Raw genomic sequence first — 230686 nt, 5'->3', positions numbered from 1 at the left:
CCAGCGGATTCCGGTGCGTATCCGACTCGATGATGTGCCCGATGATCTGGTGCTCTCTGCCGGCCAGACAGCGACCATCTATGTTGACGCGCCCGGCCACGAGCCGAACGAGCGCGGCTGGGGCGCGGCGCTGCGTCGCCAGCTTGAGTCCCTGTTCGATATCTAGCCGGCCCGTCTGCGGCTAGCGGCTGTAGGGTGTTGCCGGTGCCGGCCCGCGCGGGTCGGCGTAGAGATCGCCTCCCCGACCCGGGTCACTGAAGGCGGGTGGGCGCGATTGACCGGGCAGCGGATAGCCGTGAGGCGGTAGCGGATAGCCGGCCGAGGGCGGCCGATAACCACTCGGCGGGCGATAGCCGGGTCGCTGCCATCGATCGGGCCCGTAATAGCCGTTACCGTGCGGGGCGCTGCCATAAATGGTGTCGCGCTGTTCGCGATCGAACTGACGGCGCTGGGCGTCATAAAGGCGTTCGTAGTGACGTCTGAGCTGCTCGTCGGGATCGATGCGTTGCGGACGGTGCCAGCCAAATCCCGGTCGGCCGTCATAACCCCACTGGCCGTGATACACCGGTGGCCTGCCATCGCCGGGGCGCCCGTCGAAACCCGGGCGATTATTAAAGCCGGGACGGCCGGACTGATGCCAGTGACGTCCAACAACCCCGGCCTCAGATTGAAACTCCGAGTGATTCTGTGAAAAGTGCGATCGGTCCTGAGAAAAGTGTGAGCGCATCGGCCCTTGATCATCGGCCATGGCGGCACTGCTTATCATCAGTGCCACCAGCCCTGCCAGTAACGGTCTCATGACGGTCCCTCCCGGGAGTCGTTCAGCGCAGTCTCCATTCTAGCCTGGCAGGGGCCGGTGCGCGCCATGCCGGGTTTACCCTTTGGTACTGCCCTGTCGTGCTGCTCTTTTTTCGAGCTGACGACGCAGTTGCGGTGTGGCAATGCGCAGCCGCCAGGGCGCGTCGCGGTGTTCGGGCTGGGCATAATCGATACCGATGCGCGGGCTTCGGATGATGTCCTCCTCACTGACCGGGGTGCCCGATTCGATCCACAGGCCTTCGCCGCTGCACACGTCGCAGCGGTTAAAGGTGGTCTTGGTAATGCCCATGGCCCGGGTCAGCTTGCCAGGACCGTTGAGCATCTCGCGGCCGCGCTTGCCGTTGCGCCTGGCCACCATGGTCTCTTCGCCCTGAACCGGCTCGATGGCGCGAATCAGTACCGCGCAGGGGTCATCCTCAACTTCGGTGACGAGATTGAGCATGTCGTAGATGCCGTAAATGATGTAGACGTAGGCATAGCCTGGTGGGCCGAACATGACCTCGGTGCGTTGGGTGCGTCCATGCGAAGAGTGGCAGGCCGTGTCCACAAGGCCGAGATAGGCCTCGGTTTCGGTAATACGGCCGATCAGACGCTCCTGACCGTCATCGACGATGAGATGACACCCCAGCAGCTGGCGGGCCACCTCCAGGGTGGGTTGCCGGTAAAAGCTTCTTGGCAATGGAACCGGCGCAGGGACTTCGGACATTGAACCTCCTTGTCGAGACACCCAGCCCGAAACGGCGTTGCCTGTCGGGCCAGCGGATGCGATAGCATGGCCCACAATCATGGACGAGCGCGGCGGATTTCGCCGTCTCATGAGGTCCGAATTTTCCTTTATGGCGTGGTTGAACGCTCATGTTGCCTGAATCGAACGACTTTAATGAACGGCGCCTACCCGGCTGGCAGGGCGCGCGGGGTGCATGCCCGTCACTGAGTGCGCCCATGGAAACCGGGGACGGCTGGCTGGCGCGACTGCCCCCGCTGGTGGCGCCGCTCGAAGGTGAGGAGGTCATCACGCTGTGCGAGGCGGCCGAGCGCTTCGGCAATGGCCTGATCGAGGTCACGCGGCGCGGCAATCTGCAGCTGCGAGGGCTGGCGGCCGACACTCATCGGGCGCTGGCGGACTACCTGATGCGTCGGCTGTCGCGTCACTGGCTGGACAGCGCAGGGCCCGCGGTGTCGATCGATCCGCTGATGGAGATCGATGAGGCCATCGAGGCACCCACCGGATTGCTGGCGCGCCGCCTGCGTGAACAGATTCTGATCGGGGCACCAGCGACGCTTGCGCCCAAGTGCGCCGTGGTGATCGATGCCGGCGGCTGGGCGGGTCTGGCCGGTCTTTCCGGCGATGTCCACGTGCGTCTGGACGGTGCCCGTGGTGGCTGGGTGGGCCTGGCCGGGGATCACGGTAGTGCCACCTGGCTGGGCTGGATGGTGGCGTCAAAGCTTGCCAGTGCCGTGCTGGGGCTTCTTGGTGAAATCGACATGCTCGGGCCGCGCGCGCGTGCCCATCACCTTCTGACCGACGTTTCGATCTATACGCTCTGCGACCTGCTGGGCTGTCGTCCCGGGGCACCGCCGCCGCGTAGCGGCCTCTATCAGGGCCCGGATGCGGGAGCCAGACGCCAGCGCGACGTGCTGGATGTGGTCTGGCCGTTCGGTCAGGTGCCGGCGCTGTCATTGCTGCGTTTTACGCGCGAGGCGCAGCGGCTCGGCGCGCTCGGTTTTGCCGCCGCGCCCGGGCGACACTGGCGGATCCTGTGTCGGGAACACGCCGATATTGACGGGATTATCCGGGCGGCGCGCGAGGCCGGGCTGATTGTGGCCGATGACGATGCCCGCCTGGCCATCGTGGCCTGTACCGGGGCGCCGGGTTGTGCCAGTGCCTTCATGAGCACGCATGACACGGCAGGGACGTTGAGCACGTGCTGGTCGATGCTCTTTGATGCGTCGGTCAGGCTGCATCTGTCCGGCTGCGCCAAGGGATGTGCCAGCCTGGACCCGGTCACATTCACACTGGTCGGCACGGCCCGCGGCATCGGTCTGGTCTTTCAGGGCAACCCTCGCGGCGTGTCTCGCCTGATCGCCGGGGACACCGCCTCGCTTGAGGCGGCCTTCAGGCATCTGGCGCAGACGCTTGCCGGGGAGGGGTATACGTTGCCGCTGGCGGCGACAAGCCTTGACCGTGTTGGCGAGGAGCGCATCGTGGCCCTGCTGCGCGCCGGCAGCGCGCATGATCCCGGTGCGTAAGGGCGGACGCTGAGGCAGCGCCGGTGTAGAATGGCGCGCCTGACCGCCCCGATACCCATCCTTGAGACGAGGGAGCCAATGACCGATCGCCATGGCACTCATGACGCACCTGCCAAACGTTCCCTGTATGAATACGAACATGACGGGCAGGCCATCTATCGTCAGTCGTTTGCCATCATCCGCGCGGAAGCGGATCTGACACGCTTTTCGCCTCTGGAAGCCGAAGTGGCCGTGCGCATGATTCATGCCTGCGGTGTGGTGGCGCTGACCGATCATATTGTCTTTGGCGGTGGTGATATCACCCGCGCGCGCGAGGCCATTTTTCAGGGCGCGCCGATTCTGTGCGACGCCGGCATGGTCGAGCGTGGCGTGACGCGGGCTCGGCTGCCGGCGAACAATGATGTGGTCTGTACCCTGCATGATGCGCGTACGCCACCGCTTGCCTCTCGCATCGGCAATACCCGCACGGCTGCGGCGATCGAACTCTGGGGCGAGCAGCTTGACGGTGGCGTCGTGGTCATTGGCAATGCGCCGACGGCGCTCTTTCATCTGCTGGATCTGCTTAATCAGGGCGCGCCGCGGCCGGCGGCCATCATCGGGGTGCCGGTGGGCTTCGTCGGTGCGGTGGAGTCCAAGCAGGCCCTGATTGATGCCGGACTCGATATTCCCTTCATCACGGTGCGCGGGCGCATGGGCGGCAGTGCCATTGCCTCTGCCACCATCAATGCGCTGGCAAGCGACCGACTCTGATGCGATCAACTCCTGAATTTTCCGCGTCTTCCGGCGGTCAGCCGCTCGCCTTTGGGCGTCTTTACGGGGTGGGCACCGGTCCCGGCGATCCGGAGCTTTTGACCCTCAAGGCTGCGCGGGTGCTGGCCGAGGCCGATGTGGTCGCCTGGTTTGCCAAGGCCGGCAATCAAAGCAACGCTCGTCGCGTGATCAGTGAGCATCTGCGCCCCGGCCAGCCGGAGCTGGCGCTGTATTACCCGGTGACTACCGAGCTGCATCGCCACTCCAGCGGCTATCGCGAGGCCATCGCCGAGTTTTATGAGCAAAGCGCCGAGCGTCTGGCACTTGAGCTGTCCGCCGGGCGCAGTGTCGCCGTGCTTTCGGAAGGAGACCCGCTTTTTTTTGGTTCCTGGATGCATCTGCACGTGCGCCTGCGCGAGCGTTTCGAGGTCGAGGTCATTCCGGGGGTCACCGGTATGGCCGGCGGCTGGTCGAGCGCCGGCGTACCGATCTGCCAGGGGGATGACGTGCTCACCATTTTGCCGGGAACGCTTGGTGAGGCGGCGTTGGTGGATCGTCTGTCGCGCTGCGAGGCGGCCGTGATCATGAAGGTCGGCCGCAATCTTCCCCGCATTCGCGTCGCGCTTGAACAGGCAGGGCTGCTGGAGCGGGCGCTGTACGTCGAGCGCGCCACCATGCAAGGGGAGCAGATCATGCGACTTGTCGAGCGCGATGATCGCCCGGCACCGTACTTCTCGATCGTGCTGGTGCCCGGTTGGGCGGCCTGCACGCATCCGGTCGCGCTGGATGCGCTGGCGGTGCGCTCATGAGTGGCCGGCTGATCGTGATCGGTCTGGGGCCGGGAGAGGCAGCCTGCATGACGGCGCAGGCGGTCGAGGCGCTGGCCCGCGCCGACTGGTTTTATGGCTATGGCCCCTACGTGGACCGGGTGGTCGCCCTCGATGACCCGCGCCGGGTGGTGTCGGACAACCGGGAGGAGGGCGCGCGAGCACGCGAGGCACTGGCACTGGCCGCCCGCGGCGAATGCGTGGCGATGCTTTCCGGCGGAGATCCAGGCGTGTTTGCCATGGCCTCGGCCGTGTGTGAGCAGATCGAGCGCGGCCCCGAAGCGTGGCGTGCGCTGCCCCTTGAGGTCGTGCCCGGAGTGAGTGCCATGCTGGCTGCGGCGGCGGCCTGTGGCGCGCCACTGGGTCATGACTTTGCTGCCATCTCGCTGTCCGACAATTTAAAGCCCTGGGCGCTGATCGAACGACGGCTGCAGGCCTGTGCCGGCGCGGGCCTGGTCATGGCGCTGTACAACCCGATCTCGAAGGCGCGTCCCTGGCAGCTGGGGGTGGCGCTGGAGCGCCTGCGCGACGTCCTCGCCCCGCAGACGCTGGTGATTTTCGCCCGCGCTGCCGGTCGCCCTGATGAACAGATCACCACCACGACCCTGGCACAGGCCCGGGCCGAGCAGGCCGATATGGCAACGCTTGTGATCATCGGCAGCGAAGAGACCCGCGAGGTCACAAGGCCCGGCCAGGCCTCATTGGTCTATACCCCGCGCTTCGCCCCCGGCTGGGACCCTGAATCCAAACATTCAGCATGCTGAGAGCCAGTTGAGCAGCCCTGTCATGCCGGGCTCATCAACGCCTTCGATGGTGGGTGTGTCGGGCATGGCGGGCCTTCGCATCATGATCACCTCAATGCCCTGTTCCCGCGCCGCCACCAGCTTGGGCCAGGTGGCCTTGCCACCGCTGTGCTTGGTCACCAGCGTGTCGATGGCGTGGTCGCGCAGTACACGCCGCTCCTGTTCCAGCGTAAAGGGGCCGCGTGCAATCAGGTTATCCACATGCGGAAGGGCCAGCGGCGGGTCGATGGGGTCGATGCTGCGAATCACGTAGTGATGCATGGGGGCGGCTTCAAAATGGGCCGCCTGCTGTCGGCCGAAGGTGAGCAGCACCCGCCTGGGCGCCTCTCCCAGCAGGGCCACTGCCTCGCGGGGGGTATCGCATTCACGCCATTGATCGTCGTCCTGTCGCCGCCATCCGGGTCGGGTGACCCGCACAATGGGCAGGCCGAGGTGCTGCGCTGCGTCATGAGCGTGGTGTGCCATCTGCGCAGCAAAGGGGTGTGTGGCCACGATGATGGCATCGATGTGCTGCGTCTTTAACCACTGCACCAGCCCCGCGACGCCGCCAAAGCCACCGCTGCGGGTGGTCACGCCATTGTCGATGGGGGTGCGGGTGCGCCCGGCCAGCGACAGGATGACCGACACCGAGGGCATGCCGGCCAGCTGCGCGGCAATTCGACGGGCCTCCAGCGTACCGCCCAGCAGTAGCAGACGTTTATGATGAGATAGGATGGGTGTAGACATGGCCGGTCTGTGCCGTAATTGATCGGGTGGTAATGGAAACGCACAAGGCGCTGGTCACTGTACACCCGATGGGGTGGAGGGTGCCGCAACATAACAGGAGAGTGATGCATGAGCCTCAATGATGCCCCGTTTGACGTGTCGGTGGCAGGCGATGGCGACGTTCATGGTGCGTGGCTTTCTATCGTCGGCATCCAGGAGTCCGGTCCCGAGGAGCTGTGTGAAAAGGCGCGCGAGGCGATCAGTCAGGCCTCGGTGGTCTTTGGTGGGACCCGGCATCTGGCGCTGACCGGCACGCTGATTCATGGCACGCCGATTGCCTGGCCCTCACCGCTGAGCGAGGGCATCGAGCAGTTGCTGGCGCTGCGTGGCCAGCGGGTGTGCGTGCTGGCCTCGGGTGATCCCTTCCATTACGGCATCGGCTCGACCCTGTCGGAATACATCCCGGCCGGTGAGATGGAAGTGTTCCCGGCGCCGTCGGCCTTTTCGCTGGCCTGTGCCCGTCTGGGCTGGCCGCTGCAGAGAAGCCGGCTGCTGTCGCTGCACGGGCGCGCGATGAGTCGTCTCAACGGTCATTTGCATCACGGTGTGCGCATTGTGGCGCTCACCAGCGATGGTGCTGCACCGGCCCTGATCGCCAGCATGCTCACCGAGCGCAACATGGGTGAGAGTCGAATGACCGTGCTTGAGGCGCTGGGCGGGCCACGCGAAAACATTCAGGAATTTACGGCCCGGGCGCTGGCGCGCGAGTCGCACGAATTCGATGCCCTCAACGTCGTGGCGCTCGAGATCGTCCAGCAGGGCGAGTGCGCGGTGGCCGGGCTGGCGCCGGGACGCAGCGACGTCCTGTTTGAACACGATGGCCAGATCACCCGTCGGGATATTCGGGCCATGACGCTGGGGCGGCTGTCGCCGCGCCCGGGGGAGCGGCTGTGGGATATCGGCGCCGGCGCCGGCTCTATTGCCATTGAATGGCTGCTACTGGATGACTCGCTTGAGGCCGTGGCCATCGAACGCGATGAACAACGCTGTCAGCGCATTCGTCGCAACGCTGAAACGCTGGGCGTGCCGAGGCTGGACATTGTTCAGGGCGAGGCGCCCGACGCGCTCGACGGTCTGGAGACGCCGCAGGCCATCTTCGTGGGCGGCGGAGTGAGCAATATGGCACTGATGGCGCGCTGCTTTGACGCGCTGGCCCCCGGCGGGCGGCTGGTGGCCAATGCGGTGACGCTGGAAAGCGAGCTGGCCCTTGGCGAGTGTCACCGTCTGCTGGGCGGCGATCTGCTTCGCCTGAGCCTTGAGCAGACTGCACCGCTGGGCAGCATGATCGGCTGGACGCCGGCGCGTACCATTACCCAGTGGGTCTGGAGCAAGCCGATGGACTTTCAGGGGGTATCATGACGGTTCATTTCATCGGCGCCGGCCCCGGGGCGGCGGATCTGATTACCGTACGTGGTCAGCGTCTGCTCGCGCAGTGTCCGGTATGTCTTTATGCCGGCTCCACGGTCGCCACCGAGCTGCTGGCGCACTGTCCGCCCGGAGCGCGTCTGGTGAATACCGCTCCGCTGGATCTTGACGCGATCGAGGCCGAATACGTGCGCGCCCATAATAACGGTGAGGCGGTGGCGCGGCTTCATTCGGGCGATCTCTCCGTCTATAGCGCGCTGGCCGAACAGTTGCGTCGTCTGAAGCATCACGGCATTGATTATACGCTGACCCCCGGCGTGCCGGCCTTTTCCGCCGCCGCCGCTCTGATCGAGCGTGAGTTGACGGTGCCAGAGGTGGCCCAGAGTGTGGTGCTGACACGCCTGTCGGGGCGGGCATCAAAAATGCCCGAGCGGGAGCAGCTGGAAACCTTTGCCGAGAGTGGTGCAACGCTGGCGATTCATCTGGCGATTCATCGGCTGGAAGAGATCGCCACTCGGCTGACGCCCTTTTACGGAGCGGACTGCCCGGTGGCGGTGGTATACCGGGCCAGCTGGCCCGAAGAGCGCCTGGTTCAGGGCGTGCTGAGCGATATTGTCGAGCGCCTGGCAGCGGATCCCATCGAGCGCAGTGCATTGATTCTGGTTGGTCCGGCGCTGGCCGACAGCGATTTTCGCGACAGCGCACTCTATGAGAGCGGTTACTGCCGACGTTTCCGTCACGGCGCCGATGAAGCGATCCTGTCAGAAAAGGAAGAATGACCCATGCAAAATGATTTGCCCGGCGCGGGTGGCGATGATGAAACAGCCCTGGCCTTTCGGGAACACCGACTGTCATGGGTGGCCTACGGCGATGCCATTCTCAAGGGGCTCGTGGCGATCGCCATCAGCATCGCGCTGATGCTCTCACCGCGCTGGATCATGATGACGCCCATCACGGCCCGGATCCTGTCCTATGCCGGCATTGCCTTTGTTCTCTGTGCGCTGGGCATTCTGATCTATCGATTCTGCTATATCCGGCGCGTGCGCCTGTACACCGATCAGGACGGTGTATGGTGCTATCGAGGGATTCTGCCCTGGCGGCGCGGTATCGTCGGGACCAACTGGCGTGATGTGCGTCAGGCCAGCTACGGCACCGGATTTGTGCGCTGGGCCACGAAGGCCTATCCGATCAATGTGGATAACCGCTTTACCGATACTGACCCCATCACGCTTTCCCACGTGCACCGCGGCCATGAGTTCGTCGGTCACGTGAATGCCTGGCGCAACCGGATGCTGCGCCAGGAGGGTGAGACGCTGCGCTAGCGTCAGCTCTCGATGGGCGGTTGATGCTCTTTGATAACCTGCCGATCACGAATGCAGTCCTGCTCGTGAGAGCCCTCTCGCCAGGGTTCCTGAATGCCGGTCGTGACCCACTCCGTCACGCTGGGGTGGGACATTAGCCGATCCACGTAGGCCATGGCTTGTGCGCCCAGGGTGAGCTGATAGTTTCGAACCCGCACTGCCACCGGGGCAAAAAAGGCATCGACGGCGGTAAACCGATCGCCGGCCAGCCACGGGCCGCCAAAGCGATCCAGCCCCGAACACCACAGGGCTTCCAGACGCTTCAGATCGCGCGTGAGCGCCTCGCTCGGGGCGGTGAGGGCGATCACCAGTCGGCAGTTCATCGAACATTCGTCTCGCAGGGCTGAAAAGCCTGAATGCATCTCGGCCGCCGCGCAGCGCGCAAAGGCACGTGCCACGGGTTCATGAGGCCACACTTCCGGATAGGCCTCGGCCAGATATTCGCAGATGGCCAGTGAATCCCATACTGTCAGGGACCCGTCGATCAGACATGGCACCTTGCCGGTCGGTGAAAAGGCGTCAAATGAGGGCTGACGCGCACCATGTTCAAACGGCGTCAGAACCTCTTCAAAGGGGATGTCGAGCGCATGCATCAATACCCACGGCCGCATCGACCAGGACGAGTAGTTCTTGTTGGCAATGTGAAGACGGTAGCGCATGACACCCCTTGAACGTTGGTGATCAGATCACCCCCAGCATACCCAGAAATACCCGCAGCGCCAGCAGGCAGACGATCAGCATGACCCCGCCATAGACGAGGTTCTGTCTGAACGTGTTGGATAGTTCGCCCAGCAGGGTTTTCTGATTGCACAGCAGCCAGATCGATCCCACGATCGCCGGCAGCAACAGCCCGTTGATCGCCTGAGCGGTCAGAATCAGCTCAATGGGCGTGCTGCCATAAAGCGCCACGATCACGACCGGTGCCAGCGCCGCCAGCAGCATGACCCCACGATTGCGCGTGCTACGGGCATTCTCCTTGCGCCCGGTGGCTTCTCCCAGCAGTGGCGGCTGCACGGCGATGTTGAAAAGACCGGAAGAGAAGCCGGCCGCCCACAATCCCAGCGAGAACAATACGCCGGCGTATTGTCCCAGTACGGGGGTGAGCTGGCCGGCCATGTCAGCGGCCCCTGACACGCCGGTGCCCAGTGGGTGCAGGGCGGCTGCCGAGCACAGGAGGATGGCGACCATGACGACACCGGTAATGATCACGTTGGTGGTGTGGTCAAAGCGTGACAGGGCCAGGCGCTTGTCCATCGGCGTGGCGGTATCGCCTTCATACTTGCGCTTGATGAAGGCCGACAGCCCCAGCACGGTGTTGGGCGGGAGCGTGGTCGCGATCAGGGCGAGAATCAGCCAGTAGTTGCCTTCGGGGATCTTGAACGAGAACCCGGTGGCCGCCACTTCACCGGGGTTCGGCCCAGCCAGCGCCAGGGTCAGCACAAACGACAGCACGATCAGGGCGATGATCATGCGATTGATGTTTTCAAGCAGCCGATAGATGCCCACCCAGCACATGAGGAGCGCGGCGATGGCCAGAAGGCCCACCCAGGCCAGAATCGGTATCGAGGGCAAAAGATAGTTGAGTGCCAGCGCGGCGCCGGTGAAGTTGCCCGCCTGAAAGGCGACAGCGCCCAAAAGGAGTGCAATGTAGAGTGTAATGGCCCACTTTCGGCCCATGCGCTGGCGGATACCTTCCATGGCCGACATTCCGGTGGCCAGGGTGAAACGAATGACCGGACGCTGAAAGCAAAAGGCTACCACGGAGGCCGCAATGACGGCCCAGAGCAGGGTGAAGCCGTATTCGGCGCCGGCGACCGAGAGCGTGGTGATCGAGCCGGGCCCCAGAATGCAGGCCGCTACCATCGCGCCCGGGCCCAGCGCGCGCAGCCGCTCGGCAATCCCCAGTGATGCTGGCGCCCGAGGCGCAGCGCTTTCGTGAGTGGTCATCGTTTTCATGTGGGGCCTCGTATCAAATGGGCAGGCCTCTTGTTCATGCAAGAGGTGTGCCTGATACGTGAGGCATCATCATGACGTTTGATAACAAGCCTTTTCAGGCTCGAGTTGGAAGTGGTGTCAGGCTCGAGTTGGAAGCGGTGTCGGGGAAGAGACGTCGTGGCAACAGACCCGGTTACGGCCTTCGTGCTTGGCTCTATAAAGCGCTTCATCGGCATTTTGAAGTACTGATTCGAAATGACTGGCGTCCGCTTGAGTCGCAGCCACCCCAAGGCTGATGGTGACCTTCAGCGTCTGCGGTTCAAGCGGAAAGGGCGCGCGCTCTACCCGACGGCGCAGTCGCTCGGCCATGATGGCGGCTTCTTCGAGCGTGGTGTCGGGCAGCAGGATCAAAAACTCCTCGCCGCCCCAGCGCACCGCCATATCCTGCTTGCGGGTGATAGCGACCAGATGCTGTGCGAACTGCTTGAGCACGGCGTCGCCGGCGTCATGACCCAATCGATCGTTGACTGACTTGAAATGATCAAGATCGATGATGATCACACTTGATACTTCCCCGATGTGACGATGCGCTTCCCGTTTTTTCAAAACACCCTGCACGGCGCGCCGATTGGCCAGCCCCGTCAGCTGATCGGTTTCCGAGAGACGCTTCAGGGTCATGCTGGAGCGCTCGCTGGACATGGCGATAAACCCGAAATAGATCAGGATGCAAAGCACCTGATCCGCCATGATGGCGGCCTGACCGCTGACCATCATCTCCATGCTCATCATGCCCGTGATCAGCATGATAAAGGGTATAAACAGGGCAACGAAGTAGATGGAAAAGGCCATGGCCACGACGTATTGGGACAGTATTCGCTGGTGGGGTGGCCTGAGGATTTCGACCACGGCGAGTGCCGTCATGACTGCGGTGACAAAAAAGGTCATGGCCAGCTGAAGAATCTGTGAGGCGTTCAGCCATAGTAGTGCCATGAGCAAAATGCCCGGCGCTATGGTGATCAGCGCCAGCATCCGAATATCGACACGACGCTGATAAAAGATTCTCAGCCCGCTCCATGACAGGCTTAAACTAGAGAAAAATAGCGTGGTGGTGATCAGCGAGAGTGGAAAGGGGGCGATCGGATAGCTCGGGCTTAGCGACATGCAAAGTGATCCTGCCGCTGACGTGGCCAGCGCCGCCAACCAGTGTCGCAGACAGCGCTCATCGGGCTGGCTGATGACCGTGGCCAGAAAGACCACCAGAAAGGCGCATCGGCTGATACCGCTGGTCAGATACAGGATCTCGGGATTTAAAGGCATGGCCTTGCGCTACCTTACGCGGGTTCTGCGTCATCAAAAAGGCGGACTAGAATCGATATCCCAGCCCGAGGCCCGTGATGAGCGTGTCCAAATCCACTTGAGCGCTGAACCCGTCACTGTCGAAGTAATAGGTTGGCACCCTGAGATACTGCACATTGGCATTGGCAAACCAGTGCCCCCCCAGATGGTAGTCCAGGCCGATCCCCAGCAGGACACTGTTGATGGAGTCGACCTCGAAATCGGGGATGTTGTCGGCCGGTTCAACCTTCAGGGTTCGGGACCAGACCATCCCGGCACCGATATAGGGGTTGATGGTCGAACCCGGACGAAAATGATACTGCGCCATCAGGGCAAGAGCGGCGGTTCTGACGGTGCCGATATCAAAATCGCCCACTGCCGAATCCTTCAGTCGGTAGGGCGTGGAAGAGACCCCGCCGGTCAGCTGCAGGGCCCAGTGATCGGTCAGGAAATAGCTGAGATCCAGCGTGGGCGAGTAAGTGTCGGGTGTTTCGACGTCTCCCCCAATGGTGGGAATGGTGGAGCGTATGCCAATGGGCATAATGCGCGCCGCACCGGCTCTGACAAGCCAGTCCCCCTGGGTGAGTCCTCTGGGGGCGGTGGCCGCCAGAGCCGCCGGCATGGACAGTGCCAGAGCGACGGCCAGCCCTGCCAGCTGACAGAACTTCCTGTGGTATGAGGTCATGGTGATCCGGCCGCTCCGCTTTCTTGTAACTTTGTGTTATGTCGATAGCGGCCCACCGCTCCCAAACTTGAGTTAATAAAAAAGCAGATCGGGCAGGTGCCAGTTTGGACTGGTCAAAAAAAAGCCCTGCTTTTGGCAGGGCGAAGGAGAGAGAGGGGGAATGGAAGGGTCAGTGAGCCACGCTGCCAGAGGCACCAATGCCGGTCTGGGAGCGTACAAACTGAGCGTCGAACAGATCGCGTTCACGTTCGGCGGCGGCGGAGTTGTCGGTAACCGAGAACAGCCAGATGCCGATAAAGGCCACCGCCATCGAAAACAGCGCCGGGTAGTCATAGGGATAGATCGGGGTGGCATGGCCCAGTACCTGTACCCAGATGGTCGGACCAAGAATCATCAGCACGATGGCCGTGGCCAGCCCCAGACCGCCACCGATAACGGCGCCCCGGGTGGTCAGCCGGCGCCAGTACATGGAAAGCAGCAGTACCGGGAAGTTGCAGCTTGCCGCGATCGAGAAGGCCAGACCGACCATGAAGGCGACGTTCTGACTCTCGAACGCAATGCCCAACACAATGGCGACCACGCCCAGCACCAGCACGGAAATCTTCGAGATGCGCACCTCCTTTTTCTCGTCGGCGTTGTCTTTCATGATGACGCCGGCATACAGGTCATGCGAGATGGCCGAGGCGCCTGCCAGTGCCAGACCTGCCACCACGGCCAGAATGGTTGCAAAGGCCACCGCCGAGATGAAACCAAGGAAAATACTGCCGCCCACCGCGTTGGCCAGATGTACGGCCACCATGTTGTTGCCGCCGATAATCGCGCCGGTACTGTCCTGAAAGACCGGGTTGGTGCTCACTAAAATGATGGCGCCAAAGCCGATGATGAAGGTGAGAATGTAGAAGTAACCGATGAAACCGGTGGCCACGAACACACTCTTGCGCGCTTCCTTGGCGTTACCGACGGTGAAAAATCGCATCAGGATATGCGGCAGGCCGGCGGTGCCGAACATCAGCGCCAGACCCAGCGAGATCGCCGAGATCGGGTCCTTTACCAGCCCGCCCGGACTCATGATGGCCAGCCCGTTTTTGTGAACGCTAACGGCCTCGTTGAAAAGCCCTTCCAGACTGAAATCCACATGCATCAGTACCATCAGCGCCATGAAACTTGCCCCGAAAAGCAGGATGGCGGCCTTGATCATCTGCACCCAGGTGGTGGCCAGCATGCCGCCAAAAAGGACGTAACAGACCATCAGCGCACCGACCACGACGACGGCGATGTGATAGTTGAGACCAAAGAGCAGCTGAATCAGTTTGCCGGCGCCGACCATCTGGGCGATCAGGTAAAGCGCGACCACGGCCAGCGAACCGAAGGCAGAAAGAATGCGTACCGGGCGCTTGCTCAGGCGAAACGAGGCAACGTCGGCAAAGGTATAGCGTCCCAGATTGCGCAGTCGTTCGGCGATCAGAAACATGATCATCGGCCAGCCGACCAGAAAGCCCATTGAGTAGATCAGGCCGTCATAGCCCGAGGTGAAGACCAGTGCCGAGATCCCCAGAAAGGAGGCCGCCGACATGAAATCGCCCGAGATCGCCAGGCCGTTCTGAAAGCCGGTAATGTTGCCGCCGGCCGCGTAGTAATCCGAGGCCGACTGGCTCTTTTTGGAGGCCCACCAGGTGATGTAGAGCGTGATGCCGACAAAGATCAGAAACATGATGATGGCCGGTACGTTGAGGGCCTGCCTTGTCACGGGGCCGGTCAGGGCATCGGCCATGGCCGTGGCACCGGTGAGCAGGCTGCCGGCGGCGACCAGTGTCAGCTTGAGTACTGCGGTCATCATTGGCTGATCTCCTCAAGCACACGGGCATTGAGGCGATCGAATTCACCGTTGGCGCGACGCACATAGAGTCCGGTCAGGACGATGGCCACAAGAATCAGCCCCAGACCGATGAGGATGCCCCAGGTAGTGGTCATGCCCTGGGCCAGCGGAGTACCCAGCACGCCGGGCGCAAAGGCAATGAGCAGGATGAAGGCCATGTAGAGGCTCAGCATGATGACGGAAAGCGTCATGGCAAAGCGGGAGCGTTTTTGCACCAGCTCCTGGAAGCTGGCATTGCGCTGAATGTCGCGCCACTGGGTATCGTTGTGCGTTGGTCCGCTCATGGCTCATCCTTGTTGTCCCGGTGTATGACCGTTTTTATGTGCAGGGCCACTAATACTTGCGCGGAAACGGAACAAAAGAGCAGAGCACTTTAGTCGCGATTCGACCAAAGAGACGTTCAGGGGCAAACGCACTGCCGACCATAAAGGCAGTCAACACGCTTCATGAGCAGAATCATCAAAGACGATGTATCGTCATGGCGATACACGCAGGGCAAGCCAGGGAGCAGCAAGCGGATGGATATCGAACAGCTGGAAATTCGCCAGCACATGGCGCAGTTCGCGCCCTTTGAATATCTCGGCGATGAATGGCTGGATCAGGTGGCCACCCAGGTCGAGATCAGCTATTTCCAGGCCGGGACCGACATTCTGGCGCTGGATCAGGAAATCAACGAGCTCTGCTACGTGCGCAGTGGTGCCGTTGAAGTATCAAAGCGCAGCGGCCAGCTGTTCGACCGCCTGGTGGAAGGCGATATCTTTGGCTACTCGGACATCATGCGCAATCGTCGTGTGCGGTTCCCGGTACGCGCCATCGAAGACACGCTGATCTATTTCGTCCCGGCCGAGCTTTTTGAATCGCTGCGGGCGGACAACGACGATTTTGCCGACTTTGTCGAAACCGGCGGCGACCGTCTCAAGGCCACGGTCGACCAGCAGCGCAACGATAATCAGATGAGCAGCACGCGAGTGCGTCGTCTGATCCGTCGCAAGCCGACCATGGTGGATATTCATACGCCGATCGTTGAGGTGGCGCGTCGCATGCGCGAAGACAATGTCACCTGTGTATTGATCCTCAGCGAAGAGCAGGAGGGGATCAACGGTCCGCGTCACTTCACGACTCAGGAAGGGCAGGTGCGCCGTCTGGCCGGTCTCCTGACCGACCGCGACTGCTGTGTGCGGGCTCTGGCGGAAAATCTCAGCGGCGAGACGCCGGTGGGCGAGATCATGTCGACCAGTCTGTTGACCGCGCCATCGGATGCGTCGATCTATGAGGCGATGATGACGATGCTCAATCACAACGTTCAGCATCTGCCCATTCTCTATCGGCGGCGTCCGATCGGCGTGCTGCAGCTCAGCGACGTCATGCGCTATGAGACCCGCAGCAGCCTCTATCTGGTCAGCTCGATTTTCACCCAGTCCGGACTGGCCGGGCTGGTGCGCCTGAGCGGTGATGTGCCGCTGGCCTTTGCGCGGCTGGTGGATGAAGGGGCCGATGCCCAGATGATTGGCCGAACCATGGCGACCATCTGTCGAAGCTTTATCCGCAAGCTGCTGGAGCTGGGCGAGGATGAGCTGGGACCACCGCCGGTGCCCTATTGCTTCATGGTGCTGGGGTCATGCGCTCGTGATGAGCAGACGGTCTTCGCCGACCAGGATCATGGCATGATCCTGGACAACAGCTTCATTCCCGAGCAGCACGATGAATATTTCCAGTCACTGGCCCGTTTTGTCAGCGACGGGCTGGCGGCGTGCAGCTATCCGCTGTGCAAGGGCGATATCATGGCCACCAACCAGCGCTGGCGACAGCCGCTGTCGGTCTGGCAGAACTATTTCCGCGACTGGATCGAGAACCCCGATCCCGAAGCGCTGCTGCACAGCTCGATCTTTTTTGATCTGGGCTTTGTCCATGGCGAACTCGACATGCTGGAAGATCTTCAGGGGCTGATCGCCAGAATGGCGCCTCAGCACCCGTTATTTCTGGCGGCCATGGCGCGTAATGCGCTCAACCGTACGCCGCCGCTGGGTCTTTTTCGCACCTTTATTCTGGAAAAGGACGGTCAGCACAACGATGCCATCGATCTCAAGCGCCGGGGGACGGCGCCACTGGTGGATCTGGTGCGCGTTCATGCCCTGGCCTGCGGGTCCAGCTCACATAACACCATCGACCGGCTCAAGGATATTGCCGAGACGCGCCTGCTGCCCGAAGGGGTCAACGACCGGCTGCGCTACGCTTTCGAGTTCATCTCGATGGTGCGTATCCGTCACCAGGCCCTGGCCATCGAGAGTAACGAGTCGCCGGACAATCGCTTGAGGCCCAGTAATGTCGAAAGCCACGAGCGTCATAACCTCAAGGATGCCTTTGAAGTTCTCAGCCATGCGCAGAAATTCCTGAAGTTCCGCTATCCGGTACCCTCGGGTGCCAGTCGAGGAAGGAGCCGCTGATGCGTGACTGGCCACAGCGATTGCAAAAGCACTATCGACGCTGGCAATGGCACCGGCGCGGAAAACTGGTTTCCGAGTGGCCGGCCTATCTGGCGGACCGGCAAAACACCACTCGTGATGATCGGCTGGCCTGTTATTTCGAGGCGGGCACACTGGACCCCCAGACACCCATCAGTGAGGTACCGCTGGTGGCGCTGGATATCGAGACCACCGGCCTGGACCCTGCCCGCGACAGTATCGTCAGCATCGGCGTACAGCCGTTTACGCTGAACCGTATTCCGGTGGCCAAAAGTCATTACTGGACGGTCAAGCCCCGACGGACGCTCAGCAGCCGTTCCGTGATCTATCATCGACTGACGCACAGTGATCTGGCCAATGCGCCCTCCTTTGACAAGATCATCGGGGAGGTGCTCGAGCAGCTGGCCGGTCGCCTGGTCGTGGTGCATTACACCCGCATCGAACGCGAGTTTCTGAATGCGGCCGCCCGCCACTACCTCAAGGAGTCACTGCTGTTTCCGCTGATCGACACCATGGCCATTGAAGCCTGGCAGCACCGTCGTCTGACCTGGTTTCAGCGCCTGATTGGTCGACGCCCGGTGTCACTGCGGCTGCACCCCAGTCGCGAGCGCTATAACCTGCCGCCTTATCAGGCCCACCATGCGCTGATCGATGCGCTGGCCACGGCCGAACTTTTACAGGCACAGATCGCCCGGCATTACGCGCCGGATACCCCGGTCGGAGTGCTCTGGGAGTAGTGTTTTTCCTGCATGAAAAAGGCGGCCCGCAGGCCGCCTTTTTTGATGCACATCGTGTGTGCTGACGTGACGAATCACCCTAGTAGCGAGGCTCCGAGCGCAGCCCCTGGATGATGGCGTAACACGCGGCCAGCAATACGATAGTGAAGGGCAGGCCGGTCGTGATAACGGCTGCCTGCAGTGCGGTGAGACCGCCACCCAGTAGCAGGGCAATGGCAATGGCGCCTTCAATCAGTGCCCAGAACACGCGCTGCGGCTTGGGCGCATCGACCTTGCCGCCGGCAGTGATGGAGTCAATGACCAGCGAACCGGAGTCCGAAGAGGTAATGAAGAACACCATGACCAGGATGATGCCGACAAAGGAGGTGATTTCCGTCAGCGGCAGTTGCCCCAGCATGACAAACAGCTGAAGTTCCAGTGCCGCATCCTTGACGCCTTCGAAACCGCTGGTCAGCTGCGAAATGGCAGTATCACCGAAGGCCGTCATCCAGATCACGGAGACGATGGTCGGGACCAGCAGTACGGCGATCAGGAATTCACGCACGGTACGGCCACGGCTGACGCGTGCGATGAACATGCCGACAAACGGAGACCAGGAGATCCACCAGGCCCAGTAGAAGGCCGTCCAGCCATGAACGAAGTTGGTGTCTTCACGCCCGAAGGGCATTGAAAGCGCCGGCAAATTCTTGAGATACGAGCCCATGTTCTCGATGAATCCGGTGGCGATCAGCATGGTGGGTCCGACAAAAATCACGAACAACAGCAGCAAGAAGGCGAGTGCCATGTTGATCTGTGACAGGCGCTGTACCCCCTTGTCCACGCCCAGCATTACCGACAGCAACGCGACCAGTGTGATGCCGATGATCAAAAGGACCATGGTCACGTTGTTATTGGGAATATCAAATAGATAGTTCAGACCGGCAGACGCCTGGGAGGCGCCAAGACCCAGCGAGGTGGCAAGACCAAACAGCGTCGCAAACACGGCCAGGATATCGATGATATGGCCCGGCCAGCCCCAGATACGCTCACCCAGAATCGGGTAGAAGATCGAGCGCATGGTCAACGGCAGACCCTTGTTATAGGAAAAGAGTGCCAGTGATAGCGCCACGATGGCGTAGATGCCCCACGGGTGCAGGCCCCAGTGGAAGATGGTGGCAGCCATGGCCATGGACTGCGCCTGGGCTGAATCGCCCTGTGCGCCACCCAGCGGAGCCCAGGAGTCGCCGGTGATGGCCGTACCGTAATGGGTGATCGGCTCCGATACCCCATAGAACATCAGCCCGATGCCCATGCCGGCGGCGAAGAGCATGGCGAACCAGCCGGCGTAGCTGAAGTCCGGTTTGGCATGCATGCCGCCGATGCGCACCCGGCTCAGTGGCGTAAAGATCAGTACCACCGCGAGGATGACAAATATGTTGGCCGCCAGCAGAAACAGCCAGCTCAGGTTGTCGGTCAGAAAGCTTTTGGCGCCGTTGAAGACGGGTCCCATCTGTTCCGGCAATGCAAGCGTGATGATCACGAACAGCAGGATCACCAGAGAAGAGACGGTGAAGACCTTGCCGTGGAGATCTACGCTGAAACCGAACTTGTTCGTCTGAATATTGTCCTGACCAATGACGTAGTCGGTATCGATCAGGTTGGCCTTGCCAGTCGGGGCGGGTATGCCCTCACTGGCCTGATCCTTCTCGTTATCATTGTTTCCGGATGTTTGACTCAAGGCATTTCTCCATTGCAGTCGTAAGAAAGCGGTCTGGGCCGGCGACATGACCCAGTGTAGTTAAAATAGTGAGGCGAATTGATGGTTTGGTCACTTGATTGCGACAGAGTGTAAGTGAATTACGCTGTATGGCAATCCTTCATGTGCGATCTGCTCGTTCGGCGTTGCCAATTTAGCGTTATGGAAAAGCGTTAATAGTGTACGTTTTATTTTATGACGTGGTCGGCTCAGTCGGTGTGGCCGTTTGTTGGCACCGTCCATAGGCATCGATAAAACATGCAAAAAAAGGAGCTGCCCATGGTCAGCTCCTTTTTTAATGTCACTATTTCAAAATGATATCAATTTTGATTGCGCGGTTCTGACATCAACCCCTTGATAATCCCGAAGCTGCCGATCAAAAGGACGACGGCAAACGGTAGGCCTGTGGAGATGACCATGGCTTGAAGCGCGCCCAGGCCACCGCCCAGCAGCAGCGCAATGGCGATCACACCGCTGATCAGTGCCCAGAAGACGCGTTGCGGTGTCGGGGCATCGATCTTGCCGCCGGCCGTAATGGTATCAATGACCAGTGAACCGGAGTCCGAAGAGGTGATGAAAAATACCATCACCAGTATGATGCCGATCAGCGAGGTGATCGTGGACAGCGGCAGATGCGAAAGCATCATGAACAGCTTGAGCTCAAGCGCAGCGTTAGCGACATCGTCCATACCGCTTTCGACCTGGCCGATGGCGGTACCGCCGAAGACGGTCATCCATAGTACGCAGACAAGCGTTGGCACCACCAAAACGGCTATCAGGAACTCGCGTACTGTACGGCCACGGCTCACACGGGCGATGAACATGCCGACAAATGGCGACCAGCTGATCCACCATGCCCAGTAAAATGCGGTCCATCCCTGGCTGTATTCCATATCGTCACGGCTAAAGGGCATGGATAGTGCCGGCAGGTGAGTGGCATAGGAGAGCAGGTTGGTGAAAAAGTCGCTGACCAGCTCCGTTGTGGGGCCGACGAAGAAGACAAACAGCAGCAGCAAAAACGCCAGTCCCATGTTGAGCTCGGAGAGGCGTTTTACACCACTGTTCACTCCTGCCACTACCGAGCAAAGCGCAATCAGCGTGATGGCCGTAATCAGCAGCACGCGCGTTACGTTGGTATCGGGCACATCAAACAGGTAGTGCAGACCCGCAGTGGCCTGTTCGGCGCCATAGCCCAGTGAGGTGGCCAGACCAAATAGAGTTGAGAATACGGCCAGAATATCGACAATATGGCCGGGCCATCCCCATACCCGTTCACCCAGAATCGGGTAGAAGATTGAGCGGATGGTGAGCGGCAATCCCTTGTTATAGGAAAAAAGCGCAAGCGCCAGGGCTACGATCGCATAGATGGCCCAAGGGTGAAGACCCCAGTGCAAGATAGTGGCGGCCATGCCCAGCTCTCTGGCAGCAGCTGCATCGCCAGCAGCGGCCCCAAGGGGCGCCCAGTCGGTACGCATGCCGTTTTCTACGGTGATGCCTGCCATGGCAGTATCGTAATGCGATATGGGCTCGGAAACCCCGTAAAACATCAGTCCGATGCCCATGCCGGCGGCAAACAGCATGGCAAACCAGCCGATATAGGAGTGATCCGGTTTGGCCTCGGCACCCCCCAGGCGCACCTTGCCCAGTGGCGTAAAAATCAGTCCGACTGCCAGCAATACAAAAATGTTGGCGGCCGACAGAAAAAACCACGACAGATTGTTCGTCAGCCATTCGCGCATGCCGTTGAAAAGGGGAGATACCTCTTCCTGCAGAGCCAGCGTCAGGACCACAAACAGTAAAATCAACAGTGCCGAGATACCGAAGACCTTGCCGTGCAGGTCCACGCTGAAGAGCATTTTGCCCTGAAAATTATCCTGACCGATAACATAGTCGGTATCGATCATGTCGGACTTTCCCGACGGAGATGGAATACCCTCCCGAGGCGAGGAATTGTCATTATCCGGTAATTGCTGAACCAAAAAATTTCTCCATTTTTGTATAAATTTAATTTATGGATCGGTTTTTTTTTAAGTCGAATTTTTATAGTTCATGATGTCGCTAAGGTGAATTCCTGCTTTAAAACCGCAGAAAACTATAGACAGAAAAAGTGAGGCAGGTCGCTGCCCAAAGAACATAAGGCACTCTTTTGAAGCATTGCCTTTATCGATACCAGCGCGCCTTATGTCGCCAGAGTCGAGAAAACAACAAGTGTAACCGGTTTTCCTCAACAATTTTGGATATGGCCATGTTTATTGGAAATGTTTCAACAGTCCTGCAATGAGCTGTGTCCGACACATTGCCCCTGGCGGTCAAACACCATCACATCGAGCTGTATACCGCTGTGGCGAATGACCTGTGCCGCACAGCTCAGCGCGCTGTCTGCCAGCCGGTCGCCCAGCGCAATACCGGCTTCACTGGCCAGTTCAAACGCCTCCAGGCCCGAATTGGCGCCTGCGATGCGTTCAAACAGCGCCGTATCGCCGCCGGCCTTGCGTGCCAGGCGCGCCAGTCGTTCAAGGTCGATAACGCCGCGTTTTGAGTGCACATCCAGCATTCCCTGGCCGAGCTTGGCCATCTTGGCGATGCCGCCGGCGATGGTGACTCTGGGGACCGGATGCTTGCGCAGGTACTTGAGCATGCCGCCGACAAAGTCGCCCATTTCGATCAGGGCGCTCTCCTCAAGCGCGTAATGAGCCTGTACGGCGGTTTCCGAGGTCGAGCCGGTAGAACCGGCGATGTGAGGCAGGCCGCGAGCACGAGCAACATCAATGCCGCTGTGGATGGAGTGAATCCAGGCCGAGCAGGAAAACGGAATCACGATACCGGTGGTGCCCAGTACCGAGAGGCCGCCAACGATGCCCAGGCGTCCGTTGAGAGTATCAAGGGCGATGCGTTCCCCATCATCGATGGCGATGGTGACTTCCAGATCTACCTGATGATGGCCGGGAGTATCGTGCGCCACCGCTTCAAGCGCCTGACGAATCATTAGACGTGGCACCGGATTGATTGCAGGTTCCCCGGGGGGGATGGGGAGACCCGGCCGGGTCACGGTGCCCACGCCGGGACCTGCCCTGAACACCAGACCCGAGCCGGCTTTCAGCGGGCGAACCGTGGCGCGCACCAGAACCCCATGCGTGGCGTCCGGATCATCGCCGGCATCCTTGATGACCCCCGCCATGGCCCAGCCATCGCCATGCTCGTGCACGGCCAGTGCAAAGGCGGGTGTCTGTCCCCTGGGGAGGGTAATGGTGACCGGATCGGGGAATTCGCCGCACAGCAGCGCTGCATAGGCCGCCCGGGCAGCGGCGGTCGCGCAGCATCCGGTGGTCCAGCCACGTTTGAGAGGAGCGCGTTCCTGGGTCATGGCGCGTCGGCGTTGGATGAGTCGAGAGCGATTCTAGCATGCACGCCTGAAAGACCCCATCGACTCATTGCGTGCCCCTGCCTGTTGCACCGCTGCACCCGCCTACTGACATGATTGCAGCCAGGAGGCGGACACAGGCAGAAGGGTCAGTCGCGCTGTGTCTGGGCTTCGCCCACCTTGATCGGGATGCGGTAGAGACCGGTAGTCGCGGTCACGAAGAGATAATGCTGGCCATCGTGTTCGGCGAAGGCCAGATTGGCCGTGCGCTCGGGCAGGTCGATGCGGCCCAGACGCTTGCCTTCCGGACTGAAGACCTGCAGACCGCTGTCGCTGCTTGACCAGACGTTGCCTTTTTCATCGACCTTGAGGCCATCGGGTACGCCGGGAGAGACATCGGTAAAGATCCGCTCGTTGGACAGCGTGCCGTCATCACTCACGTCATAGGCCACAATGTGATGATTGAGGCTGTCATCTTCCCGGTCGTGGCCCAGTTCGGAATCGGCAATGTAGAGTGTGGTTTCACCCGGCGAAAAGGCCAGACCGTTGGGCGTTTTGACCGCCGGTGTGGACAATCGGGTCAGCTCTTCGCTTTCCGGATCGAAGCGGTAAACGTACTCGCCACCGGTCATGGGAGTGCCCCCGTAGCCCTCTTCGGGCTGATCGATGCCAAAGGTGGGGTCGGTAAACCAGATGCGCCCTTGTGCGTCGACCACCAGATCGTTGGGGCTGTTGAGCTTTTGCTCGCCGTCAAGGTCGACCAGTACTTCCCACCGACCGTCCTCGTTTTGTCGTTCCACGGCGCGCTTGCCGTGCGACGCTGCCAGTATCCGGCCTTCATGATCCAGTGTGTGACCGTTATGAAACTGTGCCGGTCGCAGCCATTCACGGACCTCTTCTCCTTCACGCCAGATCATCACGCGATTGTTCTTGATATCGCTCCAGATCACGCTGCCATCGGGCAGTGCCAGAGGACCTTCACTCCATATGCCGCCATCGTAGAGCCGTTCGATATCGGCATTTTGATCTACAAGGTCGGTAAAGCCGGGCGTTTCTGCGACGACCTCGGAGGCATTGCTTTCAGTGGCCAGAGCGCTGCCGGTGCCCATGCCGGCCATCAAAAGACCGGTGCACAGCGAGCGCGAGACATGTTGAAGCCAGCGGGACATGAGCGGTGTTCCTTGTACTTGAAATGACGGCCTCAGCCTGACGGTTAAAACAGCTTTCGCCAATATGACCATTTGCGATTGACATGTGCCGGCGGGGATTGCTCGAGCGGAATTTGCAGGATAGGCTGAGCCCGATTCTTTTTTGAATCAGATCCTCAGGGCGGGGTGAAAGTCCCCACCGGCGGTGATGTCAACACCGGACGTTGATTCGGTGGCGAACAAGCCCGCGAGCGCATGATGCGCAGGAATCGGTGAGATCCCGATGCCGACGGTGATAGTCCGGATGGGAGAGGATCGACGTCATTGCCCTTATTGGGCGAGGCGTCGCTGTACGTGTCGTACAAGCACTCCTGTCTTGCCCTGTTCCTTGTCCCTCGCTGATAAAAGGCGATCCTGGAGCAGCCGTTATGTCTCGCAATATTGAAAATGATGATTCCCTTTCCGCAGCCGCGCAGGCGCGTGTCCAACAGGCACTCGATAGCCTGGCCCGTGGTCACGGCGTGGTGGTCACCGATGATCCCGACCGGGAAAACGAAGGCGACCTGATCTTTGCCGCCACCACACTGGAAGATCATCAGATGGCCCAGATGATCCGTTTTGGCAGTGGCATCGTCTGTCTGTGTCTCACCGGTGATCATGCCGACCGGCTGGAATTGCCGCCGATGGTGGTCAACAACGAAAGCCCCTATTCGACCGGTTTTACCGTCACCATCGAGGCCCGAGAGGGTGTGACCACCGGCGTCAGCGCCTACGACCGTACCGTTACCGTTCGGGCGGCGGTAGCGGATAACGCTCGGGCCGATGATCTCGTTCGCCCGGGGCACATTTTTCCGCTGCGTGCCCGTGACGGTGGTGTGCTGACGCGCCGTGGCCATACCGAAGCCACGATCGATCTGGTGCGTCTGTCCGGCCATGGCGCCTCAGGTGTGCTCTGCGAGCTGATGAACGATGACGGCACCATGATGCGCGGTGAGGCGCTGGAAGCCTTCGCGCGCGAGCGGGACTATCCGATGGTCTCGATCGCCGAGCTGGTGACCTGGCGCGAGCAGCATGATCCGGTTCAAGCCTATGATGTGGCCGCGTTTGCCTCGATGTAGGCCTCTCGCCAAACATGCCTTGCGATAGCCTTCGCCTCTGACCGACAGCACGCCGGACGTGCTGTCGGTTGTCTGCAGGGGACCCGTTCAATGAAGACGCTCGACCCGTCTGCCTTTTTCATGCGCCAGGCGCTGGCCGCATCACGTCTGGCGCTGCCGCACTGCCTGCCCAATCCACCCGTGGGATGTGTGCTGGTGAGTCGCGGCACCATCGTGGCCCGGGGCCATACCCAGCCGCCGGGTCATTGTCATGCCGAAGCGCATGCCCTGTCGCAGCTTGCAACGGCCAGCGATCTCGAGGCCTTTGTGACGCTGGAGCCGTGTTCCTTTCACGGGCGCACGCCCTCCTGCGCGCAGGCGCTGATTGACTTCGGCATTCGGCGTGTCAATGTCGCCATGATTGATCCGCACCCGCTCAACCAGGGACGCGGCATCGAGATGATGCGTCGTGCAGGCATCGAGGTACGGATCGGTATCGAACAGGCGCTGATGGCTCGATTTATCAGTCCCCATCTGGATATCGATCCGCGCTACCAATCGTTGAAATGCTGCCAGGAGTTCTCATGACATCCGTACTGCTTCATCATTTCGATCCCTCACCGTTTTCCGAGAAAGTACGCCTGCTGCTGGGGCATTGCGATCTGGCGTGGGGCTCGGTGCGTATCCCCCGCATGATGCCCAAACCGCATTTCACGGCGCTGACCGGCGGCTACCGCAAGACGCCGGCGCTGCAGATGGGTCGCGATATCTACTGCGACACCGCACTGATTGTGCGTGTCATCGAGCGGCTGTCAGGGAAGTCCACGCTGGTACCGCCGGGTCAGGCGGCCAGTGTCAGGGCGCTGGAGGAAATGGGAGATCGTCTCTTTCTGGCGGCCATTCCGATTCTCTTTCGTCCCGAAGGGCGGGCGGTGCTGGTAGATCAGCTCGGCGAGGAAGGACTGGCGCGTTTCCAGGCCGATCGCGCCGAGCTCTTCAGCGGCGGCAATGTCTCAAGGCCCGATGATCAGTTCTCGCGCGCCGTCTGGACATCGACGCTTGAAATGCTTGATGCCCAGCTGGCCCATCAGCCGTTCGTGCTGGGTGAGCATCCGACGCTGGCTGACTTCTCGCTCTATCATCCGATCTGGTATGTGAGAAATAACCCCGGCGTGCGTGGCATCACGCAGGACTATCCCCATCTGATGGCCTGGTTTGAGCGCCTTGGCGCCATCGGCCACGGCAGGCGTCACGACGCAAGCGAGGCTCAGGCGCACGAGATTGCTGCCGCCTGCGATCACTGGCAGCCGCTGGCAGACGAGTTTGATGACAGCCTCAACATGGCCCCGGGCGATGAAGTGACCGTTGGTGCCGTGGATTACGGCGTTGACCGCGTTCATGGCCGGCTGGTGCATATCAGTCGAGAGGCGCTCACGCTCGAGCGTGAGGCCACGTTCGAGGGTCGCGTCCTGGGGCCTGTACGCCTCCATTTTCCACGTGATGGCTTTACCCTGAGCCCGGCATCGTCTTTTTGATTCAAGGAGTGCTTCATGACCGATACGACCTATCAGCAGCTTGAGGGCCGTTTCACTCGGCTGCACCGCTACGCGCATCTGGGCGCGATGGCCGGCTGGGATCAACTGACCATGATGCCTACCGGGGGCAATGAGGCCCGCGCCGAAGCGATGGCGGAGCTGAGCGTGTTGATGCATGAAACGCTGACTGCGCCGGAGACCCGTCGGCTGCTTGCAGCCGTCGAGCCCTCATCGCTGAATGAGGCGCAGCAGGCCAATCTGCGTGAAATCCGGCGTGAAGTGGAGGACGCCACCATCATGCCGCCATCACTGGTTGAGGCGCAGTCGCTGGCCGGGGCCCGCTGTGAAAAGGCCTGGCGAACCTGTCGACCCAACAATGACTGGGAAGGTTTTTTGCCCACGTTTCGGGAGGTGGTACGCCTGTCTCGCGAGGAGGCACGTATCCGCGCCGAAGCGGCAGGCTGCAGTCGCTACGAGGCGCTGCTGCAGAAATTCGAGCCGGGTCTGACGCTTGAGGCACTGGATGACATTTTCAACGATCTGCGCCAGTGGTTGCCGGGGTTGCTGAGTGAGGCCGTCGAGCGTCAACGCGGGCAGGATCCCGTTCTGCCTCAGGGGCCCTTTGGAGAGGCTGATCAGCGCCGTTTGGGCGAGCGTGTCATGCGCTGGCTGGGGTTTGATTTCGAGCATGGTCGACTGGATGTCAGTCTGCATCCCTTCTGTGGCGGCGTGCCGGATGATGTTCGCCTGACCACCCGCTATCGCAGCGATGAATGCCTGACAGCGCTGATGGGCATCATTCACGAGACCGGACATGCCCGCTATGAGCAGAACCTTCCCGAGGCATGGCGTCGTCAGCCGGCCGGCCGTGCCCGCTCGATGGCGGTACATGAATCCCAGAGTCTCAGCTTCGAGATGCAGCTTGGGCGCAGCGCGGCGTTTGTTCGACAGCTCAGGCCGTGGCTGATCGAGGCGCTGGGCGATCAGCCGGCGTTTGACGCAGACAATCTGGTTCGCCTGTCACAGCAGGTCAGGCCCGGCCTGATCCGGGTGGATGCCGACGAGGTCAGCTACCCGGCGCACATTCTGCTGCGCTATGACATCGAGCGCGCCCTGATCGAGGGCGAGATCGAAGTCGAGGACATTCCGACACGCTGGGATGAGGCCATGCAGCACCTGCTGGGGCTGGATACCCGCGGTAACTATCGCGATGGCTGTCTGCAGGATATTCACTGGACCGACGGCTCGTTTGGCTATTTCCCCACTTATAGCCTCGGCGCCATGCTGGCTGCCCAGCTGATGGCGGCGGCGCGTCAGGCCGAGCCGCAGCTCGATGCGCGCATCGCCGAGGGTGACCCGAGTCTGCTGCTTGAATGGCTCAGAACCCATATCTGGCAGCAGGGCAGTCTGCTCGAAACGCCTGAACTGATCACGCGCGCGACCGGGGAAGCGCTCAATCCCGAGTACTACCGTCGTCATCTGCGCGCGCGCTACTTGGAGGGCTGATACAGGCGTGTCATTGCGGCATCCATGCGCCACATTGATGTGTCGGATTGAAGCCTCGTTGCTACCAGGTGTTACAACAAGACAGCGATAAAGAGGGGCCGGCGGTGTGACATTCGTACGGCAGGGCACCACACTTGGGCGTTCAAAACATTCTGAATGTCGAGAGTGCTGGCGATGGGTGTACAGGTACTGTTTCACGGCTGTCTCGATGACTTTCTGCCGCCTGCCGGGCGAGGGCAGCCCGCCACGCAACGCACCTCAAGGCGCACCTCGCTCAAGGATCTGGTGGAATCATTCGGTGTGCCGCATACCGAAGTCGCTGCGCTGACGCTCAATGATGTCCCGGCCGCGTTCGAGACGCTGATCGAGTCGTCGGAAAGTGATCATCACCTGATCAGGGCCTGGCCGGCCGGTGTCTCAGGCGGATGGCCGGGCGGTCATGCCCTGCAGCCGCCGCGCCCGCGTCCGGCCCGATTCGTGCTCGATGTTCACCTGGGCCGGCTGGCACGCTATCTGCGCCTGCTGGGATTTGACGTCTGCTGGCGCAATGATTTCGAGGATGAAGAGCTTGCCGATACGTCGTCGGCACAAAAGCGTATTCTGCTCACCCGGGACCGGCGCCTGTTGTATCGCCGCCAGATCGCGCATGGCTATTTTGTGCGTGCCACGGATCCATCAAGGCAGGTCGAAGAGATCTGCCAACGCTTTGAGCTGCATGACGAGATTGCCGCCTTCAAGCGCTGCGCGCGCTGTAATGGTCTTTTGATGAAGGTGGACAAGGCCTCGGTCGCGCCACTTCTGAAAGCGCGTACCCTCCATTACTACGATGATTTCTACCGATGCGCCAAATGCCGCCATGTTTATTGGCAGGGCAGCCATTTTGCACGCATGTCTGCCTGGGTCGAAGCCCTCAAACGGCCCGCCTCTGAAGGATAGGCTTCGCGAAGATGGCCCATGAAAAGACGTCCAGTTCTCTCTTTTTAACCACGGTATAATTGTATTACCCTAGTGTCGTTAAGGCCTGCTTCAACGAAGGAATCCTCATGAGCGCAAGACCCGAACAGCCGGCGTCGCTGCTGGGTACCGATATCGTGCCCGGCAGCATCAGTGTCCCCCGTGGTGGCAGTGCCTTTCGACGCTTTCTCGCTTTTTTGGGGCCGGGCGCCATGGTCTCGGTGGGCTATATCGATCCGGGCAACTGGGCGACCTCGCTGGAGGGCGGGTCACGCTTTGGCTATACGCTTTTGTGCGTCATCCTGCTGTCCAATCTGATGGCCGTGCTGCTGCAATCGCTGTGCGCGCGGCTGGGCATCGCCAGCGGCCGCGACCTGGCGCAGTGCTGTCGGGAGCACTATTCGAAACCGGTCAACATCGGGCTCTGGGCGCTGTGTGAGTTGGCGATTATTGCCACGGATCTGGCCGAGGTGATCGGCACTGCTGTGGCGCTCAAGCTTTTATTCGGTATTCCGCTGGCCTGGGGCGCGGTAATCACCATCGTGGATACGGTGGTGCTCCTGATGCTGATGCGACGCGGCTTTCGCTGGCTGGAAGCTTTCGTGATGTCGCTGATGGCGATGATCTTCGGCTGTTTCGTGATCGAGCTTGCGCTGGCACAGCCCTCGCTTGCCGGCATTGCCGACGGCTTTTTGAGCCCTGATCCCGCGATCGTGACCAACCCGCAGATGCTCTACATTGCCATTGGCATTATCGGTGCCACCGTCATGCCGCATAACCTGTATCTGCATTCGGCGCTGGTGAAGACCCGCGACTTCGAACAGCACGCGCGTGGCAAGCGTGAGGCGCTGCGCTTCGCCACGCTCGACAGCACGATTGCCCTGTCGCTGGCCCTTTTCGTCAACGCTGGCATCCTGATTCTGGCGGCTGCGGTTTTTCACAGCGCCGGCCGAACGGTGGTCGAGATCGAGGAAGCCTATGGACTTTTGAGTCCGCTACTGGGGGCCGGCATTGCCGCCACGCTTTTCGGAGTGGCGCTTCTGGCATCGGGGCTCAATTCAACCGTCACGGCAACACTGGCCGGTCAGATCGTGATGGAAGGATTTTTACAGCTGCGCATGAAACCCTGGGTGCGGCGGCTGATCACTCGAGGGCTCGCGATCCTGCCGGTGCTGTATGTGACTCAGGTTTATGGCGATCAGGGAGTAGGGCGGCTTTTGGTGTTGAGTCAGGTCGTACTGTCACTGCAGCTGCCCTTTGCGATCATTCCGCTGATCCGTTTTGTCTCGCGTCGCGACTGGATGGGAGAACTGGCGATCGGCTGGAAAATCAAAACGCTGACCTGGGCCATTGCGGGACTGATCCTGGTGCTCAACGTTCGTCTGGTCATGGAGGTCTTTCAGGGTCTTTAAGGCCCTGAAAGAGACTGGCCACCATATAAGTGAGTCCGGGTGTCGGGCTTTTTTGATCAGGCGTTCACGTTGCGAAAGCGGGCGTTGACCAGGCAGTAGCAGCCATAGGCCATCAGACCGATCGATACCAGACCCAGAAGCCACGGCCCGAAGGGTTGTTCGGCCACGGCGCGCAGGGCACCGCCCAGGCCACGAGCGTTGTCCGGGTTGGTATGGATGGCCGACAGGCACAAAAACAGGGCGATGATCATGAACACGATGCCGCGTGCGGTCAGCCCAACGCGGGAAACGTTGGCCGCAATCAAACGTTGCGTTCGGGTCATTTCATTCAGGTGCCAGTTCTTTTCATAGCTGTGATGCCAGCCGCGCCATATCTGGCGAAGCCCCACACCAAGAAAGCCGAGTCCGACCAGAAAGATGGCGACAATTCCGCCGGGATGCGACATGACCTCGCGCGTATGGCTTGAGGTAGAGCCCGAGCTGCCGCCGCTATGGAGCAGCAGTTCGACGCAGTTGATGGCGATGCCGGCGTAAATCAGTCCGCTGAGGACATAACCGAGCCGGGTCAGGATGCCTTTCCAGTCGCGACCCTTTTGTTCGGCATCAAAGATGGCCTGCACCAGGCGCCAGGCGGTATAACCAAATAGCCCGATGGCCAGCAGAGTAATGAGCACGCCACCGAAAGGCTGGGAGGCCAGTTCGCCGATGGCTTCCGAGGACCCCCCATTACTACCGCCCATGCCGAGCACTGCCATCATGGAGAGCCAGCCGATGGTGATATAAATCATGCCCTTGGCGGTATAGCCACATCGGGCTGCGATGGTCACGAGACGCTGAATGTTGCCACTGGGATGGTCCAAGCCAACTCCAAATTATCAATAATAGGCGTTACAAGGGCTTCAAGTCTGGGAAACAATGCCCGCTTTTGCCAGCGCTATCGGTTGGCACAGCACTTCTTGTATTTCCTGCCACTGCCGCATGGGCAGGGATCATTACGTCCGGCGCGAGCCATGGCGGGCGGGTCGATAACCCCATCGACATAGCGCCACTGCCCGCCACTGCGGCGAAACCGCGAGCGCTCGTGCAGCACGTGTTCCTGGCCGTCTTCCTTGTACCACGCCTTGAATTCCACCATGCCCTGGGCGCCGTGGGTACTCGTTTGCACGATCTCCAGACGTTGCCAGTCGACGGTGCGCACATTAAGCATGGCAGCGTCCTGTGGTGGTCGTCCCGGGGCGTTCTCCGCCCAGGTTCTGAACAGATACTCGCCCAGCCCGCCCAAAGCGAACGCGCTGTAGCGCGATCGCATGAGGGCTTCGGGGGTGGCAGCGATGTCCTGTTCACGGTGAAGCGGACCGCAGCAATGGTCATAGTCATGCCCGCTGCAGCAGGGGCAGATGAAATCAGGAGTCATGGGTCAAGCCTTGGGTAGTGCGCTGATCGATGCCGTGGTGGCAGGGGCGATGCCAACGACAGTGGTATGGATCAAAAAAAGACCGGCCGACAGTGTAGAGACTGTCGGCCGGATGTCGAGCGGCGGGTTAATCGGAGGATCAGGCCTGCCAGCGAGCGCTCAGCCAGCTCAGGGCACGCGAGGTGGTGGCGCGGACACCACGTTCCAGAGCGCTTTCATCCAGACGCGAGGTCGTGATGATGCTCTTGTCCTTGATGACTTCACGATCGGTCAGTTCAGGCGCTGCCTTCTTCTGATGCTGCTCGTCGGACAGGACCTTTTCCTGGGCCTGGTTGATCGGCTCACCCGAGTACAGCACCCACTGATTGCTCTCTCTGACCGCATAGGAGCGAATCTCGCGCGGAGCGGTCACGGTCATGTCAGGCAGCTGGTTTGTGGTATCGCTCTTGAGCAGGCTGGCAAACCAGGCAAGACGCGAGGTTTCAACGGCCGGCTGCCAGGGCGCATTGTCCTGCGGGCTGTGCTGGGGCGCCAGCTGCCAGCTGTCGGCACCCATCTGCTGCCACAGATCAAGACGCGGCGACTGCTGTGCCAGCGTCGGTGTCTCTACCTGCTCCAGACGAGAAGCCTGAACGACTTCCTGCGGGGCCGGTGCCATGGTGGTGGCCGCGCGCGGCGCTGGACGGCTCTGGGCAACCTGGACCGGGGCGCTCTTTGCAGGGGCCTGCTGAACCGCAGCCGGTGCCGTGCTGGCAACGATATTGCCGGTATGGATCTCTTCATTCAACGCGACAGGCGCCCGCTCGGACGCGGTATTGATCGGCTCGGCGGCAGGGGCCTGGGCGATCGTGCGTGCCGGGGCAGGGGCGATGGTGTCGCCGGTGCGAATCTCGTTGCTCACACCGATGGGTGCACGCTCGGAGGCGGTATTGATCGGCTCGACGGCGGGCGTCTGAGCGACCGTGCGTACCGGAGCAGGGGCAACAGTGTCGCCAGTAAGAATCTCGTTGCTCACGCCGATGGGGGCGCGCTCGGGAGCGGTATTGACTGGTTCAACGGCAGGCGCCTGAGCGACCGTGCGTACCGGCGCAGGGGCAACAGTGTCGCCAGTAAGAATCTCGTTGCTCACGCCAATGGGGGCGCGCTCGGGGGCGGTATTGACTGGTTCAACGGCAGGCGCCTGAGCGACCGTGCGAACCGGTGCCGGGGCGACGGTGTTACCGGTACGCAGCTCATTGTGCATGCCGATGGGCGCACGTTCGGTGACCGGTTCGGCAGGCCTTGAGGCGACAGTACGTGCCTGTGCCTGTGCCTGTGGCTGCTCGGGTGCGGCAGTCGCCGGCTCGATGGACGGCTCAGCGACGCGGGCGGCAGCGACTTTGGGCTGCTGCACACTGGCCGGCTGGCTGACAGCCTGTTCACGGGTTTCGCGTTCGATGGCGCGATCCATGGCCAGAGCGCTTTCCGTTGCGCTGGCATCCGCACTGCGCCCGGCCGGGTTCGGACCAAAGCTGGCATGCGTCAGTTGTGGATCGGAATTGGTATGCACCACCACGGCGTGAACGTTATCGCGCAAAAGCCACATGTCGCCGGTCTTGTCGAGCTTGGGTCCTCGCTTGAGGAATTCGGCAAGCACCTGCTCGCGACGATCGTCTCCGGGCTGGCAGGCCATTCGGGTCGAAGCAATCTCGCCGACTTCGAGTGTGGCGTTTTCCGGACGAGCGTTGGCGCTCAGATGGTTGCAGCCGACCCAGGCATCAAGCCGGTTGCCGGTCAGATTGACCTTGGCACCGCTGATGTTGGTCAGCGCCGTGGCGTAATAGCCTGAAGATGAAGACCCGGAACTGGCGCATCCTGCCATCAGGGTGGCCAGTGCCAGCGTTGTGAGCGTTGGCCTGAATGCGTGTCGCATTGAAACTCCTGTTGCGTTGATCATGCTACCTGTCCCGGGTAGGCGTTCGGTTTGATGAGAACATCGGCACATAAGGGTTATAGGTCGCAAGCATACCCTGGTGTGAGCGCAAAGATGTGATCGAAGTGATGATTGTTACATGCTGTGGCATCACACTGTTATCCTTCGCCTCTTTTTCGGGTTGACATGGCCCGCACCATGGGTCGTCAAATCAGGACGGGATATGACAGATCATAATATCGGCCAGGACGGCAAAACATTGCGTCAAAGGCTCATCATGCCCCGCAGCCGTCGCGCGCGGTGGCTGTTGGTGGCGTTTTTGCTGCTTCTGGCGGCCGGCTGCTGGCCGGTGATCATGCTGTTCAACCGGCCCGTGGTGGTGGCCGGTCTGCCGCTGCTGGCGCTCTGGAGCTATGTCATTGTTTTTGCAAGCGTCGCACTCATGGCGCTGGGCAATCGACTGTCAGGGCGCGAGACGACCCGGGACACGCATTATCAGTCATCAGAGGAGCCCCGGGAACCATGACGGACATGACGCCGCTGTGGTTGACGCTTTTATATATAGCACTGGCCCTTTGGATTGGCATTCGCGCACGTGGTGGACATGCCATGACGGCGCTTGAGCAGTGGGGCGTGGCCGGGCGCAGCATGAATGGCATGATGCTCTATCTGTTGATCGGGGCCGGTAGCGTCAGCGCCTATACCTTCATGGGCGCGCCAGGCTGGGCCTTCTCGCGGGGTGTGGCGGTCTTTTATGTGGTGATTTATCTCTCCTATCTGGCCGTGGTCGCCTGGTATTTTGGACCCAGGGTATGGACGCTGGGGGCGCGCTTTGGTCATGTGACCCAGGCCAGTGCCATTCGTGATCGTTTTGAAAGCACGGCACTGGGGGCGCTGGCATCACTGGTCATGGCGATCGGTACACTGGCCTATGCGGTGCTTCAAACCATGGGGGCGGCCTACATCCTGAGCGTCATGAGTGGCGGCATGATTCCGGTATGGGCCGGTGTACTCATGGTGCTGTGCGTGATGGGGAGCTATCTCTACATCAGCGGTCAGCGCGCCATCGGCATGACCAATGCCTTTCAGGGAGGCCTTATGCTGTTCGTGGCCTGGCTGGTGGGGCTATGGGCCGTGCATGACTTCACCGGTGGCTGGACAAGTGCGCCCCTTTTCGAACGCCTGGCTGCCGAACGGCCCGAGTTCATGACCCTGCCGGGCGCCAGTGGCAACATGGGGTTTGCCTTCTGGACAACGTCGATCATCGTGTCGATGCTCTCCTTTCTGCCGCCGGTCTGGACGCAGTGGATGAGCGCGCGTTCGCGCGAGACCATCCGCCGCTCGGCGACCTGGCTGCCCACCTACTATGTGGTCATTCTGCCCATGGTGGTGGTGGGCTTTATTGGCATCTTTACGCTGCCAGAGCTGTCGCGCGCCGATACCGTGGCGCTCGAGATGGCGATGCAGACCATGCCGGCCTGGCTGACCGGGCTTCTGGGGGCGGGTACGCTGGCGGCGGCGATGTCTTCCTGTGAGCCCTTCGTTCATTCGGTGGCACTGTCGATCACCCGGGATGTCATTCAGCCGACGCTGCGGCTTGATGATGATTTCACCGCGCGTCTGGCGCGCTGGATGCTTTTTCCGGTGCTGGCGCTGGTGGCAGTGCTCGCCATCAGCGAACCCGGCAATCTGGTGATGATCCTGCTGGTCGGGCTGGGCTTTGCTGCTCAGGTGCTGCCGGCGTTTATTGGCATGTTCTTCTGGTTCGGTGCAACCCGCAGCGGGGTCATGGCAGGCCTTCTGGCCGGGTTTGCAGTGACGTTTGCCCTGACAGTGATCTGGCCCAATCCGCTGGGTGTACATGCCGGTTTCTGGGGGCTTTTGCTCAACCTGCCGCTGTTTGTCGCGGTCTCACGGCGTACTCGCTCGGCTTCCGAAGAGACGCTGCAACGGTTTTATGAGGTGGCACGACAACCCTGATGATAAGCAATCAATGCCGACTGACATGGCGCTGGTGGTGGCTGCTGCTGTGGATGCCGCTACTGGCCGGCTGTTCGGGCGTGGAGGTCATCAACGCTCTGACGCCTGCGGGGCAGACGCAAGCGTTCGATTCGATCGCCTACGGTGAACTGCCGCGCCAGCGTCTGGACATCTACCGTCCACAGGGCGCCGATGGCCATGCCCCGGTGGTGGTGTTTCTTTATGGCGGGACATGGCGAGAAGGTGAGCGTCAGGACTACCGCTTTGTGGGTCGGGCGCTGGCGTCACGCGGTATCGTGACCGTTGTGGCCGACTACCGGCTTTATCCCGAGGTGCGATATCCGGACTTTGTCGAGGACAGCGCCAGGGTGCTGGCCTGGAGCCATCGCCATATTGACCAGTATGGCGGTGACCCGCACCGACTTTTCGTCATGGGACACAGTGCCGGGGCCTATAACGCCGCCATGGTCGCACTGGACCCGCGCTGGCTGGCGGCGCAGTCGCTGTCACCCGACATTCTGGCCGGCTGGATCGGTCTGGCCGGGCCCTATGACTTTCTCCCGATCACCAATGAAGATGCCCGTCCGGTCTTCGATTGGCCACATACTTCCAGTGACACCCAGCCCATCAACCACGTGAGTGATCGATCACCGCCAGCACTTTTGATGGCCTCGCACCGCGATACCACGGTCAATCCGATTCGCAATACGGCCGGCATGGCCCGCGCCCTGCGTGCCCATGGGGTCGCGGTGACCGAAGATTACGCCGATCGCACCAGCCACGTGACGCTGATTGCCTCACTGGCCTGGCCCCTGCGCTGGCTGGGGCCGGTCCTTGATGATATCGACACGTTCGTTCATGACACCCCGCCTCGCACAAATACCGGAGCGGACAACGCTCAGTGATGGGCGTGGCCGGTATCGCCGGTCAGTGCCGTTTCGGCCAGATCCACCTCCCGCACCAGCTTTCGCAGCACGTCATCGTTGATGTGATGCTTGCCGCGCAGACGATAGTACTCGCGGCGCTCGGCGCGTAGCGCTTCGACCCGGGTTTCCCGCTCCAGCGAACGAATTGCTTCAAGTCTTGGCGTGGGAACGGTGGTGTCGCCCAGCTCAAGACGCTGCCGATACCAGGTCATCAGCTGTGATCTGATGTCGTTGAAGGCAATGATGAACTCTTCACTGTGATGTTCCCGGGTAAAGGTTTCCGCCCGCTGATGGTGGAAGTCCTCGATGCGCCGGATGGCGGCTTCGGCTGCGGCGATCCGGGCGCGGCGTTCCTCTTCAAACTCATGGGTGTCGCGGGGCAGGTCGAGGTTTTTCAACACCAGCGGCAGGCCGATACTGCCGGTGATCAGGGTGAACATGATCACGCCGGTGGCCAGAAAGATCAGCAGTTCGCGCGCCGGAAAGGGCGTGCCGTCATTCATCAGCTGTGGCAGTGACAGTGCCGCGGCCAGTGTGATGGTACCGCGAATGCCGGCAAGCGTTGCCGCCAGCATCACCCGCATCGAGATGGCGGCGCGCCGCTCCTTTGAAAAACGCCGCTGAAGCCAGGTGGCGCTTAGAATCCAGACAAACCGCGACAGCAGCAGCGCGATCGAGATGACGGCCACGTAGCCCAGAAGGCGCAGAAATTCGTAGTTGCCCACGTCATGCAGCGAGTGATCAAGCGCCCCGCCCACGATATCCGGCAGCTGAAAACCCAAGAGCAGAAAAACCAGGGCGTTGAGCGTGAACTCCAGCATCTCCCAGACGCTTTTGGTCTGCATACGCATGTTGACCTGGCTTTCGCGTTTCAGATCCGTGCGGTTGATGACCATGCCGGCCGCCACGGCGGCCAGAATGCCGGACATGCCGAAATGCTCGGCCAGCAGATAGGCGGCAAAGGGCAGAAGCAGCAGAAGCAGCAGGATCTGAATGGTCGAGCCTTCACCCAGATGACGCTCGATCAGTCGCGTGCGGATCACGTTGAAGACCAGCGCCATCAGCGCACCGACAAAAAGCCCGCCGATGGAGATGATGAAAAAGCCCAGCGTGGCCTGCGTCACCGAAAAGGTGCCGGTCAGTGCGGCGGCGACCGCAAACTTGAAGGCCACCAGACCCGAGGCATCGTTCATCAGCGATTCGCCTTCCAGAATGCGCATCAGTCGTGGTGGCACCGGCAGACGCCCCGAAATGGCCGAGACTGCCACCGCATCGGTCGGTGAGAGAATGGCAGCAAGGGCAAAGCAGACCGGCAGGGCCAATGCCGGAAACAGCCAGTGGATGAAGGCCCCCACGCCCAGTACGGTAAAGAGCACCAGCCCCAGCGCCAGTGCCAGAATCGGCCCGCGCAGCACCATGAATTCGCGCTGGGGAAAGCGTCTGGCATCGGCAAACAGCAGCGGGGCAATAAACACCAGCAAAAAGAGCTCGGGTTCGAGCTCCACATTCAAGCCGATGCCCGGCAGGGCCAGCAGCACGCCAAAGGCAATCTGCACCAGCGGGGTAGGCAGTGCAGGCAGGAAACGGGCCGCGACACCGGTAGCAGAGGCGATCAGCAGCAGTATCAATACAAGAAAGACGGCATCCATGGGGTCAGATTATCTATTGGACTAAAGAGGCGTCATGAGTGACGAGGCTGGGCAGCATATCGTATTTCATGAAGCAACAAGGAGAACCGACAGCATGACACGTCAGGTCATGGGCGAGCCCGGGTGGTCAAAAAAAGGAAGCTCAAAGCTGTGATACAGTAAGTTTCCTTCGACAGATAGGTATCAATTCCTGTTACTCGATTTGACAGGGAGATACCGCTGTCCTGTTCTGAAATCGGATAAACAACTACTAAAGGTATCCGTATGCAGATTCGTAATGTCGTGACCGGAGTGTTTGCCCTCTCGATGATGGGTGCAGCAACTTCTGCGCTTGCCGATACCTGGCGCTTTGGCCTTGAGGAGACTGAAGGGAGTGTCCAGTACGCCTATGCAGAAGCCTTCAAGGATCTGATCGAAGAAAAAAGTGACGGAGACATCACTGTCCAGATCCTTCCCTACGGGGTCTGGGGGTCCAATTACTCGGCGTTGTATGACGCGTTGCAAAGTGGTGCCATCCCCATCTCCTTCGGCTCGGGTTTTCTGGGCGGCACAGTACCGGAAAGTCAGTTGATGAGCCTCAACTACGTGATGCCCAACGATCAGCTGGAAACCGCCGAGATACTCAATTCTGATGCCTTCATGCAAAGCGATGCGTGGCAGCAATCGTTTCGCAGTCGAGGACTGGTGCCGCTGGCCGCCGTACCTGAAGGCTTCCAGGTATGGACCGCCAACAAGGAAATTCGTACGCCCGAGGACATGAAGGGCCTGCAGATTCGCGTCATGGACAACAGCCTGCTGCGCGCCACCTATCAGGCCTATGGCGCCGCGCCCATTACCATCGCCTACGGCGAGCTCTATAGCGCCCTACAACAGGGTCAGGCCGAAGGCAATATCCAGCCGGTCTTTGCTCATGAAAACATGGGCTTTTATGAAGTGCAGGACTATATGATCTTTGCCGAGCAGGCACAGTTTATCGGCAATCTGATCGCCAATCAGGACTGGTACGAAGCGCTGCCTGACGATCAGCAGGAAATGCTGCAGTCCACGCTGGATGAAATGGTCCAAAAGGGAAACGACATCCAGACGCAGTTCAACGCCGAGCGTCTTGAGACCATCAAGGACAACAGCGACATCAAGATCATTCACCTTGATGAGCAAGAGCGCAGTCGCTTCCGTGAGCTGGCCCGCCCGGTTCGGCAGGTCTATGTCGACATGGTCGGTGAGCGTGGCAAGCAGGCCCTGGATATCCTGCTCAAACAGGTCGAGGAGAGCAAATCCGGCTCCAGCGACAATGACAGCGGTCATCAGTCCTCCTGAGCCAGCCCAGACTCATGTTGAAATGACAACGCCCGCAGGCAATCGCCTGCGGGCGTTTTTCATGGAGTGCCGGACAGGATCATTATCCGGCGTCAGTCGCGTGTTCAGTCACCGCCGAGCGAGGGCAGCAGCAGCGAGATCTGTGGAAAGACGATCAGAATCAGCGTGGCCAGCAACAGGACGAGAATAAAGGGTGGCGTGCCTCGAATGACCTCCAGATAGGGGCGACGAAAGACGGCGATGGCCGTAAAGATATCGCAGCCAAAGGGAGGTGTGGCCGAACCGATAGCCGCCTGAAGCGTCACGATGACCCCGACATGCACCGGGTCCAGCCCGGTCGACTGCACCAGCGGTTTGAAAATGGGCACCAGAATCAGGATGACCACAATGGGGTCGACAAACATGCAGCCAATAAAGAAGGCCACGGCAATCAGAAGCAGCGCCAGAAACTGACTGTCTCCGATGCTCTCGATGATTGGTCCCAGAATCTGCTGGGGAACGCCCGCCGTTGCCAGTGCCTGAGAAAAGGCCGCACCGATCGCCACCAGAATGAAGACCACAGCGGTAATCATGCCGGTCGAGAGCGCCAGACTGCCAAGCTCACGAATCCTGACCTGTCGATAGATCACCACTTCCAGCAGCAGGGCATAGGCCACCGCCACGGCCGAGGCTTCAACGGCGCTGAAAAATCCTCCATAGATTCCGCCCACCACCAGTATCGGAAAGCCCAGCGGGAGGATGACGCGACGAAGCGCACGTCCTCGTTCACGCCATGAGGCCTTCGGGTCGGGTTCAATGCCCTTTAGACGAGAATCGATCCAGCAGTAGAGCGAAAACATGACCATGATCAAAAGCCCCGGCAGGATGCCGGCCAGAAAGAGATCACCGATCGAGGTCTGCATCGCCACGCCATAGATAATGAAGCCGATGCTGGGCGGAATCAGCAGGGCCACATCACTGGCATTGATGATCAGAGCCAGCGTAAAAGCGTCGGAATATCCTTTCTGAAGCAGGCGAGGGCGCATCGGTCCGCCCATGGCTACGACGGTGGCCTGAGTGGAGCCTGAAACGGCCCCAAACAGGGCACAGGATGCGGCAGTAGTGATGGGAAGACCGCCACGCAGGTGGCGCGTAAAGACATCGACCACATCCAGCAGTCGATTGGCGGTGTGGCCCTTGGTCAAAATATCCGCGGCAAAAATGAACATGGGCACGGCGGCCAGTACCCAGCTGCCGACCCCATTGATCATCCAGCTGACCGCCTGGTCTGGGCCAAAAAAGGTCATTCCGGTAAACATCATGTAAAGCGTGCCGGCCGCCAGGGGGACCATCATGGGAAACCCCAACAGCAGCAGCACGAGCATGAGCACACCAAGCCCTATCAGCATGATCCTTCCCCTTGCATTGTTGTCATCAGTTTGTGGTTGCAAGCGCCATATAGATGGTGATCAATCGCGAGTCGTGTCGGCACCCTCGTTTTCGCTGTCGGGCAGCGGCGCATCGTTGTAACCCTCCTGTTCCGTAAGAGAGCGCCAGATGCCGGGGGTGGTCAGGTTACGAATGACTGTCAGGACATATTGAATGCCGGCGAGCGCAAAACCGATGGGGAGGGCGAGATAAACGATCCACAGCGGCATCTGCAGTGAGGCGCTGGTACGGCCGCGGTCATGGATGGTGATGACATACTCGATGGATTTGTAGCTGAAGTAGAACATCAAAAGCGCCGTTCCCAGACAGATCAGTATCAGAAGGGCCTTGCGGCGCTGGCCACTGAGCTGTTCATAAAACGCTGACATGCTGATGTGTCGGGCGTGACGGGCGGCATAGCCGACACCGACAAAGGTAATGATCACGATCAGCATCTCGGTCATTTCATAAGTACCGGTGATGCCCTGACCAAGGACAATGTTGCCCACGACATGAGCGCTCATCAAAAGCGCCATGACGAGAATGCTGCCGGCAACGATGGTTTTTTCGATCAGGCCCAGTCCGCGATCCAGCATCAGCAGGGTGCGCAGCAGTGCACTCGAGTGTTGATCATCACTTTTTAAGGAAGAGGTCTGGCTCATGAGTCTTTATCCTTGTTGTGAAGAGCACATCTCAGACAATACAGCCTTGCCTCTTTATAACAAGGGGCGGGCCGATCTCCAGCATCGTCCTATCGGGTGCCGGGAGCCAGCGCCATTTCGACCAGGTCCAGCTCGCGTACCAGCCGTCGCAGGGTGTGATCATCGATCTGATGCGTCGAGCGCAGCCGATAGTATTCGCGCCGCTCGGCGCGTATGGCCGCCAGACGCATCTCTCGGGAAAAGCGCTGGTCATATTCGTGTCGTTCGGAGCTTGAACGCTTGTCATTAATGGTGATCAGGTTGCGGTAGTAGCCGATCATGCGGGCGCTGGTCTCGGTCAGCACCGAGCGTTCAAGCTCCGTGTCATGGCGCTTTTGTGCGTCGCTGTACCAGCTCTCGATGGCCTCGATGGCGGCAAGTGAGGCGGCATGACGCGCCGAGCGGGCCTCTTCATCGCGCCAGCTGTCATCGGGCTGTTCCATGCGGCGCAAAAGCAGCGGCAGAACAACGCTGCCCAGCAGCAGGGTAAAAAGAATGACCCCGGTGGCCAGAAAGATCACCAGCTCGCGTCCGGGAAAGGCCCCGCCACCAGGCAGCGTCAGCGGCAGCGACAGCGCAGCGGCCAGCGTGATGGTGCCGCGAATGCCGGCCACCGTCCCAATGGCCATGATGCGACTGGACAGGGGCACATGCGCCGAGCGCCGCCGCCGTGATGATAGCCTCGACAGATAGACCGCCCCCATGATCCAGAAAAGACGCAGCAGCATCAGGGCCAGCGAGATCACGACCACATAAAACGCCAGTTCCGGCAGACTGAAGCTGCGCACGTTATTGAGTGATACCTCGATGGCCCCGCCAATGATGTCTGGCAACTGCAGACCCAGCAGCAAAAAGACCATCGCATTGAGTAAAAAGGTCAGAATTTCCCAGAAATGGTTCATCTGCATGCGGGTGCGGGTCTGGGCGTAGCGCTTGAGTTCGGTGCGGTTGATGGTAAGGCCGGCCGAGACGGCCGCCATGATGCCCGAGCCTTCAAAATGCTCGGCAATCAGGTAGGCCGCAAAGGGGATCGTCAACATGACCAGCAGGATTTCGGTGGAAGACTCGGTGCCGCGCCGGTCGATCAGCTTGCGGCGGATGGTCGAGAAGAGAAAGGCCAGCGCAATCCCGACCGAGATGCCGACAAAAGTGATCAGGGCAAACTGCAGGCTGACCTGACCAAAGGAGAAGGCGCCGGTCATGGCCGCGGCCACGGCAAACTTGAGCGATACCAGCGCCGAGGCATCGTTCATCAACGACTCGCCTTCAAGAATATGCATCAGGCGCGGCGGGATGCCCAGCTGGCCGGAAATGGCAGATACCGCTACGGCATCAGTGGGAGAGAGGATGGCGGCCAGGGCAAAACAGACGGCCAGCGGCAGGTTGGGCAGCAGCCAGTGAATCAGGAAGCCGGCGCACACCACGGTAAACAGCACCAGGCCCACGGCCAGCGCGATGATCGGGTGGCGCAGCGAGGTCAGTTCTCGCTGGGGAAACTGCCAGGCATCGGCAAACAGCAGCGGCGGCACAAACAGCAGCATGAAGGTCTCGGGCTCAAGGCTGATGTCCAGCGGTGTTTCCAGCCAGGCCAGCAGGGCGCCTATCGCGATCTGCAAAATGGGCAGGGGAATGCGTGGGACAAAGCGTGCCAGTATGCCGCTGCCGGCGGCCACCAGAATCAGCGCCAGTGCCAGTAAAACAATATGCATCAAGGACTTCCTGTCACGTGGTTCCTGCCTTTTTGATGGGCACCTGAACAATTGGTTGCATCGACCCCGACCTCAGGTGATACCTCCGAATCCTGTGGGATCATGATGCCATTGCGACAGAGACGCTCCGGCGTTGTCCCTGTCCATGATCACATACAAAAAAACCGGCATCTCACAAGAGATGCCGGCCGCGATCAACCCTTCGTGCGTATCACACACGAAATGGCGATATCAGGCGTGCTGGTTGCGGTGACGCCCTTCCTTGATCTCTTCAATCAACTTGTTGTTGAAGGCGTTGAGATCCTTTGGCGTGCGGCTGGTGACCAGCGCGCTGTCACAGACCACTTCGCTGTCTTCCCACTGGGCGCCGGCGTTTTTCAGATCCTGCGCAATGGTGGGGACGGACGTCATGCGTCGACCGTCGACCACCTCGGCGCTGATCAGAATCCATGGAGCGTGGCAGATCGCGCCTACCGGCTTGCCGGCCTTGAAGAAATCGCGCACGAAACTCAGTGCCGGTTCGCTGGTGCGTAGGGTATCCGGATTGAAATGACCACCCGGCAGCATCAGTGCATCATAATCGTCGGCGCTGACTTCATCGAGCACCTTGTCGACCGGATACTTATCGCCCCAGTCGGTTTCCGCCCAGGCCTTGATGCCGTCTTTCTTCAGTGACACGACGTGCACTTCAATGCTTTGCGCTTCCAGTGCCTTTTTCGGCGAGGAAAGCTCGGACTCTTCAAAACCGTCGGTGGCCAGAATGGCAACCTTGGTACCTTTTAGTTCGCTCATGTCAGAACACTCCTTATCCTGGACATTGGAGGGTAGATATCGGTGGCGTCTTACGCGTGCTGCTTGCGATGACGGCCTTCATGAATCTCTTCGATCAGCTTGCTGCAAAAGGCATCCAGATCCTTCGGCAGACGGCTGGTGACAAGAGCGCTATCGCAGACGACCTCACTGTCTTCCCACTTCGCGCCGGCATTTTCCAGATCCTTGCGAAGCGACGGAACCGAAGTCATGCGGCGACCCTCGACCACGCCTGCGTTGATCAGTGTCCAGGCCGCGTGGCAGATGGCGGCTACCGGCTTGCCTTCCTTGAAGAAATCGCGGGCGAAGGTCAGCGCCTTCTCATTGGTGCGCAGGTTATCCGGGTTGAGGACGCCGCCCGGCAGTACCAGCGCGTGGTAGTCGTGCGAGCTGACTTCATCGAGGCTCTTGTCGACGGGATAGTCCTCACCCCATTGGGTTTCGGCCCAGGCACGAATCGTGCCGCGTTCGGGGGCGACAATGTGTACTTCGATGCCCTCGGCGGTCAGCGTGGCCCTGGGTACGGCCAGCTCCGACTCTTCAAAGCCGTCGGTAGCCATAATCGCGACGCGAACGCCCATTAGATCCTGACTCATGTTTCTCCCCCAATCCTTTGGTGGTTTCAATATGTGCCTTTAAATGACTTGCGGTCGATGAAAAGGCATTTCAAGGGTACTGCCTGCACTGCCGTGGTGATGGGCAGTTTTCTGTCATGGACCAGGTCCAGAACATCTTTTAGACAGGTCGCCGGCGAGTCGCTGCTCACCGACAGCCCGAACAGGATGACGTCTCGTTCCTCTTCGGCGGCGCCATCCTGTCCAGCAACACCTTCATGTCGCCTTACGCCTCGTTCCTCGTCGGCGGCGCCATGAACTCCGGCCCGACCGGGTCAGTGATGCACTCCGAGAGAATGGCATCGATGTCACGCATGGCCTTGTCATCGAGTGACCAGCCCATGACCTCGTTGGCCGGGTCGAGCTGGTCCGGGCGACGGGCACCCCACAGCGCCACCGAGACGCCGGGCTGATCGAGCAGCCAGCGCAGGGCCAGATGCAGAACACGTTTGTTATAGTGCTCCTGGGCATAGGCATCGAGCTTTTCGACCGCGCTGATGTACTGCTCAAACCGCGGCGACTGGAATTTCGGGTCGCTGTTGCGCAGATCATCACCATTGAAGGTGGTGTCGCGGTTCATCTTGCCGGAGAGCAGGCCTCGGCACAGGGCGCCATAGGTCAGAGTGCCCACACCGTCTTCGCGAATGGCCGGCAGGATGTCGTGCTCGATCTCGCGTTCAAACAGGTTGTAGGGCGGCTGCATGGTGGAGAGCGGGCAGATCTCCTGGAAAGCACGCATCTGTTCGACCGAGAAGTTAGAGACCCCCACAGCCCGGATCTTGCCGCTGTCCTTCAGTTCACGCAGTACGGTGGCGGCTTCCTCGAGTTCAACGGTCGGGTCCGGCCAGTGCAGCTGATAAAGATCGATATAGTCGGTCTGCAGTCGCTTGAGGCTGTCGTTGATTTCCTGCTCGATGCGTCCACGGCTGGCATCGCGATAGGGGCCGTCTTCGTTCCAGTTCAGGCCACACTTGGTCGCCAGCACCGCCTTGTCACGAATGCCGCCTTCCTTGAGCGCCTTGCCGACCAGGCGCTCGGATTCGCCAAAGCCATAGACCGCGGCAGTATCGATGCAGGTAATGCCGCGCTCGACGGCACTCTGGACGGTCGCAATGGACTGCTTTTCGTCGGTGCCGCCCCATTTCCAGCCACCAATGGCCCAGGTGCCGAGTGCAATGCGAGAAGGCCTGAGATCACTGTTGGGGAGTTGAATCGTTTCCATCGAAAGGTTACCTCCTTGAGACGCTGATTTTTGAAGCAGGGCCTGATCATGATTAGGCCGCTATGAAAATCGTCACTCAAGGGTAGACGCCGCTTCGCCATCCTGCATGCAGCTGACGCTAATCAAGCCCCTGTCTCACGGGTGCACGGCCCCCCGGGCTCGGTTAAGCTGACGTCTCGTTGATGTTGTCCTGTCTCGCTGGAAGTTCGTTTGTCATGAATAGTGACCTGCCATGAATAGTGCTGTGCTGATCTCTTTTGCAGTGACGGCACTGGCTGTTGCCGCACTCATTGCCCTGTGGCGGCGTGGCCAGCACCAGCGCACGCTGGTGGAAACGCTTGAGGAGGAACTTGAGCGTCTGCGTGAGCAGGTTGGCGATACCGAGCGCATGCTGGCCGAGCGTGAGGCCCTGCTCGAGCGGGAGCAGACCCATACTCAGGAGCTTCGGGCTCAGCTGTCACAGCGTGAACATCGGCTGGCCGAGGTCAACGATGCGCTATCGGATTACCGTGAGCGTACGACGCGGCTGGAAGTGGAAAAGCAGCGGGATACGGCTCATTTCGAAGAGCGCCTGAGCCTTCTGGGCAGCGCGCGTCAGGAGCTGACCCATGAGTTCGAGCGCCTGGCCGGGCGTATCTTTGATGAGCGTCAGCAGCAGTTTTCCCGCCACTCCCGGGAAAGCGTCAGCGCCCTGATGACGCCGGTAAGCGAACAGATCGAGCAGTTTCGGGCCCGCCTTGAAACCCTGCACGGCGAGCAGCAGCAGGGGCGCACCCAGCTTTCCACCCAGCTGGAGTCTCTGGCCGGGCTGAATCGTCAGATGAGTGAGGACGCCAGCAATCTGACCCGGGCCCTCAAGGGCGACAGCAAGTCGCAGGGCAACTGGGGCGAGCTGATTCTTGAGCGGGTGCTGGAGCGCTCCGGGCTGCGACAGGGCATCGAGTATGAGCGCGAAGTCGTGCTGACCCATGACCAGGGTCGATCACGCCCGGATGCCGTGATCTATCTGCCCGAGTCGCGTCATCTGATCATCGATGCAAAGGTGTCGCTGACCGCCTGGAGCGAAGTGGTGGCGGCCGAAAACGACGCGGCTCGCGAGCAGGCCATGCGCCGACACTTGCGTTCGGTACGCAGCCACATCGAGACACTGTCCGACAAGGGCTACGCGCGCCTGCCGGGGCTCAACGCACCGGACATGGTGTTTTTGTTCATGCCCATCGAACCCGCCTTTGCCGCGGTGTTCGAGCATGATGACCGCCTCTTTCATGAAGCCTTTGATCGCCATGTCGTGCTGGTGACGCCTTCCACGCTGCTGGCCAGTCTGCGCACGGTGGCCGGCCTCTGGCGGCTGGAACGCCAGAACGACAACGCACGCGACATTGTCGCGCGTGCCGAAAAACTGCTGGAGAAATGCCACGGCTTCGTGACCAGCATGGAGGAAGTGGGCACGCACCTGGAGCGTGCCGCCGGTAGCCATCGTCAGGCGATGAACCGCCTGCGTGACGGCCAGGGCAGCCTGATTGCTCAGGCCGGCCGGCTCAACGCGCTGGGTGTTCGCAATCGCAAGCCCTGGCCCGAGAGCGTCAGCGAGAGTGCCCGCTCGGGCCGTGACGCACAGGCGTCACAGCAGGCCGAGCGTCATGGTGCGCTTTCAACGCCCGGCAGTGACCGCGAGACGCTACGCTTTGACGAAGACTGAGCCTTGATAAGGATCGAGTGGGTCAGGCATCGATTAAATGTTCAGCGCCCATGCTGGAACAGTCGAACGATCGAGGCGCTGCGCGCACTTAAAAGCTCGGGCGTGCGCTCAAGCGCTTCTTCCAGTGCCATCGGGCCGTCGGCCAGCGCAAACGCGGCGGTTACCCCTTCTTCGAGCGCCTTCTCCCAGCCACTGTCCAGCTTGCCGGCCAGTACCACGCAGGGCACGCCCATGCGGCGGGCCGCGCGCGAAACGCCAATCGGGGTCTTGCCGGACAGGCTCTGGCCATCCAGCCGGCCCTCGCCGGTGATGACCAGGTCGGTATGTTCCAGCGTCTTTTCAAAGCCGACCTGTTCCATGACCAGCTCAATGCCCGGGCGCAGCGTGGCGTTCAAAAAGGCCAGTGCGGCAAAGCCCATGCCACCGGCGGCGCCGGCCCCTGCGCTGTCACGATGATCCCGTCCGGTCGCATCAACAGTGATGTCGGCAAGCCTTGCCAGTGCGTGATCAAGCTGACCCACCTGATCTTTTGTTGCGCCCTTTTGCGGCCCGAAAATGGCGCTGGCGCCCTGATCGCCGCATAACGGGTTATTCACATCCACGGCGGCCTCGACCGTCAGCTGCGAAAGGCGCGGGTCGATCCCTGAAAGGTCGATGCGGGAAAGCCCGGCCAGAGCGGCGCCGCCGGGCTCGAGGGGTTGGTCGTTGTTGTCCAGAAAACGCACGCCCAGTGCGCTCATCATGCCGGCACCGCCGTCATTGGTGGCGCTGCCGCCCAGTGTCAGAATCAGGTGCTCGGCCCCGGCTTCGAGGGTGGCATGAATCAGCTCGCCCACGCCCCGGGTGGTGGTATGCAGGGCGTCGCGCTCTTCCTGCGTCAGATGCTGCAGACCGCTGGCCTCCGCCAGTTCGACGATGGCGGTTCGGCGTGCCTCGATCCAGCCCCACTGCGCCATGCGAGGACGGTTCAGGGCGTCATGAACCTCAAGACTGCGCGCTTCGGCCCCACTGGCGGTCAGCAGGGCTTCCAGCGTGCCTTCGCCGCCATCGCCCAGCGGACAAAGTGTCCAGTCGGCATTCGGTGCCGCCTGGCGAACGCCTTCGGCGATGGCGTTGGCGGCGTCCGTAGCGCCCAGGGCATCCTTGAAGCTGTCGGGGGCAATCAGAATATGCATGCAGGCATTCCGTTCGAGACAGTGAGCCATGAGCATACCCGGCACGCCTGATAACGGCCAATAGCGCCTGTCGCCATGACATGAAAAGGCCCGCACCGAGGCGGGCCAGGTTGGAAGGGACCAGAACTAGCGCATGATATGCAGGAAATGCAGGTGTTTTTCATACTGATCGAGAATGTCACCGATCACCTGCTGTTTCGTATAGCCCATGATGTTGTATTTCTGCCCGCCTTCGCGCAGGAAGACTTCGGCGCGATAGTCGTTGTTGTCCTTCGAGCTGTCATGACGTCGCATGCCGCTCATGGCAAAGGAGGGCGCAGCGTAGCGGCGAATACGCACGCCATAGACGAAGTCGTTCTCCTCGCCGTGGTCCACGCGCAGATAGCAGCGGTCATCCTCTTCGGTGATCCTGATATCAAGCGACTGTTTTTCAAACTCCTCGCCGACCTCCTTCATGGCCACCTCGGCGGTGTCATGCAAAAACGTCGAGACCTGCTGCCTGCGCGGCGAGGTTACCAGCGTTTGCAGACGCGTCTGCCAGTAGTCGGTCTTGCCGGGTGTGTTGCCGGCCGCCACTCTAGAGACGTTGCCCGGTGTGTTCATCAAATGGCGCAGGCTGTCCTGCTTGACGGCCTCGACCCTGAGCGCCTTGAGCAGCCCATAGCAGATCACCATTAAAATGACCGAGAAGGGCAGCGCGGCCAGCAGGGCAGCGGCCTGAAGGGCCTGCAGGCCACCGGCAATCAGCAGGGCAACGGCGACCACGCCGGAGCTGACGGCCCAGAAGATACGCTGAAGCACCGGGGATTCGTCACCGTCCTTTGAGGTCAGAAGATCCATGACCAGCGAGCCCGAGTCGGCCGAGGTCACAAAGAAGGTGGCCACCAGCAGCACGGCAATCGTTGAGGTCACTGACGACATCGGCAGCAGGTTCAGGAACTCGAACAGCGCGATCGAACTGCTTTGATTGACGGCGTCTGACAGCTGGCTCAGCCCTTCGGTGGCGATCATGTGGATGGCGCCATCGCCGAAAAAGGTCATCCAGATGAAATTAAAGCCGGCCGGCACAAACAGCACGCCCAGAACAAATTCGCGAATGCGGCGGCCACGAGACACGCGTGCGACAAACATGCCGACAAAGGGCGACCAGGCAATCCACCAGCCCCAGTAAAACAGCGTCCAGTTGCCCAGCCAGGTATTGGCGTCTTCATCGCCCAGATAGGCGTAGATGTTAAAGGTACGATCCACCACGCCGGAAAAGTAGGAGCCCACGTTCTGCGCCAGCGACTGAAAGCTGAACAGTGTCGGACCGACCACGATCACAAACAGCAGCAGCACAAAGACCAGCCACAGGTTCATTTCCGACAGGCGCTTGACCCCGCCATCCAGTCCCAGAGACACCGAGCAGGTCGCGGCCCCCGTGATGGCGGCAATCAGGATGATCTGGCTCATCAGCGTGTCGGGAAAGCCGAACAGGAAGTTGAGTCCCGAACTGATCTGCATGACGCCCAGGCCCAGCGAGGTTGCCAGACCGAACATGGTGCCAAAGACGGCAAAGATATCGACGGCGTAACCGATCGGGCCATGAATGCGCTTGCCGATCAGTGGATAAAGTGCGGAGCTCAGGCGCAGCGGCAGGTTATGGCGAAAGCTGAAATAGGCCAGTGCCAGTGCCACGACGGCATAAACGCCCCAGGGGTGAAGCCCCCAGTGAAAGAAGGTGATCTCCATGGCCTGCCTGGCGGCCGCTGGCGTGCTGCCCTCGCCGGTGGGTGGGTTCATGTAGTGCGTCACCGGCTCGGCGACCCCGTAGTACATGATGCCGATACCCATACCGGCGGCAAACAGCATCGCAAACCACGAGCTATAGCTGTATTCGGGTTCACTGTGATCCGGCCCCAGTCGGACCTGACCGTGGCGTGACATGGCCAGATAGAGGGCGAAGATGAGATACACCCCCATGGCAAGCAGATAGAACCAGCCAAAGGTATCGATCACCCAGCTCTGGGCCTGGCCAAAGGCGCTGCCGGCAAGCTCTGGGGCCACGACGGCAAAGATGACAAAGGCAACGATAATGCCGGCAGAGGTATAAAAAACGGGCGGGTTCAGTTTGGCAACGGTAGGCGGATTGGCGTCATCAGCCATAAGCGTACATCCTTGTTTATGGTTGGACCGATAAGGCTAACTTATAATTTTTCGAATTCCAGGCCCGTTGCCGGTATCCAGCCAGTGTCTTCTCTTTACACATACCGCTCCGGGTGTCGAATGGCTCAGGCAAAATGCCATTGCCGGGGCATGGCGGCCGCTGACCCTGCTGCCCCCTGAACGTCATATTGCGGGCGTTTCATATTCACTCTACTGTCTAGGCAGGGTAGGGACCGTATGTCTTCCCATGGGATCACCTTTGGGTGTCAGGGATATTTCACCGGGGATGCACGCCATGCCATCCATTCAGTCGTTCATGACCCTGTCATTGCTGAGCCTTGTGCTGACAGGCTGTAGCTCCCTGTCCTCGACTCGGCCGCTGGATGTTCAGGCTCAGTCACTGCCTGAGTCGTGCTACGCCACTTACGGCGGCACGCGTCTGGCGCAGGTTGGCGCCATTGCCGCTGCGCTTGAAGCCCAGGGCTATGAAGTCCGCGCCAGCGATGTCGAGCTGGGACTGGTCAGTGCCGAGCGCATCACGCGCCAGCCGGGGCTGGGGGCGACTCGCCAGTGGCGGGGCAGCAGTATGGGATGGTTTGGCGGCCACCGTAGAGGGGGCATGCTGGGGGTGGGATTTGGAGATCCCTTCAATGTCTTTCGCTCGGACCCCTATAGCGTTGAGCGCGTATCGGTCAGTGCCGATGGGCAGCGCTATCTGGCGGTGCGCAGTGTGACGGTCGTGTCGCCGGATGGTTTCGTTATCGATGCTCGCCCGGCTTCTCCACAACCCTTCTGTCAGCAGACGCATGCGGCCATCAATCAGGCGCTGGCGAACTCGGGAGAAGGCTCATGATTCCCGGATACAAACGCGGCGTGCGACACATCACGCGTGCTCTTTTCACGCTGGCACTGATGGGGTCTCTCGCTGCCTGTGCCACGACCTCATCGCTGCCGCCACCCGAGCGTCTGCAGCACTTCAACGCACCGCCCGATCAGGTCCTGCAGGCCACCATGGCGACACTGGCCGAGCGCGGCTTCGTCATCGTTTACGGCGATCACGCGCTCGGTGAACTTCGTGCCAGATACGCGTCCCGCCCGGAGTGGCGCGTCGAGGCCCATGTGAAAGGCGCTTTGAGGGGGAGCGAACTTCAGCTCCAGGGCTGGCAGGGCAATGCGGCGCTGGGTGTGGGAGACTTTGATCGGCTGACCACTGCCATTGCCGAGCGTCTCGGCGAAGGGCCGCTGTCAGCACCGGCCACCGTGACGCCCTGAGTCAGCCGCCTTTAAACTCATCAGCGAAACGCTGCAGCAGTGCCAGGCGCGTCTGGCGGGTCTCTTCTTCCAGCGGCTGTGCCTGACCTGATCCCCAGACCGGCCCAGGCCAGGCGTCATCACCCTGTGAGCGCGCGATCACATGCACATGCAGCTGAGGCACCATGTTGCCCAGCGCACCGATGTTGATCTTGTCGGCGCCTGTGTGGCGCATCATGAACGCGCCCAGCTGATCAACTTCTTGCCAGAGCTGTGCTCGCTCGGATGTCGGCAGCTCGAAACTTTCACGAATGCCCTCTCGCTGCGGTATCAATAGCGCCCAGACAAAGCGGGTGTCGTTCATCAAACGCAGCTCGCAAAGTTCGAGCGAGGCCACCAGCAGCGTGTCCGCGGCCAGTCTTTCATGTAGCGCAAAGGCCATGTTGAAGCTCCGTAAGCGATAAAGGATCAGGAAGATCAGGGCATTGGAGGCGATCGATGGTGAAAATGCAAACCGGCGCAAAAAATGCCAGGCTCATGTCATGGGAACGCAATGACGAGTCCATCTACTCTGGACGAGGGCACCCATATCACCCGATCTACAAGGAGTTGTGACATGAAAAAATGGATGAGCATGATGCTGATTGCCCTCTTTTCCGCAGCCGCGCTGTCAGCCTGTAACACTGTCGGTGGTGCAGGTCAGGACATCGAAGAAGGTGGTGAGTCCATTCAGGACGCTGCCAACTGATCATGTTTCCCGGGCAGGGGCGCAATGCCTCCTGCCCGTTGTATTCCCTCCTGCCTTTTATCTCCTGCGCTGCCTGTTTTCTGCCTCGATAGCCTCCCTGGCTGCCGGTTTCCACTGTCTAATCGAAGCACCGTGACAGCGATAATGTGCTCAAGTTCAAATGATATAAACATACACTTGATAATCCTTATCATTAAACTTAATGTGACGTCGCTCGGATAACGCCTTCGTACGCCTGAGCGCGGGATTTTGCGCCGATCAAAAATGCGGCAGTGATCTATAACAGTCAGGGGAACAGTCATGAATCAAACGGGGAAGTTCTATCCCGGTGCAGGTGAAGTACGCTATCTGACCTCGTTTCTGGCCGGCGCCGTATTGCTGCCGGTGGCCGGAGGCGTATGGGCGGCCGAGCCGCAGGGAGACAGCGGTGCGGCGACCACGACGGTCACCACGACCACCGCCACGGCCTCCGGCGGTGACGGCTCGCGTCTTGATACGATCACCGTGGAAGGCAACCGGCTCTATGACATGCTTCCCTCCGAGCAGACCGGCGGTTATGGCGTGGATGCCGCCACCGTCGGCACCAAAACGCCGGCCGCCCTGCGTGACATTCCCCAGTCGATCAGTGTGGTGACCCGCGAGGCGATCGAGGATCAAAACTTCGACACGCTCGACCAGATGGCCAAACGTACCCCCGGCGTTCGCGTGCTCTCCAACGATGATGGCCGCTCCTCGATCTACTCGCGCGGCTATGAGTACGATGAGTACAGCATCGATGGCCTACCCTCACCGATGTCCAGCATTACTGGTTCAGTTCCCACGCTTTCAGCCGTTGATCGGGTCGAGATCATGCGTGGCCCCTCCGGGCTCTTTAACAGCACCAGCGAAATGGGCGGCATCGTCAATCTGGTTCGCAAGCGCCCAACCTACGATTTTCAGGGCCATGTGACCGGCCGCTACGGCAGCTGGGATCAGCGTTATATCGAAACCGACCTCTCCGGCCCGATCAATGCCGATGGCAGCGTGCGCGGTCGTCTGGTGATCGACAACAGCGACACCAACGGCTTTGTCGATCACAACGATAACGAGCGCAACAACTTCTATGGCGCGCTGGATGCCGATCTGGACGAGGACACCACGCTGTCGCTCGCCTTTTTGCGCCAGAGCAAGGACATCAACGTCAACAATGGTCTGCCGGCCAACCGCGATGGCAGCCTGCGCGAATATCGTCGTTCCAAACTCTTTGGAGCCGACTGGAACAGCTTTACCAGTCAGTCCAACGACTGGATTGCCGAGCTGACCCATCGCTTTGATAACGGCGCCTACGGTCGTCTGGCCGGGCGTTACTCCAACCGCAACGCCGATTACAACTACGCCTTCGGTGCCGGTGGGCCCGCAGCCGGTGTCGATGAGAACGGCAACGCCACGCTGATGGGACTGGGCGGCAAGGCCGATGAACAGTCGGTTGCACTGGACGCCAGCTATAGTCAGCCCTTCGAGGCGCTGGGCAATACCAGTGAATTCGTGGTGGGCACCGACTATAAACGCTTTGAAACCGAACAGGAGCAGGGCCGTTACGGCGCGCTGCCAGGGTTTCGGGGTATCAATGTCAGCGACTTTTCACCCGCCAGTGTGCCTTATACCGATGTCCTGGGTGATGCGCGTGCCGGCGTTGCCGGGACCAACAACTATAGCGATGAGCGCAACACGCTCGAGGAGTATGGCCTTTACTCCAAGCTGACCTTCCGCCCGGTTCAGGATCTGGCGTTGATCGCCGGCGGCCGGATCAGCAACTATCGCCAGCATGCCAATGTGGACGAGCTGGATGACAGCACCTCCGACTCGCGTAGCGACAGCTCGCGCTTCACGCCCTACGGCGGCCTGGTCTACGATCTGGATGATCACCATTCGCTGTATGCCAGCTATTCACAGGTGTTCAAGCCGCAGACCTCGACCGATGCCAACAATGAGCTGCTCAAGCCGCGCAAGGGTGAGCAGTATGAAGCGGGTGTGAAGGGCAGCTACTTCAACGGTGATCTGAACGCCCGCCTGACGGCCTTTAGGATGTATGACAAGAACCGTGGAGCCGCGACGGCCAGTGGCGATACCAATGATGCCGTGGCACTGGGCAAGACCCGAATTCAGGGGGCCGAGCTTGAGCTGACCGGTAGCATCACCGATCAGTGGGACGTGATCGCCGGCTATACCTACATGGATACCGAGATCGAGCGTGAATCCACAACGCAGGGCGATGGCCTGTTCCTGCTGATGCCGCGTAACATGATCAATCTCTGGACCCAGTATGGCTTTGAGGGCGGAGCGCTGGATGGTTTCCGCATCGGCGGTGGCGTGACGGCGATGGACGGTTTCAGTTCGAGTTCGGATGTGGAAGCGCCGGGCTATGCGGTGGTCGATGCCATGGTCGGCTACGACTTCACTCAAAGCCTGTCGGGTCAGCTCAACTTCAACAACATTCTCGACAAGAAGTATTACGAGCGTGTGGGTGGCCTGAACACCTTCAACATGTATGGCGCGCCAGCCAGCGTGGTGGCCTCGCTGCGCTACGACTTCTGATCGATTCGGCGTCGGCCATGCCGGCGCGGCTTGTTCAGGACGTACCGCATTAAAAAACCCGGCTCATGGCCGGGTTTTTTAATGTGCGTCAGCTTCAGGCGTCTTATCGAATGCCCAGCGTGGCACCCCCGTCGATGCGCATGTCATGCAGGGTAATGTGGCGGGCGCGGTCGGACAGCAAAAAGCGGATCGCCTCGCTAACGTCTTCGGGTTCGGCAATGCGCCGGAGCGGAATGCCAAGCTTCCAGCCTTCCAGCGAGCCGCGAATCACGTTATCGCGACCGCTGTCATCGACCCACATGCCGCGCTGCATGTCGGTATCCGTGGAGCCGGGCGAGACGATGTTGCAGCGCACGTTGTATTCGGCCATTTCCAGACCCAGGCAGCGCACCAGCTGATGCGTGGCGGCCTTGGAGGCGCAGTAGGCGCCCATGGCCTGGCGCGGCGTATCGGCGGCGTTGGAGCCGACTACCACGATGGCCCCCTGCTGTCGCTCGGCCATTCGCCGGGCCACGGCGCGGGTGACGTTGAAAACGCCGGTGGTATTGACGTTCAACGCATGCAGCCACTGGGCATCGGTCAGCTCTGTCACGCGACCCATCTGCAAAACGCCGGCCACATGCGCCAGACGCGTGATGGGCGCGTGGGCCTCGATGTCGGCGATGGCGGTATCCACGGCACCTGAATCGCTGACATCGACAACATGGGTGCTGACCCGCTCGGTGCCAAAGGCACGCCCAAGCTGCGCCGCCGTCTCCTTCAGGGGGTCTGCAAGGCTGTCCAGCAGGGCGACACTTGCCCCTTCCTCAAGCAGATCACGTGCCAGCGTGGCGCCGATGCCGCGCGCGGCGCCGGTGATGACAATGTGTTCGCCTTTAAACTCACCGCTCATTTGAGCTCATCCATGATGCGATGACGCTCCTGGTGATAGCGTTCCTCGTTCCAGCAGTGGCGCCAGTAGGGCACCGCGTAAAGCTCACGTTTGGTCAGGCCGCGAATGCCCATCAGATGCTCGCGAAGGGAGAGCACGGCCGAGTTCTCGCCGCCGACCCAGGCCGAGACGCTGCCGGATTCGGGGAAATCCATGGCACGCACCGCATCGATCTGCAGTGTGGACAGACATGATGGAATCTCGCCGCGGTAGAGCCAGTGCACGTCAACGCCTGACGGATGATGCAGCGTCTGGCGCTCGGAGGGACTCTCCACTTCAATGAACACCACGCCGCGTGCGTCTTCGCTCATGTCTTCGAGCAGTGCGCTGATGGCCGGCAGGGCCGTCATGTCACCGGCAATCAGTGACCAGTCGGCCGGTGGGAGCAGCGGGTCAGGGCCACCCGGGCCGCTGATACCGATCAGGTCTCCCGGTTGGGCAGCCAGCGCCCAGCGCGAGGCGGGGCCTTCGTCGCCATGGGCCACGAAATCCACGCTCAGCTCGCGACGCTCAACGTCGAAATGGCGCACGCTGTAGGTGCGGGTAATCGGCTTCTCCTGTGCCGCCGGCCAGACCACGCCGGCCTCGGTCAGCTGCGGCAGTACCGGTGCACGCTGGTGCTCAAGCGGGAGAAAAATCTTGATGTGGCCGCCACCGCGATGGGCGGGAAAGCCTTCCAGCGCCTCACCTCCGAGCACGATACGGATCATGTGCTCGGTAACGACTTCTCGGCGCACCACTTCCAAAAGCATGGGCGGGCGCTTCTTGCCCTTTGGCGGCGCTGTCTGCGCAGTGGCTTGAGGCGGGATCGTTTCAGTAGCGCTCATGCACTCACTCCCTGACGGTTGAGCAGCGCCACCCAATCGATAATGGTCGGCGCTTCGACCAGATCCATGAAGCTGACATCAAAGCCTTCCCGGCGCAGCTCCTCGACGAACGTCATCATGCGCATCGAGTCCAGCCCGTAGAAAAGCAGGTTGTCATCGGCAGGAATCTCCTCGGCACTGACACCGGCCAGTGTCGCGACCCGCTCGGTCAGCGCGGCCTGCGTCATGGCACCTTCGGCCTGCTGATTGCCCTGGCCGGACTCGAGTGCGGCAAGGGCGTGAGCGCTGGTGGTGACCACGCCGCAGCGCCCGGCCACGTATTCAAGCGCCATGTCGTGACGCTCGCGGGAGAAATCTGCCACGCCGTCGGTGAGCATGAAACACTGCACGTCCTGCATGAAGCCTTCCAGCGCCGTGGCCATGCAACCGATGTGGGCATAGACCCCGCCAATGATCAGCTGATCACGCCCCCAGTCGGACATGCGCTGGCGCAGATCGCTGCGTTGAAAGGCGCTGTAGCGCCATTTGGTCAGCACCACGTCTCCGTCCTGAGGGGCCAGCTCGTCTAATATCGGATACTGCTCGGGATGCGCCGGCAGCCCCGGCCCCCAGAAATCATTGAGCAGGGCACGGTCGCTGTCAGGCTGATCGGTCGGCTGAGCGGTATAGACTACCGGTACGCCTGCCGCGCGGGCAGTTTTGATCAAAGCCGCCAGATGACGGATTACCTCGGGAATGGGGGTTGCGCTCACGTCATACTTGGCCAGAAAGTAGCGCTGCATGTCGTGAATCAGCAGTACCGCGCGTGACGGCTCGATCTGCCAGTTGACCCGGTTGTCGGGCAGCTCGGCTGTCGTGGGCAGTGAATAGCTTGCGATGGCGGGAATGGCCATGTGACTTCTCCTGTAATCTTTCAGCGCCGCAGTCCGTGGCTACTACTTGCTCTCGGGTTTGCCCTCGGCGAACCAGTGTGCCTTGAGCGTCTGGCGCAACGCCTTTTTGCTGATCTTGCCCACTCCGGTCTGGGGGAAGGCTTCAAGAAATTCAAAGCGTTCGGGTACCTTGTAATGTGCAAGGCCGCGGTCGCGCAGAAATCGCGCCAGCACCATCGGCTTCGGGGTCTCGCCGCGTGGCACCACAAAGGCGCAGACACGCTCGCCCAGATAAGGGTCGGGCATGGCAACCACGGCCACGTCATGAACGCTGTCGTGAGCCAGCAGCTGGTTTTCGACTTCCTCGGCGGCGACCTTCTCGCCACCGCGGTTGATCTGATCCTTGTCACGTCCTTCGACAATCAAATAGCCATCCGGTGTCCTCTGGACGCGATCGCCGGTGCGATAAAACCCATCCCTGGTGAAGGCGCGCTGGTTGTGAGTACCTTCAGGCTCATCGCCTTCGGCCGGCGCCACGAAATAGCCCGGAATGGTATAGGGGCCGCGCGTGATCAGATGGCCCACGCCGCCCGGTGGAATCGGCTGATCGTCGTCATCGACCACCAGCACCTCATCAAGCGGTGACATCGGCTGACCCTGAGTGGTGTTGATCAGCTCGATCGGGTCATCAAGGCCGGTATAGTTGACCAGCCCCTCGGCCATGCCGAACACCTGCTGCAGCCGACAGCCCAGTGCCGGGGCCACGCGGCGCGCGGCCTCGCTCACCAGCTTTGCTCCGCCCACCTGCAGGATGTCGAGACTCGACAGGTCCGCCTGAGCATGCGGGGCACTGTCGAGCCACAGCATGGCCAGCGGCGGCACCAGCGAGGTCATGGTGACCCGCTCGCGCTCGATCAGGGCAAAGCACTCGTCCGGGCTGGGGCGTGGGGCGATGACCAGCCGGCCACCGCCGAGCAGCACGCCCAGAAAGCCCGGCGAACTCATGGGGAAATTGTGCGCAATCGGCAGCGCCACCAGATAGATCGTATCAAGCGTTACCGCGCAGGCGCGATTGCTCTCGCGCAGGCTGTAGTGATAGTCGTCATGGCGCCGCGGGATCAGCTTGGGTACGCCGGTGGTGCCGCCGGAGAGCTGGAAAAAGGCCAGGTCGTGGGCGCTCGGCACGTCTTCGACCGGCTCGCCTTCGTGCTCAAGGAGGTCATCAAATGCCGTGAACTCTTCGGCCTCGCCACACACGATCACCTGCTCAAGCGTGGGCACCGTTGTGCGCACCTCACGGGCCATGCTGCGGTAGTCAAAGCCGGCGTCGCGATCGCAGATCAACAGCGCCCTTGCCGTGGCCGCGCGACAAAAATGCTCGATTTCAAAGCGGCGATGCGCCGGGAGGGCAAAGATCGGCAGCGCGCCAAGACGAAAGAGCGCAAAGCAGGCCACCACGAATTCATGACGGTTGGGCAGCTGGATGACGACCCGGTCGCCGCGCTCGATGCCCACCCGGCGCAGGCCGCGGGCAAAGGCATCGACACGCCGGTCAAGGTCGGTGTAGCTCAGGCGCAGCTCACCCTCGACCAGCGCTTCGCGCGGGCCGTGTTCAGCGGCCAGGCGGCGCAGCATGGCGCCGAAGGTTTCATCGATCCAGCAGCCTTTTTCGCGGTAAAGACGCTGGCGTTCAACCGGATAGTCCGGGCAGCGTTCGATGATGTCGTCAAGCGTGGCGCGCTGTAACGGCGCCGATATCGGGTTGGTCATGGTCAGGCAGTCGTGTTCGTGGCGTCGTCTTCGTAATCAAGGCCCATGGCATCGAGCATGGTCCGCATCTTGGCTGCCGTCTCTTCCAGTTCGCCTTGCGGGCTGGAACCTGGCACCACGCCGGCGCCGGCAAACACTCGCACGTGATCCGGGGCCAGCTCGGCGCAGCGTATGGTAATGGCCCACTCGCCGTCGCCCGTGGCGTCACACCAGCCCACCAGACCAGTGAAATAGCCGCGCTCGAAACCTTCCAGCGCCTTGATGGCCTGATGGGCGTCCTGCCAGGGCGCGCCGCAGACGGCAGGGGTGGGATGCAGCGCTGCGGCAACAGCCAGCGACGTCATGCCGGGGTCGGCCAGCTCGCCTTCAAGCGTGGTGGAAAGATGCCACATGCGATCGGTGGCAATCACTTCCGGCCCTTCCGGGACCTCCAGCGTGTGGCACAGGGGGCGCAGGGCAGCAACGATGGCCTCCACCACCAGGGCGTGCTCGCGCAGGTCCTTTTCAGAGACGCGCAGGCTCTCGGCGCGGCGCTGATCCTCGGCCGGGTCGCGATGACGCGCAATGGAGCCTGCCAGCGGATTGGCAATCACTCGATGGCCTTCGCGGCGAATCAGAAGCTCCGGGCTTGCGCCGACCAGACTCTCACGTTCGCCGGTTGGCAGGGCGAAGTTGTAGCCCTGTGGATTGATGCTGACCAGCCGTTTTAACAGGGCCTGGGCATCCACCGGCGCCTCGATTCGGGCGCGCAGTGACCGGGCCAGCACCACCTTGTCGAGTGCGGTGGTGTCAAAAAGCGTCAGGGCGCGCTCTACGGCCTGGCGGTAATGTCCCGGAGCCGGCTCGGGAGTGATGGTTCTGGTCGGGGTCTCAAGCGGTACGCCGGGTGGGTACTGCTCAAACGTCCCGGGGGCTTCACGCAATAGCTCCTCTGGAATGAAAAGGCGGGCGCTGTCAGCGTGATCAAATGGAATCAGACCCATGATGATCGGGTCGGGGTGCCCCTGCTGTTTCGCGGTATCAAACAATGCGCGCGCCGCGTCGTCGAGCGTTTGCGGTCGGGCATCAGCGGTCTGACACTCATGCGCTGCGCCACGCCCAAGCAGGGTCGTGACCGGTGATGAGAAAAAGGCGTCGCCCGGCTTGAGTCCTTCAAGCAGCCCATGGGGGGCATGCTCCAGGGGGAGTCGGGAAGAAAATGGCTGGTTCACGTTGACTCCTGACAAGTCGCGTTGTCAGTGGACGGACACCGGAAGGCTTGGATCGGTGCGATAACAGGGGGTTACCATAGCTCAAATGAGAAGCATTATCAAAATCATTTGTATTGGCCAATAACGTGTCCCAACGGGTCCAAAGGCCCGGCGCAGGCTTTTACGCGATCGACTATGCTTGCTTTCACGCCAGAAGATGCCGGTCAATATGACCCTGACAGGAGTGCTCGATGCAGGACCTTTCTCGCCACCCAACGCCCCCCGCCAGCACCGAGTGGGCCGATCGGCTGGCGGCGACCAGTTTTTTCAACGCGCTGCTGCGCGAAACCACACACTGGTGGCTGGAGAATGATGGCAGCGACGACACTGCCGTGATTCCCCTGACGGCCGCGCGCGATACCTGTCTACGCCTTCATCTCAAGCATCGAAGCCTCTCGGGGCGCTGTCGCATCGAGCTGCCGGTGATCCGCGCCCGGGGGGATGAGCGTCAGGCCATCTCCCTTGAACAGGCCGTCGAAGCGCTGCTTGAAAGCCCGTGGCTGCGGGAGCATTCACTAGTGGGCACGCTGGACGACGCACGCCGTGACACTTTCCTGAAAAGCGTCATGGGCAGTCGCGACACCATCGCGGCAGCGCTTGCCGGGCGCGATGATCTCGAGCATCTCTGTCATGGGCCGCTCGGGTTTCTCGAGGCCGAGCAGGGGCTGTTGGTCGGTCATGATTTTCACCCGGCGCCCAAATCTCAGGCGCCCTTTGATGCCGAGCAGGCGCGGGACCATACCCCGGAACATCGGGCATCCTTCGCCCTGGTCTGGTGGGGCGTCTCGCCGGCACGGGCGGTAGGCGACAGCAGTCGTGAGACCGCGGCCGCGGCCATGATGCACGATCTCTTGCCCGAAACGCTGGCCGAGCGGTTGCCGGTGGGCTTCAGCGCCCTGCCGATGCATCCCTGGCAGTCACGATTTCTTCAGCAGCGCGACGATGTCGCGACCATGATCAACGCCGGTGAGCTGATCGTACTGGGTGAGGAGGGGGATCAGAGCGTGCGCCGCTGGTATCCCACCTCATCGCATCGCTCGCTTTACTGCCCACAGGCAGAATGGATGGTCAAGGGGTCGCTGTCGGCGCGGCTGACCAATTCCCTGCGCGTACTGCACGGCAATGAGGTCATGCGTGGGCTGCGTCTGGACCGCTGGTGGCCCGATGTCAGCCCTGACATTCGCGAGCACTTTTATCTGATGCAGGAGCCGGCCTGGCTTGGCTTCAAAAATGACGACGGCGAGATCGATGAAGCCAGCCTGGCGCTGCTGCGTGAAAACCGTATTCCAGCGTCTGATGCCACCAGCAATGTGTTGGCCACTCTGACCCAGCCGCTGGGGGAGCCCGGACAGACGCTGCTGGCCAATGGGGTCCGACGGTTGGCAGTACGGGAAAATCTCGGCGAGCGTGACGCCGCGCTTGAATGGTTTGATGCCTTCTGCAGGCGGGTGCTGTCACCGCTGATCCGTCTGGTGGTCGAGGAGGGCATTGTGCTGCTGGCCCATCAGCAAAACATTGTGGTGCGCCTTGAGGATGAGCGACCGGTGGGGGTGGACTATCGCGACTGCCAGGGCAGCGGCGTCACGGAACATTTCATGGCACGCCATCCCGGCGAGCGCGTCAGCCAGGACCACCGCATCACGGCGGACATGCTCACGCGCTATTTTCCCTATTACGTCATCGTCAATTCGACCCTTGCGGTCACGGCTGCTCTGGCCGAGGCGGACCTGATCGATGAGGCCGTGCTGGTATCGCACCTGCGCGATCATCTGACCGCGCTGCGTGAGCGCGCCGGCAACGGGGATACCACGCTGCTTGATCATCTACTGGACTCGAACACGCTGGAGGTCAAAAGCAATTTCTTCTGCTATCTGTCCGGCATCAACGAATCCACGCTGGATGACCCGGCAAAAATCTATCTGGACATGCCCAATCCCCTGTCGATCCCATCCACTGTCGATTGAGGCCGGCGCGTCCTGACCCATGACCCTGATACCGCGAGAAATCACCATGTCCAGCCGTGATGACCTGTCTGCCAGCGAGAGGCTGGCGCCTTCGCAGACACTGATGCTTCTGGAAGCCATTGATCACCACTTTGCGACCCATCCGGCATGTCGTCTACTGATCCTTGATGAGGCCTGGCGCGCCGATCCTCACTGGTACCCGCTGTGCCAGGCGCTGGGCGCCCCGCGAGTGCTGCGCGAGAGTTTCTACCAGCGCCCGTGGCACTGGCTTAAATCCGACTACGCTGCTCAGCCCTTCGAGATCGAGCTGGGACGGCCATGGCGTCCGATCAAGCCCCGGGGCGTGGTGTATGAGCGCTTCGATCCACGACTGGAACAGCATCTGACCCTGCGCCTCTGCGACGCCGAGCGCGATCTTGATCGTCTTCATCAGTGGATGCAGTGCGAGCGGGTATCCCGCTTCTGGCAGCAGAACAAGCCGCGTGAAGCGTTTTCCGAATGGCTGGATCATCGACTGGCCGAGCCACATCGGCTATCGCTGATCGGCGAGCTGGACGGCGAGGCGTTCGGATATTTCGAACTCTACTGGGCGCCCGAGGATGTGCTGGGCGAATATTACGACTGGCAGGCCTTTGATCGCGGCCTGCACGTGCTGGTGGGGGAAGAAAACTATCGTGGCGCACGGTTTGTGGATGCCTGGTTGACCGGGCTTGAGCACTACGCCTATCTGAGCGAGCCGCGTACCGATCGTGTCGTACTGGAGCCTGACGCCGGCAACGAACGTATCTTTCGGCATCTCGAGCGGATGGGGCTTTTCAGCCTGCGCGAATTCGATCTGCCCGACAAGCGGGCCATGCTGGTCATGGGCACCCGCTATCACTTCTTTGGACAGGTGATGTGATGTCAGCCGAATCCGGTTCATCGATTCTGCCCCCGATGCTGGCCACCATTGATGCCGAGGAGGCCATCCGTCGGCACTGGTCGCATGCCAATCGCGCATTGATCGCCAAAATGATCAGCGAGCTGGCCTATGAGCAGGTGCTGCTGCCCAAAAACGGTTTGGGCGGCTGGCGGCTGGATATCGAGGTGGTCGCCCCGGAGGATCGCAGCACATCGGCCGAAAGTCGGGCCTGCGGGCGCTGGCACTTTCAGGCGCAGGCCAATCTGTGGGGACAGTTGCTGATCGAGGTCGACAGCCTGCGCGGGCCGAAAGATACCAGTGAGATGCCTGAGGCGGCCGAGTTTCTGCTGGCGCTGGCGCCCGGCATGGGCATGAACGATGCCCAGCTGGCGGAGCATCTGGAAGATCTTTACAACACCCTGCGCGGCGATTGCTATCTGATCGAGGTGCATCAGCGCCTTGGTGCCGATGAGGCCATCAGACTTGCCGAGCCACAGCGCCAGGCCGTGCTGGATGGGCACCCCAAGTTCTTGTTCAACAAGGGACGGCGCGGTTGGGGCGTACAGTCCCTTGAGCGTTACGCGCCGGAATACGCCCATCCCTTTCAGGTCGAGTGGCTGATGGTGCGCCGCAAGCGCCTCAAAAGCAGCCGGATGGCCATTGACGAGGCTGAGCTGCTGGACAGCGTGCTCGATGAAGAACAGCGTCGCCTGCTGCTGGCCGCGCGCGATGGCAAGTGCGCCGTACTGGGGGAGAAGGCCGAGGCCTTTGCGCTGATGCCGGTGCACCCCTGGCAGTGGGCGCGGATGCTCTCCATGCTGCACGTGGGTGATATCGGGCGCGGTGACATGGCCTGGCTGGGCGCCTTTGGCGATCATTTCGTGGCCCAGCAGTCGCTGCGCACGCTGACCAATGCCAGCCGCCCGGGGCGTTATGATCTGAAGCTGCCGATCACCATCATGAACACCTCAAGCTATCGCGGCATTCCGGGACAGTACATGCTGGCAGGCCCTGCGGCCTCACACTGGCTTCAGGCGCGCGCCCGTGATGACGAGGAGCTTCATCGCGCCGGACTGGAGATTCTGGCCGAGCCGGCATCTGCCGTGGTCGAGCATGATCAATACGGCCGACTTGATGAGGCGCCCTATCGCTTTCGCGAGCTGTGCGGCGTGATCTGGCGAGAGGGGCTGGCACCGCGAATTGCTGAAGGTGAGCAGGCGCTTTTGATGTCGGAGCTGATGCAGTGTGACGCCGACGGTCGGGCTTGGCTGGCGGCTTATATCGAGGCCTCCGGGGTGGAAGCCGAACAGTGGCTTTCACGCATGTTCGAGGCGACGCTGATCCCGATGTATCATCTGATCTGCCGGTTCGGGATCATCATCATTGCCCACGGGCAGAATCTAACCCTGATTCTACGGGACGGCGTGCCGCACCGGCTGGCGCTCAAGGATTTCCAGGGTGATCTGCGCCTGGTCGATGAGGACTTTCCCGAGGCACACGATCTGCCACGCGAGCTGGTCGATGTGACGGTACGTCTACCGCCGGAGAAACTGATTCATGACCTTCAGACCGGGCATTTCGTGACGCTTTTGCGTTTCGTGGCGCCCCTGGCCGCACAGGTCGGCGTCAGCGAAACCCGGTTTTACCAGATTTGCGCGAAAGCGCTTGAGACCTATATGGCCCGCAACCAGGCGCTTGAAGAACGCTTTGACATGTTCAGCCTGTTCAAGCCGCGTATTCTGCGTCTTGGGCTCAATCGTTCGAAGTTTTTACATGCCAATGACCATTCGGCGGCCCGCATGCTGCCGGACATGGATCATTTGATCGATAATCCGCTCTATCACTGCCTGAGTGACGATGATTCGCTGCGCCAACAGGGCGAGACGGCGCTGTCACGTCAGGGCGCGTAGCTATCCGAGACACTGTTCACCATGGCTGATACCCCCGAGCTTCTGGATCTGGCCGGCATCGGCGCCGGTCCGTTCAACTTGAGCATTGCCGCGCTGGCCGATGGCCTGCCGACGCTTTCGACGCGATTTTTCGATCGTCAAAAGCGCTACGTCTGGCACGAAGGCATGATGCTGCCGGACACCCATCTGCAGACCGGCTTTCTCAAGGATCTGGTCACGGCGATCGACCCCACCAGTCGCTGGTCGTTTCTCAACTATCTGGTCCAGCATCGCCGATTTTATCGCTTTTTGAACGCCGAGCTTTCCACGGTCTCCCGGGCCGAGTTTTCCGACTACCTGCGCTGGGCCGCCGAAGGGCTCGATAACGTCTGGCTGGATCACAGCGTGCGTGAAATCGACCATGACGGTGAGCATTTTCAGCTCAGAACCGATACCCGTGCCTTTCGGGCGCGGCATCTGTGTCTGGGCAGCGGCAAAACGCCTTGGCTGCCGGCCTTTGCGCGCGAGCACCAGAGTGAGCGCTGCCTGCACGCTGAATCGATCGCCTGGCATGCGCGCGATTTCACCAATCAGCGCGTGGTGATTGTCGGCGGCGGGCAGAGTGGGGCAGATATCTTCATCAACGCCCTGCGGGGGCACTGGGGGCCGCCAAAGTCATTGCACTGGCTTTCGCGGCGGCGCAACTTTCAGCCGCTCGATGAGACTGCCTTCACCAATGAATACTTCACGCCCGGCTATACCTCACAGTTTGCAAGGCTTGAGGATGATGTCCGCCGGCGCGAGGTCAACGCTCAGAAATACGCCAGCGACGGCATTACACCGGCGGCGCTGAGCGGGATTTATCAGACGCTTTATCACCGTTTTGATGTGATGAACGAGCCGCGCTGGGCACATCTGCTGCCGCATCGTGAAGCCGTTGACATGACGCGCGTCGGCAATGGCTTTATGCTTGACGCTCGACACGGCATGACCGGCGGACTGGAGCGATTCGATGCTGACGTGGTCATCTTTGCCACCGGCTTTGAGTCCAGTCTGCCCGAGTGCATGGCGCCGCTGCTGGATCGCATCCAGCGTGACGCCCACGGCGAGCCGAGCATGGGGGATCATTTCATGCTCGACTGGCAGGGCGGTGGAGACAGTCGGCTTTATGCGGTCAACGCCGGGCGTACCCGCTACGGAATCGCCGAGCCACAGCTGTCGCTGATGGCCTGGCGTTCGGCGGTAATTCTCAATCACCTGAGCGGTGAGCCACATTTTGACCTGGAAGACGATCCGGGTCCGGTGGCGTGGTCGCCAATGGGACGCGAATCGTCATAACGGCAAGGTGTTGTTCAGGTCGCCAGGGCACACTGTGTGCCTGCTCGCCCGTGAACGGCGCACTCAGGCGCCTGATCGCGCGTCGATGAACCAACTCACCGGCGCCGGTGTCACAGGCAGGACATGACGGTCGGACAGACCGTGTCGGACCCCGCAACATCGACCAGACAGGACATGAGGACAATGAACAATCAAGCGTTGCGCAAGCGAGCGATCGTGATGTGGGCAGTCGTGTCACTGCCCATCCTGTGGCTTTTTGCCGTGATTACCAGCCCGGCCTTCGGTATTTTCCAGATTGTGAGCTTTGCGCTGCTGCTGGTGTCGGCCGCGGCCACCTTCCATGTGTTGACCGACATTCTCTGGCGTCGCGGTGTGGGCTACAGCCAGAATGGTTTCTGGCTGAGCCTGGATAAGTCCCTGCGTCGTGCGGTGGGCGGCTATGTATTTTGTGCCGCGGCAGCAGCGCTGTATGCCATTTTCCATAACCCCTTTATGGCCGCCGTTGCCTTCCTGCTGGCCATCTTCGGTGTCTGGTGGATTCTGGGCGGGCTGTTACAGGTCATCGAACAGATGTACGAAGAAGAGCTCCGTTCACGCCGTGATGCAAGCGTTGCTCGTCGTGAAAGCGCCGATGACGCTTCACAGCAGGACAACGCTCAGGCCTGAGCCTGGTGATTGTCCGCTCGGGTGGTTTTTAGTCGTGGGCAGTTGCCGCATAGCCCGAGCGTGTCATCGAGATAGCGCAGGCAGCACATGCGACGACAGCGCCACGGTTCGGTGGCGCCGTCGTCGTCAGCCACGTCGATATAGTCCACGGGTCGATAGAAGGGATTGCGCTGGCGGTCCGGCAGCTGGCGCAGTGCCATCATGGCTCGCGCGCCGTCGATCTCGTAGGGACTCGCCAGCCCCTGGCGGTCGAGCTCGTTGACGGCGAATTCGAAATAGACCGCGGCATTGCTCCACAGTACGCGGGGCGAGAAATGTACCCGGCGCGCCAGTGTGTCGATCAACGGTGTGAGATGGCGAGCAATCAGCGGGCAAAATCTTGCGCAGCCGTTATCCAGACTGATGGTCCCTTCATGGGGCAGCACGAATCGTTCAGGCGTGCCGTCCTCTGCCAGTATCACGCCCATCTCATCGATGTTTGTCGGTAGATGAATGTCCCGGCAGAGCTCGATGACCGTCACGGGAATGATCAGCTGGCTTAGATAATGCTTTGACCACTGCGTGGCGAGTGCCCGACGCTCGCACGGGCCGTGATGTTCACTGAAGCGTTTCAGAACCCCCTCCAGCACGTTCCCTTCCAGCAGCCGTCGCAGCGGCATGACCGTGTCCATGCCCTCACGTCGTCGCGTCAGGACCGGACCAAAGCGGGCCAATCGCTCATTGAACAGTGCATCATGCATGACAAGCTCTCTCCGGGATGCCGACACCTTCCGTGGCAGGCATTCAACTGTGAATGAGAATGATTCTAGCAACGAACCCGGTGCCCTGCAGTTGTCAGAGGGCGCCGGTTACTGGACCATGTCGACATACCCACACCAGGAGTCGCTGCATGCAGCCAACCGGAAAATATTGCGCCGTTCTGTTCGATTTTGACGGCACGCTGGCCGATTCCGAAAGTGCCCATCATCGGGTCTGGAACGAAATACTCGGTGAGATGGGGGCTCACATCGACGATGAAGAGTACAAACGCGAAAGTTCCGGCGTGCCGGTCACCCAGGAGGTCGAACGCTTGATTCAAACCCGCGGGCTTTCCATCTCGGCCAAGGCGCTGGTCGATCGCAAGGTCGAGCGCACCGTGGCAAGCTTCACCCGTGACCCGATTGCGCTGATGGATCATGCCCTCGAGATGCTCGAATGGTGTCGCGAGCAAGGCTTGCCCATGGCGCTGATCACCGGCAGCGGGCGCCAGGAAATCGCCCCGACGCTTGAGCACTACGACCTGACGCGATTTTTTGACCACATCGTGACCCGTAACGACGTGACGCACTCCAAGCCACACCCGGAGTGCTATCTCAAGGGGCTGTCCCTTTGTGGTATCGAGGCGGCTCAAGCGGTGGCGATCGAGGATACCTGTCACGGCGTGAACGCTGCCCATGCTGCCGGCATTGATGTGATCGCCATTCCCAATGCCTATTCGCGCGGTCAGGACGTCAGTCGGGCCACGGTCGAGCTGGAGAGTCTGGCCCAGGCGCGTGACTGGATCGATGTGCGCTGCGTCAAGCGCCAGCCCTGATATGGACCATCGACAGCTCGGTTTTCTGGTCGCACTGGCTCGCGAGCGCCATTTCGGGCGTGCGGCGACCGCCTGCAACGTCACTCAGCCCACGCTCTCGGCCCGGCTCAAGCAGCTGGAAGAAGAGCTTGGGTGTGCACTGATCATTCGCGGTCATCGCTTCGAGGGACTGACGCCGGAAGGCGAGCATGTGCTCAGCCATGCCCGGCGCATTCTCGCCTCACTCGATGAGCTCAATGCCGAGCTTGACCCCTCAAGCCCGCCCAGCGGTCTGCTGCGGCTGGGGCTGATCCCCTCGGCACTGGATGCCGTCAGCAGCTGGGTCGTGCCACTGCGCGAGCATTATCCGGCCCTGACGCTGCGTCTCATGGAGCGCGCCACACTGCCGTTGATGCAATCGCTGATGGAAGGCGACATCGATGTGGCGGTGGGCTATCTCGATGTCCCCGCGGCCGAACCCTTCGTGGCGCGCCGGCTCCATACCGAGCGCTATGCCCTGCTGGCGCGTGAGGACTGCTTTACCCTGCCTGAAAGGCCCGCCTGGGCAGATATTGGCAATTTCCCGCTGTGTCTTTTAACGCCGGACATGCAGCACCGCCATCGCATCGACCTTCACGCCCGGCGCGAGGGCGTGACGTTATCCCCTGTGCTGGAGACCGAATCCATGGCGGCACTGGAGCGGCTGGTGGGGCAGGGGGCCGGCGTCGGAATCGTCGAGCAGCACGGACCCGAGGTCCTGCGTCACTCCGGCCTGGTGCACCGCCTGCTGCCGGCGACCGGGGAGGATCCGCCGGTCGGGCTTTTGTGGCGTGCTGGCGCGCCGCCGTCGCGACGTTTGCAGGCGTTGCTGGAGTGGCTGCGTGAGCCCGGCGAGGCGCCCATGTGATGGCGCAGGGTCGGTGGATCGCGGCGCAGGGTAGCCGCTCTGATGGTTTTGAAGCCTCGATGGCTCTCAGGGAGCCGACCGTTACCGAAGAATTGATCGTTTCTGAAAAATTGATAGACGCGCTCGATCAATTCATGTTGCTGCTCCATTGGAGTGATGCGTGAGCGCGGCGTTATACTTTCGTCAATAGACATCGGGGCCTGCAGGCGTCGATGCCCCGCCCGGGTTGGCTGTATTTCAGCACACCCGTCCGTCAGAGGAGCCGTACTGCCATGTCGCTTTCTGATTACGAGGACGCTACTCAAACGCCCAACGAGCAGCTCCAGGGCCCCTCCGAACTGCCAGTAACCCTGTCGTTCAACGAGACCGCCTATGCCTCCGTGCTGGCCACGCCTGAAGCGCTCGAGCACTGGGCAGTAGGGTTTGCCTTCAGTGAGGGCATGATCACGCGGGCCTCGCAGGTCGGTGAGATCACCACGGATCGACTGCGTCATGGCGTGCGGGTGCGCATGAGTGTGCCGGCCCATATTGAGCGGCTGGCGGGCGAGCGTCGTCGCGTTACCTCGGCCTCCTCGAGTTGTGGGCGTTGCGGCAGCGCTGAAGAGGCGCAGATGCTGGAAGGACTTCAGCGTTTGCCCGCCAGCCGGCCGCCGGTCCCTGCACAGCTTGAAAAAGCGCTCGAGAAGCTCTCTGCGGATGGTCAGCCAGGCCTTCACATGGCGCTTGGCTTTGATGTTGATGGTCAGTGGCTGGGCAGTGGTGTCGATATCGGTCGGCACAACGCCCTCGACAAGCTGATCGGTGCGTCGCTGGTCGAGAACCGGCCGATTGCGATGGTGCTGCTGTCGAGTCGCTGCAGTCTTGAACTGGTTCAAAAGGCGGTGCGTGCCGGCATTCCGACGCTGGCCACGCTTTCCCATCCTTCGCCGCTGGCCGTCGACATCGCCAGGCTGTGTGCGCTGAATCTAATCTGCTGTCACCGAGGCCGTCGCCTGACCCTGCTCAGCAGCGGTTGACCCCTCGACGCTGACCCGCCCGGGCCCTCTGATCGCCCCTTTATCGTGACCCTTTTGTCCCTATCGTTTGCCATAACCTATTGTCTGCCATAAAGAGTTCTCCGTGATTTCCTCCAAGGAACGCATTTTCGAATATACCCACCCGGCCGCTGGCTGGGGGGCGCTGATCTCCGTCGGTCGGCACCTTCGTCATAGCCGTGCACCGATTTCCAACGTTCGCGCGCTGTTAAAACTCAACCAGCCTGACGGCTTCGACTGTCCGGGCTGTGCGTGGGGCGATCCCGAGCATGCCTCATCGTTCGAGTTCTGTGAAAACGGCGTCAAGGCCGTCACCTGGGAGACCACTGCCAAGCGGGTCACGCCGCGTTTTTTCAAGCGCTGGTCGGTGACCGAGATGAAGGCGTGGGATGACTATCGCCTCGAAGACCAGGGCCGACTGACCTCGCCGATGCGTTACAACCCGGAGACCGATTACTATGAATCGATCAGCTGGGAAGATGCCTTTCAGCTGGTGGCCGACCGCCTGAAGGCGCTGGATCATCCCGATCAGGCGCTTTTTTACACCTCGGGCAAGGCGTGCAACGAATCAGCCTGGATCTTTCAGCTGCTGGCACGGCTTTACGGCACCAACAATCTGCCGGACTGCTCCAACATGTGCCATGAGGCCAGCGGGACGGGGCTTGTCGAGGCGCTCGGGATCGGCAAGGGCAGCGTGCTGCTGGAAGATTTCGAGAAGGCCGAGGCCATTTTCACCTTTGGGCAGAACCCGGGCACCAACCATCCTCGCATGCTGGGCACCCTGCGAGAGGCGGCCGATCACGGCTGTCAGGTCGTGGCCTTCAACACGCTAAAGGAGCGCGGTCTCGAGCGCTTTGCCGACCCGCAGCGCAAGCTGGAAATGGCCACCGGGGGCAGCGGCCGCATCAGCTCGCTTTATCTGTGTCCGGCGCTGGGCGGTGACATGGCTGCCATTCGCGGCATGGCAAAGATCGTGTTTGAACGCGACGACCGCGACGGCAACGTGCTCGATCATGACTTCATCGCGCAGCATACCGACGGGCTGGAGGCCTGGCGCGCGGTGGTGGAGGCCACGCCCTGGGCAGTGATCGAGGCGCAGTCGGGCCTGAGCCGCGAAGAGATTAGCCGTGCCGCAGAGGTTTACATTCAGTCGAATGCCACCATCTGTGCCTGGGCGATGGGCATTACCCAACATGAGCATTCGGTCGCCACGGTACGTGAGATCGTCAATTTCCTGCTGCTTCGGGGCAACATCGGCAAGCCGGGTGCCGGTACCTGCCCGGTGCGCGGTCACTCCAATGTCCAGGGGGATCGCACCATGGGCATCTATGAAAAGCCCTCCAGCGACTTTCTGGATGCGCTGGAAGGTTTTTACGGTGTCCCGATGCCACGCAAACACGGGCATGACACGGTGTCGGCCATTCGCGCCATGCGTGACGAGCAGTGTCGGGTGTTTATCGGGCTGGGCGGCAACTTTGCCCGCGCTACTTCCGATTCCCATGTCTGCGAGGCGGCACTGGCGCGTTGTGATCTGACGGTTCACATGAGCACCAAGCTCAACCGCAGTCATCTGGTCACCGGGCGTGACGCCCTGATTCTGCCGGTCATCGGCCGGGTCGAAGTGGATCGCCGCGCCGATGGCAAGCCCCAGCTGATCACCGTGGAAGATTCGATGAGCATGGTTCATGGCTCGGCCGGGATTCACAAGCCGGCATCGAAAGAGCTGCGCTCCGAAATCGCCATCCTGACGGGCATTGCGCAGAGACTGCTGGGCAGTGACGTGGTGGACTGGGACGCGCTTGCCGGCGATTACGATCGCATTCGTGATCATGTCGCGGCGGTGTTACCGGGATTTGAAGACTTCAACACGCGTGTGCGTGAGGAGCGTGGCTTCTGGCTGGGCAACCCCGGCGCGCGGCGTGAATTTCCCACCGATACAGGGCTTGCCAATTTCTGCAGTGAACCCCTGCCCGAGGCGGTGCTGCATCAGAAACTGGCTTGTCGAGAAGGCTGGATCACCCTGCAGACCATGCGCAGTCACGACCAGTACAACACCACGATCTATGGCTATAACGATCGCTACCGTGGGGTTGAGGGCACGCGTCAGGTGATCTTCATGAGTTCGGCTGACATGGCGCGCCTTGGGGTGGCCAAAAATGACTGGGTCAACCTGATTGGTGAGTCCGAGGATGGTATCGAGCGCCGCGCCGATGGCTTTCGAGTGGTGGAATACGATACCCCCAACGGCTGTGCGGCGGCCTACTATCCCGAGACCAACCCGCTGATTCCGCTGGATAGCGTCGGCATCAAGAGCAATACGCCCAACTCCAAGTCGGTGGCCATTCGACTTGAAAAAAGCCAGCGTCTGGCCTGATGACTCCAGAGTCACTGACGTGTGATCAGCTCGTGCACCTGGAGCGTCTGATGCAGCGCCATCCGGAGCTTGATGGTCTGGAGGCGCTGCTGCTGGCCTCTCTGGAAGAGGGGGCGCAGGCCGGGCAGACAAGGCTGGACAGCGGCCGGCTGTCCCGCCGGTTTGATGTGGCGCATGCCCTGGTGCGCCGCGCCGCCGCCTCACTGGAGGCACACGGACTGATCGAAATGACCGATCATCGTGGGGCCGGACCGGGCGTATGGCTTGCGATCGCCGATGAGTGCGCGATTGCCGGCTTCTGAGTCTTTGCCGATGTGCGCAGCCTCGAACATGAACGGGGCTGCCTTGTCTCTCTGACTTGATTCTGTCAGCAGCGAAGGGGCACGATGCGAGCTTCCTGAACAAAACGTGTTCGACACGTGGGGAGCACATGATGTCTCGGCTCTGGTTCAGCCGGCGTCTCTGTTGGCGTCTGGCCTCCGGCATGCTGATGGGAGTGATTCTGGCATCATCGGCCAGTGCCGGTGAGGATAGTGGGGGTGTTGCATCGCCCTCAAACGATCCGTCCCTGCATCTTGAACGCAAAAGCCTGCCCGAGCTGCGTGACATGCTCGATCGCGGTGAAGTGACCTCCGAGCAGTTAACCCGCTTTTATCTGGCCCGTATCGGGGCGCTGGATGATCAGGGACCTCACATCAATGCCATGCTGGATCTGGCGCCGGGAGCCATCGCTCGTGCCCGCGAGCTGGACCGCCATCGTCACGAGGGCGGGCACGGCCCGCTTTATGGCATCCCCTTCGTGATCAAGGACAATGTCGATGTAAAGGGGCTGCCTTCCTCGGGCGGCTCCATGGTGCTTGCGAATGCCTATCCCAAAGACAGCGCTCATGTGGTTCAGCGTCTGGAACAGGCCGGAGCCATTTTGCTGGGCAAGACCAACATGACTGAATTTGCCGCCAGCTATGGTGAACCGGGCTATAGCTCCCGGGGCGGCATTACCCGCAATCCCTGGCGGCTGGATCGCAGTGTGCTGGGCTCCAGCAGCGGTTCGGCCGCCGCTGTGGCGGCGGGCTTTGCGCCCTTTGCCATTGGCACCGATACGGAAGGCTCCGTGCGCGGTCCGGCGCACGCGGCAGGGCTTGTGGCCATGCGACCGACGCTGGGCCGGGTCAGTCGTGACGGCATCATTCCTCTGGCGATGTCCTTTGATACGCCGGCGCCCATGACGCGTACGGTGCAGGGCAATGCCTGGGTACTGTCCGTCATGACCGGGCGTGACGAAGCCGACGATACCACCTGGTTTGATGACGACGCTCCGCTGAAAGGCCTCGACCCCATCACTGTGCCCGATACTGCCACACCGCTTGAAGGGCTGCGCGTGGGGGTGATCGAGCATCGTGAAGCGGGCAATGCCGAGATCGAGACGCACTTTGCCCAAGCACTCAAGCGCCTTGAAACGCTGGGCGCCACACCGGTGAGGGTCACGCTCGAAAAACACTATCTTGATCTCTGGCCCACGGCAGTCGGGCCGGTTCATCAGGCGGAATTTCAGCCCCAGCTGGAGCGGTATCTGCGTCAGTTCGATGCGGATCAGCCCCATACGCTCAAGGAGATCATGGAGCGGTGCGAGGCGCTCAACAAGCGCGCCGGCGATCATCCGCCGGTCACGCCCGGGCGGATTCGAGGCATGCAGTATCGCCTGGATGAGCGTCTGGAGGGCTCACCGGAATATCTGGAGGTGGTCTCGCGGCGTCTTCCCGAACTTCGCGAGCATCTGGCGCAGTTCCTGGCGGACAATCACCTGGACGCCCTGGTGTTTCCCACCGAAGCCTGTCCGGCTCCGCCGCTGACGGACGGCAGGCACGATGACTATGAATGCACGGCCAGAGAACCGTTTGCGCTGGGCTACATCGCTTCCGCCACCGGCTTTCCCGAACTGACGGTGCCAATGGGCATGACCCGTGCCGGTGTGCCCGTTGGCCTCTCCCTGCTGGGCAGCGAGCGTCAGGAAACCGTGCTCTATCGAATGGGACTGGCGTTCATGCACGATGTTGCCGATGATAAAACGCTTACGCTGCCTGCCATGGCCCCGCTATCGGCGCCCGGGCAGGCCCTGGATACCCCTGATCGGAGATCATCATGAAACATGCCCTGCTTGCCGCGCTCGTCACCACGACGTTTCTGGGGCTTAACGGCTGTGCCTGGTTCGGCGGTGGCAGTGACGCGACGGCCTCGAAGGATCAGACCGGGACGGACGCTCCCTCGCAGTCCTCCGATGATGCCCGCAAGGCCTGTGGTGCCGATCGCCTGAAGGACCTCACCGGTGTGACGCTCGATCAAAATGTTCGCCAGCAGATCGTTGATCAGAGCCAGGCTCAGCAGTTTCGCGTACTGGCACCCGATACCATCAAGACGATGGATTACCGGGAGAACCGTCTGAACATCAACGTCAATCAACAGGGTGTGATCCAGTCCTTTGACTGCGGTTAAGCCTCAAGCATGCTCGTCAGGCGGTGACGAGCGATATGACCGATCTGGACCAGGCTCTCGGTGATCTCGGTATCACGTTCTCGCGGTAAACGCTTTTCCAGAATGGCAATGATGGTCTCGGGAGTGAGGCCGGCGACGGCGACCACAAAGGGAAAGCCGTGACGCTGTCGGTAGGCCTCATTGAGTGAGCGTAACCTCTCAACGCGCGCTTTATCCTCTGTCAGACCGGCGCCGCGCTGCTCTGCCTGCGATGCCGGGGTCAGGCGGGCAAGCTGGCGGTCGCCCAGTTCGGGGTGGGCACAAATCAGCTCCAGCTGTGCCTGAACGCCGGCCTGATGGACATGGGCCTGAGCGGCATCGATCAGGGCATCAGTGCTGGCGAAGGGACGCTGTTCGGCAATGGCTCGAACAATCCAGGGGGAGTGTTCGTAAAGCCCTTCCAGCTGCGAGACGAACTGCGCCTCGGGCATGTGATTCAGGGTTTCCAGCGTAACGGACATATTGGGCTTTCCTTTAACAATGAATCCTGGCAGGCTCGGGGATATCGATAGCTGTGTTTTCTCCACGACCCGGTAACGACAATGACAACCCTGAGCACCCATGTTCTCGATCAGCACGGTGGTCTGCCGGCAGCCGGCCTTCACGTTGATCTGTTCGCTCATGGCGCCACGACACCGTGCGCCCATGGCGTCACCAACCAGGATGGCCGTCTGGATGCCCCGCTTTTGGACAACGGCGAGGGCGGGCTGTACACGATGCATTTCCACGTGCGCGACTACTTCCTTGCGCGCGGTGTGGATTCGCCGTTTCTGGACCGTGTGCCGGTTGCCGTGACCCTGGCCAATGGGCAACGCTACCACGTGCCGCTGTTGATCACTCCCTGGGGCTATAACGTCTATCGCGGTAGCTAGACGCAAGGTCGACCTTATCCGGTTTCTCGAACGTTGACGGCAGCCTCTAGCCTTGTCAGGGCCTCCCGCGGCAGTCCCCTCAGTATGGGAGGCGCTGGTGTCGAATTCAGCGTGAGCAGCTCGGCGGCAATGGCGATGGCAATGGCCTGCGGGCGCTTGTCACCGCCACTATGGCCCAGCGGGCAGCGCAGGGCGTTCAGCTCGGTTTCGTCGACCCCCTTGTGGCGCAGACGACGAACAAAGCGTGCCCGCTTGCTCTCGGAGCCGATCAGCCCCAGCGACGCCTGATCGCGGCGCATTATGATCGCAGCCAGCAGTGCTTCATCAAGCGTGTGATCGTGGGTCATGATCAGGCAGTGACTGCCGGGCGCCAGGTGGGCCATCTGTTCATCGATGGTCATCCCGAAATGGCAGTGCGTGGTGGGCGCATGCGCCGTCACTTCCAGTAGCGCCGGGGATCGGGTGTCGAGCCAGTCAACGCGCCAGCCCAGCCCGCCCAGTAGCGGCTCCAGCGCCTGCGCCACATGGCCTGCGCCAAACAGGGCAATCTGCATGCAGGGCCTGGGGTAAAGAGTGATCAGTACGTCGACATGACCGCCGCAGCACTGCCCCGAGCGGGCGCCGAGTGAAAAGCTCTCGAGTCGACATCCCGATTCTCCGCGTGCGAGTGCCTGCTGCGCCATCTCGATGATTTCCTGCTCGAAGCGCCCTCCGCCCAGGGTATCAAAGCGCTCTGTTTCGGTGATCACCATCTGGCTGCCGGGTTCACGCGGCGTCGAACCGGCGCTGGTCACGATCTGGGCACAGGCATGCGCGATACCGCGGCGCTGGCAGTCGGTCAGCGCCTCATGCCAGCGGCGCGCGCGGCGTTCGGGCTCATTTTTCCGACATGACATCAGGCATCTCCTCCCTCGTTGCGCCGCCGTCGTGGACGTTCCCGGCGCGCGCTGCATGACAGGCCATCAGAACCCGTTCCGGCGTGGCCGGCGTGTCCAGTCGTGGGCTTGAGCGGTCATCGGCAAGACTGGCGATGGCGTCACGCAGGGCCGACCATACCGAAATGGCCAGCATCAGTGGAGGTTCTCCGACCGCCTTGGAGCGGTAAATCGTCGCCTGCGAGTTGGGGTGGCCTTCCAGCAGGGCAACCCTAAAGTCGCGAGGGGCATCACCACAGGCCGGGATCTTGTAGGTGGCAGGTCCCGTGGTCAGCAAATGGCCCTGGTCGTCCCATTTGAGCTCCTCGGTGGTCAGCCAGCCCATGCCCTGGATGAAGCCGCCTTCGATCTGGCCGCGATCAATGGCCGGATTGAGCGAGTCCCCCACATCGTGAAGGATATCGACCCGTGCCACCCGGTACTCGCCGGTGAGCGTATCCACGTGAACCTCACTGACCGCGGCGCCCCAGGCATAGTAATAAAAGGGCCGGCCGCGCCCGGTCTGACGGTCGTAGTGAATCTCGGGAGTCGCATAGAAACCGGTTGCCGAGAGCGGTACCCGTGCCAGATAGGCCTGCTGGATCAGCTCGGACCATTCGATGTGCCCGGTTCCGGTCGTCAGCCCATCGCCTGTGAGGGTCAGCTGTTCGCGAGGCAGCGCCTGCCATTCCGATGCAAAATCCACCAGACGCTCGCGCAGCGTAATGGCGGCCTTGCGAGCCGCCATGGCGTTGAGATCGGCGCCCGAAGACGCCGCTGTCGGGGAGGTGTTGGGGACCTTGTCGGTGCGTGTCGCACTGATGCGCACCCGGTGGTAGGCGATGCCCAGCTCTCGGGCCACGACCTGACAGACCTTGGTATGCAGCCCCTGGCCCATTTCGGTGCCGCCATGATTGATCAACACACTGCCGTCGGTATAAATCATCAACAGCGCGCCGGCCTGATTGAGATGTCGGGCGGTAAAGGAGATGCCGAACTTGACCGGGGTCAGGGCCAGCCCCTTGCGGATGACGGGGCTATCGGCGTTGAAGGCGGCCATCTCGTCTCGCCGCACGCGATAGTTGCTCGAGGCTTCCAGCGTTTCGATCAGATCACCGATCAGGGGTTGATCGATCTGCTGGCCGTAGTGCGTTTCGCAGCGCTCGAGGTCATAGAGATTGCGTTTTCGCACGTCCAGCGGATCGAGCCCCAGAGTTCGCGCGATATCATCCATGGCCCCCTCGATCGGCATCATGCCCTGTGGACCGCCAAAGCCACGAAAGGCCGTATTGGAGGCGGTATGGGTCATGGCCCGATGGCCGGTCACGCGGGCATGGCCCAGGTAATAGGCATTGTCGGCGTGAAACATGGCGCGATCCACCACGCCCTCGGAGAGATCCGGCGAATGGCCGCAGTTGCCGATCAGGGTGATGTCGGCACCAATCAGTCGTCCGGTCTCGTCAAAGCCGACCCGGTATTGATTGTAAAACGGATGCCGCTTGCCGGTGGCCTGCATGTCATCGGCGCGTGGCAGGCGAAAGCGTATGGCACAGCCGTTGCGATGGGCGGCCAGCGCCGCCATCGCTCCCAGCGCGGCTGCCTGGCTCTCCTTGCCACCAAATCCGCCGCCCATGCGACGAACCTCGGCGACAATGCCATGAAGCGGGATGCCCAGCACCTCGGCGACCAGCTTCTGAACTTCGCTGGGATGCTGACTGGAGGTCAGCACCCGCAGCCCATCATCATCGAGCCTTTCGGCCTGAGCAATCTGCCCCTCAAGGTAAAAATGTTCCTGACCGCCAATACACTGTTCGCCGGTCAGCACATGGGGTGCCTCCTGCAGGGCACGATCCACATTGCCGCTGGTCTGGGTATCCTCGCTCATGGCCGCCCCACGATCGAGTGCCGGCGCCGGCAGCGGACGCTCGTGCATATGCTCGGGCAGCACGGTTAGGCCGGCCTTGATCGAGGCAACCGGGTCCAGCGCCGGGGTCATCACCTGATAGTCGATGCAGGCGTGGGCCACGGCGCAGCGAGCGTGATAGAGCGTGTCGGCCACCACGGCAAAGACCATCTGGCCCGCGTAGCGCACCTCGTTTTCGGCCAGCAATGGGTCGCCGGGATAGACCGCGCCGACTTCATTGTGGCCCGGGATCTCGGCGGCGGTGATGACGTCGATCACCCCGGGCTGGCACCGTACCTCGCTCAGGTCCATGTGCCGTATTCGGGCACTGGCATGCGGTGAAAGCCCTACCGCCAGATGATGCATATCCGCCGGCCCCGGCAGGTCATCAACGTAGGCGGCCCGACCGGTGACATGGCCAATGGCGCTGTCGTGTCCCGGGACCGTCTCACAGGCCGACAACGCCGTCGAGCTGCCGTGCTGAATCAGCTTGCGCATGATCAGATCTCCTCCAGCGTCATGGGGATGGCATTGTGGCGGCTCGTTAGCCGAAGACGGGCTCTGGCCAGCAGTCCGGCGATAGCCGCGAGGCGATATTCGCGACTGGCGCGGACATCATCGATTGGCGAGAAGTCCTCAGCGATGGCCTTGCAGGCATCGGCCAGAACATCGCCATCGAAGACCCGTCCCTCCAGCGCAGCCTCGACATGACGAGCTCGCTGTGAGGTCGCTGCCATGCCGCCACACGCTATCCGAACATCATTGAGCCGTCCGTTTTGGTCGGTCACGGCCCGCAGGGCCAGCATCACGGCAGAGATATCGTCATCACGGCGTTTGCTGACCTTCCACGCCAATAGCTGCTCGCCGTCACGCAGGCGGGGCAGATAGACGGCGTCGAGATATTCGCCCTTGGTCAGCGCGGTACACCGGTAGCCGGTAAAGAACTCATCGATGGGTAGCTCGCGCATGCCCCGGGTACTGTTGAGACGCAGCCGAGCGCCGAGCGCCATGAGAATCGGCGGCGTATCGCCGATGGGGGAGGCGTTGGCGAGGTTGCCGGCCAGGGTGGCGCAATGACGAATCTGCTGCGATCCGAGCCGCTCCAGCAGGGCATGAAACGCCGGATAATGATCGGCCAGCAGCGGTGCCAGCTGGTGATAGGTGACGCCGGCACCAATCCACCAACCCTCATTTTGTTCATCAATGTGGCCCAGCTCGGCAACGCCTGACAGGTCAATCAGCTCTGGCAGCGGCTTGAGTGCGAGGGTGTGTTCGAGCATTAAATCAGTGCCGCCGGCAATCAGACGGGCCCGAGGATGCTGCGTCAGTATCTCGACCAGTGCGCTGCGGCTTTCGGGACGGTAAAAACCGCTTGCGGGAGCGCCGGATACCGGCGACAGCTCGCCCGGATCATCCATCGCCGGTCGTGGCAGGGTGTGCATGGCGCGAGCCGCCTCACGGATGGCCCGGTAACCGGTACAGCGACAGAGGTTGCCACCAAGTACGGCATCAATGGTGTCATCGTCCGGCGGGCCGTTCACTCCCTGTCGACGGCGCTCATCATCCAGACAGAACAGTGACATGACGATGCCTGGCGTGCAGAAGCCACACTGGCTGCCATGGTGCTCGACCAGAGCCTGCTGTACCGGATGAAGGGCTTCGCGTCGGGCCAGCCCTTCCACCGTCAGTAAATGGCATCCGTGCAGTTGATGGGCCGGCAGGATACAGGCATTGGCGCTGTGATAGTGCAGCTCGCCCCGGTCGTTTCGGGTCCCTACGGCAATGGTGCAGGCGCCACAGTCGCCGGAAGCACAGCCTTCCTTGGTGCCGCAGGCGCCGAGATGCCCGCGCAGCAGCGACAGTGCCGTTGTGGCTGCCGGCAGATCATTCAGACAGTGACGCTGTCCGTTGAGAGTCAGGGTAAGCATTGTAAAGCCTCCATGGTATCGCTGATCGTTACCATGCAATTTCCTGACCAACTGTTCAGGAAAATATCGCATTTGTCGATTCGACCCTTGGCGAGACGTGAGGCACTATCGCGCTGATGCAGGAAGGCGGCAGGATTTTCGAGAGACGTCAAAGGGACGAAGATGGCCAATAAACGCCAGGCAGTCAGTGCTTCAAACACTTCCGGAGCTGGTGCTGTCCGGGCCCGTAATCAGGCGCGCATTCTGGATGCGGCCGAAGAGGTCTTCGCAGCCCACGGCTATCGCGGTGGCAGCCTGAGTGACATCGCACAAAAGGCCGGTCTGGCACGTGCCAACCTGCTGTATTACTTCAAAAGCAAGCGCGGGCTTTATGTGGCGCTGCTGGAGCGCACCATGGCGCGCTGGAACGATCTCCTCGAGGAAATCGATGTCGACGATGAACCGGCGCAGGTGCTGACTGCCTTCATACGGGCCAAGCTTTGCCTGGTGCGGCAGTCTCCACAGGCATCGCGTCTGTTTGCGGGAGAAATATTGCAGGGCGCGCCGATGCTTCAGGACTATCTGCGCGGCCCGCTGCGGTCATGGGTCGATGCACGTGCGGCCATTCTTTCAGGCTGGATCGAACGCGGGCAGATGGATGCCCGCGTTGATCCGCATGCGCTGATCTTTCTGATCTGGTCGACGACTCAGCACTATGCCGACTATGAGGCGCAGGTGCTGGCGTTGACCGGGCGCGAGGCGCTGAGTGACGACGATGAACGACGCATTGGTGACTTCCTTTGCCACATGGTCCTCGCCGGCTGTGGCCTGACTGATCGGGGTGCGCCCGGCAGCGGCGCCTAAGTCAGGTCAGCGGACCGCCTTCGATGGTTTTCTGCATGCCTGCCATGATGTGGCGACCATCCTCGCGGGCCAGCTCTTGGTACCACTGGTCGGTCACAACCGGGTCGTGACCATGTGTCATGTCGGCCCGCTTGCGCGCGCGCAAAATGATGTCACCAACGCGATCCACGCGGGCGCGGTCGTAAGCTGCCAGCGCGGCGGCCAGATCGTCATGTTCGCCCAGTGCGTTGGCCAGTACCCAAGCATCTTCCATGGCCTGGCAGCCACCCTGGCCCAGGTCCGGCGCCATGGCATGAGCCGCATCGCCCAGCAGGGCAACCCGCTCACCCACCAGTGAGTCGAGCGGATCAATATCGTGAATCGGTATCCGTGCCATCAGGGCCGGGTCGAATCGCTCGATCAGGCGTGTCACCTCAGGCGCCCAGCCGTCGAAATGGCGGCGCAGATCGGCCTTGTCATCCCTCTTTTCCTCCAGGGCTTCAAGGGGCTGGGGCACATCAAAAAAGCAGTAGAACTCAGGCTCATGATCGGCGTTGCCACCGTTGCCCATCGGCATCAGCGAGACACGCTGGTGATGGCCGATGTATTGATCCCAATGGTCCAGGGGGGCGAGATCGGCTCGGGCGGGGACGCGAACGTTCCAATTCACGTAGCCGCAGTAGCGCCTTTGAATGGTTTTGCCTGCAACGCGGTCACGGAGTCTTGAGTGAGTGCCATCGGCGATGATCAGCAGGTCGGCGCGGCGCGTCGGGGCATTGTCGAAATACACCGTAACGCCCTGTGCATCCGTGCTGAAGTCACGACAGTGTTCTCCGAGATGGACATGTTCGTGTCCCACGGCTTCCAGCAGCAGGCGCTGAAGCTCGCTACGGGCGATCGGGCAGGCCGGCTGGCCAACGGCATCATAGAGCGGGGTCAGACTGAAACCGGTCAGCAGCGTGCCGTCATGGCTGAAATAGCGCATGGCCTGCATGTTGCCGCTGGCCTGCTCAATGTCAGGCCCAAGCCCCAGCTGATGAAGTATTCTGGCGCCGTTGGACCAGATCGACAGGGCCGCACCGGCCGGGCGCAGTTCCCGGACACGATCATGGACGCTGACATGGTGACCCTGTGACTGCAGGGCGAGCGCGGCAGTCAGGCCGCCCATGCCTGCCCCGATAATGACGATATTCATGGCATTACCCGCTTTTATTGTTGGAAGGTCATTGGGCAATCTGCCCCTGTAACACTTTTAGACTAACGTGGGGCGAGCACTTTGGAAATGATCCCGGCAGGCCGGCCGTCGGGCGTATCGTTTGCAGAAGAATGTGCATTATTCTGGTGCATTGATGCGTCCTGATGGCGCATTAATGGGAGGGTGGCAGTGTGCCAATGTGATGTGATCGCTGCCCGGTAGCTGCTATGGCTGACCAATTGGTCAGCTTTTGAGGCGTTTGGCCGGACTCTTGCATAAGGTCTGTTTCATTGCCTTCAGGAGTGCCCCGGCCATGCCGCAATCCACCGCACAGACTTCCCCACCGGATGAACTGATCCATGCGCTCGAGGACCGGCCAGCGCCGGGAGCGGCGCTTCTGGCCGCCGTTCAGCACGTGCTGGCCTGTTTTATCGCCATTGTGACGCCGACGCTGGTGATTGCCGGGATTCTCGGGCTCGATCAGCAGCTGCCCTATCTACTCAGCATGGGGCTGATGGTCTCGGGGGTAGGCACCTTTTTGCAGGCTCGACGGCCGTGGGGGATCGGGGCGGGCATGATCTGAGTCCAGGGCACCAGTTTCTCCTTTCTGGGCGCGATCACGGCGGCCGGGCTGATGGTGAAGTCGCGTGGTGGCAGCCCGGATGACATGCTGGCCATGATCTTTGGCCTTTGCTTTTTCGGTGCGTTCGTGGAGATCGTTCTAAGCCGGTTTCTCCATCAACTGCGTCGAATCTTTACGCCGCTGGTGACCGGTATCGTGATTACCATCATCGGCATGAGTCTGATTCCGGTAGGCATGGCAAGCCTGGGCGGGGGCGAGGGCGCCGACAATTTCGGCGATCCCGGCTATCTGGGGGTTGGCGCACTGACCCTTTTGATCATCGTGATTCTGGGGCAGGCACGTCATCCCTGGCTGAGGCTTTCAGCCATTGCCATTGCGCTGATCATCGGTACGGCGGTGGCCTGGCTGACCGGTCTGGCCGGTTTTACAGCGCTTGAAGCGCAGCCCTTGATCAGTCTGCCCATCCCGTTTCGATATGGTTTCGATTTCGAATGGGCGGTGTTTCTGCCGATCGCCATGATTTATCTGATTACGGCCATCGAGTCGGTCGGGGACCTGACGGCGAACTGTCTGATCTCGCGCCAGCCCATCGAAGGGCCGCGCTATCTCGAACGTCTTCGTGGCGGTGTACTGGGAGACGGCGTCAATTCGATGCTGGCGGCGGTGTTCAATACCTTCCCCAACACGACCTTTTCCCAGAATAATGGCGTGATCCAGCTCAGCGGTGTGGCCAGTCGTTACGTGGGCCAATATGTGGGGGCCATTTTAGTGATCCTGGGACTCTTTCCGGTACTGGGCGCGATACTCTCGCAGATTCCGCCGCCGGTGCTGGGAGGTGCCTTGCTGGTCATGTTCGGCAGTGTGGCGGCTGCCGGCATCCGCATTCTGGCACGGGTGACGCTGGATCGGCGCAGCCTGACCATCATGGCGGTGTCCTTTGGCGTCGGCCTGGGGGTGGCAAGCTAGCCGGCAATATTCGAGCAGCTTCCGGACATGATGACCCTGCTGTTGAGTTCATCGATCAGTGCCGGTGGCCTTGCCGCCATGGTTCTGAACCTGCTGCTGCCGGATCATGCGGCGCGTGAGCAGGCTGTATCGGCTGTATCGGCTGTATCGGCTGTGGAGACGGGGCGATCTTCGACCTGAAAAAGTCGAAACATGATGGGTAAGTCCGAGTTCAAGCGGTGTCTAGGGCGTGGCGCTCATTGGGAGGTGACGATCAAGGTCACGGCGAAGGTCTGCGTCATTGTTCCCGGTTGGTACGCGTCAGTGCGTGCTGATAGGCAATGGCCACCTGCTCGGGAGACAGCCCCAGCGAGGCCAGACCGGGCCAGTCAATGCTTTCCCAGTGGGCCTTTTGATAATCCGTGGCCGTTTGCAGAATCAATCCCAATGCGCCAGTACGGTGCATCAGGGCGGCTTCGATATCGGGGTGGACGGGGATCTGCGCCAGAATCTCTTCCATCGGCTGATCCATGAAGCTGTCCAGACAGGAGAAAAGACCGACGGTAAAGCCCATTTCGCTGGCCTGCCCGGGAAGGTGGTGCGCCAGCTGGTGACAGAAGTGTCCCAGCATCATCGCCAGATTCTGCAGGGCATGTGGCTTGTCTTCAAAGCGCGACAGCACCAGAAGGCTGGCCAGACTGCGAATGCGTGAAAGTCCCAGTGCCATGACCGCGCCGTGAAGTGAGGTAACCGGTCGGCTTTGCTGGGCAAAGGCGGAGTTGGCCATGCGCAGCAGTCGAACGCTGAGAAACGGGTCGCGCTGCACGGTTTCGGCCATATCGCGCATCGAAATATCAGGCGCGTTGAGCTCGGCCAGCAATTTCAGAGTGTTCAGCCGGTTGATCGGCATGACTCGACCGCGGACAGGCTCGGGACGCGCCAGAAAATAACCCTGAAACAGATGGCACCCGGCCTCCATGGCAATGCGATAGTCTTCCTGGGTTTCGATCTTTTCGGCCAGCAGCCGAAGGCCGGGATAGCGAGCCTTCAGGGCCATGATGGTGCTGACGAGGGTGTCGCTGGTATAGGCGGGGTAGTCGAGCTTGACGATATCAACAAAGGGCAGCAGCGGGTGACTGGCATCGTTGAGGGCGTAGTCATCCAGCGCCATGACATGACCTTCCTCGCGCAGTCGTGTCAGCGCCTCGATAACATCGCCGGTATCGGTCACATCTTCGAGGATCTCGATGACCAGAACACGGGAGTCGAAAGGGATGTCCTGGACCAGACTGTCGGAGGTGAAGTTCACATATGCGGGCTGCTGATTACACACCTCATTGATGTCGGCCGCCGTAAAGGCATTGATCAACACCTGGCTGGTCGCCCGATTGCCGTCGAAATCCGCGGCCACGATGGGGCCACCGCCGTAGGGTCGAAACAGCAGTTCATAGCCGGCCAGGTTCAACTGACGATCATAGATGGGCTGGCGGGCAAACAGAATACCGGTGCTATCGTTTGAAGGGTCGCTCATGATGTCTTGGGTATCGTTGAAATATCGCCTGCGCCGTAACCATGAAAAACGACAATGCCGACGACATTCATTAGCGTTCCCCTATGGCTTTTCATGGTTATCGTCAGGCATCGCCGCGGCTTGAGGGTTCGGCCGTCGAAATCTTCAACAAGGTGCTGAAATGTCACACCCTTTGACAGCAGGCATCAAATGATGGCGGCCGGCACCGTGTCGTCGGGAATGTCCTGCATCGACACAAACCCCGGAATTTCCTCGATACGTCCACACCAGTTCACCACGTGCGGCCAGTCCAGCAGCAAAAGACCGGCCTGGTCGGCGATATGGGTATGAGCAAAGAGAGCAATGTCGGCCAGTGTCAGTGTTTCTCCGGCCAGAAAGGGCTGAGTGCTCAACGTTTGTTCCATGATATCCAGTGCCTGGCGCGCGTTTTCCTGGCGCGCTACCAGTTCTTCAAGGCGCTCGCTCGGGTCGCCCTGATACCAGTGAATCAAACGGGCCACGGAGAGTGAGGGCTCATGGCGATGCTGCTCGAAAAACATCCACTGCAGCATACGCGCGCGGTCGAAATCATCGTCGGGGACAAGCGCGCTGTCGTGTGCCAGGTAATACAGGATGGCGTTGGATTCCACCAGCGTGCGACCGTCATGCCGCTCCAGCATCGGAATTCGACGTGCAGGATTGCGAACGGCAAAGTCGTCGCTGCGGGTCTCGCCGGTCAGAAAATCGACGTTAAACCAGCGGTGGCCGATCTCCAGCAATGCCAGGGTCAGTCGGACCTTGTAGCAGTTGCCCGAGCGATAGTCGCCGTAGACGGTGATCATGGGTTCGTCTCCGTGATCCTTGGGTACGTGAATGGTTCCAGACATTGTGGCACAAGCTTTTGCTACCATCCTTAAGCCTTTGATCATGCCACGACACAGGGCCCTGCCATGGTCATGGCAGGGCCCTGAAAGGTACATCTCAACGTGTCAGTGAGGTCGTGATCAGGCGGTGGCGAGCATGCCGGTCTGCTCCTGGACCTGCTCGGTATCCATCAGATGAATGGTGACCGGCACCGACTTGGCCGCGATGGTATGACTGCGCTCATCCCGGTTGGCAATCGGAATCAGGCCGTTGGTTTCCGGGTAATAGGCCGCCGCACAGCCTTCGGGCACGTCATAGGGCATGACGCGAAAGCCCGAGGCCTGGCGCTCGATACCATCTTCTGCCACGGCACGAAACTCGATCAGGTTGCCCTCTTCAAGGCCGAGACGTTCGATATCGGCCGGGTTCATCATCACCACCATGCGGGTGCCGTAGACATCGCGATAGCGGTCATCGAGCGAATACACCGTGGTGTTGAACTGATCGTGTCCGCGGGTGGTAATCAGCTGGAAATGATCGGCCTCGGGGCCTGTCATGCCGGTATCCAGTGTTTCGCCCGGGAAAAGGAAGTTGGCACGGCCGCTATCGGTCTCCCACACGCGCTCGCGGGCGGCGTTATAGAGATGAAAGCCGCCGGGCTCGCCGACACGGGCGTTATAGTCCTTGAACATGTCAGGGAAGACCGCCTCGATACGATCGCGGATGCGGGCATAATCTTCGCTGAGCCACTCCCAGTCGACCTTTTGATGCGGTGGCAGCGTGGCACGCGCAATGCCGGCGATGATGGCGACCTCGGATTTGAGGTGGGGAGATGCCGGCTCGATCTGACCGGTCGAGCCATTGACGTTACTCATGCCATCTTCAAGCGTCACGGTCTGCAATACACCGGCCTGAACATCCTTCTCGGTGCGTGCCAGACACGGCAGGATAAAAGCCTTTTTACCGTGGATGAGATGGCTGCGGTTGAGCTTGGTCGACACCTGTACGGTCATCTTCAGGGTATTGAGCGTTTTCTCGGCCACCCGATCGATGTCGGGGATGGCACGGAAGAAGTTGCCGCCCAATCCGATAAAGGTATCCACGCCGCCGGCCAGAATGGCTTCACAGCACTGCGCCACGTCGGCGCCGTGCTGACGCGGTGACTGGATATCAAAGACCTTGTCGAGCTGACTCAAAAACGCTTCGCCGGGCTTTTGATAAATGCCCATGGTGCGATCACCCTGCACGTTGGAGTGCCCGCGAACCGGGCAGGCACCGGCACCGCGGCGACCGATGTTGCCGCGCAGCAGCAACAAATTGACGATCTGCTGCACGCCATCGCCGCCGTGGGTCTGCTGGGTGATGCCCATGCCCCAGCAGCAGATGACGCGCTCGGCCTTCATGTAGACCTTGGCGGCCTGCTCGATCGCCTCGCGCTTGAGCCCCGAATGGCGCTCGATGCGATCCCAGTCCAGTGCGCGGCAGTGATCGGCGAAGCTCTCCAGACCGTGGGTATGGGCTTCGATGAACTCATGGTCCAGTACGCGTGTTTCGCCGTTGGCCAGCGCCCGGTCGTCGGCTTCAATGACTACCTTGCACATGCCCTGGATGGCAGCGATATCCCCACCGATACGGACCTGATGATACTGCGAGCTGATGGTCGTGCCTGATGGTTTGAGCATATCCATCGGACTTTGCGGGTTGGCAAAGCGTACCAGCGCTTTTTCACGCAGCGGATTGAAGGTCACCACGGCGCCGCCGCGACCGACCAGCTCATGCAGATTGCCCATCATGCGCGGGCTGTTGGTGCCGGTGTTCTGACCGAAGATGAACACGGCATCGGTGTGATCGAAATCGTCCAGCGTGGTCGTGGCCTTGCCCACACCCAGGCTTTCGGGCAGCGAGACCGTCGTGGTCTCGTGGCACATGTTGGAGCAGTCGGGGAAGTTGTTGATCCCATACATCCGGCCGAACAGCTGAAACATGAAGGCCGATTCGTTGGGCGCATGGCCAGAGGTATAAAGCTGGACCCGCCAGGGATCTTCCTGCGCCTTGAGTTCCTCGCCGATTTCCTTGAAGGCAGCTTCCCAGTCGATCGCCTCGTATTTGTCCGTCTCGGCGTTATAGCGCATCGGGTGGGTCAGGCGCCCCTGGCTTTCGAGTTCGTGGTCGCTCCAGTTTGAAAGCTCGGTCACGGTATGACGTTCAAAAAACTCCGGGCGGACCCGCTTGCGGGTGGTCTCCCAAGCCACGGCCTTGGCACCGTTTTCGCAGAATTCGGCCATTGCCGGTTTGACCGGATCGGGCCAGGCACAGCTGGGGCATTTGAAGCCATTGTGCTTGTTCATCGACAGCATCAGGCGATTGCCCGTAAAGGGGACCTGCTGGCGGAACATGTGTTCCTCGACGGCTCTGATGGCCTGCCAGCCGCCGCCGGGTGAGGTGCCGTCATCCTGACTGCCATAAACCTGGGCGTTACTTTCGTGCGCGGTGTGCTTTTTCACCATGATGGCCTCCATGCCAATGTGGTTGAAAGATGACAGACGGCGCTGACAAGTCCCGAACGCCAGAGCTTAGGGGAGGAGACCGGCGAGGGAAATGTTGGATAGCGTCAGCACCAGATATTAGTCGGCAATGTTAGCCTGGTACACGAACTTAATCGGTGCTTAATATAAATTGAAGGCGATACCGATAAATTCAGTGCATTGGCCCGCCGGAGGGAAAGGGCGGGCGTGCCAGCCAGATCAGGCCGATGGCCACCACAAAGATGATACCGAACAGCCAGATGACGTCATTGAACGCCATGGTCGCGGCTTGGGCATTGACGACATCATTCATCATGGCCCAGGCGCTCTGATCATGCAGGCCCAGTGTCCCCAGTTGATCCAGATAGTGCTCGGTCTCCGGACTGCCAGGGACGACCGCTTCCGTCAGGCGCGCGTGGTGATAGATGCTGCGATGGTCATAGAGAGTGACCGATACCGCCGTGGAGATACTGGTGGCCAGGGTGCGGCAGAAGTTGGAAAGGCCTGAAGCATCGGCAATCTGATCGTCCCTGAGTCCGGCAAAGATAATCTGGTTGATGGGCACGAAAAAGAACGCCACACCGGCGCCCATCACGAAGCGGGGCATGGCCAGCTCTTCATAGGCAATCTGGTTGTTAAAGCCTGCCGCCCAGAACGAACAGAAGGCGAAGACCGCAAAGCCAAAAGTAACCAGAAAGCGCAGGTCAAAATGGCTTTGAAAACGCCCGACCAGCGGTGAGGCAAACAGCGCCAGGATACCGATGGGGGCCACGGCAAGGCCGGCCCAGGTCGCGTTATAGCCCATGACCTGCTGCACCCAGTTGGGGGTGATCACCGTGTTGCCGAAAAAGGCGAACATGCCCAGTGACAGACACAGTGTGCCGATGGCGAAATTGCGCTGGCCGAACAGGCGCAGATTGACCACCGGACGGCGATGCATCAACACCCAGGCCACCAGAAAGGTAATGCCGACCAGCGCCACGATGCCCAGCGTCAGGATCATGGGGGAGGCAAACCAGTCATGATCGTTGCCGTTATCGAGCATGAACTGCAGCGCACCGACGCCCACGATCAAAAGTCCCAGCCCGATGACATCGACCGGCACACGAGTGGTTTTTGATTCGCGCCCGCGCAGCAGCCACAGGCTCAGCACCAGCGACAGAATGCCGACCGGAATATTGATGTAGAAAATCCATGGCCAGGAGTAGTTATCGGTCAGCCAGCCGCCGAGAATCGGGCCACAGATGGGGGCGACCACCACGGTCATGGCCCACAGTCCAATGGCCATGCTGCGCTTTTCCGGCGGATAGTTCTTCAATAGCAGTGTCTGGGTCAGCGGTACCAGCGGGCCGGACACTGCACCCTGAAGCAGGCGAAAGACCACGAGCATGATCATGCTGTTGGCAAAACCACACAGGGCCGAGAACAGCACGAACAGTGAAATGGAGGTGCAAAACAGGCGCACCTCGCCAAAGCGTCGCGCCAGCCAGCCGGTCAGCGGCTGGGCGATGGCGCTGGAGAGGGCATAGGCACTGATGGCCCAGGTGCCCTCGCTGGTACTGACCCCCATGTCGCCGGCAATGGTATGCACCGAGACGTTGACGATGGAGATGTCGAGCACCTCCATGAAGGTGGCAAGGCCCATCGCCAGCGTTAGTAGAACCAGCTTGATGCCGCGCAGAGGCGCCATGGCTTCCTGCTCGCCGGGAGCGGTGGCCGCCTCACTCATGGCGTAGCGCTGTCGTCGGCATCCTTGAGCAGGTCGCCGGCGTTATCGCGGATGATGGCCATGGCAGCGTCATCGGCCTGACGCTGTCGTGCATCAAATACCGTGGTGCGCTGAGGGGCTCGGACTTCGGGGGCATCCCCCAGCCTGGGGCCATCGGCATTATCGTTTAAATCGATCCGCGTATAGGTGGATAGCCCGACTCTCAGTGGGTGAGTGTCGAGGGTATCGCCTTCAAGGACGACACGAACCGGCACGCGTTGCACCACCTTGATCCAGTTGCCGGTGGCGTTCTGGGCCGGCAGCAGGGAAAACGCCGATCCGGTACCGGCCGACAGTCCGGCCACGTGGCCGTGATAGACCACGTCATCGCCGTAGAAGTCGGTGGTCACGGTGGCGGCTTGCCCGATGCGTACCCGCCCCAGCTGGGTCTCCTTGAAGTTGGCCTCCACCCAGAGATGGTGCAGCGGCACGACCGTCAAAAGCGGCTGTCCGGCCTGCACGCTCTGGCCCAGCTGTACCTGTCGGCTGGCAACGCGGCCATCGACCGGCGCGATGACGTGCGTTCTCTGCTGGGCAATCCAGGCATCGCGGTAGGCGGCACGGGCCTGCATGACGCCAGGATCATGCCAGAGGTCGGTGCCATCGATCAGGGCATGGGCCGCGCGGGCCTGCGCCTGGGCCTGCTCGAGCTGTGCCCGGGCGGCGTCATACTGGCGCCGGGCGCTGTCGACTTCTTCTTTTGAGGCAGCACGCTGGGCCAGCAGCGGCTTGCGGCGCTGATACTCGTCGCGGGCACGCTCGAACTGTGCGCGGGCGGTGACCACGGCCGCATCAAACTGTACGGCCTGTGCTAGTTGCTGACGATACTGGCGCACGGCCTGCGCCAGCTGCGCGCCGGCCTGATCAAGCGCGTTGCGGGTATCGCTGTCGTCCAGCGTGACCAGCACCTGGCCGCGTTTGACCGGCTCGGTATCTTCAACGCTGATGGCCGTTACCGTGGCGTTGATCTGTGAGGAGATATTGACCTGATCACCCTGGACGTAGGCATCATCGGTAATGACGCGGGTGCTGAGCACCAGGGTCTCCAGCAGATACCAGCCAATACCGGCCAGCACAAATACCAGCGCGATGACGAGCAGAATGAGATTGCGTTTTTTGCGCGATACCGGCGCTTCAGCGGTATCCTCTCCGTCAGAGGGATGACCGTGAGCCTCGTGGTCGATCCTGTCGTCGTTGTCATGACTCATCAGTGGCACTTCCCGTCGTCAAATAGCGCGTGTCGGCATCGGGGACGCGCCCATGATAGCCCCCGCCCAGGGCATGAATCAGCTGTATCCGGGTATCCAGCAGCTCGCCATCGAGTGCCAGACGCGTCATGCGCTCACGGATGAGCCCCTGCTGTGCCTCGATCAGTGTGCGCGGATCCTCGACACCGCGATGATCTCGCTCGCGAGCAAGTTCAAGGCGGTGCTGATAACTTTCAAGCGCCTGTGACTGCGCCTCACGCTGTGCCTCGAGGCGTGCCATCGTGACGGTCTGGCGGGCCACATCCTGAGCGGCATCCACGACGCGCTGGTTGTAGTCGGCGATGGCACTTTCCAGCTGGGCGCGACTGGCGTTATAGCGGGCATCGAGCCGTCCGCCTTCAAAGATGGGCAGCGTTACTGCCGGGCCGATCGATGCCATCGATATATCCTCGTTGCGGCCTGTGCCCAACGGATGAAGGCGCAGAAAACCGGCCAGTGCTGACAGGCTGACGTTGGGGTAGTAGTCGGCGCGTGCCTGATCAATGCCGCGTATGCGGGCCTCGACCTGCCAGCGGCTGGCCATGATGTCCGGTCGGCGGGCAATCAGCTCGAGTCCGGCTTCACTCGGCAGCGTGGTGTCCAGCTGGGGGAGGGGTTTCGGTGTCAGATCATCAAGCTCGCCCGGAGACACCCCCATCAGTGTGGCCAGCTGTATCTGGTCCAGCCGGGCGGCACCATCGGTCTGTGCGCGTTGCTGCTCGAGCGTGGAAATCTGCTCATGAGCCTGATCCAGTTTCGCAGGATTTTCGATCTCTCGCTCGACGCGAAGGGCAGTAATGCGCACGCTCTCGCGAGCGGCGTCTAGAAGCATGTCCAGATTCGATAGCTGGGCCTGACGCAGTTGCCAGTCCATATAGGCGCGGGTGATGCCGGCCTGCAGGGCGCTGGCAGCAGCGGCCTGCTCCAGTCGTGCGGCGTGGCGCTGATCAAGCGCGGCCTCGATGGCGGCGCGCTTCTTGCCCCACCAATCAAGATCCCAGTCAAACGACAGGGTGGCCAGGCCCACATTGCTGCGCTGGCTGTTGCCGGCACTGCCGGCGTCGAAACCCGGTAGACCGAGGGCCGGATATTCAAGGTCGGTATGGCTATAGCTCTGGTTGGCCCGAATACTGCCTTCAAGCTTTGCGCGGGTATCGGCCTGGCTGCCCTCCAGCTGACGGGAGGCAATTTCGAAGCGCGCCCGGGCGCTGTCCAGCGACGGCGCGCTGGCCATGGCACGCTCGATCAGGGCGTTAAGCTGCGAGTCATCAAAGTCGTGCCACCATGTGGCCTGTGGCCAGCGCCCGAACGTGTTGTGGTCATGAGCCAGTCCGGACAGTGGGGCCTGCTCGCGCAGCGTCAGCTCCACCGGCTTCATGGCCGGTGCTCCACAGGCACTCAGTAGCAGGGAGGTCACACCAAGAACGAGCGAAAGCGCGACGGCGCGGTGCGAAAGGGCAGCTTGAAACTGGCGCATCATGCTCTCAATAAGGTGGCAGGCAGGCGTTATGGTAATACACATCCCTCTTATGTGGAGTAAGAGGATCTTTTTCAGCACCAGACAAGCCCGCTGAACTAATGTAGGCCTGTCCGTCGCGCGTGTCGCGCGGCCCAAGCTTCAAGGAGCCTTTTGTGCCTTCCATCGCCTGGCGAGATACTCGCGAATATTATGGGCGTATCAGCCGTCTTTTTCACTGGCTGATGGCGGTGCTTTTGCTGTGGCAGTTTGCCGGCATGATCGCGGCCGGTCTGGTCGGGCGCGCCCCCTGGGTTTCCTTTATGGTGGGAACGCACAAGAGCATCGGGTTCACGCTGATGCTTCTGGTGGCCCTGCGCTCGACATGGGGGCTTTACAATCTTTCCAATCGCCCACCCCATGACCGGGGGGCCGAAATGCTGGTCGCCTTTGGTCAGCTTCTCATGTATCTGCTGATGATTCTGGTCCCGCTGCTGGGACTGACCATGAACTGGGCATCCGGCAGGCCGCTGGTAGTGTTTGGCGTGCAGCTCATGAGCGGCGGACGCGAAATGGGCGGGCTGGCCGAGCTCACGGCCCAGTGGCATGTCTGGATGGCATGGACGCTGGGAGTGCTGATCGCCGGGCATGTGCTGCTGGCCGTGGTATGGCACGGCCTGATTCGACATGACGGCACCCTGAAGAAGATGGCCAGCCACCCCGATCGTTAATGCCCCTTCAAGGCCGGGGCTGGCTCACGGAGCAGCGTTCACCAAATCAGAGTCACCGCGACGTGACGCCGGACAGGCGTCACGTCGCGGTCGCCGCTGGCGCTAGTAATAGCGTTCCTTCCAGCGCTGTACCTTCACTTCACTCTTGAGCACATCAAGCACCTCGACCAGTACCTGTTCGAGCGCCTGATAGTCACTGGCACTGACCGGGACGCTGCGGTCGATGGTGCGATTGGCCAGCTCTTCGATCAGGGACCGAAAATCCGGTGAACGAATGCCGATGACGGCTTCGCGAATCAACCGGTTGGCCACATCCGCCATCGCCTCGTCCATGGCTTCGACCATCTGAGCGCCCATCGGTAAACGCTGCAGGCTGCGAACGGTCGGGTTTTCCGTGATGGCGCGATGGACCAGGCCGCTGACCCAGTCATTGATGTCCTCGCGATGATGGGCATAGCTTTCGCCCAGTACACGCTGAATGCGATGGGCCACGTCATCGACAAGCTGCTGCTTGCGGGGCAGTAGAACTTCGTCGGTCACGCGGCGTGAAATGTTGCCCTTGGAGAGAAAGCCTTCCTGCACATCGGTCAGCATTCTGACGATCACGCGATCAGAGATCTCTTCGAGTGCGATTTCGTAATACTTGTAGAAAAAGCGATAGATGCCCCAGGTGCGAATATCGATCAGGCGCGTACGCTGCAGCCGAACCAGAAGCCCGATGATACGCAGCACGCGCAGCAGCCGCAGCCCGCCGACCGGAATGCAGCCAAGCACGTCGTACCAGTGCACGAAGGGGTAGAAAAACCAGCGATGGTAGCGCCTGTCCCAGATGGCGAACGCCCAGCCCACCAGTACGTCGAATACGAAGACGGCAACGAACCAGAGATCGATCGTTTCAAAATTGGCATGTAGCCAGCCACCCCATTGCTCAAGCGTCGGCGAGATGGCCGAAAGCAGATCGCGAAAGGGACTGGTCAGGTATAGCGTGTCAAAAAGGATCAGCAGCAGGCTGGTCGACACCAGCACCATGATGATCAGATCCCAGGCAAGATAGCACTTCTCCCGCCAGCCCGGAACGTCTCTAGGCGGCTCGTGCTTGTCCTCTTCGGGGGCATCGCTACGCGGCTGATCGGCCCAGCTGTTGGCCGGCGGATAGCGATCGCGCTGCGTGCGACCCTCTGATGGGGAATCCTCTTGATGCATGTGTGCCTCCTTGCGTGAGAGGCTATCTCAGATGCTTGAGCGCCCTGCGTCAAGTCACAAGCGCTCAAGCCTCCGGCAGCATCAGGGTTCAGGGTCTGGAATGGGTTACGGTGAACGCGGCAGATCCCGCTTGTGTGCCGTTCGTTCGAAAGTACTGATAATACGCTTCGCGGCCGCCTGATCGATCTCCTTGCCTTCCAGGAAGTCATCGATCTGATCGTAGCTGACGCCCAGGGCGTCTTCATCGGCACGACCCGGAGAGAGGGATTCCAGATCGGCAGTGGGTACCTTGTTGACCAGTGACTCGGGGCCATCCAGCACGCTGAGCAGTGCGCGGACGCGACGCTTGTTCAGACCAAAAAGCGGTGTGAGATCACAGGCGCCATCCCCATGCTTGGTGAAAAAGCCCATGACCGCTTCAGCGCCATGGTCGGTGCCGACCACCAGGCCGTTGTGGCGACCGGCCACGGCATACTGCGCAATCATGCGCGCGCGTGCCTTGATGTTGCCATGAACAAAATCGCGCTGATGCTTGTCATTGAACTCAAGGCCGCTCTGTTCAAGGCTTTCAAGCATGGCATCCGCCGAGGGCTTGATGTTGACGTCAAGCTGCCGGTCCGCCCGGATGTAGTTGATGGCTGCCTGAGCATCATCTTCATCATGCTGCTCACCGTAGGGCAGGCGCATGGCATGGAAGGTCGCATGGCCACCGCGCTCGCGGATTCTTTCCACGGCAAGCTGGCAAAGGCGTCCCGCCGTGGTGGAATCCACGCCGCCGCTGATGCCCAGGACCAGTGTTTCGGCGCCGGTTTCTTTCAGATAGTCCGCCAGGAAGTCGATGCGTCGTTCCACTTCCTGTTGAGCGTCAAAGTGCTGCTCGATATCGAGCGCGTCAATAATCTGCTGCTGGGTGGTCATGAGCGATCATCATCCTGCATTCAATGTATGTGGTAACTACCGACAGCGTAGCCGGAAATCTGCGCCGATAACATTCCGTCAGGCGTTGGCAGCGTCGTATCAACCCCGACCATGATAATGGGTCATGCGTGAAAGCGCATGGCACACCGACCTCCAGTTGACCCCGGGCCTTTCATGTCCGACTGAGGCAATGTGCGCGCAAGGCATCAGCCCTGATGGTCAGGCGATGAGGGGAGAGACAGCACGCAGACGTGATGCTGGCGAAAGGGCGTCAGGACCTGTTCATCACAGGCATCGGTGATCAGTGTCCATCCCGTGGGTAACGGCGTCCAGTGCTGCTGGCTGGTGCGACCCAGCTTGGTGTGGTCGGCCATGACATAGCACCTGGCGCTGCGCTGGAGCATCAGCTCCTTGAGCCAGGCCTGTTCGGGGCTCGCCTCGCACAGTCCCAGCTCGGCGGTGACGCCATCGGCACTCATGAAGACGCGATCGACCGAGAGTCGTGTCAACATGGCCTGTGCGGCAGGGCCCATGGTGGTCATGCTGGAGGGGCGCAGCTCCCCGCCCAGTATGGTCACTCGTCCTTCGGGGAGACGATCAAGCGCCGATAGTGCTGCCAGATTGTTGGTAATGACATGCAGCCCGTGTCGCTGGTGCAGTACCGCGGCCAGGGCCGCGGTAGTGGTACCGCCATCCAGCAACAGGGTGTCGTTATCGTTGATCTGCTCAAGCGCCAGCGCGGCCAGTTGTGCCTTGATGTCCTCATGACATGACTGACGCTGGGCCAGCGTCAGCTCCGGTTCGCGCAGGCCAACATGGGCGGCGCCCCCGTAGGTACGCACGATCAGCCCCTGCTCGGCCAGTGCCCCCAGATCTCGCCTGACCGTCGCTTCCGACACGCCAAAGTGAGCGCACAGGGTATCTACATCGGTCAGACCGGAAAGTACGGCATCCAGCATGGCCTGGCGGCGTCGGGCGACTTTCATTTCTACCTCTTGTGGTGAGCGTGGGGATGATGATCCCTGGAGAAAAAAGGAGGCACGCCGACAGTATCGCATGCTGTCGGCGTGCAGGCCGCCCTGGGAGGAACGAGCCCTCGCGGTCAGAAGCCTGTCATATGGCAGCTAAAGCCTCAGCGGGCCGAAGGCATTGCTGTCTGGACATGCTCCAGTACCTGACTCAGTGATAGATCATGAGTTATCGCCAGACGCCGAACATCTTCGTATTCCGGCGTTCTCCTCAGCACATGATCGTCCAGTCGGCCAACCTTGATCCGAATGTCGCCCAGTGGCGTCGTTAACGTCTCGATATGCCGCTCGAGAATCCGTCGATGGCAGATGTGACGCCGAACGCCAAAGGTCGGCGTATGGATCAGCAGCAGTTTCTCCAGTCGCTCGGCATCCTGCATTCTGGCCAGTACGGTCACCAGGACCCCGGGCCTTGATTTTTTCATGGTAACCGGCGTGTGAAAGACGTCCAGCGCACCAGCGTCCATTAAAAGGGTCAGTGCATGGCCCAGCTGCTCTCCGGTGGCGTCATCCAGCTGGCATGACAAAACCGTGATTTGCTCCCGGGTGTCGTCCTGGTGCTCATCCTGATCTGAAGGTGTGCGGGTGTCAGGATCAAACATGATGGCCCGCAGCACATTGGGGTGACGCGGATTACGATTGCCGGCGCCATAGCCGATGCGGGTCGGGGTCTGTGCCGGTAGCGTGCCAAAGCGAGACACCAGCACGCCGAGAAAGGCGGCGCCCGTGGGCGTGGTCAGCTCACCCGGTGCATCAAAATCGGACAGCGGTACGCCCTTCAAAAGCTCGAGTGCGGCCGGGGCCGGAATCGGGAAACGTCCGTGCGCCATCGACACCACGCCGTGACCGACCGGTACGGGACAGGCCGTGATGTGGTCCACACCTAGGTTTTCCAGCGCCAGACAGACCCCGATGATGTCAATGATCGAATCCATCGCCCCGACTTCATGCAAATGTACCTCTTCGGGGGAATGCCATGAATTCGGCCTTCAGCATTGGCAATGGCGGTAAACAGTGCCGTGGCCCGCGAGAGAACCCGTTCGGGCAGCGTGGCATGGGCCAGCATGTCGAGAATTTCGCCGGCCGGACGATGCGGATGGTGGTGAGGGGCATCACCATGCTGATGGTCGTGGTCGTGGTCGTGGTCGTGGTCGTGGTCGTGGTCGTGGTCGTGGTCGTGGTCGTGGTCGTGGTCGTGGTCGTGGTCGTGGTCGTGGTCGTGGTCGTGGTCGTGGTCGTGGTCGTGGTCGTGGTCGTGGTCGTGGTCGTGGTCGTGGTCATGGTCGTGGTCGTGGCCACCATGACCATGGTGATGCCCGTCACGATGAGGGTGAGACGTCTGCCCATGCAGATGTATCGAGAGCAGTCGCGCGCTGATGCCGCAGCGGTCCACGCGTTCGCTGGAAAGCCTGAACGCATCAATGGGAAGCTGGCGCAGGCTCTGTTCGATCCAGGCCTGATCGGCACCCAGATCGATCAGGGCGGCCAGCAGCATGTCGCCGGCAATGCCGAAGGTGCAGTCGATATGCAGCGTGGTCATGATCCTGATGATTCCCGTGATGAGCTAAAGTGGAGCGGCATCTCGTGCACACCTCGTGCGGCCAGACGCAGAATGCCGGCCGCCTGCCAGGCGGCGCCAAACCCGTTGTCGATATTGACCACGCTCATGCCGGTGGCACACGCCGACAGCATGCCCAGCAGCGCCGTCAAACCCTGAAGACTGGCGCCATAGCCCACCGAGGTCGGTACTGCGATGACGGGGCTGTTGACCAGTCCGGTCACGACGCTGGGCAGCGCGCCTTCCATACCGGCCACAACGATCAGAACATCGGCCCGCGTCAGTGCCTCGCGGTGTGCGAGAAGTCGATCGATACCGGCCACGCCCACATCGTTGAGCCGCGGGGCATGGACGCCCAGCCACTCAAGCGTCTGCGCGGCTTCTTCCGCAACCGGCAGGTCGGAGGTACCGGCGCAGATAACCGCGGCACTGCCGGGGAGCTGTTGTGGCGCCTGCCCCCACCAGAGCAGTCGGCTGATGGGGTCGTAATGGCCTTCGGGGTGGTCCCGCAGCACTGTCTCGGCCTGCGTTTCATCCACACGAGTGACCAGTGCGCGCTGATGACGTGCCAGCAGTCGAGAGGCAATGGCGCTGATCTGCTCGGCACGCTTGCCTTCACCAAAGACCACTTCCGGTACGCCGTTGCGGGCCTCGCGATCATGATCGACACGGGCGAACCCCAGATCGGAAATGGGCTCGGGGGGCCGTTCAGACATGCGGTATTTCCTTGTCGTTGCGCAGTAGCCGGTTCATGCTGCCGCTGCGGTAGCCCGCCAGGTCAAGCGTTACCCAGGCATAGCCCAGTTCGGTCAGCGTCTCGACCAGCCAATCATGGTGTTCAAGCAGGCGCGGCATCTCCTCTGGCGTGACTTCGATTCGTGCCAGCTCGCCGTGGTGGCGCACACGTAGCTGCGTCACGCCCAGCCGGCGTATGCGGCGCTCGGCCTCGGCAATACGCTCGAGTTTTTCAAGCGTAATGCGCTCGCCATAGGCCACGCGTGAGGAGAGACAGGCAAGCGACGGTTTGTTCCAGTTGGGCAGTCCCATCGCCTGGGAGAGTTCACGAATCTCCGCCTTGTAGAGACCGGCTTCGTGCAGGGGGCCGCGCACGCTGTACTCACGGGCCGCCACGGTGCCCGGGCGGTGCTCACCGTCATCGTCGGCAATCAGGCCGAAAACGATATTGTGAAAGCCTGCCTCGACCATGATGGGCGCCAGATGGGTAAACAGCCCCGTCTTGCAGTAGTAGCAGCGCTGGGCATCGTTATCGGCATAGCCGGGGATGGCAATCTCGGAAGTTTCGATGACCCGGTGCGGTGCCTCCAGCCGTTCGGCCAGTGAGCGCGCGGCATCAAGTTCCTCGAAAGGGTAGGATTCGGAGTCGGCCGTGACCGCCAGCACCCGCTCCCTGCCCAGGGTTTCCAGCGCCACGGCCAGTAGAAAGGTGCTGTCCACACCGCCCGAGAAGGCCACAACCACGTCACCCATCTCGCGCAATATGTCGCGCAGTGCCTCCAGCTTGCTCTCCAGAGCCTGTCCGTGACTGACATGATGTTCAAGCTCCGGACCAATTGATGCGATGTCAGGCCCCTGGCGGGCAATCAGCGAATCGCTCATGTCACTCTCCTGACGTGCGTTCAGGCATTGTTGTCATCTGCGACGGCGTCATCCACATAGGGGACCGTCAGGGGGCCCAACGGCATGACGGCCACACGCATGTGATCACCATAGCGTTCCTTCAGGGTCTTGAGGGTCTCCTCGATGTCATGAACCGGCGTCATCATGGCCAGTCGCGCCTGGTCATCGTCAAGAGTGGAGTAGAGCATGACATCGGCCCAGCACTGAATCACCGCCTGCTTTTGTACCTGCCATTGATCGAGCATGCTGAATTCCGGGTTTTCGATCATCTCCAGCAGCGCTTGAGGAGAGTCGGCCATACCGAGTATTTCGGCAAAGCGGCCGTGGTCTGGCAGACCATCCGAGCATTCGGCGGCCATGAGAATGGTGCCTCCTTCCCGAACGATCTTGTGCGCTGCACTCATTCCCTTGACGGCCTGGTACAGGTTTTGATCCAGCGGATAACCGGAATTGCCCGTAATGACAACATCAAAACGCTCATCGCATTGCACCATGGCGTGCTTGAGCTCGTGCTCACAGCCCAGCCGGTGCGCCTGTGTCATGTCGCCGGCAAAGACTTTCGTGATGCCCTTGTCACGGTTGAGCGTCACGTTAAGCATGAAATGCGGCGGACATAGCGCATTGATTTCACGCGTCATGGCCTGCAGCGGGTTGTCTGCCATGTTGCCCCAGGTCGAGCGGGGGTCGCCGATCATGCGGGCATTGTGAAAGGTTAGAATGGTCTCAAGGCCTGCGATGCCGGGCATGATGCCCTTGGGGCCGCCGGAGAAGCCGGCAAAGAAATGCGGTTCGATAAAGCCGGTGACAATACGAAAATCGGCTTCGACATAGCGCTTGTTGAGCCATGACGGACAGCCGAAGCTGTTATCACCGACATTCACAAGCTCATCGTAATTGTCGCAGTGGTTGTTGATGATCTCGATATGGTCCACCACCCAGTCACCCAGCATGGTGCGCAGTTCTGCCTCGGTCTGATCGCGATGGGTGCCGGTGCCGTTGATGATGACAAACTGCTCGTGAGGCACATGCTCGAGTGCCTCGATCAGAAGGGGCACCAGAATGTGATTGGGCGTCGGGCGGGTGATGTCGCTGATCACGATCGCGACCCTGTCCGTGGCCTTGACCATCCGTGACAGGGGCGGCGTGTCGATGGGGTTTGCAAGGGCGTCGCGTACGGCCTGCTGCGGTGACTCAAGGGCCGGCTGCTCCGGCGGTGTCACGATAAAGGCGTTATCAGGCACGTCGAGTGCCAGCTCGCCTTTACCATACAATAATGAGGTTTTCATGGGCGCTCTCGGCAGAGTGCCGGCACACGTGGTGCCGGCACGGTTTGTCACGGATGTGGTGAGGGTTGTCAGCGTAGCTTACGCGCCTGAGCCGGAAGAGGCATCTGCCTCGCGGGCAGCCCGCGCCGGTTCATCTTCCAGCGTGCCATCAATGCCCTGCCGGCGCTGCCAGCGGTCAATGATGATGACGGCGATCGGTCCGAGAATCGCCGTGGTCAGGGTGGCAATCGAGATCTGCGACGTCGCGATATTGACCAGATCCTGATAGCTCTGCGCTTCGGCGGCACTCATCATCCCGGAACTGGCGGCCACGGCAGCGGCGGCGGCGATGGCCGCAGGCGTGCCCGCCGCATTGCCGGCAGTGGTCGCTTCCGAGACAGGGGCGATGACGCTGCGCTCACGAAATACCCTGAAGATCAGGATGCCGGCGGCACCGGTGAGGACCGTGGTCATCACACCCAGCAACAGACCGGCGCCCACGACCTGAGGATTGAAGAACACGGCCAGATTCATGTTGGCGCCAAGGGCAAGAGCAAAAAAGGGCACCGGCAGGATTTCACCTGGCTTGAGAAAGGTTCGAATGTCTTCATCCAGGTTACCCAGCAGCATGCCCAGTGCGATGGGCAGCAGTACGGCAATGAAGGCGATCATGGGAAACTGCGAGCCCAGCAGCCCCAGCGACATGAGCGTGAAAAAGGGTCCATCGTTGAGTGACAGGATCGCCACGGCGCCCGTATCGGAGCGATTGCCGTACTGGCTGGTCAGTGCGGCATACATGCCGCCATTACCGTTGGTCATCGCCGCGATGATGGCGACGGTCGAGAGCCCCAGAAGACCGTTGATGGGATCGAACATGAAGCCCAGTGCCAGACCAACGGCAAGACCGGTCAGGTATTTGGCGCTCACCAGCAGCACGCCCTTTTTAAGCGCCTTGCCGCCGACGCGCAGATTCATCTGACTCCCCGAGCAGAACAAAAACAGCGCGATCAGGACCAGCGCGCCGTCCTTGAAAAGCTCCTGTGAAAAACCGCCAATGCGCAGGAATTCGTAGTTGCCACTGTCGGTCTGGCCGGCGCCCAGCCACTGCAGGACCGCGGTGATCCAGGGCAGATGCAATTGATCGATGGTGTTAAGCGTCGCACCCAGAATCAGCGGCACGACCATCAGGCCCCCTGGAACCTTCTGTACCGTGGCAAGTAAACGCATGAGCCTTCTCCCGCTGATCGTGACCGGCACCTGCAGAACGCAGATGCGTTGATTGGAACGAGAGAAAAAGTGATCGAAACGATCACAATGAGCAATGCGACCAACGTGGTATGTTCCATGACTGTGCCTTGACCCCGCCGATAAAACGGTGATTTACGAGGCCGTCATTGGCGGATGCCTACGACCAAAGAGAGGCAGGTCATGCCGGCCAGGCAGGAAATTTCTGACAGGTCAGTTGGCCAGAAGGGCAGCATCGAATGAGTGTACCCGCCCACGCCCGGCATGCTTGGCGCCATACAGTGCCTGGTCGGCCAGTTCAATCAGCGTGTTCATGTCGTGGCCCTGTCTGGGAGCCTCGATCAGCCCGGCTGAAAAGGTAAGATGACTGATTCGATCATCTCCTGCCTCCATGGACCACAGGCCGAACTGCTCGAGCACTTCGTTGAGACGCATCATCGCAATGCTGGCAGAGGCTCCGGGCAGCACCACAATGAATTCCTCACCGCCATAGCGGCACGAAAGGTCCGTGGCGCGTAGCCGCTGGGTCAGAATCTCGCCCAGTGCGACCAGTACCTGATCACCGGCATCATGGCCCCAGGTATCGTTGAGTCGCTTGAAATGGTCCAGATCCAGCAGTGCCAGCGAGACCGGTGACTCGGCACTGGCGTTTTCGAGCAGGTCGGGCAGGGTCTCGTTGAGATAGCGCCGGTTATAGAGTCCGGTCAGGGCGTCACGATAGGCGTGATCGGTCAGCTGATTGCGCAGACGCAGATTGATCAGGGTCAGCGTCAGAATGCGTGCGGTTTCATCGGTCATGCGCTCAAGGCGATGACGATCCTCGTCATCGCGCGGATTCGCCTGGAGTGTCATGCGTCCCATGGCGCCGGTTGATGTGCTCAGGCGCTGGCGATATTCAAATGAGGGCTGCTCGATTAGTGCACCCCCCCAGGTGATACAGTGCGCCTGCTCCAGCTCTTCGATGCGCAGGGCCAGTTCGCCGCAGGTATCGGTGAAACACCGGGGCAAATATTCTTCCAGCAGCGGAATGACACCGGCAATGTCATTGAGCTCGAACAGTCGCGTGCTCAGCTCGTTAAGGTGCTGTCGGTACAGTCCATCCTGGGACAGGCGCTGATTGAGCAGCACCAGATCCTGTTCAGCCTCCTTGCGTGCCGTGATGTCATGCACCATTTCATAGATCAGCGTTCTGCCCCCGATCACGACGGCCGCCACGAACACTTCCACATCGCGTACGGCACCATCGGCCAGGCGATGACGGGTCTCGAAATGTGCTTCCTGTTCCAACAGGGTCTTGCGGGCACGCTGTTGACGAGTTGCCTGCGGCGTCAATGAGATGCTGGCCATGGTCATCGTCCTGAGCATTGCCGGCGAGTAACCGTAGTAGTCGCTGGCGGCCGTGTTGGCATCAATGATGGCACCACTGTCAGGGTCAATGAGCAACTTGATGGCATTACCGCTTTCAAAGGTGCTGCGATAGAGCCCGGCGTTTTCAATCAACAGCTCGGTGGCCTGCCTGCGGGCACTGATGTCCTCGATCAACAGGAGGTAAAGGTCCTCTTCCGGCAGTGCCGAGATGACCCATTCGGTCCATAGCGGCTGTTCGGAGCGACCATGGTCATAAAAGATCATGGTCAGTTCGCAGTGCCAGGTGGATTCGTGATCCGACATATCCACCTGCTGCTGCCATTCCTGCCAGCTTTGAAGCGGGTGTGATTCCTCCTCGGTACTGACCCACTGCCAGATGCTGTCCTGGCCGATGGCAATCTCGTGCGGCGTCAGAAGCTGCTCCAGCATGGGATTGTGCTGTTGTATGACGCCCTTGCGGTCGATGACCAGCATGCTGAGAGGCGTTGTATCAAACAGCGTCTGCAGGCGCTGACGCGCTTCCGATAGACGCTGTTCCTGTTCACGGCGCGTCTGAATATCAATGACCGTACCCACGATTCGGGTAGGGCGCTGTTCTTCATCAAAATCCATGATCTGGCCATTGGCCTGCAGCCAGCGCCACTGATTCTGCGCATCAAGGAAACGATATTCGCAGCGCCAGTGCTCACTGAGGCCAGCCACGTGTTCGTCAAAACTTGCCATCACATGACCCAGATCGTCGGGATGAAACAGGCGTTCGCGCCAGGCCTGGGCCTCCCGCGGCAATGCGCCGTTGCGATAGCCCAGCATCTGATGAAACTGGGCTGAAGCAAACAATCTGTCGGTGACCAGGTTCATGTCCCACACGCCTGTGGCGGAGCCCTTCAGGGCAAGATTCCAGCGCTGCTCCTGCTCGGCCAGGCGGGTCTGGGTCTCGTTCAGGGCCTTCCATGGATAACGCAGGTGGCTCAAAAAAAGGGCCCGAAAGATCAGGATGTAGGAAATGGCCTTGTAAATATGTCCGAGGATGTTGAATTCGTCGTTGGCCGAGCCGTAGAGCGTGAAGCAGATTTCGGCCAGCGCCGTGACCCAGGCCGCCAGTGTGAGCATTTCTCGGTCACGCCGCTGACGCAGACGGGTAGAGCGCAGCAAAATGATACCGGCGAGTACGGCCATGCCGGCCAGTCCCCACTCCAGCATGATCTTGAGCGGTGTCAGTCCATGGCCCGGGATATACATCGCCGGGATATCCTGCGGATAGCCAAAGACGAAGATGGGGAACAGGACGCCCGCAGCAAGAAACAGCATTAACGTCAGGCGCGGGAATCGGGCTGGCTGGTCAGAAAAATGAGAAAGTGACAGCAACAGCAGGGCGCTGATCGCACACAGGCGGGCCAGTAGCCAGAAGTAGATCGCCTTGTCCAGCGTGTTGGGCGAGAAAAAATCGGTCATGCCCGGCATGGAGAGCAGGTGCAGGGTATCCATGACGGCTGACAGTGCCATCAGGCTGCCCACGCACAGATACTGGTAGGAAAGCGTTCGATAGCTGTTGAAGATGGCCAGCGCAGACAGGACAGCCACGACCACGCAGGTCAACTCAATCAGGGAGTGAAACCCTAGATAGTTGTGCATCAGGCCGAAAACCTGCTGGCCAGGCATCAGCCTCATGACGATCATGAGTATCAGCAGCAGCCCGAAAAGGCTGCCCATCGGGCCGGTCAGAAGGTGCTTGAGAGCTGTCTTGAGCGTTGCCATTCCATCTTCCGGCGTTAAGAAGCGCAGATCAGCATATTAAGCCAGAGGGTACAGGACGTTAACGATTGAAAATCGTGCTTTACCAGGGGTTATTCATCGAAACGAACCGCCGGCGCCTGATCCGCCCATCGGTTTTTGCGACGTGAAAGGTAGATCATGCCGAGTCCCAGCGAGCGCACCAGCGTAAAGATTGTAAAGGCCAGCCAGAGCCCGTGATTGCCCAGTGGCTGGGTCAGCCACCACACCGGTAGATAGACCGCCAGCGCCAGAAGGATCGTGTCACGCATGGCGCGCGTATCCGTTGTCCCAATGAATACCCCATCGAGCAGATAGCTCCAGACCGCTACCAGCGGCATGATGACCAGCCATGGCAAATAGTCACCGGTGAGCTGTCGAATGGCCTCGATATCGGTCAGGCGTGCGATCAGCCATGGGCCGACCAGTGCAAAGGCCAGCGCAGCCAGTACTGCCGTTAAAAGCGAAAACACCGCACAGGCATGCACCGAGCGCCCAAACTCGTGCCAGTCGGCTCGGCCGGCCGCCTTGCCGGTCAGGGCCTCGGCGGCGTTGGCAAACCCGTCCAGTCCATAGGAGATCATCATGACCAGCTGCATCAGAATGGCATTGGCGGCCAGTGTCTGATCCCCCATCTGCGCGCCCTGAGAGGTGAAAAAGGCCATGGCAAAAAGCAGGCATAGGGTACGCACGAAGAGATGTCGATTGACGCGGAAGAGTTCGCCATAGGCAGTCAGGCGCTTGAGCGGGGTGGTATCGAACCGTCCTCCCAGCGTTTTCAGCGCTCGGCGCACCATCCAGAGGCCGAAGGCCAGGGCCGTATAGTCTCCGACCAGTGTGGCCGTGGCCACGCCCTTGACGTTCATGTCGAGACCGACCACCAGTACGATATCCAGCACGATGTTGACGCCGTTGGCGATCAGCATCAAAAGCAGAGTGACACGAGCATTCTGGCGTCCCAGAAACCAGCCGATGATGGCGTAATTCATCAGTACTGCCGGCGCTGAGAGGATGCGAACATGAGCGTAGTCGGCAGACAGCTGCGCCGTGGCCTCGCTGTCGGGCTGTAGCAGCCAGAGCCCCAGATGGATCAGCGGTGCCGACAGGGCAATCAATGCCAGACCGATGACCACGGCAATCAAAAGGGACTGGCCAAGCAGATTGCGAACGGCCTGGTCCTCGCCGCGTCCGACGGCCTGAGAGGTCAGCCCGGTGGTGCCCATGCGCAGAAAACCAAATCCCCAGAACAGGAAACTGAACAGCGTGCTGCCAAGGGTCACTGCCGCCAGATAACGCGCGTGGGGGAGATGTCCGATGACGGCGGTATCGACCAGTCCCAGCAGCGGTACGCTGGCATTGGAGATGATGATGGGCCATGAAAGACGCCAGACGTCATGCAGACGCTGCGCAAAATCAGGAGAGCGCGAAAGGGACATAAGGGTACCGGCTGATTGGTGCTTGTGGAGCTTGCCACATGCCATCGGCGACGTCAGTACGTCGCCGGCATCGGGGAAAATGTCATTGAACCTTTAAAGTATCGGAATGCTTGCCTAAGGTAACCCCTGTTTTAGAACGGGGTTTTAAGATCCTGCGCTCATCGCACGGTTGTCAGGGACGCTTGAGGTCATGGATTTCCTTTGGGCAGCCGTATGCGGACCTTTCATCATAATAAACTCGACCCGGCAGAACGGCGCAGCAAAGGCCAGGCCAGTCAGGGATCGATATTCGGGAAAAGTCATGGAGTTTCGACGCAACGCAGTGCCCTGTCGGGGCGCATCAAGGCTTGCCATGGTACTGGCGGGTACGGTCATGGGGACCACCACCGCCTTTGGTGAGGCGGTCACCGATCTGGATTATATCGATCCCGGTATCCAACAGCCCACGGCCAGTCACGAGCTGTTCAATGACCGTGAAAACGGCATTCGACTCAGCGGTGGGCTGAGTTTTTACGGTTATAGTGCGGCAACCCGTAATGTCAATTTCGGCTCGTCCAGCGGCATCGACGGCGCCACCCCTACCGGCAGGCATCCGAGCTGGTGGGAGCTGTCGGCCACGCCGACTTTGCGAGGCGAGATCGATACCGGTCAAAGCGTAGTCTTTGCCGGCGTCGTGGGCGTAGGCAGCATGACCCGTGGCAGTGCCTACGGTGATGCCTCGGGTGCCACACCCGATCACCCTGAACACACACGCCTCGATCAGGCCTATATCGGCTGGCGCAGTGGCTCGCTGCTGTCCGATTCACTGGGGAAGGATGCCCTGACGTTCTCCTTCGGGCGACAGCAGTTCATGTTTGGTGAGGGGTTTCTGGTCGGTGACGGTTATACCGATACCGGCAAGTATGGCGGCTACTGGAACGGCCCGAGTCAGGGCTTCAAGAATGCGGCCATTGCCTCGATCGACAGCCATGGCTGGCATGGAGATCTGTTCCACCTGGAACAGGATCAGTACGTGCAGGGCGGACCCGATGAGGAGACCTCGGCCAACGGTATCAACGCTGAATATACTTTCACCGATCGCGCCAAAATCGGCGGTGCCTGGCTTCGCACCTACGACAGCGACATTGCCGGGCGTGATGGCATGGAGGTCTGGAACGTGCGTCTCAAGGGGCGACCGCTGGCGGATGTGCCGGGTCTTGCGCTGGGCGGGCAGTACGTCAGCCAGAAAAATCGCGATGCCGACATTGATGACGATGGCTGGTATGTCCAGGCCACCTATACGTTTCAGAACGCGCCCTGGTCGCCTGAAATCGCCTATCGCCATGCTCGGTTCAGTGAAAACTACGATACGTTGTTTTATGAGTTTGCCGGCGGATGGGGCAACTGGTTCATGGGGGAGATCACCGGCGAATACATGCTGTTCAATACCAACATGAAAATCGACATGCTGCGCGCTTCGGTTTCCCCGCGTGATGATCTGGAAACCGGCATCATCGGCTATCGATTCCGCCTTGATGACCCGCAGTCCGTTGGTGCCAGCGACGCCGACTTTGCAAAAGAGATCAATCTCTACGCTGACTGGAACATCAGTGAGCAGGTCACCCTGTCCGGCGTTTATGCCGTCTCCTTCCCGGACGAGGGCGCCCGTGCGCGGTTTGGCGGCAATGACCATACCTCCCAGCTGCTGGAGCTGTTTGCCACCTACACCTTTTGATCCTCTCGCTCAGTAAAAAGGGGTGGCCTGTGGGCCACCCCTTTTTGAATCACATGCCAGATCGTAGAACTCAGCTTTCGACCGCGGTAATACGCTCGTATTTTTCCATCAGCTGCTCGCGTGACTCCTCGCGCTCGGGATCGAGCGGGATGCAGTCGACCGGACAGACCTGCTGACACTGTGGCTCATCGAAGTGGCCGACGCACTCGGTACAAAGCCCCGGGTCGATCACATAGATCTCTTCGCCCGGTGAGATGGCGTTATTGGGGCATTCCGGCTCGCAAACGTCGCAGTTGATGCACTCATCGGTGATCATCAGGGACATGGTAACCTCCTGGTTCGCGCGCGCCGTTGCAGGACGCGACGCGGCTGTCATCCGCCGGCCCGGGGCCGTTTGCCGATTCAGGCGCTGCGAAAATGTTCTGCAAGCGCCTGGGCGATGCGGGGATGCACCATCGATGAAACGTCACCGCCAAGGCGGGCAATTTCACGGACAATGGTGGATGAAATATAGGAATTCTCGACTTCAGGCGTCAAAAAAAGACTTTCAACATGAGGCGCCAGCGCTCGATTCATGTTGGCCAGCTGCAGCTCGTACTCGAAATCCGAGACCGCCCGTAGCCCGCGCAGAATGATGCGTGCCCCGACCCGATCCACCAGCTGGGTCAAAAGACAGCTGAAACCGACGACTTCGACATTGTCGAGGTGATCCAGAATCTCTCTGGCAAGCTGCACACGCTCATCGAGTGACAGGGTCGGCTGCTTGCGCGGGCTGTGCGCGACGGCCACGATGACCCGATCAAACATGGATGCCGCACGCTCGATCAGGTCGGTATGACCATTGGTGATCGGATCAAAGGTTCCGGGATACACCACAATGTTCATGTACGGACTCCATTCATCTCCGAACTGCCGGCAGGGTCATGTCGTTGATAGGCCATACGCCGTCAGATCAGGCGTCGCGAGAGTACTGTAAAGCGCCGGAGTCGACAACGTTGGCTGTCGAACCGGCACAAGGGCTGGCTCTATCCGTTAATCGAGCGTGCCGAACGGGTTATCGACTTCAAGCGATACCGGTTTGTGATAGCCGGGGATATGAATCTCCCGGGCCCCGACCTCGAGCTCGGGGCCTTCAAGAACGCCTTCACCGAAACGATAGGTGGGTGAAAACTCGCCCTTTTGCGACCGCGCCTCGAACTCGGCCTGACGTGCCTGCACCTGTTCACGGCGGCGACGCCATTGTGTCATGGCGGCCTCACCGTGGCGCTGCGTCAAAAGCCGTTCGGTGGCTTCCGGCGATAGCAGGGGGGCCGTGGCATTGTTGCCACCAAAGCCCTTGGCATTGATGAAGCTGACATCGGCGCGAAACTCGCGATGCTCACGGAAAAGATCCAGACGCTCGCCGTGGACATCGTCGGCCACGGCATCGAGCGTAAAGATCCCCGGCAGCAGACCGGTCCTGAAGCTGCCCAGAGCGCTTGTCATCTGATCGCCGGCTGCACTGCCCTGGGAGTGTCCCAGATAGGCCTTGATGGCGGTGACCGGCCAGTGCTCGATATTGTTGGCGCGTGCCACGCTGTCGAGCACGTGGGATTCGGTAATCCGGTTTTTCGGTGTGCTGGTGCCGTGGGAGTGGATGTAGCTGCGCTCGCGCACGGCCTTCTCGCCCAGAATATCGCTGGCCAGCGCCACACTCTTGCCAAGCGTAATGTAGTTGCCGATGCCCGGTGCCGAGATGGAGCGCTTGTAGCCATCGGCATTGATGAAGACTTCCGGTACGGCGCCCAGAATGTCGGCCCCCAGTTCAAGCGCCAGACTGTCATCCATGAGCATGACAAACTGGGCAGACTCGGCAATGGTGAAACCACAGTTGCGCGCAAACGGGCGGCAGACGCGCTGGTAATCCTCATCGGTCAGAAGCTCCAGCGCATCGAGCGCCTTGACGCTGGCGTCATCGGCCAGCGCGCTCATGACGCGAAATCCTTCAATAATTTCCGGCGTGATGGGCGCATCTGCCGTGCCTACCATGACCAGCCGGCGCCGTCCCATGCGAATGTCATCCACGCCCAGGCGAAGGTTGTATAAAAAGGTGGCGCAGGCACCCTGCATGGCGCCCGTGGCGCCAACGCTGCCCAGTACATAGGCATTGAGAAAGTCGGCCGGCATCTGTCCGTAGCCCAGAGGCATCTGCTTGGACGTCGCGCGCTGGCCGGTGACAAAGCTGTTGATCAAACCGCCCCAGCCCTGGGCATCCAGCTGTCCGATCGAGTTGCCGGCATAAACGGCGATCTGATCAGGGTCAAGCTGCTGGCTCAGACTGTCCCACTCGAAGCCGCTCTGACCCAGACAGTCGGAAGCTGCAAAGATGGTCATCGACAGGGCGCGCGGATGGTGCACGCTGCGATAGAAGCTGGCCGGATCAAAGCCGGTCGGCAACTGGCCGGCGCTCTTGACCAGCGCATCGCGACGCTCGGGCAGCAGTACTTCAAATTCGCCGGCCGGAACGGTGACGCTGACATGGCGCTCATCGATCGGCTCGATCTGCCAGTGTGCGGGCGGATTTTCGGGCAGCTGGCGCCGACTGAGGTTGACCGTCAAGGGCGCATCAAGTGTCATGCTGGCCTGACGATTGGCCGGAATACCGGCGTCGGCAAAGCGCTCATCCTCGATACGACGAATCAGGGTATGACGACGTACATGCTGATCATGGCGTTCGGCCATGGCAGCATCATCAAGGGATGTACCGTGATCTTCCGGTCCGTTTGACTGGTGCCGTCCCATCAGCCGGGCGAGTCCCGAGAGGGTATACTGTCGGGTCTTTTCGGGCAGTGCATCGATCACGGTCCGATTGAAGGACTGATGACCGGACGTTCTGCCAGCGGGATTAATACCGCCCATGCCGACGATCACCGGTAACTGTGACAAGCCGAAACCCTCGTGTTGATGCCTATAAGGAAGCGATAAAGCCATGGCGACCGTGTCGCTGAAAGGATGGCGATATACCGTCACCACTTGCCGTGGTGAGTCCGCCAAAACAGGGCAATCATGATAGCATCGCCCCGGGCAGGACGTCATGTCGGCCGGTCAACGAGTTGTCATGTCGAGGTGGCAGGGTAGTGAGCGTGCTGTCCAAGGCATGCGGACTGTCCGGCGGTGTCGATTCGCTCGATCAGGGGTTGGCGCCGCAGAGCGTCAATGAAGCTTCCTCCATATTGTTAAAAGTGCCATGTTCGCCAACTCCACGCCGGTATATTCCACCCAGGAGGGGTTGCATCCCGACCTTGCCCTTCATGTTCAGCGCGCCCTCGATAATGACTGGCGTCGCCCCATTGCCGAGCATACACGGGGCGCCTTTGACGAGGCACAACAGTTTTATCAGGCTCATGGTGGTCCGCTGATTCTGGATGCCGGCTGCGGGACAGGTCGCTCGACCCGCCGGCTGGCTCGCGATTATCCCAATGCCTGTGTGCTGGGTATCGATCGCAGCGCTGACCGCCTGTCGCGGGATTACACCCGAGAGCTGGGCGACTTTCCCGACAATGCTCTACTGGTGCGCGCCGATCTGGTCGATTTCTGGCGGCTGGCGCATCTGGCCGGCTGGCGACCGGAGCGTCACTGCATTTTCTATCCCAACCCTTATCCCAAGGCGTCTCAGCTCAAAAGACGCTGGCATGCCCATCCGGTATTCCCGGTGATACTGGCATTGGGTGGGGTGCTTGAGCTACGCAGTAACTGGCAGATCTATGTCGAGGAGTTTGCCTGCGCCGTCAAACAGGCCACAGGGCAAATGCCCGGCATCGAGACGCTGTCGCTGACACCGGACAGCGACTTCATCAGCGCTTTTGAGCACAAGTATTTCGATAGTGGACATACCCTGTGGCGGCTGCAGTGCTCGCCGAGCGTTTCGACATCGAAGTCCTGACCCCGTCTCGACTCAACCTGAAAGGAACATGCCGTGTCCTAGCAGCCCTATCTTTATCTGGTTCTGGCCATTTTCGCCGAAGTCATCGCCACCAATGCGCTCAAGGCCTCCAACACCTTCACTCGATGGGGGCCGAGCCTGATCACGGTCGTAGGTTACGGACTGGCGTTTTATCTGCTGTCCGTGGTGCTCAAGAGCATGCCCGTGGGAGTGGCCTACGCCATCTGGGCAGCGCTTGGCATGGTGCTCACCCTGCTGGTGGCCATGATCGTTTTCGGCGAACGCCCTGATTTGCCCGCCATGCTGGGCATCGCACTGATCGTCTCCGGGGTGATCGTGCTGCAGTGCTTTTCAAAAATGAACGCTCAATAAGTCTTCGAAAAAACCGTGGATCGCAGCAGCGCGCATTGCCACGGCACAGGCATGCCCATTACTCTGAGGCTTAAACAAGGTGCTCCTGAAACAGGGAATTTTTCATGCCTGCAAGGTTTACTGCCGTGGGTGTTCGTTGCTCGGTTGTCTTACGTTTTTTTTCCTGCCTGTTATTCTCACCCATGATGATGGCCTCTCCGGTTCTTGTGGCGCAGGCGCATGCCGAAGGGTTTCCTGCCACGCAGGCGCTGGCGGAAAAGGGTTTTGTGGTCGGTGCCCAAGCGCGTCTGCTGGACAGCGGTGAGTCACTGGGCAGCATCGCGCCCGACCAGCAGATGACACCGGCCTCTGTCTCAAAGCTTTACACTGCCGCGGCGGCCCTGACGCAGTGGGGGCCACAAAAGCGCTTCACGACCGAGCTTAGCAGCAGCGGCGACATCGTTGATGGGGTTCTCAAGGGCGATCTGATCCTGGATGGTGGTGGTGACCCCGGCATGACCAGCGAGGATTACTGGCTTCTGGTTCAAGGTCTGGCAAGCCGCGGTATTCATCGCATCGATGGTCGAGTGCTGGCCAGCCAGTGGCGATTTGGACCGGTGACCTGTGTGACCACGGATCGATGTGACGCCCAAACGCGTACCCGACATGCCTTCGATGCTCAGCTCACTTCTACAGCGGTAGACTTTGCTACATGGTGCATGCGGGTCATGCCGGGAGACGCCGAAGGTGTGCCGGCACGCGTCACCAGCTGTGCCGGCGCCAAACCGCTGACGCGTGTGGACAACCGCGTCACGACGGTGTCGCAGGGCAGTACCGGGATCAGCGCCGAGCGCACCACCAGCGGTGGCCAGGATACTCTGGTGGTCTCGGGACAGATTCGCATGGACAGTGCTCCCGCCAGCGTTTATCGCTCCAGCGCCGACCCGGCCGAGCAGACACTGGCCACGATAAGGTCGATCATGCAGGGTGCCGGCATTGCCGTGACCGGGGGCTTCTCGCCCACCTCCAGTCGGCCCGGTAGCGAATCGCGCGTGCTGTCTGCTGTGGAAGGCAAGCCGCTGCAGGAACAGCTTCTGCGTATGCTCAACTATTCCAATAACTTCATGGCCGATACGCTGGCGCTTGATCTGGTGAGTGGGACGCCCAGCATGCAAAGTGCCGGAGCAACGCTGGACGCCTTTGCTCGTGATATCCCCGGCCATGGCCCGGTCAACCTGCGCTCCGGCAGCGGGCTGACGCCGGAGAGCCACACCAGTGCCCGCGGCGTGACGGCACTGCTGGATCACATGTATCACCAGCCGGCGCTTTTCCCGGTGTTTGTGGCCGGCATGCAGACGCCTGTTAACGGTCCCATGAATTTCATCCGCCGCGGCAGCGAGCGTTTCCAGCAAAATGTGATGATCAAGACCGGTACCCTTAATGAGCCGGTACCGGTGCGTGCCGTCGCGGGCTATTTTCGCACGCTGTCAGGCCGCTGGGGCGCCTTCACGGTCATGGTCAACGGCCGAGCGCCGACTCCCTATATCAACTGGACGACCACCCTGGAGGCCGTGGCCAGTGATATTGATACCATGATCGCCAGTCATTGATACTTCGCCCCTGTCGAGTGCCGGCCGGGGCAGGGCAGATCAAGAAGTCGGTTGGCGGGGAGCACTCATCTTTTCTCCGGCATGACGGCCCCGGTCGTGGCCCCCTGACCCACTGCTTTGGTAGGATGCTTGCTTCCCCTTAAAGATGGCAGGTGACCCGCGATACCTGTGATCCATGGACAGGAACCCATTGCATGAAGCCCGCGCATACCGGTATCAAGCGGCTATTTCATTCCACTCGCTACTCTTGGAAAGGGCTGACGGCGGCCTGGCACAACGAGGCGGCCTTTCGTCAGGAGCTGATGTTGAGCATCCTGCTGCTACCGGCCACCTTCTGGCTGGGACGTTCACTGATTGAATGGCTTTTGCTGATTGGCAGCGCCGTACTGGTCATGGCCGTGGAGCTGCTCAATTCTGCCGTGGAAACCGTGGTGGATCGTATCGGCGTTGAGCACCACGAGCTTTCCGGGCGTGCCAAGGACCTAGGTTCGGCAGCTGTCTTTCTCTGTGTCCTGTTTGCCTTTCTGGTCTGGGGCAGTCTGCTGATCATGCGTCTGGCCTGATTTTTCATCCTGTTATCTGTTCGTTTAACGGCCCGAAGTGATTCACTTCGGGCCGTTTTGCATGTCTGAAACCGCTCAATACTCGGAAGGGTATGCGCTCAGATCATACCCTCATGCCCATTTATCGATTGCAAGGCCGAGCACAAAGGCTTTGGATAAATAAGGTATTCCGGTGTGGCATGGGTGCCATATCGCTCAGGCGATGGCGCAGCAATACCCCCGGAATACCTGAATGACGCAGGACACATAACGATAAACAAAGGGTGAAACCGCAATGACGCACTCCATTCGGCCATGGGTCTTCTGGCCCGTGTTTCTGGTGTTGCTGGTCGCCGTCATCACAAGCTTTATCAACATGGATGGCTTTGTCAGCGTTGCCAGTTCGCTTAACAGTTTCGTACTTGCACATTTTTCATGGCTGTTCAGCCTGGGCAGTCTTTATCTACTGGTGCTGGGCGCCATCATCTACGTGTCACCACTGGGGCGCATTCGTATTGGCGGCGAACATGCCACGCCGCTGCTTTCAAGGCTGCGCTGGTTCTCCATTACGCTGTGTACCACTTTGGCTGTCGGTATTCTTTTCTGGACCACTTCGGAGCCGCTTTACCACTTCCATGGTCCTGCTCCCGGGCTTGGTATAGAGCCCGCTTCTCCCGACGCCGCACGCTTTGCCATCTCCAGCATGTTCCTGCACTGGACCTTTACCCCCTACGCCATTTACGCCGTCCCCGCGCTGGTCTTTGCGCTGGTGTTTTATAACCGGCGCCAGCGTTTCTCGATTGCCAGCTTTTTCGAGCCTCTCTTTGGGCGCAAACGCGTGCGCCGCGTTGGTGGACTGATTGATGCCATCGCACTCTATGCGCTGGTCGCCGGCATGGCGTCATCGCTGGGCACGGGAACATTGACCATCACCGGCGGACTCAACGGCTACATTGGCGGAGAGACCAGCCCCTGGAAGCTGGGTATCGTCACGGCACTGATTGTGACCACCTTCGTGATCTCGGCCGCCACCGGGCTGCAGCGCGGTATTGCCAGACTGTCATCACTGAATGCCTTTTTGATGCTGGTGGTCGGTGTGTTCGTTCTGGTCTGCGGCCCCACGCTTTACATGCTGGGACTCGGTGTAGAGTCGATTGGCACCTATCTGGACAATTTCTTCTCGAAGAGCCTGTATACCGGTACAGCGGCCAACGATACCTGGGCGCAGTCCTGGAGCATCTTTTACTGGGCGGTCTGGTTTGCCTGGGCGCCGGTCACCTCCCTGTTTCTGGGGCGCATCTCGCGTGGCTACACGGTGCGCGAATTTCTCAACATTAACCTGATCTTTCCGGCCCTGTGTTCGATGGTCTGGATCATTATTTTCTCGACCAGTGCCCTGCATCTGGACATGGCGGAGAACTCAGGGCTCTACGCCATTCTCAATGACTCAGGCATCGAGCAGGTGCTTTACAGCTTCTTTGGTGAGCTGCCGCTGTCGACCATTACCGTGCCGCTTTTACTTTTCATCGCTTTCATCTCCTATGTGACCGCAGCCGATTCCAATACGGATGCCATCGGCAATCTATGTACCCGAGGACTGACCGCTGATTCCGACATGAGCAGCTCCCTGCCCATGAAGGTGGTCTGGGGCATGATCATTGGCACGGTGTCCTGGGTAATGACCAGCTTCGTTGGCATCGAAGGGGTCAAAATGCTCTCCAATCTCGGCGGGCTGCCGGCGATGCTGATGATCCTGCTGGCCAGCGTCTCGATCTGGCGCTGGATTGGTGACCCGTCACGCATCAACGAGCCACCCCTGTTTGAACGCGTCGCCCATCAGGTCTCTGAAAGCCTTGGAACCGACAGTGCCGCAACCAGTGCCTCATCGACAGATCAGCGACCCTCCACGACCGAACGGGCAGTGAAATAATGCAGACCAGAGACAGCTTTCCCCATCGCGTACGCGAGATCGAAAACGCCTGGATTACGCTTGCTGACGGCACGCGCCTGGCCGCCCGTCTCTGGCTGCCGGAAGAGGCAGAGCAGCATCCGGTACCGGCCATTCTTGAATATCTGCCGTACCGAAAGCGCGATGGTACGGCCGTGCGCGATGAGCTGACGCATCCGTATCTTGCCGGACATGGCTATGCCTGCGTGCGAGTTGATATGCGCGGCAACGGGGAGTCCGACGGGTTGATGCAGGACGAATATGCCCCACAGGAACAGGCCGACGGCCTTGAGGTGATCGACTGGATTGCCGCGCAGCCCTGGTGTAATGGCAAGCTTGGCATGATGGGGATCTCGTGGGGCGGCTTTAACAGTCTGCAGCTGGCCGCGCTGCGTCCCGAGCCGCTCAAGGCGATTATCACGCTGTGCTCCACGGATGACCGTTACGCTGACGACATCCACTACAAGGGTGGCAATATGCTGCTGGAAAATCTCGGCTGGGCGGCCACCATGCTGAGCTTTTCCGCCGCAGTGCCGGACCCGCAGCTGGTGGGGGATCGCTGGCGAGAGATGTGGCTTGATCGGCTTGAAAACATGCCGCTGCTGGCGGAAACCTGGCTTGCCCACCAGCATCGCGATAAGTACTGGCGTCATGGCTCGGTGTGCGAAAACTACGGCGATATCAAGGCCGCGGTCTATGCCATCAGCGGCTGGGGCGACGCCTACATGAATTCGATTCCCCGCATGATGGAGCATCTCCGGTGCCCCAAAAAGGCGCTGGTGGGCCCCTGGATTCACAAGTACCCGCACTTTGCGATTCCTGATCCGGCCATCGGCTTTTTGCAGGAAGCCCTTCGATGGTGGGATTACTGGCTCAAGGATATCGACACTGGCATCATGAATGAACCTGAATGCACCTTCTATGTGCAGGATGGTCTGAAGCCGGCCCCGAAATACGATGAACGCCCGGGGCAGTGGGTGCGCACCCACGGCTGGCCGGCCCCGGAGGCCGAGGTCGAGATGACCACGCTGGTGCTGGGTGATCACGGTCTGGTGGTCAGCGGTGAGCTGAGCGAGGCACGTCGAATCACCTCGCCGCTGACGGCCGGATCGCTGCAGGGGGAGTACATCGGGCTCTGGTATGGCGCTGACTTTCCGCCGGATCAGCGCCGCGATGACGGCCTGGCGTTGACCTTTGACTCCACGCCCTGGGCGGAAGGTGTCGATATTCTGGGACAGCCAGCGGTCGAGCTTGAACTTGCCAGCGACACTGACTGTGGCCAGCTCAACGTACGCCTTTGCGATGTTTCACCCGAAGGGGAGAGTGCGCTGATTACCTATGGCACACTCAATCTCAATCTACGTAATGATCCCGAGCTCATTGAGCCACCGGTGCCGGGCGAGTCCATGACGGTGCGTCTTGCCATGGACCTGATCGGTTACCGGCTCCCGGCCGGACACCGTCTACGCGTGGCGCTCTCGAGTGCCAGCTTTCCGCTGGTGTGGTCACCGAAGAAACGCTCGGATCTGACCGTGCTGGCCGGGAGGCCGACACTGACGTTGCCAACCTGCAGAGCCGAGTACGTCGATATGCCCTTTGAGCCGCCGGAGGCAGCCACGCCCTGCCGGCTCGAGACCCTGCGCGCTGGGGCGCCCAAACGCACGATCAGCGAAGACGTGGGTAGCGGCGAAGTCAGCGTCATCGTGGAAGATGACATGGGGGATGTGCGCTTTCTTGATCATGGACTACGGGTCGATCAGCGCGCCCGCGAGGTGTATACCAGCCACCCCGAGGATGCCACGAAAACCCGGGCCGAGATTCACTGGACCTACAAGGCTTGTCGCGAGGAGGGCGAAGGGGCGTTTTCGGTCACGGTAGACAGCTGCTATCAACTTCGCTGCGATGAGACGCACTTTTACCTGAACGCCTCGCAAACGGCCCGGGAAGGCGAGCAAGTGATCAGCGAAAGGCGCTGGGAGCGATGCCTGCCACGCACGGCGATCTGAGGCGGTCATCTGCCGACCTGATCAGCATGCTATGCTGGCTTTTTCCCCGGTGTCGCGAGCGTTGTTCATGTCTTCTCGTCATGCGTTGCCGCCTCTAAACTGTCTGCGCGCCTTTGAGGCGGCGGCGCGCCTTGCAAGCATCACCAGGGCAAGTCATGAGCTTGCCCTGACCCAGAGTGCGGTAAGCCGCCAGATTCAGCGGCTGGAGAGCGACCTGGGCAAACCGCTTTTTGAGCGACAGATGACCGGGCTCGCCCTGACCGAGATCGGCAAACGCTATTACCACCTCGTTCAGCGCATTCTGCGCGAGCTGGGCGACGCCAGCGCCGACATTCGTCGACGCCCGAGTGAGCAGAGCCTGACCATCGCCTCATCCCCCACCATTGCCTCTTTCTGGCTGTCACGTCAGTTGAGCGGCTTCCAGGCGCGCTATCCGGATATCAGCATTCGCATGCTGATCATCGAAGATCCTAATCGGCTGGAGCCCGGCGAGTGCGATCTGGGCATCTATTACCATCTGCAGGGCGAGGTGGACCCGGTCGGCATGACGGCAGAGACGATCTTCGATCATGAGCAGGTTGCCGTGCTGTGTTCACCCACCTACCTGGCCCGTGAAGGCCGACCTGCAGATGTCATCGAATTGCTTGAGCATCACGTCCTGATGGTGGTCGAGGATCACTATCATGACTGGCTGACCTGGCAGTGCTGGTGCGAAACACTGGGCGCGGTATGGCAAACGCCGGCGCGCATGCTGTCGGCCAACAGCTACCAGCTTTTGATGAATGCCACGCTGGCCGGGCAGGGCGTCACACTGGGCTGGACGCGCCTGCTGGCACACGAGCTTGAGCAGGGGCTTCTGGTCGAGGCGCTTGATACCCGAATCGACAGCCGTGGACGACTGTCATTGCTGATGCCCGGACAGGCACGTAGCGTGCCTGCCGCCCAGCTGTTCAGACAGTGGTTGATGGAGCAAAACGCCGATACGCTGATGAGTGTCGAGTCATGACCGCGTTGAGCGGTTCGACGCGGCGGAAGCCCGCGAGCTGCTACCAGTCCAGTCGGGCAAAAACTTGCCATTCATGGCGATTTTGACGCGATTGCCCTTTGGGTCTTCCTCGCGCTCAACGTCCATCGAGAAGTCGATGACGCTCATGATGCTGTCAATGAACTTCTTCTGAACGACGTCCTTGAGCGTCTGTCCATCGACACCGACCACCTCATAAAGACGGTAAATCAGCGGGTCCTGCAGGATAGCGCCACCCCGGGTCAGTGACTGCTCAGCGCCGGTGACGGGCGTCAGGATCGATCAGCGATGCCAGAGCCGGCATGACCTGCAATCCGATGGCCGGGTCAATCATGTTTTCTGGCGGCAGTGACAGTAGCGGTGCCCAGGCACGTTCGAAGTTGATATCGGCATTCAGCCGGGCCTCACCCAGGCGGGCGATATAGACTTCCAGCATATCAAGTCGGCCGTGGTTATCCGGTGCAGCAAAGCGACCCAGCCAGGCGCTGTCCACTGCCTTTGAACCGTCGGCCAATTGCAGGATCTGGAGCGCTGCTACGGCCCGTGACAGGGCGTCGTTCTCGGCATCCGCGGTCACGGTCATCATGGGCAGGCTATAGCAGGTCTGTTGCGTTTGACGCACCAGCAGCACTTCATCGCGGGCGCTGAGCAGGGCGAGCGCCACATGTCGCTGCGGTGCGCGCCGCTTGGTGGTGTCGAAAGCGTCAGCGTCTGTCATGTTACTCAAACCTTTGACGCAGGGCCGGCAGTACCTCGTCGTGGAGCAGGGGGGCCAGCGTCAGTGTCTCGTCATCGAGTGCCATCCAGCGTATCTCCTCGATTTCACCGCGAGGCTGCGGCGTGCCTTCCATATCCTCGATGATGAAGACGTCCGCGTCGATATCGGTATCAGGTTCGTTGGCCGCCTGGGTGCGAAAGCGGCCCAGCATGGCCAGCTCGCCTTCTCCGATCGAGGTGCCCAGTTCCTCCTGACACTCTCTGGTCAGTGTCACCAGGGGCGTTTCGCCGAGCTCAGGCTTGCCGCCGGGCAGCATGAAGTGCTGAGTGTCACGCTTTCTGACAACAAGCAGGCGTTGTTCCTGATCGAGCAGACAGCCGGCAACAACGTGAATAATGGACATCGCAGATGGCTCCAAAAAGGTGGATATAAATCACGTGGCCATGCCATGACAGGGCGGCCGAGACCTCTAATGTGAACAGGGTGACGGCTCACGGGCAAAGCGGGCAATAAAGCGCGCCATGGACGGTCCGATGAGCACCACGGTGAAAAGACGCAGGGCCTGCAGGGCCGCCACAATGGCCACATCGGCATGGGTGTCGAGGGCGATAATGGTCATCGAGTCCAGCCCGCCGGGGCTGGTGGCCAGATATAGCGTCAGAAAGTCGCTGTGCATCATGGGCACCAGCATCAGCGCCGAGAGGGCGCAGAAACCGATCAGCATCATTGATGCCATCAACATCCACTTGAAGGCATGCATGACGCTGCGCACCGTCTGGCGATCAAAACGCAGCCCCACGTAAATGCCGATACAGGCGTAGGCGGCTTCCAGAAGCGGCAGCGGCAGCTGAATGTCGATGAACCCGGAAACCTGCACGACGGTCCCCAGCAGCATTGGGCCCAGCAAGGCACCGGCCGGCAGCAGGCGATCACAAATGCTGATACCCGCGGCGATCAGCGCGAGTGCCACCACCAGCGACAGCAGACCGTTAATGTCCCATGTCATGCCGTGAGCGGTGGTGTGGTCGCTTTCCGAGATGCCCAGAAAATGGCTGACCAGTGCGCCGGCCATGATCACGCAGATGACGCGGACGTACTGCATGGTGGCCACGATCCTTGGGTCAGCGTTGGCCTGCTCTGCCATGGCGACCATCGCGGCGGCGGCGCCCGGTGTGGTGCCCCAGGCCGCCGTGGTGCCGGGCAGTCCGCCGTAGCGCACCAGCAAAATGCCGACCACGGTGCTCAGCACCAGTGTGACCACGGTGGCCAGCATCATGGCCGGCCAGCTCTCGGCGATGGTGGAGAGCACGGTCAGCGTCATGGCCTGAGCGATCAAAAGCCCGATGACGCCCTGGCCTGACTTGAACAATACGCGCGGCAGCTTCAACCCGCCTACCGTAACGCCAAAGACCACGGAGACCGCCATCGGGCCGATCAGGGCGCCGGCCGGTATGTGTAGCCACTGAAGCAGAAAACTCGCCAGCGCACAGGCGCTCAACAACACGATCCAGCGAAAAAGGGGAGAGGCAGGCAGGCGATCGGCAAGCAAGGTGGTCAGGCTCCAGCAGCGGTCAGGGGGAAGGGCATGATCATATGATATCAGGCCACACTATCGCTGCCGCGTGGTCGGTAAAGAGCGACGGCATTGTCATGAAGGGCCAGCATGGCATGGGCATCGCCCAGGGTGTTGTGTAAAAGCTCGATATCACCTTCCCGGAAGGGACGAGGCGCGCGCGTGCCCGGCAGGTCGGTGCCAAATATCAGGGCATGCGGATTGGCATCGGCAATGGCGGCAAGCGTGGCCGGTACATCCAGCGAGACGCGTCCAAAACCGCTGGCCTTGACGTGCGCACCGGCTTCGACCAGGGCCAGAAGGGTGGGCACGCCCGCTTGAGACAGCCCAAGGTGGTCAATGACGATGGCCGGGAGCGTGCGCAGTAGTGCGAGGTGTGGTGCGAGATCGCTGGCATCGGCATAAATCTCGCAGTGCCACCCGACCACATCAAAGACGCGCTGAGCCTGGCGGGCCATGGCCTCAAGGTCTGTCGTCATGCCCCGTTTGAGATTGAATCGGATGGCCCGGACGCCGGCCTCGTCAAGTTCAAGCAGTCGGGTATCGCTGGTTTCGTCAGGCAGCTGTGTTACGCCTACAAAATCACCGCCCAGCGTTTCAAGTGCGGCCAGCAGATAGTCCTGATCCGTGCCCTGAAAGGAGCCTGACACGATGGCACCGCCCCGGATGTCCAGCCCGCGGGTGGCCTTTCGATAGTCTTCCACGGTGAAGGGGGCAGGTCGAAACCCCTGATTATCGATCAGGGCAAAGCGGGGGTCGATGATGTGCAGGTGAGCATCGAAGCAGCCATGCGGTTCACGATGGTCGTGTCGGTAGTGTCCGGTAAAGGGGATAACCTCGGCCATGGCAGCTCCTTGAGCGTTTAGCGATCATGAGACAGCGTATTTTATACCCTTGGCAGGTATAACAAGCATGCGGGGTGATGGCTCCGACTGCAATCTTCGTTATGCTGACAGGTAACGGATCAAAGAGAGGCCCTTCCATGTCCCTGCAAGCTGCCCTGACTGGCCTGCCTGAAGCACTGCAGTCGCAGGCACGTCGTACCCTTGAGACATTTGATGAGGCCTTGCTGGCACGCCTGGGCGAAGAGCGCCTGCGTGAACTGGTCACCACCATCACGGCCAGTGATTTTGTGGCGCGAGCCCTCTCCAACGACGGTGTCATGCTTGATCGTCTGCTTTCTCACGAAGAGCTGGTGGCCGCCCCTGCCCGGGAAACTCTGGAAAGCTGGCTCGATCATGCCCTTGAAGGGGCCGCCAGTGAGGCGGACCTTCAGCGGGTGCTGCGGCGGTTTCGGCGCGAGCGCATGGTGGCAATCATCTGGCGTGATCGTAATGATTATGCCGATGCCTGGGGGATCGCAGCGGCCGTCTCGCGCCTTGCCGAGGTCTGCATGGAAGCGGCGCTGCGCTGGCACGAAAAGGCACTGGCAGCCCGCTATGGCGAGCCTTCACCCGACAGTGATGGGCGGCCCCAGCGCATGGTGATACTGGGCATGGGCAAGCTAGGGGCCGGCGAGCTCAACCTCTCTTCCGATATCGATCTGATCTTTGCCTATCCCGAAAAGGGGCAGACGCAGGGCGGTGAGCGCTCGCTGGAGCATCAGGAGTACTTCACCCGGCTGGGTCAGAAGGTCATCGCCTCGCTGGATGCGGTGACGGCGGATGGCTTTGTCTTTCGCGTCGACATGCGTCTTCGGCCTCTGGGAGATGGCGGGCCGTTGACCGGCAGCTTCGCCAGCCTTCTGTCCTACTACCAGAGTCAGGGTCGCGAGTGGGAGCGCTATGCCATGCTCAAGGCGCGCCCCGTTGCGGGCGATCTTGAGGCTGGACAGCGTCTGTTATTGGAACTGCGGCCCTTTGTCTATCGCAAGTACATTGACTTCGGCGCGATCGAATCCCTGCGTGAAATGAAGGCACTGATCAATCGCGAGGTTCGGCGTCGTGGGCGTGAGGATGATATCAAGCTGGGTGCTGGCGGTATTCGCGAGGTGGAATTTGTCGTTCAGGCCTTTCAGCTGATTCGTGGCGGTCGCGTGACCGAGCTGCAGACGCCCTCGCTCAAACGGGCGCTGGCCGAGCTTGAGCGTCTTGAAATCATGTCACGTCACGATGTACGTGCCCTGCAGTCTGACTATGTTTTTCTACGCGATCTCGAACACGCCCTGCAGGGGCTGGAAGATCGCCAGACCCAATCGCTCCCCGATGAGGCGCTGGCTCGTGATCGTATTGCCTTTGCCATGGGACATGAGCACTGGGACGGGCTGGTGGCAAATCTTGAAGAGGTGCGCCACCGGGTGCGTGAGCGCTTTGATGAGGTTGTGGCCCCCCCTGAAGAAGAGGATCACGAGCTGATCGAGGCTGGTGCACTCGAAGAGTGGCGGGCGCTCTGGCAGGAGGCCTTTGATGATGAGGCCGCGATTGCGCTGCTGTCCGAGTCCGGTTTTCGCGACCCGCCGCGGGCCCGCGAGCGCCTGCTCAAGCTGCGTCACGGACGCGCCGTGACCGGCATGCAGCGTATCGGCTTTGAGCGTCTTGAAGCGCTGATGCCGGTGCTGTTGTCCAATGTTGCCACCACTGATACACCGGATATCACGCTTGAGCGTGTGCTGGCACTGGTAGAGGCGGTGCTGCGCCGCACGGCCTATCTGTCCCTGCTCAAGGAAAACCCCGATGCGCTGACGCAGTTCGTGCGTCTTTGCAGTGCCAGCGCCTGGATCAGCGAGCAGCTGGCGCGCTATCCGGTACTGCTGGATGAGTTGCTCGACCCGCGCAATCTCTATACGCCGCCCGAGCGTGGTGAGCTGGAAGATGAATTACGACAGACCCTGTCACGCTTGCCCCCCAACGATGAAGAGAGCCAGCTTGAGGCGCTGCGGCTGTTTCGTCATGCCCGCGTGCTCAATGTGGCGGCAGCCGATGTGGCCGGCGCGCGCCCGCTGATGGTGGTCAGTGATCATCTGACCATGATCGCCGAGGTGGTACTGGAAGCCGTCGTGCAGCTGGCCTGGCAGGGGCTGACGGCGCGTCACGGCTATCCCCGTCGACGCGATGGGAGTCATGCCGGCGCCGAGGAAGCCGATTTTCTGGTGGTGGGCTATGGCAAGCTTGGCGGGATCGAGCTGGGCTATGGTTCTGATCTGGATCTGGTCTTTTTGCATGATGCCGATCCACGAGGCAGTACCAATGGGGATCGCAGCCTCGACAACCCGGTCTTCTATGCCCGCATGGGTCAGCGCATCATTCACATGCTGACCACCACGACGCCTGCCGGCGTACTCTATGAAGTGGATATGCGCCTGCGCCCATCGGGCAACTCGGGGCTTCTGGTCTCATCGCTGGAAGCGTTTGCCGATTATCAGCGGCGCGAGGCGTGGGTGTGGGAGCATCAGGCGCTGGTGCGTGCCCGCGCCGTGGCTGGTAGTCCGGCGCTGGCCCACCGGTTTGAAGATATTCGCCGAGAGACGCTTTCAAGAGCGCCGGACGTGGAAACGCTCAAACGCGAAGTGGTCGCCATGCGCGAGAAGATGCGTCAGCACCTGGGCAGCAGTCAGCAGACACGAACTGCCGGCTGGTTCCATCTCAAGCAGGACCCGGGCGGCATGGTCGATATCGAGTTCATGAATCAGTTTGCAGTGCTGGCCATGGGGCACCGTGAAAAGGCCCTGCTGACCTATACCGACAACATGCGAATACTGGAGACGCTGGAGTCGTCCGGCCATCTGCCGTTTGAAGGCGCCGAACAGCTGCGCAAGGCCTGGCTTGCCTACCGTGATGCCAGCCACCGTGGGGCATTGACGCGTGCCGGAGCGCTGGTGCCGGAGGCTGGATTCGTCGAGCACCGCCAGGCCGTACAGGCCCTTTGGCAGCGCTATCTCGAATCCGATGGGGAAACCTCCGATAGTGCTCAGGCGTCCACCGACCCATAAGGCCGCCCTGTTGGGCGGCCCGGTCCGATGGCCTGATTCTGGCTCAGTGGTTCTGGCCAGTACGTGGATCGCGACCGATGGGGTGGGCTTCTCCGCGTGCCTTTGCCAGTTCGATCTGGCGCTGACGCTCGCGGGCGCCTGCACGCGTCTTCTCGGGCAGGCTGTCCCAGCAGTGCGGGCAGCTGATGCCCGGTTCGTAATACTCTGACTGTTGGTCTTTTGCTGAAATAGGACGTCGGCAGGCGTGACACTGGTCAAACTCGCCTTCGCTGAGGTCATGGCGCACGGTCACACGGTTGTCGAACACAAAGCAGTCGCCGCGCCAGCGGGAATCCTGCTCGGGCACCGTTTCCAAATATTTCAGGATGCCCCCCTTGAGGTGATACACCTCTTCAAATCCCTGCTCCAGCATGTAGCTGGAGGCCTTCTCGCAGCGAATGCCTCCCGTGCAGAACATGGCGACCTTCTTGTGTCTGGCCGGGTCGTAATGGGCCTTCACATACTCGGGAAACTCACGAAACGAGCGGGTCTTCGGGTCTACCGCACCTTCAAAGGTGCCGATTTCGACTTCGTAGTCATTGCGCGTGTCGATCAGCAGCACTTCCGGGTCGCTGATCAGTTCGTTCCACTGCTCGGGTTCAACGTAGGTGCCGACTCGGCGGTTGGGATCAACGCCATCCACGCCAAGGGTCACGATCTCGCGTTTCAGTTTGACCTTGGTACGGTAAAACGGCTGCTCCTGCGCCCGGGATTCCTTGTGCTCGAGATCCGCCAGTCGCGGGTCGCTCTTGAGCCAGTTCAGCAGGGCATTGATGCTGTCCTGCGTGCCGGAGACAGTGCCGTTGATGCCTTCCTCGGCCAGCAGCAGGGTGCCCTTGACATCATTGGTGCGCATGGCGTCGAGTAACGGTTCGCGCAGGGCCTCAAAGTCGGGAAGTGAGACGAACTTGTAGAGGGCGGCCACCACAATGGGGCCCTCGTTGGGTAGATCTGGGGGTGTCATATGATTCTCCAGGCAGTCGCCCTCGCAAGGGGCGGACCAGGGGGGCCATGAGCCCGAATGGGCGTCGGCGCGCATTTTACGCATCCGTTTGTCCGGTTGCACCCCTGCCTGTTGCCGTGTCGAATATCGCCAGCGACAGGGCAGAGCATTTGTCCCGCCGCGCAGCACCCCGATGGCACTGATATGATCAGGGTAATGGGTCGCGGTAGATGGCCTGATAACAAGATTACCCCTGCGCGCTTATGGCGCAGAACAACGCACAGTGGAAGGGCTCATGTTACGAACAGTCTACGTCAATGGTCGGTACGTACCGGAAAGTGAAGCCAGCGTTTCTGTCTTTGATCGCGGCTTTCTGTTTGCCGACGGCATTTATGAGGTGACGGCCGTGCTCAAGGGCAGGCTGGTGGATTTCGAGGGGCACGCCGCGCGTCTGCATCGCTCGCTCAACGAGCTGAACATGCATCTCTCTCTTAATGATAATGCTCTGCGCGATATTCATCGTCAGCTGATCGATAAAAACGCCCTGCAGGAAGGGCTGGTGTATCTACAGGTGACCCGCGGTGTCGCCGACCGGGACTTTGCCTATCCCGAATCGCAGACGCCGGCCACGGTGGTGGCGTTTACCCAGCAAAAGCCCATCATCGACAGCCCGTTGGCCGAACGGGGGCTCAAGGTCATCTCCCTGCCCGACATGCGCTGGGGTCGTCGCGATATCAAGACGGTTCAGTTGCTGTATCCGTCCATGGCCAAGATGGAGGCCAAAAAGCGCGGGGCCGATGATGCCTGGCTGGTGGAGTCGGGGCTGGTGACCGAGGGCTCTTCCAGCAATGCCTGGATCGTTGATCATGACAACACGCTGATCACTCGAGAGCTGTCTCGCTCGCTTTTGCATGGCATCACCCGCCGTACCGTCATGCAGCTGGCCAGGGAGCATGATATGAAGGTCGAGGAGCGCGGGTTTACCATCAAGGAGGCGCAAAACGCTCGGGAGGCCTTCATGACCTCGGCCACATCGCTGGTGTATCCGGTAGTGTCGATCGATCAGCGCCCTGTAGGGAGCGGCGAGCCTGGAGAGATTGCCAGAGCCCTGCGCCGTCTCTATATCGAGGCAAGCCTTGAGGCGATGGATGCCGGCCAGAACTGAAGTATAGGTTTGACTTCTCCCATCATGGTCAAGTTGAGGCGTCCGTCGGCCGATAGAAACGCCACAGTAGCCTGGCGATGTGGGTGGACGTGCCACAGGTTGGCATTTCGGGGCGCTGTTCTATACGGGAGGCGCTGAAATGGCGAAAGATGATGGGGAGTGGGAGGAGGAGAAGGAGAAGAAGCGGCTGGCGGCACTGGACGAACTCGGGATGCTGTATACCCCGCGCGAGGAGCGCTTTGATGCCATTACGCGCCTTGTGTCGCGCCACTTTGATGTGCCGATCGCAATGATCTCGCTGGTCGGTGACAGGCAGGTCTGGCTCAAGTCGGAAGTCGGTCTGGAAGGTATTGAAGAGGTGCCTCGCGAGATCTCCTTTTGCGATCAGGCGATCAGGGAGCCACAGATTCTGGTGGTCGAGGATGCCACCCTGGATGAACGTTTCAGGGATAGCCCGCTGGTGACTGGAGAGGCCGGGTTGCGATTTTACGCCGGTGCAGTGATTCATTCAGCGCAGCGAACCGCGCTGGGCGTGGTCTGCATCATTGATCGCAAGCCACGCCAGATGAGCTATCGCGACAGGCGACAGCTGATCGATTTTGCGGCTTACGCCAAGCGTGAAATGTCCAGAGCCGATGGCAGGACGCGAGCGTCATCTTCAGCACAGACCCTGGCGGAATAACCAACAGGGTGAAGCTCCGGCTCGGGCCGGAGCTTCTTACAGTTATCAGAGTGTGGGCGACCAGACATGGGGCAAAAAGCGATAGCCCTGCGTGTCTTCCACGATATAACCAATGCCGGGAAAATCCAGGTGGTGACCGGCCACCATGAGTTTCTCCCGGGCCACGCGCGCAAGAATGTCCTTTCTTGTCGTCACGGCCTGCTGGCCGTCCACATCAAAAAGTACTCCGGCATCGGGTTCCGGCAGCTGAATCTGCGGCAGGTGCACGATATCGCCCCATAGCAGCAGTCGCTCATCGCCGGATTCAATCAGATAGCCGCTGTGCCCCGGCGTGTGTCCCGGCAGAGCGACACGGGTCACGCCCTCCATGACCTGATCGCTGTCGAGGCGCTCGATGCGATCGCGATTGATTTCGAGCACGCGGTGGGCCACGTCGAACTGCTGGGCAAACATATCCGAGGCATCATCGGGCGTTGACTGCTGCCAGAAGTCCAGTTCTTCACCCGGTACCAGAATGCGGGCATTGACAAAGGCAGGCTGGTCGCTGGAGGTGATCAGACCGCCAATATGATCCGGGTGCAGGTGTGTGATCAGGATGGCATCAATGGCATCAGGCAGCACTCCGATGTCGCTCAGGCCCTGTGACAGGCGCGCACCTTCGCCACTGGCCAGCGCCCCATAACCGGTATCCACCAGCACGCGCTGATCGCCAATGTGCAGCAGGTAGGCATTGAGCGTGATACGAGGCGGATCAGGGCGCAGGCTCCGGGCCTGAAGTGTTTCGGCGCGAGAGGCATCAATGTGCTGGATCAGTTCCAGCGAGCCCTGCATGTAGGCATCCATCAGGGTGGTAACGACGATCTCGCCGACGCGCAGATGATGGACATTGACAGGCTGCTGATCGGGAAAAAGGCTATCGCTCACGGGACCTCCAGTCTTGAATGTCGATGGGGGCAGGATAGCGCGTCGCAGGCAGATCGCCAGCCTGGTGATGCGGGCGTCCGGTCAGGCAGTGTGAAAAGTCGGCATAAAAAAAGCGCCTGTCGATGAAGACAGGCGCTTTGGAAACTGGTCGGAATAGCAGGATTCGAACCTACGACCTCTGCCTCCCGAAGGCAGCGCTCTACCAAGCTGAGCTATATTCCGAATGTCATGAGCTCGTCATGACGGTGCGCATTATACTGCGCATTTCTCGTAATGCAAGCCCCTGTCAGGAATGGCGATCCACGGCCTGGCGAACCAGCAGCTCCAGACTCTCGCGATAGGGGGACGGTGGTAGCATTGCGAGCTGCTCAAGCGCGCGATCCACCATTTCGTGAGCGCGCGCTCGGGTGTATTCCAGTGCGCCGGTATCCCGCACGATGGTCAGCACTTCATCGAGATAGGACAACCCGCCTTCACTGATGGCGCGACGGACCACATTGGCCTGTGCCGGACTGCCCACGGCCATGGCGCGAATCAGGGGCAGGGTCGGCTTGCCTTCAGCAAGGTCATCGCCCACATTCTTGCCCATTTCGCTGGCATCGCCCTGATAGTCCAGCAGATCGTCGATGAGCTGAAAGGCCAGCCCCAGGTGGCGACCATACAGCTTGAGGGCCTCGATCTGTGTCTCGCTGCCGCCGGCGACCAGTGCCCCGGTATGAGAGGCGGCTTCGAACAGCATCGCCGTCTTGCCCTGAATGGTATCGAAGTAGGCAGACTCATCGATGTCGGCGTTGCCGATGTTGGTCAGCTGCAGCACTTCGCCTTCCGCAATGATGGAGGTCGCGTTGGACAGCACGGCCATGATTGGCATGGAGCCAACTTCAACCATCATTTCAAACGAGCGCGAATAGAGAAAATCGCCTACCAGTACCGATGGCGCATTGCCCCAGGTGTCGTTGGCCGTGGCACGGCCGCGACGCATATGGGACTCATCCACGACGTCGTCGTGCAGGAGTGTGGAGGTGTGCATGAACTCGATCAGGGCGGCCAGCGTGACGTGCTGTTGGCCTTCATATCCCAGCGCTCTGGCCGATAGAAGGGCCAGCAGCGGGCGTACGCGCTTGCCACCGCTTTCAATGATGTAGTTGCCGATCGTTTCGATCAGGGGAACATGGGAGGCAAGCTGCGCGCGAATGGTGCGGTCAACAGCTGCAAAGTCTTCCATGACGGGTTCATGGGTCCTGGAGACGCTGGGTGAAACGACTTGGCTGTTCACAGTGAACCTCGGGCTTCTATTCCCTGCAGGCATGGGCCCGGGCCGGCAGGACAACAGGGGGCTTGGGTTTGCCGGGCAGTCTTCTCGAAGGCCCTTTGGTCGTCGAAGCGACATGGATGCCCGGTATGCTAGGTAACCCCTTCATGGGCGTCAAGATGCATCATGGCGGGCCTTGAGTTGCCTCGCGCGGGCGGTTATAATTCGCGCCCTTAACTCATCGTGCTCCCTGTAAGATGGCTTGTAATCCTTGTTTTACGCAGATTCGGGTCCACTTGCCACAGGTCGATGAAGCAGCCAACCGGATGAGTCAATTGGAGAATTCCATGTACGCAGTAATCAAGAGCGGCGGCAAGCAGTATCGCGTCCAGGAAGGCCAGCGCATCAAGCTGGAGAAGCTGGATGTGGCCACTGGTGACAGCATCGATTTCGATCAGGTGCTGATGGTCGGCGGTGACGATGTCAAGATCGGTGCACCGCTGGTGTCGGGCGCTGTTGTCAAGGCAGAGGTCGTCTCTCACGGCCGCGGCGAGAAGGTTCATATTCTCAAGTTCCGTCGCCGCAAGCACAGCATGAAGCGTCAGGGCCACCGTCAGTGGTACACTGAAGTCAAAATCACCGGGATTACTGCGTAAGCGTTTTTCCGCATTTTCAGGAGGTCATACTCATGGCTCACAAGAAGGCCGCAGGTAGTACTCGTAACGGTCGCGATTCCGAGTCCAAACGTCTCGGCGTCAAGCTCTTCGGTGGTCAGGAAGCCTCTGCCGGCAGCATTATCGTTCGCCAGCGTGGCACTCGTTTCCACGCCGGTGAAGGCGTCGGCGTCGGTCGTGACTTCACTCTGTTCGCGCTTCGCGACGGTCAGGTGAAGTTCGAGACCAAGGGTCCGAAAAAGCGCAAGCACGTCAGCATCGTCTCCGCCTGAGACCGCTGACTGCTCAAAAGCCCCGCTCAGGCGGGGCTTTTTTTTATCATGAGGGTTCGGTCGGCATGACGACCCATGGGCGCTCGTATCTCGTCAGGCGTAATATGAACGCCATGATATGGATTGATACGAAGTCCTTTATTTTTTGATCATCGTTTTAGTAGACAGGGCGACGAGTCGCCGGGAGTAATGGCATGCAGTTCGTCGATGAAGCCTCGATCACGGTGGAAGCCGGTAATGGTGGCAGTGGCTGCGTCAGTTTTCGCCGCGAGAAATTCGTGCCGCGTGGTGGGCCGGATGGTGGTGATGGCGGTCACGGCGGCAGTGTCATTCTGGTCGGTGATGAGTCGCTCAATACGCTGATCGACTTCAAGTTTCAGCGCTTTCACAAGGCGCCCAACGGTCAGCCCGGTCGCGGCAGTCAGATGAATGGCCGCAAGGGCGAGGATCTGATCGTGCAGGTGCCGGTGGGCACCACGGTGATCGACGTCGAGACCCTTGAGGTCATCGGGGATATTACGGCCGTGGGTCAGGAGCTCAAGGTGGCACAGGGCGGGCGCCGCGGCCTGGGCAATGTGCATTTCAAGTCCTCGACCAACCGGACGCCACGCCAGAGCGTACCGTCAGGGGACGGTGAGCGACGCGAACTGCGTCTCGAGCTCAAGCTGATGGCCGATGTTGGCCTGCTGGGTATGCCCAACGCCGGCAAGTCGACGCTGATTCGCTCCGTCTCGGCGGCGCGCCCCAAGGTAGCGGACTACCCGTTCACGACGCTGGTGCCCAATCTGGGGGTGGTCAAGCTGGGGGTGCAGGAGCACTTCGTCATGGCTGACGTGCCGGGTCTGATCGAGGGCGCCGCTGATGGTGCCGGGCTCGGGCTTCGTTTTCTCAAGCACCTGACCCGTACCCGTCTACTATTGCACGTCATCGATGTGGCACCCTTTGATGAAAGCGATCCGGTCGAGTCGGCCGAAAAGATCATTCACGAGCTTGAGCAATACTCTCCGACGCTGGCTGAAAGTCCGCGCTGGCTGGTGCTCAACAAGTGCGATCTGGTTGATGATGATACGCGTGAAGCGATGCTTGAGCGCATCGTCGAGCGGCTGAGCTGGGAAGGTCCGATCTTTCGAATCTCTGCCATTGCCGGGCAGGGGACCGATGAACTGGTTCAGGCCGTGCATCGCTGGCTGGTCGAGCAGCGCCGGCTCGAGCAGGAAGACGAAGATTTTGCGGCCCGCACGCGTGCCGTTCGCGAGCGTATGGAGGCCGAAGCCGTTGCGCGTACCGAGGCGCGTATGGCGTTCATGGCCGGGCGCAAGCGCCGCGATGAAGACAATAGCGACGATGACGACTTCGACGACGATGATTTCGATGTCGAAGTGGAGTATCAGCCCTGATTCCTGCCGGGCATGACACCGGATCCGGAGAGCGCGATGATGGAGCAGGCGGTAGCGGACAGTCGTGATCAGGTGACACGGCTGCGACGGGTAGTGGTCAAGATCGGCAGTGCACTGCTGACCAACGATGGGCGCGGGCTTGATGAAGCGGCCATCGGTGGCTGGGTGGATCAGCTCGCCGAGCTGCATCGGCGAGGCATTGAAGTAGTGCTGGTGTCTTCCGGAGCCGTGGCGGAAGGCATGGTCAGGCTGGGCTGGCAGGTGCGCCCGAGTGCGCTGCATGACCTTCAGGCCGCTGCTGCTGTGGGACAGACCGGGCTGATCCGCAGTTACGAGGATAACTTTGCGCGGTTTGACATTCGTACCGCGCAGATTCTGCTGACCCATGATGACCTTTCCAACCGCAAGCGATATCTCAATGCGCGCTCGGCGCTGCGTACCCTGATTGGCCTGGGTGTGGTGCCCATCGTCAATGAAAATGACACGGTCGTGACCGACGAGATTCGCTTTGGTGACAATGACACCCTCGGTGCTCTGGTAGTTAATCTGCTGGAAGCCGATGCGTTGATCATTTTGACCGATCAGGAAGGTCTTTATAATGCTGACCCCCGCAAGGATGCCGATGCGCAGTTGATCAGCGAGGGCAAGGCGGACGACCCGCGCTGGGTGGCCGTGGCCGGTGACGGTGGCAAGCTGGGTCGAGGGGGTATGGCGACCAAGATTCGCGCTGCTCGCCTGGCGGCACGCTCCGGAGCGCTGACGCTGATTGCCAGCGGTCGCCAGCCGCAGGTACTGTCGCGTCTGCTTGAAGGCGAAAACATTGGCACGCTGCTGGTGCCGGAGCATGCGCCGATGACCGCACGCAAGCGCTGGCTGGCCGGTCAGCTTCAGGTCCGCGGCACGTTGACGCTGGACCAGGGGGCTGTGGCGCGGGTGCGTCAGCGCGGCTCGAGCCTTTTGCCGGTCGGCGTGACGGCCGTGGAGGGTAATTTTCGCCGCGGCGACATGGTGCTGTGCGTGGATGGCGACGGCGAGCCGATCGCCAAGGGCTTGACCAATTACGACGCTCAGGACACCAGCCGGATACTGGGTGTGCCGACACATGACATCGTGGCGCATCTGGGGTATATCGAAGCGCCCGAGTTGATCCATCGTGACAATATGGTGATCCTCCACGACCCCTGATTGGGGGCTGGTATTGCTACGGGGGCACTGCTAGAATGCCGCCTCTCTTGTGAAGGTGCCCGCCCAAGAGGCACTTTTATCAAAATTCATCAACGTCAACACTCCAGGGAGTAGACGATGGCCAATACCCGTCAGGCTCGCAAGCGCGCCGTCCAGTCCGAGCGCCGCCGCCAGAAAAATGCCAGCCAGCGTTCCATGGTGCGCACGCACATCAAGCGTGTTCTCAAGGCAATCAACACCGGCGACCACAGTGCTGCCATGGCCGAGTTCCGCGTTGCTCAGCGTGTGATCGACCGCATCGCCGACAAGCATGCCTATGACAAGAACCGCGCCGCTCGTACCAAGAGCCGTCTGAACGCGCGTATCAAGGCGCTGGCTGCCTGATAACAGGGGAACGCCCTGTTATAGACAGCAGTACCTGTAAAAAACCGGCTTCGGCCGGTTTTTTGCGTATTCGGGCAACGCTGCGATGAATGACAGCGATCATCATGTGGCCCTTTCCAGGTGGGGAGAACATATTTCGTGAGTGCTGAAGTGAGCGGCGCAAAGGGCGCCGGACTGCTGCGTTCGGGCATGGTGGTGGGCGTCATGACCATGCTGTCACGGGTGCTGGGATTGGCACGTGATGTGGTGGTAGCGACGCTTTTTGGCGCCGGCAGCGGTGCCGATGCCTTCTTCATTGCGTTCAGGATTCCCAACTTTCTGCGCCGTCTGTTTGCAGAAGGGGCTTTCAACCAGGCCTTCGTACCCGTGCTTTCGGAATATGCTTCCCAGCGTGAGCGCAAGGAAGTACGCGAACTGCTGGATGCCACGGCTGGAACGCTGGCCGTGGTCCTGCTGGGTATTACGGTGCTGGCCGTACTCTGTTCCCCCTGGCTGGTCTGGGTTTTCGCACCCGGATTTCATGATGATGGTCATGGCAAGCTGGCGCTGACCGCAGAGATGTTGCGCCTGACCTTTCCCTATCTGCTGCTGATCTCGTTGACGGCTTTCTCGGGTAGCGTGCTCAACAGCTACGGTCGCTTCGCCGTGCCGGCCTTTACGCCGGTGCTTTTGAATCTGTCGATGATCGGGGCGGCGCTGTGGCTGGCGCCGCTGCTGGATGTCCCGGTCATGGCACTGGCCTGGGGGGTACTGATTGCCGGTGTCGCCCAGCTGCTGTTTCAGATCCCGTTTTTGATGCGGCTGGGGCTTTTGCCCCGATTAAAACCCAACTTCCGCCATACTGGCGTGCGCCGTATCCTGCGTCTGATGGGACCGGCCATGTTTGGTGTGTCGGTCTCCCAGATCAATCTGCTGCTGGATACCGTGCTGGCGTCGGTATTGGTAGGCGGCAGTGTCTCCTGGCTTTACTACTCTGATCGCCTGGTCGAACTGCCGCTGGGTGTCTTTGGTATCGCCATCGGTACCGTGATTCTGCCGGCCCTGTCACGCCGGCATGCCAGTGACGACCCCACGCATTTTGCCCGCATGATCGACTGGGGAATTCGTGCCGTGCTGCTGATTGGGCTGCCGGCAGCACTGGCGCTGATCGTGCTGGCCGAGCCGCTGCTGATCACGCTCTTTCACTATGGCGCAATGACTGATCACGATATCGTGATGTCTTCGCGCAGTCTGCGGGCCTACGCGCTGGGGCTTGTCGCCTTCATGCTGATCAAGGTGCTGGCGCCCGGCTATTACGCCCGTCAGGATACCAAGACGCCGGTAAAGATCGGCATCATTGCGATGATTGCCAACATGGCCTTCAACCTGATTCTGATGTGGCCGCTGGCGCATGCAGGCCTGGCCCTGGCCACGGCCATGTCGGCCTGGCTCAATGCCATGCTGCTGGGGCGCGGGCTTCTTAGGCGCGATGTGCTGCATTTTCAGCCCGGCTGGGCACGCTTTGCACTGCAACTTCTGGTCGGTTGTGTACTGTTGGCTGGTGGGCTTTGGTGGTTTACGCCCGACTGGCAACAGTGGTTGTCGTGGGGCATTGAGCGGCGGCTTGGCGTGCTCCTGGGGCTGATCGTTACGGCGATGGTGGTTTACTTTGCCTGGCTCGGAATTGCCGGAGTGCGTCTCCGCCATTTCAAACTGCGCGGCTGATGCCTGTGCGTATGGCGCGTACAGCGCTATAATCGAGGGTTTATCACGGCGGGCAGCAGTGGGCATGGAACTGATCAGAGGGTTACATAATCTACGCCCCCGGCACCGGGGCAGTGTTGTCACCATCGGTAATTTCGATGGGGTCCATCTTGGCCATCAGGCCATTCTGGATCAGTTGAAGGCACATGCCCGGGCGCATGACCTGCCGGCCGTGGTGGTGGTGTTCGAGCCTCAGCCGCGCGAGTATTTCTCCGGTGATCAGGCGCCGCCCCGGCTGACCCGACTGAGTGACAAGGTTCGCCTGCTGGGCCAGCATGGCGCTGATCGTGTGCTGTGTTTGCCCTTCAATTGTCGGTTGCGCGAACTGTCCGCGCGTGAGTTCGTCGATCGTGTCCTGATTCAGGGGCTGGGTATTCGCCATCTGGTGGTGGGAGACGACTTCCGTTTCGGCTGCGACCGCGCCGGCGACTTCGATCTGCTCAAAACGCTTGGCGAACGGGCCGGCTTTTCGGTAGAACACACACGTACCTTTCAGATCGGTGGTGAGCGGGTATCAAGCACGCGCGTGCGAACCCTGCTGGCGTCGGGCAATTTCGAGCAGGCTGCGCGGCTTCTCGGTCGTCCCTTCAGTCTGGAAGGGCGTGTGGTGAAGGATCGCCAGCTCGGGCGCACCATCGGTGTGCCCACGGCCAACCTGCCCATGCTGCCGGGGCCGCTGATATTGCGCGGCGTCATGGCCGCCGTGACCAGACTTGAGGATGGTCGTGAGGTGCCTGGCGTACTCAACATCGGCTGGCGACCCACGGTTGGGGCAAGTCGACCGGTTCTGGAAGTGCACCTTTTTGATTTTGATGAATCCCTGTATGGACAGCGTCTGATGGTCATGCCGTGCGCGAGATTGCGCGGCGAGGAGACCTTCGCTTCCATTGAGGAACTCAAGCGCCGCATTCATCTGGATATCAACCAGGCGCGCGACTACTTCAAGCAACACACTTTCCGGCAGCACGCTTCTGACGCATTGGGCAATTTGTCCGGCGCAGAAGGGGTGGATGCATCATTGCCTTCCTGTCGCTATCCCATGGCCTCGGCGCCACTGGCGGCGGAACGCAGCAAACATGAACAGTGACGGCTGACCATCAGGTTATGAGCGACTACAAGCATACGTTGAATCTGCCCCATACCGATTTCCCCATGCGCGGCATGCTGCCCAAACAGGAGCCGGGTCGGGTCTCGCAGTGGCAGGACATGAATCTCTACCAGCGCCTGCGTGAGGCGCGCGCTGGTGCCCCGCTGTTCGTGCTGCATGATGGCCCTCCCTATGCCAACGGCAGCATCCATATCGGCCACGCGCTCAACAAGATTCTCAAGGACATCATCGTCAAGTCGAAGAACCTGGCAGGCTTTGATGCGCCTTACGTGCCGGGCTGGGATTGTCACGGTCTACCGATCGAGCACAAGGTAGAGACCACCCATGGCAAGCATCTGGAGCCTGAAAGGGCGCGTGCGCTGTGTCGCGAATATGCCGCTGCGCAGATCGAAACGCAGCTGACCGATTTCGTTCGACTGGGCGTGATCGGCGATTGGGCGCATCCCTATCGCACCATGGATTATGTCAACGAGGCGGGCGAAATTCGGGCGCTGGCTGACATGGTCAAGGCGGGATTTGTCTTCAAGGGGCTCAAGCCGGTCAACTGGTGTTTTGACTGTGGTTCGGCACTGGCCGAAGCCGAGGTGGAGTATCAGGACAAACAGTCCGATGCCATCGATGTGGCTTTTCCGGTAGAAGATGCTGACAGGCTGGCGGCGGCTTTTGGTCTGGAGACCCTTTCCAGACCGGCAGCGGCGGTGATCTGGACCACCACGCCCTGGACCATTCCGGCCAACCAGGCACTCAACGTGCATCCGGATTTCACCTATGCGCTGGTCGATACCGGTGAACGTTTGCTCGTGCTGGCCGAAGAGCTTGTCGAGAGTTCTCTGGAGCGCTTTGGGCTGAGCGGTGAGGTGGTCGCCACGACGACGGGCAGCGCCCTGGATCTGATCAACTTCCGCCATCCCTTCTATGACCGACTGTCACCAGTCTATCTGGCCGACTACGTCGAGTCCGAAGTCGGCAGTACCGGTATTGTGCATTCAGCGCCGTCCTATGGTGTGGACGACTTCAATACCTGTCGCGCCCACGGCATGAGCTTTGATGACATGCTCAATCCGGTTCAGGGCAACGGGGTCTATGTCGATGACCTGCCGTATTTCGGCGGTCAGATGATCTGGAAGGCCAATCCGAACATTATCGAAAAGCTTGAAGAAGTGGGCGCGCTGATGGCGCACAAGCCCATCATTCACAGCTATATGCACTGCTGGCGCCACAAGACGCCCGTGATCTATCGCGCCACGGCGCAGTGGTTCGTGGGGATGGATATCCCGGGGCAGGATGGCAAAACGCTTCGTGAGCGGGCGCTTGAAGGCATTGAGGCAACCCGGTTTACACCAGCCTGGGGCAAGGCGCGTCTGCACAGCATGATTGCCAATCGTCCGGACTGGTGCATCTCGCGTCAGCGTAACTGGGGCGTGCCAATCCCGTTTTTCCTGCATAAGCAGACCGGTGAGCTGCATCCGCGCACCGTCGAACTCATGGAAGACGTGGCGCTGCGCGTTGAAAAGGAAGGTATCGATGCCTGGTTCCGGCTCGATGCCAGCGAGCTGCTGGGCTCTGAGGCCAGTGACTATGACAAGGTGATGGATACGCTGGACGTCTGGTTTGACTCCGGCACTACCCATCGCCACGTGCTGCGCGGTTCGCATCCCCAGGGTCACGACAGCGGCCCGCTGGCCGATCTCTATCTGGAAGGGTCGGATCAGCATCGCGGCTGGTTCCACTCTTCGCTTCTGACCGGTGCCGCGATCGACGGTCATGCACCGTATCGCCAGCTTCTGACCCACGGTTTTACGGTGGATGCGCAGGGGCGCAAGCAGTCGAAGTCACTGGGTAACGTGGTCGCCCCGCAGACGGTCATGGACAAGCTGGGCGCCGATATTCTGCGTCTCTGGGTCGCCTCGACCGACTATTCCGGCGAGATGGCGGTGTCTGACGAGATTCTCAAGCGTACTGCCGACGTCTACCGTCGCATTCGCAATACCTCGCGCTTTCTGCTGAGCAACCTCAATGGGTTTGATCCGGCGCGCGACATGGTGGCGTTTGAAGACATGATCGCGCTGGATCGCTGGGTCATTGATCGCGCCGCGCTGCTTCAGGCACGCATTGAAAGGGCGTTTGATGAATATCGCTTCCGCGATGTCTATCAGCAGGTGCACGATTTCTGTGCCCGCGATCTGGGCGGTTTCTATCTCGACATCATCAAGGATCGTCAGTACACCACCCAGCCGGATTCACTGGCACGCCGCAGCTGTCAGAGTGCGCTCTATCATGTGATCGAGGCGCTGTCGCGCTGGATTGCGCCGATTCTTTCCTTCACGGCCGAAGAGATCTTTGAGCATATTCCGGGCGAGCGCGGTGACAGCGTGCTGCTGGAGACCTATTACGAAGGCCTTGCCACGCTGCCGGAAGACGCGACCATGGGTCGAGCTTTCTGGGATCGTGTGATCGAGGTCAAGCAGGCGGTCAACAAGCAGCTTGAGGATGCCCGTAATGAGGGCATCATCAAGGGCGCGCTGGACAGTGAAGTCACCCTGTATGTGGATGACGAGCTTTATGCGCTGCTGTCACGCTTTGAGGAGGAACTGCGCTTTGTGTTGATCACCTCCGAGGCGACACTGGCGCCGTTGAGTGAGGGTGGCGATGCGCGTGAGACCGAGCTTGAAGGCCTGAAGGTGGCCATCCGTCTGAGCGAATTCGACAAGGATGAGCGCAGCTGGGAGCGCCGTGCTGACGTTGGCGCCGATCCGGAGCATCCGACGCTGTCGGCGCGCTCGATTGCCAATCTGCCGGGCGGCCCCGGTGAGGTGCGTCACCATGCCTAAGGGGCAATACGCGCACGCCCGCTATACGCTGCGCTGGTGGTGGCTATCGCTGGCCGTCATCGTACTGGATCTGGGTGCCAAGGCGTGGGCAAGCATGTCGCTTGCCTACGCCCGCCCGGTGGAAGTGCTGCCGTTTTTTAACCTGACGCTTTTGCACAATACCGGGGCTGCCTTCAGCTTTCTGGCCGAGCATGCAGGCTGGCAACGCTGGTTGTTTGCCTTGATTGCCGTTGGGGCCGTGATTGCACTGAGCATCTGGCTGGCCCGTCTCGAGCGCCATGATCGACTCAACCAGGTGTCGATCTCGCTGATCATTGGCGGGGCCATCGGTAATCTGTTTGATCGACTGGTTCACGGCTACGTGGTGGATTTTCTATCCTTTCACTGGCAGGGCTGGTATTACCCGGCCTTCAATCTGGCTGATGCGGCCATCACGCTGGGCGCTCTGGGCATTATCATCGCCTCGTTCAGACGTGAGAAAAGCGACACTTCATCATCGGAGCGTCATCATGAAGGATAACCCTATCGATCATGGCAGCAGCGGTGCAGCACTGGTCGCCGATGACAACATGACGATCGTCATCCATTTCACCCTGCGTCTGGAAGATGGCACCGAGGTGGATACCACCCGTGGCAAGCGCCAGGCTGAACTTGTTTTCGGTGACGGCAATCTGCCGCCCGGTTTTGAAAAGCCGATCCGGGGCATGCGTGCAGGGGAAACCCGAAGGGTTGATGTGGCGCCGGAACATGCCTTCGGCCCCTGGAATCCTCAGAACGTGCAGATGCTCAAGCGCACCGATTTCGAGGATCAGGACGCGCTGGAAGAAGGTGTGGTCATGTCCTTTGCCGACCCGACGGGTGGGGGAGAGTTGCCCGGCGTGATCAAATCGGTGGATGAGCGTCAGGTCGAAGTGGATTTCAATCATCCCCTGGCCGGACGTACTTTGAGCTTCGAGGTCGAAGTGCTCGAGCTAAGGCCCGCCACGACCCATTGACCGCACTCCATGGCGGGGTCGGCCGACCCCGTCGCCGTTCGCCCATCAGGGGCCTGATGTGCGACACTGACACCATTATTCAATAGCGAGGTGGCCCATGCAGATCAGGCTGGCCAATCCACGTGGTTTTTGTGCAGGCGTTGATCGCGCCATCGATATCGTTAACAGGGCGCTCGATGTGTTCGGTGCCCCGATCTATGTCCGTCACGAAGTGGTTCACAACCGCTATGTGGTAGACACCCTGCGCGAGCGCGGCGCCATCTTCGTCGAGGAGCTCGACGATATCCCCGATGACAACATCGTCATCTTCTCGGCACATGGCGTCTCACGCGCCGTACAGCAGGAAGCCGAGCGCCGCGGCCTGCGCATCTTTGATGCCACCTGTCCGCTGGTGACCAAGGTCCATATGGAAGTGCTGCGCTATGCCAGGCGCGGGCGCGAGTGCATCCTGATCGGCCACGCCGGGCATCCGGAAGTCGAGGGCACCATGGGCCGTTATGACGACAGTTACGGCGGTGCCATCTATCTGGTAGAAGACGAAGCCGATGCCCGGGCGCTGAAGGTCAAGGATCCCGAAAACCTGTCCTTTGTGACCCAGACCACGCTGTCGATGGATGATACTTCGAAGGTCATCGATGCGTTGCGCGAGACCTTTCCGTCCATTCAGGGGCCGCGCAAGGACGACATTTGCTACGCCACGCAAAACCGTCAGGATGCCGTACGCGAACTGGCCGAGCAGTGTGATGTTCTGCTGGTGGTCGGCAGCGCCAACAGTTCCAATTCCAATCGTCTGGCCGAGCTGGCCGAGCGTATGGGCACGCCGGCATGGCTGATTGATAATGCCGAAGCCATGCAGGGCGAGTGGTTTGAAAACTGCAATGTTGTCGGTGTGACCGCAGGGGCCAGCGCCCCGGAGGTCCTGGTCAGGGGCGTGATTGACCGCCTCAAGGAACTGGGTGGGCAGGAGCCTGAAGAGCTTGCCGGGCGCGAAGAGACCATTACCTTCTCCATGCCGAAAGAGTTGCGAGAGAAGGTCATCGTCAGCGCCTGAAGCCGGCTGACATCATCGGGAGGCCTGTATGGCAGATCTGCTGCTCTGGGTAATGCTGTTTCTGCTGGCGTTTGCCGGTATGGAGTTTGTGGCCTGGTTTACGCATCGCTATATCATGCACGGCTTCCTGTGGTGCTGGCATCGTTCGCATCACAGTGAGCGTCACGGACTTTTCGAGCTCAATGATCTCTTTGCGGTGGTTTTCGCGCTGCCCTCGGTAGTGCTGATCTATAACGGGCTCAATGGCCATGCCTTGCAGCTGGCGCTTGGCCTGGGCATTGCGGCCTATGGACTGGTCTATTTCATGTTTCATGACGGACTGGTGCATCGACGATTTCCGGTGCCGTTTGATCGACAGCAGCGTTTCTGGAAAAAGCGCATTCAGGCCCATCGCATGCATCACGCGGTAGAAACGAAGGAAGGCGCCGTCTCCTTCGGCTTTCTGGTCATTTGGCCCATTAATCGTTTGAAGCGTGAACTGGCCGAGCGCCGCCGGTCCTGATCACCCTTTTTCTCTGTCCGGATTCCGGGAAAGTAGATCCTCTTCTTCTCAAGTTGTGCCGCCATCATGCCGATAGGAGCGCTGTTCAGCGCCCGGATTCGACATGATGTCTCATACGTGTATTCCTCCCTCACAGCGGGGCTTTTCCCTGCTGGAAGTACTGGTCGCCATGGTGGTGCTGAGCCTTGGCGCCATGGGCGTCATGAGCCTTGTGCTGCATGCTCAGCAGGCCAATGAACAGGCCCTGCAGCGTGGCCGTGCCACCCTTCTGGTCAACGACATGCTTGAAAGGCTGCGGGCCAATGCCACTCGTGATGCGATGCCCATCTACAATGTGGGGGAGAGTGCTCATGCCCCTATTGGTGACCTGCAGCAGAAAAATGGCAGCGATTGCCGGCAGTCCACCTGCGACAGCCAGACAATGGCACGTTTTGATCTGGCCGACTGGGGGCAGCAGATCACGCAGGCACCAGGCAAGAGCTACCGTCTTGATGGTCTGCAACAGGCGCATGCCTGTATCTCGATCACATCGCAGGCTCAGCGATTCGATGCGACGGTAACCCTTGTCTGGCGCGGCACTGGTCGTGGGAGCGCGCCGGATGCCACTGTCTGCGGTAGTAGTGACATTACCAGCGCTCGTCAGAGTGTGACGGCCAGCAGCCGCTATCACCCGGTTGGTAGCTGATGGCCTCTTCACCTTCTTCCTTCCATGCTCAGCGTGGCATCACTCTGCTGGAGATGATGATCGCCATGGCGATCGGTCTGGTGGTGCTCTCAGCCGTCATCGTGCTTTACATGCAGATCGCGCGAAGTTTTCATCAGCAGCATGCCATGGCGGACCTTCAGGTCCGGGGGCGCATGGCCACGCAGTTGTTAAGCGAGGAGCTGCGGCGTACCGGGTTCTGGGGTGAGATCCTGTCGCCTCGGCGTGATGATAAATGCAGCGATATGACTAGAGCCGTCAATATCACCTGCGCCATGCCTGTCTGGGGAGGCACTGCACAGCAGGCCAAAACACTTGGCCTCATACCTGAAAGTGCCAGCACTCTGGAATACAGCACTTCCCATCCATCAGCCGTAGTGGCTGTGCGCTACGCCAATCACGGTAACGGTGCCTGCCTGACACTGGATGCCTCGCGACAGCTCACCTTCGATCAGTCCTGTCAGGGCGACTGGCACTATCGTACTGGTATCTATCACCTGCGCATGGTCGATGATGCGTACAGCGGAGAAAAGGTTCCGGCGCTTTACGCCACTCAAATTGAGAAGCCCAATTCCGACGAAAGATCTATCAGCAACGAAATCGTGCGCCATGTGGAGGCATTTGAGGTGGAGTGGGGGCGTGATGAGACCGGCGATGGTAGTGCCAACCGCTTCTACAGCACTATCGATGTGGCCCAATGGACAATTCAGGACTGGGACCGAGTGGTCGCGGCAAGACTCTACATGGTGATGCGTAGCGAAAAAATGGCGCAGCTGATGCCGGCGCGTGAGTTTCTGGTCGCCGGGCGTGTGCTCGCCTTTGGTCCCGATCATTATCAACGGCGTCTGTTTGTGACCACGGCGACCCTGCGCAATGGCCGGCTTCGAGGGGCTTATGATTTCTGATCACCGCCAGCAAGGCTTTACGCTGATCATCGGATTGATGCTGCTGGCCGCCATGACGCTGCTCGCCGTATCGCTGGTCCAGCGAGGACTACTGGATACCCGCTTGGCCCACTATGCCGAGACCGGCGTGCAGGGCTTTCAGCAGCAGGATGGCGAGATCGAGGCACAGCTGGCGCAGCTTGACACGCTCATGCCGGTTCACCTGAACACTCAGTGCAGTGAAAAGGTGGTCCCACCAAATGGTGAAACACAGCTGAGCGTGCAGCGACTGTGTCTGGAAGATGAGCAGGTAGGGCTTTCCAGCGCGGTTCGTGAACAGCTTGAGCGTCGCTATGCCACAAGTCTTGCGTCCACGGGAAGTCAGGCGTTACACCATTATCGCTATTTCAATCTGCGCATCGTACCCAGGGATTTTCAGGCTTCCCGTGATCAAGCGCGAGGCATCTATCAGGGCGTCGTCACGCTGAGTACGGGAGGAGCACCGTAATGAGGATCGGCGTATTCCAATGCCGGGTGCATCAGTGGTTCATGGTGTTGATGACATGTCTGGCGATTTCGCATAGTGCACGTGCCGATGATGTGGATATCTATCTGCCTGCCTACCAGGCCAGCGGCGGCGGTGGCCAGCCGCAGGTCATGCTGATTATTGATACTTCGGCCAGCATGCAGACAGCCGTCGGCAGCAGTACAAGGTCTCGACTGCAGGTGACAAAGGACATCGTCAGCGGGCTGGTCAGCAAGCATCCCGGTATTAATTTCTCCCTGAGTGTCTTCAACGATAATCGTGCGCAAATCCAGTGCAACTGGTTTGGCACCAACTGCCAGGTTCAGGAGCTTTATAACGGTGGTCGTGTTGTTCAAGCCTTTACCAATACGCCCCGCCAGAGTGGCGGCGAACGCCTGTCGCTTTTAAACACTATCAATGCTTTGCAGGCCAATACTTCTACCCCTTTATGCGAAACCATGGCCGAGGTATACCGTTATATGAACGGTCGGTCAGTCACGTATGGCAAGGACAGTGGCGGTGTAGAACCCTTGAGAGATCGTAATTCCGAAGATAAAAACGGTAATTACCGCCGTCCGCTGCGTGCCTGTGAAAATGTCTATGTCATTTACATGACCGATGGCATTCCACAGTGGGACACCAATGCCAACGCAGGCATACGTACGTTGACCGGCAAGCCCTGTGGTATTTATGACGCCGTAGATCCGCTGAACTCGAACAGAGTATCGCGACAGGAAAACTGTCTGCCCCAGCTGACACGCTTTATGGCTGAAAGGGATCTGGCACCGGATTTATCCGGTTCTCAGCATGCCTACACCTTCACTATCGGTTTTACCACCCAGCAGCAACTGCTTCAGGATGCCGCCCAGCCGCCGCCGGGCATTTCGCAGGGTTACTACGAAGCCAACGACCGGGACGGACTGGATCTGGCCTTCAGTCGAATTCTGGGCAGCATCATTGAAAACGAAACCCAGTCGCAGCGTTTCAGCACGGTGGCCAACATCGAGGGTACGGAAAACCTGGGGTTGGTCTATGCGCCCGGTTTTTTGCCACGAGGCTATGTGCCCTGGACCGGCAATCTGAAAAAGTTTGCGGTAGAGGCGGGCCAGTCCGTTAATCCGGTCAAACGGGACCTTTGGAGTCGAGGCATTTCGGAGGTTGCCGCGCCAAATGCCGTCGAGCAGGGGGGCATCGGCGCGCGTTTGCTTGAGCAGGCGGTTTCGGGCAGAAACCTTTATACCGATCTTGGCAAGGACGCCGCCTTTGGCCCGCTCGCCAGGCCCGGAATCGATCAGACCCTTGATGGTGATGGTATCGATGCGCGTGCTCTGGGCGTTCTCAAACAGGCGGGCTATAGCTCCCGACAGCTGGCGGACTGGATTTACGGACGAGATGTGACCGGTGAAAGCGAGACGGATATCCGGCCCTGGATAATGGGCGATATCGTTCACTCGCAGCCGTTGGCCATCAATTATGGCTGTGCCGATGCGACTTCAAATTGTCCGGTCGACAGGCAGCGCATTCGCATTTTCGCCGGGACCAATGAGGGGGTGCTTCACGCCATAGATGATGCCAGCGGGAGTGAGCGCTGGGCCTTCTGGCCTCGCGAGACAGCAGCCATCGCCGTTTATCGCATGCTCAATACTCGCCCGGAGTATCCATGGCCTGAGGATGCTGGCGGTCAACAGTATATTTCTCAGTCGACGCACTACGGCATTGATGGCTCACCCGGGGCCTGGCTTTCCTATGGCACGAAGATCGATTCGACGGGTCAGCGCCATGCAACCCTTGACAAGGCAATACTGGCGTTCGGATTTGGTCGAGGTGGCCGTGGCTATTATGGACTGAACGTGACGGCTCCGGACGAGCCGAAAATGGCCTGGCACACCGCTGCATCGGACTGGGGGCAGAGCTGGTCCACACCGGTGGCAGTGACGCTGGCCGATGGACGGGCCGTGTTTCTGGTGGGCATGGGATACGACGTCATGGCCGACCGTGGGCCCGCCCGGTTGGGCGCAGGCATGGTAGTGATCGATGCCCAAAGCGGTGTCATCATTGCCTCGCTCAAGGGGCCGAAAGACAGTGTGCCAGCGACCCTGACACCCGTGGATCGAGATTTTGACGGGGCAGTGGACGGTGCCTTCTTTGGCGATACGGGTGGCAATGTCTGGTTCGCCGATCTGCAGCTGGGGGATGATGGCTCGGACGGTAAAAGAACGACCTCGGACTGGCAGCTCCACCAGGTGGCCACACTGGGGCGTCATGATCAGGAAGGTATTGATCGCGCCTTTTTCAATCGAGCCAACCTGGTGCGCACCTATCTGGATCAAAAGCCCGTGGATCTATTGATGCTGGGCAGCGGTAATCGTGCCAGCCCGCTGGACGCCGACAGCCATGATGCGTTTTATATTCTCGACGTCAGCCGCTGGCTCGGTGGTTCCCTCAGGACCCCTGTACCCGGCATACTCAGCAATAATGATCTAATTGAGGCGTTGGCGCAGGATTCCACCTATATGCTTCGTGCTCCGGTAGATCAAAGAGGGTTTCTGGACACGAGCGCCTTTCATGGCTGGCGGCTGATGCTGCCGGATGGAGAAAAGGTGCTGTCAGATGCCTCAACGATCGCCGGCAATACACTGTTCACGACTTACCAGCCTGAAGTGCCTGCTGACATGTGCATGGCCGCTCGTGGCGTTTCAACACTATATGGTTTTTCCCTGCCGGCCTGGCGTGACAATGGGCATCGGCATGAGCAGCAAGGCGCTACGGTCAAAAGTGCCAATATGGGTAACTATCTGCAGGAAACACCGACCTTCCTGATAGAAGGACTACGTACTCGGGTGCTGGACAGTGACAGGGCTCGACGGGTTGCAGAAGTGCTTGGCAATGAGAGTACGTCAAGCACTGACGATGATAATGGCTGCGGTCAGTATGATGCCGAGGACGAGGCCTTTCGGGAGTGTCTGGTCACGGCGCCGCTATGGTGGTATCAGCAGTGATCACGTGGGATATCGTACATATTATATGGCCATGTCAGGCAATAACATAATAAAGGCCTCAGAGGGCCGGGTGCAGGGAACCGATGCTGGGAATCTACGAGCAGATATTCGGAAACAGCGACTACCAGCGCCTCGCTCGCTGGTTGCGGCTGGGACTGTTCATGCTGGCCTATTTTTTGCTGGTGCTGGCGGGCACAAGGCTCTCCAGTATGGAGGACGCCGTGGTGGCCCCGTGGTTTGCCGGGCCCATGGCCATCGCGGGACTGGTTCGTTTGCATCCGCGGGACTGGGCCATACCGATGGTGGGTATCTTGCTGGCAGATGTGCTGGCCCAATATCTTTGCCACACACCTCATGAAGTTCTCCTATATACCTTTGTTAATGGCCTCGAAATTCTGGGAGGCGCTTTCTGGTTACGCTGGCAGTTTAAAGGGGTGCTCATTACGAGCTCCGTTTCTTCCTTTTTGAGTATCCTGCTGATTGGTGCCTTTTTAATTCCGCTGATCAGTTCTCTGATGTTGGCATTGACAGTCTCGCTGCCTGAAACAGGTTTTTTCCAGTCATGGTGGATTCACTATCTGTCGGGCTGTCTGGGGATGCTTATCATGCTGCCGGTGGCCCTCAAAAGCTCCATCGGTCGCTGGCGGGAGCTGCTTTCTTCCCGCATTCTGAACGGGTTTAATGCCGTGCTGCTTCTGACCGTAGCGGTGAATGCGGTCATCATTTTGTTTTTTCCCGATGAAGTGACCTGGAGCATCGGCATGTTGCTGCTCGGGGCGCTGCTGTTCGATTTTTTTCGAAGCACCCTGCTCAATATCGTGAGTGTCAGTTCACTGGTGGTACTGGTGCATTTCTACCAGCAGGACGATGCCGTTCACATCGGCATGTTTCATTACATCACCATCGTCCTGACGGTGTTGCCGGCGCTTTTACTCGCAATGGCATTACATGATTTTCGTCGGGAGCAGTTACGACTACAGCAAAGCGAGCAGCGCTGGAAGTCTGCACTGGAGGGGAGTGGGCAGGGCGTCTGGGAGATTGACCTTGTGCGCCGCCAGATCAGTGCCTCTCTGGAGGCGCATCGTATGCTCGGGGAGGAGGCGGGCGCTTCCTTCTCGATGGATCTATGGCGTGAGAAAACCCACCCGGATGATGTGGCACACGTGGAACAGGCGCTTGCCGCTCATATTGCAGGAGAAACACCACTGTATGTGGTGCAATATCGCGCGCGCCAGAAAGATGGCAGCTACCGCTGGTATCAGTCACGCGGCAAGGTTATGCAGTTCGATGAACTGGACCGGCCGCTGCAGATGGTCGGCACGCTGATCGATATCCATGCTGCCCGCCAGTTGGAACTGGAACGCGAACAGCTCGCTCATGATCTGCAGGAGGAAAAGGAGCGTTTGCAGGTCACGCTTGATTCGATCGGGGATGGTGTCATTGCCACTGATATGGCCGGCAATGTCGTGTTCATGAACCCCGTCGCCGAAGAGATCACCGGCTGGAACTTCTCTCGGGCCAGGCAATGTCCGCTTCAGGAGGTGTTTCATCTTCACGGGCCGGATATGGCACCGCAGTCGCTCGAATTGATCAATACCTGCCTGTCACGCAACGAAGCTGTATGAGCGGCGACGATGCGGTATTGATCAACAGGGATCAGGAGGCTCGCGAAATCAATGCGACGGCTGCGCCAGTACGAGCCGCAGGTGGGTCTCCCATGGGGATGATTGTGGTCTTTCAGGATCTGTCGCGTGCCCGTGAGCTCCAGCGGCGCCTGAGCTTTACCGACAGCCATGATGCATTGACAGGATTATATAATCGTCGACGCTTCGAGCAGGCCGTTGAGGAGGCCATCGATCAGAGTGGGGCAGCGCCTGCCATTCTGGCGATCCTGAATCTTGACCATTTCCGGGTCATTAACGATTCGGCAGGACACCTGGCAGGGGATGCACTGCTGATCGAGATTGCCCGTCTGATCGAACGGTATCTCGATGACCGGGATGTGCTGGCGCGATTGGGTGGAGACGAGTTCGCCCTGCTGCTTCATGGGCGCGATATCGAAGCATCGGCGGTATGGGTGGAGACCGTGATTGAAGCCATCAGTGCTCTGAGGTTTTCCTGGGAAGGACGAGTTCATGAAGTGAGTGTCAGCGCCGGGCTGATACCGGTAGATAATCAGGCTGAAAGCTTTGGCACCCTGCTCAGTCGCGTCAACGTCGCCTGTTATACCTCACGACAGTATGGTCGAAACCGGGCAACCATTTATCATCCCGGGCAGGAAGATATCGAGCAGTACCATCGCGATATCTTCATGGCGGCAGGGCTGCGCGAGGCGATTGAAAATGATCGTTTCGTACTGTTTTGTCAGCGAATTGTTCCCCTGCAGGGTGAGGGCAGCGATTATCTGGAAATCCTGGTCAGGATGCTGGGACGGGAGGGCGAGATAGTGGCGCCGGGCGCCTTCATTCCGGTGGCTGAACGCTACGGTATCATGGCTGCCGTGGATCGCTGGGTGATCGAGCATGCGCTTGTCCATGACGGCGAGCGTATGGAACAGGTACGCAATGGCCGCTCACTGAGCATCAATTTATCTGCCAATTCGCTCAACGATGCCACCTTCCTGCCCTGGTTACAGGAGATCCTGTCGGCATCTCCTCTTCCGCCTCAGGCACTGATATTTGAAATTACGGAAACGGCACTCATGAACCATCTCGCTCTGGCCGTTGAGGTCATTGCCGAGCTGCGCAGTGCGGGGTGTCGTATTGCACTGGATGATTTCGGAAGCGGATTGAGCTCGTTTGGATACCTGCGCAATTTCGTTGTCGATATCATCAAGATTGACGGTGGTTTTATCCGTCACGTGAGTGACAATGCGGTGGATCAGGTGATTGTCGATGCCATCAATCAGATTGCTCAGCGCCTGGGTGCATTGACCGTGGCCGAATTTATCGAGGACAGCGCCAGCGTGGAAAAGCTTGTCAAAATGGGTGTGAATTATGGTCAGGGGTATTATCTGCATCGCCCGATGCCGCTCGAGAAGCTCTGGCTTGAATAAACGCCCGGGCTTCATGGGTGTGTCTGGCAGTCCTCACTGTCGATGCTCTGAAAGCGCATGCGTCCCAATCGATTGACGATCAGCTTTCGTCCTTGTTGAGCGTGGCAAAGATAAAAGGTGCCGTTGAGGATGCTGCCTGAAAGCCTGGGATGAAAAACAAGTGCCTCTGATAATCCCTTCCAGTGCAGGCTGACCTGGTCGTTTCCTTGGATGCGATAGCGGACATGCCTACCGGCATCCAGCACCAGCAGATATTTCCAGCGGCCATCACAGTGAACGCCGTCACGACTACCACACAGCGTCCACGGCCGGCCGTGATTCAGACTGGCCATTTGAGCCTGTTGCATCAGTCCCTGCACATCACGCATCTGAGTATCCAGCAGATGGTGGGCATGCCACTGTTGCATGGAGGGAATGAACCAGCCGATCATCAGCGCCATAACAGCTAGTGTGATCACGGCATCCACCAAGGTAATCCCCTGCTGAGCACGCACAACATTCTCCTTTACCCTTTACCAATAGGCCTTAACGGCGAAACGGTCGTTTTATTAAGGATTTCTAATTTTTTGGTGCGCAGGAGCGTCGATACATGACATACACAGGAACGAGGGGCGTGTGAACGCAAGCGATGTCATCGTGGTGGGGGGCGGCATCAATGGCATGATGAGCGCCTTCAAACTGATACAGCAGGGTTTTAGGGTCACGCTTTTGGAGCGAGGCCACTGTGCAAGAGAAGCCTCCTGGGCCGGCGGCGGCATTTTGATACCGCTATACCCCTGGCGCTACCGCGACCCCATTGCCCAGCTGGATGCTCTGGCAGCGTCTCAATGGCTCGAGCTTGCCAGCCGGCTGGCAGAGGCGACCGGCATCGATCCGCAATATACGGCTCACGGCATCATGCATGTTCGGGTCGAGGATGCTGACAGGGCGCGGGACTGGTCTGCACGTCATGACGACATGCTGGTATCACTGGACTCTTCAAGGGCACATGAGCAGCTGGGGCCCTGGGTGACACCCTCGCTGGATCCTGCTTTCTGGCTGCCCGAACGTGGCAGTATTCGAACGCCGCGGCTGGGACAGGCGCTGCGACAGTGGCTGCTGAACCATCCGCACGCCACGCTGATCGAGCACTTTGAGGTCACCTCGCTGCTAACGGAGAACGGTCGAATCGAGGGCGTGACAGGGCCAAGGGGGCGGCACTTGGCACCGCATGTGGTCATCGCCGGTGGTCCCTGGACTCGTCGGTTACTGGAACGTCATGTATTGCTGCCCATTAGGCCCGTTCGGGGGCAGATGCTGCTCTTCAAGGCCGAGAAGGCGCTGCTTCCATCGGTGATGTTGATGAACGGTTTTTATCTGATTCCCCGACGCGATCATCACATTTTGGCTGGCAGCACCTTTGAGGACGCAGGTTTTGATCGGGCCACTACCCGGGAGGGCTACGCGCGGATTCATGCCATGGCGCTGCAAATGTTGCCGACGCTCAAGGAGGTCGAGGTCACCCATCACTGGGCGGGGCTAAGGCCCGGCTCACCGGATAGCATTCCTTTTGTGGGTGCGGTGCAGGATATTGAAGGGCTTTATATCAACGCAGGACACGGCGGCAACGGCGTGGTGCTCTCTCCTGCCACGGCGGATCTTCTATGTGCCCATGTATCAGGCACACCCCTTCCGGTAGATCCGACACCCTACGGTGTGCCTCACTCAGGGTGAGCGTCGACGTGGCCTTGGCCCGTTGCTGATAAAGCGGGCCTGATGATCCTGACAGCAGAACCAGTGTCTTTCGCCCGGCAGATGACGCGATAGTTCATTGACGTGAGGGTCTTCCAGCGCGTCATGGCGCGACACGTGTACATGGCAATAGGCGCAGCGGACCATGGCCTCTCCCGAGGATGGCGTCGGCGGTTGCGGTTGGCGCTGACGCTTCAAGCGTCGATAGAACAGCCATCCCAGCCAGAGCAGGGCGGCGACAATAATCAGTCGGGCCATGTGAAGGATTCTGACTCCTGAAATAGTGATCAGACCATGGCGCTGCTTCGGTTCATGGGGTCTTCCGAACAGGCAGAATGGTCGTTGCCATGATCGTTATAAGGGCATCGCCCGGGTGCCTTATGTCAAAGCGTATCATGACGATGCCAGCGCCGCGTCAGGCTGAATCCCGAACGCCCCGCCTTTCGGCAGGGCGTTCGGAATCATCGATGCCGCAGCTCATCCATCAGTGGTCTTCAAGACTCAATGAGCCACCGAGATAGCGTGGATTGAAGGTCTCACCATTGAGACGGGCATTGTCCGGATCGTTGTGGATCAGCTCGGCCAGTGCCTGGCGAGCTTCCTTTTTCATCTCCAGGCCCATGTAGCCCTCCACCATGACGGCCAGCGCGTCACGTGTGGCCGGCGTCTGCGGATAATGCTCCAGCACCCAGCGCCCGCGATTGACGGCAGCAAGGTAGGCCTGCTTGCGCAGATAGAAATCACCGATCTGAAGCTCATGACGAGCCAGCACGTTGCGCAGGAAAATGATGCGCTGACGAGAGTCGGGTGCATAGGCACTGTCAGGGAAGCGCCGGACCACTTCACCAAAATCGACATAGGCATCACGTGTGGCGCCCAGGTCGCGCTTGGAAATGTCGATCAGATCCAGACTTTCCAGACTGAAGCGGCCGGATTCCCAGGCTGCCATACCGCGCATGTAATAGGCGTAATCCACCTGCGGATGGTCAGGGTGTAGCCGTATAAAACGGCTTGCTGCGGCCCGCGAGGCTTCCCAGTTGCCGACCTGATAGTAGCCGTAGATCAGCTCGAGCTGGGCCTGCTGTGCGTATTCTCCGAACGGATAGCGGTTATCCAGCGTTTCAAGCTGAGTGACGGCAGCGGAGTAGCGGCCATTGTCGAGCGAGCGCTGAATGTTTTGATAGAGCTGCTGCTCGGTAAGCTCTTTATCCTGCTCCTGGCTCTGGCTGCTGGCGCAACCGGCCAGCATGACGGCAGCCAGCGCAAGGGCGCTCAGGGAAATGGCGCGCATTGTCGTCCTCGTCTCAAACAAACCGTGGCGGCATGATAGAATCCGCCCAACAGCTACTGAATGAAGTGTGTGGGGCCTACTATACGGACCGTCAGCGCATTACGCGAATGACGCGCTGCCTGTTCCCGGTACCGGCGACCCCGCACTATAAAGCATTGTAAAGCCGCGGCGAAATGCTCGGCCCATGCTCCTGCAGAGAATTGCATGTCACAGACCATCGAACAAACACGCATTGTCCCCGACGCCATGACCGGTCTGCGACTGGATCAGGCGGCCGCAGAACTCTTTGACGAGTTCTCCCGCGAGCGCCTCAAGGGCTGGATCAAGGAGGGCGCCCTGACCGTGGATGGTCAGCAGGTACGCCCTCGAGCACCGGTCATGTCAGGCGCCGTACTGGCCCTCAATGCCGTACTGGAAGAAAATCGGGTCTGGGAGGCCGAGGAGATCGCGCTGGACATCGTGCATGAAGACGATGACGTGCTGGTCATCAACAAGCCGGTAGGCTTGGTCGTCCACCCGGCGGCGGGTAATCAGAGCGGCACTCTGCTCAATGCACTGCTGCATCATGCGCCGGCGCTTGCGACCTTGCCGCGCGCCGGGATTGTCCATCGTCTGGACAAGGACACCAGCGGGTTGATGGTGGTCGCCAAAACGCTGGCGGCGCAAACCTCTCTGGTCGAGCAGCTACAGGCCCGTCGGGTCAAACGTGAATATGACGCCATTGTCACTGGCGCCATGATCGCCGGGGGCAAGGTAGATGCGCCCATTGGACGGCATCCGGTAGATCGCAAGCGCCAGGCCGTTGTCGCCAACGGTGGCAAGCCGGCGGTAACACACTACCGAGTGGTCGAGCGCTTTCGTGGCCATACCCATGTTCGCTGCCGATTGGAAACCGGGCGTACGCACCAGATTCGCGTGCATATGGCGCACCAGCGCTTTCCTCTGGTAGGCGACCCGGTCTATGGCGGGCGTCTCAAGCTGCCTGCCGGCGCCGGCGAGGCACTCAAGGAAGCGCTGCGACACTTCTCGCGTCAGGCCCTGCACGCGCGCCGACTGGCCTTTATGCATCCCGCCCATCATGAACTGGTCGAGTTTGGTGTAGAACTGCCAAATGACATGTTCATGCTGCTCGATATTCTGCGCGAGGATCAGACCGAGGAATGAACCAGGACAGCCGTGATCAGCCCACGCTCATCGTTCCGGACTGGATCGCTCCCGGGTCGGTCGGTGCCTTTGTCACCACGCGCGAAACCGGCCCCAGTCAGGGGGTATATGCCGCCTTCAATGCCGCCTCTCATGTGGGAGATGACCCTGAAACGGTGGCCTGGTTGCGTCAGCTGCTGGGCGCAAGAATCGGGGATCATCGGCCCCTGCTGTGGCTGGATCAGGTCCATGGGGCCCGTGTTCAGCAGTCCTTCCAAACGCCGCCGCCGCAGGCTGATGCGTCCATCGCGTTCGATCAGCGCTATGCCTGTGTGATCCAGACGGCTGACTGTCTGCCGGTCCTGTTCTGTGACAAGCGTGGCACCCGGGTCGCGGCTGCGCATGCCGGCTGGCGCGGTTTGGCGGGCGGGGTGCTGGAGGCCACCGTGGCCGCTCTGGGTTGCGCTCCTGATGAGGTCATGGCCTGGTTTGGGCCTGCGATCTCCAACATGCAGTATGAAGTCGGGCATGAAGTGCACGACGCTTTCGTGAATGTACACCCGGAAGCCGCCAGTGCCTTTGAGGCGAGCCCTTACCGTCTGGGGCATTTCATGTGCGACCTTTACCGGCTGGCACGCCTGCGTCTTGAGGCGCTGGGAATCACCGACATCAGTGGCGGTCATTTCTGTACGGCCTCCGATCCCCGCTTTTATTCCCATCGCCGTGACAACGGCCTGACCGGGCGGATGAGTAGTGTTATCTGGCTTCGTTAGGGCGCTTAAGGTGCTCTAATCAGAAATATTGAATTTAACATAATATTTTTACCACTCCTGCTTGAAACGCTTCCCGGCGCCCCCATCTTTGTTGGCAATATACTGATACACGCGCTTTGAGATGACGGCTCTGCGATGATGCAGCCCTGACCGGCCAGAGCGCCTGATGAGAGGACACGGGATGCGAATCGACAAACTCACCAGTAAATTGCAGGCCGCTCTGGCCGATGCCCAGTCTCTGGCAGCAGGGCGCGGTCACAATCAACTACAGCCGGGGCATGTGCTGCTTTCATTGCTGGACAGCCGGGATTCCGGTTTCAAGGGGCTGATTCAAAAGGCCGGGGGCGACCCGGGCCGCGTGCGCGACGCGCTGACCAAAGTGGTGGACGATCTGCCGACGGTCAGTCAGTTCGATGGCAATGTCACCATGGGCCAGGAACTGGGTCAGCTGTTTAACCTGGCCGATCGCGAAGCACAAAAGCGCGGTGATCAGTTCATTGCTACCGAGCTGGTACTGCTGGCGGCGCTGCAGACAAAATCAGCCATCAGCCGTGCATTGAGTGGGGCAGGGCTCTCCGAGCAGGGCGTACGTCGTGCCATTGATGCCCTGCGTGGTGGCGACAGCGTCAACGATGCCGAAGCCGAAGAGAAGCGTGAAGCGCTCGACAAGTACACCATGGATCTGACCGAGCGCGCCGCCAGCGGCAAGCTGGACCCGGTGATCGGTCGTGATGACGAGATTCGTCGCACCATTCAGGTACTGCAGCGTCGGACCAAAAACAATCCGGTGCTGATCGGCGAGCCCGGCGTCGGCAAGACGGCCATCGTCGAGGGGCTGGCCCAGCGCATCGTCAACGGCGAAGTGCCGGAAAGTCTCAAGGACAAGCGGGTACTGTCACTGGATCTTGGCGCCCTGCTGGCGGGGGCCAAGTATCGCGGTGACTTTGAAGAGCGCCTCAAGGCCGTGCTTAACGAGCTGGCGAAGGAAGAGGGGCGCGTCATTCTCTTCATCGACGAACTTCATACCATGGTGGGCGCCGGCAAGACCGAGGGCTCGATGGATGCTGGCAACATGTTGAAGCCTGCGCTGGCCCGCGGGGAGCTGCACTGCGTGGGCGCCACGACGCTGGATGAATACCGTCAGGACATCGAAAAGGATGCCGCGCTTGAGCGCCGCTTTCAGAAGGTGCTGGTCGATGAGCCTTCAGAAGAAGACACCATCGCCATCCTGCGTGGCCTCAAGGAGCGCTATGAGGTTCATCATGGCGTCGACATTACCGACCCGGCGATCATTGCGGCAGCGCGTCTTTCCACCCGCTACATCACGGATCGTCAGTTGCCCGACAAGGCCATCGATCTGATCGATGAAGCAGCCTCTCGTATCCGCATGGAGATGGATTCCAAGCCGGAGGAGATGGATCGTCTCGAGCGCCGTCTGATTCAGCTCAAGATCGAGCGTGAAGCGCTCAAGAAGGAGACGGACGAGGCGACACGCAAGCGTCTCGAGCTACTGGAAGGTCAGATCGACACCATGTCGCGTGAATACGCCGATCTCGAGGAGGTCTGGAAGTCCGAAAAGGCCAGCCTTCAGGGCGCGGCGCAGTACAAGGCCGAGCTCGAACAGGCGCGCACCGATCTGGAAGCTGCGCGTCGTCAGGGTGATCTGGGCCGCATGTCGGAAATCCAGTACGGTCTGATTCCGGATCTGGAGCGTAAAATCAGTGAAGCCGGTGAGGCGGAAAGCACGCCGCTGAAGCTGCTCCGCTCGATCGTGACCGAGGAGGAGATTGCTGAAGTCGTGTCACGCTGGACCGGTATCCCGGTGTCGAAAATGCTTGAGGGTGAGCGCGATAAGCTCCTGCGTATGGAAGAGGCGCTGCACGAGCGTGTCATCGGTCAGGATGAAGCCGTGACGGCCGTGTCCAACGCCGTACGCCGTTCGCGCGCCGGGATCAGTGACCCCAACCGTCCCAACGGTTCCTTCCTGTTTCTGGGGCCGACCGGGGTAGGCAAGACCGAGCTGTGCAAGTCGCTGGCAGGATTCCTGTTCGATACCGAAGAGTCCATGGTGCGCATCGATATGTCGGAGTTCATGGAGAAGCACTCCGTGGCCCGACTGATCGGTGCCCCTCCGGGCTATGTGGGGTATGAGCAGGGCGGCTATCTGACCGAGGCCGTGCGCCGCAAGCCCTATTCGGTGTTGCTGCTTGATGAGGTCGAAAAGGCGCATCCGGATGTCTTCAATATTCTGCTGCAGGTACTCGAGGACGGTCGTCTGACTGATGGACAGGGGCGAACGGTAGATTTTCGCAACACCGTGATCGTCATGACCTCGAATCTGGGGTCCAGCATCATCCAGAACTTTGCCAGCGAGCAGGATGATGCCGGTTATGAGCGCATGCGTGCTGCGGTCATGGATGAAGTGTCCTCACACTTCCGGCCCGAGTTGATCAACCGTATCGACGAGGTTGTCGTGTTCCATGCCCTGGGTCAAACGCAGATCAAGGCGATCGCCAACATTCAGCTGGATCAGCTGCGTCGTCGGCTGGCAGATCGAGATGTTTCGATCTCCATCAGTGAGGCCGCCATGGAACAGCTGGCCGAAGCAGGTTTCGATCCGGTGTACGGGGCGCGCCCGCTACGTCGCGCCATCCAGAACCGGATCGAAAATCCGCTGGCACAGGCGCTACTCTCCGGGCGCTATGCCCCGGGCGACACTGTCCACGTGGATGCCCGTGACGGTGTGTTGATCCTCGACCAGGATGGCGCTGAATAAGCCTGATTGGCGTCAAACGATAAAAGGGCGGCTACCTCGGTAGCCGCCCTTTTTATATATTGATGCCCGGCATGAGGCCGGATATCCGCCTGACCTGGTCAGGGGGCGGTACTGCTCAGCGTGGCATCCGGATAGAGCGACAGCAGGGCGCGCAGCACGCCATTGGTCCATCCAAAGCCATCCTGAGACGGATACTCACCGCCATCCGGCGCGCCATCCAGATCCATGACGTTATATTTTTCCAGCAGCTTATGGTCTTTTTCAAAGCGGTAGAAGTTGTTGTGCATCCAGCGTTTCGCAATCGTATCTGCCAGCCGGTCATGGCCGTAGCGTTTGAGCCCCTTGATGGCCATCCACTGAAGCGGCGCCCAGCCATTGGGGGCATCCCACTGCTGTACGGTATCAATGGTAGACGTCATCAGCCCGCCGGGCTGAAGCAGCTGATATTCCAGCGTATTGGCAACATGGTCGGCCTGCTCCTCTGTCGCCACGCCGAAATACAGGGTGAAGACGATCGAGGCGTTGATGCTCTCGGTCAGTTTGTTTTCATGCCACAGATAGTCACCAAAACGTTTTTCATCCTGTGACCAGAACAGCCGCCGCAGGGCGTCCAGCCTTGAATTGGCCGCGCTCTGAAACAGATCGGCGCGCTGGTAATGTCCAAGCCTGCGATGGGTCGAGGCCAGAACGGACTCCATGTGGTAGAGCAGGCAGTTGAGATCCAGCGGCAGGATGTCCACGGTACGGATGGTGCTCAGATCGTGAGGGTCGCTCAGCCAGCGCGAGCTGAAGTCCCAGCCGCTTTCGGCCCCGGCACGAAGATTGCGCCACACCTCGATATGATCGCGATTTGAATGAGTGGCTGTCTCCATGTCCTCACGGAAGGACTCCTCACGAGGCGTGTTCAAATCGTCCCAGTGGCGATTAAGCAACGTGCCTTCTGAGAGCTTGACGCAGCGGCGGTAGGCTTCGCCGTGGTGAAGGGCCTCGACGCCATCCATCCAGTAGATGTATTCACGCTCCATCTGGGGCAGGTAGTGCTCATACACGCCTTCACCATCATGCTGGGCAAGCTGGCCGACCATGCCGCAGAAAAACGGCGGCTGGGAGCGCGACAGATAATAGGTACGGTTGCCGTTGGGCACATGACCGTAGGCATTGATCAAAAAGGCAGCGTTATTGACCATGTCGCGGACCAGATCAATGCGACCACTTTCGCGCAGCCCCAGCATGGTGAAATAGCTGTCCCAGTAATAGATTTCGTTGAAGCGACCACCGGGCACCACATAGGCGTGGGGCAGAGGCAGGCGAGACGAGTTGGGGTTGTAGCGCGGGCGCGGCTGGCGGGTCAGGACATTCCAGAGGGCATCGATATGATCGCGCACGGTGCTCTGACGCTGAGGCGGTTCGACATTGGCCTGAGTCTCGATGCGCTCAAAGCGTGCTTCCACAAATTCGCGCAGCGCCTTGTTGCTGACACAGGGTGCATCACCACAGTCTGAATGGTTCGCACAGAGATGCGCGTAATCAGCCATGATCTCCTCGGCCGATTTGGTCGGGATCATGTCCACAAAGGTCTTGCTGTCATCGAACAGACCGCGACTCTGGACATCGTGGAACAGCCTGCCCCAGAGATGCTCCGGCAACGGCGGAAGCTCGGCGACTTCGGGCGTATCCGGCATCGAAGGTGTCAATGCGGCAGCGGTCATGGTCATGGCAAATTCCTGAAACAATAAATGGCGTTTCTTCCGGATCGTACTGACAGGCAATAAGTGACACTGTCCTAGCAGTTTCGGGACGCTTTTGACATGTTAAAGCCTCCCTTTATGATGACCGGTGTTAACGCAGGATAGTTCATCCCGATGTCTTTCCCCTGATACACATCATAACGGCAGACACTAATCAAAACTGTTGTGCTCCCATGCACTGATATCGTGCAATATGTGACCCCTATTTGAGGTCTGAGCGCTATAAATGCGCACGCATCAGTTGACAGCGGGACATCACTGATAGAGTCTTGAAGGTTCCTGATTGCAGGCATGAATTCTCCGGGTGACCCCCGGGGTCATGAAGGACAGTCGCACAGCGACTGCCTGCCTGCCCAAGGACCTGAACAGGCGGGCCAACCCCCTGCCTGATCAACGCCCCTATGTGTCGACCCGACATGAGATTGAGCAGGTCCTCGCTGCAACCGATCATCAGGATGCAGCATCAGGTGTCGCAGGCCCCGGGCCGCGGCAGGCGGCACAGCCGTCCTCGAACGCCGATGCGTATCGCATCGTGAACGCACTCGAGACCTTATAGGGGAACTCAAACGTGGAATTGCTTTCCGGAGCCGATATGATCGCCCGCTTCCTCAAGGATGAGGGCGTTGAATATATCTACGGCTACCCCGGCGGTGCAGCGCTACACATCTATGATGCGCTCTTCCGCCAGGATGATGTCAAACATATTCTTGTTCGCCATGAACAGGCGGCAACCCATATGGCCGATGGCTATGCCCGCGCCTCCGGTAAACCCGGTGTGGTGCTGGTCACCTCGGGTCCCGGTGCGACCAATGCGGTCACGGGGATTGCGACGGCCTATATGGATTCCATTCCGATGGTCGTGCTGTGCGGGCAGGTGGCCAGCCATCTGATCGGCGAGGATGCCTTTCAGGAAACCGACATTGTCGGGGTCACACGTCCAATCGTGAAGCACAGCTTTTCGATCCGTCACCCTTCCGATATACCGACCGTGCTCAAGAAGGCATTTTATATTGCCTCTTCCGGCCGTCCGGGACCGGTCGTGGTAGACATTCCCAAGGACATGACTGCTCCGACCGAGCGCTATGAGTACGTCTATCCGCGCAAGGTCAAGCTGCGGTCCTACAATCCCGTCTCACGTGGGCATACCGGTCAGATCCGCAAGGCCGTCGATCTGATGATGAGCGCTCAGCGTCCCGTGATCTTTGCCGGTGGCGGGGTTATTACAGGGCGTGCCTCCGAAGCACTGACGGCGCTGGCGCATCGGCTCAACATTCCCGTCATCACCTCTCTGATGGGACTCGGTGCGTTCCCGCAAAACGATCCACAGTCGCTGGGCTGGCCGGGCATGCATGGTTCCTACGAATCCAACATGGCCATGCACAACAGTGACCTGGTGCTGGGTGTCGGGGTGCGATTCGATGATCGCGTGACCAACAACGTCACTCGATTCTGTCCGGATGCCCGCATCATCCATATTGATGTCGATCCCAGCTCCATCTCAAAGACCGTGCACGCCGATGTTCCCATTGTCGGGGCCGCTGATCACGTGCTCAATGAAATGCTCAACCAGATCGGTCAGCGCGCGGAAGCACAGGCGTCGCTGGATGACTGGTGGGAGAGAATCAATGGCTGGCGTGACGAGCGTCGAGGCAAGCTTTATGAGTCGGCCGCTGCCGGTGAGCCGCTCAAGCCCCAGCAGGTTGTCGAGGCAGTACATCGCGCCACGCACGGTGACGCCTATGTCGTGACCGATGTTGGCCAGCATCAGATGTTTGCTGCTCAGTACTACAAGTTCAATCAGCCCAATCGCTGGATATCATCCAGTGGCCTGGGGACGATGGGCTTTGGTCTGCCGGCCGCCATGGGGGTCAAGCTCAACTACCCGGATGAGCATGTCGTCCTGTTCACGGGGGAGGGCAGCTTTCAGATGATGATGCAGGAGCTGTCGACCTGTAAGCAGTTCGGTATCCCGGTCAAGATCGTCAATCTCAACAATGCCTCGCTGGGGATGGTTCGCCAGTGGCAGGATCTGAACTACAAGTCCCGCCATGCGCATTCCTACATGGAGTCACTGCCTGACTTTGAAAAGCTGACCGAGGCCTATGGTTTCAAGGCCATTACGGTAAGAACGGCCGAGGAGCTTGAGCCGGCGCTTGAAGAAGCATTTCGTTCGAAGGATGAGCTGGTGTTCCTCGATATTCATGTCGACCCGCGTGAGCACGTCTATCCGATGCAGGTTCCGCAGGGGGCCATGTGTGACATGCTGCTGTCGAAGACGGAGCGAACCTGATGCGCCATATCATATCGATGCTGCTTGAAAACGAGCCGGGCGCCCTGTCACGCGTGATCGGGCTCTTTTCCCAGCGCAACTTCAATATCGAAACGCTCAATGTGGCCCCCACCGATGACCCGACCCTGTCGCGTCTGACCGTGACCACCAATGGCGATGAGCGCATCATCGAGCAGATCACCAAACACCTCAACCGACTGATTGATGTGGTCAAGCTGGTGGACCTGACCGAAGGTGCGCATATCGAGCGCGAGCTGATGCTGGTCAAGGTCAAGGCCCAGGGGAGTGCCCGTGACGAGGTCAAGCGTACGGCGGATATCTTCCGGGCGCAGATCGTGGACGTGACGCCAAGCGTCTATACCGTGCAGATTACCGGCGACGCCAACAAGATGGATGCCTTTTTGCAGGCCGTCACACCCCTTGGGGTGCTGGAAGTGGCACGTACCGGCGTGTCCGGGATTGCACGGGGTGACAAGGTGCTGAGCATCTGACACCGAAGTTTGTATGCACAACGTTTAGATTAACCGATAGCGTTTATGTCAACCGATGGCGCTGCCGTCCATTAAAAGGTGAAGGTAATGCAGGTTTATTACGACAAGGATTGCGATCTCTCTCTCATCCAGGGCAAGAAGGTCACCATCCTGGGCTACGGCTCGCAGGGTCACGCTCATGCCAACAACCTCAAGGAATCCGGCGTTGATGTCACCGTCGCGCTGCGCAAGGATTCCGGTTCCTGGCAGAAGGCAGAAGGTGCAGGCCTCAAGGTTGCTGAAGTGGCCGATGCGGTTTCCGGTGCCGATATCGTCATGATCCTGGCACCCGATGAGCATCAGAAACAGATCTACTATCGTGATATCGAGCCCAACCTGAAAGAAGGCGCTGCGCTGGCCTTTGCCCACGGCTTCAACGTGCACTTCCAGCAGATCGAGCCGCGTGAAGATCTGGACGTCATCATGATCGCGCCCAAGGCGCCCGGTCATACCGTTCGTCAGACCTACACCCAGGGTGGCGGGGTCCCGAGCCTGATCGCGGTTTATCAGGACAAGTCCGGCAAGGCGCGCGAACTGGCGCTGTCCTATGCCAGCGCCAATGGTGGTGGCCGTGCCGGCATCATCCACACGACCTTCCAGGAAGAAACCGAAACCGATCTGTTCGGTGAGCAGGCTGTACTGTGTGGTGGTGCCACGGCGCTGGTTCAAGCCGGCTTTGAAACGCTGGTGGAAGCCGGCTATGCGCCTGAAATGGCCTACTTCGAGTGCCTCCACGAGCTCAAGCTGATCGTTGATCTGATGTATGAAGGCGGCATGGCCGACATGCGCTACTCGATCTCCAACACGGCCGAATACGGTGACTACGTGACCGGTCCGAAGATCGTGACCGAAGACACCAAAAATGCCATGCGTCAGGTGCTCAAGGACATCCAGGAAGGGACCTTTGCCAAGGACTTCATTCTGGACCACCAGTCCGGTTTCCCGACCCTCAAGGCCAAGCGTCGTCGTGGTGCCGAGCACCAGATCGAGCAGGTCGGCACCAAGCTGCGTGGCATGATGCCCTGGATTGCGGCCAACAAGATGGTCGACAAGTCGAAGAACTGATTTGAAAGATCTTCGAGAGGGTTAAAAACCTCGATAAAGCGGATGCGATCACTCGCATCCGCTTTTTTGTATCTGCCATCCGTGACATTCGACCTTTAGGGTGTTTGAAAAAGCTGGCCCTGAGCGGAGTTCCTAGTAGTGGGAACGACCGTCACACGATCGCCGAGCTGAATGACGCCGCCTCGCATGATGCGGGCCGTCATTCCACCATGACCGCGCAGGGCGTTATAGCCGCCCGGGCCCAGTGTTCTTTCCATGCGGCTGCAGGGTGCGCAGGGACCGGTGAGCTCAATGACCACCTCGTTACCAATGGCCAGCTGCTGCTGTCGGCAGGCCAGAAGGTTTAGTCCCGATACCAGCAGGTTGCGCCGAAGTCGCTCAGGAGCGAGGGAAGAGATACCGCAAAAGGCGGCAGCAACCGGTAAATGTTCGGCCTGAAAGAGGGTCACTTCGCGTTTACCTCCGCGAGCGCTGTAATGGTCTCCCTCTATGCCCTTGCCCTCGGTCAGGTGCAGCGATGTCACGACCTCGACAGTTCCGTGACGCTCAGGACGACGGCTCAGCCATTCCAGACGGCCGGCGCGAGGGAACTGTGTCATGAGACTTCTTAAACTTTCCATTTCCTCTCCGTGTTAACACCTGGTCATCTTCTATGCTTTGATGGTCGTATCTTTTCAAAGGACATCATTGTCATGACGCAGACGCCTCCACCGAACAATCGACCGCCCCGCGATCCCTTTTCCGAATTCAAGGACGATACGGAGGTGGTTGAAGACATCGTGCAAAACGGTGAGCGCATACGCCGGCGCGGTATTTATCTTCTGCCCAACCTGTTTACCACGGCAGCGCTGTTTTCAGGCTTCTTCTCCGTTGTGGCAGCACTGAATGGCAACTTTGGTTCTGCCGCCATCGCCATCTTTGTCTCCATGGTGCTTGATGGCTTCGATGGCCGGGTAGCCCGTATGACCAATACCCAAAGCGCCTTCGGTGAGGAATACGACAGTCTTGCCGACATGCTCTCCTTCGGAGTGGCGCCTGCCATCGTGGCCTTTGCATGGATACTTCAGGATATCGGCAACCTTGGCTGGATCGCGGCCTTTGTCTATGTCGCCGGGGCGGCACTGCGTCTGGCGCGCTTCAATGTTCAGATTGGCAGCACCGACAAGAAATGGTTCATCGGGTTGCCCAGCCCGTCTGCCGCTGCAGTCGTGGCAGGCTTTGTCTGGACTTTCCATAGCTTCGAGGCCACTGCCTTCGGCTTCAAGGTGCTCATGGCCATCATTGTGGCGGCCGTTGGTATCCTGATGGTCAGCAATATTCGCTACTACAGCTTCAAGGAAGTGGATTTCAAGAGTCCGGTACCTTTCGTGTTCCTTCTGGCCATCGTACTGGCCTTTGTTCTGATCTCGCTTGAACCGGCCATCATGTTGTTGCTCCTGTTTGGAAGCTACGCGGCATCCGGCCCGATACTGGCCATCATGCGTCGTACCGGTCATGCCAGGCCCATCAACAGCAGCATCGCTACTACCGAAGAAGACATGGAAGCAGCCAATACCAGGGATTCTGAAGTATCAGAACAGGCTGATGAGCCAGAGCTGTCAGGTGTTTCAGAAACATCAACAAACGATGATGAAAGAAAGTAGCTTCTTTTTTGAAAGAAGGGGTTGCGCACTCGGGGTCTGATCTATAAAGTACGCATCCGCTGCCACGGAGCACACGGCGACGAGGCAGCGGGGAAGTTTGCAGGTGATTGTTTTGACTGAGGTTTTGGTCGCTCAATCAAGATTTCAAATCCAGCCGCCGACTTCCGGATCGAAAAAAAGAGGTTGACTTTTCGATTTAGGGCTGTAAAATGCCCACTCTCTCGAAGCAGCCGCCACGGCGACTGAGGCAACATCTTCGAGACGCTCTTTAACAAGTCGATCAGGCAATTTGTGTGGGCGTCTGGCTCGTGTGACACCAGTCACATAGATAATCGAGCAGACGAACACTCGTCAAGAGTACTAGTTTGACCTCGAGCCCGGATTGATTCGCCTTTCGGAACTGCTTTTGCAGGGCCGGATAAAGAATCTCAAAGCTTCAAAATAAACTGAAGAGTTTGATCATGGCTCAGATTGAACGCTGGCGGCAGGCCTAACACATGCAAGTCGAGCGGTAACAGGGGTAGCTTGCTACCCGCTGACGAGCGGCGGACGGGTGAGTAATGCATGGGAATCTGCCCGATAGTGGGGGATAACTCGGGGAAACCCGAGCTAATACCGCATACGTCCTACGGGAGAAAGCAGGGGATCTTCGGACCTTGCGCTATCGGATGAGCCCATGTCGGATTAGCTTGTTGGTGAGGTAAAGGCTCACCAAGGCTGCGATCCGTAGCTGGTCTGAGAGGATGATCAGCCACACCGGGACTGAGACACGGCCCGGACTCCTACGGGAGGCAGCAGTGGGGAATATTGGACAATGGGGGAAACCCTGATCCAGCCATGCCGCGTGTGTGAAGAAGGCCTTAGGGTTGTAAAGCACTTTCAGTGGGGAAGAAGGCATGATGATTAATACTCGTCATGAAGGACATCACCCACAGAAGAAGCACCGGCTAACTCCGTGCCAGCAGCCGCGGTAATACGGAGGGTGCAAGCGTTAATCGGAATTACTGGGCGTAAAGGGCGCGTAGGCGGCTTGCCAAGCCGGATGTGAAAGCCCCGGGCTCAACCCGGGAACGGCATTCGGAACTGGCAGGCTAGAGTGCAGGAGAGGAAGGTGGAATTCCCGGTGTAGCGGTGAAATGCGTAGAGATCGGGAGGAATACCAGTGGCGAAGGCGGCCTTCTGGACTGACACTGACGCTGAGGCGCGAAAGCGTGGGTAGCAAACAGGATTAGATACCCTGGTAGTCCACGCCGTAAACGATGTCGACCAGCCGTTGGACCCCTTGAGGGTTTGGTGGCGCAGTTAACGCAATAAGTCGACCGCCTGGGGAGTACGGCCGCAAGGCTAAAACTCAAATGAATTGACGGGGGCCCGCACAAGCGGTGGAGCATGTGGTTTAATTCGATGCAACGCGAAGAACCTTACCTGCTCTTGACATCCTGCGAATCTCCCAGAGATGGGAGAGTGCCTTCGGGAACGCAGAGACAGGTGCTGCATGGCTGTCGTCAGCTCGTGTTGTGAAATGTTGGGTTAAGTCCCGTAACGAGCGCAACCCCTATCCCTTTTTGCCAGCGGTCCGGCCGGGAACTTCAGGGAGACTGCCGGTGACAAACCGGAGGAAGGTGGGGACGACGTCAAGTCATCATGGCCCTTACGAGCAGGGCTACACACGTGCTACAATGGCCGGTACAAAGGGTTGCGAAGCGGCGACGTGAAGCCAATCCCATAAAGCCGGCCTCAGTCCGGATCGGAGTCTGCAACTCGACTCCGTGAAGTCGGAATCGCTAGTAATCGTGGATCAGAATGCCACGGTGAATACGTTCCCGGGCCTTGTACACACCGCCCGTCACACCATGGGAGTGGACTGCACCAGAAGTGGTTAGCTTAACCTTCGGGAGAGCGATCACCACGGTGTGGTTCATGACTGGGGTGAAGTCGTAACAAGGTAGCCGTAGGGGAACCTGCGGCTGGATCACCTCCTTAAACGACAAGTGCTCACGCGAACCAGCGCGTCCACACAAATTGCCTGATCGGATAGAGCGAAGATGCCTGGGTCTGTAGCTCAGTTGGTTAGAGCGCACCCCTGATAAGGGTGAGGTCGGCAGTTCGAGTCTGCCCAGACCCACCAACCTGTCGGGGCCTTAGCTCAGCTGGGAGAGCGCCTGCCTTGCACGCAGGAGGTCAGCGGTTCGATCCCGCTAGGCTCCACCATACAGCTCGGTGTCACAATCTCGCTCGATACTGATGAAACCACAGTCAAAAGTCATGATGATGACAATCATCGACATGATTTCTGACTGTCTTTTTGACAGTACGCTCTTTAACAATGTGGATCATGCTGACCTGTCGGTCGGTGAACACCTCATCTTCGGATGGGCGTTGTGACCCGGCCGGCAGACAACGTATAAATTTGCTGCGATACATAATGTCGTATGTATTTCAGTAAATGTCGTGTGATTGTGAGACCGGACCCCTTGGGGTTATATGGTCAAGCGATTAAGCGCACACGGTGGATGCCTAGGCAGTCAGAGGCGATGAAGGACGTGACAGCCTGCGATAAGCGTCGGTGAGGTGGCAAATGACCTGCGACCCGGCGATTTCCGAATGGGGAAACCCACTCATCACAAGATGAGTATTCATGAGCCAATACATAACTCATGAAGGCGAACCGGGAGAACTGAAACATCTAAGTACCCCGAGGAAAAGACATCAATTGAGATTCCCCCAGTAGCGGCGAGCGAACGGGGACCAGCCCTTAAGCAGTGCAACCGATAGGCGAACAGTCTGGGAAGTCTGACCATAGCAGGTGATAGTCCTGTAGCCGAAATCCGAGCATTGTGAAATCGAGTAGGTCGGGGCACGTGAAACCCTGACTGAACATGGGGGGACCATCCTCCAAGGCTAAATACTCCTGACTGACCGATAGTGAACCAGTACCGTGAGGGAAAGGCGAAAAGAACCCCGGCGAGGGGAGTGAAATAGATCCTGAAACCGTGTGCGTACAAGCAGTGGGAGCAGACTTGTTCTGTGACTGCGTACCTTTTGTATAATGGGTCAGCGACTTATTCTCAGTAGCGAGCTTAACCGAATAGGGGAGGCGCAGGGAAACCGAGTCTTAAATGGGCGACTTAGTTGCTGGGAATAGACCCGAAACCGGGCGATCTATCCATGGCCAGGATGAAGGTCAGGTAACACTGACTGGAGGTCCGAACTCAAGTATGTTGAAAAATGCTGAGATGAGCTGTGGATCGGAGTGAAAGGCTAATCAAGCTCGGAGATAGCTGGTTCTCCTCGAAAGCTATTTAGGTAGCGCCTCACGTATTACCACCGGGGGTAGAGCACTGTTTCGGCTAGGGGGCCATCCCGGCTTACCAACCCGAGGCAAACTCCGAATACCGGTGAGTACAGCGTGGGAGACACACAGCGGGTGCTAACGTCCGTTGTGAAAAGGGAAACAACCCAGACCGCCAGCCAAGGTCCCAAAATCCCGGTTAAGTGGGAAACGATGTGGGAAGGCACAGACAGCCAGGAGGTTGGCTTAGAAGCAGCCATCCTTTAAAGAAAGCGTAATAGCTCACTGGTCGAGTCGGCCTGCGCGGAAGATGTAACGGGGCTCAAACCGGGTACCGAAGCTGCGGGTGCATCCTTATGGATGCGCGGTAGAGGAGCGTTGTGTAAGCCTGCGAAGGTGTATCGTGAGGTATGCTGGAGGTATCACAAGTGCGAATGCTGACATGAGTAACGACAAGGGGAGTGAAAACCTCCCCCGCCGGAAGACCAAGGGTTCCTGTTCGACGTCAATCGGAGCAGGGTGAGTCGGCCCCTAAGGCGAGGCTGAAAAGCGTAGTCGATGGGAAACGGGTCAATATTCCCGTACCGGATGTTATTGCGATGGGGGGACGAAGAAGGCTAGGTGAGCCAGGCGTTGGTTGTCCTGGTAAAAGCGAGTAGGCCTGGGGATCAGGCAAATCCGGTCCTCTATAAAGCCGAGACGCGAGACGAACAGACTACGGTCTGGAAGTCACTGATGCCACGCTTCCGGGAAAAGCCTCTAAGCTTCAGATAACATGCGACCGTACCCCAAACCGACACAGGTGGTCAGGTAGAGAATACCAAGGCGTATGAGAGAACTCGGGTGAAGGAACTAGGCAAAATGGCACCGTAACTTCGGGAGAAGGTGCGCCGGCCAGGGTGACGGGACTTGCTCCCCTAGCCCTGACCGGCCGAAGAGACCAGGTGGCTGCAACTGTTTATTAAAAACACAGCACTCTGCCAACGCGTAAGCGGACGTATAGGGTGTGACGCCTGCCCGGTGCCGGAAGGTTAATTGATGGTGTTAGCCGCAAGGCGAAGCTCTTGATCGAAGCCCCGGTAAACGGCGGCCGTAACTATAACGGTCCTAAGGTAGCGAAATTCCTTGTCGGGTAAGTTCCGACCTGCACGAATGGCGTAATGATGGCCACGCTGTCTCCACCCGAGACTCAGTGAAATTGAAATCGCTGTGAAGATGCAGTGTACCCGCGGCTAGACGGAAAGACCCCGTGAACCTTTACTATAGCTTCACACTGGACGCTGATGTTACTTGTGTAGGATAGCTGGGAGGCTTTGAAACCCCGACGCCAGTCGGGGTGGAGCCAACCTTGAAATACCAGCCTGGTATCATCGGCGTTCTAACTCCGCACCGTGATCCGGTGTGAGGACAGTGTGTGGTGGGTAGTTTGACTGGGGCGGTCTCCTCCCAAAGAGTAACGGAGGAGCACTAAGGTACCCTCAGCACGGTTGGAAATCGTGCAATGAGTGCAAGAGCATAAGGGTGCTTGACTGCGAGACGGACATGTCGAGCAGGTGCGAAAGCAGGTTCTAGTGATCCGGTGGTTCTGTATGGAAGGGCCATCGCTCAACGGATAAAAGGTACTCCGGGGATAACAGGCTGATACCGCCCAAGAGTTCATATCGACGGCGGTGTTTGGCACCTCGATGTCGGCTCATCACATCCTGGGGCTGAAGTCGGTCCCAAGGGTATGGCTGTTCGCCATTTAAAGTGGTACGCGAGCTGGGTTTAGAACGTCGTGAGACAGTTCGGTCCCTATCTGCCGTGGGCGTCGGAAGTTTGAGAAGTGCTGCTCCTAGTACGAGAGGACCGGAGTGGACGCACCGCTGGTGTACCGGTTGTCATGCCAATGGCACCGCCGGGTAGCTATGTGCGGACGGGATAACCGCTGAAGGCATCTAAGCGGGAAGCCCCCTTCAAGATGAAACTTCCCTGGAGCCTCGAGCTCCCTGAAGGGCCCTCGAAGACGACGAGGTCGATAGGCGCGGTGTGTAAGTGCAGCAATGCATTGAGCTGACGCGTACTAATTGCCCGTGAGGCTTGACCATATAACACCCAAGTGGTTCGCATCACACGAAAACGTTGATGTAATGATCAGCATGATCCCTATTTTGATCCGCTGCTTTAAAGCAGCCGGTCTGCAGAATTGCCTGACGACCATAGCGTGCCGGCACCACCCGATCCCTTCCCGAACTCGGTAGTGAAACGGCTCCGCGCCGATGGTAGTGTGGGGTCTCCCCATGTGAGAGTAGGTCATCGTCAGGCACCCTTTCCGAACCCCGGTCCAATGGACCGGGGTTCTTTTATGTATGCTTGATAAAAACCGGCCGTGAGCCGGCCGGCCCTGCCCGGTCACTGACGTGACCGGGCAGGGCGGTGTCTCAGCCTGCCTTGTACTGCGCGGCAAGGGCGTCGGTCAGAATCGACATATCCGTTTTGATTTATCTGCTTAACGCCATACATATTGTTTATATAAGAAAATCAGTCTCTTTCCATGCAAAGAGACTTGGTATTAAGTCTCTTTTTGCACCACAATGAGCAGTCAAGTACCCGAAGTTCGGGTATATCGTTGATGTAATGAAGACAGTAGGCAAGGGAGAGCTAACGATGAAAAAGACACTGGGTATTCTGCTGGCTGCAATGCTTGTATTCGCTGTAGCCGGTTGTGACAACGATGACGGTCCTGCCGAAGAGACCGGTGCCAAGATTGATAACGCCGCCGATAACGCTGGAGAGGCCACCAGCGACGCAGCAGATTCCGTTGGTGATGCTACCAGCGATGCTGCTGACTCCGTCGGCGATGCTGCCAGCGATGCTGCCGACTCTACAGGTCAGGCCATGGAAGACGCTGGTGACTCCATCAGCGACAGCGCTGACGAGCACAGCAACTGATCTACTCCCGATAGGGTAGAGAAGTGAAAAAGCCTCCTGACCGCGGTCAGGAGGCTTTTTTGCTATGGAGCGGCACCTGATATCTCGGCGCACTCCATCCCTTACTGGGCGCTGGCTGCACCTACAGCGGCACCTGCAGCGCCGCCGATCAGGGCACCGGTACCAGCACTACCACCCGTGACCGCACCCGCAGCAGCCCCCGTCAGTCCACCAATACCAGCTCCCTGCGCTGCGCTGCGCCCTGTCGGACTGCTGCAGGCCGTCAAAAGAGCGAGGGCGCCTACAGCGGTCATTACCAGAATACTTTTGTACATATCTCTCTCCTTGCAGGCCTTGTATAAAAGATAGCTGAATCTCACCACTATCGGCCCACGTCACGAATTCTTTATACGCCTGCCGGTCGACGCCCGAAAATCCTGAATATAAAAAAGCCCTGCATAGGGCAGGGCTCGATAGGTTAGGATTCTGGTCGCGGTTTTGGCTTAATCCGGATAGGAAAAGATTTTCCGGGAGGAGCTACAATAACTTTTCCTGTTTTGGGATGCCTGAAGGACTTCCTAAAAATGAATTCTCCAGAAGAATCAGGGGGGAGACTATCGCTCATATCAAATCTACCTCTCAATTGAATTTTGGTAACAATTGATGCGTTGACTTGAGCAGAGATCCCTACCAAAATCCGTTTGCCAATTGGGTTTGGAGAAATCCTGCTCAAAGAAGTAACAAGGCTTGCCGGCCTTCTACTTCTACTTAGATACGTGCATCTTCGCATCTAAGTCAGTTCGGGCCCTGTTTAGCGACAGGGCCCGAATTTTTTATGCCTCAGTCCCAGGTCAGCGCGCCGCCGGTTTGATATTCGGTGACTCGTGTCTCAAAGAAGTTCTTCTCCTTGGGCAGATCAATCAGTTCCGACATCCAGGGGAAGGGGTTTTCCACGTCATCAAAGAGCAGGCCCAGACCGATCTGCTCGCTGCGACGGTTGGCGATGAACTGCATGTACTGCTCGGTGAGCTCGGCGTTCAGCCCGAGGATACCCCGTGGCATGGTTTCACGACCGTAGGCCGCTTCCAGTTCGTAGGCTTCCAGAAGCATGCCACGCACTTCCTGCTGGAAGGCGTCGTCCCACAGATGCGGGTTTTCGATCTTGATCTGGTTGATGCAGTCGATACCGAAATTCAGGTGGATGGACTCATCACGCAGAATGTATTGATACTGCTCGGCAATGCCGACCATCTTGTTGCGACGGCCCAGTGCGAGGATCTGGGCAAAACCGGTGTAGAACCACATGCCTTCAAACACGACATAGAAGGCCACCAGTGCGCGCAAAAATGCCTGATCGCGTTCAATGGTACCGGTCGTGAAGCTCGGGTCCTCCAGTGCCTGCGTGTACTTGAGCGCCCAGGCATCCTTATCGGTAATCGAGGGGATTTCCCGATACATGTTGAAGAGCTCACCCTCATCCAGGCCCAGTGACGTGCAGATGTACTGGAAGGTGTGCGTGTGAATGGCTTCTTCAAAGGCCTGGCGTAGCAGGTACTGGCGACATTCCGGATTGGTAATGTTGCGATAGACAGCCAGTACGATGTTGTTGGCGACCAGCGACTCGGCCGTCGCAAAAAAGCCGAGGTTGCGCTTGAGCATCAGCACTTCGTCTTCGGTCAGCCCTTGCGGACTGTTCACCGGGGCACGCCATGTGGCGATATCGCCCTGCATGGAGACTTCGGTCGGCATCCAGTGGTTGTTACAGCCGGCCAGATACTTTTCCCACGCCCAGCTGTATTTCAGCGGCAGCAGTTGGTTAACGTCGCTCTGGGCATTGATCATGGCCTTCTGGCTGGCATCAATACGCTGAGCGCCGGCCTGAATTTCACCTAGACCGGTGTTGTCGACCTGATCGTTATCATCGGCAAACAGGTTTGTCTCTTGCATCGTTTTCTCCCTTGCCATCGCCTGACCGTATCAACGGTGAGGGTGGACTTGAATGCGATAGACGGTGACCCGAGCGGGCCACCGTCGTATTGATCAAATTACTGGCAGGCTTCGCAATCCGGATCATCGAGTGAGCAGGCCAGCGGCGGGGCCGAGCCCAGCGGTTGCTGGGGCGCCTGTGATGCTTCCGGTGACGGCGCCGCCTGCGGCGTTGGGGCGTTGGGCTTGACGCCGGTCAGCTTGCCATCGGTGCCCTTGAGCGTTGACTTCTCGAGACGGGTCGAAGCCTGCGCGCGGAGGTAGTAGGTCGTCTTGAGGCCCAGCTGCCACGCCATGCGGTAAGTGGTATCCAGCTTGCGACCGGAAACACCGCTGATGTAGAGGTTCAGGGACTGTGCCTGATCTATCCACTTCTGGCGACGCGAGGCTGCCTCGACAATCCAGCGCGCTTCGATTTCAAACGCCGTGGCATAGCGCTGCTTGAGATCGTCCGGAATGCGATCAATCGGCTGAAGAGAACCATCGTAGTATTTGAGATCATTGATCATGACTTCATCCCACAGGCCGCGCTCCTTGAGCGCATGCACCATATGTGAGTTGACCACGGTGAATTCGCCCGACAGGTTCGATTTCACATACAGGTTCTGATAGGTCGGCTCGATCGACTGCGTCACACCACAGATATTGGAAATCGTGGCCGTCGGTGCGATCGCCATGACGTTGGAGTTACGCATGCCCTGACGACGTACCTTGTCGCGGATGCGATCCCAGTCCTGCGTTGTGGACGTATCCATCTGCAAATACTGTTCGCCACGTTCGCGCTGCAGGTCACGAATCGAGTCGATGGGCAGAATGCCCTGACTCCAGAGCGAACCTTCATAGGACTCGTATTGGCCGCGTTCGGCCGCCAGGTCGCTGGAGGCTTCAATGGCGTGATAGCTGATCAGCTCCATGGAGTGATCGGCAAAGGTCACGGCCTCATCGGAAGCGTAGGCGATCCCCTGCTTGTAAAGCGCATCCTGAAAGCCCATCAGACCCAGGCCGACCGGGCGGTGACGGAAATTGGAACGCCTGGCCTGCGGTACAGCGTAATAGTTGATGTCGATGACGTTATCGAGCATCCGCACGGCTGTCTTGACCGAGCGCTTGAGCTTCTCACTGTCCAGTTGACCATCGACCACGTGAGCGGCCAGGTTGATCGATCCCAGATTGCACACCGCAATTTCATCGACGCTGGTATTGAGCGTGATCTCGGTGCACAGGTTGGACGAATGGACGACACCGGCATGGCGCTGTGGGCTGCGCAGGTTGCACGGATCCTTGAAGGTGATCCAGGGGTGACCTGTTTCGAACAGCATCGACAGCATCTTGCGCCACAGATCCTTGGCCTGAACACGCTTGAACAGCGTGATCTCGCCGGTCTGTGTCATGGCCTCGTACTCTTCATAACGCTTTTCAAACGCCGCGCCATAAAGATCATGCAGGTCCGGGCAGGTGGCCGGTGAGAACAGCGTCCATTCCTTTTCTTCGCTGACACGCTTCATGAACAGATCCGGCACCCAGTTGGCCGTGTTCATGTCGTGCGTGCGGCGGCGATCGTCACCGGTGTTCTTGCGAAGCTCGAGGAATTCCTCGACGTCCATGTGCCAGGTTTCCAGGTACGAGCAGACAGCACCCTTGCGCTTGCCCCCCTGGTTGACCGCCACAGCCGTATCGTTGACGACCTTGAGGAAGGGAACAACGCCCTGTGACTTGCCGTTGGTGCCCTTGATGTAGGAACCCAGTGCACGCACAGGCGTCCAGTCATTGCCCAGGCCACCAGCCCACTTGGAGAGCATGGCGTTATCACGGATGGCACCGTAGATGCCTTCGAGGTTGTCCGGCACGGTGGTCAGGTAGCAGGAAGACAGCTGGCTACGCACGGTACCGGCGTTGAACAGCGTGGGCGTCGAGGTCATGTAATCGAAGCTCGACAGCAGCTCATAAAACTCGATGGCACGCGCTTCGCGATTCTGCTCGTTCAGCGACAGGCCCATGGCCACACGCATGAACATGACCTGCGGCAGCTCGTAGCGAACGCCGTCACGGTGCAGGAAGTAGCGGTCGTAAAGCGTCTGCAGACCGAGATAGGTGAACTGATTGTCGCGCTCGTGGCTCAGGGCATCACCCAGACGCTCAAGGTCAAACTCGGCGAGTACCGGATCAAGCTGCTCGAATTCGATGCCGCGCTTGATGTAGTTCATGAATGCCGGCTTGTAGAGCGTAGCCATGTCGCCAAAGGTCGCTTCCTCGGCAACCTCGAGGAAGGAAAGCGCTTCACGACGCAGATTGTCCTGCAAAAGACGCGCAGTCACGAAAGTGTAGTTGGGCTCCTTCTCGACCAGCATGCGCGCGGTCATCATCAGGGCCGTGGCCACGCCATCGGGGGTAACGCCATCATAGAGATTACGCAGCGACTCATCGACGATGCGACGCACTTCCACATTGTCCAGGTCCGCGCAGGCTTCGGTGACCAGCGTTTCGATGCGGGCCAGATCCAGTGGGCGGCGGCTGCCGTCAGGCTGTGTCACGTTGATGGTGGGGTGGGGCTTTTCGATGCCCTGATGCTGAGCGGCACGGGCCCGGGCGTGCTCTTCGCGATACAGCACGTAGGCACGCGCCACCTTGTGCTCACCCGAACGCATCAGTGCCAGCTCGACCTGATCCTGAATATCCTCGATATGCAGGGTGCCGCCTTCGGGCATGCGACGTGCGAACGTGTCCATGATGGACTGGGTCAGCTGATCGACCAGCTCGCGAATGCGCGAGGAACCGGCGGCATTGTCGCCCTCCACGGCCAGAAAGGCCTTGCTCATGGCCACGGAGATCTTGCTCGCATCAAAGGTGGCGGTATCACCGGTACGCTTGATGACGCGCAGTTGCTGATCGGACTGGCGCGTATGAGCATCATCAAAGGTTGATGAGGTATCACGCTCTGTATGCGAGGTTTCCATAACGTTACCTTCCTGCCGTAAGGTCAAAACCATGCCGTGTCTGTCATTTACGCAATGAAAAACAGACAGCGACAGGGTCAAAAAATTGGATCGAAGGGTATTGACACCAAGAGGGTGTTTTTGCTGCGAAACACTACATGGTGTGTCTTCTCAAAAAGTAGGCACAATATAGTGTGTCTGGAGGAACGTCTCAACACGAAAAGAGGGAGTATTCTGTGGACAAGTTGTGCTTATTTTTCTGAAAGCCCTGTAATGACTGGGGTATTTGAAGTTACATGAAAAAATCTATGGGCCATGTGGTGTTTTGTCGCGAATATTTCAGCTGGATCAGTTGCAGGGTACCAGGCCGCCTGCCGAGCGAAATTCATGCCGATCAGAGCCTGATGATGAGAATCGTGTGCAAATAGGTGGGTTCTGTATGGGCAGTTTCGTGTAACAGTGGCACAATGTTGCCAAATTTGAACGACCGTTGGGTTTGAAGGTCACATGTATTTATCGCTGTCTGCCTGTCGTATGCCCGGGCGCTGCCCGGGCAACATGCCGGTGACGGCACGGAAGCTACTTTATCAATGATTGGACGGACGAGCCTTGGATAACATTACAACCGCCAACGAACACATTCTTATCATCGAAGATGATGAACGACTGGCCGCGTTGACGCGTGAGTATCTTGAAGGCAACGGTTTCAGGGTAAGCGTTGAGCACGACGGGACCAACGGTGTCGAGCGTATTCTTTCTCTGCGACCCGACCTGGTCATTCTTGACCTGATGCTGCCGGGTGAAGATGGTCTGTCCATCTGCCGCCGCGTACGTCACCAGTACCCCGGCCCCATTTTGATGCTGACGGCTCGTACCGATGACATGGATCAGGTGCTGGGTCTTGAAATGGGGGCCGATGATTATGTGCCCAAGCCGGTGCCGCCGCGTGTTCTGCTGGCACGCATGCGGGCGCTGCTGCGCCGTGCTGATGGTTCGGAAACCTCCGAGCACGAGGAAACCCGCCTCGAGTTTCGCGATCTGGTCGTGGACTCCTCGACCAGGGAAGCCTGGCTCAACGGTGAGCGCATCGATCTGACCAGCGCCGAATTTGATCTGCTGTGGCTGCTGGCCTCTCATGCCGGTCGTGTACTGACGCGCGAAGAGATCTTCTCGGCGCTGCGCGGCATTCGCTATGATGGGCAGGATCGTTCCATTGACGTTCGTGTCTCTCGCATTCGACCCAAGATCGGTGATGACCCGCACCAGCCGCAGCGTATCAAGACCGTGCGCAGCAAGGGATACCTGTTCGTTCGAGAGATCTAGGCCGGCAACGAGCTGATCTCGTTTCGTGAAGGACGGCTTCGTCTACTTTAAAGAACCATGTGCAAAGGATAGACGATGCCGTCAAAGTTCCCCTCTCTGGTCCCATGGCACTCCCGCTCGGGCGGGGCGGACGGCGTAACGCCGCCGCCCCATCGTCCGCTGTCTGCCCACGGTGGTTTTCGCAGGCTTTATCTGACCCTGTTTTTCTCGCTCATGGCCATCTTCTGGGTGGGCGTGGTCGCCTCGTGGCTGATCGATGACTGGCGGGAGGATCACTATCGTCAGCGTCTGGCCAGCGGTCCGATGGCACTGCTCACCTCGCTGGTAGCCAGTCAGCCTGAAAGTTCGCGTGATGCCTGGCTGAGCGCCTACGAGGATGAGTTGGGCATTCGTCTGGCGCTGTCGGATTCCGAAACGTTGATGCTCGGGTTCATGGACCGACGTCGTCTGGCGGCAGGCGATGTGCTGGCGCGCCAGGCCCAGGGCGAAATCGGCTGGCAGCTCTATCAGCGTTTGCCGGGTGAAGACGACGCCATCCTGGTCGCACATTTTACCGGCCTTTCCGAGCAGCAGCCCCTGCAGCTGGTCTCCCTGCTGCGTCAGTGGCTCGAACTTTCACCGGATGAGGAGCGCGAGGCCCGCTTTCAGGAGCTGCGCAGCCGTATTTCTCTGCCCATGGGCATGGGCAGCGGCACACCGCCGGGTCTTTCCAACAGTCAGCTGGCACAGCTTAATGCCGGCCATGTTGTCATCAACGTTGTGGCCGAGCGCTCAAGCCTTGGCTTTTACGCGCAGTTCTCCGGTGGCCGCTGGATCATGGTCGGGCCGCTGTCGCCCTTTGAGTCGCTGCCCATTCTGACCATCGCCACGGTCATGGCGCTGATGCTGACCCTTTTGGGGACTGCCATCTATTTCATCATGCGCAGTGTGGAAAAGCGTCTGACGCGGCTTGAACAGACCACTGCAAGCTTTACGGCCGGGGACTACAACGCGCGTGTGACCATTCAGGAAGGGGAGTATCTGACTCAGCTGGGGCTGGCCTTCAATACCATGGCCGACCAGGTACAGGCGGTCCTCTCATCACAGCAGGATTTGATGCGTGCCGTTTCACACGAGTTTCGAACGCCGGTAGCCCGGGTGCGCTTCGCACTGCAGATGGTCGATGACATGAGCGAATCGCCTGGTATTCGGCGCCTGCTCAAGGGTGTGGATGACGATATCGAGTCCATTGACCGGCTGATCGATGAAATCCTGACCTACGCGCGGCTGGATAGTGCAACAGATGGACTGTTACCGCTGGAACCGGTCAGTCTTGAAGTGCGCGATATCGCCGACCGTGTTGTCGAAACGCTGACGCCGCTACATCCGCAATTGACGCTTGAAGTTACCGGCGGTCAGGATCTCAACGTGCATGCCGATGCACGCTATCTGCAGCGTGCGCTGCAGAATCTGGTGTCCAACGCCTGCACTCATGCCAGCAGCCGTGTTCACGTGCGCCTGCTGGGGGATGAGCGGATGGTGTATCTCAGCGTCGAGGATGATGGCGCGGGGGTGCCGCTCGAGGATCGTGAGCGTATCTTCAAGCCTTTTGCCCGCATTGACGACAGTCGCACTCGCCATCAGCCAGGCATCGGTGGCTACGGCCTGGGACTGGCCATTGTGGCCCGTATCGTGCAGTGGCATCACGGCCGCATTACGGTCGACACTGCTCCTGAGTTGGGTGGCGCCCAGTTCATCCTTTCCCTGCCGCGTCATTACGAGACGACAGAAAACTACGCCTGAGCCTCTCAGCCGGCCGGGCGTATGCCGTTGAGCACGGAAAAGGAGGTTTCACGCGCCGTGCGTAGAAAGTCACTCATCCAGACCTGACTCATCTGGTCGAGCCGAACAGCGGCATAGAGCGTGCCCCATACGCCTTCTCGGCCCAGCGAACAGGCTTTCACGTAATCCCTTTCCAGATATTCGGTCAATGCCCAGTTTGGCAGGGCGCAAACCCCGCGCTCGCTCGCCACCAGCTGCATCATCATCATGGTCAGCTCGGCCGTTCGTGTCTCGCGGGGGTGAATGCCGGCAGGTTCAAGAAAACGGGTAAAGACATCCAGTTTGGAGTGTTCCACCGGATAGGTGATCAGGGTCTGATCGACCAGATCCTCCGGTACGATATAACGCCTGTCGGCCAGGGGGTGCTGCCGGGCCACGGCCAGCATGCTTTCATAGCGAAAGAGTGGTTCATAGTGAATGCGCGGCAGCGGCTGTGGGTCGGCAGTAATAACCAGATCAAGCTGCTCGCGTGCCAGTGCCGGTAGTGGGTCAAAATGCTGGCCGGCGGGGATATCCACTTCTACCTCGGGCCAGTGATTGCGAAAGTGGTCGATGGTCGGCATGAGCCACTGAAAGCAGCTATGGCATTCAATGGCCATATGCAGGCGTCCCTGCTCTCCGCCAGCCATACGCGCGATATCACGCTCGGCATTACGAATCTGGGGCAGGACCTGCTCGGCCAGACCCAAAAGTCTCTGGCCGGCACGGGTGAACTGTACCGGGCGCGTCTTGCGCAAGAATAGCGGGCAGTCCAGCCGCTCCTCCAGATCCTTGAGCTGATGAGACAATGCCGACTGGGTCAAATGCACGCGCTCGGCGGCCTCGACCAGTGACCCGGTATCGCGCAGTGCCAGCAGGGTACGCAGGTGCCGGAACTCGATCATTAACGCTTCTCTCTCATGGCTGGTCTGAAAAATGAATCATTAACCCCTGCTCGGTGACGGGCAATGTTACGCCTTCGGCCGGCACTCGGTGTCGGGCAGCAGCAGGTCACGATCACCAAAATCCGAAGGGCACAGGGCTTCAGGGTGCGTAATACGTTTCAACAGCGCTGATAACAGCCCTGTATCGGGGCGTGGCATATCAACCGATCGCGAGGGGGCCGGCTGCCAGTGGCCGTTATCATCGCGTTCCCCGATATTAAAGGCAAAGGAATAGGTGCCGGGCTGCCCCATGCGCAGATCGGTCACGGCCAGCGCGCCATCGCGCTCCTCGCTGCGCCAGAAGGGGGCGGCAAACCAGCCCAGACGCTGGCCGGCCCAGCTGTCGACAAGCAGACCATGGGCCATCATCGGTCGGCGGAAGCTGTCGAAGGTCAGGGTATGAGGGGCATCCAACAGGCTGACCAGCGCTTCAAGCTGGCGATCGTCGTCGATCACGGTGACACGCCAGACCAGCGTGTTCAGCGGTGTGGGCTGGACCATGACCGGACGATCATCCAGCCCGCGCTGGATCAGTGCCGGCGACACCTGGGCCAGTACCATGGATTTGGCCACGACGGAAAATCCCAGATACGCGGTGGACATGGCCAGGCCGATCACAACGGCACGTCCGTGCGTGCCCCGGATCAGCGCCACAATAATGGCCAGCAGCATGGGCAGGGTATAGAGCGGATCGATGATGAAAATCGTTTTCCATGCCACCGGCGGCGAGGCGATGGGCCAGAGCAGCTGAGTGCCGTAGGTGGTAAAGGCGTCCAGAAGGGGGTGTGTGACCAGGCACAGCCACCAGAACCAGAACCATTGCCGAGTGGGCACCTGTCGGGTGGCCGGCAGTCGCGTGCAGACAAGAGTGAACACGCAGGCCAGCAGCGACAGAACAAAGACCGAATGTGTGGCGCTGCGGTGATAGGTGTAGTCGGCCACGGCGCTGCCGTAGTCGATGAAACTGTCCAGGTCGGGCAGGGTGGCCGTCACGGCGCCCAGCAGGATCGATTTGCGGCCCAGCCGCCGTCCCAGTAGGGCGCCGCCCAGTGCTCCGCCAAGGCAGGCCTGTGTCAGAGAATCCATCGTGTTGGTATCACTCCATTGATTGATGGACGTCACATCAGGCCATGGCAGTCTATGCTTGCTCTGCCAGAGCCGGTTTCAGTACGGCGGGAAGCAGGCCGTGTGATCAAAGAGTAACAAGGAGTGATGAACATGTCCCTGACCCAGCGTCAACACAAGGCGTTTCGAGCGCTGGCAGCCGACACCGACGGCATCGATGTCGAAGTCTACCAGCGCTTTGAGCGGGACCCGCTCGATCCCATTATCGGGCTTGGCCAGCGTCATCTGCGCGTCGGTTTTTTTGGTCGGGACCCGGGGCGCGACGAGGTGCGTTACGGTGAGCCCTTCATCGGGGCAGGCGGGCAGCTGGTCAGAAAGGCGCTTTATGAGCAGCTGTACGGCGAAAGCATGCCGGATTTCGAGGCCTCGCGCGCCGTGGGCGAACATTTTTTCTGGATCAATACCGTGCCCTACAAGCCGGTAGGCAACAAGGCCTGGTCGATGAAAGTCAAACGCCACTTTCATGATCTGATGAACGAGCTTTTGATCTCACACTGGGAAGGGCGCTCCCTGATCACACTGGGGCGCGAGGCCTTTTTCTGGTTTGGGATCAACCGACCAAAGGCCGAACGTGATCGGCTGGAGGCGTTCTGGAAACGCGACGATCGCTTTGAAAGCAGCATCGAGGTGACACTGGAAGCCCCGCAGGGAGAGGCGCAGACGTTTACGCTTTATCCACTGCCTCATCCGTCGCCGCTGAACCAGACCTGGTATGCCCGCTTTCCAGGGCTTCTGGCACAGCGTCTGAAACAACTGGAGGTCAGAACCGACAATCTGACGCTTTGAGGGTTCGGCTGCTAGTCGGGGCGAACGGCCATGCGACCGCTGCCGCAAAACATCAGTGCCAGTGCCGCGGCCAGCATCAGTATTTCGGTTTCGATGCGCCAGCCACCGGTGTCGCTCAATGCCCAGACGGCGCCAAGACGCATCAAAACAATGGCAAATAACATGTTGATGGCGGTCAGCGCACCACCGATTCGGCAGCGCCAGCCGGCAAGGATCATCAGCGGCGCCACCAGCTCGCCAATGAAGACTCCAAAGGCCAGCGGTGCCGGCAGGCTCCAGCTTTGGAGATGATCACCGATACGATCCATCACACCAGGGGCACCGATCTTGGCAATCCCGTGCAGCAGCAGCGTCACGCCCAGCGCCATGCGAAGGATCAATTTGCCCAGATGTTCATTGTTGAAAAACGACATGATCTACCCCGTGTGCCGGCGCTGACTTGAAAAACGACCTGTTCGCCGGCATTACAGTGCCATCGTTTCAGGATATTCACCAGATTGCATACGTTGGCAGAACGTGGCAGCCAATGTGTCATGTGCGTTTAAAAACGCGCGCCATAAGACCTTAAGGAGAACACCGTGCAATATCTACACACCATGGTACGTATCACCGATATTGATCAGTCCCTGAATTTTTACTGCAATCTGCTGGGCATGAAGGAAGTGCGCCGCAAGGAGAGCGAAAAGGGACGTTTTACCCTGATCTTTCTGGCCGCCAACGACGATGAGGCCACTTCAAGCGAGCAGCAGGCGCCGGAACTTGAGCTGACCTGGAACTGGGATCCGGAAGAACTGACCACGGGCGCGCGCAATTTCGGCCATCTGGCCTATCGCGTTGATGATATCTACGCCACCTGTCAGCACCTGATGGACAACGGCGTCACGATCAATCGCCCGCCGCGCGACGGCCATATGGCCTTCGTCAAATCACCTGACGGCATCTCCATCGAGCTGCTGCAAAAGGGTGACCCGAAACCCTCTCAGGAACCCTGGGCCTCAATGGAAAATACCGGCAGCTGGTAATTTCCTGTCGTTATGACGCAGCAGGGGCCCCTTTTGGGGCCCCTGCTGCGTCAGGTCGGTATATCAAATTTATCCCTGTGCGTAGCGGGCGCCCGGCAGGTGAAAATGCCCGGCCAGGCGTTCGATGCCCTCCACGCAGCGCGAGGCAATCGGCGTACACAGTATCCAGGGCAGCACGACCAGAGCGATGGCAAGCGAGCCCATGTAAACATCCTGAAGCCAGTGCGCCCCGACCATGACACGCGGTGCGCTGAGCACGGCAGTCATGATGGCACTCAACATGGCCGGGCGACGGTCGCCAAAACGCAGGATGAACCCCGTAAACACCATCAGCATCAGACCATGGTCGCCCGGGAAACTGTTTTTGGCAGCGTCCTTGGTGTCAAACGAGACCAGCTCGCTCAGAAAATTGACATGGTCAAAACTGAGCGTCGGACTCGGATGGCCATAGGGCATCTTGTTGGTGGCCACTGCCAAAAGCCCCGCGGTGATCAGCATGGTCAGACCGACCCCCGCCCAGCGCCAGAGGCGCCCCGGGCGAGCATCGAGCGAGATGGCCCAGACAAAAATGCCCAGCAGCATGACCAGCGAGGCGGCATCAAAGTAGCGGGTATTCACCGCGCCCAGAAAGTTGACCCATATGGGATGCTCACTGGTAATGAACTGGTTGAAAAAACGGAACACATGGTCATCCAGCAGTGACCAGACAGATAGCCATAACCAGCTGGCAAACAGGACAAGTCCCGCCAGATTGCAGTAGATGATACGTGTTGGATTCATGACACCCCCTCCTGAGGCAGACCAAAACCACGGCTCAATCGCAGCGAGCCTTCCGATGACGGCGGCTCGCACGAACGGCAAGCCTGTTTGAAAGACGAACCAGACCCTGAACGGCGTTTGATACCAGTGGCGTACACAGCACCCAGGGCAGCGTAATCAAAGCGATCGACAGGGCCCCCACGGAAACATCACTGACCCAGTGCGCGCCCACCATGATGCGTGGGGCGCAGACGAGCATGACCAGCATCGTGGCACTCCAGGCCACCAGACGGTCGGCAAAGCGCCACATGAAGGCGGCAAAGATCATGGCCATGAGCCCGTGATCACTGGGAAAACTGCTCGACGCGGTATCCTTGGCCGGTAGACGGGTCAGCTCCGAAAGCCGGTTGACGTGATCAAGCATTGCGGTCGGACTGGCATGCTTGTAAGTCATGACGTGGTGCACGAGGTCCTGAAGAATCAGGGCCGTAACCGTCATGACCAGGCCAATGGCGCCCCACTTGAGCCAGCTGCCCTGAGGGTCGCGCTTCATGGCGATATACAGCATGACCACCAGCAACACGAACATCGTCCTGTCGAAGGCGCGCGTATTGAGCGCAGCGAGAATGCCGGTCCAGGTCGGGTAGTCCGTCGTGATGAACTGGTTGAAAAACCAGAAGATGGCATCGTCCACGGAAGACCAGACCAGAAACTGAGGTAGCCACCAGGTGGTGACCAGCGCCACGCCCAGCAGGTTGTAGAGCAGGATTCGACGAAAATTCATGGCAGGCACGGCGTAGTTATAAAACGGTGTTCATTGTAATTTAATGTTCCGTTAATAAAAAGTGGCGAGCTTTAATGGCATTTCAGGAGGGAAGCCATGACGCCAGGGCGTGCAGAAACAGAAACAGCAGGCCCGGGGGCCTGCTGCAGGAAGCCGTCACGATCGGTACGTGACTGAGTTGAGTTCGAAACCGTCGGCTGGAAGCTACAGGGTTTCGATGGTCCGACGCTGCGCCAGTAGTGTTTCACGATTGGCGCGTGCCTCTTCGAGCTTGGCGCGCTCCTTGTCGACCACGGCCGCCGGTGCCTTGCTCATGAAGCTTTCATTGCCGAGCTTTTTCTCGACGCCGCCGATGAGCTTGTCCTGTTTGTCGATATCGCGATCGATGCGGGCCAGTTCGGCATCCCGATCGATATGGCCGGCCATCGGCACATGCACTTCCATGGTGCCGACACGCTGAACGCTGGAAGCCGGCACATCTTCCGGGGTAACAAAGCGCATGCTCTCCAGGCGCGCCAGCTTGCTCAAAAACATCGCATTGTCCTCAAGACGCTGGCGGTCACTGACGTCGCCATGGGTCAGCAGCACTTCCAGCGGCTTGCCCGGGGCAATATTGAGCTCGGCGCGAATGTTGCGGATGGCAACGATGACGGCCTTGACCCACTCGATATCGGCCATGGCGGCGTCATCGATACATGACGTGTCCGCCTGCGGCCAGGACTGAACCATGATGGAGCTGCCCTGTCGGTCGATATCCACCCCGGCAAGCAGCGATACCTTCTGCCAGATCTCCTCGGTGATAAACGGCATCATCGGGTGGGCCAGTCGCAGGATGGCCTCGAGCACGCGTACCAGCGTCCGACGTGTACCGCGACGCGCTTCAAGTGTGGCCTCGGCGTCCCACAGTACCGGTTTGGAAAGCTCCAGATACCAGTCGCAGTATTCGTTCCAGACGAAGTCGTAAAGTGCCTGAGAGGCGTGGTCGAAGCGGTATTCATCCAGCGCCTTCGTGACCTGGGCTTCGACCTGCTGAAGGCGGGAGACGATCCAGCGATCTGCCAGTGACAGCGTGACGTCGCCATCGGGACCACAATCCTCGCCCTCGGTATTCATCAGCACGTAGCGGGCGGCGTTCCAGAGCTTGTTGCAGAAGTTGCGATAGCCTTCCAGACGACCGGAGTCGAACTTGACGTCGCGACCGGTGCTGGCCAGCGACAGGAAGGTATAGCGCAGGGCATCGGTGCCATTGGATTCAATGCCGTCCGGAAACTCCGAGCGTGTGGCCTTCGCGATCGCTTTGGCCTTTTGCGGCTGCATCATGGCGCCGGTGCGTTTTTCCAGCAGGGTGTCCAGATCGATACCGTCGATCAGATCGATCGGGTCGAGCACGTTGCCCTTGGACTTGGACATCTTCTGGCCCTGGCTGTCGCGCACCAGACCGTGGACATAAACCGTCTTGAACGGGACCTGATTCGTGAACTTGAGCGTCATCATGATCATCCGGGCGACCCAGAAGAAGATGATGTCAAAGCCCGTGACCAGTGTGCTGGTCGGATGGAAGGTTTCAAGTTCCGGGGTCTTTTCCGGCCAGCCCAGCGTGCCGAAGGTCCAGAGACCGGAGCTGAACCAGGTGTCCAGCACGTCATTGTCCTGAATCAGGATTGTCTCGGGCGAGAGCGCATACTTCTCGCGCGCCTCTTCTTCGCTGCGGGCGACATAGAATTTGCCGTTCTCGTCGTACCAGGCCGGAATGCGATGGCCCCACCAGAGCTGGCGAGAAATACACCAGTCCTGCAGATCACGCATCCACGAGAAGTACATGTTCTCGTAGCTTTTGGGCACGAAGCGAATATCGCCGTTTTCTACCGCCTCGATGGCCGGTTTGGCCAGCGTCTCAACCGCGACGAACCACTGGTCGGTCAATAATGGCTCGATGACATCGCCGGAGCGGTCGCCGTAGGGCAGGGTGTTGGTGATGGTCTCGACCTTCTCCAGCAGCCCCAGCGCGTCCATGTCGGCCACGATTTTTTCACGCGCTTCAAAACGGGGCAGCCCCTGATAGGCTTCGGGCAGGGTGGTGTCGATATCGTCACGCGCGCTGCCGTCCATGTTGAAGACTTCAGCCGCCTCCCGGATGCAGGCCTGCTGGGTGAAGACGTTGATCAGTGCGCTGTCATGACGCCGGCCCACACCGTAGTCATTGAAGTCGTGGGCCGGGGTGATCTTCACACAGCCCGAGCCCTTTTCCATGTCGGCATGTTCATCGGCAATCACCGGGATGCGTCGGCCCACCAGGGGCAGGATGATGAACTTGCCGATCAGGGCGGCGTAACGTTCATCATTTGGGTTGACCGCCACGCAGGTATCGCCCAGCAGCGTCTCGGGACGAGTGGTGGCGACCACCAGATGATCCAGTCCGGCCTCGGTGGTGACGCCATCGGCCAGCGGATAGCGGAAATGCCAGAACTGGCCCTGCTGGTCGCGATTTTCGACTTCCAGATCGGAGATTGCCGTGCCCAGGGTCGGGTCCCAGTTGACCAGTCGCTTGCCACGATAGATCAGGCCTTCGTCATGCAGGCGCACAAAAGCTTCGCGCACGGCATTGGAAAAGCCTTCATCCATGGTGAAACGTTCGCGACTCCAGTCAACGCTGGTGCCCATGCGCCGCAGCTGGCGGGTGATATGGCCGCCGGACTCGTTTTTCCACTCCCACACCTTGTCGATGAACGCCTCACGGCCGAGATCATGGCGCGACTGGCCGGTCTCGTGCTGCAGTTTGCGCTCGACCAGCATCTGGGTTGCGATGCCGGCATGGTCGGTGCCGATCTGCCACAGGGTGTTATGGCCCTTCATGCGCTGATAGCGAATCAGGGTATCCATCAGCGTGTCCTGGAAGGCATGCCCCATGTGCAGACTGCCGGTCACATTGGGCGGCGGAATCATGATGGTATAGGGCGAGCCCTCACCCGTGGGGGCGAAATAGCCTCTGGATTCCCAGTGCTGATACCAGGCGCGTTCGATCGATTCAGGCTGATAGGTTTTTTCCATGGACCGGCTCGGTTTGAAGCTGTGAAGTACCCGCAGAACGCCTGAGCGTGCTCGAGTCTGCGAAAAATGGCGCCAATTATAGCGCCGCCAGGGGGCGTACGTCATGGCATGGCGCGGTTAAAGAATTGTTGAACAGCGCCGATAGAATGCCGCCGGTTAATACTAAAGTCTAAAAACGACGACGTAACGTTGATACCCGGCAGGACAGACCCCTCTTTTTGGCAGGCATTCAAACGAGTAAGCGGACATGCAGGTAACAGGGACATCACGATCAGGTCTTCTGACGGCGCCTCGAAAGCACGCAGAGGCATCACTTGAAAATCACGCTCTCGGAGGTTCGGCGTCAGGCCGGCGGAGCATGACCCTGCGGCGTCAGATGATGGCAGGGATTGCCATCATGTGGCTGATTCTGGTGGGCATGCTCATGATCAATGCCTGGCAAAGTCGCGATGTCATGTATGCAGAGCGCGAGGCGCGATTGACCAGTGCCGTGAATATGGTAAAGAGCCTTGTACAGAGTTATCAGGGTCGGGTGGAACGCGGTGAGCTGACCGAAAGTGCCGCCCGCCAGCAGGCCTTTGCTGAAATTCGTGAGCTGCGCTTTGATGGGGGAGACAACTACGTCTATGTCATTAATGGTCATCTGCAGATCATGGCGCACCCCAAAAGGCCCTATGGTCAGGACGTTTCCGGGGTGACCGATCCAGCCGGACGTCTGCTGTTTCAAAATCTGGTCAACGAAGGCCGGATGCACGGTCAGGGATTTACCGAGTACCGTTCCAACTTTGCCCGAGGCTCGGAAAGTCAGCCTCGGGTCAAGGCCTTTGTCTCGCGGTATGAACCCTGGGATATCTATCTGGCCAGCGGCGTTTTCATGGGGGATGTCAATGCCACTGTGCTCGACAATCTGATGAAGTCCGGGCTGGTGGTACTGCTGGCCGGCGCCCTGTTGACCGCCATGTTCTGGTGGGGAATGCAGCGCGTGCTGCGCAGGCTTGGTGGAGAACCTGACTACGCGACAGAGGTGGTCAGACAGATTGCCGAGGGCGATCTGACGGTCCCCGTCGCGCTGCGTGAGCGGGATCAGGACAGTCTGCTGGCGAACATCAAGAGCATGCGCGATGCGCTGGCAGCATCGGTCCGGGTCATCCAGGCCACCAGCCAGTCGGTTGATCAGGGGGCCGGCGAAATCGCCTCGGGCAATCAGGAACTCTCATCCCGTACCGAGCAGCAGGCTGCGGCGCTTGAAGAGACGTCCTCCAGCATGGAGCAGATGACGGCCAGCGTGCGTCAGAGTGCCGACAGTACCGATCAGGCGCGCCAGCTGGCCCAGCAGGCGCGCGACACCTCCCGGGAAGGTCAGCAGGCCATTGATGACGCCGTCCGCTCGATGGAGTCCATTACGCAAGGGTCGACCAGAATCGCCGATATCGTGTCGCTGATCGACAGTATTGCCTTTCAGACCAATCTGCTGGCACTTAACGCTTCCGTGGAAGCTGCCCGTGCCGGAGAGGAGGGGCGGGGATTTGCCGTAGTGGCCGGTGAGGTGCGCCAGTTGGCCAATCGCTCGGCCACGGCGGCGCATGACATCAAGACGCTGATCGATATTTCCGGTCAGCAGGTGGGCGAGGGTGCCCAGCGCGTGCAGACGGCCAGTGAGCGCATGAATGACGTGGACAGGCGCATTCAGCGCATGAACGATCTGCTTGGTGAAATCGCGGCCGGTGCCCGTGAGCAGAGCAGCGGCATTGAACAGATCAACCAGGCCGTCAGCCAGATGGATCAGTCCACCCAGCACAACGCTGCTCTGGTGGAACAGACCGCCGCCGCGGCGGGTGAGCTTGAAGGCCGCGCCCAGGAGCTTCGTGAAGTGACGCGCCGTTTCAGGGTAGAGCCTCAGCACTGAACTGCGGGCATCGCCTCGTGCAACTCACCTTCGGGCTCGCCGTGTCTCGCGCCTGACAGGATGTCATGAGAAAAAACGACAAAAGGGGGCCGGCAATTGCCGGTCCCTCTTTTGTTTCAGCGAGGGTCCTTTCAGGCTCAGCCGTTGATATGGTGCGCCTTGACCTCATAGCCGCGGCTTTTGTAGGTCTGCCAGCACTCGCGTTTGGCGCTGAGTACTTCCTGATGCTGGTTGATGATCTCGGCGACGCGCTCAAAGCGGGAAAACCAGGTCGGTATGGCCGCATTCAGGTTTAAAAGCGCCTCGATGCCCGGCTCCGGCGGCGCCTCCCAGCCCAGTGTGACCGGGGCGGGCGGCAGGCTCTGCTCACCCATGAGCACGTGAGGCACAAAGGCGTCCTGACGAAAGGTCCACAGCCGATCATCAAACTCGCGGGCCATGGCCTCATCTTCCAGATGAACGTGCAGCCGATATCCCTTGCGATAGATGGTCTCGGCCAGCCGGCAGGCAAAGTCGAATCGTGCCTCAAGCGTGGTGGCCGAGAGGACATAGAAATCGATGCGGGTCATGCTCAGACGCCGCCGTCGATGTCCAGACGCGCACCGGTGGTAAAGGAGGCCTCGCTGCTTGCCAGCCACAGGATACCGCCGGCGATCTCATCGGCATTGCCGGCACGGCCCATGGGAATGCTCTTGCTCGACTGCTCCGGCTTGTCGGGTCGGCCACCGCTGGCATGAATCTCGGTGTTGACCACGCCCGGACGCACGGCATTGACGCGAATGCCTTCGCCGGCCAGCTCCTTGGCAAGGCCTTCGGTAAAGGTGTCGATGGCGCCCTTGGAGGCGGCATAATCAACATATTCACTCGAGCCGCCGCGGTGAGCCGCTGCCGAGGAAATATTGACGATGGCACCGCCCTTGCCGCCATGGCGGGTCGACATGCGCTTGATGGCTTCGCGCGCACAGATGAACGGACCGGTCACGTTGACGCGCATCATGCGATCCACGCGCTCGAAGCTCATTTCGTCCACGCGTGAGACCTGATCGACGATGCCGGCATTGTTGACCAGCACGTCCACCGGCCCCAGTTCGCGATCTACCGTCTCGAAAAGGGCAATGATATCGGCTTCCACGGCCATGTCGGCCTGAACCGCCAGAGCTCGGCCGCCAGCGGCGGTAATCTCGTTGACGACCTGATCGGCGGCCTCACGATTGCTGACATAGTTGACGGCGACCTGATAGCCGCGCGTGGCCGCCAGACGTGCGGTGGCGGCGCCGATGCCGCGGCTGCCGCCGGTCACGATCATGACTTTGCTCATTGAATCTCTCCTGTAGGCGTAAGAGCGGGCATTCACGTAATAACGCCGCCCGCAGGCGGCGTTTTTTCAGACTCAGGCCAGACGTGTCAGCCAGCCATGACGGTCTTCAGCACGACCATACTGGATATCCAGCAGTTGTTTACGCAGTTCCGAAGCGATTTCTGTCTGTTCACCGCCGGCAATACGTTCTTCCGGGGTGACCAGTTCAGCGATCGGCGTGATGACCGCAGCGGTGCCGCAGGCAAAAACTTCAGAGATTTCTCCGCTTTTTACCCCGTCACGCCATTCATCGATGCTGATGCGCCGCTCTTCGGGCTTGAGACCGGCATCGGCGGCCAGCTGTAGCACCGAGTCACGGGTGACGCCCTCAAGGATGGTGCCAAGTTCGGGCGTAACGATGCGGCCGTCCTTGTATACAAAGAACAGATTCATGCCGCCCAGCTCTTCGATCCACTTGTGTTCTACGGCGTCAAGAAAAGCGACCTGCGCACAGCCATTGGCTTCGGCTTCCTGTTGAGCAACAAGAGATGACGCATAGTTGCCGCCACACTTGGCCGCACCTGTACCGCCTGGGCCTGCGCGATTGTAGTCGCGGGACAGCCAGATGGAGACCGGCTTGACGCCCCCCTTGAAATAGGCCGCTGCCGGCGAGGCGATGACGTAGTAATCCACTTCTTTTGAAGGCCGTACGCCAAGAAACTTCTCACTGGCAATCATGAATGGGCGCAGGTAGAGGCTGGATTCTTCGGCCTCGCTGGCAGGCGTGGGGACCCAGTCAATGTCCTGAGCAACCAGTGCCTTCAGAGAGTCAATGAAGGTTTCGGTGTCCAGCTCGGGCAGGGCCAGGCGGCGTGCCGAGGCCTGAAAGCGTGCCGCGTTCTTCTCGGGGCGGAAGGTCCAGACGGAACCATCGGCGTGGCGGTAGGCCTTGACCCCTTCAAAGATTTCCTGGGCGTAGTGCAGTACCGAGGCAGCGGGGTCCAGTGACAATGGGCCGTAGGGACGCACTTCACCGCTGTTCCAGCCGTCGGCGTGGGTCCAGCGCACATGCGCCATGTGATCGGTAAAGTAGCGACCAAAGCCCGGGTTCTGGAGGACCTCGTCACGCTGAGCAGCGTCGGTGGGCGTGGTGGTGGGGCGAAGCTCAAAGCCTTGAGAAGACACGATTCGGATTCTCCGTCAGTACGGTGGCCAGGCGAGAAGTACACATCGCTGTCGATCATCGGCAACGGCGTATCCGATAACGCTGGTCCGACAGATAATTAAGGGATGCGTCAGAAACACCCTGTCAAGAATGACACAAGCGCCCTGTGCCAATAAAGCCTGCCGCACGGCGGCAGGCACAGAGCGCCGTCATCATGATCAGCGAGGTGCGCGGGACAGCAGGTATTCGCTCAAAAGCCCGACCGGTCGGCCGGTGCCACCCTTTTTGCCATCCCAGGCCGTACCGGCCACATCCAGGTGGGCCCAGGGGTAGCTTTTGGCAAAGCGTGACAGAAAACAGGCCGCCGTGATGGTGCCGGCCGGTCGACCGCCGATGTTGGCCATGTCGGCGTACTCGGAGTCGAGCTGGCTCTGATAGTCCTCCCACAGCGGCAGCTGCCAGGCACGGTCCCAGGCGACGTTGCCTGCACTCAGAAGCTGCTGTGCCAGGGCGTCATCGTTGGCCAGAAGCGCCGAGGTCTGATGGCCCAGCGCGACGATACAGGCACCGGTCAGCGTGGCGATATCGACCACCGAGGCCGGCTGATAACGCTCGGCATAGGTCAGGGCATCGCACAATACCAGGCGGCCTTCGGCGTCGGTATTGAGGACTTCAACCGTCAGACCCTTGAGCGTGGTGATGATGTCGCCGGGTTTCAGGGCGCTGGCATCCGGCATGTTCTCGGCAGAGGCGATAATGGCCACCACGTTGATCTTCGGCTTCAGGGCGGTGATGGCCTTCATGGTGCCCATGACGCTGGCGGCGCCGCCCATGTCGAATTTCATCTCGTCCATGTTGGCCCCGCCCTTGATCGAGATGCCGCCACTATCAAAGGTGATGCCCTTGCCGACCAGCACGTGGGGCGCTTCTTCGGGGTCTTCAGCGCCCTTGTATTCCATGACGATCAGGCGCGAGGGTTCGGTGCTGCCCTGGCCCACGGCCAGAATGGCACCAGCACCCATGGCTTCCAGTGCCTTTTCGTCGTGGATGGTGACCTTGAGATCATTTTCAACACCCAGCTTTTCGGCTTCGTCAGCCAGATAGCGCGGAGTGCAGACATTGCCCGGCAGGTTACCCAGCTCCCGGGCCAGATTGATCCCGGTGCCGATGCCGGCCCCGGTACGAGCACCCGCCTCGGCGCCAGCGGCCTCATTGGCGTCGCTGACCACCAGCGACAGACGCGCCAGCGTGATCGGCGGGCGCTTTTTCGATTTGAAGCGGTCAAAGCGATAAGTGGCGCGCAGGGCCGCCTCGGCGATCATGCGTGCCTTCCAGACCACATCATGCGGTCCGTTCTCGCGATCCAGCATGGCAATGGCAGCATTTTCGACCGGCAGGGACAGCAGCACCCCAAAGGCGGCATCGAGTACCTTTCGAAAGGCGCCTTCGTTGAATTCACCGGTTTCCCCGCAGCCCACCAGCAGCAGACGGGCGGTGTTCAGGCCGGGCGCGAAGGGTACCAGTTGGGTACTGGCGGTGACCGGATCAAAATCGCCCCGTTCCATCAACTGGGTAATCAGGCGCTCGCTGGCGTCATCCAGACGCTCGCTGGCCGGGGGTAAATCACCGTCCTTGAACACCGGCACAATAATGCAGTCGGTTTCACAGCGGGCCGGGTTGGCGGTGAGCACGGGAAATTCCATGGTGTCTCCCCAAGACAATGCAGTGGGTATTAGTGATAATGACTGTTTTGAACAGACACGTTGTCGAGTACGGTAACGCTGGAATCGACGCGTTGAACAGGTGGGTCCGAACAGGCCTTCAGTGTACGCAAACCCCTGCACCATTGCATGGTCAGGAGTGGGATTGCGATAGATGCATCGGAAACGGTCGCTCGATATTGATGGTATGAGGGAGTCTGCGCTTGATCGTTTTTCGCTACTTGATTCGTGAAATATTGACCACCATGAGTGCCGTGACCGGTATTTTGCTGCTGGTCATCATGGGCAATCGTTTTATCCGCTACTTCAGTGACGTGGCAGAAGGTGATTTCCCTGCCAGCCTGCTGGGCAGTCTGATGCTGTTTCATCTGCCCAGCTTCCTCCAGCTGATTCTGCCGCTGGCCTTTTTTCTGGGCATCCTGCTCGCCTATGGGCAGCTCTATCTCAACAGCGAGATGACCGTGCTGGCGGCCTGTGGCGTCAGTCCGGCCCGGATTCTGGGGGCATCCTTCTGGCCGGCCCTGTTGATGGCCTGTGTGGTCGGGGCCTGCAGTCTTTGGCTGACGCCGGCCGGGCTGACCCAGAACGAAAAAACGCTGACCGAACAGCAGGAGAAGGCCGATTTCAGCGCGCTTTCGCCGGGGCGTTTTCAAAAGCTGGGGGAGCGCACCATCTATGCTGAAAGCGTCGAGCAGGGCAGCAGCCGGATGAAAAATGTCTTTATTGCCGAGCAGGCGCGTAATGAGCAGGGGCAGCGGGTCGATGTGCTGACCCGGGGCAAGGAAGGGTATCAGACCAGCGATTCTGAAAGTGACAGCCGCTTTCTGGTGCTTTCCGACGGTACCCGGGAGAGCGTCAGACCGGGGAGCCGCGTCGCCGAGCAATTGGTATTTGATACCTATGCCGCCCGGCTGGAAAACGGCACGGCCCAGATGGATGTCGACGATGTCGAGCTTCAACCCACCTGGCATCTGATCGGTGATGACAGCAACAAGGCGCGTGCCGCGCTTCAATGGCGAATCTCGCTGGCACTGATGGTGCCGATTCTGACTATGATTGCCCTGCCACTGTCGCGGGCCAATCCGCGTCAGGGACGCTTTGCCAAGATGATGCCGGCCATCATCCTGTATGTGGCCTACATGAGCCTGTTGCTGGCGGCACAGGACGCCGTGGGCAGTGGCAGCCTGCCTGCCGGTATCGGTCTGTGGCCCATTCACGCCGTTTTTGCGCTGGTCGGTGGATGGCTTTTGTATCGAAGCAGCCGCCATGGAGGGACGCGCTGATGTTTAACCGGCTGGATCGCTACATCGCGCGCAATGTCCTCATGGGCATGCTGATCGTGCAACTCATTATTCTCGGGCTCGATTTCACCATCAGCTTCATCAATGACCTGGGGGATACCCAGGGCAACTACGGGACGCTGCAGGTATTGATGTATGGAGTGATTCGTCTGCCCTGGCGTTTTTATCAGTATGCGCCGGTGAGCGTGTTGATCGGCTCGCTGGTCGGGCTTGGCGCGATGGCGTCCAGCAACGAGCTGACCGTCATGCGCTCGGCCGGCTTTTCCCTGTGGCGTATTCTGATCGGGGTCATGAAGCCCCTGCTGATCGTGGTGCTGCTGGTCATGGCGGTGGGGGAGTTTGCCGCACCGCGAACCGAGATGTTTGGCCAGGCCTGGCGCACCGAGCTGCAGGAAGGCAGCGCCGTGTCACGCACGGGGGGATGGCAGCGCGAAGGCGACAGCTTTTATCGCTTTGGCTCCATTCGCTCGGACAATACGCTGCTTGACGTCAACCGCTTTCGCTATGACGGGGAGCAACTGGTCGAGGCGACCCATGCCGCCCGGGCTGTACTCGAAGGGGATGAGTGGACGCTGGAGGATGTGGATCGCACCCTGATTCAAAAGGAGAGCACAAGCTCGGAGCATCTTGACCGACTGGACTGGGATACTTCGCTGGACCCGGAGCTGTTGCGTCTGATCATCACCGACCGTGACAGCCAGTCGATCGAGGACCTCTGGCGCTATGGACACTATCTCAATGAGCAGGGTGTCAGCGCCAACGATACATGGCTCTATTTCTGGCAAAAGGTGCTGTTGCCGCTGACGCTGGCCTCACTGGTCATCATTGCGGCCTCGTTCATCTTCGGGCCACTGCGAAGCGTTGCGGCAGGCTCGCGCGTGTTTTATGGCACCGTGGTAGGGCTGGTCTTCAAGTACGTTCAGGACCTGCTCGGCCCGGCCGCGACCATCTTCGGGTTTTCGCCCATCTGGGCGATTGTGGTGCCCATGGCCGTGTGTTTCGGCATCGGGTTCTGGCTGCTGCGCCGCGCTGGCTGAGTGTTTCGACGGTTTGATCTGTTCCTGACGCCCCGAGGTGACCGCCTCGGGGCGTTTTTTTAGTGCCTTTCATGGCTTTGAGTCAGGCCGCATGGGCCGTGTTGCTCGTGTCTGTTGGACCAATATCCGTTTGTTGTGCTGTTGCGGCAGTGCCAGAGTAGAGGGTGCCGAGAGGTTTTTTCATCGACCGCTACCCTGATTCTCTGGAGGTGGACAATGCAGTACGCCAGACCCGGCAGTTCGGACGCCCTTGTGCAGTTTCGCGAGCAGTACGACAACTTCATCGGCGGTGAATGGTGCGCGCCCGCCGATGGCCGCTATATGGATAACGTGACCCCGGTCACCGGTGAAGTATTCTGCCGGGTACCGCGCTCCGGACGGGAAGATGTCGATCGCGCCGTAAAGGCCGCCCAGAAGGCGGCCCCTGGCTGGGCTGCGACGGCCCCGGCCGAGCGGGCAGGCATCCTGCTCAAGATCGCCGATCGCATCGAGGAGAACCTCGAGGTGCTGGCGGTGGCCGAAACCTGGGACAACGGCAAGGCGATCCGGGAGTGTCTGGCGGCCGATATTCCGCTACTGGCAGATCATTTCCGCTACTTTGCCGGCTGTATTCGGGCGCAGGAGGGCGGCATCAGCGAAATCGACAGCGAGACGGTGGCCTATCACTATCACGAGCCCTATGGCGTGGTGGGCCAGATTATTCCCTGGAATTTCCCGCTGCTGATGGCTGGCTGGAAGCTGGCGCCGGCGCTGGTGGCCGGCAACTGTAGCGTGCTCAAGCCCGCCGAGCAGACGCCGGCGTCCATTTGTGTGCTGCTCGAGCTGATTCAGGATCTGCTGCCGCCGGGCGTACTCAACGTGGTTCAGGGCATCGGCGAGGAAGCCGGCGAGGCGCTGGCGACCCACTCCGGTATTCAGAAGATCGCCTTTACCGGCTCGACACCGGTCGGCAGTCATATCATGTCCCGGGCGGCCGAACGCATCATTCCGGCCACGCTGGAGCTTGGCGGCAAGTCGCCCAATATCTATTTCGAGGACGTGCTCGATCACGGCGATGCCTACATCGACAAGTGTGTCGAAGGGCTGATGATGACCTTCCTCAACCAGGGCGAGGTCTGCACCTGCCCGTCCCGTGCGCTGATTCACGAATCGGTTTACGACACGCTGATGACGCGTGCGGTGGAGCGGGCCAAACGGTTGAAGTCAGGCAATCCGCTGGATACCGAAACCGAGATGGGCGCGCAGGTCTCGAAGGAGCAGTTCGACAAGATCCTTTCCTACATGGAAATTGGTCGCAACGAGGGGGCCGAGCTGTTGCTGGGAGGTGAACGGGCCTCGGTCGATCATGACTATGAAAACGGCTTCTACGTGCAGCCCACGATCTTCAAGGGGCGCAACGACATGCGTATTTTCCAGGAGGAGATCTTCGGGCCCACGCTGTCGGTGACCACTTTCAAGACCGAAGAAGAGGCACTGGCCATTGCCAATGATACCGAGTTCGGTCTGGGCGCCGGCCTCTGGACGCGCGACATGAACCGCGCCTATCGCATGGGACGGGCCATTCAGGCTGGTCGGGTCTGGACCAACTGCTATCACCAGTATCCGGCACATGCCGCTTTCGGGGGCTACAAGAAATCCGGGATTGGCCGCGAGACCCATCTGGCCATGCTGGGCAGTTATCAGCAGCTCAAGTGTCAGCTGATCTCCTACAGCGACAGCCCGGCCGGTCTCTACTGAATACGATCCCTGGGTGTCAAAGAGCGACTTCGGTCGCTCTTTTTTATGGCCGCCATCGCATTAGAGGTTGACGCGAATGAAAATGTTTCGCATATTGCGCCAATGCAATCTCTTATGAGAATCATTTGTATTCTCTTGTGCCGGGGGTATCCATGTTTGTATGCATGTGCAAGAAGGTCACGGACGGTCAACTAAAGCAGGCTGTCGCGCTGGGTGCCTCGAGCTGGGAAGACGTCTCCCGCATGACCCGGTGTTCGACCCAGTGCGGCAAATGTACCTGTCTGGCACAGGAAATCGTCGATGAAGCCCTGCTGGATCGTCATCTGGCACAGCATATTCCGGCCCGTCATTTTGAAGAGCTTGCCTACGCCGCGCGCTGAGGCCGGCCCGTCTTGAAGAGATGGGTTTTTAACTGCTAACTGTTTGAATTGTCTTATGATAATGGCTCGCATCGAGCCTTTTTTTATGCCTGTATGGTCGAAATCCCCCCGCGTTTGATGGATACTGCTTCTCCAGAGGCGGACGCAGATTTCGGCGACCGCCATGACCACTGATGGCGGAGAAACACATGAAAGGCGATCCTCAGGTTATCGAGCACCTCAACAAGATCCTTGGCAACGAACTGATTGCCATCAACCAGTACTTCCTGCATGCCCGCATGTATCGCAACTGGGGCCTGCACGGTCTCGGCGACTGGGAATACAAGGAATCGATCGAAGAGATGCAGCACGCCGATATTCTCATCGAGCGGATCCTGTTTCTTGACGGTCTGCCCAACCTGCAGGATCTGGGCAAGCTCCACATCGGCGAGCACGTTCAGGAAATGCTGGAGTGCGACCTGCGCATCGAGCACGAAGGCCGTGATGATCTGATCAAGGCCATCAAACACTGCGAATCCGTTGCCGATTACCCGAGCAGTGAAATGCTCAAGAAGATTCTGGCCGAAGAAGAAGAGCACATCGATATCATCGAGACCGAACTGCACCTGCTGGAACAGGTGGGTCTGGAAAACTACAAGCAGCGCCAGATGCGCGCCGCCAACGAGCGCGAAGAGGGCGAAACCGCGACCTGATCCGGTCGTTGTCTCACGTGCGCATGACAGCGGGCCACCCCATGGGGTGGCCCGCTGTCATTTCGGGCCCTGAGTGGGCAGTCGCTAGAAATGTCGGATCAGTGAAAAGCGCGCCACCGGTTCCCCGTCGATTTCGACGTTTTCACGAAACATTGCCAGCGGCCGAACCCAGAGGCCGAATTCGCCGTAAAGGGCGCGATAGACCACCAGCGGTTCCTCGGTCTCGCTGTGGTGCGCCACGCCCAGTACCTCGTAATCACTGCCCTTGTAGTGTCGATAGACGCCGGGGGGCACGGCGTGTTCGTTTTCTCGTTTCATATGGACTCCTCGGTGACAGATTCAGCGTTATGATCAGAGCCGTCTTCCTCGAGGCCGGTCCGGATCAGACGCTCGATGGTGTGACCCACGGCGGCAAAGCCAAAGGCGCCGGTCACGAAGGTGGCAGAACCATAGCCGGCGCTGCAGCCGAGCTTCAGGGTCTCTCCATCGCTCGGGCGGGTATTGCACACCTCGCCGGCACCATCCGGATAGCGTCGCTGTTCGGGGGAGTAGACGCAGGTGATCGAAAATCGGCGTTTGGGATTACGGCTGTAACCGTATTCCCGTCGCAGCCGGCTTCGCACCTTCGCCAGTAGCGGGTCATGCTCGGTGCGGGTGAGATCCGCCGTGGTGATGCGCGTCGGATCGGTCAGGCCGCCGGCGCCGCCGGTCACGGTCAGGCCGATTTTCCGGCGCCGACAGTAATGGATCAGAGCGCACTTGGCGCCCACGTGGTCGATGGCATCGATCACGTGATCGGTATCCTCCGGGAGCATGCGCTCAATGTGGTCCGGCGTGATAAAGCCCGCAATGGGCTCGACTCGCAGCCAGGGATTGATCAGCCGGCAGCGTTCGGCCATGACCTCGATCTTTGGCCGGCCAATGGTGCCATCAAGGGCATGTAGCTGGCGGTTGATGTTGGTCGTGCAGACATCATCCAGATCGATCAGGCTGATGCGCTCGAAACCCGAACGTGCCAGTGCCTCGACGCTCCAGCTGCCCACACCGCCGATACCGATGACCACGACATGGGCGCGGCGCAGACGCTCGATGCCCGTATGGCCATAAAGGCGGCGCATGCCATCAAATCGTGCGGCGAAATCTGCCTCGTGACGAGCAGCGTCCAGGCGCTCGACGCTGTCTGTATCGCTCATGATGCGGCGTCTCTTTTATCAGATGTATCGAGGGTTTCCGGCCACTGTACATGACTGAGCGGGCAGTGACCGGCCCAGCCGAATCGATGCATCAGCGCGGCCATGTCCTCTTCGACGGCGGCGGTGGCCCTGAGTGTGCGCTCAAGGACAGGATGATGGAATTCGAGGGTCACGGCCGCCAGCAACAGGCGCCCGGTCTCGAAATTGTCGCGGAAATACCGGTTGTGGATGCCCTTGCCATGTCGCGCGTCGCCAATGATGGGATAGCCGCCGCGGCTCAGATGACGGCGAATCTGATGGCGGCGCCCTGTGGTGGGCGTAACGGACATCAGCGAGTAGCGACTGGTCGGATAGCGATCGATGGCGATCGGCAGCTCGACGCTGTCCAGACGTCTGACATGGGTTTCAGCCTCCATGGCCGGCATCTCGGCCTTGGGTCGTTTGCCGTCTTCCTCTCGCAGGGCCCAGTCATAGATCGCCTGTTCAGGGCCAATGCCGCGCACAATGGCCAGGTAGCGTTTCTGGACCTGTTGCTGCTGAAACTGGTGCCCCAGCGCCGTGGCCACTTCGGGCGTCAGGGCAAAGAGCAGGGCACCCGAGGTCGGCCGGTCGAGCCGGTGTACGGGATAGACGTGCTGTCCCAGCTGGTTGCGCAGGGCCTGCAGCATGACCAGCGGTGCATGCCGGTCCAGCGCGCTGCGGTGTACCAGTGCGCCGGAAGGCTTGTGGACAACCACCAGGTGGTCGTCACGATAAATCACGGGGATGGGTGGGGTCATGAAGGTGTCGTGGTCGGGCATCAGTCGCTATTGTCGGCAATTGCGTGTCCCGATGTACAGGGTCAGGATGGCGCAGTGAAAGGACTCTGTTAAAATCCCCGCGCCATCGGCGGCCCCCGGCCCGTAATCGTACCGGTGGCCTCGCCCTGGGCACATCTTCATGAGGGAAAACACATGGCTCACCTGGTCGTTCTCACCGGTGCCGGTATCAGCGCTGAAAGTGGTATCAAAACCTTCCGCGATGGCGACGGCCTTTGGGAGAATCATCACGTTGAGGATGTGGCCACGCCCGAGGGCTGGGCACGAGACCCTCACACCGTGCTGCGCTTTTACAACGAGCGCCGCGCCCAGGTGCGAGCGGCCCGGCCCAACGCGGCCCATCTGGCGCTGGCCGAGCTCGAAAAACACTTCCGGGTCAGCATCATTACCCAGAACATTGATGACCTGCACGAGCGTGCCGGCTCTCGCGATGTGCTGCATCTGCATGGCGAGCTTCTGAAAGCACGCTCCAGCCGCGATGCCCGGTTGGTCTATCGACTCGATGAAGACGAGACCATCGAGATCGGGGACTGCTGCGACAACGGCGCTCAGCTGCGCCCGCATGTGGTCTGGTTCGGCGAAAACGTACCACTCTATGGCACTGCCTGCGATATCGTGGCCGATGCCGACCTCCTGCTGATTGTAGGCACGTCGCTGGCCGTGACACCGGCCTCGATGCTGATGGATGAAGCGCCTCTGGCGGCTCCTCGCGTACTGGTGGACCCCAGTGCTCGTGAGCTGGCCGTTCAGGGCGTTGTGCCACTGGCCACCAGTGCCACTGACGGGGTCCGTCGCCTGTGCGACTTCTGGTCACAACATGGCCGTCTGCTCAAGCCCGACCCTGACCTGCTGCTGGACCAATGAGGCTCTGATCGAGCCGAAAAAGCACAGCGGTTTATCACGAGCGCTGCCCGCTGGCGGATAAGCGCATCCTGTCATTGCTATCAGATAGATACCGTCATGTTTGAGCAGATCAATCGATTTTTCCCTTTATGGGCCCTGAGCGCGGCCCTGCTGGCCGCGCTTTTCCCCGAGACGCTGGTCTCCTTCAAGGCCTGGGTGCCGCCGCTGCTGGCCCTGATCATGTTCACGATGGGGCTGACCCTGTCGCGTCACGACTTTGCCCGCGTGGCGCGCTCCCCACGTGCGGTCATGATCGGGATTGGCCTTCAATACGTCCTGATGCCTGCCGCCGCCTTTGCCATCTCGCACCTGCTGGGGCTGTCACCCGAACTGGCAGTGGGCATGATGCTGGTCGGGGCCACTTCGGGCGGCACGGCTTCCAACGTCATGACCTGGCTTGCCGGTGGCAACGTGGCGCTCTCCATCAGCATGACGCTGATCTCGACGCTCCTGTCGATTGTCATGACGCCGTTGCTGGTCTGGCTCTGGATGGGCGCCAGCATTGATGTGCCCGTAGGTGGCATGCTCTGGAGCATTGCCAAACTCGTGATCGTACCGATCGCGCTGGGCACGGTCGTGCATCACTTCATGGCAACGACCATCCGACGCATAGAGCCGGCGCTGGCGACGGTAGCGATGGCGGCCATCGTGATGATCATTGCCATCGTGGTGGCCCTTAACGCCGGACGTTTGGCTACCCTGGGCCCCGTGATTGCGCTGGCCGTGGTGCTGCACAATGGCTGCGGGTTGATCGGTGGGTTCTGGCTGGCGCGTCTGGCGGGACTGAACGAGCGAGACTGTCGCGCCGTGGCGATCGAGGTCGGCATGCAGAACTCGGGGCTTGCCGTCTCGCTGGCCACCAAGTTCTTCCCGGCCGCGGCGGCCCTTCCAGGGGCGCTCTTTTCGGTCTGGCACAACATCTCCGGCTCGATTCTGGCTGCCTACTGGAAAAAACGCCCCGCAGCACCGGTCAATGACGGGTCCGTCACCTCATGAGTCACGGTCATGATCCTCAGGCGCCGCGCAAGCCGTTCAACGCGCGCGGCAGCCTGGTCAGACGCTGCGAAAGCTGCCGTATGCCGGGACTGCACTGCATTTGTGACTATCGCCTGCAGGTGACCACCCGGGCGCAGTTCTGGCTGATCACGCATCGCATCGAACACTACAAACCCACCAATACCGGGCGTTTGATCGGTGACTGCATCGCGGGCACCCGGGTATTTGAGTGGTCGAGAACCGAGCCGGACACGATGCTGCTGGCGGCGCTGGCTGACCCACGCTTTGCCCCCTGCCTGGTGTTTCCCGACGACCAGGAGGACTACCGTCACCGGGTCGTGGACATGGCCCGCGTCTGTGATACGCCACGCATTCCGGTCTTCATCCTGCTTGATGGCACCTGGCGTCAGGCGCGGCGCATGTTTCGCAAAAGCGACTATCTCGCCGAGCTGCCGATCGTGGCGCTGCGCACCGATCGCCTGACCCGCTATCGGCTGAGAAAGCCGGCCAGTCCGGAGCATTTGTGTACGGCCGAGGTGGCGGCCGAACTGCTGCGTCACTCGGGCGATGAAACGGGGGCGCAGGTGCTCGATGATTACTTCACGGTATTCAACGAGCAGTATGCTGCCGCCCGGCGCGATGCCGGCACGCCCCATGAATCAGAGGCCGCGCGGCGGCTTCTGGACAAGCGGCGCGCGCAGTCAGCCTGAGCCGTCTATTCTTGGAGCGCACGTTCACGACAGGAGAGGGATATGACGCTTGGAATTCTGGCCACCATCAAGGCCAAATCGGGTGAGGAAGCACGCGTCGAGGCCGAATTGACCAAAATCGTGGCACCTTCCAGAGAAGATGACGGCTGCCTTTTGTACACTCTGACACGCGACAGCCAGCAGAAGTCGACATTTATCATGGTCGAGCAGTGGCGTGATCGTGCGGCGCTGGATGCCCATATTGCCACCGAGCACTACAAGCAGATGGCGCAGACGCTTGAAAACGCCATCGAGCAGATGGAAGTACGCGAGTACGACGTACTGACCTGATATTTCAGAGCCATCAGGCACGCGAGCGCCGTGACCCTGTCACGGCGCTTTTTGTCATGGGTTTCCCGGGTCACCCGAACAGCTGCCCGGCGATACGCAGCCCGGCAATCCAGGTGCCTGCCGCAGAGCCCACGGTGGAGAGAAGAAAGACCAGCAGCGTGCGCGCCACCCGGTTGCGCCACCAGCCGCGCCAGTGGCTGACGTCGCGGCGCAGGGTAGAGAAATCGCCTACCGTGGGTTTTCGCATGTAGAGCTCGACGCCTGCGGTCACAAATCCCACGCCGATGGTCGGATTGAGCGAGGTCAGGGGTGCGGCCACAAAGGCCGCCAGAATGGTCAGCGGATGCCCCAGCGCAATTAGCGCGCCCAGTGCCGACAGTGTTGAATTGATCAGCACCCACTCAAGGACCAGCGACCAGCCAAGCCCCGTGTCGCGGCTGAAGCCCATGGCAAAACCGGCCACGACCAGCGCCACGATCAGCCAGGGCAGCAGCTTCCATAGCCGCCCCGAAGGTGCCACGTGGTCCAGCGCCTGACGTTCGTCAATCACGGCGGCGTGGGCGGGCGTCTCCTGATCGAGCGTACGCAGATGTTCGCCCATGCCCTTGAGATGGCCTGCGCCAATGACCACAAGCACCCGTCGTGATTTGCCTTCCGGTAGGGTCTCGATCAGTCTCAAGGCCATGTAGCGATCACGCTCCTCGACCAGCGGGGTATAGAGCTGTCGGGATTGCTGCGCGAATTCGGCAAAGGTCGCTTCCAGTACGTCGCCTTCCTTGAGCCGTTCGATCTCTTCGCTGGACACCTTCTGACGTGACAGCACGCTGCCGACCAGCCCCGATACCAGCGTCATGCGCTTGTACCACGGTGCGTTGCGGTAAACGCGCTTGAGCGTCACGCCAATATCCCGGTCCACCAGGTAAAGCGGCAGCTCAAGGCGCTGTGCTTCCTCGACGGCCGCCTTCATGTCAGCGCCCGGCTCGATGCCGGACTGCTCGGCCACGCGTTGCTGAAAGGCGCCAAGGGCGAGGCTTGCAGCCACCATGCCGGCCTTGCCCTGGCGCAGCACCTGAAAGAGATCCAGTCGGGCAATGGCATCGGGGTCGATCAGGCTTTGATGACGGGAGGCACAAAGCTCGATGGCCACGGCGTCAAAGTCACCGGAGCGAATCAGTTCGCGCACTTCTTCGGCACTTTCAGGAGAGACGTGGGCAGTCCCCACAAGCGTGAGATGATGATCACCGACATCGAGGGTGTCGCGCGGACCCTGTCCTTGGTTGGGCATGGTGGCTCACAGGCTGGCGTCAATGAAAGGGCAGCATCGAGTGCCGCCAATATGAAAGAAGGCATTATCGCTGAACCCTGCACAATGAACAAAAGGCCACCCTGAATGGCCGGCGTGGTCCGGGCTCGCTAGAGTGTTGAAAAGAGGCAGTGGGGCAGGCACATGGCATATCGACTGGCAGCCGATGGCGTATTGATCCTGCATCTGGGCTTTATCGTCTGGGTGGTATGCGGCGGCTGGCTCGTGCCGCGCCGCCCGCGTCTTGCCGTGTGGCACCTGCCGGCGCTGGCCTGGGCCGTATCGCTTGAACTCAACGGCTGGCGCTGTCCGCTGACGCCACTGGAGAACCTGCTGCGAGGCCGCGCCGGTCAGGCCGGGTTCGAGGACGGTTTCATCGAGCACTATCTGCTCGGTGTGATCTACCCGGCTGGTCTGACACCGACACTACAGGTCTGGCTGGGGCTGAGCGCGCTTTTGATCAGCCTGCCGCCCTATGTGTGGCTGATCCAACAAAAGTGGCGACGGCGACGTTAGAAAAAGCTCAGCCCCACCTGGAAGAGACGCTCGACTTCCTTGAGGCGACGCTTGTCGACCACGAACAGGATGACGTGATCATCGGTCTGAATGGTGATGTCGCGGTGGGCGATCATGACATCGCGTCCGCGCACGATGGCGCCGATGCTGACGCCTTCGGGCAGTTTGACCTCACCGACCGTACGTCCGACCACGCGGGAGGAGCGTGAGTCACCGTGGGCAATGGCTTCGATGGCTTCGGCAGCGCCACGCCGCAGGGAGTGCACGTTGACGATGTCGCCGCGTCGCACGTGGGTCAAAAGTCCGCCGATGGTGGCCTGCTGTGGCGAGATGGCAATGTCTATCTCGCCGCCCTGAACCAGATCCACATAGGCCGGGTTGTTGATCAGGGTCAGCACCTTCTTGGCTCCGAGGCGCTTGGCCAGCATCGAGGACATGACGTTGACCTCATCATCGTTGGTCAGCGCACAGAAGATGTCGCACTCCTCGATGTTCTCCTCAAGCAGCAGCCGCTTGCTGGTGGCGCTGCCGTGCAGGACCACGGTGCGTTTCAGGTTCTCCGAGAGCTGGGTGCAGCGCTCCAGATTCTGTTCAAGAATCTTGACCTGATAATCCTGCTCAAGGGTTTCTGCCAGCCGCTCGCCGATATTACCGCCACCGCCGATCATGACCCGTCGAAAGCCTCGGTCCACTCGCCGAAGCTCGCCCATGACGGTGCGAATGTCCTTGCGCGCGGCAATGAAAAACACTTCGTCATCGGCTTCGATAACGGTGTTGCCACGCGGCATGATCGGTCGATTGCGACGGTAGATGGCCGCCACCCGGGTATCGACATTGGGCATGTGGCGACGCAGGAAGGCCAGCTCCTGACCCACCAGCGGGCCACCGTAATAAGCCTTGACCGCCACCAGCTGGGCCAGACCATTGGCGAAATCGAGCACTTGCAGCGCGCCGGGGTATTCAATCAGGCGACGGATGTGGTTGGTGACCACCTGCTCGGGGCTGATCAGGACATCGATCGGGATGGCGTCCTGGGAAAACAGCCCCTTGCTGGTCAGATACTGGGTCGCGCGGACTCGTGCGATCTTGGTTGGCGTGCTGAAAAGGGTGTGTGCCACCTGACAGGCCATCATGTTGACCTCGTCGGAGTTGGTCACGGCAATCAGCATGTCAGCGTCTTCTGCCCCGGCTTCCTTCAGGGTGATCGGATAGGAGCACACGCCCTGCACGGTTCTCAGATCAAGGCGCGTGCTCAGATCGCGCAGGCGAACGCTGTCGACATCCACCACGGTAATGTCGTTGTCTTCATGCGCCAGATGCTCGGCCAGCGTGCCGCCTACCTGGCCGGCGCCCAGAATGATGATTTTCATGACGGTGATCCGAAGGGTGACAAGGCAAGATCAATGGCGGGGATGTTGGCACCAAACGGCGACAAGGGAAAGGGCAGGGAAGGATTGTTACAGACGAACGTCAAAAGGGCAGGAGAGACAAAAGCGGCAGCCAGAAGCTGACTGCCGCGCAGGCATCACTCGAGGGTGAAGCCGACCTTGACGCTGACCTGCCAGTGGCCAACGCGGTCATTTTCAATGTGGCCGCGGGTCTCGGTGACCTGGAACCACTGCATGTTCTTGACCGTTTCACTGGCCTTGGTCAGGGCGTTCTGTACGGCTTCCTCGATGCTGGTCTCGGAAGAGCCGGTCAGTTCAACGGATTTGTAAACGTGATCGCTCATGGTGTCTTTCCTTTAACGTGGCCCCTGGATGCATCAGGCATCAGGGGAGTCCATGGAAGCAGTATCGACGATCGCGATACCGCAGTGTTCCAGCCGTTGATACGTGGCGGCGTCGCTGTCAAATGACACCGGACGCGTCAGCGGCCAGAGAAAACGGGTAGTAAAGCCGGCCTTGAGGGCATCTTCGGCGGTCCAGAGCACGCAGACCTCGCGGGCCAGCCCGCACACGGAGACTTCGGTCACGCCGCGTTCGTCGAGCCAGCCGGCAAGCCCCGTGGAAGGGCGAGTGCCTTTCGGGCCCAGATTGTCACGAAAGGCACTATAGCTGTCCACGCGCGGGTCGCTACCCTTGCGAATGATGATGTTCGCCAGCGACCAGTCCAGCCGCGTATCCAGTACAGCACCGCTGGTGGCGCGCACGCAGTGATCCGGCCAGAGCGTTTGTGGCTCACCGTAAAGCTCGATTACCTCGAAGGGCTGATGATGGCCGTGACTGCTGGCAAAGGAGATGTGGCCGGCCGGGTGCCAGTCCTGAGTGGCCACGATATGGCCATACTCGCCGCTGGACATCGCCGCCTGGATGCCATCAAGGATCTCGTTGCCGCGCACACAGGGCAGGGCGCCGCCGGGCATGAAATCACCCTGCATGTCCACCACGATCAGCGCCCGCTCATCAATTGGAGGACGGTTTCCGGGCATATCAGGTTCGCGGTGTGAGTAGACACGATGTGAGTGGGCCATACGCTGTCGAGTGTCCGGCAATCAGAATGGCCTTCAGTATCGAAGGCCCCTGCCCATCTGACAAGCACCGGCATGTGAAAGGTTGTAGCCGGTGCGCATCAAGGGGTGGTGTCAGCCGGCAGCCTTTTCCAGCAGGGCATAGAAAAAGCCGTCATGGCCATCAGGCGTCGGCATCAGCTGGCGGCCCTCACCGGCGATCTGCCCCCAGTCGGCCGTGATCGGTTGTGCGTGTGCATCGGGGGTGCGGGCCAGAAAGGCCGTGATCTGTTCGGCGTTTTCCTCGGGCAGTACCGAGCAGGTGGCATAGAGCAGACGTCCGCCGGGGGCCAGACGCTGCCATTGTGCATCCAGCAGGCGGGCCTGCAGGGCGGTCAGCTCAAAGATGTCTTCTTCCCGGCGCAACGCCTTGATGTCGGGATGACGACGAATGACGCCGGTGCCCGAGCAGGGGGCGTCCAGCAAAATGCCATCAAAGGGTACGCCGTCCCACCAGGCCCCTTCGGTGGCATCGGTGGCCACGAGCGTTGCCGAGAGCTTCAGGCGTGCCAGCGTTTCGCGGACACGCTCAAGACGGGTGGCGTCACTGTCCAGAGCGGTCAACGCACTCTCGGGCGCGCACTCCAGCAGGTGGGCGCTCTTGCCGCCCGGGGCGCTGCAGGCATCCAGCAGACGCAGCGGCGCCGAACGTGACTCGACCCCTTCAAGCAGCAGGCCGGCGGCCAGCTGAGCGGCTTCATCCTGAACGCTGACGTCGCCGTCCTGAAAGCCCGGCAGCTGTTCGACGTCGCAGGGTGTCTCCATCGTCAGAGCGTCGTCGCTGAAGGCACAGGTGCGGGCAGCAAGGCCGGCGTCTTCCAGCCGCTCAAGCCACGCCTCCCTCGATTGGTGGCGTCGATTGACGCGCAGCGTCATCGGGCCGGGCACGTTGTTGGCCGCTGTAATGTCCTGCCATTGATCCGGCCAGGCTTTCTCGAGCCGGTTCAGCAGCCACTGTGGATGCCAGTGGGCAGCTTCGGGACTCTGATCCACTGTGGCCAGCAGCGTGTCACGCTCGCGATCGGCGCGGCGCAGGCAGCCGTTAATGACCCTGGTCGCCCATTCCTTGTTCAATTCGCGCGCACCGCCAGCGGTTTCCCCCACGGCGGCGTGGGTCGGAATGCGCATGTGATAGAGCTGATACAGCCCGATCAGCAACAGGGCGTGAACGTCCTGGTCGCGCTGCTTGAAGGCCGATTTCAGAAGTTTTTCGGCGATGGCTTCAAGCTGCGGCAGGGCGCGACAGACGCCAAAGCACAGTGCCCGGTAAAGCCCTTGGTCTCGCGGCGCGACGCCTTCAGGGACATCGCTTGTGAGCGCGCCTCGCTGGTTGAGCACCGGCGCCAGTGCCAGGGCCGCATGGGCGCGCACGCCCATGGTGCGTTTGGGCTTTTGAGTGCGTGGGCGATTCATTGATCGGCTCCCAGGATCGTGCCGGCTGTGAGCTGATCGCGCCGGCTATTGAGAAGTTCATGAGCCGACAGCATTTTACCGCCCGGCAGCTGAGCGTGAGTGATACGCAGCACCCCTTCGCCACAGGCCACATGAAGCGCATCCGAGGGACCGTCGAGCAGTTGTCCCGGCGCGGCGTCGAGTTCACTGCCCTGCGCCACACGCGCGTCGGCCTGCCACAGGCGCAGCGTGTCACCGCCCAGGGTGGTCCAGGCGACGGGGAAAGGGTTAAAGGCCCGAACGCGCTGTGACAGCACAGTGGCGCTCTGACTGAAATCAAGTCGGGCTTCCGCCTTGCTCAGCTTGGCAGCGTAGGTGACGCCATCGAGAGGCTGAGGTGTGGCGGTCAGCTGCTGGTCACTCATGCGATCAAGCGCTTCGACCAGCGCCCGGGTGCCGACTTCAGCTAGCTGATCATGCAGCGTGGCAGCCGTCGTGGTGTCCTCGATGGGCACGCGAGCAGTCAGCAGCATGTCGCCGGTATCCAGCCCTTCATCCATGGCCATGATGGTCACACCGCTTTCGCGATCGCCAGCTTCGATGGCGCGCTGGATCGGTGCTGCGCCGCGCCATCTCGGCAGCAGGGAAGCATGGACGTTGATGGGGCCGATACGAGGAATGTCGAGCACGGCGCGTGGCAGGATCAGCCCGTAGGCCACCACGACCAGTACATCGATATCGGCCTCGATCAGTGGTGCATGGGTGTCCGGCGTTTTCAGTCTTTCAGGCTGATGGACGCTCAGGCCGTGCTCCAGCGCCAGTGCCTTGACCGGTGAGGGGTTCAGACGACGCCCGCGTCCGGCCGGGCGGTCGGGCTGGGTGTAAACGCAAACGACGTTGTGATGACTTTCGAGCAGGGCACGAAGATGTTCGGCGGCAAAGTCCGGCGTGCCGGCAAAGGCGATACGAAGCGGGCTGGGCATGGCATGGTCCTGAAAGACGTCAGCGCCCCTGAGCGGGGCGCCGATGAAGGTGATAAGCGATCAAGCGGGCAGTGGTGAAGACAGGATCAGGAAGCCGTCTTCTGGCGCTTGAGCATCTTCTTTTTGACCCGGTCGCGCTTGAGCGGAGAGAGATAATCGACGAACAGCACTCCTTCGAGGTGATCCGCTTCGTGCTGAATGCAGTGGGCCAGCAGACCATCGGCCTCCAGCTCATAGGTCTTGCCGTTGCGATCCTGCGCCTTGAGATGCACGCGCAGGGCACGCGGCACTTCGGCGTAGTATTCCGGAATCGACAGACAGCCTTCCTGCAGCGGCTCGCGCTCCTCGCCCAACAGGGTGACCTCCGGATTGACCAGCGCCAGCGGCTGGTTTTTCTCTTCGCTGACATCCATCACGATCACGCGGCGGTGAACGTCGATCTGCGTGGCGGCCAGCCCGATCCCAGGGGCGTCATACATGGTTTCAAACATGTCATCGATCAGGCGTCGCACCTCATCGTCAACCTTGTCCACGTCCTGGGCAATCGTGCGCAGGCGGTCATCGGGATATTCGAGAATCGTCAGTAGAGCCATGTTCGTATCTGTCGTGGGGTCGCCACCACCATGCTCTGGGACCACTGGGTCAAGAAAGCCGGGGTGACGGCCGTAAATGCATGAATGGATTCACTCCGTATGGCGCCTATTGTAGTGCGCAGGCGTTGGCAACGGAACCGACCGCAGGACGAAGATGACATGAAACGGCAAGGGATGAGCCTCACCGGCCGCCACAACAGGCGAAAAGGACGCTGCACAGCACTGATGGGCGCTGCATTGGTTGCGGCGATGGGCCTGTGCGGTGCGGCCAATGCTGCGCCGTCATACGATCAGGGCGGCGTGGTCACCCTGACGCCCCGGGTGCGCTTTTTGCCGCTGGAAGCACAACGTGATCCCGTGGATGTCTCGGCCAGGGCGCAGTCATTGATGAACTATCGCGTCATCGAGGCGGGCACGCCGATGCCGCAGGCCTATGTGGTCAGCGGCAGTGAAGGGCGACTGATCAGCGGTGCCGGCGATCAGATTGTGGCGCGATACGTGCAGGGTCGCTCCGGGCAGCGCTTTGGGCTCTACACCCCGGGCATACTGCTGAAGGATGATCAGGGGGAGGTGCTGGGGCAGGTGATGATCCGTCAGGGCGTGGCGCGGCTTGAACGCTCTGGGACGCCGCTATCCACGCTCACCGTCGAGAAAAGCCCGCGTGAAGTGAGTGCCGGGACACGGCTGATGGTGCTTGATGACTGGACGCCACCGAGGCAGCTGGTGCCCTCGATGGCCCCGGCCGGGACTCGGGGCAGATTCTCGATCGCCCTGGTGCCGGGCGTATCGTGGGGCTTCGCGACATTGTGGTGATCGATCTGGGGCGTCATCAGGTCATGCCCGGCATGCGTCTTCGTGTTCAGGGTGAGCCCGAGGAGGTCACTGATCCGGTGACCGGGGAGTCGCTGGTACTCGACGGCGGCGTGCTGGGCGAGCTGATGATCGTTCGCACGTTCGAGCAGACCAGTCTGGCGCTGGTGACGCGGGCCGAGTTGCCCATGGCCACGGGTGATCGTGTGGAGACGACACTGGATGACTGAGACGACGCAGCCCTCGATGCCTCATGAGTGGCTGGCGCTGTCGATGCTGCCCCGTGTAGGGGCGCGGCGTCTTCAGGCCCTTCGACAGGCTGCTCCCGACTGGCCCGAGGGCTGGCTGGCTCGCCTGCCCTCGGAGGCCGCACAGCTCATGCGCCACTATCTTCAAATGCCCGGGCGGGGGCCTCTGCATGCCCGGGTCAATGCTGCGATGGCGTGGCTGGATCAGGGCACGCAGCATCACCTGCTGACGCCGGATCATCCCGCCTGGCCCGCCATGCTCGACGAGCTGCCGGACCCGCCTCCGGTGCTTTGGGCCTGGGGCGCGCTCGAGGCGCTGTCCCTGCCGGCGCTGGCCATCGTGGGGACGCGGCGGCCCACGCGTGAAGGGCAGGACAATGCCTGGCGGTTTGCGCGAGACATGGTCGGGGGCGGCTATGGCGTGATCAGCGGGCTGGCGCTGGGAGTGGATGGTTGCGCTCATCACGGCGCGCTGGAGGCTCGCGGTGCGACCGTTGCAGTCCTGGGCTGCGGAGTCGATGTGCTCTACCCGCGAACGCATGCCCGCCTGCGCCAGCAGTTGCTGGATCAGGGCGGGTTGCTGCTGTCCGAGCATCCACCGGGCACGCGGGCCCATCCGCAGCATTTTCCCCGGCGCAATCGGATCATTACCGGGCTGTCGCTGGGGGTGCTGGTGGTCGAGGCGGCCATGGCCAGCGGTTCGCTGGTCAGCGCCCGGCTTGCGATGGAGCAGAACCGGGAGGTATTTGCGCTGCCGGGCTCGCTGCATAACCCGCAGGCGCGCGGCTGTCTGTGGTTGATTCGTGAAGGTGCCCGGCTGGTGACCTCTTTTGATGAGATCCTGCAGGAGCTGCCCGAGCGGCAGTGGGGCGCCATGCTCCCGAGTTCCGGGAGCGAACCCGCCCGGCCCGATGCAGGCAGGGCGGATGAGTCAGCCGATGCGCCACCCCGATGTCCCGAGGACCCGCTGTGGCAATTCCTTGAAGAGACGCCCGTGCCGATCGACGTTTTGATCGAGCGTACGGGGGAGTCGATTACGACACTGCAGTCGCGCCTGCTCATGCTGGAGCTCGACGGCTGGGCCGCGCAGGTCGCCGGCGGCTGGGTCCGCAGGCTGGCATGAGATACACTGCCCGTCTGACTGGGGCAATGGTATTTACGCAGCATGTCTTCACATTTTGACTCTTCTCTCGCCCAACCAATGCTTGATGACGCTGCCACGCATCTGCGCAACGGTGGCGTTGTGGCGTACCCGACGGAAGCCGTCTGGGGGCTGGGATGTGATCCCGATAACACCGATGCGCTCAAGCGTCTTCTGACCCTCAAGGTGCGCGACCCGGCCAAGGGGTTGATTCTGGTCGCATCGAGCCTTGAACAGTTCGAGCCCTGGCTTGCCGGGCTGGATGACACACATCTTTCCCGGCTCGAGAGCAGCTGGCCCGGGCCGGTGAGCTGGCTGGTGCCGGACAACGGTCGCGCGCATCCGCTGGTACGTGGCGAGCATTCAAGCGTGGCGCTGCGGGTCAGCGATCACCCGCTGGTCCGTAAGCTGTGCGAGGCCTTTGGTGGGCCGCTGGTATCGAGTTCGGCCAATCGGGCCAGCGAGGCGCCCTGCCTGAGCGCCGAGGCAATCAGGCAGGTGTTCGATGACCGGGTGCTCGTGGTGGACGGGCCACTTGGCGGGCGAACGCGTCCCAGCGAAATCCGTGATCTGCTGACCAATGATGTGCTGCGTGACTAACCTTGCCGCCTGCCTATAACGTCAGTCATGGCCGGGGCATGGCCATGACCCTGCTGGAGAAACACCGTGTCACATGCGTATCTCGAAAGGGTGAAACGCTATCTGCTGGACTTTCAGGATCGGCTCTGCCAGTCGCTGGCCCAGGCCGATGGCCATGCTGATTTTGTGGAAGATGCCTGGACACGCGAGGATGGCGGCGGCGGCCGCTCCCGCGTGATCACCGAGGGCGCCGTGTTCGAAAAGGGCGGGGTCAACTTCTCGCATGTCTTTGGAGAAAATCTGCCGCCCTCTGCGTCGGCCGCTCGCCCCGAGCTTGCCGGGCGCAGTTTTCATGCCGTCGGGGTTTCCTGGGTCATGCATCCACATAACCCGCACCTGCCGACAACGCACGGCAACGTTCGTTTTTTCATTGCTGAAAAGGAAGGAGAAGCGCCGGTCTGGTGGTTTGGCGGCGGTATCGATCTGACGCCGTATTATCCGATGCTCGAGGATGTCATTCACTGGCACCACACTGCCCGTGAGGCCTGTGCGCCCTTTGGCGATGACGTCTACCCTCGCTACAAGCGCTGGTGCGACGAGTACTTCTACCTCAAGCATCGCGATGAAACTCGTGGTGTAGGAGGGCTTTTCTTTGATGACGTCAATGAGGAAGGGTTCGAGCAGAGCTTTGCCTTCCAGCAGGCGGTGGCCGAGGCCTTCGTGCCGGCCTATCTGCCGATCATTGAAAAACGCCAGAACATGCCTTACGGCGAGCGGGAGCGCGACTTTCAGAATTACCGACGCGGGCGCTATGTCGAGTTCAACCTCGTCTATGACCGCGGCACGCTGTTCGGCTTGCAAAGTGGCGGACGTACCGAGTCGATTCTGATGTCCATGCCGCCGGTGGCGCACTGGGCCTATCAATATCAGCCCGAAGAAGGGTCTCCCGAGGCCGAGTTGTATGCGCACTATCTGCATCCGCGTGAATGGCTCGAGGAGGCGGACCGGGCATGACCGACTTCCCCCTTTACGCCGTGTTCGGCAATCCCATCGCGCATTCGAAATCGCCGCAGATCCATTCAGGCTTTGCCGAGCAATTGGATGATCCGGTGCGATACGAAACGCGTCTGGCGCCGGTGGATGATTTTTCCGGCCACTGGCGTGCCTTTCTGAAGGAGGGTGGGCGGGGTGCGAATGTCACTGTCCCCTTCAAGGAGCAGGCGACAGCGCTGGCGGATCGGTTGAGTGACCGGGCGCGTCAGGCCGGTGCCGTCAATACGCTGGTCGTGGGTGAGCATGGCGAGATTGTTGGCGACAATACGGATGGTGCCGGGCTGCTGCTGGATCTGGAGCGACTGGGCGCGCCACTGACCGATGCGCGCATTCTGGTGCTGGGGGCAGGCGGTGCCGTGCGTGGGGTAATCAAGCCTCTGCTGGCGACCCGTCCGTCGGAACTTGTCATGGCCAATCGGACGGTGGAAAAGGCCACCGGGCTTGCCGAGCTGTTCAGGGCGCACGGCGACATCCGGGGCTGCGGATTTGAAGACATCGAAGGGCGTTTTGACCTGGTCATCAATGCCACCAGTGCCAGCCTGTCCGGCGAATTGCCACCGCTGCCGGCAACGCTATTCAATGAAGGAGCGCTGGCCTACGACATGATGTATGGCGCTGCGCTCACTGTCTTTCTTGAATGGGCCCACACCCATGGCGTGCGCTGCGCCGATGGGCTGGGCATGCTGGTAGGACAGGCGGCCGAAGCCTGGTATCAGTGGCGCGGCACGCGCCCCGATACCACGCCGATACTGGAAGCGCTGCGGGCCGATCTTCGCTGATCGGCCCGGCCGGCATCAGGAGCTGATACTGCCGCAGTTCGGATCATGACCTGCAGCATGTGCCTGCTCGGAGAGCTTGATCGCACTCTGCATACGACCTTCAAGGGCCTTGCTACGCTCACCATCGTTGGGGTGGGTCGAGGCCCAGGTCGGCGGTCCGCCCTTTGATGCGGCTGACATGTTCTGCCACAGGGCAATGCTGGCCCTTGGATCAAAGCCTGCTCGTGCCATCAAATCCAGACCCAGCAGGTCGGCTTCGCTCTCCTGACGGCGGGAGTAGGGCAGCAACACTCCATACTGGGCGCCGGCACCCAGAAGCTGGGCCAGCGCACTGCTGCCCGTCACGGACTGCACCACCCCAAGGCCGGTGCTGGTCAGCGACTGGGTCGAGCTGCGCTCGTTGGCATGATGGGCCAGTACGTGGGCCATCTCGTGGCCGACCACCGTGGCAATCTGATCCTGGTTTTTCGCCACACTCATCAGCCCTGTATTAATGACGACGTAGCCGCCTGGCAGGGCAAAGGCGTTGGGTTCGTCATCCTGATAAACGCCGACGGTCCATTTTGACGGGCCCTGTCCTTCGGGCAGCGTATCGATAATGGCATCGGCAATACAGGTCACATATTTTCCGTCACGGCCGGTGGCCTGCTTGTGACTCTGGCGGTACTCCTCAAAGGCCTTCTGGCCTTGCTGATCGATGTCGTTGCTGTCAAACAGCGATAGCTGGGAGCGTCCCAGTGGTGAGGTGGTGCAGGCACTCAGGCCAAGGCTCAGGGTCAGTGCACTCAGCACGGTCTTGCGCATCATGAACGGCAAAACTCCTGTAAGGATTCGATGGGCCCGACTGGACGCATGCCAAAGCGGCACGCCAGGATAGCGGGGTCATGTCACATGACAGCATAACCTGATGCGGAGCAATACATGAATGAGCAGTTGAGCACACGTCTTCTGAATCTGCTGGATCGGCTGGAACCCTTGTTGCCGCCCGAGCAGGCCCCCATCGACTGGTCACGTGATATTGCCGCGCTGTGGCAGCGTCATGCGCTGGGTGGGCGGCTGACGCCGGTGGCGCCCCGTGACAGTGTCAGCGTCGACGAGCTGATTGGTATCGAGTCCCAGAAAAGCGCGCTGGTCGACAATACCCGTACGTTTTTACGCGGGCGGCCGGCCAACCATGCGTTGCTGTGGGGCGCGCGAGGCACCGGCAAGTCATCGCTGATCCGGGCGCTGATCAATGACCTGGCAGATGAAGGGCTGCGCCTGATTCAGGTCGACCGGCATGACCTTGTAGGGCTGCCGACACTGGTACAGACGCTTCGAGGCAGTGATTATCGCTTTGTCGTTTATTGTGACGATCTGTCCTTTGAAGGCAGTGATGATGCCTACAAGGCGCTCAAGAGTGTACTGGATGGCACCCTGACCGGCCCGCCGGACAATGTATTGCTCTATGCCACCTCCAATCGGCGACATCTGCTGCCCGAAAGCATGAGCGATAATAACGATACGCAGGTCGTGGGGGGCGAGATTCATCATGGCGACGCCGTGGAGGAAAAGATTTCGCTCTCTGACCGTTTTGGGCTGTGGCTGTCGTTTTATCCGTTCGATCAGGACACCTATCTGCGAACCTGTGCGCACTGGGTGGCCCATCTGGGAGGGCAGTTCGATGAGGCCGCCGAGGCCGAAGCGCGCCGATTTGCGCTGGCTCGTGGCGTGCGCAGTGGTCGCGCCGCCTGGCAGTTCGCCATCGCCTGGACCGGACGCGAGCTCGGCATCGACAACGACACGGCCATCTAAACCCGGGCTGAAAGCCTCGGGCACTCACCCCGCTTGTGCGGTGATCGATGCCATACTCGGGGTTCAATCACAGGGAGTGAAACAATGAAAATAATGACAACAGCGGTGATGGTCCTGTTGATGGGGATGGCCACCGCACCGGTCATGGCCGACGCCGTCGAACAAGGCAATAGCGAGCAGAGTGCGTCGACTCAGGGCGAGCGCCTCTCCGGCAGTGCCATTCGAGACAGGGTGATGGGCCATCGCGTGACCGGTGCCATGGTAGACGGCAGCCAATATAGCGAGGCCTACCGGGTCGATGGCACCATTGAAGGGAAAGATTACACCGGCCAGTCCACGATCAGGGGCGATCAGATGTGTCTTGATTACGGCAGCGGTGACACCACCTGCTATCAGATCCGCATGCTGGATGATCAGCACATCGAGTGGCTTCTCGATGGCGAGGTGGTCGGTGAAGGGACCATAAGCTCCATTCAGTGAGATTGGGCTGAACACGAATGTCAAAACCGGCGCCTGCGCGCCGGTTTTTTCATGCCTCGGGGATGTCGGGCTTTCCTGAGGGCAGGGAAGCTGGCGCAGGTTCAAATGCTGGCGCCGCGTTGTCCGGCGAGGCTGAATCGGCAGATATGGGCAGTCCCGGTAGGCTGTGTTGTTCCGAGGGGCCTGAAATATCAAGCGTAATGGTCGGTGCCGGTATCATTCGTGCCATGTCGCTGTCCAGTCGCGGCGTCAGTGACAGGGTGCTACCGGGAGGTAGCTGCTCTCGATTGACCAGCTGCTGCGCCAGGGCCAGAAGCTTCTGGTTATAGGTGGTGCCTTCTCGCTCGGGCGTGTCAGGAAAAAGGTTCACCGGCAGGCGCAGGGTGGCCTGCTCGCCACCGCGAAGGGCAACGGGGTCATCCACGTCGCCGCTGACCGGCTCGGCCCCGGGGACCATGAGCTGCCAGGCGTAACCGGCCAGATTGATGTCGGGCGCGGCGTCCGGCGGTGTCAGAGACAGGGGCAACTCCAAGCTGACCGGCATGCCGGCCATATCAAGCCCTGCCTTTGCCAGTGCCATGGGTTCCAGCGTCAGGGCATCGACGGGGACAGCCCAGCGGCCGATGCGAACATTTTCCACCCCCATCGACTGCAGTGCCAGCCGCCCCAGCATGAAGCTGGCCTGTGGCAGTGCCAGACAGCCGGCCAGTGACAGCGTAGCTGCCATCAGCAGGGCCGGGCGATATCGAAATTTCCCCTGTCTCATCATGGACTCCCTTCAGGGAAGCATTGAATGAACGCTTCCTGATGCAAGTCTGACCTGGATCGAATGCAATGTCATACCAGGTCATCACGATAAGAGGACTGACAGCTTTTAGCGCCGGTTCTTGCGAGCTTCCCTGGTACGCGCGAGCTGGCGAGCCTTGGCCTTTTCGCGATCGCTGTCGCCGCTGTTCTTGTCGTAGGGATTGTCGCCGGAGCGGAATTCAAACCGGATCGGGGTGCCCTTGACCTTGAGCACCTTGCGGAAGGTGTTGATCAAAAAGCGCTTGTAGGCTTCGGGCAGGGCATTGGTCTGGTTGCCGTGTACCACGATCAGTGGTGGGTTGGCGCCGCCCTGATGCGCCATGCGCAGCTTGATGCGGCGACCGTTGACCAGCGGCGGCTGATGCTCGCTGACCGCATCCTGCAAAAGCGTCGTTAGACGATTGGTGGACCATCGTGCCGTAGCGGAGGCAAAGGCGCGATCAATGGAGGGATAAAGATCACCTACCGCCGTGCCATGAAGCGCCGAAATGAAATGCAGATCGGCGTAGTCGGCAAAGCCCAGGCGTCGTTTGATGTCGGCACGCATTTTCTCACGCGCTTCCTGCTCGAGCCCGTCCCACTTGTTGACCGCCAGTACCAGGGCGCGCCCTGTGGTCAGGACGTAATCCAGCAGATGCAGGTCCTGCTCGACCAGTCCGGTGCGGGCATCAAGCACCACGATGGCGACATTGCACTCCTTGATGGCGTCCAGCGTCTTGATGATCGAGAACTTCTCGGCCGCCAGGCTGATGTTCTTGCGGCGTCGCACGCCGGCCGTGTCGATCAGTACATAGGGCTTGCCGCGGCGCTCGAAGGGGATTTCGATGGCATCGCGGGTGGTGCCGGCCTCGTCAAAGACCACCACGCGTTCCTCGCCCAGGAGTCGATTGACCAGGGTGGACTTGCCCACATTGGGGCGTCCGACCACTCCAATGCGAATGCCGTTGGCGACCAGGTCCGGGTGCGTCTCTTCACTGACCTCGGGGAAGGGCTCGAGTACATGCTCGATCAGGGTCGTGACGTTACGCCCATGGGCGGCGGCAATGGCGTGCGGATCACCCAGTCCCAGCGCCCAGAAATCGGCGGTGGCAATCTCTTCCTGCAGACCGTCGCTCTTGTTGACCACAAGCCAGGTCTTTTTCTGATTGACGCGCAGATGGTTGGCGATGGCCTCATCGGCCGGCATGATCCCGGCACGAGCATCGACCATGAAAAAGACGATGTCGGCTTCATCGATGGCCAGCAGCGACTGTTCCGCCATGGCCGCGTCGATGCCCATCTCATCACCGCTGATACCGCCGGTATCAATGACCGTATAGGGCTTGTCGCCCAGTTGGCCGTTGCCATAGTGGCGGTCGCGAGTCAGGCCGGGGAAGTCTGCGACGATGGCATCGCGCGTGCGCGTCAGCCGATTGAATAGCGTGGATTTGCCGACATTGGGTCGGCCGACAAGTGCGATAACGGGATTCATGAGGGTCCTGCACGATAAGAGGGAGCGGGCTGTCGGCTTATTGGGGGACAGCGCTGATACCGTCCGTCCTGATCGAACCATTCTAACCCGAAAGACGGCGGTATTCGAAATGTGTGAAACGCCTGGTCAGGCGCGGATGATAAACGAACGGGCCTTCCGGTCGATCACCGGAAGACCCGTCATGACGACATGGTCGGAAACGTCTTATGACGCCTTGCCTATATCCTTGAGGGCATAGCCGATCAGTTCACCGTCATTGGTCAGTACGAAGACATGCTCGCCATCGGTCAGCGGGGTGATACTGATGCCGTCACCGCCGGGATGGGCACGACCTTCCTGCTCTCCGCTCTGGGCATCGATCACGTGAAGATAACCCTGATAGTCGCCGACCACCAGCTTGTTATCGACAAATACCGGTGCGCTCAGCGATCGGCCTTCCAGCGCGTCCTGATTCCAGATGACACGGCCGTTGTTGGCATCGATCGCCATGATATGGCTGTCGGCGGTGACGGTGAAGAGGTAATCACCCACCAGCACCGGGGTGTGGTAGCTGGACTGTTCTCGCTCCCAGATCGGCTGGCCATTGCGGGCATCAAGTGCCATGACGCGACCGTTATAGCTGGTCACGAACAGACGACCATCCCTGGTCAATACAGGCTGACCGTCAAGGTCCACCAGCTGCTCGACTTCGGTACGACCCTGAGGCACGGCAACGCGCAGGTCCCAAAGCTGCTGGCCGCTGCGGTTATCGAAGGCGGCCAGGCGGCCATTGGCAAAGCCGGCAAAGGAGACCGGGTCGATGGTCCGCGGTGCACCGGTGCCCCGCAGGGTCAATGCCGGCTGTGAGGAGGCATACAGCCACTGCTCGTCACCGGTAAAGCGATCCAGCGCCGTCAGCGTGCCATCCACGCTCTGTACTACGACCTGGCCGCTGTTGAGCTGGGGCGGAGCAATGACTTCACTGGACACCCGTGAGCGCCAGACGATGTCACCGTTGTCTTCACTGAAGACGATGACCTCGCCATTGCGCGTGCCGGCGAAGAGCTGGCCACTGTCCGCTGTCAGGCCGCTGGAAATGGGCGTCTCCAGACGCTTTTCCCATTTGATCTGACCGTTATTGCGGTTGATGGCCTTGATGTTGCCTTCGGCATCGCTGGCATAGATCGTATCGCCCGAGATGGCCGGAGTGATCGGGTAGCGTGCTCGGGTCAGCGAACCGATACCATCCGACCACATGCCTTCGACCTTGACGGTCTGATCAATGCTGGTCAGTTCGCGTGGCTGGGTGCCGGTCTGGACATTGCCGGAGCAGCCCGCCAGCACCACCAGTGAGGTCGCGCACAGCAGGGCGCCCAGCGGTTTTGCCATCAGCGCGACGCGCTTGAGACCCGAATGTGAAAAAGAGCCGTTTTCAAGCGTGCTCATGAAGCCTCCTGAGGCGCCAGATCATCGAGTTTGAGTTGTATGCCGGAGAGCTGCTGATCGTGCTCACGAGCCAGATTGACGGCATTTTGCCAGGCACTGCGCGCTTCATCGGTATTGCCCAGTGCCAGTTCAATATCGCCTCGAATTTCCGCCCCGCGAGCGCTCATGGCCTCGGGCAGTTGCAGGCTCTCAAGCGTGCCAAGGGCTTCTTCGGCATTATCCTGGCCCAGCTGCACGCGCGCCAGTTCCAGGCCGGCCAGTGCCCGGATCTCGTCACGATCGCTGCTCTTGCGGACATCATTCAGCGCACGTTCGGCGGCGGGCAGATCGTTGGCATCTACCGCCAGACGCGCCTGAATCATGCCGGCCAAGTCGGCATACAGGGTATCGCCGTGCTGGTCACGAATGGCATCAATGATGCTCTGTGCGGCCTGACGGCCGCTGTCATCCAGGCTGTCCTGTGAGGTCAGCTGAATCAGCTGCTGGTACTGAAGCGAGGCCGCCTCTGACTGTGACTGCTGATGATCCTGCCACCAGTGCCAGGCAAAAAGACCAACGGCAGCAATGATGATGCCGCCCAGAATCGGCTTGGCGTAGTTGTGCCAGAGTCGTTTGGCAGCCGCCAGCTGATCGTCTTCTTCGTGAATATTCAACTGATCCGCCACGTGCGGCACTCCTGTAGGTTCGGTCTCATGGCAGTGTCTGCCCGGGTAATCGAAAAGCCGCTAGGCCTGGGTCGCAAGGCCGCTGTCAGCCGGACGCTCGTCCATCCAGCGCGCAAGTCGGTCGACCAGCGCGTCGACGGCGACCTGCCGCTGAGGCTCTTCACCCCGCAGGTCCTTGAGCGTCACCGTGCCGGCGGCCAGCTCGTCTTCGCCGAGCATGACGGCAAAGCGGGCGCGGCTCTTGTCAGCTTTCTTGAGCTGGCTCTTGAAGCTGCCGCCACCGCAGTGTACCTGTGCACGAAGCATGGGCAAGCGGCTGCGTAGGGTTTCACCCAGCACCAGCAGTTGTGTGTCGACCCCTTCGCCCTGACCCATCAGGTAGACATCCAAAATGTCTTCGGCCGCCTTCGGTACCAGCTCCAGCGTCTCCAAAAGCAGGATCAGACGTTCAACGCCCATGGCAAAGCCCACCGCCGGAGTAGACTTGCCGCCCAGTTGCTCGACCAGGCCGTCGTAGCGCCCGCCGGCACAGACGGTGCCCTGGCTGCCCAGTGCCGTGGTCGTCCATTCAAAGACCGTGCGGCTGTAGTAGTCCATGCCGCGTACCAGACGCGTGTTGATGACGTACTGAATGCCCAGAGTGTCGAGTTTCTGTTTGATCGCGTCAAAATGCTCGACCGAGGCTTCATCAAGATGATCGATAAGCTTCGGTGCAGCCTCGATCATGGCCTGCATGTCTGGGTTCTTGCTATCGAGAATGCGCAGCGGATTGCTGTTCAGACGGCGGCGAGAATCTTCGTCAAGCTGGTCGAGATGTTCATTGAAGTAGTCGACCAGCCTGGCACGGTAGGCATGACGCGCTTCGAGTGAGCCCAGTGAGTTGATCTCGAGCTGGACGTGATCGATCAGACCCAGAGCCCGCCAGAGACGGGCAGACAGGGCAATGACTTCGACATCAATGTCCGGTCCTTCCAGGCCAAGAACTTCCACGCCCACCTGATGAAACTGACGATAGCGGCCCTTCTGGGGGCGCTCGTGGCGAAACATCGGACCGGCGTACCAGAGCCTGTGGGTCTGATTGTGAAGCAGCCCATTTTCGATGGCGGCACGCACCACCGATGCCGTACCTTCCGGGCGCAGGGAGAGGCTGTCACCGTTGCGATCGTCAAAGGTATACATTTCCTTTTCGACGATATCGGTGACTTCTCCGATGGAGCGCTTGAAAAGTGCCGTCTGCTCAAGCACCGGGGTACGCATTTCCAGGTAACCGTACTGTGCCATGAGCTGGCGTACGTGCTGTTCGAAATACTGCCAGAGCGGTGAGCGCTCGGGCAGCAGGTCATTCATGCCTCGGATGGCCTGTAATTTACTGGACATTGATGTTTTATCGCTGCATTTCAAAAAGGGGCCCGAGCTTCAGGCGCGGGTGATGACGTCTTTCTCTTCGGCTTCCTTGCGCGCCACGCGCTCCCGAATCAGCCTCTCGAGATCATCCACAAGATGGTCGTTGCGCAGCTTCTGGGCTGGCTTGCCGTCGATATAGATCAGGTTGGCCGGGCTGCCGCCGGTCAGGCCGATGTCGGTTTCCTTGGCCTCACCCGGGCCGTTGACCACACAGCCAATGACCGAGACGTTCAGCGGCGTCATGATGTCTTCCAGGCGCTCTTCAAGCTGATTCATGGTGCCGATGACATCAAAGTTCTGTCGCGAACAGCTCGGGCAGGCAATGAAGTTGATGCCGCGCGAGCGCAGTTTCAGGCTCTTGAGGATATCGTAACCGACCTTGATCTCCTCGACCGGGTCAGCGGCCAGCGAGATACGCAGGGTATCACCGATGCCATCCATCAACAGCGCCCCCAGACCGATCGAGGACTTGACCGTGCCGCCGCGCAGGCCGCCGGCTTCAGTGATGCCTAGGTGCAGGGGCTGATCGATCTGGGTGGCAATCTGGCGATAGGCGTCAACGGCCATGAAGACATCGCTGGCCTTGAGCGAAATCTTGTATTCCTGAAAGTCCAGACGATCGAGATAATCGATGTGACGCATGGCCGATTCGACCAGCGCCGCTGGCGTCGGTTCGCCATATTTTTTCTGCAGGTCCTTTTCAAGCGAGCCTGCATTGACGCCGATGCGAATCGGAATGCCGTTGTCCCGTGCGGCCTGAACCACGGCATGTACGCGATCTTCGCGACCGATATTGCCGGGGTTGATGCGCAGACAGTCCGCGCCCAGTTCAGCCACGCGCAGGGCAATGCGATAGTCAAAATGGATATCGGTGACCAGCGGCACGGAAGTGCGCTGCTTGATCTTTCCGAACGCCTCGGCGCAATCCATATCCGGTACCGAGACGCGCACGATATCGCCGCCGGCGGCGGCAATACGCTCGATCTGCTCGACCGTGGCGTCGACGTCCAGCGTATTGGTATTGGTCATGCTTTGTACGGAGATGGGCGCGTCGCCACCCACGGGCACATTGCCGACGTGGATCTGGCGCGACTTGCGACGTACGATCGGGGACTGGCTAATCATGATAAATCACTCCCCCAGGGTAAAGCGGGCAACGTTGCTGCTGCCGGCGTGTTGGGACATGTCAACGCGTTCGCCTCTGTAATCAATGGTGACCTGATTGGCATTACCTACCGTCAGGCGAAAGGGCGGCACGCCTTCGATCGTGGCGGTGGTGCCACCCTGCTGCAGTCCGCGCAGGACGGTGGTGCCATTGGCATCACGAACATCGACCCACGACTCGCCGCCAAAATTCATTTTTACGCTACGGCCGCTGGCCACCGGGTCGGACGGTGTGTCCTCATCACTGGCAGTATCTACCAGTCCACCGGTGGCGCCATTGCGACCTTCAGGCGTATCGACCTGGAGACTGCCCGGCTCGGGGATGCCATCATCGTCACCTTTGGCGATCTGAGCAGCCAGTGCCGTATCGACCGGTGCGCCGTCGATCATGTTACCCGAGCCGCTGGCCGATGTGTTATCCACAGCGGGTTGCGCTTCAGGTGTCGGAGGAAGGTCAGGATCATTGGCGCTGTCCGGCGGTGCTGTATCCTGTTCGAGCATGGCGGTGTCATCGCCATAGCCCGGTGCGCTTTCACGACCTTCCCACCATAGCAGGGTCATGACTGCCAGAATAATCACGACGGCTATCGTGACCACCCTGAACGCGATGGTGCCGGTGCGAGAAGGGGGCTTGATGCTGCTGATGGGCGCCACGCGCCGTTCATCCAGATCGCTTCGGCCATGAACATGGTCATAGGCGGCCACAATCATGCGGTCATCGATTCCCAGCAGGCGCGCGTAGGCCCGCAGATAGCCACGACGATAAGTGGGTATCGGAATCTGTTCGTAATTGTCACGTTCCATGTCCGCGACCAGAGATGGACGCAGGTTCAGCTGTTCGGCGGCATCTTCCAGATGCAGGCGCTGACGTTCGCGTTCCTCGCGCAGCATTTCACCGGCGCCCGGCTCTCCGGCGGGAGAGATATGCTGTTCGCTCATGCAGAAAATTCCTTGTTCGGTCGTGGCACGAAATGATCCTTTTCCGGCGTTTGACGCAGGCACGCCTTATCCATCATGTGATGCTCCGTCAGAAAGCTGCCGAGAAAGCTGGAGACTCTCATCGGTATGACCGGCAAGCTGAACGTAGTGATCGAGGGCGTCACGAGCGGCATTCATCTGGTGCTGTTGATACTGTATTTGTGCAAGCCCCAGCCATGCGCGCGGCAGGCGCTCTTCCAGCTGCAGGGCCCGCTGATAGGCGGCCAGTGCGGTGTCACTTTCGCCCTGACGCTGACGACACCGGCCCAGATTGGCAAACAGCTGGGCGCGACGCTCATAAAGCAGATCCGTGGTGGCCTGCTCGAGCTGTTCGCAGGCCTGTGGAATCCTGTTCTGACTGAACAGGAAAGCCGCGTAATTATTGCGTGCCTGTGTAAACGGGCTGCGCGCGCTCAAGGCGCGCTGAAAATACTGATCGGCACTTGCAGGTTCGCCCTGACGCTGATAGATCAGGGCCAGCCCCTGAAGGGCATCGGGGTCATTGGCAGAAAGGTCGATGGCGCGAATAAAAGCCTGCTGCGCACGCTCGAGATCATCTCGCTGCAGATAGGCCATGCCCAGCCGGG

202 protein-coding genes, 3 tRNA genes, 3 rRNA genes, 3 pseudogenes and 1 riboswitch (2 of these 212 running past the window's edge) are annotated in these 230686 nt (G+C 60.1%); of the genes and pseudogenes, 109 read left to right on the top strand and 102 right to left on the bottom strand.

Features of this window, described 5'->3' with window-relative positions; translation table 11 throughout:
* A protein-coding gene (locus B9H00_RS05900) for an efflux RND transporter periplasmic adaptor subunit (protein ID WP_086899868.1) crosses the window boundary here: on the top strand, positions 1-166 show its 3' portion. Its footprint begins 779 nt before the window's first position; the window shows 166 of its 945 coding nt (coding positions 780-945); the start codon falls outside the window, past its left edge; the stop codon is at positions 164-166.
* Positions 167-181: 15 nt separating this feature from the next.
* Here the strand turns inward: B9H00_RS05900 and B9H00_RS16905 are convergent, their stop codons facing one another.
* Together B9H00_RS16905 and B9H00_RS05890 are read right to left on the bottom strand one after the other, a co-directional pair.
* Complete coding sequence (locus B9H00_RS16905; RefSeq protein ID WP_086899867.1) at positions 182-799, bottom strand: hypothetical protein; 618 nt, start codon at positions 797-799, stop codon at positions 182-184.
* A gap of 75 nt (positions 800-874) precedes the next feature.
* Positions 875-1525 (bottom strand): DNA-3-methyladenine glycosylase, encoded by a 651-nt coding sequence (locus tag B9H00_RS05890; protein ID WP_086899866.1) that lies wholly within the window; start codon positions 1523-1525, stop codon positions 875-877.
* Positions 1526-1674: 149 nt separating this feature from the next.
* Between B9H00_RS05890 and B9H00_RS05885 the strand changes: the two genes are divergently transcribed.
* The 4 genes from B9H00_RS05885 to cobJ all read left to right on the top strand — a co-directional run bounded on the left by B9H00_RS05885 (position 1675) and on the right by cobJ (position 5410).
* Complete coding sequence (locus B9H00_RS05885; RefSeq protein WP_086899865.1) at positions 1675-3069, top strand: hypothetical protein; 1395 nt, start codon at positions 1675-1677, stop codon at positions 3067-3069.
* A 78-nt stretch (positions 3070-3147) separates the two neighbouring features.
* A complete protein-coding gene (locus tag B9H00_RS05880) occupies positions 3148-3819 on the top strand; it encodes a precorrin-8X methylmutase (RefSeq protein ID WP_086899864.1) in 672 nt (223 codons plus the stop codon).
* Positions 3819-4628 (top strand): precorrin-2 C(20)-methyltransferase, encoded by an 810-nt coding sequence (locus B9H00_RS05875; RefSeq protein ID WP_086899863.1) that lies wholly within the window; start codon positions 3819-3821, stop codon positions 4626-4628. The genes B9H00_RS05880 and B9H00_RS05875 overlap by 1 nt, the downstream gene beginning before the upstream one ends.
* The gene (cobJ, locus tag B9H00_RS05870) at positions 4625-5410 is read left to right on the top strand and encodes a precorrin-3B C(17)-methyltransferase (protein ID WP_086899862.1); all 786 of its coding nucleotides are present in this window, start codon (positions 4625-4627) and stop codon (positions 5408-5410) included. Before B9H00_RS05875 ends, cobJ begins: the two co-directional genes overlap by 4 nt.
* Here cobJ and B9H00_RS05865 read toward each other — a convergent pair.
* Positions 5399-6175 (bottom strand): cobalt-precorrin-6A reductase, encoded by a 777-nt coding sequence (locus B9H00_RS05865; protein WP_086899861.1) that lies wholly within the window; start codon positions 6173-6175, stop codon positions 5399-5401. The two genes, cobJ and B9H00_RS05865, sit on opposite strands and share 12 nt — an antisense overlap.
* Positions 6176-6283: 108 nt before the next feature.
* Here B9H00_RS05865 and cbiE point away from each other — a divergent pair, with 108 nt between their 5' ends.
* The 3 genes from cbiE to B9H00_RS05850 are packed head-to-tail and all read left to right on the top strand — an operon-like array spanning position 6284 to position 8901.
* The gene (gene cbiE / locus B9H00_RS05860) at positions 6284-7573 is read left to right on the top strand and encodes a precorrin-6y C5,15-methyltransferase (decarboxylating) subunit CbiE (protein WP_086899860.1); all 1290 of its coding nucleotides are present in this window, start codon (positions 6284-6286) and stop codon (positions 7571-7573) included.
* Complete coding sequence (gene cobM / locus B9H00_RS05855) at positions 7570-8358, top strand: precorrin-4 C(11)-methyltransferase (RefSeq protein ID WP_086899859.1); 789 nt, start codon at positions 7570-7572, stop codon at positions 8356-8358. Before cbiE ends, cobM begins: the two co-directional genes overlap by 4 nt.
* Before the next feature lie 3 nt (positions 8359-8361).
* A complete protein-coding gene (locus B9H00_RS05850) occupies positions 8362-8901 on the top strand; it encodes a hypothetical protein (protein WP_086899858.1) in 540 nt (179 codons plus the stop codon).
* Positions 8902-8903: 2 nt separating this feature from the next.
* On the opposite strand, the gene B9H00_RS05845 is transcribed toward B9H00_RS05850, so the two are convergent.
* The 6 genes from B9H00_RS05845 to B9H00_RS05820 all read right to left on the bottom strand — a co-directional run bounded on the left by B9H00_RS05845 (position 8904) and on the right by B9H00_RS05820 (position 15055).
* Entirely contained in the window at positions 8904-9599 is a 696-nt protein-coding gene (locus B9H00_RS05845; protein WP_086899857.1) for a glutathione S-transferase family protein, read from the bottom strand.
* A 22-nt stretch (positions 9600-9621) separates the two neighbouring features.
* Positions 9622-10896: an Nramp family divalent metal transporter gene (locus B9H00_RS05840; RefSeq protein WP_086899856.1), complete on the bottom strand. Its 1275-nt coding sequence runs from the start codon at positions 10894-10896 to the stop codon at positions 9622-9624.
* Between the two features lie 117 nt (positions 10897-11013).
* Positions 11014-12192 (bottom strand): GGDEF domain-containing protein, encoded by a 1179-nt coding sequence (locus B9H00_RS05835; protein WP_086899855.1) that lies wholly within the window; start codon positions 12190-12192, stop codon positions 11014-11016.
* Positions 12193-12238: 46 nt separating this feature from the next.
* Complete coding sequence (locus B9H00_RS05830; RefSeq protein ID WP_086899854.1) at positions 12239-12895, bottom strand: OmpW/AlkL family protein; 657 nt, start codon at positions 12893-12895, stop codon at positions 12239-12241.
* A gap of 169 nt (positions 12896-13064) precedes the next feature.
* Positions 13065-14732 (bottom strand): cation acetate symporter, encoded by a 1668-nt coding sequence (locus B9H00_RS05825; RefSeq protein ID WP_086899853.1) that lies wholly within the window; start codon positions 14730-14732, stop codon positions 13065-13067.
* Positions 14729-15055 carry a DUF485 domain-containing protein gene (locus B9H00_RS05820; RefSeq protein WP_086621790.1) on the bottom strand — a complete coding sequence of 109 codons (327 nt, stop codon included), beginning with the start codon at positions 15053-15055 and terminating at the stop codon, positions 14729-14731. The genes B9H00_RS05825 and B9H00_RS05820 overlap by 4 nt, the downstream gene beginning before the upstream one ends.
* A 234-nt stretch (positions 15056-15289) precedes the next feature.
* Between B9H00_RS05820 and B9H00_RS05815 the strand changes: the two genes are divergently transcribed.
* On the top strand, positions 15290-17215 hold the full coding sequence (locus tag B9H00_RS05815; protein WP_086899852.1) for a putative nucleotidyltransferase substrate binding domain-containing protein: 1926 nt from the start codon (positions 15290-15292) through the stop codon (positions 17213-17215).
* Complete coding sequence (locus B9H00_RS05810; protein ID WP_086899851.1) at positions 17215-17970, top strand: 3'-5' exonuclease; 756 nt, start codon at positions 17215-17217, stop codon at positions 17968-17970. Before B9H00_RS05815 ends, B9H00_RS05810 begins: the two co-directional genes overlap by 1 nt.
* Positions 17971-18049: 79 nt before the next feature.
* Here B9H00_RS05810 and B9H00_RS05805 read toward each other — a convergent pair whose 3' ends face one another.
* From B9H00_RS05805 to B9H00_RS05790, 4 genes are all read right to left on the bottom strand, one after another.
* Positions 18050-19687, bottom strand: a complete 1638-nt coding sequence (locus tag B9H00_RS05805; RefSeq protein ID WP_236944366.1) for a BCCT family transporter — start codon at positions 19685-19687, stop codon at positions 18050-18052.
* Between the two features lie 338 nt (positions 19688-20025).
* Positions 20026-21609 (bottom strand): BCCT family transporter, encoded by a 1584-nt coding sequence (locus tag B9H00_RS05800; protein ID WP_086899849.1) that lies wholly within the window; start codon positions 21607-21609, stop codon positions 20026-20028.
* A gap of 359 nt (positions 21610-21968) precedes the next feature.
* The gene (locus tag B9H00_RS05795) at positions 21969-23069 is read right to left on the bottom strand and encodes a cobalt-precorrin-5B (C(1))-methyltransferase (RefSeq protein ID WP_086899848.1); all 1101 of its coding nucleotides are present in this window, start codon (positions 23067-23069) and stop codon (positions 21969-21971) included.
* 146 nt (positions 23070-23215) lie between these two features.
* Positions 23216-24235, bottom strand: a complete 1020-nt coding sequence (locus B9H00_RS05790) for an SMP-30/gluconolactonase/LRE family protein (protein ID WP_086899847.1) — start codon at positions 24233-24235, stop codon at positions 23216-23218.
* Positions 24236-24382: 147 nt separating this feature from the next.
* Positions 24383-24534: riboswitch (FMN riboswitch) on the top strand.
* A gap of 108 nt (positions 24535-24642) precedes the next feature.
* Between B9H00_RS05790 and ribB the strand changes: the two genes are divergently transcribed.
* From ribB to B9H00_RS05760, 6 genes are all read left to right on the top strand, one after another.
* Positions 24643-25332, top strand: coding sequence for a 3,4-dihydroxy-2-butanone-4-phosphate synthase (gene ribB / locus B9H00_RS05785; RefSeq protein WP_086899846.1), 690 nt, complete (start codon positions 24643-24645; stop codon positions 25330-25332).
* Between the two features lie 90 nt (positions 25333-25422).
* A complete protein-coding gene (locus B9H00_RS05780) occupies positions 25423-25899 on the top strand; it encodes a bifunctional diaminohydroxyphosphoribosylaminopyrimidine deaminase/5-amino-6-(5-phosphoribosylamino)uracil reductase RibD (protein WP_086899845.1) in 477 nt (158 codons plus the stop codon).
* Positions 25896-26846, top strand: coding sequence for a glutathione S-transferase family protein (locus B9H00_RS05775; RefSeq protein WP_086899844.1), 951 nt, complete (start codon positions 25896-25898; stop codon positions 26844-26846). The genes B9H00_RS05780 and B9H00_RS05775 overlap by 4 nt, the downstream gene beginning before the upstream one ends.
* Positions 26847-26861: 15 nt before the next feature.
* Complete coding sequence (locus B9H00_RS05770; protein WP_086899843.1) at positions 26862-28352, top strand: carboxypeptidase M32; 1491 nt, start codon at positions 26862-26864, stop codon at positions 28350-28352.
* A 174-nt stretch (positions 28353-28526) separates the two neighbouring features.
* A complete protein-coding gene (locus B9H00_RS05765; protein WP_169713423.1) occupies positions 28527-29288 on the top strand; it encodes a Mut7-C RNAse domain-containing protein in 762 nt (253 codons plus the stop codon).
* Between the two features lie 107 nt (positions 29289-29395).
* Entirely contained in the window at positions 29396-30718 is a 1323-nt protein-coding gene (locus B9H00_RS05760) for an Nramp family divalent metal transporter (RefSeq protein WP_086899841.1), read from the top strand.
* Positions 30719-30774: 56 nt separating this feature from the next.
* Here the strand turns inward: B9H00_RS05760 and B9H00_RS05755 are convergent, their stop codons facing one another.
* From B9H00_RS05755 to B9H00_RS05745, 3 genes are all read right to left on the bottom strand, one after another.
* Entirely contained in the window at positions 30775-31578 is an 804-nt protein-coding gene (locus B9H00_RS05755; protein WP_236944365.1) for a DUF1206 domain-containing protein, read from the bottom strand.
* Between the two features lie 74 nt (positions 31579-31652).
* Positions 31653-32132 (bottom strand): YchJ family protein, encoded by a 480-nt coding sequence (locus B9H00_RS05750; RefSeq protein WP_086899840.1) that lies wholly within the window; start codon positions 32130-32132, stop codon positions 31653-31655.
* Between the two features lie 139 nt (positions 32133-32271).
* Positions 32272-34044 carry an META domain-containing protein gene (locus B9H00_RS05745; protein ID WP_157663190.1) on the bottom strand — a complete coding sequence of 591 codons (1773 nt, stop codon included), beginning with the start codon at positions 34042-34044 and terminating at the stop codon, positions 32272-32274.
* Positions 34045-34267: 223 nt separating this feature from the next.
* On the opposite strand from B9H00_RS05745, the gene B9H00_RS05740 reads away from it, so the two are divergent.
* The 3 genes from B9H00_RS05740 to B9H00_RS05730 are packed head-to-tail and all read left to right on the top strand — an operon-like array spanning position 34268 to position 36929.
* Complete coding sequence (locus B9H00_RS05740) at positions 34268-34570, top strand: hypothetical protein (protein WP_236944364.1); 303 nt, start codon at positions 34268-34270, stop codon at positions 34568-34570.
* Positions 34567-36024 (top strand): sodium:solute symporter family protein, encoded by a 1458-nt coding sequence (locus B9H00_RS05735; RefSeq protein WP_086899838.1) that lies wholly within the window; start codon positions 34567-34569, stop codon positions 36022-36024. The genes B9H00_RS05740 and B9H00_RS05735 overlap by 4 nt, the downstream gene beginning before the upstream one ends.
* Positions 36024-36929, top strand: a complete 906-nt coding sequence (locus tag B9H00_RS05730) for an alpha/beta hydrolase (RefSeq protein ID WP_211329651.1) — start codon at positions 36024-36026, stop codon at positions 36927-36929. The genes B9H00_RS05735 and B9H00_RS05730 overlap by 1 nt, the downstream gene beginning before the upstream one ends.
* On the opposite strand, the gene B9H00_RS05725 is transcribed toward B9H00_RS05730, so the two are convergent.
* Positions 36923-38599, bottom strand: a complete 1677-nt coding sequence (locus B9H00_RS05725; RefSeq protein WP_086899837.1) for a Na+/H+ antiporter — start codon at positions 38597-38599, stop codon at positions 36923-36925. The genes B9H00_RS05730 and B9H00_RS05725 overlap by 7 nt on opposite strands.
* Before the next feature lie 264 nt (positions 38600-38863).
* On the opposite strand from B9H00_RS05725, the gene dctP reads away from it, so the two are divergent.
* Positions 38864-39916: a TRAP transporter substrate-binding protein DctP gene (dctP, locus tag B9H00_RS05720; RefSeq protein ID WP_086899836.1), complete on the top strand. Its 1053-nt coding sequence runs from the start codon at positions 38864-38866 to the stop codon at positions 39914-39916.
* Positions 39917-40020: 104 nt separating this feature from the next.
* Here the strand turns inward: dctP and B9H00_RS05715 are convergent, their stop codons facing one another.
* The 6 genes from B9H00_RS05715 to B9H00_RS05690 all read right to left on the bottom strand — a co-directional run bounded on the left by B9H00_RS05715 (position 40021) and on the right by B9H00_RS05690 (position 46379).
* On the bottom strand, positions 40021-41304 hold the full coding sequence (locus B9H00_RS05715) for a TRAP transporter large permease (RefSeq protein WP_086899835.1): 1284 nt from the start codon (positions 41302-41304) through the stop codon (positions 40021-40023).
* A 60-nt stretch (positions 41305-41364) separates the two neighbouring features.
* The gene (locus B9H00_RS05710) at positions 41365-41985 is read right to left on the bottom strand and encodes a TRAP transporter small permease (RefSeq protein ID WP_086899834.1); all 621 of its coding nucleotides are present in this window, start codon (positions 41983-41985) and stop codon (positions 41365-41367) included.
* A gap of 89 nt (positions 41986-42074) precedes the next feature.
* Positions 42075-43733, bottom strand: a complete 1659-nt coding sequence (locus B9H00_RS05705) for a Na+/H+ antiporter (protein ID WP_086899833.1) — start codon at positions 43731-43733, stop codon at positions 42075-42077.
* Between the two features lie 231 nt (positions 43734-43964).
* Positions 43965-44525: a type 1 glutamine amidotransferase domain-containing protein gene (locus B9H00_RS05700; protein WP_086899832.1), complete on the bottom strand. Its 561-nt coding sequence runs from the start codon at positions 44523-44525 to the stop codon at positions 43965-43967.
* 50 nt (positions 44526-44575) lie between these two features.
* Positions 44576-45139 carry a type 1 glutamine amidotransferase domain-containing protein gene (locus B9H00_RS05695; RefSeq protein WP_086899831.1) on the bottom strand — a complete coding sequence of 188 codons (564 nt, stop codon included), beginning with the start codon at positions 45137-45139 and terminating at the stop codon, positions 44576-44578.
* 244 nt (positions 45140-45383) lie between these two features.
* Positions 45384-46379, bottom strand: coding sequence for an aldo/keto reductase (locus tag B9H00_RS05690; protein WP_086899830.1), 996 nt, complete (start codon positions 46377-46379; stop codon positions 45384-45386).
* A gap of 232 nt (positions 46380-46611) precedes the next feature.
* On the opposite strand from B9H00_RS05690, the gene B9H00_RS05685 reads away from it, so the two are divergent.
* Positions 46612-48078 (top strand): DNA recombination protein RmuC, encoded by a 1467-nt coding sequence (locus tag B9H00_RS05685; protein WP_086899829.1) that lies wholly within the window; start codon positions 46612-46614, stop codon positions 48076-48078.
* A gap of 41 nt (positions 48079-48119) precedes the next feature.
* On the opposite strand, the gene B9H00_RS05680 is transcribed toward B9H00_RS05685, so the two are convergent.
* Together B9H00_RS05680 and B9H00_RS05675 are read right to left on the bottom strand one after the other, a co-directional pair.
* Entirely contained in the window at positions 48120-49253 is a 1134-nt protein-coding gene (locus B9H00_RS05680) for a glycerate kinase (protein WP_086901724.1), read from the bottom strand.
* Between the two features lie 126 nt (positions 49254-49379).
* Positions 49380-51398 carry a BCCT family transporter gene (locus B9H00_RS05675; protein WP_086899828.1) on the bottom strand — a complete coding sequence of 673 codons (2019 nt, stop codon included), beginning with the start codon at positions 51396-51398 and terminating at the stop codon, positions 49380-49382.
* 295 nt (positions 51399-51693) lie between these two features.
* Here B9H00_RS05675 and B9H00_RS05670 point away from each other — a divergent pair, with 295 nt between their 5' ends.
* Both B9H00_RS05670 and B9H00_RS05665 read left to right on the top strand, forming a co-directional pair.
* Positions 51694-52251 carry a hypothetical protein gene (locus tag B9H00_RS05670; RefSeq protein ID WP_147376583.1) on the top strand — a complete coding sequence of 186 codons (558 nt, stop codon included), beginning with the start codon at positions 51694-51696 and terminating at the stop codon, positions 52249-52251.
* Entirely contained in the window at positions 52248-52670 is a 423-nt protein-coding gene (locus B9H00_RS05665; protein ID WP_086899826.1) for a hypothetical protein, read from the top strand. The genes B9H00_RS05670 and B9H00_RS05665 overlap by 4 nt, the downstream gene beginning before the upstream one ends.
* Before the next feature lies 1 nt (position 52671).
* Here the strand turns inward: B9H00_RS05665 and B9H00_RS05660 are convergent, their stop codons facing one another.
* Entirely contained in the window at positions 52672-53091 is a 420-nt protein-coding gene (locus B9H00_RS05660) for an HIT domain-containing protein (protein ID WP_086901723.1), read from the bottom strand.
* 174 nt (positions 53092-53265) lie between these two features.
* Here B9H00_RS05660 and B9H00_RS05655 point away from each other — a divergent pair, with 174 nt between their 5' ends.
* Positions 53266-53397 (top strand): entericidin A/B family lipoprotein, encoded by a 132-nt coding sequence (locus tag B9H00_RS05655; protein ID WP_086621841.1) that lies wholly within the window; start codon positions 53266-53268, stop codon positions 53395-53397.
* A gap of 300 nt (positions 53398-53697) precedes the next feature.
* Entirely contained in the window at positions 53698-55971 is a 2274-nt protein-coding gene (locus B9H00_RS05650) for a TonB-dependent siderophore receptor (RefSeq protein WP_086899825.1), read from the top strand.
* Positions 55972-56074: 103 nt separating this feature from the next.
* On the opposite strand, the gene B9H00_RS05645 is transcribed toward B9H00_RS05650, so the two are convergent.
* From B9H00_RS05645 to B9H00_RS05625, 5 genes are read right to left on the bottom strand one after another with little or no spacing between them, the layout of a single operon-like run.
* Positions 56075-56863, bottom strand: a complete 789-nt coding sequence (locus B9H00_RS05645; protein WP_086899824.1) for a 2,3-dihydro-2,3-dihydroxybenzoate dehydrogenase — start codon at positions 56861-56863, stop codon at positions 56075-56077.
* The gene (locus B9H00_RS05640; protein ID WP_086899823.1) at positions 56860-57729 is read right to left on the bottom strand and encodes a siderophore-interacting protein; all 870 of its coding nucleotides are present in this window, start codon (positions 57727-57729) and stop codon (positions 56860-56862) included. Before B9H00_RS05640 ends, B9H00_RS05645 begins: the two co-directional genes overlap by 4 nt.
* Positions 57726-58622 carry an isochorismatase gene (locus B9H00_RS05635; RefSeq protein ID WP_086899822.1) on the bottom strand — a complete coding sequence of 299 codons (897 nt, stop codon included), beginning with the start codon at positions 58620-58622 and terminating at the stop codon, positions 57726-57728. Before B9H00_RS05635 ends, B9H00_RS05640 begins: the two co-directional genes overlap by 4 nt.
* Positions 58623-58664: 42 nt before the next feature.
* The gene (locus B9H00_RS05630) at positions 58665-60371 is read right to left on the bottom strand and encodes a (2,3-dihydroxybenzoyl)adenylate synthase (RefSeq protein ID WP_086899821.1); all 1707 of its coding nucleotides are present in this window, start codon (positions 60369-60371) and stop codon (positions 58665-58667) included.
* A 2-nt stretch (positions 60372-60373) separates the two neighbouring features.
* Positions 60374-61582: an isochorismate synthase gene (locus B9H00_RS05625; RefSeq protein WP_211329652.1), complete on the bottom strand. Its 1209-nt coding sequence runs from the start codon at positions 61580-61582 to the stop codon at positions 60374-60376.
* 230 nt (positions 61583-61812) lie between these two features.
* Here B9H00_RS05625 and B9H00_RS05620 point away from each other — a divergent pair, with 230 nt between their 5' ends.
* The 5 genes from B9H00_RS05620 to B9H00_RS05600 all read left to right on the top strand — a co-directional run bounded on the left by B9H00_RS05620 (position 61813) and on the right by B9H00_RS05600 (position 68379).
* On the top strand, positions 61813-63585 hold the full coding sequence (locus B9H00_RS05620; protein WP_086899820.1) for an IucA/IucC family protein: 1773 nt from the start codon (positions 61813-61815) through the stop codon (positions 63583-63585).
* 46 nt (positions 63586-63631) lie between these two features.
* Positions 63632-64486, top strand: a complete 855-nt coding sequence (locus B9H00_RS05615; protein ID WP_157663189.1) for a GNAT family N-acetyltransferase — start codon at positions 63632-63634, stop codon at positions 64484-64486.
* Positions 64486-66396, top strand: coding sequence for an IucA/IucC family protein (locus tag B9H00_RS05610; RefSeq protein WP_211329653.1), 1911 nt, complete (start codon positions 64486-64488; stop codon positions 66394-66396). Before B9H00_RS05615 ends, B9H00_RS05610 begins: the two co-directional genes overlap by 1 nt.
* A 21-nt stretch (positions 66397-66417) precedes the next feature.
* Positions 66418-67713: a lysine N(6)-hydroxylase/L-ornithine N(5)-oxygenase family protein gene (locus tag B9H00_RS05605; RefSeq protein WP_086899818.1), complete on the top strand. Its 1296-nt coding sequence runs from the start codon at positions 66418-66420 to the stop codon at positions 67711-67713.
* Between the two features lie 183 nt (positions 67714-67896).
* Positions 67897-68379, top strand: coding sequence for a hypothetical protein (locus tag B9H00_RS05600; RefSeq protein WP_086899817.1), 483 nt, complete (start codon positions 67897-67899; stop codon positions 68377-68379).
* Here the strand turns inward: B9H00_RS05600 and fhuF are convergent.
* A complete protein-coding gene (gene fhuF / locus B9H00_RS05595) occupies positions 68370-69119 on the bottom strand; it encodes a siderophore-iron reductase FhuF (RefSeq protein ID WP_086899816.1) in 750 nt (249 codons plus the stop codon). The two genes, B9H00_RS05600 and fhuF, sit on opposite strands and share 10 nt — an antisense overlap.
* Before the next feature lie 149 nt (positions 69120-69268).
* Between fhuF and B9H00_RS05590 the strand changes: the two genes are divergently transcribed.
* The 8 genes from B9H00_RS05590 to B9H00_RS05560 all read left to right on the top strand — a co-directional run bounded on the left by B9H00_RS05590 (position 69269) and on the right by B9H00_RS05560 (position 76736).
* The gene (locus B9H00_RS05590; RefSeq protein WP_157663188.1) at positions 69269-69952 is read left to right on the top strand and encodes an HAD family hydrolase; all 684 of its coding nucleotides are present in this window, start codon (positions 69269-69271) and stop codon (positions 69950-69952) included.
* A 1-nt stretch (position 69953) separates the two neighbouring features.
* Complete coding sequence (locus B9H00_RS05585) at positions 69954-70838, top strand: LysR family transcriptional regulator (RefSeq protein WP_169713422.1); 885 nt, start codon at positions 69954-69956, stop codon at positions 70836-70838.
* Positions 70838-71002, top strand: a complete 165-nt coding sequence (locus tag B9H00_RS16755) for a hypothetical protein (protein WP_157663187.1) — start codon at positions 70838-70840, stop codon at positions 71000-71002. The genes B9H00_RS05585 and B9H00_RS16755 overlap by 1 nt, the downstream gene beginning before the upstream one ends.
* 108 nt (positions 71003-71110) lie before the next feature.
* A complete protein-coding gene (locus B9H00_RS05580) occupies positions 71111-71854 on the top strand; it encodes a formate dehydrogenase accessory sulfurtransferase FdhD (RefSeq protein ID WP_086899813.1) in 744 nt (247 codons plus the stop codon).
* A 103-nt stretch (positions 71855-71957) separates the two neighbouring features.
* Entirely contained in the window at positions 71958-74246 is a 2289-nt protein-coding gene (locus B9H00_RS05575; RefSeq protein WP_236944363.1) for an FdhF/YdeP family oxidoreductase, read from the top strand.
* The gene (locus B9H00_RS05570) at positions 74246-74548 is read left to right on the top strand and encodes a hypothetical protein (protein ID WP_086899812.1); all 303 of its coding nucleotides are present in this window, start codon (positions 74246-74248) and stop codon (positions 74546-74548) included. The genes B9H00_RS05575 and B9H00_RS05570 overlap by 1 nt, the downstream gene beginning before the upstream one ends.
* 128 nt (positions 74549-74676) lie before the next feature.
* Positions 74677-76389, top strand: a complete 1713-nt coding sequence (locus B9H00_RS05565; protein WP_086899811.1) for an amidase — start codon at positions 74677-74679, stop codon at positions 76387-76389.
* Positions 76386-76736, top strand: coding sequence for an I78 family peptidase inhibitor (locus tag B9H00_RS05560; protein WP_086899810.1), 351 nt, complete (start codon positions 76386-76388; stop codon positions 76734-76736). Before B9H00_RS05565 ends, B9H00_RS05560 begins: the two co-directional genes overlap by 4 nt.
* Here B9H00_RS05560 and uraD read toward each other — a convergent pair.
* Positions 76733-77236, bottom strand: coding sequence for a 2-oxo-4-hydroxy-4-carboxy-5-ureidoimidazoline decarboxylase (uraD, locus tag B9H00_RS05555; RefSeq protein ID WP_086899809.1), 504 nt, complete (start codon positions 77234-77236; stop codon positions 76733-76735). The genes B9H00_RS05560 and uraD overlap by 4 nt on opposite strands.
* A gap of 81 nt (positions 77237-77317) precedes the next feature.
* Here uraD and uraH point away from each other — a divergent pair, with 81 nt between their 5' ends.
* Entirely contained in the window at positions 77318-77647 is a 330-nt protein-coding gene (gene uraH / locus B9H00_RS05550) for a hydroxyisourate hydrolase (RefSeq protein WP_086899808.1), read from the top strand.
* Positions 77648-77661: 14 nt separating this feature from the next.
* On the opposite strand, the gene xdhC is transcribed toward uraH, so the two are convergent.
* The 3 genes from xdhC to xdhA are packed head-to-tail and all read right to left on the bottom strand — an operon-like array spanning position 77662 to position 82392.
* On the bottom strand, positions 77662-78543 hold the full coding sequence (gene xdhC / locus B9H00_RS05545) for a xanthine dehydrogenase accessory protein XdhC (protein ID WP_157663186.1): 882 nt from the start codon (positions 78541-78543) through the stop codon (positions 77662-77664).
* Complete coding sequence (gene xdhB / locus B9H00_RS05540; protein WP_086899806.1) at positions 78524-80962, bottom strand: xanthine dehydrogenase molybdopterin binding subunit; 2439 nt, start codon at positions 80960-80962, stop codon at positions 78524-78526. Before xdhB ends, xdhC begins: the two co-directional genes overlap by 20 nt.
* A gap of 2 nt (positions 80963-80964) precedes the next feature.
* On the bottom strand, positions 80965-82392 hold the full coding sequence (gene xdhA / locus B9H00_RS05535) for a xanthine dehydrogenase small subunit (RefSeq protein WP_086899805.1): 1428 nt from the start codon (positions 82390-82392) through the stop codon (positions 80965-80967).
* 162 nt (positions 82393-82554) lie between these two features.
* Here xdhA and B9H00_RS05530 point away from each other — a divergent pair, with 162 nt between their 5' ends.
* Positions 82555-83235 carry a TetR/AcrR family transcriptional regulator gene (locus tag B9H00_RS05530; RefSeq protein WP_086899804.1) on the top strand — a complete coding sequence of 227 codons (681 nt, stop codon included), beginning with the start codon at positions 82555-82557 and terminating at the stop codon, positions 83233-83235.
* 1 nt (position 83236) lies between these two features.
* Here the strand turns inward: B9H00_RS05530 and hpxO are convergent, their stop codons facing one another.
* Positions 83237-84409, bottom strand: coding sequence for an FAD-dependent urate hydroxylase HpxO (gene hpxO, locus B9H00_RS05525; RefSeq protein ID WP_086899803.1), 1173 nt, complete (start codon positions 84407-84409; stop codon positions 83237-83239).
* Between the two features lie 313 nt (positions 84410-84722).
* Between hpxO and B9H00_RS05520 the strand changes: the two are divergent.
* Positions 84723-85958, top strand: a pseudogene (locus B9H00_RS05520) (nucleobase:cation symporter-2 family protein).
* A 27-nt stretch (positions 85959-85985) separates the two neighbouring features.
* Positions 85986-86138, top strand: a complete 153-nt coding sequence (locus B9H00_RS17010; RefSeq protein ID WP_236944362.1) for a hypothetical protein — start codon at positions 85986-85988, stop codon at positions 86136-86138.
* A 97-nt stretch (positions 86139-86235) separates the two neighbouring features.
* Here the strand turns inward: B9H00_RS17010 and B9H00_RS05515 are convergent, their stop codons facing one another.
* From B9H00_RS05515 to B9H00_RS05490, 6 genes are all read right to left on the bottom strand, one after another.
* Complete coding sequence (locus B9H00_RS05515; protein ID WP_236944361.1) at positions 86236-87468, bottom strand: EAL and HDOD domain-containing protein; 1233 nt, start codon at positions 87466-87468, stop codon at positions 86236-86238.
* 185 nt (positions 87469-87653) lie between these two features.
* Positions 87654-88289, bottom strand: a complete 636-nt coding sequence (locus B9H00_RS05510) for a glutathione S-transferase family protein (RefSeq protein ID WP_086899801.1) — start codon at positions 88287-88289, stop codon at positions 87654-87656.
* 162 nt (positions 88290-88451) lie between these two features.
* Positions 88452-90818 (bottom strand): FdhF/YdeP family oxidoreductase, encoded by a 2367-nt coding sequence (locus tag B9H00_RS05505; protein WP_086899800.1) that lies wholly within the window; start codon positions 90816-90818, stop codon positions 88452-88454.
* 190 nt (positions 90819-91008) lie between these two features.
* On the bottom strand, positions 91009-92565 hold the full coding sequence (locus tag B9H00_RS05500) for a DHA2 family efflux MFS transporter permease subunit (RefSeq protein ID WP_086899799.1): 1557 nt from the start codon (positions 92563-92565) through the stop codon (positions 91009-91011).
* Positions 92562-93812, bottom strand: a complete 1251-nt coding sequence (locus B9H00_RS05495) for an HlyD family efflux transporter periplasmic adaptor subunit (protein ID WP_086899798.1) — start codon at positions 93810-93812, stop codon at positions 92562-92564. Before B9H00_RS05495 ends, B9H00_RS05500 begins: the two co-directional genes overlap by 4 nt.
* Positions 93802-95328, bottom strand: coding sequence for an efflux transporter outer membrane subunit (locus tag B9H00_RS05490; RefSeq protein WP_157663185.1), 1527 nt, complete (start codon positions 95326-95328; stop codon positions 93802-93804). Before B9H00_RS05490 ends, B9H00_RS05495 begins: the two co-directional genes overlap by 11 nt.
* Positions 95329-95483: 155 nt before the next feature.
* Between B9H00_RS05490 and B9H00_RS05485 the strand changes: the two genes are divergently transcribed.
* Positions 95484-96038 carry a cytochrome b gene (locus tag B9H00_RS05485; RefSeq protein ID WP_086899796.1) on the top strand — a complete coding sequence of 185 codons (555 nt, stop codon included), beginning with the start codon at positions 95484-95486 and terminating at the stop codon, positions 96036-96038.
* A 102-nt stretch (positions 96039-96140) separates the two neighbouring features.
* Here B9H00_RS05485 and B9H00_RS05480 read toward each other — a convergent pair whose 3' ends face one another.
* The 10 genes and pseudogenes from B9H00_RS05480 to B9H00_RS05430 all read right to left on the bottom strand — a co-directional run bounded on the left by B9H00_RS05480 (position 96141) and on the right by B9H00_RS05430 (position 109467).
* The gene (locus B9H00_RS05480; protein WP_086899795.1) at positions 96141-97241 is read right to left on the bottom strand and encodes an ion transporter; all 1101 of its coding nucleotides are present in this window, start codon (positions 97239-97241) and stop codon (positions 96141-96143) included.
* Between the two features lie 105 nt (positions 97242-97346).
* Positions 97347-98159: an ammonia-dependent NAD(+) synthetase gene (gene nadE / locus B9H00_RS05475; protein WP_086899794.1), complete on the bottom strand. Its 813-nt coding sequence runs from the start codon at positions 98157-98159 to the stop codon at positions 97347-97349.
* A 206-nt stretch (positions 98160-98365) separates the two neighbouring features.
* Entirely contained in the window at positions 98366-99145 is a 780-nt protein-coding gene (locus B9H00_RS05470; protein ID WP_086899793.1) for a DeoR/GlpR family DNA-binding transcription regulator, read from the bottom strand.
* Between the two features lie 146 nt (positions 99146-99291).
* Positions 99292-100682, bottom strand: a pseudogene (larC, locus tag B9H00_RS17005) (nickel pincer cofactor biosynthesis protein LarC).
* A 41-nt stretch (positions 100683-100723) separates the two neighbouring features.
* Positions 100724-101461 carry a nickel pincer cofactor biosynthesis protein LarB gene (gene larB / locus B9H00_RS05455; protein WP_086899790.1) on the bottom strand — a complete coding sequence of 246 codons (738 nt, stop codon included), beginning with the start codon at positions 101459-101461 and terminating at the stop codon, positions 100724-100726.
* Positions 101454-102362: an ATP-dependent sacrificial sulfur transferase LarE gene (gene larE / locus B9H00_RS05450; RefSeq protein WP_086899789.1), complete on the bottom strand. Its 909-nt coding sequence runs from the start codon at positions 102360-102362 to the stop codon at positions 101454-101456. The genes larB and larE overlap by 8 nt, the downstream gene beginning before the upstream one ends.
* Before the next feature lie 20 nt (positions 102363-102382).
* On the bottom strand, positions 102383-103669 hold the full coding sequence (gene larA / locus B9H00_RS05445; RefSeq protein ID WP_086899788.1) for a nickel-dependent lactate racemase: 1287 nt from the start codon (positions 103667-103669) through the stop codon (positions 102383-102385).
* Between the two features lie 78 nt (positions 103670-103747).
* Positions 103748-104875, bottom strand: coding sequence for a 2-keto-3-deoxygluconate permease (locus tag B9H00_RS05440; protein WP_086899787.1), 1128 nt, complete (start codon positions 104873-104875; stop codon positions 103748-103750).
* 231 nt (positions 104876-105106) lie between these two features.
* The gene (locus tag B9H00_RS05435; protein ID WP_086899786.1) at positions 105107-108016 is read right to left on the bottom strand and encodes an MASE3 domain-containing protein; all 2910 of its coding nucleotides are present in this window, start codon (positions 108014-108016) and stop codon (positions 105107-105109) included.
* 89 nt (positions 108017-108105) lie between these two features.
* The gene (locus B9H00_RS05430; RefSeq protein WP_086901719.1) at positions 108106-109467 is read right to left on the bottom strand and encodes an MATE family efflux transporter; all 1362 of its coding nucleotides are present in this window, start codon (positions 109465-109467) and stop codon (positions 108106-108108) included.
* 301 nt (positions 109468-109768) lie between these two features.
* Between B9H00_RS05430 and B9H00_RS05425 the strand changes: the two genes are divergently transcribed.
* Complete coding sequence (locus B9H00_RS05425; protein WP_086899785.1) at positions 109769-111181, top strand: alginate export family protein; 1413 nt, start codon at positions 109769-109771, stop codon at positions 111179-111181.
* Between the two features lie 70 nt (positions 111182-111251).
* On the opposite strand, the gene B9H00_RS05420 is transcribed toward B9H00_RS05425, so the two are convergent.
* The 3 genes from B9H00_RS05420 to B9H00_RS05410 all read right to left on the bottom strand — a co-directional run bounded on the left by B9H00_RS05420 (position 111252) and on the right by B9H00_RS05410 (position 114079).
* Positions 111252-111506 (bottom strand): YfhL family 4Fe-4S dicluster ferredoxin, encoded by a 255-nt coding sequence (locus B9H00_RS05420; protein ID WP_086621909.1) that lies wholly within the window; start codon positions 111504-111506, stop codon positions 111252-111254.
* Positions 111507-111583: 77 nt separating this feature from the next.
* Positions 111584-112066, bottom strand: coding sequence for a pantetheine-phosphate adenylyltransferase (gene coaD / locus B9H00_RS05415; RefSeq protein WP_086899784.1), 483 nt, complete (start codon positions 112064-112066; stop codon positions 111584-111586).
* A gap of 147 nt (positions 112067-112213) precedes the next feature.
* Positions 112214-114079 (bottom strand): beta-ketoacyl synthase, encoded by a 1866-nt coding sequence (locus B9H00_RS05410; protein ID WP_086901718.1) that lies wholly within the window; start codon positions 114077-114079, stop codon positions 112214-112216.
* A 328-nt stretch (positions 114080-114407) separates the two neighbouring features.
* Between B9H00_RS05410 and trmB the strand changes: the two genes are divergently transcribed.
* The 7 genes from trmB (at position 114408) to B9H00_RS05375 (ending at position 122566) form a co-directional block, all read left to right on the top strand.
* Complete coding sequence (gene trmB / locus B9H00_RS05405; protein WP_086899783.1) at positions 114408-115103, top strand: tRNA (guanine(46)-N(7))-methyltransferase TrmB; 696 nt, start codon at positions 114408-114410, stop codon at positions 115101-115103.
* Positions 115104-115160: 57 nt separating this feature from the next.
* Positions 115161-115475: a DMT family transporter gene (locus B9H00_RS05400; RefSeq protein ID WP_086899782.1), complete on the top strand. Its 315-nt coding sequence runs from the start codon at positions 115161-115163 to the stop codon at positions 115473-115475.
* Between the two features lie 182 nt (positions 115476-115657).
* Positions 115658-117064 (top strand): D-alanyl-D-alanine carboxypeptidase/D-alanyl-D-alanine endopeptidase, encoded by a 1407-nt coding sequence (gene dacB, locus B9H00_RS05395; protein WP_086899781.1) that lies wholly within the window; start codon positions 115658-115660, stop codon positions 117062-117064.
* Between the two features lie 194 nt (positions 117065-117258).
* Positions 117259-117627 carry a diacylglycerol kinase gene (locus tag B9H00_RS05390; RefSeq protein WP_086899780.1) on the top strand — a complete coding sequence of 123 codons (369 nt, stop codon included), beginning with the start codon at positions 117259-117261 and terminating at the stop codon, positions 117625-117627.
* A 274-nt stretch (positions 117628-117901) separates the two neighbouring features.
* On the top strand, positions 117902-119536 hold the full coding sequence (locus B9H00_RS05385) for a BCCT family transporter (RefSeq protein WP_086899779.1): 1635 nt from the start codon (positions 117902-117904) through the stop codon (positions 119534-119536).
* Positions 119536-121560 (top strand): CocE/NonD family hydrolase, encoded by a 2025-nt coding sequence (locus B9H00_RS05380; protein WP_086899778.1) that lies wholly within the window; start codon positions 119536-119538, stop codon positions 121558-121560. Before B9H00_RS05385 ends, B9H00_RS05380 begins: the two co-directional genes overlap by 1 nt.
* A gap of 67 nt (positions 121561-121627) precedes the next feature.
* Positions 121628-122566: a LysR substrate-binding domain-containing protein gene (locus B9H00_RS05375; RefSeq protein WP_086901717.1), complete on the top strand. Its 939-nt coding sequence runs from the start codon at positions 121628-121630 to the stop codon at positions 122564-122566.
* On the opposite strand, the pseudogene B9H00_RS05370 reads toward B9H00_RS05375, so the two are convergent.
* The 5 genes and pseudogenes from B9H00_RS05370 to B9H00_RS05350 form a co-directional block, all read right to left on the bottom strand.
* Positions 122561-122815 (bottom strand): annotated as a pseudogene (locus tag B9H00_RS05370) (cyanase); the annotation flags it as partial. The gene B9H00_RS05375 and the pseudogene B9H00_RS05370 sit on opposite strands and share 6 nt — an antisense overlap.
* A gap of 22 nt (positions 122816-122837) precedes the next feature.
* Positions 122838-123302, bottom strand: a complete 465-nt coding sequence (locus B9H00_RS05365) for a hypothetical protein (protein WP_086899776.1) — start codon at positions 123300-123302, stop codon at positions 122838-122840.
* Between the two features lies 1 nt (position 123303).
* A complete protein-coding gene (locus B9H00_RS05360; RefSeq protein WP_086899775.1) occupies positions 123304-123705 on the bottom strand; it encodes an NUDIX hydrolase in 402 nt (133 codons plus the stop codon).
* A gap of 66 nt (positions 123706-123771) precedes the next feature.
* Positions 123772-124851, bottom strand: coding sequence for an AbrB family transcriptional regulator (locus B9H00_RS05355; protein ID WP_236944360.1), 1080 nt, complete (start codon positions 124849-124851; stop codon positions 123772-123774).
* 50 nt (positions 124852-124901) lie between these two features.
* A complete protein-coding gene (locus B9H00_RS05350; RefSeq protein ID WP_086899773.1) occupies positions 124902-125720 on the bottom strand; it encodes an amidohydrolase family protein in 819 nt (272 codons plus the stop codon).
* A 137-nt stretch (positions 125721-125857) separates the two neighbouring features.
* On the opposite strand from B9H00_RS05350, the gene glnE reads away from it, so the two are divergent.
* Positions 125858-128803 carry a bifunctional [glutamate--ammonia ligase]-adenylyl-L-tyrosine phosphorylase/[glutamate--ammonia-ligase] adenylyltransferase gene (gene glnE / locus B9H00_RS05345; protein ID WP_086899772.1) on the top strand — a complete coding sequence of 982 codons (2946 nt, stop codon included), beginning with the start codon at positions 125858-125860 and terminating at the stop codon, positions 128801-128803.
* A gap of 43 nt (positions 128804-128846) precedes the next feature.
* Here the strand turns inward: glnE and trhO are convergent, their stop codons facing one another.
* A complete protein-coding gene (gene trhO / locus B9H00_RS05340) occupies positions 128847-129806 on the bottom strand; it encodes an oxygen-dependent tRNA uridine(34) hydroxylase TrhO (RefSeq protein WP_086899771.1) in 960 nt (319 codons plus the stop codon).
* A gap of 274 nt (positions 129807-130080) precedes the next feature.
* On the opposite strand from trhO, the gene B9H00_RS05335 reads away from it, so the two are divergent.
* Positions 130081-130950, top strand: coding sequence for a D-amino-acid transaminase (locus tag B9H00_RS05335; protein WP_086899770.1), 870 nt, complete (start codon positions 130081-130083; stop codon positions 130948-130950).
* A gap of 139 nt (positions 130951-131089) precedes the next feature.
* Complete coding sequence (locus B9H00_RS05330; RefSeq protein WP_086899769.1) at positions 131090-131632, top strand: GAF domain-containing protein; 543 nt, start codon at positions 131090-131092, stop codon at positions 131630-131632.
* A 45-nt stretch (positions 131633-131677) separates the two neighbouring features.
* On the opposite strand, the gene B9H00_RS05325 is transcribed toward B9H00_RS05330, so the two are convergent.
* The 3 genes from B9H00_RS05325 to B9H00_RS05315 form a co-directional block, all read right to left on the bottom strand.
* Positions 131678-132556: an MBL fold metallo-hydrolase gene (locus B9H00_RS05325; protein ID WP_086899768.1), complete on the bottom strand. Its 879-nt coding sequence runs from the start codon at positions 132554-132556 to the stop codon at positions 131678-131680.
* A 145-nt stretch (positions 132557-132701) separates the two neighbouring features.
* A tRNA-Pro gene (locus B9H00_RS05320) sits at positions 132702-132778 on the bottom strand.
* 64 nt (positions 132779-132842) lie between these two features.
* Positions 132843-133781 (bottom strand): polyprenyl synthetase family protein, encoded by a 939-nt coding sequence (locus tag B9H00_RS05315; protein ID WP_236944359.1) that lies wholly within the window; start codon positions 133779-133781, stop codon positions 132843-132845.
* Positions 133782-134155: 374 nt separating this feature from the next.
* Between B9H00_RS05315 and rplU the strand changes: the two genes are divergently transcribed.
* The 18 genes from rplU to B9H00_RS05225 all read left to right on the top strand — a co-directional run bounded on the left by rplU (position 134156) and on the right by B9H00_RS05225 (position 154117).
* Positions 134156-134464, top strand: coding sequence for a 50S ribosomal protein L21 (gene rplU, locus B9H00_RS05310; RefSeq protein WP_086899766.1), 309 nt, complete (start codon positions 134156-134158; stop codon positions 134462-134464).
* 32 nt (positions 134465-134496) lie between these two features.
* Positions 134497-134754, top strand: a complete 258-nt coding sequence (rpmA, locus tag B9H00_RS05305; protein WP_086621944.1) for a 50S ribosomal protein L27 — start codon at positions 134497-134499, stop codon at positions 134752-134754.
* A gap of 194 nt (positions 134755-134948) precedes the next feature.
* Positions 134949-136151 (top strand): Obg family GTPase CgtA, encoded by a 1203-nt coding sequence (cgtA, locus tag B9H00_RS05300; protein ID WP_086899765.1) that lies wholly within the window; start codon positions 134949-134951, stop codon positions 136149-136151.
* Positions 136152-136190: 39 nt separating this feature from the next.
* The gene (proB, locus tag B9H00_RS05295) at positions 136191-137336 is read left to right on the top strand and encodes a glutamate 5-kinase (protein WP_086901716.1); all 1146 of its coding nucleotides are present in this window, start codon (positions 136191-136193) and stop codon (positions 137334-137336) included.
* A gap of 117 nt (positions 137337-137453) precedes the next feature.
* A complete protein-coding gene (gene rpsT / locus B9H00_RS05290; protein WP_086621949.1) occupies positions 137454-137720 on the top strand; it encodes a 30S ribosomal protein S20 in 267 nt (88 codons plus the stop codon).
* A 189-nt stretch (positions 137721-137909) separates the two neighbouring features.
* The gene (gene murJ / locus B9H00_RS05285; protein WP_086901715.1) at positions 137910-139424 is read left to right on the top strand and encodes a murein biosynthesis integral membrane protein MurJ; all 1515 of its coding nucleotides are present in this window, start codon (positions 137910-137912) and stop codon (positions 139422-139424) included.
* A gap of 64 nt (positions 139425-139488) precedes the next feature.
* Entirely contained in the window at positions 139489-140550 is a 1062-nt protein-coding gene (ribF, locus tag B9H00_RS05280) for a bifunctional riboflavin kinase/FAD synthetase (protein WP_086899764.1), read from the top strand.
* 17 nt (positions 140551-140567) lie between these two features.
* Positions 140568-143402, top strand: coding sequence for an isoleucine--tRNA ligase (gene ileS / locus B9H00_RS05275; RefSeq protein ID WP_086899763.1), 2835 nt, complete (start codon positions 140568-140570; stop codon positions 143400-143402).
* Positions 143395-143922, top strand: a complete 528-nt coding sequence (gene lspA / locus B9H00_RS05270) for a signal peptidase II (RefSeq protein ID WP_086899762.1) — start codon at positions 143395-143397, stop codon at positions 143920-143922. The genes ileS and lspA overlap by 8 nt, the downstream gene beginning before the upstream one ends.
* Positions 143912-144397 (top strand): FKBP-type peptidyl-prolyl cis-trans isomerase, encoded by a 486-nt coding sequence (locus B9H00_RS05265; RefSeq protein ID WP_086899761.1) that lies wholly within the window; start codon positions 143912-143914, stop codon positions 144395-144397. The genes lspA and B9H00_RS05265 overlap by 11 nt, the downstream gene beginning before the upstream one ends.
* Positions 144398-144494: 97 nt before the next feature.
* Positions 144495-145448, top strand: coding sequence for a 4-hydroxy-3-methylbut-2-enyl diphosphate reductase (gene ispH / locus B9H00_RS05260; protein WP_086899760.1), 954 nt, complete (start codon positions 144495-144497; stop codon positions 145446-145448).
* Positions 145449-145476: 28 nt separating this feature from the next.
* The gene (locus tag B9H00_RS05255) at positions 145477-145950 is read left to right on the top strand and encodes a sterol desaturase family protein (RefSeq protein WP_086899759.1); all 474 of its coding nucleotides are present in this window, start codon (positions 145477-145479) and stop codon (positions 145948-145950) included.
* Between the two features lie 103 nt (positions 145951-146053).
* Positions 146054-146635, top strand: coding sequence for a type IV pilus modification protein PilV (gene pilV / locus B9H00_RS05250; protein WP_086899758.1), 582 nt, complete (start codon positions 146054-146056; stop codon positions 146633-146635).
* The gene (locus tag B9H00_RS05245; protein ID WP_086899757.1) at positions 146635-147558 is read left to right on the top strand and encodes a PilW family protein; all 924 of its coding nucleotides are present in this window, start codon (positions 146635-146637) and stop codon (positions 147556-147558) included. Before pilV ends, B9H00_RS05245 begins: the two co-directional genes overlap by 1 nt.
* Positions 147548-148045, top strand: a complete 498-nt coding sequence (locus tag B9H00_RS05240; RefSeq protein ID WP_147376585.1) for a PilX N-terminal domain-containing pilus assembly protein — start codon at positions 147548-147550, stop codon at positions 148043-148045. The genes B9H00_RS05245 and B9H00_RS05240 overlap by 11 nt, the downstream gene beginning before the upstream one ends.
* The gene (locus tag B9H00_RS05235; protein ID WP_086899755.1) at positions 148045-151062 is read left to right on the top strand and encodes a PilC/PilY family type IV pilus protein; all 3018 of its coding nucleotides are present in this window, start codon (positions 148045-148047) and stop codon (positions 151060-151062) included. The genes B9H00_RS05240 and B9H00_RS05235 overlap by 1 nt, the downstream gene beginning before the upstream one ends.
* A gap of 83 nt (positions 151063-151145) precedes the next feature.
* Positions 151146-152687: a PAS domain-containing protein gene (locus B9H00_RS05230; protein WP_086899754.1), complete on the top strand. Its 1542-nt coding sequence runs from the start codon at positions 151146-151148 to the stop codon at positions 152685-152687.
* Positions 152684-154117, top strand: a complete 1434-nt coding sequence (locus B9H00_RS05225; RefSeq protein WP_169713420.1) for an EAL domain-containing protein — start codon at positions 152684-152686, stop codon at positions 154115-154117. Before B9H00_RS05230 ends, B9H00_RS05225 begins: the two co-directional genes overlap by 4 nt.
* An 11-nt stretch (positions 154118-154128) precedes the next feature.
* Here B9H00_RS05225 and B9H00_RS05220 read toward each other — a convergent pair whose 3' ends face one another.
* The gene (locus B9H00_RS05220; RefSeq protein ID WP_086899752.1) at positions 154129-154611 is read right to left on the bottom strand and encodes a GspH/FimT family pseudopilin; all 483 of its coding nucleotides are present in this window, start codon (positions 154609-154611) and stop codon (positions 154129-154131) included.
* A gap of 121 nt (positions 154612-154732) precedes the next feature.
* Between B9H00_RS05220 and thiO the strand changes: the two genes are divergently transcribed.
* Positions 154733-155830, top strand: coding sequence for a glycine oxidase ThiO (gene thiO, locus B9H00_RS05215; RefSeq protein ID WP_086899751.1), 1098 nt, complete (start codon positions 154733-154735; stop codon positions 155828-155830).
* Here the strand turns inward: thiO and B9H00_RS05210 are convergent.
* Together B9H00_RS05210 and B9H00_RS05205 are read right to left on the bottom strand one after the other, a co-directional pair.
* The gene (locus B9H00_RS05210; RefSeq protein ID WP_086899750.1) at positions 155822-156106 is read right to left on the bottom strand and encodes a PP0621 family protein; all 285 of its coding nucleotides are present in this window, start codon (positions 156104-156106) and stop codon (positions 155822-155824) included. The two genes, thiO and B9H00_RS05210, sit on opposite strands and share 9 nt — an antisense overlap.
* Positions 156107-156332: 226 nt before the next feature.
* Complete coding sequence (locus B9H00_RS05205; protein ID WP_086899749.1) at positions 156333-157139, bottom strand: outer membrane protein assembly factor BamD; 807 nt, start codon at positions 157137-157139, stop codon at positions 156333-156335.
* Positions 157140-157343: 204 nt separating this feature from the next.
* On the opposite strand from B9H00_RS05205, the gene rluD reads away from it, so the two are divergent.
* The 3 genes from rluD (at position 157344) to clpB (ending at position 161831) form a co-directional block, all read left to right on the top strand.
* Positions 157344-158303 carry a 23S rRNA pseudouridine(1911/1915/1917) synthase RluD gene (gene rluD / locus B9H00_RS05200; protein ID WP_086899748.1) on the top strand — a complete coding sequence of 320 codons (960 nt, stop codon included), beginning with the start codon at positions 157344-157346 and terminating at the stop codon, positions 158301-158303.
* Positions 158300-159055 carry a peptidoglycan editing factor PgeF gene (gene pgeF / locus B9H00_RS05195; protein ID WP_086899747.1) on the top strand — a complete coding sequence of 252 codons (756 nt, stop codon included), beginning with the start codon at positions 158300-158302 and terminating at the stop codon, positions 159053-159055. The genes rluD and pgeF overlap by 4 nt, the downstream gene beginning before the upstream one ends.
* Positions 159056-159236: 181 nt before the next feature.
* A complete protein-coding gene (gene clpB, locus B9H00_RS05190; RefSeq protein ID WP_086899746.1) occupies positions 159237-161831 on the top strand; it encodes an ATP-dependent chaperone ClpB in 2595 nt (864 codons plus the stop codon).
* Positions 161832-161929: 98 nt separating this feature from the next.
* Here the strand turns inward: clpB and treF are convergent, their stop codons facing one another.
* Positions 161930-163546, bottom strand: a complete 1617-nt coding sequence (gene treF / locus B9H00_RS05185) for an alpha,alpha-trehalase TreF (RefSeq protein ID WP_086899745.1) — start codon at positions 163544-163546, stop codon at positions 161930-161932.
* Between the two features lie 601 nt (positions 163547-164147).
* Between treF and B9H00_RS05175 the strand changes: the two genes are divergently transcribed.
* The 3 genes from B9H00_RS05175 (at position 164148) to ilvC (ending at position 167464) form a co-directional block, all read left to right on the top strand.
* Positions 164148-165869, top strand: a complete 1722-nt coding sequence (locus tag B9H00_RS05175; protein WP_086899743.1) for an acetolactate synthase 3 large subunit — start codon at positions 164148-164150, stop codon at positions 165867-165869.
* Positions 165869-166360, top strand: a complete 492-nt coding sequence (gene ilvN / locus B9H00_RS05170; RefSeq protein WP_086621987.1) for an acetolactate synthase small subunit — start codon at positions 165869-165871, stop codon at positions 166358-166360. Before B9H00_RS05175 ends, ilvN begins: the two co-directional genes overlap by 1 nt.
* Before the next feature lie 87 nt (positions 166361-166447).
* Positions 166448-167464 (top strand): ketol-acid reductoisomerase, encoded by a 1017-nt coding sequence (gene ilvC, locus B9H00_RS05165; protein ID WP_086899742.1) that lies wholly within the window; start codon positions 166448-166450, stop codon positions 167462-167464.
* Positions 167465-167559: 95 nt separating this feature from the next.
* Here the strand turns inward: ilvC and B9H00_RS05160 are convergent, their stop codons facing one another.
* A complete protein-coding gene (locus tag B9H00_RS05160) occupies positions 167560-168063 on the bottom strand; it encodes an MOSC domain-containing protein (RefSeq protein ID WP_211329655.1) in 504 nt (167 codons plus the stop codon).
* 93 nt (positions 168064-168156) lie between these two features.
* On the opposite strand from B9H00_RS05160, the gene pssA reads away from it, so the two are divergent.
* The 7 genes from pssA (at position 168157) to B9H00_RS05125 (ending at position 175330) form a co-directional block, all read left to right on the top strand.
* A complete protein-coding gene (gene pssA, locus B9H00_RS05155; protein ID WP_086899740.1) occupies positions 168157-169107 on the top strand; it encodes a CDP-diacylglycerol--serine O-phosphatidyltransferase in 951 nt (316 codons plus the stop codon).
* A gap of 443 nt (positions 169108-169550) precedes the next feature.
* Positions 169551-171090 (top strand): 16S ribosomal RNA (locus B9H00_RS05150).
* 68 nt (positions 171091-171158) lie between these two features.
* Positions 171159-171235: transfer RNA gene (locus B9H00_RS05145), tRNA-Ile, on the top strand.
* 7 nt (positions 171236-171242) lie between these two features.
* Positions 171243-171318 (top strand) — tRNA-Ala (locus tag B9H00_RS05140).
* A 275-nt stretch (positions 171319-171593) separates the two neighbouring features.
* Positions 171594-174486, top strand: a 23S ribosomal RNA gene (locus B9H00_RS05135).
* Between the two features lie 101 nt (positions 174487-174587).
* Positions 174588-174703 (top strand): 5S ribosomal RNA (gene rrf / locus B9H00_RS05130).
* Together the 16S, 23S and 5S rRNA genes with 2 tRNA genes alongside form the textbook arrangement of a ribosomal RNA operon.
* A 342-nt stretch (positions 174704-175045) precedes the next feature.
* Positions 175046-175330, top strand: coding sequence for a lipoprotein (locus B9H00_RS05125; RefSeq protein ID WP_086899739.1), 285 nt, complete (start codon positions 175046-175048; stop codon positions 175328-175330).
* Positions 175331-175431: 101 nt separating this feature from the next.
* Here B9H00_RS05125 and B9H00_RS05120 read toward each other — a convergent pair whose 3' ends face one another.
* The 3 genes from B9H00_RS05120 to B9H00_RS05110 all read right to left on the bottom strand — a co-directional run bounded on the left by B9H00_RS05120 (position 175432) and on the right by B9H00_RS05110 (position 180249).
* Entirely contained in the window at positions 175432-175644 is a 213-nt protein-coding gene (locus B9H00_RS05120; RefSeq protein ID WP_086899738.1) for a YMGG-like glycine zipper-containing protein, read from the bottom strand.
* A 505-nt stretch (positions 175645-176149) separates the two neighbouring features.
* On the bottom strand, positions 176150-177256 hold the full coding sequence (locus B9H00_RS05115) for a ribonucleotide-diphosphate reductase subunit beta (RefSeq protein ID WP_086899737.1): 1107 nt from the start codon (positions 177254-177256) through the stop codon (positions 176150-176152).
* Positions 177257-177354: 98 nt separating this feature from the next.
* Complete coding sequence (locus B9H00_RS05110; protein WP_086899736.1) at positions 177355-180249, bottom strand: ribonucleoside-diphosphate reductase subunit alpha; 2895 nt, start codon at positions 180247-180249, stop codon at positions 177355-177357.
* A gap of 588 nt (positions 180250-180837) precedes the next feature.
* On the opposite strand from B9H00_RS05110, the gene B9H00_RS05105 reads away from it, so the two are divergent.
* Both B9H00_RS05105 and B9H00_RS05100 read left to right on the top strand, forming a co-directional pair.
* Positions 180838-181551: a winged helix-turn-helix domain-containing protein gene (locus tag B9H00_RS05105; RefSeq protein WP_120211695.1), complete on the top strand. Its 714-nt coding sequence runs from the start codon at positions 180838-180840 to the stop codon at positions 181549-181551.
* 75 nt (positions 181552-181626) lie between these two features.
* Positions 181627-183333, top strand: coding sequence for an ATP-binding protein (locus B9H00_RS05100; protein WP_086899734.1), 1707 nt, complete (start codon positions 181627-181629; stop codon positions 183331-183333).
* A gap of 5 nt (positions 183334-183338) precedes the next feature.
* Here the strand turns inward: B9H00_RS05100 and B9H00_RS05095 are convergent, their stop codons facing one another.
* Both B9H00_RS05095 and B9H00_RS05090 read right to left on the bottom strand, forming a co-directional pair.
* Positions 183339-184256: a LysR family transcriptional regulator gene (locus tag B9H00_RS05095; RefSeq protein ID WP_086899733.1), complete on the bottom strand. Its 918-nt coding sequence runs from the start codon at positions 184254-184256 to the stop codon at positions 183339-183341.
* A gap of 66 nt (positions 184257-184322) precedes the next feature.
* On the bottom strand, positions 184323-185381 hold the full coding sequence (locus B9H00_RS05090) for a metal-dependent hydrolase (protein ID WP_086899732.1): 1059 nt from the start codon (positions 185379-185381) through the stop codon (positions 184323-184325).
* Positions 185382-185513: 132 nt separating this feature from the next.
* Between B9H00_RS05090 and B9H00_RS05085 the strand changes: the two genes are divergently transcribed.
* Positions 185514-186206, top strand: a complete 693-nt coding sequence (locus B9H00_RS05085; RefSeq protein ID WP_086899731.1) for a uracil-DNA glycosylase family protein — start codon at positions 185514-185516, stop codon at positions 186204-186206.
* Positions 186207-186217: 11 nt separating this feature from the next.
* Here B9H00_RS05085 and B9H00_RS05080 read toward each other — a convergent pair whose 3' ends face one another.
* Positions 186218-186619 (bottom strand): DoxX family protein, encoded by a 402-nt coding sequence (locus B9H00_RS05080; RefSeq protein ID WP_211329567.1) that lies wholly within the window; start codon positions 186617-186619, stop codon positions 186218-186220.
* A 165-nt stretch (positions 186620-186784) separates the two neighbouring features.
* Here B9H00_RS05080 and gloA point away from each other — a divergent pair, with 165 nt between their 5' ends.
* Positions 186785-187228, top strand: coding sequence for a lactoylglutathione lyase (gloA, locus tag B9H00_RS05075; protein WP_086899729.1), 444 nt, complete (start codon positions 186785-186787; stop codon positions 187226-187228).
* Between the two features lie 69 nt (positions 187229-187297).
* On the opposite strand, the gene B9H00_RS05070 is transcribed toward gloA, so the two are convergent.
* From B9H00_RS05070 to B9H00_RS05060, 3 genes are all read right to left on the bottom strand, one after another.
* On the bottom strand, positions 187298-188008 hold the full coding sequence (locus B9H00_RS05070; RefSeq protein WP_086899728.1) for a phosphatase PAP2 family protein: 711 nt from the start codon (positions 188006-188008) through the stop codon (positions 187298-187300).
* 34 nt (positions 188009-188042) lie between these two features.
* Complete coding sequence (locus B9H00_RS05065; RefSeq protein ID WP_086899727.1) at positions 188043-188771, bottom strand: phosphatase PAP2 family protein; 729 nt, start codon at positions 188769-188771, stop codon at positions 188043-188045.
* A 204-nt stretch (positions 188772-188975) separates the two neighbouring features.
* Positions 188976-191819: a valine--tRNA ligase gene (locus tag B9H00_RS05060; protein WP_086899726.1), complete on the bottom strand. Its 2844-nt coding sequence runs from the start codon at positions 191817-191819 to the stop codon at positions 188976-188978.
* Between the two features lie 358 nt (positions 191820-192177).
* Here B9H00_RS05060 and B9H00_RS05055 point away from each other — a divergent pair, with 358 nt between their 5' ends.
* A complete protein-coding gene (locus B9H00_RS05055) occupies positions 192178-193725 on the top strand; it encodes a methyl-accepting chemotaxis protein (RefSeq protein WP_236944358.1) in 1548 nt (515 codons plus the stop codon).
* Positions 193726-193862: 137 nt separating this feature from the next.
* Here the strand turns inward: B9H00_RS05055 and B9H00_RS05050 are convergent, their stop codons facing one another.
* The 4 genes from B9H00_RS05050 to B9H00_RS05035 all read right to left on the bottom strand — a co-directional run bounded on the left by B9H00_RS05050 (position 193863) and on the right by B9H00_RS05035 (position 197890).
* Positions 193863-194294 (bottom strand): DNA polymerase III subunit chi, encoded by a 432-nt coding sequence (locus tag B9H00_RS05050; protein ID WP_086899725.1) that lies wholly within the window; start codon positions 194292-194294, stop codon positions 193863-193865.
* Positions 194295-194296: 2 nt separating this feature from the next.
* A complete protein-coding gene (locus B9H00_RS05045; protein WP_086899724.1) occupies positions 194297-195043 on the bottom strand; it encodes a glucose 1-dehydrogenase in 747 nt (248 codons plus the stop codon).
* Between the two features lie 72 nt (positions 195044-195115).
* Entirely contained in the window at positions 195116-196207 is a 1092-nt protein-coding gene (locus tag B9H00_RS05040; RefSeq protein ID WP_086899723.1) for a branched-chain amino acid aminotransferase, read from the bottom strand.
* Between the two features lie 198 nt (positions 196208-196405).
* Positions 196406-197890, bottom strand: a complete 1485-nt coding sequence (locus B9H00_RS05035) for a leucyl aminopeptidase (RefSeq protein ID WP_086899722.1) — start codon at positions 197888-197890, stop codon at positions 196406-196408.
* Positions 197891-198111: 221 nt separating this feature from the next.
* Here B9H00_RS05035 and lptF point away from each other — a divergent pair, with 221 nt between their 5' ends.
* The 5 genes from lptF (at position 198112) to bfr (ending at position 203055) form a co-directional block, all read left to right on the top strand.
* Positions 198112-199191 carry an LPS export ABC transporter permease LptF gene (gene lptF / locus B9H00_RS05030; RefSeq protein WP_086899721.1) on the top strand — a complete coding sequence of 360 codons (1080 nt, stop codon included), beginning with the start codon at positions 198112-198114 and terminating at the stop codon, positions 199189-199191.
* The gene (lptG, locus tag B9H00_RS05025) at positions 199191-200246 is read left to right on the top strand and encodes an LPS export ABC transporter permease LptG (protein ID WP_086899720.1); all 1056 of its coding nucleotides are present in this window, start codon (positions 199191-199193) and stop codon (positions 200244-200246) included. Before lptF ends, lptG begins: the two co-directional genes overlap by 1 nt.
* Positions 200247-200462: 216 nt before the next feature.
* The gene (gene exaC / locus B9H00_RS05020; protein ID WP_086899719.1) at positions 200463-201983 is read left to right on the top strand and encodes an acetaldehyde dehydrogenase ExaC; all 1521 of its coding nucleotides are present in this window, start codon (positions 200463-200465) and stop codon (positions 201981-201983) included.
* A 152-nt stretch (positions 201984-202135) separates the two neighbouring features.
* Positions 202136-202363 (top strand): (2Fe-2S)-binding protein, encoded by a 228-nt coding sequence (locus B9H00_RS05015; RefSeq protein WP_086899718.1) that lies wholly within the window; start codon positions 202136-202138, stop codon positions 202361-202363.
* Positions 202364-202551: 188 nt separating this feature from the next.
* Positions 202552-203055 carry a bacterioferritin gene (gene bfr / locus B9H00_RS05010; RefSeq protein ID WP_086901713.1) on the top strand — a complete coding sequence of 168 codons (504 nt, stop codon included), beginning with the start codon at positions 202552-202554 and terminating at the stop codon, positions 203053-203055.
* Between the two features lie 84 nt (positions 203056-203139).
* On the opposite strand, the gene B9H00_RS05005 is transcribed toward bfr, so the two are convergent.
* From B9H00_RS05005 to B9H00_RS04995, 3 genes are read right to left on the bottom strand one after another with little or no spacing between them, the layout of a single operon-like run.
* The gene (locus tag B9H00_RS05005) at positions 203140-203373 is read right to left on the bottom strand and encodes a DUF1653 domain-containing protein (protein ID WP_086899717.1); all 234 of its coding nucleotides are present in this window, start codon (positions 203371-203373) and stop codon (positions 203140-203142) included.
* Positions 203370-204248 carry a tRNA threonylcarbamoyladenosine dehydratase gene (locus tag B9H00_RS05000; RefSeq protein ID WP_086899716.1) on the bottom strand — a complete coding sequence of 293 codons (879 nt, stop codon included), beginning with the start codon at positions 204246-204248 and terminating at the stop codon, positions 203370-203372. Before B9H00_RS05000 ends, B9H00_RS05005 begins: the two co-directional genes overlap by 4 nt.
* Complete coding sequence (locus B9H00_RS04995; protein WP_086901712.1) at positions 204245-205027, bottom strand: pseudouridine synthase; 783 nt, start codon at positions 205025-205027, stop codon at positions 204245-204247. The genes B9H00_RS05000 and B9H00_RS04995 overlap by 4 nt, the downstream gene beginning before the upstream one ends.
* 174 nt (positions 205028-205201) lie before the next feature.
* Here B9H00_RS04995 and B9H00_RS04990 point away from each other — a divergent pair, with 174 nt between their 5' ends.
* From B9H00_RS04990 to B9H00_RS04975, 4 genes are all read left to right on the top strand, one after another.
* The gene (locus B9H00_RS04990) at positions 205202-205930 is read left to right on the top strand and encodes an SIR2 family NAD-dependent protein deacylase (protein WP_086899715.1); all 729 of its coding nucleotides are present in this window, start codon (positions 205202-205204) and stop codon (positions 205928-205930) included.
* 96 nt (positions 205931-206026) lie between these two features.
* Complete coding sequence (locus tag B9H00_RS04985; RefSeq protein WP_086899714.1) at positions 206027-206965, top strand: bile acid:sodium symporter family protein; 939 nt, start codon at positions 206027-206029, stop codon at positions 206963-206965.
* A complete protein-coding gene (locus tag B9H00_RS04980; protein WP_086899713.1) occupies positions 206962-207675 on the top strand; it encodes a tRNA-uridine aminocarboxypropyltransferase in 714 nt (237 codons plus the stop codon). Before B9H00_RS04985 ends, B9H00_RS04980 begins: the two co-directional genes overlap by 4 nt.
* A 42-nt stretch (positions 207676-207717) precedes the next feature.
* A complete protein-coding gene (locus tag B9H00_RS04975) occupies positions 207718-208005 on the top strand; it encodes a putative quinol monooxygenase (protein ID WP_086899712.1) in 288 nt (95 codons plus the stop codon).
* 70 nt (positions 208006-208075) lie between these two features.
* Here B9H00_RS04975 and B9H00_RS04970 read toward each other — a convergent pair whose 3' ends face one another.
* The gene (locus tag B9H00_RS04970; protein WP_086899711.1) at positions 208076-209290 is read right to left on the bottom strand and encodes a TraB/GumN family protein; all 1215 of its coding nucleotides are present in this window, start codon (positions 209288-209290) and stop codon (positions 208076-208078) included.
* A 162-nt stretch (positions 209291-209452) separates the two neighbouring features.
* On the opposite strand from B9H00_RS04970, the gene B9H00_RS04965 reads away from it, so the two are divergent.
* A complete protein-coding gene (locus tag B9H00_RS04965; RefSeq protein WP_086899710.1) occupies positions 209453-209824 on the top strand; it encodes a DUF2784 domain-containing protein in 372 nt (123 codons plus the stop codon).
* On the opposite strand, the gene trkA is transcribed toward B9H00_RS04965, so the two are convergent.
* The 6 genes from trkA to def all read right to left on the bottom strand — a co-directional run bounded on the left by trkA (position 209821) and on the right by def (position 215301).
* Positions 209821-211194 carry a Trk system potassium transporter TrkA gene (gene trkA, locus B9H00_RS04960; protein WP_086899709.1) on the bottom strand — a complete coding sequence of 458 codons (1374 nt, stop codon included), beginning with the start codon at positions 211192-211194 and terminating at the stop codon, positions 209821-209823. The two genes, B9H00_RS04965 and trkA, sit on opposite strands and share 4 nt — an antisense overlap.
* 155 nt (positions 211195-211349) lie before the next feature.
* A complete protein-coding gene (locus B9H00_RS04955) occupies positions 211350-211556 on the bottom strand; it encodes a dodecin (RefSeq protein WP_086899708.1) in 207 nt (68 codons plus the stop codon).
* A gap of 33 nt (positions 211557-211589) precedes the next feature.
* Positions 211590-212255 carry a nicotinamidase gene (locus B9H00_RS04950; protein ID WP_086901711.1) on the bottom strand — a complete coding sequence of 222 codons (666 nt, stop codon included), beginning with the start codon at positions 212253-212255 and terminating at the stop codon, positions 211590-211592.
* 153 nt (positions 212256-212408) lie between these two features.
* Positions 212409-213746, bottom strand: coding sequence for a 16S rRNA (cytosine(967)-C(5))-methyltransferase RsmB (gene rsmB / locus B9H00_RS04945; protein ID WP_086899707.1), 1338 nt, complete (start codon positions 213744-213746; stop codon positions 212409-212411).
* Complete coding sequence (gene fmt / locus B9H00_RS04940; protein WP_086899706.1) at positions 213743-214708, bottom strand: methionyl-tRNA formyltransferase; 966 nt, start codon at positions 214706-214708, stop codon at positions 213743-213745. Before fmt ends, rsmB begins: the two co-directional genes overlap by 4 nt.
* Before the next feature lie 86 nt (positions 214709-214794).
* Positions 214795-215301: a peptide deformylase gene (gene def, locus B9H00_RS04935; RefSeq protein WP_086899705.1), complete on the bottom strand. Its 507-nt coding sequence runs from the start codon at positions 215299-215301 to the stop codon at positions 214795-214797.
* A 159-nt stretch (positions 215302-215460) separates the two neighbouring features.
* Between def and B9H00_RS04930 the strand changes: the two genes are divergently transcribed.
* The 6 genes from B9H00_RS04930 (at position 215461) to aroE (ending at position 219911) form a co-directional block, all read left to right on the top strand.
* Complete coding sequence (locus B9H00_RS04930; RefSeq protein WP_157663184.1) at positions 215461-216114, top strand: hypothetical protein; 654 nt, start codon at positions 215461-215463, stop codon at positions 216112-216114.
* Positions 216090-216341 (top strand): hypothetical protein, encoded by a 252-nt coding sequence (locus tag B9H00_RS04925; protein ID WP_086899703.1) that lies wholly within the window; start codon positions 216090-216092, stop codon positions 216339-216341. Before B9H00_RS04930 ends, B9H00_RS04925 begins: the two co-directional genes overlap by 25 nt.
* On the top strand, positions 216334-217482 hold the full coding sequence (dprA, locus tag B9H00_RS04920; RefSeq protein ID WP_236944357.1) for a DNA-processing protein DprA: 1149 nt from the start codon (positions 216334-216336) through the stop codon (positions 217480-217482). Before B9H00_RS04925 ends, dprA begins: the two co-directional genes overlap by 8 nt.
* A 42-nt stretch (positions 217483-217524) precedes the next feature.
* Complete coding sequence (locus tag B9H00_RS04915) at positions 217525-218100, top strand: L-threonylcarbamoyladenylate synthase (protein WP_236944356.1); 576 nt, start codon at positions 217525-217527, stop codon at positions 218098-218100.
* Between the two features lie 66 nt (positions 218101-218166).
* Positions 218167-219093 carry an oxygen-dependent coproporphyrinogen oxidase gene (gene hemF / locus B9H00_RS04910; RefSeq protein ID WP_086899701.1) on the top strand — a complete coding sequence of 309 codons (927 nt, stop codon included), beginning with the start codon at positions 218167-218169 and terminating at the stop codon, positions 219091-219093.
* The gene (aroE, locus tag B9H00_RS04905) at positions 219090-219911 is read left to right on the top strand and encodes a shikimate dehydrogenase (RefSeq protein WP_086899700.1); all 822 of its coding nucleotides are present in this window, start codon (positions 219090-219092) and stop codon (positions 219909-219911) included. Before hemF ends, aroE begins: the two co-directional genes overlap by 4 nt.
* Before the next feature lie 15 nt (positions 219912-219926).
* On the opposite strand, the gene B9H00_RS04900 is transcribed toward aroE, so the two are convergent.
* Positions 219927-220718: a M48 family metallopeptidase gene (locus B9H00_RS04900; RefSeq protein WP_086899699.1), complete on the bottom strand. Its 792-nt coding sequence runs from the start codon at positions 220716-220718 to the stop codon at positions 219927-219929.
* Between the two features lie 114 nt (positions 220719-220832).
* Between B9H00_RS04900 and B9H00_RS04895 the strand changes: the two genes are divergently transcribed.
* Both B9H00_RS04895 and B9H00_RS04890 read left to right on the top strand, forming a co-directional pair.
* Positions 220833-221705 carry an ATP-binding protein gene (locus B9H00_RS04895; protein WP_086899698.1) on the top strand — a complete coding sequence of 291 codons (873 nt, stop codon included), beginning with the start codon at positions 220833-220835 and terminating at the stop codon, positions 221703-221705.
* A gap of 84 nt (positions 221706-221789) precedes the next feature.
* Positions 221790-222185: a hypothetical protein gene (locus B9H00_RS04890; RefSeq protein ID WP_147376542.1), complete on the top strand. Its 396-nt coding sequence runs from the start codon at positions 221790-221792 to the stop codon at positions 222183-222185.
* Positions 222186-222234: 49 nt separating this feature from the next.
* Here the strand turns inward: B9H00_RS04890 and B9H00_RS04885 are convergent, their stop codons facing one another.
* The 8 genes from B9H00_RS04885 to pilW all read right to left on the bottom strand — a co-directional run.
* Positions 222235-222954, bottom strand: coding sequence for a hypothetical protein (locus B9H00_RS04885; protein ID WP_086899696.1), 720 nt, complete (start codon positions 222952-222954; stop codon positions 222235-222237).
* A 105-nt stretch (positions 222955-223059) separates the two neighbouring features.
* Complete coding sequence (gene der, locus B9H00_RS04880; RefSeq protein WP_086899695.1) at positions 223060-224463, bottom strand: ribosome biogenesis GTPase Der; 1404 nt, start codon at positions 224461-224463, stop codon at positions 223060-223062.
* Between the two features lie 204 nt (positions 224464-224667).
* Complete coding sequence (gene bamB / locus B9H00_RS04875; RefSeq protein ID WP_322788266.1) at positions 224668-225888, bottom strand: outer membrane protein assembly factor BamB; 1221 nt, start codon at positions 225886-225888, stop codon at positions 224668-224670.
* Positions 225885-226553 (bottom strand): YfgM family protein, encoded by a 669-nt coding sequence (locus tag B9H00_RS04870; RefSeq protein ID WP_157663183.1) that lies wholly within the window; start codon positions 226551-226553, stop codon positions 225885-225887. The genes bamB and B9H00_RS04870 overlap by 4 nt, the downstream gene beginning before the upstream one ends.
* Before the next feature lie 60 nt (positions 226554-226613).
* Positions 226614-227930, bottom strand: coding sequence for a histidine--tRNA ligase (gene hisS, locus B9H00_RS04865; RefSeq protein WP_086899693.1), 1317 nt, complete (start codon positions 227928-227930; stop codon positions 226614-226616).
* A gap of 39 nt (positions 227931-227969) precedes the next feature.
* The gene (gene ispG, locus B9H00_RS04860) at positions 227970-229082 is read right to left on the bottom strand and encodes a flavodoxin-dependent (E)-4-hydroxy-3-methylbut-2-enyl-diphosphate synthase (RefSeq protein ID WP_086899692.1); all 1113 of its coding nucleotides are present in this window, start codon (positions 229080-229082) and stop codon (positions 227970-227972) included.
* Positions 229083-229088: 6 nt separating this feature from the next.
* Positions 229089-230060 (bottom strand): RodZ domain-containing protein, encoded by a 972-nt coding sequence (locus tag B9H00_RS04855; protein WP_086899691.1) that lies wholly within the window; start codon positions 230058-230060, stop codon positions 229089-229091.
* 66 nt (positions 230061-230126) lie between these two features.
* On the bottom strand, positions 230127-230686 hold the 3' portion of the coding sequence (gene pilW, locus B9H00_RS04850; protein WP_086899690.1) for a type IV pilus biogenesis/stability protein PilW. 139 nt of this gene lie beyond the right edge of the window; only the last 560 of its 699 coding nucleotides appear in the window; its start codon lies off the right edge, out of view; it ends in the stop codon at positions 230127-230129.

This window comes from Kushneria marisflavi, from assembly GCF_002157205.1.
Taxonomy (GTDB): domain Bacteria; phylum Pseudomonadota; class Gammaproteobacteria; order Pseudomonadales; family Halomonadaceae; genus Kushneria; species Kushneria marisflavi.
The sequence above is the reverse complement of the archived record's forward strand: the minus strand, read 5'-3'. Positions and strand labels throughout refer to the sequence as shown.

Excerpts from the sequence above, each read along its gene's own strand:
- B9H00_RS05815 (WP_086899852.1), top strand. The coding sequence starts at position 15,290 with ATGGATATCGAACAGCTGGAAATTCGCCAGCACATGGCGCAGTTCGCG.
- B9H00_RS05780 (WP_086899845.1), top strand. The coding sequence starts at position 25,423 with ATGAAGACGCTCGACCCGTCTGCCTTTTTCATGCGCCAGGCGCTGGCC.
- B9H00_RS05160 (WP_211329655.1), bottom strand. The coding sequence starts at position 168,063 with ATGACACAGTTCCCTCGCGCCGGCCGTCTGGAATGGCTGAGCCGTCGT.
- treF (WP_086899745.1), bottom strand. The coding sequence starts at position 163,546 with ATGACCATGACCGCTGCCGCATTGACACCTTCGATGCCGGATACGCCC.
- B9H00_RS05630 (WP_086899821.1), bottom strand. The coding sequence starts at position 60,371 with ATGACCAACCCGATATCGGCGCCGTTACAGCGCGCCACGCTTGACGAC.
- B9H00_RS05600 (WP_086899817.1), top strand. The coding sequence starts at position 67,897 with ATGAACAATCAAGCGTTGCGCAAGCGAGCGATCGTGATGTGGGCAGTC.
- B9H00_RS05725 (WP_086899837.1), bottom strand. The coding sequence starts at position 38,599 with ATGGATGCCGTCTTTCTTGTATTGATACTGCTGCTGATCGCCTCTGCT.
- B9H00_RS05090 (WP_086899732.1), bottom strand. The coding sequence starts at position 185,381 with ATGGATTCTCTGACACAGGCCTGCCTTGGCGGAGCACTGGGCGGCGCC.
- pssA (WP_086899740.1), top strand. The coding sequence starts at position 168,157 with ATGACGCAGACGCCTCCACCGAACAATCGACCGCCCCGCGATCCCTTT.
- B9H00_RS16755 (WP_157663187.1), top strand. The coding sequence starts at position 70,838 with ATGGCGCAGGGTCGGTGGATCGCGGCGCAGGGTAGCCGCTCTGATGGT.
- B9H00_RS17010 (WP_236944362.1), top strand. The coding sequence starts at position 85,986 with ATGATGACCCTGCTGTTGAGTTCATCGATCAGTGCCGGTGGCCTTGCC.
- B9H00_RS05615 (WP_157663189.1), top strand. The coding sequence starts at position 63,632 with ATGTCCAGCCGTGATGACCTGTCTGCCAGCGAGAGGCTGGCGCCTTCG.
- trmB (WP_086899783.1), top strand. The coding sequence starts at position 114,408 with ATGTTCGCCAACTCCACGCCGGTATATTCCACCCAGGAGGGGTTGCAT.
- B9H00_RS05675 (WP_086899828.1), bottom strand. The coding sequence starts at position 51,398 with ATGGCTGATGACGCCAATCCGCCTACCGTTGCCAAACTGAACCCGCCC.
- B9H00_RS05210 (WP_086899750.1), bottom strand. The coding sequence starts at position 156,106 with ATGGCCCGACTGATTATTGTCGCCGCCCTGCTCTGGCTGGGATGGCTG.
- B9H00_RS05620 (WP_086899820.1), top strand. The coding sequence starts at position 61,813 with ATGCAGGACCTTTCTCGCCACCCAACGCCCCCCGCCAGCACCGAGTGG.
- B9H00_RS05890 (WP_086899866.1), bottom strand. The coding sequence starts at position 1,525 with ATGTCCGAAGTCCCTGCGCCGGTTCCATTGCCAAGAAGCTTTTACCGG.
- B9H00_RS05385 (WP_086899779.1), top strand. The coding sequence starts at position 117,902 with ATGACGCACTCCATTCGGCCATGGGTCTTCTGGCCCGTGTTTCTGGTG.
- B9H00_RS05015 (WP_086899718.1), top strand. The coding sequence starts at position 202,136 with ATGTTTGTATGCATGTGCAAGAAGGTCACGGACGGTCAACTAAAGCAG.
- B9H00_RS04895 (WP_086899698.1), top strand. The coding sequence starts at position 220,833 with ATGAATGAGCAGTTGAGCACACGTCTTCTGAATCTGCTGGATCGGCTG.
- B9H00_RS05705 (WP_086899833.1), bottom strand. The coding sequence starts at position 43,733 with ATGCATATTGTTTTACTGGCACTGGCGCTGATTCTGGTGGCCGCCGGC.
- rpmA (WP_086621944.1), top strand. The coding sequence starts at position 134,497 with ATGGCTCACAAGAAGGCCGCAGGTAGTACTCGTAACGGTCGCGATTCC.
- B9H00_RS05230 (WP_086899754.1), top strand. The coding sequence starts at position 151,146 with ATGCTGGGAATCTACGAGCAGATATTCGGAAACAGCGACTACCAGCGC.
- B9H00_RS04980 (WP_086899713.1), top strand. The coding sequence starts at position 206,962 with ATGAGTCACGGTCATGATCCTCAGGCGCCGCGCAAGCCGTTCAACGCG.
- xdhA (WP_086899805.1), bottom strand. The coding sequence starts at position 82,392 with ATGCTTACCCTGACTCTCAACGGACAGCGTCACTGTCTGAATGATCTG.
- lptG (WP_086899720.1), top strand. The coding sequence starts at position 199,191 with ATGTTTAACCGGCTGGATCGCTACATCGCGCGCAATGTCCTCATGGGC.
- ileS (WP_086899763.1), top strand. The coding sequence starts at position 140,568 with ATGAGCGACTACAAGCATACGTTGAATCTGCCCCATACCGATTTCCCC.
- B9H00_RS05795 (WP_086899848.1), bottom strand. The coding sequence starts at position 23,069 with ATGACCCAGGAACGCGCTCCTCTCAAACGTGGCTGGACCACCGGATGC.
- B9H00_RS05505 (WP_086899800.1), bottom strand. The coding sequence starts at position 90,818 with ATGGTGAAAAAGCACACCGCGCACGAAAGTAACGCCCAGGTTTATGGC.
- B9H00_RS05745 (WP_157663190.1), bottom strand. The coding sequence starts at position 34,044 with ATGCGACACGCATTCAGGCCAACGCTCACAACGCTGGCACTGGCCACC.
- B9H00_RS05425 (WP_086899785.1), top strand. The coding sequence starts at position 109,769 with ATGGAGTTTCGACGCAACGCAGTGCCCTGTCGGGGCGCATCAAGGCTT.
- B9H00_RS05570 (WP_086899812.1), top strand. The coding sequence starts at position 74,246 with ATGACTCCAGAGTCACTGACGTGTGATCAGCTCGTGCACCTGGAGCGT.
- xdhB (WP_086899806.1), bottom strand. The coding sequence starts at position 80,962 with ATGCGCAAGCTGATTCAGCACGGCAGCTCGACGGCGTTGTCGGCCTGT.
- B9H00_RS16905 (WP_086899867.1), bottom strand. The coding sequence starts at position 799 with ATGAGACCGTTACTGGCAGGGCTGGTGGCACTGATGATAAGCAGTGCC.
- B9H00_RS05315 (WP_236944359.1), bottom strand. The coding sequence starts at position 133,781 with ATGGAAGACTTTGCAGCTGTTGACCGCACCATTCGCGCGCAGCTTGCC.
- B9H00_RS05095 (WP_086899733.1), bottom strand. The coding sequence starts at position 184,256 with ATGATCGAGTTCCGGCACCTGCGTACCCTGCTGGCACTGCGCGATACC.
- B9H00_RS05820 (WP_086621790.1), bottom strand. The coding sequence starts at position 15,055 with ATGAGCGGACCAACGCACAACGATACCCAGTGGCGCGACATTCAGCGC.
- pgeF (WP_086899747.1), top strand. The coding sequence starts at position 158,300 with ATGAACCAGGACAGCCGTGATCAGCCCACGCTCATCGTTCCGGACTGG.
- uraD (WP_086899809.1), bottom strand. The coding sequence starts at position 77,236 with ATGTCCGTTACGCTGGAAACCCTGAATCACATGCCCGAGGCGCAGTTC.
- B9H00_RS05560 (WP_086899810.1), top strand. The coding sequence starts at position 76,386 with ATGAAACATGCCCTGCTTGCCGCGCTCGTCACCACGACGTTTCTGGGG.
- B9H00_RS05655 (WP_086621841.1), top strand. The coding sequence starts at position 53,266 with ATGAAAAAATGGATGAGCATGATGCTGATTGCCCTCTTTTCCGCAGCC.
- B9H00_RS05375 (WP_086901717.1), top strand. The coding sequence starts at position 121,628 with ATGTCTTCTCGTCATGCGTTGCCGCCTCTAAACTGTCTGCGCGCCTTT.
- larA (WP_086899788.1), bottom strand. The coding sequence starts at position 103,669 with ATGAAAACCTCATTATTGTATGGTAAAGGCGAGCTGGCACTCGACGTG.
- B9H00_RS05665 (WP_086899826.1), top strand. The coding sequence starts at position 52,248 with ATGATTCCCGGATACAAACGCGGCGTGCGACACATCACGCGTGCTCTT.
- dctP (WP_086899836.1), top strand. The coding sequence starts at position 38,864 with ATGCAGATTCGTAATGTCGTGACCGGAGTGTTTGCCCTCTCGATGATG.
- B9H00_RS05470 (WP_086899793.1), bottom strand. The coding sequence starts at position 99,145 with ATGAAAGTCGCCCGACGCCGCCAGGCCATGCTGGATGCCGTACTTTCC.
- B9H00_RS04970 (WP_086899711.1), bottom strand. The coding sequence starts at position 209,290 with ATGCCCAACCAAGGACAGGGTCCGCGCGACACCCTCGATGTCGGTGAT.
- exaC (WP_086899719.1), top strand. The coding sequence starts at position 200,463 with ATGCAGTACGCCAGACCCGGCAGTTCGGACGCCCTTGTGCAGTTTCGC.
- rsmB (WP_086899707.1), bottom strand. The coding sequence starts at position 213,746 with ATGAATCGCCCACGCACTCAAAAGCCCAAACGCACCATGGGCGTGCGC.
- fhuF (WP_086899816.1), bottom strand. The coding sequence starts at position 69,119 with ATGCATGATGCACTGTTCAATGAGCGATTGGCCCGCTTTGGTCCGGTC.
- B9H00_RS05440 (WP_086899787.1), bottom strand. The coding sequence starts at position 104,875 with ATGCGTTTACTTGCCACGGTACAGAAGGTTCCAGGGGGCCTGATGGTC.
- hisS (WP_086899693.1), bottom strand. The coding sequence starts at position 227,930 with ATGTCCAGTAAATTACAGGCCATCCGAGGCATGAATGACCTGCTGCCC.
- B9H00_RS05125 (WP_086899739.1), top strand. The coding sequence starts at position 175,046 with ATGAAAAAGACACTGGGTATTCTGCTGGCTGCAATGCTTGTATTCGCT.
- B9H00_RS05680 (WP_086901724.1), bottom strand. The coding sequence starts at position 49,253 with ATGCATATTCTGATTGCCCCCGACAGCTTCAAGGATGCCCTGGGCGCT.
- B9H00_RS05490 (WP_157663185.1), bottom strand. The coding sequence starts at position 95,328 with ATGCGCCAGTTTCAAGCTGCCCTTTCGCACCGCGCCGTCGCGCTTTCG.
- B9H00_RS05120 (WP_086899738.1), bottom strand. The coding sequence starts at position 175,644 with ATGTACAAAAGTATTCTGGTAATGACCGCTGTAGGCGCCCTCGCTCTT.
- hpxO (WP_086899803.1), bottom strand. The coding sequence starts at position 84,409 with ATGAATATCGTCATTATCGGGGCAGGCATGGGCGGCCTGACTGCCGCG.
- B9H00_RS05645 (WP_086899824.1), bottom strand. The coding sequence starts at position 56,863 with ATGAGCGGTGAGTTTAAAGGCGAACACATTGTCATCACCGGCGCCGCG.
- B9H00_RS04990 (WP_086899715.1), top strand. The coding sequence starts at position 205,202 with ATGGCTCACCTGGTCGTTCTCACCGGTGCCGGTATCAGCGCTGAAAGT.
- B9H00_RS05330 (WP_086899769.1), top strand. The coding sequence starts at position 131,090 with ATGGCGAAAGATGATGGGGAGTGGGAGGAGGAGAAGGAGAAGAAGCGG.
- B9H00_RS05800 (WP_086899849.1), bottom strand. The coding sequence starts at position 21,609 with ATGATCGATACCGACTATGTTATCGGTCAGGATAATTTTCAGGGCAAA.
- B9H00_RS05850 (WP_086899858.1), top strand. The coding sequence starts at position 8,362 with ATGCAAAATGATTTGCCCGGCGCGGGTGGCGATGATGAAACAGCCCTG.
- dacB (WP_086899781.1), top strand. The coding sequence starts at position 115,658 with ATGATGATGGCCTCTCCGGTTCTTGTGGCGCAGGCGCATGCCGAAGGG.
- B9H00_RS05070 (WP_086899728.1), bottom strand. The coding sequence starts at position 188,008 with ATGAATCCAACACGTATCATCTACTGCAATCTGGCGGGACTTGTCCTG.
- B9H00_RS05365 (WP_086899776.1), bottom strand. The coding sequence starts at position 123,302 with ATGACAGACGCTGACGCTTTCGACACCACCAAGCGGCGCGCACCGCAG.
- B9H00_RS05845 (WP_086899857.1), bottom strand. The coding sequence starts at position 9,599 with ATGCGCTACCGTCTTCACATTGCCAACAAGAACTACTCGTCCTGGTCG.
- B9H00_RS05435 (WP_086899786.1), bottom strand. The coding sequence starts at position 108,016 with ATGGCAACGCTCAAGACAGCTCTCAAGCACCTTCTGACCGGCCCGATG.
- B9H00_RS04985 (WP_086899714.1), top strand. The coding sequence starts at position 206,027 with ATGTTTGAGCAGATCAATCGATTTTTCCCTTTATGGGCCCTGAGCGCG.
- glnE (WP_086899772.1), top strand. The coding sequence starts at position 125,858 with ATGTCCCTGCAAGCTGCCCTGACTGGCCTGCCTGAAGCACTGCAGTCG.
- B9H00_RS05770 (WP_086899843.1), top strand. The coding sequence starts at position 26,862 with ATGACCGATACGACCTATCAGCAGCTTGAGGGCCGTTTCACTCGGCTG.
- pilV (WP_086899758.1), top strand. The coding sequence starts at position 146,054 with ATGATGTCTCATACGTGTATTCCTCCCTCACAGCGGGGCTTTTCCCTG.
- B9H00_RS05335 (WP_086899770.1), top strand. The coding sequence starts at position 130,081 with ATGTTACGAACAGTCTACGTCAATGGTCGGTACGTACCGGAAAGTGAA.
- B9H00_RS05685 (WP_086899829.1), top strand. The coding sequence starts at position 46,612 with ATGAATAGTGCTGTGCTGATCTCTTTTGCAGTGACGGCACTGGCTGTT.
- B9H00_RS05750 (WP_086899840.1), bottom strand. The coding sequence starts at position 32,132 with ATGACTCCTGATTTCATCTGCCCCTGCTGCAGCGGGCATGACTATGAC.
- B9H00_RS05760 (WP_086899841.1), top strand. The coding sequence starts at position 29,396 with ATGAGCGCAAGACCCGAACAGCCGGCGTCGCTGCTGGGTACCGATATC.
- B9H00_RS05840 (WP_086899856.1), bottom strand. The coding sequence starts at position 10,896 with ATGAAAACGATGACCACTCACGAAAGCGCTGCGCCTCGGGCGCCAGCA.
- B9H00_RS04975 (WP_086899712.1), top strand. The coding sequence starts at position 207,718 with ATGACGCTTGGAATTCTGGCCACCATCAAGGCCAAATCGGGTGAGGAA.
- B9H00_RS04885 (WP_086899696.1), bottom strand. The coding sequence starts at position 222,954 with ATGATGAGACAGGGGAAATTTCGATATCGCCCGGCCCTGCTGATGGCA.
- B9H00_RS04890 (WP_147376542.1), top strand. The coding sequence starts at position 221,790 with ATGAAAATAATGACAACAGCGGTGATGGTCCTGTTGATGGGGATGGCC.
- B9H00_RS05700 (WP_086899832.1), bottom strand. The coding sequence starts at position 44,525 with ATGAGCGAACTAAAAGGTACCAAGGTTGCCATTCTGGCCACCGACGGT.
- B9H00_RS05715 (WP_086899835.1), bottom strand. The coding sequence starts at position 41,304 with ATGCTGATAGGGCTTGGTGTGCTCATGCTCGTGCTGCTGCTGTTGGGG.
- cobJ (WP_086899862.1), top strand. The coding sequence starts at position 4,625 with ATGAGTGGCCGGCTGATCGTGATCGGTCTGGGGCCGGGAGAGGCAGCC.
- B9H00_RS05695 (WP_086899831.1), bottom strand. The coding sequence starts at position 45,139 with ATGAGTCAGGATCTAATGGGCGTTCGCGTCGCGATTATGGCTACCGAC.
- B9H00_RS05585 (WP_169713422.1), top strand. The coding sequence starts at position 69,954 with ATGGACCATCGACAGCTCGGTTTTCTGGTCGCACTGGCTCGCGAGCGC.
- B9H00_RS05865 (WP_086899861.1), bottom strand. The coding sequence starts at position 6,175 with ATGTCTACACCCATCCTATCTCATCATAAACGTCTGCTACTGCTGGGC.
- cbiE (WP_086899860.1), top strand. The coding sequence starts at position 6,284 with ATGAGCCTCAATGATGCCCCGTTTGACGTGTCGGTGGCAGGCGATGGC.
- B9H00_RS05035 (WP_086899722.1), bottom strand. The coding sequence starts at position 197,890 with ATGGAATTTCCCGTGCTCACCGCCAACCCGGCCCGCTGTGAAACCGAC.
- B9H00_RS05410 (WP_086901718.1), bottom strand. The coding sequence starts at position 114,079 with ATGGGCGGTATTAATCCCGCTGGCAGAACGTCCGGTCATCAGTCCTTC.
- trhO (WP_086899771.1), bottom strand. The coding sequence starts at position 129,806 with ATGACACCCCCAGATCTACCCAACGAGGGCCCCATTGTGGTGGCCGCC.
- B9H00_RS05810 (WP_086899851.1), top strand. The coding sequence starts at position 17,215 with ATGCGTGACTGGCCACAGCGATTGCAAAAGCACTATCGACGCTGGCAA.
- B9H00_RS05510 (WP_086899801.1), bottom strand. The coding sequence starts at position 88,289 with ATGATCACCGTCTACGGCGACTATCGCTCGGGCAACTGCTACAAGGTC.
- B9H00_RS05735 (WP_086899838.1), top strand. The coding sequence starts at position 34,567 with ATGACGGACATGACGCCGCTGTGGTTGACGCTTTTATATATAGCACTG.
- B9H00_RS05830 (WP_086899854.1), bottom strand. The coding sequence starts at position 12,895 with ATGACCTCATACCACAGGAAGTTCTGTCAGCTGGCAGGGCTGGCCGTC.
- B9H00_RS05225 (WP_169713420.1), top strand. The coding sequence starts at position 152,684 with ATGAGCGGCGACGATGCGGTATTGATCAACAGGGATCAGGAGGCTCGC.
- ribB (WP_086899846.1), top strand. The coding sequence starts at position 24,643 with ATGTCTCGCAATATTGAAAATGATGATTCCCTTTCCGCAGCCGCGCAG.
- B9H00_RS05875 (WP_086899863.1), top strand. The coding sequence starts at position 3,819 with ATGCGATCAACTCCTGAATTTTCCGCGTCTTCCGGCGGTCAGCCGCTC.
- B9H00_RS05000 (WP_086899716.1), bottom strand. The coding sequence starts at position 204,248 with ATGAGCGATACAGACAGCGTCGAGCGCCTGGACGCTGCTCGTCACGAG.
- fmt (WP_086899706.1), bottom strand. The coding sequence starts at position 214,708 with ATGCCCAGCCCGCTTCGTATCGCCTTTGCCGGCACGCCGGACTTTGCC.
- B9H00_RS05265 (WP_086899761.1), top strand. The coding sequence starts at position 143,912 with ATGAAGGATAACCCTATCGATCATGGCAGCAGCGGTGCAGCACTGGTC.
- B9H00_RS05115 (WP_086899737.1), bottom strand. The coding sequence starts at position 177,256 with ATGCAAGAGACAAACCTGTTTGCCGATGATAACGATCAGGTCGACAAC.
- B9H00_RS05255 (WP_086899759.1), top strand. The coding sequence starts at position 145,477 with ATGGCAGATCTGCTGCTCTGGGTAATGCTGTTTCTGCTGGCGTTTGCC.
- aroE (WP_086899700.1), top strand. The coding sequence starts at position 219,090 with ATGACCGACTTCCCCCTTTACGCCGTGTTCGGCAATCCCATCGCGCAT.
- B9H00_RS05635 (WP_086899822.1), bottom strand. The coding sequence starts at position 58,622 with ATGGCCATTCCCGCCATCGCAAGCTATTCACTGCCCACGACAGCCGAG.
- B9H00_RS04915 (WP_236944356.1), top strand. The coding sequence starts at position 217,525 with ATGTCTTCACATTTTGACTCTTCTCTCGCCCAACCAATGCTTGATGAC.
- B9H00_RS04930 (WP_157663184.1), top strand. The coding sequence starts at position 215,461 with ATGAAACGGCAAGGGATGAGCCTCACCGGCCGCCACAACAGGCGAAAA.
- B9H00_RS04995 (WP_086901712.1), bottom strand. The coding sequence starts at position 205,027 with ATGACCCCACCCATCCCCGTGATTTATCGTGACGACCACCTGGTGGTT.
- B9H00_RS05100 (WP_086899734.1), top strand. The coding sequence starts at position 181,627 with ATGCCGTCAAAGTTCCCCTCTCTGGTCCCATGGCACTCCCGCTCGGGC.
- B9H00_RS05205 (WP_086899749.1), bottom strand. The coding sequence starts at position 157,139 with ATGCGCGCCATTTCCCTGAGCGCCCTTGCGCTGGCTGCCGTCATGCTG.
- B9H00_RS05480 (WP_086899795.1), bottom strand. The coding sequence starts at position 97,241 with ATGCATCAAGAGGATTCCCCATCAGAGGGTCGCACGCAGCGCGATCGC.
- B9H00_RS05430 (WP_086901719.1), bottom strand. The coding sequence starts at position 109,467 with ATGTCCCTTTCGCGCTCTCCTGATTTTGCGCAGCGTCTGCATGACGTC.
- ilvC (WP_086899742.1), top strand. The coding sequence starts at position 166,448 with ATGCAGGTTTATTACGACAAGGATTGCGATCTCTCTCTCATCCAGGGC.
- B9H00_RS05885 (WP_086899865.1), top strand. The coding sequence starts at position 1,675 with ATGTTGCCTGAATCGAACGACTTTAATGAACGGCGCCTACCCGGCTGG.
- B9H00_RS05045 (WP_086899724.1), bottom strand. The coding sequence starts at position 195,043 with ATGAGCAAAGTCATGATCGTGACCGGCGGCAGCCGCGGCATCGGCGCC.
- B9H00_RS04955 (WP_086899708.1), bottom strand. The coding sequence starts at position 211,556 with ATGAGCGATCACGTTTACAAATCCGTTGAACTGACCGGCTCTTCCGAG.
- proB (WP_086901716.1), top strand. The coding sequence starts at position 136,191 with ATGGAGCAGGCGGTAGCGGACAGTCGTGATCAGGTGACACGGCTGCGA.
- B9H00_RS05765 (WP_169713423.1), top strand. The coding sequence starts at position 28,527 with ATGGGTGTACAGGTACTGTTTCACGGCTGTCTCGATGACTTTCTGCCG.
- B9H00_RS04950 (WP_086901711.1), bottom strand. The coding sequence starts at position 212,255 with ATGCCCGGAAACCGTCCTCCAATTGATGAGCGGGCGCTGATCGTGGTG.
- B9H00_RS05050 (WP_086899725.1), bottom strand. The coding sequence starts at position 194,294 with ATGACCCGCATCGATTTCTATGTCCTCTCGGCCACCACGCTTGAGGCA.
- coaD (WP_086899784.1), bottom strand. The coding sequence starts at position 112,066 with ATGAACATTGTGGTGTATCCCGGAACCTTTGATCCGATCACCAATGGT.
- ispH (WP_086899760.1), top strand. The coding sequence starts at position 144,495 with ATGCAGATCAGGCTGGCCAATCCACGTGGTTTTTGTGCAGGCGTTGAT.
- larE (WP_086899789.1), bottom strand. The coding sequence starts at position 102,362 with ATGAGCGATTCGCTGATTGCCCGCCAGGGGCCTGACATCGCATCAATT.
- rluD (WP_086899748.1), top strand. The coding sequence starts at position 157,344 with ATGTCACAGACCATCGAACAAACACGCATTGTCCCCGACGCCATGACC.
- B9H00_RS05080 (WP_211329567.1), bottom strand. The coding sequence starts at position 186,619 with ATGTCGTTTTTCAACAATGAACATCTGGGCAAATTGATCCTTCGCATG.
- B9H00_RS05660 (WP_086901723.1), bottom strand. The coding sequence starts at position 53,091 with ATGGCCTTTGCGCTACATGAAAGACTGGCCGCGGACACGCTGCTGGTG.
- B9H00_RS05640 (WP_086899823.1), bottom strand. The coding sequence starts at position 57,729 with ATGAGCGCTACTGAAACGATCCCGCCTCAAGCCACTGCGCAGACAGCG.
- B9H00_RS05110 (WP_086899736.1), bottom strand. The coding sequence starts at position 180,249 with ATGGAAACCTCGCATACAGAGCGTGATACCTCATCAACCTTTGATGAT.
- B9H00_RS05590 (WP_157663188.1), top strand. The coding sequence starts at position 69,269 with ATGCAGCCAACCGGAAAATATTGCGCCGTTCTGTTCGATTTTGACGGC.
- ispG (WP_086899692.1), bottom strand. The coding sequence starts at position 229,082 with ATGATTAGCCAGTCCCCGATCGTACGTCGCAAGTCGCGCCAGATCCAC.
- larB (WP_086899790.1), bottom strand. The coding sequence starts at position 101,461 with ATGTCTGAACGGCCCCCCGAGCCCATTTCCGATCTGGGGTTCGCCCGT.
- cobM (WP_086899859.1), top strand. The coding sequence starts at position 7,570 with ATGACGGTTCATTTCATCGGCGCCGGCCCCGGGGCGGCGGATCTGATT.
- B9H00_RS05790 (WP_086899847.1), bottom strand. The coding sequence starts at position 24,235 with ATGTCCCGCTGGCTTCAACATGTCTCGCGCTCGCTGTGCACCGGTCTT.
- ribF (WP_086899764.1), top strand. The coding sequence starts at position 139,489 with ATGGAACTGATCAGAGGGTTACATAATCTACGCCCCCGGCACCGGGGC.
- uraH (WP_086899808.1), top strand. The coding sequence starts at position 77,318 with ATGACAACCCTGAGCACCCATGTTCTCGATCAGCACGGTGGTCTGCCG.
- B9H00_RS05565 (WP_086899811.1), top strand. The coding sequence starts at position 74,677 with ATGATGTCTCGGCTCTGGTTCAGCCGGCGTCTCTGTTGGCGTCTGGCC.
- B9H00_RS05360 (WP_086899775.1), bottom strand. The coding sequence starts at position 123,705 with ATGTCCATTATTCACGTTGTTGCCGGCTGTCTGCTCGATCAGGAACAA.
- nadE (WP_086899794.1), bottom strand. The coding sequence starts at position 98,159 with ATGACCACCCAGCAGCAGATTATTGACGCGCTCGATATCGAGCAGCAC.
- B9H00_RS05515 (WP_236944361.1), bottom strand. The coding sequence starts at position 87,468 with ATGAGCGACCCTTCAAACGATAGCACCGGTATTCTGTTTGCCCGCCAG.
- murJ (WP_086901715.1), top strand. The coding sequence starts at position 137,910 with ATGGTGGTGGGCGTCATGACCATGCTGTCACGGGTGCTGGGATTGGCA.
- B9H00_RS05710 (WP_086899834.1), bottom strand. The coding sequence starts at position 41,985 with ATGAGCCAGACCTCTTCCTTAAAAAGTGATGATCAACACTCGAGTGCA.
- B9H00_RS05240 (WP_147376585.1), top strand. The coding sequence starts at position 147,548 with ATGATTTCTGATCACCGCCAGCAAGGCTTTACGCTGATCATCGGATTG.
- B9H00_RS05005 (WP_086899717.1), bottom strand. The coding sequence starts at position 203,373 with ATGAAACGAGAAAACGAACACGCCGTGCCCCCCGGCGTCTATCGACAC.
- B9H00_RS05580 (WP_086899813.1), top strand. The coding sequence starts at position 71,111 with ATGTCGCTTTCTGATTACGAGGACGCTACTCAAACGCCCAACGAGCAG.
- B9H00_RS05495 (WP_086899798.1), bottom strand. The coding sequence starts at position 93,812 with ATGAGTCATGACAACGACGACAGGATCGACCACGAGGCTCACGGTCAT.
- bamB (WP_322788266.1), bottom strand. The coding sequence starts at position 225,888 with ATGAGCACGCTTGAAAACGGCTCTTTTTCACATTCGGGTCTCAAGCGC.
- cgtA (WP_086899765.1), top strand. The coding sequence starts at position 134,949 with ATGCAGTTCGTCGATGAAGCCTCGATCACGGTGGAAGCCGGTAATGGT.
- lspA (WP_086899762.1), top strand. The coding sequence starts at position 143,395 with ATGCCTAAGGGGCAATACGCGCACGCCCGCTATACGCTGCGCTGGTGG.
- B9H00_RS05775 (WP_086899844.1), top strand. The coding sequence starts at position 25,896 with ATGACATCCGTACTGCTTCATCATTTCGATCCCTCACCGTTTTCCGAG.
- der (WP_086899695.1), bottom strand. The coding sequence starts at position 224,463 with ATGAATCCCGTTATCGCACTTGTCGGCCGACCCAATGTCGGCAAATCC.
- B9H00_RS05835 (WP_086899855.1), bottom strand. The coding sequence starts at position 12,192 with ATGCCTTTAAATCCCGAGATCCTGTATCTGACCAGCGGTATCAGCCGA.
- B9H00_RS04855 (WP_086899691.1), bottom strand. The coding sequence starts at position 230,060 with ATGAGCGAACAGCATATCTCTCCCGCCGGAGAGCCGGGCGCCGGTGAA.
- ilvN (WP_086621987.1), top strand. The coding sequence starts at position 165,869 with ATGCGCCATATCATATCGATGCTGCTTGAAAACGAGCCGGGCGCCCTG.
- B9H00_RS05690 (WP_086899830.1), bottom strand. The coding sequence starts at position 46,379 with ATGGAAACGATTCAACTCCCCAACAGTGATCTCAGGCCTTCTCGCATT.
- B9H00_RS05350 (WP_086899773.1), bottom strand. The coding sequence starts at position 125,720 with ATGGCCGAGGTTATCCCCTTTACCGGACACTACCGACACGACCATCGT.
- xdhC (WP_157663186.1), bottom strand. The coding sequence starts at position 78,543 with ATGTCATGTCGGAAAAATGAGCCCGAACGCCGCGCGCGCCGCTGGCAT.
- B9H00_RS05650 (WP_086899825.1), top strand. The coding sequence starts at position 53,698 with ATGAATCAAACGGGGAAGTTCTATCCCGGTGCAGGTGAAGTACGCTAT.
- B9H00_RS05500 (WP_086899799.1), bottom strand. The coding sequence starts at position 92,565 with ATGAGTGAGGCGGCCACCGCTCCCGGCGAGCAGGAAGCCATGGCGCCT.
- B9H00_RS05235 (WP_086899755.1), top strand. The coding sequence starts at position 148,045 with ATGAGGATCGGCGTATTCCAATGCCGGGTGCATCAGTGGTTCATGGTG.
- def (WP_086899705.1), bottom strand. The coding sequence starts at position 215,301 with ATGGCTCTACTGACGATTCTCGAATATCCCGATGACCGCCTGCGCACG.
- B9H00_RS05085 (WP_086899731.1), top strand. The coding sequence starts at position 185,514 with ATGTCCCTGACCCAGCGTCAACACAAGGCGTTTCGAGCGCTGGCAGCC.
- B9H00_RS05390 (WP_086899780.1), top strand. The coding sequence starts at position 117,259 with ATGAAGCCCGCGCATACCGGTATCAAGCGGCTATTTCATTCCACTCGC.
- B9H00_RS05825 (WP_086899853.1), bottom strand. The coding sequence starts at position 14,732 with ATGATGACCGCAGTACTCAAGCTGACACTGGTCGCCGCCGGCAGCCTG.
- B9H00_RS05420 (WP_086621909.1), bottom strand. The coding sequence starts at position 111,506 with ATGTCCCTGATGATCACCGATGAGTGCATCAACTGCGACGTTTGCGAG.
- B9H00_RS05880 (WP_086899864.1), top strand. The coding sequence starts at position 3,148 with ATGACCGATCGCCATGGCACTCATGACGCACCTGCCAAACGTTCCCTG.
- trkA (WP_086899709.1), bottom strand. The coding sequence starts at position 211,194 with ATGAAAATCATCATTCTGGGCGCCGGCCAGGTAGGCGGCACGCTGGCC.
- bfr (WP_086901713.1), top strand. The coding sequence starts at position 202,552 with ATGAAAGGCGATCCTCAGGTTATCGAGCACCTCAACAAGATCCTTGGC.
- B9H00_RS05055 (WP_236944358.1), top strand. The coding sequence starts at position 192,178 with ATGACCCTGCGGCGTCAGATGATGGCAGGGATTGCCATCATGTGGCTG.
- B9H00_RS05245 (WP_086899757.1), top strand. The coding sequence starts at position 146,635 with ATGGCCTCTTCACCTTCTTCCTTCCATGCTCAGCGTGGCATCACTCTG.
- B9H00_RS05530 (WP_086899804.1), top strand. The coding sequence starts at position 82,555 with ATGGCCAATAAACGCCAGGCAGTCAGTGCTTCAAACACTTCCGGAGCT.
- B9H00_RS05740 (WP_236944364.1), top strand. The coding sequence starts at position 34,268 with ATGACAGATCATAATATCGGCCAGGACGGCAAAACATTGCGTCAAAGG.
- B9H00_RS04900 (WP_086899699.1), bottom strand. The coding sequence starts at position 220,718 with ATGATGCGCAAGACCGTGCTGAGTGCACTGACCCTGAGCCTTGGCCTG.
- B9H00_RS05730 (WP_211329651.1), top strand. The coding sequence starts at position 36,024 with ATGATAAGCAATCAATGCCGACTGACATGGCGCTGGTGGTGGCTGCTG.
- dprA (WP_236944357.1), top strand. The coding sequence starts at position 216,334 with ATGACTGAGACGACGCAGCCCTCGATGCCTCATGAGTGGCTGGCGCTG.
- B9H00_RS05065 (WP_086899727.1), bottom strand. The coding sequence starts at position 188,771 with ATGAATTTTCGTCGAATCCTGCTCTACAACCTGCTGGGCGTGGCGCTG.
- B9H00_RS05610 (WP_211329653.1), top strand. The coding sequence starts at position 64,486 with ATGTCAGCCGAATCCGGTTCATCGATTCTGCCCCCGATGCTGGCCACC.
- B9H00_RS05060 (WP_086899726.1), bottom strand. The coding sequence starts at position 191,819 with ATGGAAAAAACCTATCAGCCTGAATCGATCGAACGCGCCTGGTATCAG.
- B9H00_RS05605 (WP_086899818.1), top strand. The coding sequence starts at position 66,418 with ATGGCTGATACCCCCGAGCTTCTGGATCTGGCCGGCATCGGCGCCGGT.
- rplU (WP_086899766.1), top strand. The coding sequence starts at position 134,156 with ATGTACGCAGTAATCAAGAGCGGCGGCAAGCAGTATCGCGTCCAGGAA.
- B9H00_RS05380 (WP_086899778.1), top strand. The coding sequence starts at position 119,536 with ATGCAGACCAGAGACAGCTTTCCCCATCGCGTACGCGAGATCGAAAAC.
- clpB (WP_086899746.1), top strand. The coding sequence starts at position 159,237 with ATGCGAATCGACAAACTCACCAGTAAATTGCAGGCCGCTCTGGCCGAT.
- rpsT (WP_086621949.1), top strand. The coding sequence starts at position 137,454 with ATGGCCAATACCCGTCAGGCTCGCAAGCGCGCCGTCCAGTCCGAGCGC.
- B9H00_RS05670 (WP_147376583.1), top strand. The coding sequence starts at position 51,694 with ATGCCATCCATTCAGTCGTTCATGACCCTGTCATTGCTGAGCCTTGTG.
- B9H00_RS04965 (WP_086899710.1), top strand. The coding sequence starts at position 209,453 with ATGGCATATCGACTGGCAGCCGATGGCGTATTGATCCTGCATCTGGGC.